Here is a 220,248-nt window from a genome sequence, read left to right on the forward strand (position 1 = left end):
GGTCGCCCGGATGGCTGACCGGCGTCGCCGCCGCCACGCGCACGAAGCCGTGGGTCTTGGGAGAATGGAACAGAGCATCAGCCATCGGATCGTCCGCATCACCCGGCCCGCGCCGGTCGTCGGCCTTCATATAGGCGCGAATGATGAAGGGACGGAATCTCTCCTTCGCGCGCCTATGCGCCCCGCTTCTCGTCCGGTCTCAGGGTCAGGACCCGCACACCGTCCTTCGTCACCGCCACCGTATGTTCGAACTGGGCCGACAGTTTTCCATCGGAGGTGACCACGGTCCAGCCGTCGTCCTCGGTCAGGACCGTGCGCACGCCCTGGTTCAGCATCGGTTCGATGGTGAAGGTCATGCCTTCGCGCAGGGTTACGCCGGTCCCGGCCTTGCCGAAATGCAGCACCTGCGGCTCTTCATGCATCTCGCGCCCGATGCCGTGCCCGCAATAGTCGCGCACCACCGAATAGCCGGCCTTCCTGGCGTATTTTTCGATGGCGAAGCCGATGTCGCCCAGTTTCGCGCCTGGGCGCACCGCCTGAATGCCCTTCCACAGGGCCTCATATGTGGTGCGCACCAGCCGCCGGGCCTGCGGTCCCACCGAGCCGATAAGATAGGTCTTGGAGGAATCGGCGATGAAGCCGTCCTTCTCCAGGGTGATGTCCAGGTTGACAATGTCGCCGCTCTTCAGGATGTCGTCCGCCAAGGGCACGCCGTGGCAGACGACCTGGTTGATCGAGCTGTTGAGCACGAAGCCATAGCCATACTGACCCTTGCTGGCCGGCCGCGCCTTTAGCTCGTCGACGATGAAGCCCTCGACCCGTCGGTCGATTTCCAGCGTGCTCAACCCCTCCAGGGTCATCGCGTCCAAATGGGTGAAGACCGAGGCCAGCCGTCGCCCCGCTTCGGCCATCAGCGCAATCTCGGCCGGCGTCTTGATCATGCGGCGGCGCCCGTCGGGACGGACGCATCGACGCCCGCCGCCCGCAACTCGCGCGCCACCAGTTCCTGGAACGTCACGCCCGGATGCGTCTCGCACAACATGCCGATCCTGATCCAGAACGCCGCCTGGGCGTTGATGGAGCGATAGGACGCCTTCGCGGCTCGACGCAGCTGCTCGTGCAGTTCGTCCTCTATGTTGACGATGCCCATAACGGTCTCGAGATATATGAAACGTATGCGCAATGTATATTTTGCGCAGAGATGGGAGGCAAGAGCCCCTTTCGTCATCCTCCGGCGCGAAGCGACCGGGGGACCCAGCGGCGCGCGTGAGCGCGAACCTGTCGCACACGCCATGCTTCAAGCATTCGCCTAGCCGACGCATCGCCTTCGGCGCCGCTGGGTCCACCGGTCTGCGCCGCAAGCGGCTTGCCGGAGGATGACGAAAAAATGATGATAGCCATCGCAATGACGCTGGTCTGAAATCAATGATTTCAACGGACTACCGATTTCTTGACGCCGTCCACCATCCCCTGTTTCCACCACGCCTATAGTCCTCGCGACCGCACTCACGCTGACGAGGAGCCCCCGATTTCAGACGAATTAGACGAATTAGACGGTGTTTTTCCCGCTCGCCGTCTGAAACCGCCCACGCGCCGTTCGCGAATGCGGATGACGTTCGCCTTCGCCCCCGCTAAAGCCATCCCATGACCGACACGCCGAAAAAGGGCTGGTTCCAGCGCCTGTCCGCTGGGCTCTCGCGCTCCTCCAAACAGATGACCGATCAGGTCGTCGCCACCTTCGTCAAGGAGCCTCTGTCCGAGGCGTCGCTGGAACAGCTGGAGGAGCATCTTCTTGAGAGCGACCTCGGCCCGGCCGCCTCGGCCCGGATCGTCGAACGCTTTCGCGGGCTGAAGTTCGGCAAGGACGCGCCCGAGCGCGAGGTCAAGGAGGCCCTGGCCGAGGCGGTCGCCGCCGAACTGTCGCCGCGCCAGGCGACCTTCGACCCCCTGTCCGGCCCCAAACCCTATGTCGTCCTGTTCGTCGGCGTGAACGGATCGGGCAAGACCACGACCCTGGGCAAGATCGCCGCCGATCTGACGGGCAAGGGCGCCAAGGTGATGATCGTCGCCGGCGACACCTTCCGCGCCGCCGCCCGTGAACAGCTGAAAGTTTGGGCCGAGCGCGCCGGCGCCGACTTCGAAAGCCGTCGCGACGGCGCCGATGCCGCGGGCCTGGCCTTCGACGCCTATACCAAGGCGCGGGCCGAAGGCTACGACGTCGTCCTGATCGACACCGCCGGCCGGCTTCAGAACAAGTCCGCCCTGATGGACGAGCTGCTCAAGATCGTCCGCGTACTGAAGAAGGTCGATCCAGAGGCGCCGCACGACACCCTGCTGGTGCTGGACGCGACGGTGGGCCGCAACGCCTTGGCTCAGGAACAGATCTTCGGCCGCACCGCCTTCGTGACCGGCGTGGTCATGACCAAGCTGGACGGCACGGCGCGCGGCGGCGTGTTGGTGCCGGTGGCCCAGGCGTCCGACGCCCCCCTGATGCTGATCGGCGTCGGCGAAGGGGTCGAGGACCTGCAACCGTTCGACGCCCGCGCCTTCTCCCGCTCGCTGGTGGGACTGGAAGACTGACATGACCGAGACGCCGAAAAAGGCTTCCAACATCCGCCAGGCCGTCGATTTCGGCGCCCTCGTGGCCTTCATGGCCGCCTATGCGATCAACCGGTTCGCGCGCGGTCTGGACGGGCAGGAAGCCCTGGTTCAGGCGACGTGGGTCCTGGTCGGCGCCTCGCTGATCGCCCTGATCGTCGGCTATGTGGTCGAGCGTCGTCTGGCGCCTCTGCCGCTGCTGACCGGCGGCTTCGCCCTGATCTTCGGCGTTCTGACCATCGTCTTCCACGATCCGAACCTGTTGAAGATCAAACTGTCGATCCAGAACGGCCTGCTGGCGGTCGTGCTGTTGGGATCGCTGCCGCTGAACCGCTATCCGTTCAAATATCTGCTGGGCGAGGCGATCCGCATCACCGACGCGGGCTGGCGCGGCCTGACCCTGCGTTACGGCCTGTATTTCGCGGCCGTCTGCATAATCAACGAGATCGTCTGGCGCACCCAGTCGGATGATGCGTGGGTCGCCTTCCGGGGCGGCCTGTGGATCGCCTCGGCCGTGTTCGGCGTCTGGCAGGTCTTCTTCATCATGAAGCACCTGATCAAGGACGACGAGCCGGCCCCCGTCTCGCCCGATACCGGGCTCTAGACGCCAAGCGGAACTGTCACGGAACCGACGCGCTTTCCCCGTCAAATCGTAAAGCAGAGCTGATACGTGTTCGGACGAAACTTCAGGGGAGCGGCGCGATGGTGAAGGCGGGAAAAGCGGCAAGGAAGGTCGGCCCCCTGGCCACCTCGCCCAGCCATCTGATGCACCGCGCCCTGCAACTCGCGCTCGACATCTATGCCGAGGAGACCGGCGCCGACGGCCTGACCCAGCGCCAGTTCGCAGTGCTGGAGGCTGTCTCGCTCAAGGCCGGCCTGACCCAGACCGAACTGGTCCGCATGACCGGCATCGACCGCTCGACCCTGGCGGATCTGGTCACGCGCATGACCAGCAAGGGCCTTCTGGAGCGGGAACGCTCGACCTTGGACGCCCGCGCCAAGGCGGTGCGTTTGTCGGCTGAAGGCGCGGCCCGGTTGGAGGCCGCCCGTCCGCTGGTTGAGGCCGCCGACAAGCGGATCATGGCCCTGCTGCCCAAGGGCCAGCGCGAGACCTTCCTCAATCAACTGGCCGATCTGGCCGCCGCCGCCGACGCCGCTCCCGACGCCGCCAAGGCCGAGGCCAAAGCCGCTAAGAAGGCGTTGAAGGCGGTCGAGAAGGAAGCCCGCAAGGCCGAGAAGGCCGCCAGAAAGGCCGACCGTCCCGCCAAGCCCGCCAAGGTCAAGAAGCCCAAGCTGAAGCTGGTGGAGCCGGCCTAGCGCGTCTTGCGCAGCCGTTTGGCGTTGGCGGTCGCCGTCTTGTGGATCGGGGCCAGCGCCTCGGCCTGGGCCTTCAGCAGTTCGCCGTTCAGGGTCATGGCCTGGGCCGCCGCCCGGCTCCACCAGCCCATGGCATAGCTGAACTGGGCCTCGGCCGCCTTGGCCGGGGTGCGGGCCTGGGCCACAGCCGCCGCCGCCCGCAGGGCATGGGCGCCCTCGTCCATCGCCACACGCCCAAGCCGCTGACCGATGGCCCCGGCGCTGGCGGCCATGGCGTCGGCGGAGGCGGACATCGCCTCGGTCTTCTCGGAGCTCATCAGCGACAGCTCCTTGAAGTCCTGCCCCTTGGCGCTGGTCAGGCCCTGCGCCATCAGCCCGGTGCGGGCCGCGATCACCTCGGCCGAGGCGGCCAGGATCTCGGCGCCGACGACGGCGGCGCTGGCGGCTGTGGGCGTCCTGCGGGTCAGAGCGACGCTCCCGGTTGGGTCTCTGCGGCGAAGGCTGTGATGTCGGCGAGCAGGGCGGGGACCGCCGCGTCGATGATCTGCTGGCCCTTCTCGGGGCTGGCCTGGGCCGGGTCCGAGCCGATCCGGCCGTCGGGGAAGCGGGCGCGATAGTCCAGTGCGTCGCGGATCGGCCCGTTTGGCGCGATCTGCGGGCTGTAGTCGGCGGTCTTGATCCGCTCGGGATAGGCGGCTTGCGTGACCGCGATCTCGGACGGGGTGGCGTGCATGCCGTGACCGGTCGGGAACAGGCGGTTGCACAGGCCATTGACGCCGGGCAGGTCCCACCAGTTCTTCAGCTTCAGGATGAAGGGCGGGCTGTCCTCGACGAAGCTCCACTCGGCGTAGATTTCCGAGATCGTCGTCTCGATGGTCGCGACGTTCCCGCCGTGACCGTTCAGGAAGTAAATCCGCTCGAACCCGTGACAGCTCAGGGACGACACCCAGTCCGTGATCGCGGCCATGAAGGTCGAGGGGCGCAAGCTGATGGTGCCGGCGAAGGCCAGGTGATGCTGGGCCATGCCGATGTTAAAGGTCGGGGCCACCATCAGGTTGGCGTCGGTCTTCTCGGCCGCGTGGGCGATGATCTCCGGGCACAGCCAGTCGGTGCCCAGAAGCCCTGTCGGTCCGTGCTGCTCGTTGGAGCCTATGGGCACGACCACCGTCCTGGACAGCGGACCGCCGTCGTTCAGTCGGGCGTCGATTTCGGGCCAGGAGGACAGGTGGATCAGCATGAAGGCGGTCTCAAGCGACAGGGTGGGACGACTGTAGCGCGCCGGGCTCAGGAAGTCTTGGCGGCCGTAGCGGGCGGATGGGCGGCCATGAAGATGCGGGCGGCCTCTCTGGCGCGGCCTGCGCGCTTGTCAGCCTCCAGCTGCGGCACGTCCAGCATGGCGCGCAGATGGCCGTGGCCCAGCACGAGGCCGGCGAACATCTCGGCCGCCTCTTCCGGATCGGCGACGTTCATCCGGCCCAACCGCGTCTGTTCCGCCAGCCAGGCGCCCAGTTCGCGCAGGCTGCGACGCGGGCCGGCCTCATAGATGGCGTGGGCGATGTCAGGCGCTTCGACCGAGACCAGGGCGACCCCGCGCATCGAGCCGACCTTGTCGCCGCTGCACACCCGGTTCAGCAGCGTCAGGGCCAGGGCCTCCAGCACCGTCTGCGGATCGCCGGCGCCGCGCAGGGGGGCGACGATATCCTCGACGCGCTTTGACGCCAGGGCCTGGGCGATCTCCAGCTTGGAGGCGAAGCGGTTATAGACCGTCTGTTTGGAGACGCCGGCCAGTTTGGCGATCTCGTCCATCTTGGCCTGCAGCCCCTTGTCGGCGAACAGGGTCGCGGCGGCGTCCAGGATCGCCTCGCTCTTTCGTTCGTCGACCTGTCCGCGACGGCGCGCCATCAGTGGACGTCCGAGGGCGGTGCGCCAGCCTGGGCCTTCACCGGCTGGGCGGCCAGCGTGACGAAGGCCGCGCCTGCGCACAGGATGGCCAGCAGGGCGAAGGCGTCGCCGAACGCCATCGTCGTCGCCTGCTTCTGCAACATCCCATAGATGGCCTTCATCGCCGAGGCGGCCGGATCGATGGAGCCGGCGAACCGCTGGGCCATGCCGGCCATCATGTTGCGCATCGCCTGGTCGCCCTGACCGATGGCGCTGGTCAGTTCGCTCATGTGCAGGGCGGTGTTGGACGTCAGGCTGGTGTTCAGGATCGCCAGGCCGAAGGCCCCGCCGACGTTGCGCGACAGGTTCACCAGCCCCGAGGCGTTCTTGACCATGTGCGGCGGCAGGGTCGCCATCGTCACCTGCTGGGACGCGATCATGGCCAGCATAACGCCGACGCCGCGGAAAGCCTGGACCGAGGCGAAGTTCCAGAAGCCCCAGTCATCGGTGACGACGCGCGCCTCCCACATGCCCCAGGCGCACAGCATGAAGCCGCCGAACATCAGCACCCGCGCATCCAGCTTGCGCACCAGTCGTCCAGCAAAGGGGCCGGTGGCGAACATGGCCAGGCCCGACACGACCATGGTGGTGCCGACCTCTGACGACGAATAACCAAGCACGCGGCCCAGGAAGAGCGGCAGCAGGAAGGTGCCGCCGAACAGGGCGAAACCGACGATGAAGGTCATGATGAAACCGACCAGGAAGTTGCGATTGCCAAAGGCGCGCAACTCAACGATCGGCTGGCGATAGGTCAGGGACCGCCAGATGAAGATCGGTCCGGCGACTGCCGCCACGACGGTCAGCAACAGGATGTGGGTGTCGTCGAACCAGTCGTTCTTGGCGCCCTCTTCCAGCACGAACTGCATCGACATCAGAAAGGCGGCCATCAGGCCCAGGCCCCACCAGTCGAAGCCCTTGGCCAGCGATGGGTCGCCCTTGTCGAAGTTGCCGTACCGCCCGACCAGGAACAGCACCAGCAGCCCCGGCCCCACGTTGATGAAGAACAGCCAGCGCCAGCTCAGCCACTCCGTCAGGTGCCCGCCCAGCGTGGGACCGACGGTTGGCGCCAGGGTGACGATCAGGCCCATGACCACGCTGGCGGTGACGCGCTTGTCGGGTGGGAAGGCGGTGAAGGCGACGGCGAAGACGGTCGGGATCATGGCCCCGCCCACGAAGCCTTGGATGGCCCGGAACAGGATCATCATGTCGATCGACGACGACAGACCTGTGGCGATGCTCATCAGCACGAAACCGGCGCAGGAGACCAGAAACAGCCGCTGCGTCCCCCACAGCCGCGACAGGAAGCCCGACAGAGGGATCATCACCACCTCGGGGATCAAATAGGCGGTCTGGATCCAGCTGATCTCGTCAGCCGAGGCGCCGACCCCCGCCTGGATCTGGGGCAGGGAAGCGGCGACGATCTGGATGTCCAGAATGGCCATGAACTGGCCCACCACCATGCCGGCGAAGCCCAGCAACAGCATGGTCCAGTTGATTTCGGGATGGCCGGCGACGGGACCCTTTTGCGCGACAGGGGCCCCGCCATCTGCGGCGGGGTTGGCGGCGGTCACTGGCCTGCGGCTCCGGTCGTCGTGGCGGCTTCGGCAAAGCTCTGGCCGCCCTGGCTCTTCAGGTCGATCTTGACGTCCACCGACAGGCCGGGACGCAGGGCCAGGCTTCGGTCTGCGCCGCTGACGACGATGCGCACGGGCACGCGCTGAGTGATCTTGGTGAAGTTGCCCGTGGCGTTCTCGACCGGGATCAGGGCGAACTCGGACCCGGTGGCGGGGGCGAAGCTGTCCACGCGGCCCTCGATCTTGCGGCCGGGGAAGGCATCGGCGGAAATCTCGACGCTCTGACCCAGGCGCACCTTGTCCAGCTGCGTCTCTTTGAAGTTGGCGACGATGTAGGTGTTGGTCAGGGGCACGACCGACAGCAGTTGCGTGCCGGCGTTGACATACTGGCCGGGCCGCACGCTGCGGGCGCCGACGACGCCGGCGACCGGAGCGCGGATGACGGTGCGCTCCAGCGCGATGCGAGCCTGATCGACGACGGCGCGGGCCTGTTCTACAGCGGCGACGCTCTGCTGGCGGGTCGAGCCCAGCACGCCGGCGGTGCGTTGTTCGGCGACCAGGGCGGCCTGGGCCTGCTGGACGCTGGCGGCGGCGGTGGCGGCCGAGGCGCGCTCGGTCTGGATGCGCTGTTGCGAGACCCAGCCCTGTTCGGCCAGCTTGCCGTAACGATCGACCTCGGCGCGGGCCAGGCCGGCCTGGGCGTTGGCCTGGGCGACGGAGGCGGCTCGGGCGGCGATGGTGGCCTGTTCCTGCTCGGCCTGGGCGTCGACATGGCCGACGGCGGCGATGGCGGCGGCCAGATTGGCCTCGGCCTGTGCCAGTTGGGCCTTCTGGTCGGAATCGTCCAGCTTGACCAGGATCTGGCCTGCCGCGACCCGCTGGTTGTCGCCCACCAAAACCTCGGTGACCCGACCGGACAGTTGCGGGCTGACCAGGGTTGTGTCCGCCTGGACGAAGGCGTTGTCGGTGCTCTCCCAACGCTGGCCGTTCACCCACCAGACGATGCCGCCCACGATCAGGGCCAGGCCGACGAGGGCGGCCGCGAATAGCGGCATGCGTTTCTTGAGTTCAGGCGACATGGAAAATCCGGGGGAGGTGCGGCGTTTTGAAGCGGCGCTAAAATGGACCCCGCCGTCCAAAAATCAATAGGCGATAGGGACGGCGCCGATCACGACCGGTTTTCGTGTATGTCCTGACGCCATGAACGCCCGCGTCTCCGCCTCCCAGCCGCTGCCGTCACAGGTCGATGTCGTGGTGATCGGCGCAGGCGCCGCCGGCATCGCCGCAGCGCGCCGTTTGCTGCGGCCCGGCCTGTCGGTTCTGGTGCTGGAGGCTCGCGACCGGATCGGCGGGCGCGCCTGGACGGTTCGGGCCGAGGGCGAACGGTTGGACATGGGGTGCGGCTGGCTGCATTCCGCCGACGACAATGTGCTGGCCGGACGGGTCGAGGCCGAGGGGCTGACGCTGGACCAGACGCCGCCGCCCTGGCGCACCCAGGCCTTTGATCACGAGATGACCCGCGCGGATCAGGCCGAGTTCGGCGAGGCCTTCGCCGCCTTCGACCAGCGGGTGACCGAGGCGGCGGCCCTCGTCCGGGCGGGTGCGGGTGAGGATCGCCCGGCGTCGGACTTCTTCGATCCCGACTGTCGCTGGAACCCGCGCATGGACGCCATCTCCGGCGCCCTGAACGGCGCACGGTTCGCCGAGGTGTCCAGCCTCGATTACGACGCCTATGGCGACACCGGCGTGAACTGGCGGGTGCGCGAGGGCTATGGCCGCCTGATCGCGCGGTTGGGCGAGGCTGTTTCGTCCATCACGGTCACGGACTGCGCCGTCAGCCGCATCGACCGTTCCGGACCGGTGCTGCGGCTGGAGACCATTCGCGGCGAGTTGACCGCGCGGATCGTCATCCTGACCGTGCCCAACAGCCTGATCGCCGGCGAGGTGATCCGCATCGATCCACCAGTTCCGGTCCTGCTCGAGGCGACGGCGGGCGTGCCGCTGGGCCTGGCGTCCAAGGTGCATATGACCGTGCGCGGCGCCGGCGATTTCCAGCCCGACACCCAGTTGTGGACCCGCACCGATACGGCCGAGACCGGCGGCTATCACCTGCGGCCCTTCGGGCGGCCGATGATCGAGGCCTATTTCGGCGCCGACCTGGCCTGGGGGCTGGAGGCGCAGGGATCGGCCGCCCTGTTCGACTTCGCCGTGTCCGAACTGGTCGCGGCCTTGGGATCGGACATGCGCCGCCGGCTGGAAGCGGTCGCAGTCAGCGGCTGGGGGGTCGATCCCTGGTCGCGCGGCGCCTATTCCCACGCCTTGCCGGGCCATGCGGCGGACCGCGCCAAGCTGCGCACGTCGGTCGAGGACCGCATTTTCCTGGCCGGCGAGGCGACCGCGCCGGTCTATTACGGCACGGCCCACGGCGCCTGGATGGAGGGCGAGCGCGCCGCCGACGCCGCCCTGACGGCCCAAGCGCTCAAGGGCCTGGGTCTTGACCCGCGTCGCCCCCGGGACGACAGCGAGGCATGAAGCCCGCAAAGGCCAGAAAGCCCGCCGCCAAGCCTGCCAAACGCCCGGCCGTGATGACCGGGGCGGCTATCCCCGTGCTGCGTTGGCCGCCCGATGAGGACCGTGTCGAGGCGATCTTCAAACGCCTGTCCGGCGTCATGCCGGAGCCCAAGACCGAGCTGGATTTCTCCAATCCCTTCACCCTGGTCGTCGCCGTCGCCCTGTCGGCCCAGGCGACGGACGTCTCGGTCAACAAGGCGACCGAGCGGCTGTTCAAGGTCGCGGACACGCCGGAGAAGATGCTGGCCCTGGGTGAGGAGGGGCTGATCCCCTACATCGCCTCCATTGGCCTGTATCGCGGCAAGGCAAGGAACGTCATCGCGCTGAGCCGCATCGTGCTGGACCAGCATGGGGGCGAGGTCCCCCTGAACCGCGCCGATCTTCAGGCCCTGCCCGGCGTGGGGCGAAAGACGGCCTCGGTGGTTCTGAACGAACTGGGGATCGAAGCGGCCATCGCCGTGGACACCCACGTCTTTCGCGTCTCGCACCGGCTGGGCTTGGCCAATGCAGGCACGCCGGACAAGGTCGAGGCCCAGTTGTTCAAGGTCGTGCCGGAGGACTGGCTGCCCAAGGCGCACCACTGGCTGATCCTGCATGGCCGCTACACCTGCACGGCGCGCAAGCCGAAATGCCTGTCCTGCATCATCGCCGACCTGTGCCCATCGCGGGCAGGCCTGATGGCGCTGGGTGAGACGGCCTAGGGGCGGGCGGGCGCGTCCGGACCGGCCGCCAGTCTGGCCGCCACGGCGTCCAGCACCCTGAGCGCGGCAGCCAAGTCGTCTTCGGACACGCCCTCGAACACCCGTTGGCGCATGGCGGCGGCGTGAACTTCGAACGCCTCCATCTCCGCGCGACCGGCCGGCTCCATCACGATCAACCAGGAGCGTCCGTCGCCGACCATCCGGCGCCGACTGACCATGCCGTCCTTCTCCAGCCGTTGAACCAGCCGGGTCAGCGACGCGCCGGACAATTCCATCCGGCTGGACAGTTCCGACAGCGTGAGGCCTTTGGGCTGGTCAACGAGATAATAGAGGACGAGCGTGGGCGCGCCGGTGTGGCCGGCGTCACGAAACTTCTCCGCGACCCAGGATTTCCATCGTCGTGCGGTCAGCATGACCTGCATCGCGACTTTGAGCTGCAAAGTCTCGCGCGAGACCTCTGCTGATTTTGATTGGTTCGGAGCCAAGACGATCTCTTCCGCCATTCAAAAAGGCGGTCTGTTCGATGGGGAGGGCGAAAACGCGAACTGATAAACGTCTAGGTTGAGCGTTAGCGTGCTAACCAAGATCGCTAATATTTTAAACGGCTTAGGTGGCATTAAGCTCCCAGATTCACCTGAGAGGTTATCTGCCGGTGCGTATTTTTAGTAAGCCGAGAGACGACAGTAAGCTTATTGAACTGCGCAGCATGTTGGCGGCGGTCGATCGCTCCCAGGCGGTGATCCAGTTCGATCTGGACGGCACGGTTCGCGACGCAAACCAGAACTTCCTGTCCGTCGTCGGCTATGCGCTCAGTGACATCGTAGGGCGGCATCACCGGATGTTCGTCGATCCAGCCGAGGCGCAGACGCCCGCCTATGCCGAGTTCTGGCGACGGCTGAACGCCGGCGAGTTCGTGGCGGACAAGTTTGTGCGCTACGGCCGGGGCGGCAAGCGTGTGGTGATCGAGGCCAGCTACAATCCCATCCTCGACGCCGCAGGCCGTCCCTACAAGGTCGTCAAGTTCGCCATGGACGTCACCGCGGTCGAGGAAGAACGGGAACGACGCGCTGAGGCGGAGCGTCAGGCCGCTCAGGTTCAGGCCGCCGTCGTCGAAGGCACGGCCAAGGGCCTGTCGGCCATGGCGGCGGGCGACCTGTCCTATCGCATCCAGGATGAGTTCCCCGGCGATTACGCCGTCCTGCGCGACAACTTCAACCAGGCCATGGGCGCTCTGGACGAGGCTGTCGGCGTGATCGGCGTCAACGCCGGATCGATGCAGTCGGGCGCGCATGAGATCAGCAGCGCCGCCGAAGACCTGTCGCGCCGCACCGAACAACAGGCCGCCAGCCTGGAGGAAACAGCCGCCGCGCTGGATCAGATCACCGCCACGGTCCGCAAGACCGCCGAGAACGCCCAGGCAGCCGACGGCGTGGTCACCCAGGGGCGCAGCCAGGCCGAGACCGGCGGCGCGGTCGTCCAGAAGGCCGTCGCCGCCATGGGCGAGATCGAACGGTCCTCCAACGAGATCAGCCAGATCATCGGCGTGATCGACGAGATCGCCTTCCAGACCAACCTCCTGGCCCTGAACGCCGGGGTCGAGGCCGCCCGTGCGGGCGAGGCCGGTCGTGGCTTCGCCGTCGTCGCGTCCGAAGTGCGGGCCCTGGCGCAGCGTTCGGCGGAATCGGCCAAGGAGATCAAGACGCTGATCTCGGCCAGTTCCAGCCAGGTCAAGGACGGGGTGGTTCTGGTGCGTCAGTCGGGCGAGGCCCTGACCGGCATTGCGGGGCGGATCGAAGAGATCACGACCCTGATGAGCGAGATCCGCGCCTCGACCCAGGAACAGGCGGTGGGTCTGGCCGAGGTCAACACCGCCGTGAACCAGATGGATCAGGTCACTCAACAGAACGCGGCCATGGTCGAGCAGTCGACCGCCGCCAGCCTGAGCCTGAGCCGCGAAGCCGCCGAACTGGCCGAACTCGTCGGCCGCTTCGAGACCAGCCAGGTCGCGGCGGCCCCGTCGCCGATCCACAAGGCTCCTATCCAGCAGATGAAGGCCCGGGTCGAGAGCTTCGCCCGCGCCCACGCCGCCCCTGCCCGCGCGCGTATGGCGGCCGGCAGCGGTGGGCGGGCGGCTGCGGCCGCTGTTCAGTCGGACTGGGAAGAGTTCTGATGACGAACCGTGCGCCAGGCCAGCGTGAACTGGTCGGCTTCCGAGTCGGGGACCAGGCCTTCTGCATCGACATCACCTCGGTGCTGGAGATCCGGGGCTGGACAGCGACCACGCCGCTCCCCGGCGCGCCGGCCTATATGAAGGGCGTGGTCAATCTGCGCGGGACGGTGCTGCCGATCATCGATTTGGCGGTCAGGCTGGGCCTGCCCACGACCGAGCCGTCCGCGCGCAATGCCATCGTCGTCGTCCGCTCCGGCGAACGCACCGTCGGCCTGCTGGTCGAAGGCGTGTCGGACATCATGCAGTTGGACGATGCGGCGCGGCAGGATCCGCCGAACATGGGCGAAGCTCAGGGCGCTGGCGTCGTCTCCGGCGTCTTCGCCGTCGACAGCGCCTTGATCAGCCTGCTCCACCTGGACAATCTGCTGCCGCCCGTGCGCGAGGCGGCTTAAGGCTCAAGCCGCGCCTTGACGGCCCCGGCGAAGCCGGCGCCGTTCGCGGGGTCGTGGTCCAGATAGAAGTCCGGTTCGATCAGTTCGGCCTCCATCAGCACCCATCGACCGGCGTCGTCGCGGGCCATGTCGATGCGGGCATAGAGCAGCGGTTCGTCGATGGCGGCCAGCACCTGCTCAGCCAAGGCCATCGCGGCCGCGTCCGGCGCCACCGCCCTGTAGAGGCCGCCGAACTGGACCTGGATGCGGAAGTCGCCCGCCACCGGCCGCTTGTTGACCGCATGGCTGAACCGATCGCCGAAAAACAGCAGCGAGGTCTCGCCCTCGGTCTCGATCGACTTCAGATAGGGCTGGATCATCGCCGCGCCCTCGGGCGCATCGCTCAACACCTCGCCCGGCGTCAGGCGCAGGGTGCGAAACGCCCCGGCCGACACCGTGGGTTTGACGATCAGCACCGACGCGCCCGTCTCGGCGAAGGCGGCGTCCACCTGATCCTGGTTCACGCCGTCGGTCCATCGCGTCGGCGGGATCGGCACGCCCCTGTCCGCCAGACGCGCCAGATAGGACTTGTCCGAGTTCCAGCGCAGAACCTGCGCCGGATTGGCGACCGGCAGCCCCTCTTCGGTCCAGGTCGCGCAGGCCTTCAGCCAGCGCCCATGGTCGCGGTGATACCCCCAGGCGATGACCGGCAGGATCAGGTCATAGGCCGCGAGGCCCGACACATCCTCGACATGACCGGTCCAGGGCGTTGCCGTGACCATCGTGCCCGTGCTCTCCAGCGTCGCCTTCAACCGTTCCAGTACCTCGGGCCAGCGGCCGACATAGGTCTTGTCGGCGGGATCGGGGGTCAGGACAGCGATCTGGGTCATGCGGTCCTCATACCGAAGCGACACGGAGGATATAAGGGCTTCCTTATATGATTTCGGGTGACGTGCGGGCGTTGACCGGCTAAGGCGCGACCATGACCCAGAACACCGCCCAATATGACGTCTGCGCCGTCGGCAACGCCATCGTCGATGTCCTCAGCCCCTGCGACGCCGCCTTCCTGACGGCCCAGGACCTGGCGCCCAACTCCATGCAGCTGGTCGACGCCGAACGCAGCGCCGCCCTGTATGACGCCATGGCGCCGGGCGTAGAGGCCTCGGGCGGTTCGGCAGGCAACACCGTGGCGGGCGTCGGCTCGTTCGGCGGCCGCGCGGCCTATATCGGCAAGGTCGCCGACGATACGCTGGGCCAGGTCTTCAGCCACGACATCCGCGCCGCCAGCGTTCACTTCGACACCCCGGTTCTGACGGGCGGGGCGGATCAGGGCTTCGGCACCGGCCGCTGCCTGATCAACGTCCTGTCGGACGGCGCGCGCACCATGGCGACCTTCCTGGGCGCCGCAAACCAGCTGTATGCCGACGACATCGACGAGGCCCTGATCGGCGCCAGTGAGATCGTCTATCTGGAAGGCTATCTGTTCGATCCGGCGCCCGCCCGCGCCGCCTTCGAACGCGCCGCCGCCGCCGCGCACAAGGCCGGCCGCAAGGTGGCCATCACCCTGTCGGACACCTTCGTCGTCGCCCGCTGGCGCGCCGAACTTCTGGACTTCATCACCCAGTCCGCCGACATTGTCCTGGCCAACGAGGCCGAACTGGGCGCCCTGTTCGAGACCGAAGACTTCGACGCCGCCGCCGCGAAACTGGCCGCCATCGTCGAGATCGCCGCCGTCACGCGCGGCGAGCACGGCTCGGTCGTGATCAAGGGCGACGAGCGCGTCGTGGTCGCCGCCTATCCGGTCGCCAAGGTGATCGACACCACCGGCGCCGGCGACCAGTACGCCGCCGGCTTCCTGCTGGGCCTTGCGCGCGGCCTGACGCTGGAAGAGGCCGGCAAGCTGGGCTCGCTGGCGGCGTCCGAAGTCATCGCCCACTGGGGCCCGCGCCCGATGGTGAAGCTGGTCGACCTGGCTAAGGAGAACGGGCTGAAGCTCTAACGATACAGTCTCCTTCCCCGTCTTGATGGGGAGAAGACGTTCGTCTTCAGCTTTTCCACCTCAGCGTCACAGGCTGGATCGGATTGACGAACGGCCTATCCTCCGCCCGGCTCTTCGCCCATTCGCGCTTCAGCTGCTGATACCATTTGGCCTGTTTGTCGGCGTCGTCGATCCAGATCAGGGCGGGGTCGTAGCGCAGGCCTTCGTTCTGCAGGTTCACCATGCCGCCGTCCTGTTTCAGGAAGGCGACGACCCCCATCCGCAAGAAGGGCTTGGCCAGGCCGAATACCCAGTGGTCGGACCAGAAGATCTGGGTGATCCGCGTTTTGGTATCGGTGATCGGCGTCAGGCAGGTCAGGGCCAGGACCTGTTTTTCGCCGACCTGAATGTGCTCCCAGCGGAAGCCCGGCAGGCGGAAGGTGATCTCGGTCGCGGGCGCGCCGCCCAGGATCTTGTAGAGGCGGCTGTTCGACGAGGGGGCGTGGCGCACCATGGCCCAGCCGAACGCGGTCGGGGCGAAGGCCTTGGACTTTTCGTGCATCGAATGTTCGGATCGCCACCACCATTGCTGGTGGACATAGGGGCCGTGGGCGGGGTCCATCAGGCCGACGACGGCGTGGTCGATATGGCTGTCGAAATCCATCGCCTCGACCAGCTTGGCCTCGCCGCCGACCACGCCGGGGAAGAGCGGCGGCTCATGGTCCGGCTCCATCGGATTGCGGGCGTCCGACGCCATCCAGACGAAGACGATCCCTTGGCTCTCGCGCACCGGATAGGACCGCACGCGAATGCGGTTCGCCTCGAACGCCTGATCCTCGACCAGTGAAGGAATGGCGGCGCAGACGCCGTCGGGCCAGAAGCGCCAGCCGTGATAGGGGCATTCGACCGTCTCGCCCTCGCCAGGCTTTTCGACCAATTTCCCCGCCGACAGGGGCGCGGCGCGGTGGGGACAGATGTCGCGCATCGCATAGACCTGGCCCGCGCGGGTGCGGCCGATCAGCACCGGCTCGCCCATAATCTCGTAGCGTTTCAGACTGGCCGGGGCGACGTCGCGGCCCAGGGCGACGAAATACCAGGCGTCGGTGACGAAGCCCTTGCCGAAAGGCTGCGCGCCGGCTTTCGACGGGGCGGGTTCGACATGGGGGGACTGGACGGGAGCGGCGTCGGCGGGCTTCATGCCGACTGTCTAACAGAGCCGCGCGGCGCCTGTCTCATGTCACCTGACAGAGAACTTTACATATCAAAGTTGGTTCGGCATAAGCGGCCGTCAAAGGGGAGTTTGATCATGACCATCGCATCCATTCTGAACCGCACCGTCGGCGCCGCAGCGGCGGCCGCCATGCTGTGTGTCGCCCCGGCCGCCCTGGCGCAGGACGGGCATGGCGCCCATGCCGATGCGGGTCACGCCCACGGACATTCGCACGCCGACTTCCAGTCCGACCGCATCCACGTTCGCGTGGACGGAGACATGGATGGACGCGACATCATCCTGATCCCCGGCCTCAGCTCGTCGCCGGAGGTCTGGCAGGGGACGGTGGATCATCTGACGGCGCAGGACGGCGTGGGCTGGCGTGTACACCGCATCCACGTCCAGGGCTTCGCCGGCGCGCCGGTCGAGGGCAATGCGCAAGGCGCGACGCCGTCGCCGGTCGCCGCGCCGGTGGCGGAAGAGATCGCCCGCTACATCCGTGAAAAGGGCCTGACCAAGCCGGTCGTGGTCGGCCATTCGATGGGCGGCACCATCGGCATGATGCTGGCCGCGCGTCATCCTGATGCGGTCGGCAAGCTGATGGTCGTAGACATGATCCCCTTCATGGGCGCGATGTTCGCCGCGCCCGGCGCCTCGGCCGAAAGCGTGACGCCGGTCGCGGACCAGATCTGGGCCGCCCAGGCCAACAGCCCGCGCGAGGCCTATGTCGCCCAGGCGACCGCCAGCATCAACGGCATGATCAACACCGAAAGCCGCCGCGCCGAGGCGTTGGAAGATATGCGCGAAAGCGACCAGAAGGTCTCGGCCGCCGCCTTCCGCGAGCTGATCACGACGGACCTGCGTCCCGAACTGTCCAAGATCACCGCCCCGACCGAGGTGCTGTACGTCAAGTTCAACGATCCGCGCATGACGCCCCAGATCACCGACAGCATCTATCGGATGTCCTTCGCCAATCTGAAGGACGCCCAGCTGAAGCGGATCGACGACAGCGCCCACTTCATTATGTTCGACCAGCCCCAGGCCTTCTACGCCGACCTGGACGCCTTCCTGGCGAAATAGGTGCCATGACCCACCCGTCCGCGAAACGGATCGTCGGCCTTTATCGAGACAAGGCCGACGACTGGGTCCAAGATCGAGGCGCGACCCTGTATTCAGGCGCGGGCGGGGCGGACGAAGCGATATGGCTGGACCGGTTCGTCGCCGGCCTGCCCGCAGGCGCATCTATTCTGGATGTCGGCTGCGGCTCGGGCTGGCCCATCGGGGCCGCCCTGCTGGAGAAGGGCCATCAGGTGACGGGGGTGGATGCGTCCCCGGGCCTGATCGCCCATGCTCAGGCGACGCTGCCGACAGGAGTGTGGTCGGTGGCGGATATGCGTGATGAGTTTCCGCCGGGTCCGTTCGACGGCGTTCTGGCCTGGCACAGCCTGTTTCATCTCAGTCCCGACGATCAGAAAAAGGTGCTGCCGAAGCTGGCGGCTTGCGTCGCCGAGGGCAGGCGGCTGATGTTCACCTCTGGCCAGGCGCATGGCGAGACCATCGGACAGTGGCGGGGCGAGCCGCTCTATCACGCCAGTCTTGATCCAGAAGCCTATCGCGCTCTGCTGAGCGACTCCGGATTGCGCGTGGAATACGACGGGGTGGAAAGCGGCGTGTGGCTGGCCCGGCGCGCCTTTCTTTCGGCGAAATAGCTGCTCACGATCCCGTGAAGTCGGCGGGACCGTTTCGGCGGGCGTTCATAAGCGATACACAGCCGATGAACGAGAACTCGCCCAAGGCGGCATCTGAAGGACGGACATGGCGGGACCGGTGAATGCGGGCGGACCACAGGCGCAGGGCAAGCCCCGCCGGTCGGCCTTGGGACGGTTGTTCTACTGGAGCGCCGTGCTGGCGGTTTGGGGGCTGATCTTCCTGGTCGTCTTCTTCGCCGTCTTCGCGCGCGGCCTGCCGGACACCTCCAGCCTGTATCAGGTCGATCGTCAGCCCTCGATCACCTATCTGGATCGCAATGGGGCGCTGATCGCGACGCGGGGCACCCAGATGGCGCCGCCCGCCGATCTGGACGCCCTGCCGGACTATGTGCCGGCCGCCTTCATCGCGATCGAGGACCGGCGCTTCTATCACCACCCTGGTTTCGACCCCATCGGCATGATGCGGGCGATGGCGACCAACGTCCGCGCCGGGCGGGTGGTGCAGGGCGGTTCAACCCTGACGCAGCAACTGGCCAAGAACCTGTTCCTGACGCCCGACCAGAACATGCGCCGCAAGGTGCAGGAGCTGATGCTGGCCGTCTGGCTGGAGATGAAATTCTCCAAGAAGGAGATCCTGGCCCTGTATCTGAACCGGGTCTATTTCGGCGCCGGCGCCTATGGGATCGAGGCGGCGTCGCAACGCTATTTCGACAAGTCGGCCAAGAACCTGACGGTCGGAGAGGCCGCGCTGCTGGCCGGCCTGCTGAAGGCGCCCTCGCGCTATTCGCCGGTGTCCGAGAGCGAGCGCGCCGCCGCCCGCGCCACCGTCGTGCTGAACGAGATGGAAGAGGCCGGCGTCATCACCGCCGCCCAGCGCGAACAGGCCGTGACCCAGCCGGTCATCGTCTCGCGCACGCTCGCGACCCAGCACGCCCAGTATTTCATCGACTGGCTGGACAAGTCGATTCGCAGCCTGGTCGGCGAACCGACCGAGGACATGGTGGTCGAGACCACGCTGGACCTGACGCTGCAGACGGCGGCCGAGCGATCGGTGCGCCGCATCCTGGACCGCGACGCCGGCAAGGGCGTGCAGCAGGCGGCTCTGGTCGCGCTGGACGGCGACGGCCGGGTGCGCGCCATGATCGGCGGCTCCTCCTATGCCGACAGTCAGTTCAACCGCGCCGTCGACGCGAAGCGCCAGGCGGGTTCGGCCTTCAAGCCGTTCGTCTATCTGGCGGCGGTCGAGGCCGGCTATACGCCCCAGACCCCGGTGGTCGATCAGCCGATCACCATCGGCAACTGGTCGCCCCGCAACTATTCCGGCACCTTCAGCGGAAACATGACCCTGGCCCAGGCCGTGGCCCAGTCGACCAATACGGTGGCGGCCTATGTCGCCGATCAGGTCGGGCGCGACAGCGTGGCCCGCGCCGCGCGGCGTCTGGGCATCGAAAGCCGCATCGGTCTGGAGCCGGCGATGGCGCTGGGCGCGGTCGAGGTCTCGCCGATCGAGATGGCCACCGCCTATGACGCCTTCGCCAATGGCGGGCGCCGCGTCGACGCCTATGGCATCAGCCGCATCCGCACGCCGCAGGGCCGCGTCATCTATCAGCGCCAGTCGGGCCAGAGCGGTCAGGCGATCAACAATCCGTCGCTGTACTACATGAACCAGATGCTGCGCGGCGTGGTGACCAGCGGCTCGGGGCGGTCTGCGGCGATCTCGGGCCGCGACCTGGCGGGCAAGACCGGCACGACCTCGGACTACAAGGACGCCTGGTTCGTCGGCTACACCGGCGGCTTCGTCACCGCCGTCTGGGTCGGCAAGGACGACAACACCGCCATGCGCGGCGTGACCGGCGGCTCGTCGCCGGCCGCCATCTGGAAGGGCTTCATGGAGGCGGCCTTGCCGCGCCTGGACGCCCCCGCCATCCCCAACGGACCGCCGATGCCCGAGGGCTGGGTCGCGCCCGATCCGGTCGGCGACCTGATGAGCGGCCTGGACCAGAACGGCCTGCCCATCGAACCCGTCGATCCCTTGGCCGGCGAGCCCTATGTCCCGGACGACCAGGCGCCGATGCAGCCGCCGTCGCCGCAGCCGTCCAGCCCGGCGTCCCCCAAGGGCGGCTATCGCGATGCGCCGAACCCGCAGCAGCCCGAAGGCCGCCCGGCGCCGGAGCGAAAGGGCGACGCCCTGTTCTTCTGATCGCGACGCCAGCAGCGCGTAAAAAAAGGGAGGCGACCCGACGGTCGCCTCCCTCTGCATTTCAGGCCTGGGTCAGCGGGGGCAGGACAGGTCGCCTTCCTGACATTGGCTGAGGGTCCGCAACTGGCGTGTCCGCTCCGTCGTCAGACGCGCAAGGCAGGTCGAATGCACCATCGGATAGGCGGAACCGCCCTGAACGCCGGACGCCTCGAACCGGCATTGCTGGTCGCGGAAGCTGATCCAGGTGCGTTGGGCGGTGCGCAGCAGGGTGCGGCTTGCGGGCGACAGCCGTCCCATCGTCGTCGTGTACTGGCTGTTCAGCCCCCGATCGGCACGCTGCAGTTCCTGTGCGGCGTTGGCGTTCATCGTGGCCTGCGACTGGGCGGTGGCGGACGAGGCGGCGGCAGCGGCGAGGCCGAGCGCGATCGACAGGGTGATCATCGTTTTCATGGGGCGTTCCTGAGTGGGCGGGCCATGCTCAAACGCGCGCGGCTGCCGGGGTTTCCGCCTACCGCCCCACGGCGTGCAGCGCGGCGCCGTAATCCTTCAGCCATTTGCGCCAGGGTTTGTGGTCCCCGACCAGCCGTTCGACCACGGACCAATAGGCCGGGCTGTGGTCGGCGTGGACCAGGTGGGCGACCTCGTGGGCGGCGAGGTAGTCGATGACCGGCGGCGGGGCCATGATGACGCGCCAGGAGTAGCGGATGGTGCGGTTGTGCGGGCTGCACGAGCCCCAGCGCGACCGGGTGTCGGCGATGCCCATCTTGACCGGGCCCTGGCCCAGGGCGCGCAAGTGGTGGTCGGTGCGTTCCAGAAGCGTGTCGCGCGCCTCGCGCTTCAGCAGATTCTCGACCCGGCGGGCGTAGGCCTCGCCCTCGCCGCCCGAGCGGATGATCGTCCCGTCCTCGACCAGGCGCGCGGCGCCCGCGCCGGGCACGGCCTCTAGCCGCACAGGCCTGCCGCGCAGGGAGATCACCTGGCCCGGTTCCAGCGGGCGGCTCTTGGGGCGAACGGCCAGGCGTTCGCTGATCCAGACGGCCTTGGATCGGGCGAAGGCGACGGCCTGGCTCAGCCCGCGCTCGGTCGGGGCGATGACCACGGCCTCGCCGGCGCGCGCGTCGATCCGCACCGATAAGCGTCGCGCGCGCGGATTGACCGACAGTCTGAGGACGGGACCAGCGCCGGCCCCGCTTTCGTCAAGCGGCAGCCGCTGACCGTTGCGGTACGCCACCGGCGGCCTCGTTCTGGGCGATGAAATCGCGCACGCGGGGATAGATCTCGTCACGGAAGCGACGGCCGTTGAACACGCCGTAATGGCCCACGCCCGGCTGGACGTAGAGGACGCGGCGATCTTCGGGAATGTTGGGGCACAGGCCGTGCGCGGCCTGGGTCTGGCCGACACCGGAGATGTCGTCCTTCTCGCCCTCGACGGTCATCAGGCCGATGTCGGTGATCCTGGACAGATCGACCTTGCGCCCGCGATGCTCCAACAGGCCCCGCGCCAGCAGATGCTGCTGGAAGACGATGTCGATGGTCTGGAGATAGAACTCTTCGGTCAGGTCCAGCACCGACAGATATTCGTCGTAGAATTCCTCGTGCTTTTCGACCTCGTCGCCGTCGCCGGCGATCAGGCTGGTGAAATAGTTCCAGTGGGCGTCGCGGTGGCGATCCTCGTTCATCGACATGAAGCTGTAGAGCTGGACGAAGCCCGGATAGACGCGCCGCCCGAAGCCCGCATAGGGCAGGGGCACGGTGTGGATCATGTTCGACTTGAACCAGGTGAAGGGCTTTTCCTCGGCCAGCTGGTTCGTCACGGTCGGCGACAGGCGCGCGTCGATGGGCGACCCCATGAAGGTCATCGACAGGGGACGGTTTTCGTCCTCGTCCTCGGCCATCACCGCGCCGGCGGCCAGAACGGGCGGGCCGGGCTGGCACACGCCGACGACGTGGGCGCGGCCGCCGATCTCGGCCAGCATCAGCCGGACGTGGTCGATGTAGTCGAAGAAATCGAACCGGCCTTCCAGCATCGGCACCTGCCGGGCGTTGACCCAGTCGGTGACATAGACGTCGTGGTCCTGAAGGAAGGCCTCGACCGTGCCGCGCAGCAGAGTGGCGTAGTGGCCCGACAGCGGCGCCACGATCAGGACGGCCGGGCCGGAGGCGGGCTTCTTGGCGCGCTTCAGGTCGCCGATGTTGCGGGCGAAGCGGACCAGGCGACACCACGGGCTCTGCCAGATCACCTGTTCGGTGGTGCGCACCGGCTTGCCGCCGATGTCGATGGTTTCCAGCTTCCAGGCCGGCTTGCCGTAACGCCGCGTCACGCTCTCGAACAGTTCGGCCGAGGCGTAGGCCGTGCGGCCGATGGCGGTGTCGGCCGCCGGGTTGAACGGCGAGGTCCAGAAGCTGCGGGCCAGTTGCGCGCCGACCCGGAACGGCAGGGCCGACTGGTAGGCGAGTTCATGAAAGGCGTAGAGCATGACGATCCGATACGGCCGAGCGCCGTTTGTGCAGGGCAACATATAATGCGTCACCCTGCAAAAGGATTATGGGGTCGCTGCTAACCCCGCGCCATCGCCTGTTCGATGATCCTGGTCGTCTTGTCCGGCCCCATTCCATAGGCGACGGCGGTGCGGAACTTGCCGTCCGGGCCCATCAGATAGACGGTCAGGGAGTGGTTCATCGTATAGCCCTCGCCCTCGCCGACCTTCTGATAGAAGGCGCGGTAGGCCTTGGCGGCGGTCGCCACCTGTTCGGGCGTGCCTGTCAGGCCGATGGTCTCCTTGGGAAAGCCGTCGGATGAGAGATAGTCCTTCAGCGCCTGGGGCGTGTCGCGTTCAGGGTCGATGCTGACGAAGACGATCTGCAGATTGTCCGCCTTGTCGCCCAGCCGCTGCTGCACCGCGCCCAGCTCGGCCAGGGTGGTCGGGCAGAACTCGGGGCAATACGTGAAGCCGAAGAAGACCAGGCTCCATTTGCCGTTCAGCATCGTCTGATCGACGGGCCGCCCATCCTGATTGACCAGTTTGAAGTCGCCGCCGACCAGGGGCTGGCCGGTCGACGTCACCTCCGCGCCGTCCGACGTCGGCGCCCTGCCGCTGACCACGACGACCGTGATGATGGCCAGCGCCACGGCGATGGCGATGCAAGCGCCCGCGAACAGCAGGATGGAACGACGCGGCATGACGGCCTCTCACGAAACGGATGTGATCGGTCTATAGAAGGCGTGTGACCTCGACAGAAGCCCGCATGGCGCCGCACGGCGCATCCTCTTCGGAGCCGTTGAACGGCTGGAGCGATGCGCCGCGTCGCGGTCGGGGGTTTTCACTGCGGACCCTGATCGTTCTGCGCTGGCTGACGATCATCGGCCAGAGCGCGGCGATCCTGACGGCGCATCAGGGGCTGCATTTCCCCCTGCCGCTCTGGCCCTGCCTGATCGTGATCGCCATCAGCGCGGCGGTGAATGTGGGGGCCATGGCGCGGGTGCGCCGGCTGGAGGCCAGCCTGCCGGACGGGCGCACGACGGCGATCCACCTGGGCTTCGACATCTTCCAGCTGGGCGTGCTGCTGGGTCTGACCGGCGGGCTGGAGAATCCGTTCTGCCTGCTGCTGGTCGCGCCCGTCACCATCGCGGCGGCGGCCCTGCCGGCGCGTCAGGCTCTAATGCTGGGCGTGCTGGCCCTGATCGCGGTCGGGGTGCTGTTCTTCTGGTCCGAGCCTCTGCCGTGGCGACCGCACGAGAACTTCCATCTGCCGACGCTTTATCGTCTCGGCATGGCCATGGCTTTGGTGACCGGCGTGGTCTTCACCGCCGGCTACGCCTGGCGGGTGGCGGCCGATGCGGAGAAGCTGGAACTGGCCCTAGCGACCACCCAGGACGTGCTGCAACGCGAACAGAGGCTGGCGGCGCTGGGCGGCCTGGCGGCGGCGGCGGCGCACGAACTGGGAACGCCGCTGGCGACCATTCAGGTGGTGGCCAAGGAGCTTCAGCGCGCCTCCGCCCCCGATAGCGACGCGGCCGAGGATGCGGCCCTGATCCTGCAACAAGCCGAACGGTGCCGGGGCATCCTGACCCAGCTGTCGCAACAGCCCGAGGGCGACGACGCCCTCTATGCCGACGTCTCGCTGAAGGCCCTGCTGGAAGAGGTGGTGGAGCCCCACCGGGGCTTCGACCTGGCCTTTGATGTGCTGGTCAAGACGCCGCCGGGTCAGCCCGCGCCGCGCGTGCGCCGGATGCCCGAGGTGATCCACGGCCTGTCCACCCTGGTCGAGAACGCCGCCGATTTCGCCAAGACGACGGTGCGGGTCCAGGCGGTGGTGGACGCCGGCTGGATCGAGATCGAGATTCTGGACGATGGGCCGGGCTTCGCTGGCGACATCCTGCCCCGGCTGGGCGAGCCCTATGTGACCAGTCGGCCGCAGGGCAAGGCGCGCCAGGCCCTGGCCGCCCAGATCGCCGCCGCCGCCAGACCCTCCAAGCCTCGCGCAACTGTCGAGCCGCCCATCGCCCCCAGCCAGGGCGGCATGGGCCTGGGCTTCTTCATCGCCCGCACCCTTTTGGAACGGACCGGCGGGTCGGTCAGCGTGGGCCAGGGCCTGCCGCAATCGGAGGCCAAGGCGGCGCCCCGTGGCGCGCGCGTGGCGGTGCGCTGGGCGCGGCCGGCGCTGGAGGTCGCGGCATGAGGCGATTGGGTCGAAGCGTCGCAGGCGGAACCTTGGCCTTGACCCGCGCGCTACCCGTCCCGACTTGAAGCGGCAGGAGAGAAACGCATGTCAGAACTCGAAGCCCGCATCGCCGCCCTGCCCGACAAGTCCCTGCTGCTGCTGGATGACGACCAGGCCCTGCGCACCCGGATGGGGCGGGCGCTGGAGGCGCGCGGTTTTCAGGTGACGACCGCCGAATCCGTCGCCGAGGCGATGCAGCTGCTGCGTGACAAGGCCCCGGCCTTCGCCGTGCTGGACATGCGGCTTGAGGACGGCAACGGCCTGAAGATCGTCGAAGCGGTGCGTGAGAAGCGTGAGGACGCCCGCATCGTCATGGTGACCGGCTACGGCGCCATCGCCACGGCGGTGGCGGCAGTCAAGGCCGGCGCCGTCGACTATCTGTCCAAGCCCGCTGACGCCGACGACGTGGTCAAGGCCCTGCTCGCCACTGGCGATTCGCCCGAACCGCCGGAAAATCCCATGAGCGCAGACCGCGTCCGCTGGGAACATATCCAGCGCGTCTATGAGCTGTGCGACCACAATGTCTCGGAGACGGCGCGCCGCCTGGGCATGCACCGCCGCACTCTGCAACGCATCCTTGCCAAGCGCGCGCCGCGGTAGGCCGAACCCTCAGTCCTCGTCGTCGTCCTCGACCACGTCGGGGATTTCAGGGGTGACCACGGTCGGGGCGATGGTCTTGATCTCGCCCAGCTTGGCGCCGGGGAAGGCCTGAAGCACCGCCTGGACGAAGGGATTGGCCTCGACCTCGGCGCGTTCGGCGGCGCGGGCCTTTTTCTGGATCTCGATGACCGTCTCGGCCCCGCCCTGGCCGTTGGCGGCGATCAGCCAGGTGCGACCGGTCCATTCGCGCAGGCGGGCCGACAGCTTGCGCGCCAGTTCGATGGGCGCGCCCTGGACGCTTTCATAGACGATGGCGCCGGGCTTGAACGAGACCGGCTTCACATACCGCTCCACATCCATCTGAAGCCCGACCTCGCGCTTCTCGCCGATCAGAGCGACGACCTGTTCGAAGGTTTGTGGATCGGGCAGGGCAGGCGCCATCACCGGTCGCGCGGCCAGCTGCGCCGAAGTTCCGCCGCCGCTTCCACCACCGCCGCCACGCGGGGCCGAGCCGCCGCCCATCGGTTCACCGGACTGCAGCCGCTTCAGCGCCTCCTCCGGTCCCGGCAGATCGGCGGCATAGGCCAGGCGCACGATCGCCATTTCCACCGCATCGGCCGGGTTGGGCGCGCGCCGCACCTCGTCCAGCGCCTTCAGCAGCATCTGCCAGGTGCGCGACAACGTCGCCGCCGGAATGGCCGCGCCCAGCGCCGCCAGCTTCTGCGCCTGATCGTTGGGCAGGCGGGTCGCGTTCGGACCCAGCATCTTGGCGACCGAGGCGGCGTGGCAATGTTCCAGCAGATCGTTGGTCACCTGCACCGGATCGGCGCCGAAACCGTAGAGGGTGCGGAAACTCTCCAGCGCCTCGGGCGTGCGGCCCGCCATGACGCTTTCGAACAGGGCGATGGTCTGGGTCCGATCGGCCAGGCCCAGCATGTCGCGCACCGTCTCGGTCTTGACCGTCTCGCCCCGCTCGGCCTGGACCAGGGCCTGGTCCAGCAGCGACAGACCGTCACGCACCGACCCCTCGGCCGCGCGCGAGATCAGGGCCAGCGCGTCGTTCTCGATCTTCATGCCTTCGCGGTCTGCGATCCGGCCCAGATGCTCGACCAGGATTTCCGGCTCGACACGACGCAGGTCGAAGCGCTGACAGCGGCTCAGGATCGTCACCGGCACCTTGCGGATCTCGGTGGTGGCGAAGATGAATTTGGCGTGGGGCGGCGGCTCTTCCAGCGTCTTGAGCAGAGCGTTGAACGCCTGCGTCGACAGCATGTGGACCTCGTCCAGCACATAGACCTTGTATCGCGCCTCGACCGGCGCGTAGCGGACGCTTTCCAGAATGTCGCGGATGTCGTTGACGCCGGTGTGCGACGCCGCGTCCATCTCCATCACATCCATATGCTGGCCGGCCATGATGGCGGCGTCGTGCCGGCCGTGGGCGGTCAGGGTCAGCGACGGCTTGTCGATGACGTCGGTTTCGTTGTTCAGGGCGCGGGCCAGAAGGCGGGCGGTGGTCGTCTTGCCGACGCCGCGCACGCCCGTCAGCATGAAGGCGTGGGCGATGCGGCCCGTGGCGAAGGCGTTGGTCAGAGTGCGCACCATCGCCTCCTGACCGATCAGGTCCTCGAAGGTGCGCGGCCGGTATTTGCGCGCCAGCACCTGATAGGCGGCGCCGTCATCGACGTGGGCTGCGACTTCGGCGGGGGCGGGCTTGGCGACGGGGGCGGCAGCGGGCGCCACGACAGGCTCGGGCGCCGCAGCAGGCGCGCCGAACATGTCGTCGGTGTTCTCGTCGCGCGGGGCGACGTCGTCCTCTTCCCAGGGCGGGCCGTCGAGATTCGTGTCGCTGTCCGTCATGGGAGGAAGTCTTACAGCGGGTGATGGACGGGAAGAAGCGATTCTCAACGAGTCGCCTCCCTGCTTTGCGGGGAGTGGCGCGGCGCGTCTTCGCGTCGTGACGCAGGGGGTTTTACCGCATTCCGGCTCTGTGGGATTCCAAGAGCCCCTCCACCGCTTCGCGGTCCCCCTCCCCACAGGTGGGGAGGAGACGTGACGCACCAACGCGCTCAAGCAGCGAGCCGCCGCGCGGCGAGCGATAGCGCACTAAAGATGTGAGGAAGTAGAGACCGCGACCCGAAGGGGAATTCGTTGTGGCTGCTGCCTTCCGGCCCTGACCAGATTGGCGAAACCTTCGCCCGCGATCTCCAAGCGGAGATATGACGGGTGCGGCGGTTGGAATCAAGAGCTACAAACCCGCATGGCCCATCACAACACCTTCGCCGGCAATCCGCTCGATCGGGCCGGGGACCTGAGGAATGATCCCGACTGGCTGGCCGAGCAGGCCGCCAAGCCATACGCTCAGGCCTTGGTGCTCTGGGAAGGGCGGCCGCTGATCGAGGAGACGGGCGAGGGGCCGAGGCTGGCGTGGCTGCAGATGCGCCATGCGCGCACCCTGGTGCGGGACCGCGAGGCGTTTCTGGGCCTGTGGAACGACGAACCCGTCTTCGCCATCGAGTTCGAAGGCTCCATCGATCCGACCGACGGGCCGCTGGCCGGGCTGGGCGCCTTTCACGAGTTGCGGGCGGCGGCGGCGATCCTGCCGGCGGCGGATGCGGCGATCGCGGGTGGGGCCAAGAGCCTGTTCGACTGGCGCCGCAAACACGGCTTCTGCGCCAACTGCGGCACGCTGAGCGAGACGGCGTCGGGCGGCTGGAAGCGGATATGCCCGGCCTGCGGGACCGAGCATTTCCCGCGCGTCGATCCGGTCACCATCATGTTGCCGGTCTTTAACGGCGGGGCCGAGCCCATCTGCCTGCTGGGACGCCAAGCGGCCTGGCCTGCCGGGCGGATGTCGGCCCTGGCCGGGTTCCTGGAACCGGGCGAATCCATCGAGGAGGCCTGCGCCCGCGAGGTGAAGGAAGAGGCCGGCCTGACCGTGATCGCCACGGCCTATCACTCCAGCCAACCCTGGCCCTTTCCCTCGCAACTGATGATCGGCCTGATCGCGGAGGTGTCGGACGATCAGGCGCAACCGGACCAGACCGAACTGGAAGCCGTCGCCTGGCTGACGCGGGCCGAGGCGCGCGCCGTGCTGGCGGGCGAGCATCCGAGCATTCAGGCCCCGCCGCCCTTCGCCATCGCCCACAGCCTGATCAAGGCCTGGGTCGACGAGGTCTAGGCCAGCGCCCGCGCCGCCTCCAGGTCGGCGGGATTGTCGACGGACAGGGGGGCTTCGTCGATGACGGCGGCCCAAATCTGCATGCCCATTTCCAAGGCGCGCAGCTGTTCCAGCTTCTCGCGTTTTTCCAGCGGCGACGGCGGCGCGGCGCAGAAGCGGTTCAGCGCCTCACGGCGATAGCCATAGACGCCGATATGACGCCAGACAGGGGCGTCGCCATACAGGGTCGAGCGGGTGAAATAGAGGGCGCGCGCCTGACGTTCGCCTTCGCCCAGGGCCAGCACCGCCTTGACCACGTCGGGATTGGTCCGGTCCGACCCGTCGGCCTCGGCGGCGACCAGGGTGGCGATGTCGCAGGTCGGCTCGCCGTGCAGAATGGCGGCGCAGGCGACGGCCAGACCGGGGCTGGCGAAGGGCATGTCGCCCTGAACGTTGATGACGGCGTCGAAATCGCCCTCGGGGTCGATGGCGTCCACGGCGGCGCGAATGCGGTCCGAGCCCGACGGAAGGGCCGGGTCGGTCAAGACGGCGCGGCCGCCTGCGGCTTCCACCGCCTCGACGATCTCGGGATCGCCAGCGGCGACCACGACCGGCAGGCCCGAGGCCTCGGCTTGACGATAGGCGCGCACGATCATCGGCGTGTCGCCGATCAGGGCCAGCGGCTTGTTCGGCAGGCGGGTGGCGGCCATGCGAGCCGGTATCATTATCAACGGATTCATCGACTTCCCTGACGCCTGTCTGGCCCGTCGCGCGTTGGGCCGGTTGCGAAGGCGGCGCTACCGTGCCAGAGACGCCAAAGCAAGATTATGTCCGGGGCGTGTTTTCGAGGGGCCCGGCCGGCAGAGGGAAACGACCAGGCGTATGAGCGGCGATCTTAAGTGGAACAAGATTTTCGGCGCGGCTCTGGGGACGGCGTTCGTCATCCTGGTCGTCCAGCAGGCCTCGGGCCTTGTCTATCATTCGGAAGCGCCCGAAAAGATGGGCTATTTCGTCGATGCGCCGGAAGAAGCCGCCGGCGGTGAAGCCGCCGAACTGGCGCCCGACTGGGGCACGGTGCTGCCGACCGCCGATCTGGCCGCCGGCGAGGCCGCCTTCGCGCGCTGCCAGGCCTGCCATGACGCGCACCAGGGCGGCGCCGACAAGATCGGTCCGAACCTGTGGGGCGTGGTCGGCGGGCCGGTCATGCACCGTCCGGGCTTCGCCTATTCCGACGCCATGGCCAAGCACAAGGCCGAGGCGCCGACCTGGGGCTATGACCAGATCAACAGCTTCATCACGGCGCCGGCCAAATATGTGCCCGGCACCAAGATGTCCTTCGCCGGCATCCGCGACACCCAGACGCGCATCAATCTGATCGCCTGGCTGCGCACGCAGGGCTCGGGCGGCTTCGCCATTCCGGCGCCGGATCCCACCCGTCAGCCTGGCGCGGCCGCGCCGGCCGCAGGCGCGCCTGCGACGGGCGAGGCTCCGGTGACCGAAGGCGCTGCGGCGACCGAAGCGACCGGGACCACCCCGGCCGCTGGCGCCCCCGCCGCGTCTCAGGCGACCCCGGCGGCCCCGCCCGCCGCGACGGCGTCTGCGCCGCCCAACACCTGATCGCTGCGGCGATGAACGACAAAAGGGCGGCCCGACGGGCCGCCCTTCTTCGTTTCGGGCTGAGCGCTCGGCTCAGAGGATCTGCGCGGCCTCGTCGAACGACAGGCGCGGCGAGCGTGGAAACAGGTTCTCGTCCGAGCCATAGCCGAGGTTGAGGATATAGTTCGGCTCGACATGGCTGTCGGGGAAGAACTCGGCCTTCACGCCGGCGGCGTCGAAGCCGGACATCGGCCCGACATCCAGGCCCAGGGCGCGGGCGGCGATGGTCAGATAGCCGCCTTGCAGCGAGGCGTTGCGGAAGGCGGTCTCGCGCCGGCCGGCCTCGTCTGCGAACCAGGCCTTGGCGCCCGGCGCGTGGGGGAACAGGGCGTCGAGGTGGTCGTGGAAGTCCATGTCCTGACCGACGATCACCGTCACCGGGGCCTGCTGCGTCTTGTCGCGATTGCCTTCGCTCATCAGCGGGATCAGGCGGGCCTTGGCCTCGGGCGAGGTGATGAAGACGAAGCGGGCGGGCGATCCGTTGACCGCCGTGGGTCCGAACTTGGTCAGGTCATACAGCTTGCGCAGCAGTTCCGGCGCGACGGGGCGATCCGTCCAACCGTTGCGCGTGCGCGCCTCGGTGAACAGTTGCGACAGGGCGGCGTCCGACAGCGGGACGTCGCGTTGATGAGTAGCGTCATAGGCCATGGGGTGCGTTCCTGACTTAAATAGCAACGATTACGGGTGCTAATTAGGGTGTTTTGCACCAGCCGCAAGCGCCAATCCCGAAAGGCTGGGTTTCGATATCGCGCACCGAGCACAAGCCCTCTGTCGCCCGGGCTTTGTTCGCCCTATCTAGAGGGCATGAAAGATCTGACCCAACTGATGCAGCAGGCCCAGGCGATGCAGCAAAAGCTGCAGGACGCTCAGGCTAGGATGGCGGAAACGATCGCCGAGGGTTCCTCCGGCGGCGGCCTGGTCTCGGTGTCCCTCAAGGGCCCGGGCGAGATCACGGCCATCAAGATCGACGACAGCCTGCTGAGCCCGGGCGAGGGCGAGATCCTGGCCGATCTGATCGTCGCCGCCCATGCCGACGCCAAGCGCAAGCTGGATGAGCAGAACAACGCCCTGATGCGCGAGGCCGCAGGCCCCATGGCCGGGATGAACATTCCCGGAATGCCGAAACTGTTCTGATGGCCGCCTCCGCCGGGCCGGAGATCGAACGGCTGATCTCCCTTCTCGCCAAACTGCCGGGCCTGGGTCCGCGCTCGGCGCGGCGTGCGGCGCTGGCGCTATTGAAGCGACGCGAGCAGTTGCTGGTCCCGCTGGCGGCGTCGCTGGCCGAGACGGCGGAAAAGGTCGTGTCGTGCTCGGTTTGCGGCGCGCCGGATACGCGCGACCCCTGCGCCATCTGTTCGGACGGATCGCGTGACAATGGCCTGATCTGCGTGGTCGAGGAGGCCGGCGCCCTGTGGGCGATGGAGCGATCCGGCGCCTTTCGCGGCAAATACCATGTGCTGGGCGGACTGCTGTCCGCTCTGGACGGTGTTGGGCCCGAGCATCTGCGGATCACCGAACTGGTCGGGCGCGTCAGGGGCGGGGGCGTACGGGAGGTCGTGCTGGCCCTGCCGGCCACGGTCGATGGCCAAACGACCGCCCACTATGTCGCGGAGCGGATCGCCGGTCCGGATGTGGAGATCACCTCGCTGGCGCGGGGGGTGCCGGTCGGCGGCGAATTGGACTGGCTGGACGACGGCACCATCGTCCAGGCTCTGCGCGCCCGCCGCCCGGCCTGATCGAGTTAGTTCGAAGGCACCGTCGGAGCGTTGACGTTCGGCGCTTCGCCCGTCGGGGTCGGCACGGCGCGCCCCGTTTCATCCGTCGGCGCATCGGCGGCCGGCGGCGTCTGGTTGTCGCCGGCGAAGGCCTGGGTTTCGGCGGCGGCCGCCTCGGGTCCGGTCTCCGCGTTCTTGGAATCGAATGCGCCGTTGGTCACGAACCACAGGCCCAGCAGCAGAATGGCCGCCGCCAGCGTCGAGATCGCCAGGATGACGACGATGCGCGGGTTCTTGCGGCCGCTGCGCACCAGTTCGGCGTCGACCGGCCGGCCGTCGTGCACCGCATCGGCGGCGGTGTCGTGGCGGTGGGGCTTTTCCGGGGTCATGGGCGGGTCCTTCGTGCAAATGGCTGAGACACCAACGTCATCGCAACGGCGACGTTCCGGACAAGCGGCGCCGGAAGGGCCCCGCTTCTCATTGAAAGCGACTCCCGTTAGGAACGGAGCATGAACATGCTTGTGCCGATCCTCGCTGTCCTGGCCGCCGCGTTCGCGGGCGGTTTTTTGTGGGCCTATATGGGCTGGCAGAAGATGAGCGGCGCGCTGGCGGCGGCCGAAGCGCGCATCGATCTGGTCGAGGAAAGCCGTGTGACCATGGGCGAACTGCTCAAGGCCCAGGCGGCGCAGTCGGCCCAGGTCGTGGCGGATCAGATGGTCAGTCGCGCGACCGAGACCTTCCGCGCTCAGGACCAGCTGGCGCGCGAGCGGATGGCCGCCCAGCTGAAACCTGTCGCCGACACCCTGACCAAGTTCCAGGAGCATGTCGCCGCGTTGGAGAAGACGCGGTCCGAAGAGACCGGGGGGCTGCGCGAGCAACTGGCCCAGCTGATGACGGCCTCGTCCGCCACGCGCGACGAGGCGCGCAAGCTGACCGAAGCCCTGCGCGGCAATACGGGCCGTCGCGGCCGTTGGGGCGAGCAGACCTGCCGCAATGTGCTGGAGGCCGCCGGCATGGCGGGGCGGTTCGACTTCACCGAGCAGACGTCCAGCGCCGACGACGAGGGCCGCCAGAACCGGCCCGACTTCATTGTCCGCCTGCCCGGCGGCGGCATGTTCGTGATCGACGCCAAGGTCCCGCTGGCCTTCGACGACGGGGAGGGCGACGAAGAGGCGCGCGCCCGCTCGGTCGGCCTGCGCACCGCCGCCAGCCTGAAGACCCATGTGCGCCAACTGTCGTCCAAGGCCTATCAGGACCAGTTCAAGCCCAGCCCGGATTTCGTCGTCCTGTTCGTGCCCGGCGACGCCTTCCTGGTCACGGCGCTGGACCATGAGCCGGACCTGATGACACAGGCGATGGCCTCGCGCGTCGTCATCGTCACGCCCTCGACCCTGTTCGCCCTGTGCAAGGCCGTCGCCTATGGCTGGCGCGCGGAAGAGCAGGCGGCCAACGCCGACAAGGTCGCCGCCCTGGGCCGCGAACTCTACAAGCGGCTGTCGGTCATGGGCGGTCATGCCTCCGCCGTCGGGCGCGCGCTGGATACAGCCGTCGGCAAATACAATCAGTTCGTCGGTTCGCTCGAAAGCCAGGTCATGGTCTCGGCTCGCCGGTTCGAGGATTTGCAGGTCGATCACGAGGGCAAGGCCTTGCCGGATCTGACGCCGGTCGAAACCGCGCCCCGCGCCATCGCCCGTCCCGAGCTGATCGCCGCCAAGGTCGAGTAGGGTCTCTTTCTGTGGAAAGGGCGCTTGACAGGTCCGGAGACGCGATGTCAATGTAACTTGTCAATAGGACAAGGGGTGTTGACTGATGCGCAAGTGGCGGCCGGTAATCAAGGCGACGGTGATCACGTTCGGCGGCGGCCTGCTGTTCGCCTTCCTCGGCGGCATCGCGGTCGGTTACGCCTCCAGTTCGGGATGGATCGCGCCCGAGATGGGCGAACTGATCGTGACCGCAGTCTTCGCCGCCGCCATCATGGCCGGCGCCCTGTGGATCGGCGCCGAATGGATGCGTGTGATCGACGAGGCTGCGCGGGAGGCGCACAAGGCGGCCTGGTACTGGGGCGGCACGGCCGGCATGTGCGTCAGCGGCGTCGCCCTGATCCTGTCCTCGGCCGGGCCGTGGCGCGAGATCATCGCGCGCGAGATCGGCTCGGGCGGTTCGCCCATCGACTATGTGTCCGCCGGCGCTGCCTTGATGATCGCTCCCATGCTGATCGGCTACACCGTCGTCTGGGTGTGGTGGTGGCTGGCGCGGATGCGGGGCTGAGCCATGAAAAATCGTCTCAAGGTCCTGCGCGCCGAGCGCGACTGGAGCCAGGCGCAGCTGGCTGAACAGCTCGGCGTCTCGCGCCAGACCGTGAACGCCCTGGAGACCGGCCGTTACGACCCCTCCCTGCCGCTGGCCTTCAAGATCGCCCGCGTCTTCGGCCAACCCATCGAATCCATCTTCTCAGACGATCAGGCCTGATCCGTCCTGCATTTCCTTCATTTTCGACAACAACGAGACCTCTCATGACCTTCACCGATCGCCTTCTGTCGTCCGTCTCCAGCCTGGCGCGCGGCGCCGTGGGCGTCGCCGGCGGCCTGGCCCTGTTCGTCGCCATCGCCGGCGTTCCAGCCGACGCCCTGGCCCAGACCGCCGCGCCGGCCGCCCCTGCGCCGATCCAGGGAGAAGGTCCCGCCCTGTGGGTGGTCAAGGATGCGGACTCGACGCTGTATCTGTTCGGCTCGGTCCATGTGCTTCGCCCGACGACCGGCTGGGCCAGCCCCCGCGTCGAGGCCGCCTTCGACAGCGCCTCGGACATCTGGTTCGAGATCAGCAATCCGGATGACCAGGCCGCCATCATGCCGCTGATCCAGCAGCACGGCCTGTCGCCCGAGACGCCCCTGTCCAGCCGTCTGACGCCGCAAGAAAACGCCGAACTGGACGCGGCCGCCCAAGCCATGGGCGCCTCGGCCGCCCAGCTTCAGCCGATGAAGCCCTGGCTGGCGGCGCTCAGCCTGTCGGTCGCGCCGCTGATCAAGGCCGGCTACGATCCCAAGTCCGGCGTCGAACTGGTGCTGAAGGCGCGGGCCGAGGCGGCCGGCAAACCGATCCACGGCTTCGAGACCATCGACAAACAGATCGGCATCCTGGCCGGGCTGCCCGACGACGTGCAACTGGCCTTCCTGCGCGAGACGCTGAAGGACTACGAGAACGCCGCCACCAAGCTGGATGAAATGGTCGAGGCCTGGGCCCGGGGCGACGTCGCCAAGCTGGACCGCGTCACGATCAAGGAAATGAAGGACGCCTCGCCGGCGCTGTATCAAGCCGTTCTGGTCGATCGGAACACCGACTGGGCCAACAAGATCCAGACCCTGCTCGAAGGCTCCGGCACCGCCTTCATCGCCGTCGGCGCCGCCCACCTGACCGGCGACGACAGCGTCCAGGCCATCCTGCAAAAGCGCGGCATGACGGTCGAAGCGGCGCAATAACCTCTGCCTTGAGCGCGGCCGCCGAGGCGGCTAAGACAATCGACGCCGGAGCGCGCACACGCCGCTCCGGCGTTTTTTTCTGTGCGGGTGTAGTTCAGAGGTAGAACGTCAGCTTCCCAAGCTGAATGTCAGGGGTTCGATTCCCCTCACCCGCTCCAGTCCCGATCCTTTACGCGTGTCCACAACGGCCACGAAGCGGCGCCATTGCCTGCGGCCACTCTATTTTGTGTGCCATTGTGAAACAGTGCGCTAGCTGTGGTTGTCCCACGATAGGACGCTAGGGACTCGCGTGATCATCGCCGAAACACCCTGCTTGGCGTCGTCGCCCGAGCCGCGCTGAACACGTTGACGAAGTTCGCCGAACGCCACGCGCTTGCGGCGGCCTGACGCACAACGCCGTTCAGCAAACGCATTGCATACCGCTGCTCTTAGGCGTAAAGCGGCCACCGTTAACTGATTGTTAACCAAAGCCTGCCCGTCGCCGAACGTCTCGATTCGGAGTGGCACGGCTTTTGGAAGGGGTGGGGCGAACCGTCGGGGTGACGGGCCGTCCTGGGGACGGAAACGGGATTGGGGCAATGCAAAATTCGTCAAGGCCGTTGCGTGCGTCGGTCCGTCGCTTAAGCGGCGCCGTTGCGCTGATCGTCACCGCCATTGCGTCGCCTGCGCTGGCGAAGCCTGTCACCGACAACCTCGACGTGGGCAAGACGCTGAACGTCAACGTCGTCGGACAGATCGTCCCGCGCTGCGAGATCCAGGGCGGGGGCGACATCGACTTCGGCGAGCTGACGGGGGGCGAGCGCGCCACCGCGCTCTTCGGTCTGAACTGCAACGTGCCATTCGACCTGGGTGTCGCCTCGGCGCGGGGCGGTCTGGCCCACGTCACCAAGCCGCAGGGCGAAGGACCCTTCGCGGGCGTGCTGCCCTATGATGTCACCTTGACCGTTCCGACGCTTCGGCCCGAACCGCGCACGGTGCAGGCCAACTTCAGCAGCGCCGACCATATGGGAATGCTGAGCAGCGGGGACGGCATCGCCGCCGGCGGCGGCAAGATCGAGTTCCGCACGAGGCAACCGGCCGGAGCAGGTCTTCTGGCAGGTCAGTATACTGAAACCCTGACGGTGACGGTAACGCCTCGCGTCTGAACGATTAAGTTCAAGTTAATAGCGCATGCGGAATAGATTTCGCGCTTGCTTCAAGAAGAAGCAGGCGCATTTGTGCTTTGCTTGAGCAGAACGAAGATTTCGCGCGCCACGCGAATACACCGAAAATCGTAGCTAACGACGTTTTTTATTGTTGACCGTTTGTTAATGTAAGATTAACTGGACGAGATCGGACGGGGAGGGACTGCCGCCTCGATCGACTATTTTTCGCGAAATCATTCGCTTGGAGAGACTGAAATGAAGAAGTTCGCTTCCCTGATGGCCGGCGCCGCCGCGCTCGCCATGATCGCCGCCCCTGCAATGGCCGGCACCGTCTACCAGGGCTCTGCCACTGGTTCGCAAACGTTCTACATCGGCCCGTTCCCGATCGCGACGCTGTCGGGCACCACCAACAACACTACTTTGGTTGGCTTGGTCGATGCCCTGAACCCCGGCGTTAACAGCAATATCTCGCTGATCACCATCTCGGGCAGCTCGGCCAACAACAACGGCACGGCGTCGAACAACGACGGCGCGACCTTCACCCTGAAGGGCGCTGTGTCGACGGACTGCGCCTACTATACCGGCAACGCCTCGACCACGATCGACTTCGGCACCATCGGCATCTACGCCTCGGACGACACCGGCCCGGCCAATGCCTTTGACATGACCGCTCCGGCCAACGTCACCATCGACACCAACCTGGCCGGCTGCAACACCTCGAACACCGTCACCGTGTCCAAGAACGACATCCGTGGCCTGGTGAACAACTCGGGCGCCGGTTACGACTCCAACGTCTTCCAGGCCAACCTGCCTTACTCGGTCACCGGCACCTACACCGCCGGCGCCGTCGGCTCCACGGCCGCCGCGACCAACGGCAACTACATCAACCTGGCCGCCAACGCCAACTCCACCAGCGCCAGCCACGGCGCCTGGAAGTCGGCCATGGCCCTGAACGTGAACATCCCCGTTCCGTCCAAGTCGCTGCTCGCCGGCGCCTATGAAGGCCAACTGACCGTCAACATCCAAGCCTTCTGATCTTCAGAACGACTTGAGATCGAAGGGCGTCGGCCTCGCGTCGGCGCCCGCTTCTCGTTAAAGGGAGAACTACTGTGAAGCTTCAAGCTCTTCTCGCCGGCGTCGCCGCCCTTGCTCTGACCGCCGCTCCGGCTCTGGCCGGCAACCCGATCTATCAGGGCTCGGCCAGCGGCCCGTATGACGCCAACGGCAATGCCCAAAGCGCCATCGGCACCTACACCGGTACGGCCCAGCTGAACCTGGCTCAAAACTACGTCAACGGTCCGAACAACCAGGGCGACGTTTCGCTGCTGCTGATCACGGGCGGCGCCGCCAACAACAATGGCACGGCGTCGAACAACGACGGCGCGACCTTCACCCTGAAGGGCGCTGTGTCGACGGACTGCGCCTACTACACCGGCAACGCCTCGACCACGATCGACTTCGGCACCATCGGCATCTACGCCTCGGACGACACCGGCCCGGCCAATGCCTTTGACATGACCGCTCCGGCCAACGTCACCATCGACACCAACCTGGCCGGCTGCAACACCTCGAACACCGTCACCGTGTCCAAGAACGACATCCGTGGCCTGGTGAACAACTCGGGCGCCGGTTACGACTCCAACGTCTTCCAGGCCAACCTGCCTTACTCGGTCACCGGCACCTACACCGCCGGCGCCGTCGGCTCCACGGCCGCCGCGACCAACGGCAACTACATCAACCTGGCCGCCAACGCCAACTCCACCAGCGCCAGCCACGGAGCCTGGAAGTCGGCCATGGCCCTGAACGTGAACATCCCCGTTCCGTCCAAGTCGCTGCTCGCCGGCGCCTATGAAGGCCAGCTGACCGTCAACATCCAAGCCTTCTGATCTTCAGAACGACTTGAGAAACGGCGACAGGGGGGTCTGCATGTCCCCCCTGTTTGCGTTTCAGTCACCATTGTTACGCCATGCTTAAGTGAAGCTGGCGCGACGCTTGCAGCAGCCTGGGCGCGGCGGCTCGCGACGGGAATCTCAAGCCGGCGTCAGATCGGTCTTCGGGGGAAGTAACACAATGTCTTCATTGTTCGGCGTTCGCAGGGGTCGGTCTGTCGCCTTGGCGATCAGCGTGTTTGCGGTTGCGCTCGTGATCATGGCTGTCGCCGGTGCCGCATGGGCCATGCGCGTGTCGCCGATGGTGTCCGAACTGACCACGACCGGCGCCGGATCGGCCGCCCGGATCGAAGTCGGCAATGTCGGATCCGTCGCCTTGCCGTTCGAGACGCGCATCACGCGCATGGATATCGACGCCAACGGCAATGTGACCGAGACGGACGCCGACGACGACTTCCTGGTCTTCCCGCCCCAAGGGCTGGTGCCGGTCAATGGTCGTCAGGTAGTTCGCGTCCAATGGGTCGGCGATCCCAAGATCGAGACCTCCCACGCCTATTACCTATGGGTCCGCCAGCTGCCGGTCGCCACCGACCCGACCGCCACGCCCGAGAGCGGCGGCGCGGTGTCGGTCCAGGTCCTTTACACAATGAAGGCGTTGATCGTCGTGGCGCCGCCTGGCGCCGAACCGAAGGTCGAGGTCGTCTCGGTGACGCCCGCCCTTGTCAGCCCGCCGGCGCCCGAGATCGATCCCACCCTCACCAACGGTCAGGCCGCGCCTCCGCCGCCCGCCGAACCCGGCATCGAGATCGTCGTGTCCAACACCGGCAAGCGCTATGCCCTGATGAGCGGCGCCACCTGGATCGTGGAAGGCACCGACACCGCTGGCCAACCCTTCCGACGCGAATACGACAGCGGTGAAATCTCCAAGACCGTCGGCGTCGGCTATCTTGCCCCCGGCGGCGGCAAGAGAACCTTCAAACTGCCCACCGGCACGGCGCTGGATCCCGCCAAGCCCGTTACGTTGAAGTTCGGACGATGAGAGCGCTGGGGGGCGCTTCGGTTTTCGCACTGGCCTGGGGGCTGGCGTGCGTTCCGGAATCATCGGCGTTGGCCGCCATCAGGGCGGCTAGCGCGGCCTATGAACAGGCGGCAGAGGATGCCACGGCGGCTCTGAACCGAGCCAGTCTGGCGGCTGGCGAAGCCGCCGCCTCCGGCGTTCAAGCCATGCAGGCGCCCGCCCAGCCCGCGCCCGCCCCAACGGTGGCCGGGCCTACGCCCGAGGCGCCGACTCCGGTCGAGCAAACGCCGCCGACTGCTGCTGCGCCTGCCGCGCCGCGGGAACGTCGCGACATCAACCCCTACGACCGCGACATCCCGATGACGGTGCCGCTGAACTTCAACAGCCGCGTGCTGGGTGAACTTCCGGTCGTGTTGACGCGTGACGATCGTTTCATTGTCGACACGGCGGGCTTCAAGACGCTGATCGATCCCCTGCTGACCCCGGAAGCCCAAACCGAGCTCGCGACGCGGCTGCAAGGCGTCACGTCGTTTGCGCCGGAGGAGATCAACGACACCGGCATTCAACTGGACTACGACCCTGAGCAACTGGCCGTTCTGGTCCTGCGCATCGATCCGACGAAGCGGACGGTCGAGTCGCTGTTTCGCGGCGGCAAGCCGGAAACGCCGGGCCTGCCTCCCGAACCTTTCAGCGCTTATCTGAACAGCAACGTCTCGATCCAGCGTCGAGAATCGACCGGCGATGTCAGCAAGCCCAGCGTCTTCCTGAACGGCGCCATTCGCTACAAGCGCCTGGTCTTCGAAGCCGACGTTCAGGGCCGCGAGGATCTGTTCACCGGCGAGTACAATGTCGAGCGTCGCTACGCCCGGTTCGTCTTCGATCAGCCCGAAGACTATCGCCGCTGGTATCTCGGCGATCTGGAACCGGAAATCCGCGGTCGTCAGGGCTTCTCGCAACTTGGCGGGGTCGGCGTGTCGCGCCAGCGTCAACGCTTTGACTCGTTCCGCAACAATGTCCTGGCCGGCGGCCGTCAGTTAGTGCTGCAGGAAGCCTCTACGATCCGTGTGCTGAGAAACGGCGTCTTCGTGCGCGAGTTTCGCCTTGATCCCGGCCAGTACGACCTGACCAATCTGCCACTGGAAACCGGCTCCAACGACATTCAGCTCGAAATCCAGAACGACTCGGGCCGCGCCGAAACGGTCGCCTACAGCGCCTATCTGGACGCCATCGAGCTTGAACCGGGCGACTACGAATACGGGGCCTATTTCGGCGCCATCAACAACGGCATCTTCGGATCGCCCGATTATTCCGAAGGCGAACTGGCCTTCACCGGCTTCTGGCGCAAGGCGTTCGAGAACCGACCTGCTGTGGGCATCGGCTTCCAGGCGTCGCAGGACGCCCAGACCTTGTCGGGCCAGAGCCAGTTGATCCTTCGCAACGGCGCGCGCGTTCGCCTGGACGCCGCCGCCAGCAATGGCGATCCAGGCGTCGGTTACGCCTTCGCGCTCGGTTACGACCACGTCGTCGATCTGGGCGAGACCTTCGATAGCTGGACCGTCGTCGCCGACTTCACCTCGGAAGACTTCTCCTCCATCGGCAATCCGACCGGTCAGAACCCGACGTCATGGGTCTTTTCTGGCGGCTATTCGCACCAGTTCTCGCAGGACTGGCTGGCGAACGTCAGCGCCTCCTATCGGATGAGCCGCAGCGATCTGATCGACGATTCCTATTCGATCAACGCCACCTCCACCTACCGGTTCGCCCCGGAGTGGAGCGCGCAGGTCGGGCTGGAGTATTCCGACTTCGGCGCCAGCTTCGGCGGCTTCCAATCCGGCGGCTTCGGCGCGACCTTCGCCCTGATCTGGCAGCCGCGTTACGATCGCCGTGTCGAAGGTCGCTATAACTCGGCCCGCAACAGCGGTAGTGTGCGCGCGCAGCAGTCCAGCGAGAACCGCGTCGGATCCTTCGGCTATTCGCTGGCCTCCACCTATGACGATGGTCCGGCGACCGTTTCGGGTCAGCTCGATTATGTCGGCAATCGCTTCGACGCCAGCTTGAGCCATACGGCGTTCGGGCGGGACTTCTCGAATATCACGCAAGAGCAGGTGACGAACCTGCGCTTCGGATCGTCGATCTCCACGACCGGGGGCAAGGTCGCTGTGGGCCGCAACATCTACGACAGCTTCGCCATCGTCTATCCGCACAAGAGCATCGACGATCATCCCGTCATCGTCGGCGACAGCTTCGAAGGCGGTCGCTACACGGGCCGCAGCGGCCTGCTGGGCGGCGCGGTGGCGAACAACCTGACCGCCTATGTGAACCAGTCGGTGCGTTATGACGTGCTCGACGCGCCTTTGGGCTACAACATCGGCGACGGCATCGCGCGCGTCCGTCCGACCTACAAGAGCGGCTACGCTATCCAGGTCGGCAGCGCCAAGTTCGTCAGCGCGCTGGGCCGTCTGGTCGGCAACCAAAACCGTCCTGTGTCTCTGATCTCGGGTCGTGTGACGCCCCTTGATGATGCGAACGCACAGCCCGAACTGTTCTTCACCAACTCGGTTGGACGGTTTGCGGTGCAGAACCTGGAGCCGGGCAAGCGCTATCGCGTCGAACTGTTCTCCACGCCGGCGCTCGGGTTCGAGTTTACGGTTCCCGCGGACAACGAAGGTCTGCTCGATCTCGAGACCATTACCGTTCCGCTCGACGTGCCCGAAGCCTGAGCCCAAGACTTAGCCGAGGAGGCTGAAATGTCCCGTAATCGTACATCCGCCTTGCTCCTGGCCGCCGCTGCTGCGACGGCGACCTTGATGGCGGCCGCGCCCAGCCAGGCCGCGCCGGGCTGCCAACTGGTGATCGAATCCGGCGCCGATCAATGGATGATGCGCTACGAGCCGTTCGATCAGGACGTGGCCGTGCAGGAATTCGATGTCGCCGTAGTGAACCAGGGCGACGGCCCGTGCACCGCCGTCAGCCGCGTCGAACTGCGCGGCGAACAGTTCGGTCTGGTCAACGAAGCCGGCGCCCAGCGTATGGCCTACGCCCTGGTCGACGAGCGTGGCGGCGCGGATGTCACGCCGCGCGCGGGCCAGAGCGCGCGCCGCATCGGCGTGCGGCCCCTGAACCTGGCGGCCGGCGAGCGTGGTTTGATGCGCTTCTCCTTCACCGCTGCCCCGGCTGAGACCCTGTCGGCGGGTCTCTATTCCCAGAACGCCTTCATCAATCTGGAAACACCGGACGGCCGACCGTTGGCGGAAAAACCCGTCACGCTCAGCCTCCAGGTGCCTTCGGCCGCCGTCATGGGTCTAAAGGGCGAGTTTCGTCGCAACGGCGGCACGCCGACGATCGACTTGGGAGAACTGACCCAAGGTGTTCGGCAGCTGCGCACGACCCTCTATGTTCTGAGCACGGCCGGATATAGCGTTTCGGTGGCGTCGCAGAACCAGGGCCGCCTGCGTCAGGGCGCAAGCGAATGGTATGTGCCCTATGGTCTGGTTCTGGGCGATCGCGACATGGACCTGTCGCGCGGCGGTCGGGTCGATGTGGTGTCGCGTCGCGCGCGACTGGACGACTATCCGCTGACGATCAGCGTCGGCAGCACGACCGGCAAGCGCGCCGGCGACTATTCAGACATCCTGACCTTCACGGTCGCCGCACTTTAAGCGCCGGAGCCAAACAAAAAGAGGCGGGGACGTCGCGCGTCCCCGCCTCTCTTCAATTGAGATCGATGTGGTCGTCGATCAGATCGGCTGAATCGTCAGGGCCAGGATCAGCGGTTGTTCCAGTTCGACCTCATCGAAGCGATAGGACACCGAACGGATCGTCGCGATGCTGGAGCGGCGCAGGGTCTGCATGCCGGACTTGTCCAGATCAAACGTCCGGTCACCGTAGAACATCACCGCCTTTTCGGTCAGCGACAACGGGCGATACTGAGCCGAGACGGTGAAGCCGCCGGGGCTGTTGCAGGCCTCGACCACCTCTCCAGAGCGACCGGCGGCCGCCAGGACGGGCGAGGTTGGCTTGACCCAACAGGCGACAGGCACGGTGGCGCGAAGGCGATAGGTGCCGCCTGCGGTCGGCCCGGCGAAGGCGGGAGCGGCGGCGGCGACCAGGCCGAGCCCGAGCGTGGCGGCGGCGAGAGCGCGAAGGATACCTTGGGTCATCTGCGGTTCCGATCTGCACATTGCAGAGGAACACTAGATCGTCGCCCGTTAAGGTCACGCGAGCGAACACGCCTAACGCGGCTTAACCTTGATTGCCGATGTTAATGCGTCAGAAAGCATGATGTTATGCATGGGAATACTAAAACTCGTCAGCCCTGATCTCTCTTTCAGCTCACCGCGCCGGACTTAGGCGGTCTGTTCGATGACTGCGGCCGCTTCATTTTCACGCGCATAGCGCTGGGCGATGATGGTGCAGGCGAACAGCTGGATCTGGTGGAACAGCATGATCGGCAGGACGATCAGCGGCACGGCGTGACCGGCGAACAGGATGCCGGCCATGGGGATGCCGGTGGCCATGCTCTTCTTGGAGCCGCAGAACAGGATGACGATCCGGTCGGGCCGGTCGAACTTCAGCGCGCGGCCGGCGAAAAGGGTCAGGGCCAGGACGATGGCCAGCAGGGCGATGTTCAGGCCGATGACCTTGGCCAGATCCAGCGGCGCGACCTGGGACCAGACGCCGGCGACGACGCCCTCGCTGAAGGCGGCATAGACGATCAGCAGGATGGAGCCGCGGTCGACCAGGCCGGTCAGTTTGGCGTGGCGGGTCAGCCAGTCCTTCAGCAGGGGGCGGCACAGCTGGCCCACGGCGAAGGGAGCCAGGATCTGGAGACCGATGTCGAGAATGGACTGCAGATGGATGCCGCCATTGGCGCCGCCGATCAGCAGGGCGACCAGCAGCGGCGTCACGATCACGCCCAGCAGGTTCGACAGGCTGGCGCTGGTCAGGGCGCCCGCGACATTGCCGCCGGCGATGGAGGTGAAGGCGATGGACGACTGCACCGTGGACGGCAGCAGGCACAGATAAAGCATCCCGGTCAGCAGATCGGGCTGAAGCGACCCCCGCATCAGGAAGACCAGGCCCAGCCCCAACAGCGGAAACAGCAGGAAGGTCGACAGGAAGACCGTGCCCTGAAGCCGCCAGTGCAGCAGGCCCGCGCCGATGGCCGCCGGCGACATCCGTGCGCCGTACAGGAAGAACAGCAGGGCGATGGCGGCCTTGACCACCCCGTCCATGACCACGGCCGCCTGTCCGCTGGCGGGGAACAGCGCCGCCAGGATCACCATGCCGATCAGGGCCAGCAGATAGCCGTCGATCGGCATGCGGGACAGGAAACGAGGCATGGATGGCTCAGGCTGCGGCGGGGTGACGCACAGATAGGCGCATCAGCCCCCGCATTGAACCCGCGTCATCAGGCCCCGGCGCGGTTCTTGACCAGATCGTCCACGACTGACGGGTCGGCCAGGGTCGAGGTGTCGCCCAGCGCGCCGATCTCGTTCTCGGCGATCTTGCGCAGGATGCGGCGCATGATCTTGCCCGACCGGGTCTTGGGCAGGCCCGGCGCCCACTGGATCACGTCGGGGGCGGCGATAGGGCCGATCTCGTGACGGACGTGAGCGACCAGGGCCTTTCTCAGATCCTCGGTCGCCTCGGTCCCGTTGTTCAGGGTGACATAGGCGTAGATGCCCTGGCCCTTGATGTCGTGCGGATAGCCGACCACCGCCGCCTCGGCGACATCGTCGTGCAGGACCAGCGCGCTCTCGACCTCGGCCGTGCCCATCCGGTGGCCGGAGACATTGATGACGTCGTCAACCCGGCCGGTGATCCAGTAATAGCCGTCCTCGTCCCGGCGGCAGCCGTCGCCGGTGAAGTAGCGGCCAGGATAGGTCGAGAAATAGGTGTCGAAGAAGCGCTGGTCGTCGCCATAGACGGTGCGCATCTGGCCCGGCCAGCTGTCGGTGATGCACAGGTTGCCGGAGACGGCGCCCTCCAGCGGCTGGCCCTCGGCGTCCACGATCTCAAGCTCGACGCCCGGCAGGGGCAGGGTCGCCGATCCGGGTTTCAGGTCGGTGGCGCCGGGCAGGGGGGTGATCAGATGGCCGCCCGTCTCGGTCTGCCACCAGGTGTCCACGATGGGGCAACGACCGTCGCCGACCACCTCGTGATACCAGCGCCAGGCCTCCGGGTTGATCGGTTCGCCAACGGTTCCCAGCAGACGCAGCGAGGCGCGCGAAGAGGCCTTCACTGGCGCATCGCCTTCCCGCATCAGGGCGCGCAGGGCCGTGGGGGCGGTGTAGAAAATCTCGACCTTGTGCTTGTCCACCACCTGCCAGAAGCGGCCGGCGTCGGGATAGTTGGGCACGCCCTCGAACATCAGGGTCGTCGCCGCATTCGCGAGCGGCCCATAAACCATATAGGAGTGGCCCGTGACCCAGCCGACGTCGGCGGTGCACCAGAAGACCTCGCCGGGGCGATAGTCGAAGACGATCTCGTGCGTCCAGGCGGCCCAGAACAGATAGCCGCCCGTGGTGTGCAGCACGCCCTTGGGCTTGCCCGTCGAGCCGGAGGTGTAGAGGATAAACAGCGGATCCTCGGCGTTCATCGGCTCGGGCGGGCAGTCAGCGTCGGCCTTGGCGGCCTCCAGCCCATAGTCGAAGTCGCGGCCCTTGATCATCGGCACGTCGGCGCCGGTGCGGCGGATGACCAGGACGGTATCGACCTTCACCTTCGTCAGGGCCTCGTCGACATTGGCCTTTAGCGGAATGTGCTTGCCGCCGCGCAGGCCCTCGTCGGCGGTTATGACCAGGTTGGAGCCGCAGTCCTCGATCCGGCCGCACAGGCTGTCGGGCGAGAAGCCTCCGAAGACGACCGAATGCACCGCGCCGATGCGCGCGCAGGCCAGCATGGCGTAGGCGGCCTCGGGGATCATGGGCAGATACAGGGTGATCCGGTCGCCCTTCTTGGCCCCGTGCGCCTTCAGCACATTGGCCATGCGGCACACCTCGGCGTGCAGTTCGCCGAAGGTGATGTGGCGGCTGTCGGCGGGATCGTCGCCTTCCCAAATGATCGCCGTCTCGTCCTCGCGGTGGGGCAGGTGCCGGTCGATGCAGTTCGCCGAGACGTTCAGGACGCCGTCCTCGAACCAGCGAATACGGAAGTCTTCCTTGTTGAAGGAGACGTCCTTGATCCGGGTCGGCGGCGTGATCCAGTCCAGACGCTTTGCCTGTTCGGCCCAGAAGGCGTCGGGCGTCTCGCGCGCGGCGATCCGCGCCGCCTCATACGTTTCCCGGTCCATGTGGGCCTTGTCGGCCCAGTCGGCAGGGACGGGATAGAGGGCGGGATCAGGCACGCGAGACGTCTCCGGCATCAAATCAGAATCCGTATTTGGCGAACAGGATCAGACGGGTCATGTCGCCGCTGGCGCCGGTTTCGATCTCGCGGTCTGCGAACATCAGCTCGGCCCCGACATCAAACGCCGTAACCGGCGACCAGATCAAGTTGGCGTGGAGACTCTGGGCCGACCGGTTGGCGGCCAGGCCTGTGAAGCCGATGTCGTTGTCCACCTTCTGCGCAGACCAGATCAGGCTGGAACGCCAGCCGGGCGCCCAGACGTGGCGATAGGCGGCGAAGCCGGCGACCACGCCGATCGCATCCAGATCGCCCGAGCCGTTCAGCACCGCGTCGTTGGAGAAGTTGAGACCGACGTAGCGGCCGATGCCCTCGCCGCCCGTCACCATCAGGCGCAGATCGTCCTTGGCGCCGACCTTGATCTTGGTGGAGGCCGACAGCCCCCAGCCCGTCGCAGTGGAATCGATGTTCGTCGCGGGATTCTGGTATTTCAGCTGACGCAGCAGGCCCGCGATCTGGAAGTCGCCCCAGGGCTTGGACACCGCATAGCGGGCGGTGAAGTCCGGGATGCTGTTGTCGTCGGCGATGATGCGCGCGCCGCCCCCGAATGGGGTCACGGTCGTCTCGGGGTTCTCGACCGAGACCGAGAAGGGACCGCGCGTGTAGCGGACCTGGACCTGACGGGCGAAGACCGTGCCCTCGGCCGCGCCGATGAAGTCGGCGGATTCGGGCAGGACGGCGGTGTTCTGGAAGTTGGTCCATTCCTGGCCGATCAGCCAGTTGTCGATGGTGATGAAGGCGCGGCGCAGGGCCGGGTTGGCCGGGCTGGTGGTGCGCTGGTCGCCGGCGCCGGGCAGGGTCTGGAAGTCCATCTCCATCCGGGTGCCGATCTTGTGGCCGCCGACCATGCCGTCGGTGGTCAGCCAGAAGCGGGTCTGGCGGGCGTTGAAGTCGGTCGCCGTATCCTCATCGGTCCCGCCGATGGGGATGGAGCCGGGAATGTGGAATTCACGCAGCGCGTCGCCGTTTGCCGGGTCGCCGCCCGAGTAGCGGCTGGCGTAGGCGTCGACCTTGACGAAGCCGCCGAACTTGACCGTGTGGTCGCCAATGCGGAACCCTTCGCCGGGCGCCGCTGGCGCCGCGGCCTGCTGGACCGGGGCGGGCGCGGCGGGGCGGGTCTCCAGGCGGATGATGTCCTGCTGTTGCGCCGCCTGCTGGGTTCGCGCGGCGACGACCTCGGACTTCAGGGCGTTCAACTGGGCTTCGAGCTGAGCGATGCGCGCCTCGAGCGCGGCCTGGTCCTGGGCCGAGGCCACGTTGGGCGTCGCCATCAGCGCAACGGCGGCGGCTCCTGCCATCAGGCTTTTCGTGATCATGATGAACCTCCCGCGCCCGTCTCGCGCGGGCGTCCCTTTGACGACCTTTCCGCCTCCGGCCTCGGGGAGCCATTGGCCATTGGTCTAATTTCGACCAAAGTCGAACCGCGCCATGATGGCGACGACGCGGCCGGTCAGACGCCGCGCACGGAAGGAAGCCCATGGATCGCATCGTCGTCGCCGACGACCATCCCCTGTTTCGCGCCGCCCTGCGCTCGGCCGTCGACAAGGCGGCGCCGGGCGCGGAGGTGGTGGAATGCGCCAGCCTTGCCGAGGCTCGGGCCGCGATGGTCGCGGGGGCCGTCGATCTGTTGTTGCTGGATCTGAAGCTGTCGGACAGCGAGGGCATGGCGGGCCTCGCCGCCGTGCGGGCCGAACAGCCGACCGTGCCGGTGGTGGTCGTCTCGGCCAGCGAGGACGCGCCCGTTGTGCGACATGCCCTGGGCCTGGGCGCCGCCGGCTTTATTCCCAAGTCTTCGTCCCTGCCGCAGATGGTCGAGGCGATCGCGGCCATTCTCGCCGGCGACAGCTGGGCGCCGGATGTGCCCGAGGCCGACAACGATCTGGCCGGCCGCGTGGCCAGCCTGACGCCGTCGCAACTGCGCATCCTGGAAGGGTTGAAGGCCGGCCGGCTGAACAAGCAGATCGCCTTCGACCTCGGCGTCTCCGAAGCCACCATCAAGGCGCATCTGACCAGCGTGTTTCGAAAGCTGGGTGTTCACAACCGGACCCAGGCGGTGATCCTGGCCAAATCGCTGGACCCAGCTTAACTAGACAGGAAGGCCTTCAGCGCCGCCGGCTTGATCGGCTTGGGCAGAAGGACGGCGCCGGCCGCCATGGCCTGTTCGTTCAGCCCGTCGCGGGTGTCGGCGGTGACCAGGGCGATGCGGCGCACGCCCTGGGGCCTCAGCCAGTCGATGACGGCGAACCCTTCGGGCCCATCGCCCAGATGCAGGTCGACCACGGCGGCGTCGAAGGGGCCGATCGCCGCCTTGGCCGCCTCAACGCTGGCGACCAGCGTCGGCCGCGCGCCCCAGCGGGTGAGCAGGGCGTTCAGCGCGTCCAGGATCACCGGCTCATTGTCCACGCACAGCACGCGCAAGCCCGCCAGCGGCAGGCGCGCCTCGCGCACCGGCGAGGCCTCGGCGGGCAGGTCGGCCGCGCTGCGCGGCACGGTGATGCGGAAGGTCGTGCCGCGTCCCAAATGTGAACTCAGCTCCAGCGGGTGATCGAGCAGGCTGGACAGGCGGCGCACGATGGCCAGACCCAGGCCTGCGCCCGGTTCGTCGACAGCGCCCGGCAGACGCACGAACTCGCCGAAGACGGTTTCGTGTTCGGTGTCGGGGATCCCGCGTCCGGTGTCGCAAACGAACAGTTGCACCGTCTCGCCCCGCAGACGCGCCCCGACCAACACCCGGCCGGCGTCCGTATAGCGGATGGCGTTGGCCACCAGATTTTGCAGCATGGAGCGCAGCAGATCACGGTCGGACGCGACCCACAGGCCGCTGGACATGACGGTCAGATTCAGACCCTTGGCCTCGGCCACGGGCGCGAACTCGCGGCGCAGTTCGTCGAACAGACCGCCCAGCGACAGCCGTGCGACATTGGTCCGCACCCCGCCGGCCTCCAGCTTGGACAGGTTTAACAGGGCGGTCAGCAGACGGTGGGCGCTGTCGATGGCGCGGTCCGCGTTGACGGCCAATGTGCGGCTGGTCGCGTCTTCCAGCGCCGGCTCTTCCTTCAGAGCGGCGATGAACAGGCGGGCGGCGTGCAGCGGTTGCAGCAGGTCGTGGCTGGCGGCGGCCAGGAACCGGGTCTTGGAGGCCGTGGCGTCTTCGGCCATGCGCCGGGCCTCGTCCAGTCGGGCGGTGCGGTCCGCAACGCGCGCCTCCAGCCGTTCGTTGGCCTCTTCCAGCTCACGCGCGGCTTGGCGCAGGGCGGTGATGTCGGTGTAGCTGGTGGCGTAGCCGCCGCCCGGAATCGGCGCGCCGGAGGAGCGCAGCACCCGGCCGTCGGGTTGCTGGCGTTCGTGGTCGTGGGGGATGCGGCGGCTCAGCGCCTCCAGCCGCCGCTCGACCCAGGCCTCGATGTCGTCGGGGCTCTCGCCGCGCTCGGCGTTCAGGCGATAGATGACGGCGATGGGCAGGCCGACGTGGACGAAGCCGGCCGGCAGGTCGAACATGGCGACGTAGCGCCTGTTCCAGGCGGTGACGCGCAGATCCTCGTCCACCACGATCACGCCCTGGTCGATATTGTCGAGCGTGGTCTGCAGCAAGTCGCGGTTGAACTGAACGGCTTGGGACGCCTCGTCCAGCATCCGCACCACATCCTCGGGCGCGCGCCCGACGCCGGCCAACGCCGCCGCGATGACCCGCCGGGCCGAGGCCGCGCCGATGGCGCCGGCCAGCATCCGCTCGGCGGCGCGCGCCAGGGCCGCATCGGCCGGATCGGCGTCGCGCAGCTTGGTGTCGGTCTCATCGCCCCAGGCGGTGAAGGCGCGCTCGGCCCGTTCGTCGCCGATGAAGCGGGCGACCAGGGCGCGCAGATCGCCGACCGAGGCGCCCGACGGCGCGGGCCGGGCCTCCATCCAGTCCGGTCCCAGCCGATCCACGAAGGCGCGGGCCTGAACCCGGTCGATCAGGCGGGGCTGAGCAAAGCGCGACACGCCGACATAGGCCGCCAGGTTCAACGCCAGGCTGACGAAGACGCCGAGCGCCAGCGGGTCGCCTATCCCCAGCATGACGTGCAGGTGCCAAGGCGCGCTGGGCGACAGCTGGGGAAGCGCCAGCATGACGATCCAGACGCCCATGCCGACCGTCATGCCCGCCAGCGCCCCCTGCGCATGGCCGCCGCGCCAAAGGACCGCGCCGAACAGGGCCGGCGCCAGCTGGGCCATCGCCGCGAAGGACACCAGCCCCATGGCCGCCAGGCCGCGCGACTGGTCCGTCGCCTGATAATAGAGCCAAGCCAGCAAGAGGACCGCGACGATGGCGCCGCGCCGCACCTGAAGAATGGTCCCCGCCATGTCCGAGGCGTCGCCGCGCACCCGCCAACGCTCGCGCGCCAAAAACGGCAGGATCAGGCTGTTGGACACCATGGCCGACAGGGCGACGGCCTCGACGATGACCATGGCGGTAGCGGCGGAAAAGCCGCCGACGAAGACCACGGCCGTCAGCAGGGTCTCGCCGCGCTGGAACGGCAGGGCCAGCACTAGCAGGTCCGGATTCACCGAGGGCGCGAACAGGGCGCCCGCCGCCACAAGCGGCAGCACCGCCAGACTGGTCAGCAGCAGATAGAGGGGAAAAATCCACCGCGCCCGCTTTACGTCCGACGGCTGACCGCCTTCGACGAAGGCGACGTGGAACTGGCGCGGCAGGCAGAAGATGGCCAGGGTGGACAGCAGGGTGATGGCGGTGAAGCGCGGCGTGACCTCGGGCGGCGCGGCTAGGGCGCCCAGGCCCTCGATGATGCGCGGCGGCGAGCCTTCGTTCAGCAGCAGGACCAGGGCGAAGATGGCGACGAACAGCAAGGCGCCCAGCTTGACCATCGACTCCAGGCCGATGGCCTGGATCAGGCCGCGATTGTGCTCGGTCAGATCGGGACGGCGCGCCCCGAACAGGATGGCGAAGAAGGCCAGGACGCCAGCCAGCACCAGGACCGTCAGACCCTCAGACCCCGCAACCGGCGTGCCGGCGGTCAGCAGGGCGCCGGCCATCGACAGCGACTTCAGCTGCAGCGCGATATAGGGCAGCGACCCCAAGATGGCGACGACCGTGACGGCCGCGCCCAGAGTCTGGCTCTTGCCGTAACGCGAGGCCACGAAGTCAGCCATGGAGCCCACGTTCTCGCGCCGGGCGGCCGCCGCGATCCGGCGCCACAGCGGAAACAGCAACGTGAGGCCGATCACCGGGCCGATGTAGATGGGCAAATACTCCCACCCGTCGCGCGCCGCCGTGCCGACCGCGCCATAGTAGGTCCATGAGGTGCAGTAGATCGCTAGCGACAGGGCGTAGACCGACGGCCCCAGCCCTTTGCCGCGCGCGCGCGCCGACGGCCGTTCCTGGGACCAGGCGACGGCGAACAGCACCGCCATATAGGCGGCGACCAGGCCGAGGATCGTCAGGCTGAACATCGGGGCATCTGAACCGGGCACGGGGTGTTTCACAAGCGAAAGGCGGGCCGTCTTGCGACGACCCGCCCGTCATTCCGCCTGAAAGCAGGATCAGGCGTTCAGATCGACGTCCTTGCCTTCCTTGACCAGCAGGAAGCCCAGAACGACCGTCCCCAGGGCCACCACGATCGGGTACCAGAGGCCGGAATAGATGTTGCCCGTCGCCGCCACGATGGCGAAGGCGGTGGTGGGCAGGAAGCCGCCGAACCAGCCGTTGCCGATGTGATAGGGCAGGGACATGGAGGTGTAGCGGATGTTGGTCGGGAACATCTCGACCAGGGCCGCCGCGATTGGTCCGTAGACCATGGTCACATAGAAGCCGAGGATGAACAGGATCAGCACCACCATCGGCTTGTTGACCAGGGCGCTGTCGGCCTTGGCCGGATAGCCGGCGGCGGTCAAGGCCTCGCCCAGGCTCTTGTCCCAGGTTTTCTTCTGGGCGGCGAAGTCGGCCGGGGCCATGGCGTCGCCCCGGAAGCCGGGGATGACGGCCTGATCGCCGATACGCACCTCGGCGACGGTGCCGGCCGGGGCCGCGACGTTGGTGTAGGTCACGCCCGCCTTGGCCAGATAGGATTTGGCCACGTCGCAGGAGTGGTTGAACACCGTCTTGCCCACCGGATCGAACTGCAGATTACAGTCGGCCGGATCGGCATAGACCGTGACCGGCGCAGACGCGGCGGCGGCGGCCAGTTTCGGATTGGCGGCCTGGGTCAGGGCGTTGAACAGCGGGAAATAGGTCAGGGCCGCGATCAGGCAGCCGGCCAGGATGATCGGCTTTCTGCCCACCTTGTCCGACAGCCAGCCCCAGAAGATGAAGAAGGGCGAGGCGGCGACAAGCGCGATGGTCAGCAGCACATAGACCAGTGTGGCGTCGACCTTCATGACCCGTTCTAGGAAGAACAGGGCGTAGAACTGACCGGTGTACCAGATGACGGCCTGGCCGGCGGTGAGGCCCAGCAGGGCGATCAGCACGATCTTCAGGTTCGGCCATTTGCCGAAGCTGTCCTTCAGCGGGGTCTTGGAGCCCTTGCCCTCGGCCTTCATCTTCTTGAACGACGGGCTTTCGGCCAGCTTCAGGCGGATCCACAGGGAGACGCCCAACAGCAGGATCGAGACCAGGAACGGAATGCGCCAGCCCCAGGCGGCGAAGGCGTCCTCGCCGACCGCAAGGCGGACGCTCAGGATCACCACAAGGCTCAGCACCAGGCCGGCGGTCGCCGTGATCTGGATGAAGGAGGTGTAGAAGCCGCGCTTGCCCTGCGGGGCATGCTCGGCGACGTAGGTGGCGGCGCCGCCGTATTCGCCGCCCAGGGCCAGGCCCTGGATCAGGCGCATCAGCACCAGGATGATGGGCGCGGCGATGCCGATGACCGCATAAGGCGGCAACAGGCCGACGACGAAGGTCGACAGACCCATCAGCAGCATGGTGACGAGGAAGGTGTTCTTGCGCCCCCAAAGATCGCCCAGCCGCCCGAAGACGATGGCGCCGAAGGGCCGCACCGCAAAGCCGGCGGCGAAGGCCATCAGGGCGAAGATGTAGCCGGTGGTTTCGTTGACGCCTGAGAAGAACTGGACGGTGATGATCGCCGCCAGAGAGCCGTAGAGATAGAAGTCGTACCACTCGATGACGGTGCCGACCGATGAGGCGAGGATGACCAGGCGATCGCTGCGATCGACGGTGTGCTCCTCTCCTCCGGACGCAAGGGGTGCGTCGGTTGCCATGATCCATTTCCTCCCGTGTCGCCGTTATCGGCCGTTCTGCACATCCTTCAGGATGCGTGGACGCCGACATTGACCGAGAGCGGGGCGGGTGGAGAGAGCGACTTTGGTCGAGGATCGTCGGTCGCCAAGGCGACCTTGGGGTCGAGGATCGCCGGTCGCCAAGGCGACCTTGGGGTCGAGGATCGCTGGCGATCAGCCGTCGATGGAGATGACCGGGCCGAGCTTGGGTTGCGCCTTGCCGCGCCGGGCGCTGCGACGCTTCAGCCAGGCGCGGATGCGGGTCTGGATCGGATTATCGATCGCGAAGTGGAAGGCGAAGGCGAAGGCGACCGCCGCCACGACGCCCAGGCCCCACAGGCCCCATTGAACAAAGAGGGGCAAGGCGACGCGCGCCTCGACCGCATTGACCACGCCGAACCAGACGATGCGGACCACCTCGTTGGAGATGAACATGGAGAAGGAGACCATGGCGGCGGTCTCCACCCACTTCGAAGGCTTGGTCACAGGCACGGCGCCGGCGGCCAGGATGATGATCGAGATCAGGGTCAGGGCGACGAGGGCGTGCTTGTCGTGAAGCTGAAGCGCGAAGAAGCCGACGGCGGCCAGCACCCCGGCCCATCCGGCCAGGCGCGGGGCGATCCAGACCTTCTGGGCGAACCAGGCTAGGCACATGCCCAGGAAGAACAGCGGCAGGGCGCGGATGATGCCGTAGCGCATCGGCATCTGATAGACGGGATAGCCGAGGAACGACCAGCACAGCTGGTTGGCGATCAGATAGACGCCGACACCGACGGCCAGGGCCGACCACGGACCCAGACGCATCAGGCCGCGAATGATCCAGGGGAAGGCCAGATAGCAGCCAATCAGGGCCGAGATTGACCAGGTCGGGGCGTTCCAGCCCAGGCCGCCGTGCACGCCATAGGATTGCAGCAGCAGCAGCTGAGCCGGCAACTGATCCCAGGCGAACCATTCGGGATTGCGGGGCGGCGAGCCGGCGGCGGTCGCCAGCAGCACGAAGCCGACTAGCGACAAACCCATGATCAGATGCGCGGGGACGACGCGCAGGAACCGCTTCAGGAAGAAGTCGCCGGGCGACATTCGACCCTTGTCCACCGCCGCGCCATAGACGCGCATCAGCACATAGCCGCTGTCGATCAGGAAGAAGTTGGTCAGCAGGAAGCCGCCGCGTTCGAAGATCGGATTGATCAGATGGGCGAGCGGCTCGGGCCCTGCGGCCTGGAAGTGATGCAGGATGATCAGGAAGGCCACGATGAAACGCAGCGCGTCCAGCCAGCCGCCGCGGGCGATCTGAACTGTCTCATTGCGGGTCGAAATCAGGGACCAGGGCATCGTCAGCGCCTCCTTTGATCCCTCCACCGCAAGCGTCGGGCCAGTTCGCCTGTCAGGCGAACATCACGACAGCACCAGACGCATGAACTCCTCGCGGGTGCGGGGGTCGTCGCGGACGACGCCGATCAGATGGCTGGTCGACAGGCTGGCGCCCGGCGCATTGACGCCGCGTAGGGTCATGCAGCTGTGTTCGGCCTCGATGACCACGCCGACGCCGTGCGGCTTCAGCACGGTCTGGATGGCCTCGGCGATCTCGGAGGTCATCTTCTCTTGGATTTGCAGGCGCCGCGCGAAGCCGCGCACGACGCGAGCCAGTTTGGAGATGCCGACGACGCGGTCCGTCGGCAGATAGGCGACGTGCGCCTTGCCCACGACCGGCAGCATGTGGTGCTCGCAGAAGCTGACGAAGCGGATGTCCTTCAGCACGACCAGCTGGTCGTAGCCGCCGGTCTCCTCGAAGGTCTTCTCCAGATAGGAGAGCGGATCGACCTCATAGCCCTGGAAAAGCTCGCGGTAGCTCTTGGCGACGCGGGCGGGGGTTTCCAGCAGACCTTCGCGGTCCGGGTTGTCGCCGGCCCATTCGATCAGGGTGCGGACGGCGGCTTCGGCGTCGGCCTGGGAGACTTTGGAGGCGGGGGCGTCGGTCATGGCGGCCTAGATAGCGGAGCGCTTGAGGGAAGGGGAGAGGGCGAGCCGTCCCATTACGAGGCGGACGCGCGTTCAGACGGTGGAGTCGGAAAAAGAGAGTCTAATTCGTCTAATTCGTCTGAAATCGAATGGCTGGCGCTCCCCAAGGCGAAGGCGGGGAAGTCGGCATCGAAGCGGCGCCGTTCAAGGCCGCCGACGAGATTTTTCCATGGTCAGGTCTGCGCGAAGACGCGTGTGGTTAGCGGCCTGTTAACCATCCTGTCGGCATTTTCTGCCCAGTAGTTTGCGGGGAGCAGCCGATGAACGGCGCGGAAGTTCTGGACGTCGGGCGCGACGCCATCTGGCTGACGATCCAGCTGTGCCTTCCGGTGCTGCTGGTCGGGCTGGTGGTCGGCGTGGTGATCGGCCTGTTTCAGGCCCTGACGCAGATTCAGGAACAGACCCTGATCTATGCGCCCAAGATCATCGCCATCTTCGTCAGCCTGATTCTGTTCCTGCCGCTGATGGGCGCCCTGTTGGGCGGCTTCATGCGCCAGATCGCGGCCCGCATCGCGGGGATGTAGTGGACGCTTATGCGACCGCTGATCAGGTCTGGGCCGGGGGGCTGATCTTCGCCCGGATCGCGGCGATCCTGATGCTGATCCCCGGCTTTGGCGAGGCCTATGTGCCCCCGCGCGTGCGATTGTCGCTGGCGCTGGTCATCAGTCTGGCGCTGTGGCCGGTGGTGCGCGGTTCGCTGCCGGGCCTGCCGGACAGCATGGGGCTGATGGTCGGGTGGATCATCCGCGAGGTGGTCGTGGGCCTGATGATCGGCCTGCTGCTGCGCATGTTCATGAGCGCCCTGGCGACAGCGGGCGAGATCGTGTCGTTGCAGACGACGCTCAGCTTCGCCCAGACCGCCAATCCGATGCAGGCTCAGCCGGGTTCGACCATCGCCGCCTTTCTGGCCCTGCTGGGGGTGACGCTGCTGTTCGCCACCGACACCCACCACCTGTTCATCGCCGGCATGGTGGGCTCGTATCGGCTGATCTCGCCGGCCCAGCCGCTGATGATGGCCGACTTCACCCAGATGGCCGTGCGGACCCTGGGCGACAGCTTTATGCTGGGGGTGCAGTTGTCGGCGCCGGTGCTGGTCTTTGCTTTGATCTTCAACCTGGCGTCCGGCCTGGTGGCGCGGGTCATGCCGTCGTTCCAGGTCTATTTCGCCGCCGCGCCCTTGAGCGTGATCCTGGGCCTGTCGATCTTCGCGCTGAGTCTGGGTGCGCTGGGCACCCTCTTCATCGACCGCTACCGCCGTCTGGCGGAGTATTTCGTGCTGGGAGGCCCTGGTGGCTGAAGGCGCGGATCCCGAGTCGAAAACCGAAGAGGCGACCCCGCGAAAGCTTGAGGACGCCCGAAAGAAGGGCGATGCGGCCAAGTCGCCCGACGTCGCCCAGGTGCTGTCGCTGGCGGGGGCGGCGGCGGTGATCCTGATGGGGGGAGGCTGGTTCGCCTCGTCCATCGCCGAACAGATGCTGCCCTTCATCGCCGCCCCGCACGAGATGCTGGGGGTGCTGAACTCGGGCGCGGGCAACCAGATCATGGTGCGCGCCGTCTGGGCCGTGGCGCCCTTTTTGGGAGCCGTCATGCTGGCGACCATCCTGGGCGGAGTCGGGGGCAATGTCGCCCAGTCAGGCCTGATCTTCACGGCCGAAAAGCTGAAGCCCAAATGGTCGGCGGTCAGTCCGATGCAGGGGTTCAAACGCATCTTCGGCCCCGACGGCCTGGCGCAGTTCGTCAAGACCTTCCTGAAGCTGATCGCCGTGTGCGCCGTGTGCTGGATGGTGTTGAAGCCGCATCTGCGCGAGTTCGAGAACATGGCCGCGATCAGCCCGCTGGCGATCCTGCCGCTGGCGCGCGACATGGCGATCTCGCTGTTCGTGGCCTCGATCATCCTGCTGGGCGCCACGGCCGGAGCCGACTTCATCTGGCAGAAGATGCGCTTCGCCAAGCGGATGCGCATGACCAAGGAAGAGCTGAAGGAAGACTTCAAACAGTCCGAAGGCGACCCGCACATCAAGGCCAAGCTGAAGCAGATCCGCATGCAGCGCAGCCGCCAGCGGATGATGGCCAATGTGCCCAAGGCCACCGTCATCGTGACCAACCCGACCCACTATTCGGTCGCCCTGCGCTATGAGCCGGATCAGGGCGACGGGGCGCCGATCTGCGTGGCCAAGGGCGTCGACGCCTTGGCCCTGCGCATCCGCGAAGTGGCGACCGAGCACGGCGTGCCGATCGTCGAGAACGTGCCGTTGGCGCGCGCCCTGTACGCCACCGTCGAGGTGGACGAGGTTATTCCGCGCGAACATTTCGACGCCGCCGCCAAGATCATCGGCTTCGTCTTCCAGTCCCGTAAGCGCCGGTAAGGCGGCGTCAGGATTTGGGCGTATGATCGCAACACTGATTCGCGAGGCTGTATGACGTCCACCCGCCGCCCTTCGTTCGACCTGTTGTCCGGCGTGATGGCGTTCGGCGTCGTGGCGGCGATTGCGGCGTTGGCCTATCCGGCGTTTCGCGCCAACCCGACCTCGGCGCCGGGACTGGTGCTGATCCTGACCGTGGGCGCGATCGCCCTGATCGGTCTGTTCGGCTTCCGCCGGGCGGCGGACGCCAAGCCGAGCAGCGATGCGGCCATCGAGGTGCTGGACGCCATGGCCGAACCGGCGGCGCTGGTCTGGGATTCAGGACAGATCCTGGCCTTCAACGCCGCCTGGTCCGAGGCCAATGGCGCGACCGGCGCCCTGCCGCGCGGCAAGTCGGCCCAGGCCCTCTACATGGCCTTCGCCCAGGCGCGCAAAGGCGAGCCGGGCCGCGCCATCGTCATGATTGGACAGCGCGAGGTCGAGGTCGTCATCGGCCAGATCGGCGATGGAAAGACGGGCGAGGGCAGGTTCCTGATGCGCGCGGCGCCGGACGCCGTCCTGCCCATCGCCGCCGCGCCCGTCCACACGCCGGCCGCCGCAGCGACCGGCGAGGCGCGGGCCATGGCCGCCGGGGCGCCGTTCGGCTCGGCCGTGATCGGCGGCGACGACCTGTTTTCCGGCCGCGCGGAAGAGGCCAATCCGGCGCTTGCCGTTCTGACCGGACCGGGGGCGGCGCGCGATGCAGCCTTTGGTCATCTGTTCGATCCGGGCGGAATCGCCGAGGCGCGGCTGAAGCTGGCGGGCGGATCGTCGGGCCCGATCGAACTGGTCGCGCGGGCCTACCCCGACAAGATGCTGCATCTGTATGTGGCGCCCGAGGGCGACAAGCGGCGGATCTGGCTGTTCGACGTCTCGGGTCAGAAGTCGATGGAGCTTCAGCTCAACCAGGCCCAGAAGATGCAGGCGGTGGGCCAGCTGGCCGGGGGCGTGGCGCACGACTTCAACAATCTGCTGACGGCGATCCAGCTTCAGCTGTCGGGTCTGCTGGAACGGCACCCCGTGGGCGATCCTTCGTACGAGGGTCTGAACGAGATCCGTCAGACGGCCATTCGCGCGGCGGATCTGGTGCGCAAGCTGCTGGCCTTCTCGCGCAAGTCGACGGTGCGGCGCGAGCGGCTGGACCTTGGCGAACTGGTCGGCGAGTTCGCCATCCTGCTGCGGCGGCTGCTGCGCGAGGACGTGCGGCTGGAGACCGACTACGGACGCGACCTGCCGATCGTGCTGGCCGACAAGTCGCAGCTGGAGACGGCAGTGATGAACCTGGCCGTCAATGCGCGCGACGCCATGCGCGGCGTGGTCGAACCGGGCGCCGGCGTCGTCACCATCGCCACGCGCCGCCTGACGGGCGACGAGGCGCGAGCCCTGGGCTGGGTCGATGCGCCGACGGACGAGGTGGCCCTGATCGAGGTGTCGGACACCGGACCCGGCGTGCCGCCCGAACTGGCGGACAAGATCTTTGAACCCTTCTTCACCACCAAGGCGGTGAACGAGGGCACCGGCATGGGCCTGGCCACCGTCTATGGCATCGTGCAGCAGGCGGGCGGCCATATCACCGTCAGCAATATCGAGGGGGCTGGAGCCGCCTTCCGCATCTTCCTGCCGGCGGCGGGCGAGGCGGAACTGGCCGAGGTTCAGCCGGTCGAGGTCAAGGCCAAGGCGCCGCGCGACCTGTCGGGCGCCGGCCGCATCCTGTTCGTCGAGGACGAGGACGCCGTGCGCGGCATCGCCGCCCGGCTGCTGCGCCAGCGCGGCTATGAGGTGATCGAGGCCGCCGACGGCGAGGAGGCCCTGCTGCTGGCCGAGGAACACGCCGGCCAGATCGACATGATGATCTCCGACGTCATCATGCCGGGGCTGGACGGGCCGTCCTTGCTGAAGAAGGCGCGCAAATATCTGGGCGACGCGCCGGTCATGTTCATCTCGGGCTATGCCGAGAGCGACTTCTCGGACCTGCTGCAGGACGAGACGGGTGTGTCCTTCCTGCCCAAGCCGCTGGACATCAAGACCCTGGCCGAACGGGTGAAGCAGGAGCTGCACGCGGGCTGATCGCCCGCATGAAGGGCGGGGGTCAGGCCGCGCGGCGAAGCGCGGACGGCGCCTTGACATAAAGGCCCCGGCGGCCGTTCACGGCGCGGAAGGCGACCGTCTCGCCTTCCAGACTTTCGTCCACGCCCAGAAGCAGGCACCCGTCATCGACCAGGCGGCGCTCCAGCCCGTCGAGAAGACGCGCCCGGCGCGACGGCTCCATATCGGCCATGACATTGCGGCAGAAGATGACGTCGAAACGGGCGTCATCGGTCGGTTCGTCCAGCAGGTTGGCGCGACCGAAACGCACGGCGTCGGCCAGTTCGGCCTTGACGATCCACTGGTCTTCCCGCGGTTCGAACCAGCGCAGCATGGTCTTGGCCGTAAGCCCGCGCTGAATCTCGAAGCCGGTATAGAGGCCCGAGCGCGCCTTCTCGATCGCGCGTTGCGACAGGTCGGTGGCGACCAGATCGACATCGACGCCGATCTCCCTGGCCGTCATGGCGATGGACCAGGCCTCCTGGCCGGTCGAGCAGCCGGCCGACCAGATCTTGATCCGTCCGTCGGGCCGCGCCTTGGACAGGGCCGGCAGCAGTTCGGTTTCGAGAATGCGGAAGGGGGTGCGGTCGCGACGGAACCAGGTCTCGGCGTTCAGCAGGGCCTCGATCACCGACCAGGCCAGCGAGGCGACCGGATTGGCCCACAGGTTCGTCAGCAGAGCCTCGACATTGGCGTAGCCCTCACGCCGCGCGATCGGACCCAGCCGGTGTTCAGCCAGGTGGATCCGATCCCGCGACAGCCGATAGCCGGCGCGGGTGGCGAGAAGGGACTGCAGCTTGTCGAAGTCCTCTGGGGTCATGCGGCGATCGCTCCGACCTCCGTCAGCTTGGACTGCAGGATTTCGCCGTCGAACGGCTTCATCACATAGTCGTCGGCGCCGGCGGCCAGGGCTTCGGCGATCCGCTCGGGGCGGGTCTCGATCGTGCAGAACAGCACCTTGGGTTGCCTGCCGCCCGGCATGGCGCGCAGGCGACGCAGGAAGGTGATCCCGTCCATCACGGGCATGTTCCAGTCCACCAGCAGGACGTCGGGCATGGCGCCGGTGCAATAGGCCAGGGCTTCGGAGCCGTCCGCCGCCTCATCGACCTCATAGCCCAGGCCCTCGACGATGCGGCGCGCAACCTTGCGGATGATGCGGCTGTCGTCGACGATCAGGCAGGTTCGGAAGTCCAAGGTCGATCCCTCAATGACACGACGGCTTTCGCCCGTGGCGCATGGACTGTTTTTATCTCAAACGCCAGTTAATGAGTCGTTTGGAAACGCCTCAGGCAGGCATTCGCGCGACCAGTGCGACCTTTCCGTCTTCAACCTTGACGCGTAGAGCGCCGCCGGCCTCGTTCACGGTCAGCCACAGCCAGTAGGGCTGGATCCATTGACCGGCCAGGCCCTCGACCAGGCGTTCGCCGGCCAGACCCGTGACGGCCTCGGGCTTCAGCCGGGCGCGGGCGCCCTCGGCGAAGCCTTCCAGATAGAGCAGGCCGTTTTCCACCCGCGACTGAATGGTGGCGACGCCGCCCATCGGCAGGGCGCCGACGGTCAGATAGGCGAGGTTGGTCAGGGCGCGGGCCTGGGGCTTGGTGAACTCGCCGTCGGCGATGCGCCAGTCGAGCGAGGCGCGGCCCCCCTGGACCATGCCGGACACCAGGCCTTCGATCTCGCGGGCTGTGAACTTCTCGCTGGTGGTGGCGGCGCCGAAGGCGACGCGAGCGAAGTGAACCAGGGCGACCATCTTCCTGGCGCTCTGCTCGATCAGGGCCAGGGCGTCGTCGCGCATGTCCTGAGCTGTCGGGTCCTGCATCAGGTCGAGGCCCGAGACGATGGCGCCCGACGGGCTGATGAAGTCATGGCACAGCTTGGCCGCGATATAGGTCGCCAGCTCCGTCCCATCGACCGGAAGGTCCAGCGGAGCGGCGTCTGTGTCGTGGGGGGAGGTCATGATGTCTGGCGCGCTCAGGTCACAGTTCGTGTCGCGCGCGAAGTTGGAGTGATTTGCCGGTTCATGGAACCGCCCGGATGGTCTATCGACCCGCCAATGACGACCTCTTCCACACCTGCTCTTGAGCGCGATCTGACGTCCGGCGCGCTGTCCCTGGCCATCGCCGAGATCGCAGAGGAGGCCGCGCGGCTGATCCTGCCCTATTGGCGCGCAGGCACGGCGGTCGAGACCAAGTCCGACGACAGCCCGGTGACCCAGGCCGACCGGGCGGCCGAAGCCCTGATCCTGGAACGGTTGGCGGCCCTGTATCCGGGCGTGCAGACGGTGGCGGAGGAAGCCGTGTCGGCCGATGGCGCGCCTGAAACCGCCGAGGACTGGTTCTGGCTGATCGATCCGCTGGACGGCACGCGCGGCTTCGTGCGCGGCGGCGAGGCCTTCACCGTCAATATCGCCCTGATCCATGACGGCTATCCGGTCGCGGGCGTGGTGACGGCGCCGGCGACGGCGACGACCTGGCGCACCGACAAGCCCGAGGGCGGCGCCTTTCGGCGTCAGTTCGGCGCCCTTCAGGCCGGCGAGGCGCATTCGGGCGAGGACTGGCGTCCGATCCGGGTGCGCGACCGGCCGCAGGAAGGCATGGCCCTGCTGAGCCACAGCGTCACCGACGAAGAGGCGACGCGTCTGGCCGCCCGTCACGGCTGCTCGCGCTGGCAGGGGACGGATTCGTCGCTGAAGTTCTGCCTGATCGCCGAGGGGCGGTTCGACGCCTATCCGCGCACCGGTCCGACCTCGGAATGGGACACCGCAGCAGGCCAGGCGGTGTTGGAAGCCGCCGGCGGACGGGTTCTGGCCGATGACGGGCAGCGGATGGCCTATGGCAAGACGCGGTTCCTGAACGGGGCCTTCGTCGCCATGGGCGGCTGAGGTCTAGGACCTCAACAACGCCTCGGCGCGGTCGGCGAGGGCGTCGACGCCCATTTCCCGGGCCGTCATCGCCGCCTCGCCCAGGATCAGCCCCAGATCGGTCGGGACGACGCCGCCAAGCCGATGCCGCGCCAGCATGATCTCGGCCATGCCGATCTGATCGGCGGCCCAGTCGAGCGGCGTCGCCGTCGCCATGCGCGCCCGCAACCGGGTCTCCAGCGTCATCAGGGCGGTCAGGTTCTTGACCGCCTCTGCCAGTGCCACCTCACGCGTGATGCGCCGCTCGCGCGCCAGGGCGCCGATGATCAGTTCGCCGCCCTGCGTCAGGGCCTCCGCCTGGGTCAGCAGCATCAGCGGCTGGGCGTCGTCGCCGACGCGAAGCACCTGGATCGCGGCCCAATCCAGCGGGCTGTGATCCGGCGTGAACTGATCGGCGGCGGCGTCGAACATGATCCGCCCCTGATTGCGGGCCTCGTCATGCCCCGCGATGGCGGCCAAGGCCGACAGGCCAGCGCCGCATAGAGCCAGGGCGCGGGCGCGGGTCAGGGGGCGATGGTCAGGGGATGCGGCCTCGACCAGGGCGCCCAGGTCGCGGCCGGCCTGATCCAGAAGATGCACGTCGCGCTGCACCACGCCCATTTCCAGCGACAGGGCCGCGCGATCCATACGCAGATCCATGTCCTCGGCGTCGTCTCTGCGCACCGCCTCATCCATCAAGACAGCCGCCTGATGAAGGCGGGCGATGTCGCCGCTCAGCCGGGCGGTGCGGACCGTCAGCCGGGCGTGAAGCGCGGCCATGCTGATCGCGATGCGTCGGCTGCGCGGCTGTCCGACCGCCGCAAGGGTCGTCGCCGCGCGATCCAGACGGGCGGGATCGCCGCACAGATCAAAGCGCAGCATCAGCACCGCCGCCTTGGCCATGGCCGCCCGCGCGATCTGATCCTCGCCCACCGCTGAACGCGCCAGGCTGTCTGCGCAGCGTTCGGCCCGGTCCAGACTGTCGGCGGCGCCGGTGCGCCGGGCGTGTTCACGCCACAGGGCGCAGGCGCGGTTCTCGGTCTCGAAGGGACGGGCGCAGGAGACGCGTCCGGCGTCCGTGGCTTCGCGTCTCGCCTCGGCGCGCAGCAAATCCGCGCCGATCAGTTCGACCCAGCCCAAGTCTTCGCTCTCTCGCGCCTGGGCGAAGAGTTTTCGAAGATCACGGCCGAATTCGAACATGCTGGACCTCGGTTATCCCGCTTCGGGACGCAGACTGCGTCACCTGCGGCGTCCAATGCAAACGCAGCGCCGGGAATGCGGTTCGGCTTGGCCTTAAGCCGGCGACCTAGTCGAGTTTCGGCGTCTTCTGCTGGCAGCGTTGCAGGTTGGCGCGCGCCTCGGGCGCATCGGCGTTGAGCTGACGCACTGCGGCGATGCGCGCGCGGGTCTGATCGGCCTCGGCGGCCGGCGCCGCCTTGCCCGCCGCCGTCGCGGCCTGCATGGCCGCAAGGGACCAGTAGAGCGCGGCGTCATACAGCCGCCGCCCCTGGGCGCTCTCGCCGCCTTCAAGCTCCGACGCGGCCTGGGTCAGGCCCGCACAGCGCACCGCCTCCTCATACGAAACCAACCCCACGGAAGGGGCGGCCTGCAGCATAAAGACGGTGCTGGCGAGGGCGAGAAGCGTCGACATGACCTCAGAATGGCTCAGCTGCGTGACCAAAGGAAGTCGTTTGCGGCGCCGGCCTTAGCCGCGCTCCTTCGTCTTGGTGAAGGCGATCTTGGGGAAGCGTTCGCCGACATAGCCGGTTTCCCAGCTCGACTTGGCCAGGAAGACCGGGGCCTGGTCGATGTCGCGCGCCATCTGGGGACGATATTTGCCGCTGAAGTCCTCGACGTCCGCGTCGGAGCCCTCCGCGCCTGGAGCGATCCAGCGCGCCTCGGCGTAGGGGGAGGGTTCGAAGACCACGTCCAGGCCGTACTCCTCGCCCAGACGGTCGGCCATGACCTCGAACTGCAGCTGGCCCACGGCGCCGACGATGAAGTCCGAGCCGATTTCGGGACGGAACAGCTGGGTCACGCCTTCCTCGGCCAGACCTTCCAGCGCCTTCTTCAGGTGTTTGGCCTTCAGGGGATCCTTCACGCGAACCCGTTGCAGGATTTCCGGCGCAAAGTTCGGCAGGCCGGCGAAACGGACCACGCCGCTCTCCGACAGGCTGTCGCCGACGCGCAGCACGCCGTGGTTCGGAATGCCGATCACGTCGCCGGCGAAGGCGTCGTCGGCCAGTTCCCGATCCGAGGCGAAGAACATAATCGGCGCATTGACCGACAGGGACTTGCCGGTGTTCTGCACCTTCAGCTTCATGCCGCGCTTGAAGGCGCCCGACGCCATACGGAACATCGCGATCCGGTCGCGGTGGTTGGGGTCCATGTTCGCCTGAACCTTGAAGACGAAGCCGGTGACCTCGTTGGATCCCGGTTCGACCTCAGTCTCGACAGGGGCGGGGGCGTTGCGGGTCTCGGGTGGGGATTCCTTTTTGGCCTTCATGACCTTGGGCGCCGGGGCCCAGTCGCCGATGGCCTTCAGCAGTTCGTCGATGCCGAAGTGGCGAAGCGCCGATCCCCACAGTACCGGGGTCATGTGACCTTCCAGGAAGGCCTGGCGGTCGAATGCCGGATAGCCGCCCTCGACCAGTTCGACGGCCTCGGCAAGGTTGTCTTGCTCGCCCGCCTCGAAATACCGGGCCGCCTGGTCCAGCGGCAGGGCGGGGGGGTGTTCGGGATCCTCGGCTGAACCGGCGGCCTTGCGGGTATAGGGCTGGAACCGGCCGGTTCCGACCTCGACCATGCCGCGCAGGCGATTGCCGCTCTCGGCCGGCCACCAGATCGGGGCGGGGTCCAGCTGAAGGCGTGACGCGATGTCGTCCAGCAGAGCCATCGGGTCCTGGGCCTCGCGGTCCAGCTTGTTGATGAAGGTGATGATCGGGATGTCGCGCAGGCGGCAGACCTCGAACAGCTTCAGCGTCTGCGGCTCGATCCCCTTGGCGGCGTCCAGCACCATGATGGCGCAGTCGGCGGCGGTCAGGGTGCGATAGGTGTCTTCGGAGAAGTCCTCGTGCCCGGGCGTATCGAGCAGGTTGAACATCTTGCCGTCGTGCTCGAACGTCATGACCGAGGCGCTGACCGAGATGCCGCGCTCCTTCTCGATCTTCATCCAGTCCGAACGGGTGCGGCGGTTCTCGCCGCGCGCCCGCACCGCGCCGGCCGCACGAATGGCGCCGCCGGCCAACAGGATATGCTCGGTCAGGGTCGTCTTGCCCGCATCCGGGTGGGCGATGATGGCGAAGGTCCGGCGGCGCGCCGCTTCTTCAGGCAGGGTCAAGGAAGACATGGCGCGCGACTACCCTGCCGCGCGCCGAAAGTCACTCGTTGGCGGGAGATGGGGCGGATTCAGAGGGTGTTTGCGGAGGGGTTTCCGGCTCCGGCTCGCTGATCTGAGGCGCTTCGGCGTCTTGCGTGATCTCCGGCAAGGCCTGGCCCTTTTCGATGGCGGCGATCATGCCGCTTGCGAAGATGGAAGCGGCGCCGCCGTGCGGATTGTTAGCCACCGGTTTCAGCACCGCGATCGCCTCTTCCGGCTTGCCGGTTTTCACCAGGGCGTCCGCATAGGGGAAGCGCACCGCCGCCAGTTGAGGGGCGCGATCCAGCGCCAGGCCCAGGGTCAGCAAATCGTTTTCGTTAGGATAGCCGGGCTGGGTCCGACGGAGTTCGGACATCAGCATAAGGGTGCGGTAGTCGTTCTGACCGGCTGCATAGGCGCGAGAGAGATAGCCGCGCGCCTGGACGCGCAGCGCCTGAGCCTGGTCGTCGTCTTCGGCCTCGCGCGCTTGTTTGAGCCGCTCCTGCGCCAGGAACTGCAGGGCTTCGACATGGTTCGGATTGATTTCCAGCAGGCGTTGAAGCGCACGTTCGCCAGCGGCGCGATCGCCGAAATGGAGACCGGCATGGCCGGCTGCGAGCAAGGCCAAGGGATCGTCGCCATGCCGGGCCGCCAGCCTGGCGACCTCTTGGCCCAAGGCCTGGCGATCTTCGTCAGGGACGCCGATCTTGAGCCGTTGATTGATGAGCAGGAGATCATCGGCGGCGGGCGACAGTCGCGTGACGACGATGTCGGCCGTTGGGAACTGGCCGCTGAGCGTTCTGCCCATCAGGCGACCACGGGTGTAGCGTCGAAGCGCGACCTGAAGGTCACGAAGCGACATGCCAGTGGAAGCCTCCATCGCAGCTACGGAGTCCTCACCGCCCGAAACGCGCTTCAGATAGTCTTCCAACTGCTCCAGGCGCGCAGGATCGCTGATGAACCAGTGGGTCAGCAGCCAGGCGATCGGATAGTAGGTCGCTTTCTGACTCTCGGATCGAACTTCACCCGGACGCTTGGTCAGCAGGACATCAAGCGGGATCCAGGTTTCCGCCATAATCCAGTAGGCGCGGTTCTGGTTGAACTGGCCCAGCTGAACTTTCCGATCTCGGACGTCGATGTCTGCGGTCATGTAGTATTCGGCAAAGCCTTCGACGAACCACGCCGGGTAGGATCCGGGGAAGTTGCCCAGCATGAAGTGGTGGGCGTATTCGTGCATCAGGATGTCGTCGCCCGACATCCCGCCGTCGCCGTCGCCTCTGATGGCGACCGCAAAGATATCCTCTTCCGTCGGGAAGTAGGTGCCCATCGTGTTTTCACCGCTCTGCGGGTGCACACGCGTCAGGCCTCGGCGACCGCCGACGAGATAGATCGGCATTTTGCGCTGCGGCTCATCCGAGATCGAGCCGCCGTGTCGGACCTGCATGACACGATCGAAAATCTCGAGTTTTTGGACGTAATCGCGCAGGGCGCGCTCGCCGCCGTCGCTATAGACGATGAAGCGTTCGCTTTCGGCCCGCAGCCAGTCCGCCCGTGCTGGCTGAGCCATTGCGGCAAACACAATCGATCCCACCGCCGAAATGGCGCAGGTTACCAGCTTCGAACTCATACAATCAGTCCCGAACATCCCGTGAGGGCGAAGGTGCAACTTCCACGCGCCGACGTCCAGCCGATTGGTCCACGTAAAATAACCCCTCGCCACGAAGGGCTATCGGAGTCATGCTCGGTTCTGGAGGAGACGATCAGGCCGTCAGAGTCCGACGCTCCCCTCCCGGATCGATCCGGGATAATAGGGAAAGGACAAGGACGATGGCTGTCATCCATCCTCAAGACCGTATCGCCCATGCGCCGCGTGAGCGGGCGCCGCTGCATCCGGCGGTGGGGCTGGTCGTCGGCTTCGGCTTTATCGTAGCCGTGGCGACGCTGGTCCATGTGGTGTTCAACGCCGTCTTCTGACGGCGTTTCAGGCCGCGATCAGGCGGCCAGGCGGTTCCAAACGGCGCGGTCGGCAGAGACGGCGTCGAGGCGACGGCCCTTGGACTGAAGCTGGCGCATCACCTGTTCGGGCAGGGTGCAGAAACGCGGCTCGACCAGGTCGGGATTGCAGGCGGGTGCCGGCGCCGCGAACAGGGCGGCGTTCACGTCCGGGCTGCGCTCGGCGATCAGCCAGGCCAGGCGACGGGCGCGTTCGGGATCGTTGCGGTGAAGCAGCGGGTCCTCGGCGAACAGTTCGCAACCCAGTTCCAGCAGATAGTCCAGACCCAGCTTCTCGAACCGGCGCGCGTCGGCGGGCGTGACCGGGCAGGCCTCGTCCAGGTCGAACACGACATCGTTCAGAAGAAACAGCATGGGCGAGACGCTCGACTGGCCGGACGCGAGTTCGTCCGTAAGCTCACAATAGGCGCCGCCGCTTGCAGTCCCGTTCACGGACGCGGTTAAGAGTTTCTGACCAGCCGGCCGTCGCCTTGTAAGAAAAGCGACGGCGATGACGCGACGTTACCCTTGCGCCAATGTGCGGCCTCAGCTTACCTGATCACGCATTGTTACAGGCCGGCGTCGCGCCGGAGAGAGGCCGTCATGACGACCCATGAAGATCGCGCCGGGCTGAAGATCGCCAGCGAACTGATCGCCCTGATCGAGCAGGATGTACTGCCAGGGCTGGGGCTTGATGCGACGGCCTTCTGGAGCGGGGCGGCGGCGATCTTCGAGCGGTTCGCGCCCGAGAACCGGGCGCTGCTGGCGCGACGCGACGCCTTGCAGGCCCAGATTGACGACTGGCATCGGGCGCGGCGGGGCCAGCCGTATGATGTGGCGGCGTCGCAGGCCTTCCTGAAAAAGATCGGCTATCTGGTCGAGGTGCCGGCGCCGTTCACCGTTGGGACCGAAGGCGTGGACGCCGAGATCGCACGCATGGCCGGGCCGCAGTTGGTCGTGCCTGTGCTGAACGCCCGCTTTCTGCTGAACGCCGCCAATGCGCGGTGGGGCAGCCTTTATGATGCGCTTTACGGCACGGATGCGTTGGGCGACCTGCCGGCCGGCGGCGGCTATGACGCGGCGCGCGGCGCGCGGGTCGTCGCGCGGGCCAAGGCCTTTTTGGACGAGGCGGCGCCGTTGGCGGAGGGTTCGCATACGGATGTCGCCGGCTGGTCGGTAGTTGATGGCGCACTGTCGCCCGCGCTGAAGGATGCGGGACAGTTCGTCGGCTTCACGGGCGAGGCCAGCGCACCCGCCTCGATCCTGCTGGTCAACAACGGGCTGCACATCGAACTGGTGATCGACCGCAGCCACCCGGTGGGGCGCAGCGATGCGGCGGGGCTGGCGGACGTGGTGCTGGAATCGGCCCTGTCGACCATCGTCGATCTGGAGGATTCCGTCGCGGCCGTCGATGCGGCGGACAAGGCCGAGGCCTATCGCAACTGGCTGGGTCTGATGCGCGGCGACCTGTCCGCGACGTTCAAGAAGGGCGGCGAGACCCTGACCCGCGCCTTGGAGCCGGATCGCCAGTGGACCGCGCCGGACGGGTCCTCGGTGATCCTGAAGGGGCGCAGCCTGCTGTTCGTGCGCAATGTCGGGCATCTGATGACGACCCCGGCCATTCGTCTGGCGGACGGGTCGGAGGCGCCCGAGGGGATCATGGACGCCATCGTGACCAGCCTGATCGCCCTGTATGATATCAAAGGTCTGGGCGGGTTCGGCAACAGCGCGACGGGCTCTGTCTACATTGTCAAACCCAAGATGCACGGGCCGGAAGAGGCCGCCTTCACGGACAGGCTGTTCGATGCGGTCGAGGATCTGCTGGCCCTGCCGCGTCATGCGATCAAGGTCGGGGTCATGGACGAAGAGCGGCGGACCTCAGCCAATCTGGCGGCCTGCATCCAGGCGGTGAAGGACCGGATCGTCTTCATCAACACCGGCTTTTTGGATCGCACCGGCGACGAGATCCATACGGCCATGCAGTCCGGGCCGGTAGTGCGAAAGGCGGACATCAAGTCCAGCGCCTGGATCGCGGCCTATGAGGAGAGAAACGTCGCCATCGGCCTGAAATGCGGCCTGTCGGGCAAGGCCCAGATCGGCAAGGGAATGTGGGCGGCGCCGGACCGGATGGCGGACATGCTGGAGCACAAGATCGGTCATCCGAAGTCGGGCGCGAACACCGCCTGGACCCCCTCGCCGACGGCGGCGACCCTGCACGCGCTTCACTATCATGCGGTCGATGTGTTCGCGGTTCAGAAGGATGTCGCCGGGCGCGAGACGCCGGGGCTGGAGGCCTTACTGGCCCCGCCGCTGGCGAATGGCGTCAACTGGTCCGAGGACGAGGTGGCGGCCGAGCTGGACAACAACGCCCAGGGCATACTGGGCTATGTCGTGCGCTGGATCGACCAAGGGGTGGGGTGTTCCAAGGTGCCGGACATCCACGACATCGGCCTGATGGAGGACCGGGCGACGCTGCGGATCAGTTCGCAGCATATCGCCAACTGGCTGCTGCACGGGGTCTGTACGGCCGATCAGGTCGAGGCGGCCTTCCAGCGCATGGCGGCCAAGGTCGATGGTCAGAATGCGGGCGATCCGCTGTATCGGCCGATGGCGGCGGACCCGGAGAACAGTCTGGCCTATCAGGCGGCGCGGGCGCTGGTGTTCGAAGGCGTCGATCAGCCGAACGGCTATACCGAGCCGTTGCTGCATGCCTGGCGGTTGAAGGCCAAGGCGGCTCAGTCCGTCTGACGGGCCCTGGGCGGAGCGAGCGGTTCCGGCATCTCCGCTTCATCGTTGGCCATGACATCGTCGGCGGCGTCGTTGGCGGTTCGGGCAGGGCTTTGCGGGCCGGTCGGTCGCGGTGGCGAGCCGACGCCGTAGCCGAGGCGCTTCAAGGCCTCCTCGCCGTCCAGGCCGAAGGCGGTGCGTAGGCGAAGATCGGTCTGGGGCACCGGCACCTCGACGCCCGCCGCATCCAGGGCATCGGCGATCAGCCAGGTGTAGGCCGCGTGCATGGCCGCCGGGCGTTTGACGGCGTCGCGCGTCGGCCAGACCACCAGTTCGAACGATAGGCCCCGATCGCCGAAGGCCACCAGCCAGACCTGGCTCTTGCGGGCCTCCGTCTCCGGCAGGGTGAAGGGGCTGGCGCGGGCGGCGGCCAGAACCGCATCGCGCACCTGTCCCCGGTCCGAGCCATAGGCGACGGTGAACGGCACATGGATGCGGCGGGTGTCGCCCTTCATCGTCCAGTTGGTGACGGGCTGTTCGATGAAGCGCGAGTTGGGCACCAGGACATTGACGTTGTCGTTGGTGCGGACGCGTGTGGCGCGCGGGCCGATCTCCATGATGGCGCCGCGAATGCCGATGTCCTCGATCTCGATATAATCGCCGACCGATACCATCCGGTCGAAAATCAGGAACAGGCCGGAGACAAACTCCTTGACCACGCCCTGCAGACCCAGACCCACGCCGATGCCCAGCGCGCCGGCGAAGACGGTCAGGGACGACAGGTTCAGCCCTGCCGCCGACAGGGCCGACATGACGCCCACCGCGATGATGCCGTAGCCGGCCAGCCGCTCCAGCAGATAGATCGCCTGACGGCTGCGGTCCGAGCGCTCGCGCACCCGGCGCAGCGACCGCGTCACCAGCCAATGGGCGGCGAAGGCGATCAGCAGGATCACGCCCGCGCTGACCAGACCGCCCAGCGTCAGATTGATCCCGGCGATGCGGGCGATCTGCGACTGCTCAATGGTGTCGAGGTCCAGCTTCTGGATCGGATTGGTCATTGCGTCCTAGAGCGTCCGACGAACGGTCAAGGTTCCGGACCTAGATGGCGAAGTCCTCGGTCGAGAAACGCCCATCCAGCCAGGCGACGATGCGCTCGGCGGCGTCCTCGGGCGACATGGTGGTGGTGTCCACGACGATTTCGGGGCTTTCGGGGGCTTCGTAGGGGCTGTCGATGCCGGTGAAGTTCTTGAGCTTTCCCGCGCGGGCCTTCTTGTACAGACCCTTGACGTCGCGGGCCTCGGCCACCGCCAGGGGCGTGTCGACGTGGACCTCGACGAACTCGCCCTCGCCCAGCAGATCACGGGCCAGGCGGCGCTCGGCGCGGAAGGGCGAGATGAAGCTGACCAGGACGATCAGGCCGGCGTCCACCATCAGTTTGGAAACTTCGGCGACGCGGCGGATGTTCTCGACCCGGTCCTCCTCCGTAAAGCCCAGGTCGCGGTTCAGGCCGTGGCGGACATTGTCGCCGTCCAGCAGATAGGTGTGGCGACCGTCGGCGTGGAGCCGCTTTTCCACCAGATCGGCGATGGTCGATTTGCCCGCGCCCGACAGGCCGGTCAGCCAGACGACGCGGCCTGTCTGGTTCTTGATCGTGGCGCGCGCCGCCTTGTCGACCGACAGCGCCTGCCAGTGGATGTTGTGGGCGCGGCGCAGGGCGAAGTGCAGCAAACCCGCCCCGACCGTGCGGTTCGAGATCCGGTCGATCAGGATGAAACCGCCCAGATCCTTGTTCTGAGCGTAGGAGGCGAAGGCGACGGGGGCGTCCAGGGACAGATTGCAGACGCCGATTTCGTTCAGCTCCAGCCGCTTGGCCGGCTGCTGCTCCAGGGTGTTGACGTTCACCTTGTGCTTGGGCTCGGTGATGGTGGCGCCCACCAGTTTGGCGCCGATCTTGAGCAAGTAAGGCCGGCCCGGCAGCAGGGGTTCGTCGTCCATCCAGACCACCGTGGCCTCGAACTGGTCGGCAGCCTCAGGCGGGGCGTCGGCGCTGGCCAGGACGTCGCCGCGCGAGACATCGATCTCGTCGTCCAGGGTCAGGGTGATTGACTGACCGGCGACGGCCTGATCCAGGTCGCCATCGGCGGTGACGATCCGCGCCACGGTCGAGGCCTTGCCCGACGGCAGGACGCGGACGGGATCGCCTGGGCGCACGGTCCCGGCGGCGATCTGGCCGGAGAAGCCGCGGAAGTCGAGATTGGGCCGGTTGACCCACTGCACCGGCAGGCGGAAGGGGTCGGCCTGAAGAGCGTCCCCGACCTCCAGCGTTTCCAGCAGGGTCATCAGCGGCGGCCCGGCGTACCAGGGCGAATGGGCGCTGGGTTCGGCGATGTTGTCGCCGCGCAGGGCTGACATCGGGATGGCGTCGAAGGCCTGAAGCCCGATCTGGGCGGCGAAGGCGCGGAAGTCGGCGACGATGGCGTCGAACACGGACTGGGACCAGCCCATGAGGTCCATCTTGTTGACCGCCAGGATCACATGGCGGATGCCCAGCAGGCTGACCAGATAGGCGTGACGCCGCGTCTGGGTCAGGACGCCCCGACGCGCGTCGATCAGGATGACGGCGGCGTCGGCGGTCGAGGCGCCGGTGACCATGTTGCGCGTGTACTGTTCGTGGCCGGGCGTATCGGCGACGATGAATTTGCGCTTCTCAGTCGAGAAGAAGCGATAGGCCACATCAATGGTGATGCCCTGTTCCCGCTCGGCGGCCAAGCCGTCGACCAGCAGGGCGAAGTCAATGTCGCCGCCCTGGGTGCCGACGCGGCGACTGTCCGCCTCCAGCGCCGCCATCTGATCCTCGAAGATCATCTTGGAGTCGTACAGCAACCGGCCGATCAGGGTGGACTTGCCGTCGTCCACGCTGCCGCAGGTGATGAAGCGAAGCAGGCTCTTGTGCTGGTGGGCGTCCAGATAGGCGTCGATGTCGCGGGCGATTAGGTCCGATTGGTGGGCCATCAGAAATAGCCCTCCTGCTTCTTCTTCTCCATCGAGGCGGACTGGTCGTGGTCGATCATCCGGCCCTGCCGCTCCGAGGTGGTGGTCAGAAGCATTTCCTGAATGACCTCGGGCAGGGTCGCGGCCGTGCTCTCGACCGCCCCGGTCAGGGGGTAGCAGCCCAGGGTGCGGAAACGGACGGACTTCATCTGGGGCGTCTCGCCGGGGCGCAGCCGGAACCGGTCGTCATCGACCATGATCAGGGCGCCGTCCCGCTCAACCACCGGCCGTTCGGCGGCCAGATACAGCGGCACGATGGGGATCCGCTCCAGGTGGATGTATTGCCAGACGTCCAGCTCGGTCCAGTTTGAGATCGGGAAGACGCGGATGCTCTCGCCGGGCTTTTTGCGCGTGTTGTAGAGCCGCCAGAGTTCGGGGCGCTGGTTCTTTGGGTCCCAACGGTGTTCTGCGGTGCGGAAGGAGAAGATCCGCTCCTTGGCGCGCGACTTCTCCTCGTCGCGCCGGGCGCCGCCGAAGGCTGCGTCGAAGCCGTAATGGTTCAGGGCCTGTTTCAGACCTTCGGTCTTCCACAGGTCCGTGTGCAGGGCCGAGCCGTGATCGAAGGGGTTGATGCCGCGTGCGAGGGCGTCGGGGTTCTGGTGGACCAGCAGCTCGACGCCCAGATCGGCCGCCGCCTGTTCGCGCATCGCGTACATGGCGCGAAACTTCCACGTCGTGTCGACGTGCAGAAGCGGGAAGGGCGGCCTGGACGGATAGAAGGCCTTCTTCGCCAGATGCAGCATGACGGCCGAGTCCTTGCCGATCGAATACAGCATGACCGGGCGCTCGGCCTCGGCCGCCACCTCGCGCAGGATGTGGATGCTCTCGGCCTCCAGGCGCTGAAGGTGCGTCAGGCGCGGCGCGGACAGGGTTGGGTTCGCAGTCAGAATGGCAGTATCCACCGAAGGTCTCCGTCGAGCGGAGGTGACAACGCCAATGTGCGACGTAAGACAAGCGATTGATACTGCCACGTCCTGTGAGATTTCCGACCTGACGGGCAAGAGGTCTAAGAACAGCGTTGTGACGTAGAGGAACCAGGGTCGCGGAAAGCGGCTTATGGCATCAAAACGGAAACGCCCATGTCCAGTCTGAAATCCCTCGCCGCATCCGCCGCCGCCGCGATCGCGCTGGCGGGATGCGTGACCGCACCGTCCCCGTCCGAATATCGCGCGCCGCAGCCGGCCAAGCCGGTGGATGTACAGCGTCTGTGGTCCGGGCGCTGGCACGAGATTGCGCGCCTGCCGGATCGGCTGACCGACGGCTGCGTCGCCGGGGCGTCGATCTATACGCCGGTGGAGGGCACGCGCGTCGATGTGCGCGACACCTGTCAGGTCGGCACGCCGGACGGCAAGGAAAAGGCCATCGGCGGGCGAGGCGAGATCCTCGATCCGGGCACAAACGCCAAGCTGAGGGTCAAATATCTGGCCGGGTTCGTGACCTGGGACTATTGGGTGCTGGACCGGGCGGACGACTACAGCTGGTTCATCTCGGCTGATCCGACCTTCAATCGGCTGTTCATCTACACGCGCGACTTGCCAAACGAGCAGCAGGTGCGCGCCCTGACCGAACGGGCGCGGGCCCTTGGTTATGATGTCAGTCGTCTGGAGTTCCCGGCCCAACCGGCGCGGTAAGGATCAAAGACCATGCGCTCGCCACGGACGGTTTTGTTCGCCTCGACACTGCTCGCGACGGTGATCGGTCTAGGAGCCTGCGCGGGTGGGACAGCCTTGCCCGTCGCGGCGGGGTTTGGTCCGGACCCGCAACTGCCGGCGGCGCGTCAGGGCTTTCTGCCCACCGTCAATATCGCCCCGGCGTCGAGCTGGCCCGAAGGCGCGACGCCGGTCGCGGCGGCGGGTTTGCGCGTACAGGCGTTCGCGACACGCCTGAATCACCCGCGCTGGCTCTATCGCCTGCCCAACGGCGATATTCTTGTCGCGGAGTCGAATGCGCCGCCCAAGCCCGAAGACAAGAAAGGCGGTCTGCGTGGCTGGGTGATGGGCAAGGTCATGGCCAAGGCCGGCGCCGGTGTCCCGAGCCCCAACAAGATCGTCCTGCTGCGGGACGCGGACGGCGATGGGGCGGCGGAGATCAAGACCGATTTCCTGACCGGACTGAAGTCGCCGTTCGGCATGGCTCTGGTCGGCGACCGGCTGTATGTCGCCAACGCCGATGCGGTGGTGGCCTTTCCGTATCGGAGCGGCCAGACGCAGATCGACGCTGCGGCGACGAAGATCGCGGACCTGCCCGCCGGCCGCAATCACCACTGGACCAAGAGCCTTGTCACCAGCCCGGACGGCCGGCGGCTTTATGTCGGGGTCGGATCCAACTCCAACGTCGGCGAAAACGGCCTGGACGAGGAAGTCGACCGCGCCGCCATCCTGGAGATCGATCCCGCGACGGGCGCACGGCGGGTCTATGCCTCGGGCCTGCGCAATCCGGTTGGCATGGACTGGAACCCGCAGACCGGCCAGCTGTGGGTAACGGTCAACGAGCGTGATGAAATCGGCGACGATCTGGTGCCCGACTATATGACTTCGGTCACGCCGGGCGCCTTTTACGGCTGGCCGTGGAGCTATTACGGTCAGACGGTCGATACGCGTCCGCCCGCCAATCCTGCGATGGTCGCGCGCGCGATCCGGCCGGATTACGCCCTGGGCGCGCACACGGCGTCGCTGGGGCTGACGTTCGGACAAGGCGCGAGCCTGTTGCCGCCAGCGCTCCGCTCGGGCGTTTTCGTCGGCCAGCATGGATCGTGGAACCGCAGCGTGCGCAGCGGCTACAAGGTGATCTTCGTGCCGTTCGTCGATGGACGTCCCGCCGGGCCGCCGCAGGATGTTCTGACCGGATTTCTGAACGCCCAGGGTCAGGCTCAGGGCCGGCCCGTGGGAGTGCAGATCGATCGGCAAGGCGCGCTGCTGGTTGCCGATGATGTGGGCAATGTCATCTGGCGCGTTAGCGGGGCCTGAACCTCGATCATAAAAAAAGCCCCGGCCGAAACCGGGGCTTTCCATTATTCTGCTGAGATCAGTTCAGCGGCTGGACCGTGATCGCCGGAGCGGCAGGCGTGGTCACGACGGGAGCCGGGGTCGAAGCTGCGGGCGCGGTGTTCAACTGGCGGGTGCTCGACGTCGAGGCGGCCGGCGCGGTGTAGGGTTGCGGACCCGAAGGCGTAGCCGGCGTCTCAACACGGGCGGCGGCGGGCCGTTCAACGGCCGGCGCAGCGCGACGGGCCACGGGTTCGGTGCGGCGAGCGACCGGCGCAGGCGCGGCGGCCGGCGTCGGGGTCGCAGCCGGCGTCGGCGCGACCTCGGCCGGGGCGGGCGTGACCGGCGCCTGGGCGGCCGTCATCGCGGCGGGCGCGGTCTGCATGGCCGGTGCGGCGGTCTCGGCGGGTTGGGCCGGAGCGGCCTGTTCGCCGCCCATCATCATGGCGACGCCGCTGCCAAGCAGCGCCACCGCGCCGATCGGGGCCAGGATCATCCAGGTCTTCACCGACTTCTTGGACTTGGTCGTGCGAGCGTAACGCGGGACGAAGGTCGTGTCGTCAGCGCGGGCTTCGGTATTGGCGTTGGCATAGGTCATAGACATTGTTTCTGTCCTCCATAACGTCGATCAACCAACCCGCCGTTCCGCAACGGCGTTCCGCGTAAAGCGCAAAAGCCCCGAAGAAACACCGTTTCCGCCCGGAATGGGGCGAAGACCGTGCGCGAGGCCGCCGCATTTGCCGTCAATGCGGCAATAAAAAGCAGGACGGTGCTCTGGATTTCCGCCGCGTCAACCGAACAAATGGATCACGGCTGGACGGCAATTCGTCAGGTTCGCGAAGGATTGCGGACCCTACGGTTGACCCGACCGGCCGCCTTCGTCCATCACCGGACCGGGTGGAACACGCATTGACCGGAGTACGGCGCGCATGGGTTTTGTAGCCAATATCCGTAGGGATGTCCGGTTCGCGCGCGGCCTGTTCCGTCTGTTGAAACGCATCAAGCCGATCGAGTTGGACAGCGACGTCCTGCTCTGCGACGACTTCGAAGAAGCCGTCGACAAATTCGCCGACAACATCGCCATCGACGACGGTCAGCGCGCCCTGACGTATCGCGACCTGGACGCCATGGCCAACCGCTTCGCCCACTGGGCCAAGAACCGGGGCCTGCGTCGCAGCGACACCATCGCCCTGATGATGACCAACCGGATCGAGTATCTGGCGGCGTGGATCGGCTTCTCCAAGGTCGGCATCGCGACGGCCCTGATCAACACCAATCTGAACGGGCAGGGGCTGGCCCACTGTCTGGCCATCTCCAAGGCGTTCAACGTCGTCGCGGACGAGGATTGCTGGCGTCAGATCGAGGAGGCGCGGCCTCTGGTCGATCACAACCTGGCGCTCTGGGTTCTGGGCCTGACTGACGATCTGGAGACCAGCGACCGTCGCGGCCTGGACAAGCCCGTGCGCGGCGGGTCTTCGGTGCGACCGTCCAAGTCGGCGCGCGAAGGCCTGACCAACCGCGACACCGCCCTTTATATCTACACCTCCGGCACGACCGGTCTGCCCAAGGCCGCGCGCATCCCGCATTCGCGCGCCCGCACCTATATGCGCGCCTTCGCCGGCGCCACGCGTTCGACGCCCGAGGACCGGATCTTCAACGTCTTGCCGCTGTATCACTCGACCGGCGGCCTGGTCGGCGTGGGCGCGGCGCTGCTGAACGGCGCGCGGCTGGTGATCCGCAAGAAGTTTTCGGCCAGCACCTTCTGGCCCGACGTGCGCTCGTCGGGCGCGACCATGTTCGTCTATATCGGCGAGCTGTGCCGCTATCTGGTCAACTGCCCGCCGCACGAGGACGAGACCAAGCACAAGCTGCGTCTGGCGTTCGGCAACGGCCTGCGCGCCGATGTCTGGCCCGACTTCCAAAGCCGGTTCAAGATTCCTGACATCCTGGAATTCTACGGCTCGACCGAAGGCAATGTCTCGCTGTTCAACTTCGACGGCAAGCAGGGCGCGATCGGTCGGGTGCCGAGCTTCCTGAAGTCGCAGATCAATATTCGCCTGGTCGAGTTCGACGTGGAGACCGAACAGCCGATCCGCGGCTCGGACGGTCTGTGTCGTCTGGCGCGCGTCGGCGAGGTCGGCGAGGCCATCGGCCTGATCGGAAACGACATCCGCCACGACTTCTCGGGCTATGCCGACAAGGCCGCCTCGCAGAAGAAGATCCTGACCGACGTGTTCAAGAAGGGCGACCGCTGGTTCCGCACCGGCGACCTGATGAAGCAGGACAAGGAAGGCTATTTCTACTTCGTCGATCGGATGGGCGACACCTTCCGCTGGAAGGGCGAGAACGTCTCGACCTCCGAGGTCGAACAGGTGCTGATGGACGCGCCGGGCGTGACCGAAGCCATCGTCTATGGCGTGCCTGTGCCGGCCCAGGACGGCAAGGCCGGCATGGCGGCCCTGGTGGTGGAAGGCAAGTTCGACGCCCAGGCCTTCTCCGACCATGTCGAGGCCAAGCTGCCTGCCTATGCTCAGCCGGTCTTCGTGCGGTTGATCAAATCGGCGGAGACGACCGGCACCTTCAAATACCGTAAGGCCGATCTGGTGGTCGACGGTTTCGATCCGTCCAAGACCGGCGCCGCCCTCTATGTGCGGGGCGGGGCTGCGGGCTATCAGAAGCTGACGGCGGCCGGACGCAACGCCATTCTGAAGGGCGAAACCCGGCTATAGCGACTGGGAAGGCGGCGTTCGCGAAACGCCGTCTTAATGATTAATGGCGATAGTCCCGACCTCTCGCGTCAGGATTGTTCGCCTCCATGTTCCAGATCATCGGCATCGTGCTGCTGTTCGGCCTCGTCTTCGGCAGCTACGCCATTTCGGGCGGCAAGTTCGAAGTGATCCTGCACGCCGCGCCGCACGAGCTGATGGCCATCGGCGGGGCGGGCATCGCCGCCTTCCTGATCTCCAACTCCTTGCCGGTGATCAAGGGGTCCATGGCGGGGCTGGGCAAGACCTTCGCTGGGCCGAAGTGGAAGAAGCAGGACTATAAGGACCTGCTGTCGCTGCTGTTCCAGCTGACCAAGACGATGAAGTCCAAGGGCGTGGTGGCGCTGGAAAGCCATATCGAAAAGCCCAAGGAGTCGACCATCTTCCAGAAGTATCCCAAGGTGCTGAAGGACCATTTCGCCGTCGACTTCATCTGCGACACCCTGCGGATGATGACGATGAACCTGGAAGATCCGCACCAGGTCGAGGATGCGATGGAAAAGCAGCTCGAAAAGCACCATCACGAGCATCTGGAAAACGCCCATGCGCTTCAGAACCTGGCCGACGGCCTGCCTGCTCTGGGCATCGTCGCCGCCGTGCTGGGGGTCATCAAGACCATGGGATCGATCACCGAGCCGCCCGAGGTTCTGGGCGGCATGATCGGCGGCGCCCTGGTCGGCACCTTTATGGGCGTGTTCTTGGCCTATGGTCTGGTCGGTCCGTTCGCGGCGCGCCTGACGGCGATCATCAACGAGGAAGCCGCCTACTATAAGATCATTCAGTCGGTGCTGGTCGCCCACCTGCACGGCAACGCCGCCCAGATTTCGGTCGAGATCGGCCGGGGCGACATCCCGTCATCGGCGCAGCCGTCGTTTGGCGAGATGGAAGAGGCGCTGAACAGCATCACTGCCGACTGATCCCGACTTTCCTGATCTTAACTTGCCCTGCCGCGCGCGGCGGCCCTATCGTTTGCGCCAAGAGACGTTCCGGTCTCGCAAGCTTCGGAGACATCTTCATGCGTATCAAAGCCCTCGTCGCCGCATCCGCCGCGCTCCTGGTCCTGGCCGCCTGCAGCAAGGCCCCGGAAGAGAAGGCCGAAGCGCCGTCCACCGATGCGGTCGAGGCCGCCGGCAGCGCAGAAGAAGCCGCGCTGACGGTCGATCAGGCCGCCAAGGACGCCGAAGCGGCGGCCAATCAGGCCATTCAGGAAGACACCGCCGCCCAGGCGGCCACGACGATGCAGGGCGCCGACGCCTCCGCCGCGGCGCCGGTTCCCGTCGCGCCGGCCGAACCTGCGCATGGTCCGGCGGCCGCCCACTAGGCCGCGTCGAAACCAAAGCCCAAAGAGGCCGCTCCGACGGGGGCGGCCTTTTTCATGTCGGCGACGAAGGTGCTAGAGCCGCGCGATGACGCCTGATGATGACGCCTCGCCCCTGCTCACCTGGACCGAAGAGGGCGAGCCGCGCTCCGGCCGGTTCGGCGACGTCTATTTCTCGCGCGATGACGGCCTGGCCGAAACGCGGGCGGTGTTTCTGGAAGGTTGCGGCCTGCCGGACGCCTGGATGGGACGGGATCATTTCACGGTGGCCGAGCTGGGGTTCGGCACGGGGTTGAACATCGCCGCCCTGCTGTATCTGTGGCGACGGACGCGGCCCGAGGGCGGGCGGCTGCACATTTTTTCTATCGAGGGGTTTCCGCTGACGGCGGCGGAAGCGGCGCGGGCGCTGGGCGCCTGGCCGGCACTTGCGGAGGCGACCGAGGCCTTGATCGCAAACTGGCCGGCCGCGACGCCGGGCTTTCACCGGGTGGATCTGCCCGGCTTCGACGCCGTGCTGGACCTGGCGGTGGGCGATGCGGCCTGGGCGCTGGAGCAGTGGTCGGGAGTGGCGGATGCCTGGTTCCTGGACGGTTTCTCGCCTGCGCTGAACCCGGGCATGTGGTCGCCCGAAGTGATGGCCTTGATCGCCGAGCGCTCGGCGCCGGGCGCGCGCCTGGCCACCTTCACCGTCGCCGGAGCCGTGCGGCGGGGCCTGGCTGGGCAGGGCTTCATCGTCGAGAAGCGCCCCGGTCATGGCCGCAAGCGCGAGCGGCTTGAGGCGCGTCTCCCCTCAGTGTTCGAACCGTCACCGCCGCCCCGTGTCGCCGTGATCGGCGCGGGTATCGCCGGCGCATCGGTGGCGCGCGCGCTGAAGGCGCAGGGCCTCCGGGCCGTGGTGTTCGAGGGTGAGCGCCCGGGCGCGGGCGGCTCCGGCTTTCCGGCGGCCCTAGTTACGCCGCGCCTGGATGCCGGCGACCTCGGCATCGCCGCCCTGCACGCCCAGGCGCTGGAGCGGACGGCACATCTGTATGCCTCGATCCCGGATGCCGTAACGGGCCACGGCGTGCTGCAACTCCCCCAGGCGCTGCGGGATGCGGTCCGGTTCGAAAAGATCGCTCGCCAGCCGATCTGGAATGACGTTGACATGGCGGTGCTGGACGAAGGGGCGGCGTCAGCCGTCGCCGGCGAAGCAACGGGGCAAGGCGGTCTGCTGATGAAGGGAGCATTCGCGGTGCGCCCTGCGACGGTGCTCTCGAAATGGTTTTCGGACGCGGAGACGCGCTCTGAGCGCGTGACACGGCTGGAGCGCGCCGACGGCCGCTGGCGCTTGATTGGCGAAGCCGACGTCGTGCTGGGCGAGGTCGATGCGGTGGTTCTCGCCGCCGGTTGGGGATCGGCCGCCCTGTTGGAAGGGTTCGACCAGACGCCGCGCCTGTCGCCCGTGCGGGGGCAGGCGGACTGGATCGACGGCGACGTGACCATCCACCCCATGGCTTGGGGCGGCTATGCGGTTCCAACGGGCCAAGGCGTGCTGTTCGGCGCGACCCATGACCGGGGCGACACCGACACGGCGCCGCGCGAGGACGACGGCGTACGAAATCTGGCGACCTTGGAAGCGCGCTTGCCGGCGTTGGCCAAGCGCATCACGGCGGCCGGGCCGGTGCAGCATCGGGCTGCAGTCCGCGCCACGACGCCGGATCGCCTGCCTGTAGCGGGCGCTCTCGATGACGGTCTCTATGTGCTCGGCGGTCTAGGGTCGCGCGGCTTTTGCGTCGCGCCCTTGCTGGGCGAGCATGTCGCCGCCGTCATCCTTGATCAGCCCTCGCCCCTGCCGCGCGATCTGGCGGCGCGCGTGTCGCCACGGCGGTCTGCGGTTCTGACGGACGGCCTTGCATCGTTCTCGCCGACGCGCGCAGGATGAAGCGGGGGCTTGTTCAGGAGTTGAATATGCATCGTCTCATTCTGTCGTCTGCGGCTCTCCTCGTACTGTCGGCCTGTGCGCCGTCGCCGGGCGTGACGACGGCCAGCCGCGCCGACGCCGGCCAGTGCTTCCGGCCCAATCTGGTGCGCAACTTCACCGCGCCGAACGACCAGACCCTGTATGTTCGCACGACGGACGCCGGGGTGTTTCAGATCGAAACTCCCTTCTGTCGCGACATGACCCGCGCCCTGTCGATCGCGCTGGAACCTGTCGCCGGATCGGGCCGCCTGTGTCCCGGCGATCAGGCCTCACTGCTCAGCCCGGCGACGGGCCCTCATCCGTGCCGCGTGCGCATCGCAAAGAAGCTGACAACCGCAGAGCTCGAGGCCCTGCCGTCTCGCGATCGGCCCTGATCGAAAACGCTTTTGAAGCCTTCGGGAGAGATTGAATTCTCGCGCGGGCGGGTATGAAATGATCGTCTTGCCTGGGGAGGGAAGAGGATGATCAGAATAACTGGCGTGGCGGCGATCCTGGCGACGGCGGCGATCGCATCGCCATCGTCGGCCGAAAGCTGGGCCACGTTTTCACGCAGCGACACCACCGTCTATCTGGTGGATATAGATGCGCTGACGCCGGTGGACGGCGTGGCCACGACGCGGATGGCGCGGGTGCCCGCGCGCGGCGAGGCGACCAATCTCAGCCATGAAACCGAAGAGGTCATGGTGCGGTGTTCGGACGGCCAGTCGCGTTCGGGCGCAACGGTGACCTATGGTGCGGACGGGGGGGAAACCGATCGCTATTCCGAGGACACGCCGTGGGAAGCGACGCCGGCCGGCGGCATCTATGGCGCAATCAAATCCTTCGCCTGTGAGGACATGCGGCCCCAGACGGCGGCCTTCCCGACCATCCAGGCCTTCATCGCGGGCGGACGCGGCCAGTAGGCCGCGCCCCTTTCGCCGTCAGACGTCGACGGCGGCGTCCAGGGCGTTGTCCTGGATGAACTCGCGCCGGGGTTCGACCACGTCGCCCATCAGTTTGGCGAACAGGTCGTTGGCGTCTTCCTCGTGCTCGACCGAGACCTGCAACAGGGTGCGGGCGTTGACGTCCAGCGTCGTCTCCCACAGCTGCTCGGGGTTCATTTCGCCCAGGCCCTTGTAGCGCTGGATCGACAGGCCCTTCTTGCCCGCGTCCAGCACGGCGGTCAGCAGGTCCAGTGGACCGCGAATGGTCGTGGACTTGTCCTTGCGGCGGTAGGTGGCGGGGGCGACGAAGACGCCGTCGAAAGCGCTTGCGCGTTCGGCCAGGCGACGGGCGTCCAGCGAGCGGATCAGGGTTTCTTCCAGCACGATCGTCTCCTGCACCGCGCGACGGGTGCGGGTGAAGACCACGGCGCCCTGTTCGCCCGGCGCGCCGGTCCAGTCGCCGTCGCCCTCTTCGGCATAGAGGTTCAGGCGCACGGCGGCGGCGGCCGAGGCGGTCGCCATGTCCGAATGCTCGGCGAACAGACCGGCGAGCGCCGCCTGTTCGATGGCGAAGGCGGGGGCGCGCTGGCTGAGGCGATCGACGCCCGCGCTGAAGGCCTTGGCCTCGCGCACCAAGGATTGCAGGTCCAGACCCAGGCGACGCTCGCCCGTGGACAGGTCCAACTCCGCCTCTGACGCGCCTTCCTCGATCAGATAGGCGTCCATCTCGGCCTGATCCTTCAGGTAGCGCGACTGCTTGCCCTTAGAGACCTTATAGAGGGGCGGCTGGGCGATGTAGACGTGGCCGCGCGTGATCAGCTCGGGCATCTGGCGATAGAAGAAGGTCAGCAGCAGGGTGCGGATGTGGGCGCCGTCGACGTCGGCGTCCGCCATCAGAATGATCTTGTGATAGCGCAGCTTGTCGGCGTTGAAGTCGTCGCGGCCGATGCCGGTGCCGAGCGCCAGGATCAGCGTGCCGATCAGGTCCGACGACAGCATCCGGTCAAAACGCGCGCGCTCGACGTTCAGGATCTTGCCGCGCAGGGGCAAGACGGCCTGGTTCTCGCGGTTGCGCGCCTGTTTGGCTGAGCCGCCGGCGGAATCGCCCTCGACGATGAACAGTTCGGACTTGGCGGGATCGCGCTCCTGGCAGTCGGCCAGCTTGCCCGGCAGGCTCGAGATTTCCAGCGCGGACTTGCGCCGCGTCAGGTCGCGGGCCTTGCGGGCGGCCTCACGCGCCGACGCCGCCTCGATGATCTTGGCCACGATCTGCTTGGCCTCGACCGGATGTTCCTCGAACCAGGTCGCCAGGCCTTCCGAGCACAGGCTTTCGACGGCCGGACGCACTTCGGAGGAGACCAGCTTGTCCTTGGTCTGGGAGCTGAACTTGGGATCCGGCACCTTGACCGACAGGACGCAGGTCAGGCCCTCGCGCGCATCCTCGCCGGTGACGGAGACCTTCTCCTTCTTGCCGGCGCCCGAGCTCTCGATATAGCCGCCCATGACGCGGGTCAGGCTGGCGCGGAAGGCCGATAGGTGGGTGCCTCCATCCCGCTGGGGGATGTTGTTGGTGAAGCACAGCATGGTCTCGTGGTAGCTGTCGTTCCACCACAGGGCGAGATCCAGTTCGATCCCTTCCTTCTTGCCGCGAATGACGATGACGTCCTTCAGGATCGGCGTTTTGGACTTGTCGAGGTGGCGCACGAAGGCTTCGACACCGCCCTCGTAGTGCAGGATCATCTCGACCGGCTCGGCGTGGCGCTGGTCGGCCAGCTTGATGACCACGCCCGAGTTCAGGAAGGCCAGTTCGCGCAGACGGTGTTCCAGCGTCTTCAGGTCGAAGTCGATGTGGCTGAAGGTCGTGACGGACGGGAAGAAGGTGACCTCGGTGCCGCTCAGCGGCTTGCCGGTGTCCTCGCGAATGGGGGCGTCGCCGGTGACTTCCAGCGACTTGACCGTGTCGCCGCGCTCGAAGCGCATCTGGTGCGCCTTGCCGTCGCGATAGATCTTCAGCTCCAGCCAGTCGGAAAGGGCGTTGACCACGGACACGCCCACGCCGTGCAGACCGCCGGACACCTTGTAGGAGTTCTGGTCGAACTTACCGCCGGCGTGCAACTGGGTCATGATGACCTCGGCCGCCGAGACGCCTTCGCCTTCGTGGATGCCGGTGGGAATGCCGCGGCCGTTGTCGGTCACGGTGACCGAGCCGTCGCTGTTCAGGATGACCTGGACCAGGTCGGCGTGGCCGGCCAGGGCCTCGTCGATGGCGTTATCGACCACCTCATAGACCATGTGGTGCAGGCCCGAGCCGTCGTCGGTGTCGCCGATATACATGCCGGGGCGTTTGCGCACGGCGTCCAGGCCTTTGAGAACCTTGATGGAATCGGCGCCGTATTCAGGCAGGTCGGCAATCGGATCGGTCATGAAGTCATTGGCTCTGAAGTCCCGACCGGGACGGGGATGGAGCGCCGGACCCGGCGCTCGAATCGACGGCGGGATCGCACCGCGCCGAGGCCCGCAACATATAGGAAATTCCGGCGAAAAAGCGAGGAATTCCGCGATTGGAGCCTAGTCGGTTTCTAGCGCGCCGCCGGCTACGCGTACGAACTGGGCGCGGCCTTCCAGACCGGCGAACAGGTCGCGTTCGGTCCCGGTCATGAAGGCCTGCAGATCCAGCGCCGTGATCTCGTCGAACAGGGCCGTGCGGCGCGCCTCGTCGAGGTGGGCGGGGGCTTCGTCCAGCAGCAGGATCGGGCGCGCAGCATGATCTGAAAGCCGCGCGATCTGGGCCAAAATCAGGTTCAGGACCAAGGCCTTCTGCTCGCCCGAAGAGCCCTCGGCCGCAGGGCGCTGTTTCTCGCGGTGAAGCGCGGTCAGGTCGGTGCGGTGCGGCCCGAACAGCGAGCGGCCGGCGGCGCCGTCGCGGGCGCGGGCCTTGGCCAGGCCCTCGCGGATGGCGGCGGCGATCTCGTCCTCCTCGGCGCCCGCTTCGGCCATCTGTTCAGCGGCGCCGTCCAGACCCAGGTCGGCCTGGGGGAAGGGACGATCGCTGCGGGCGTCGATGGCGGCCTGAAGCGCGTGCAGGGCGGCGACGCGGGCGAGGGCGGCGCGGGCTCCGGCCTCACCCAGCCGGGCCTCCAGAGCGTCTAGCCAGACGGGGTCGGCCTCACGCCCGTCCTGGGCGTCGTTCAGCAGACGCAGCCGCTCACGCAAGGCCTTTTCATAGGCGGAGACGCTCGCGGCGTGATCGGGATCGGCGGCGAAGACCAACCGGTCGAAGAACTTCAGCCGCTCGGCGCGCGCGTCCGAAAACAGACGGTCCTGTTCCGGCGTCGCCCAGACGGGACGCAGATAGTCGAGCAGCCGCCCCGGCTGGGCAGTCTCGCCGTCGATCCGCACGATGCGCCGCGCGGCGCCCGCCGCCTGCACGCCGGTGCCCAGCCGCGTCTCATCATCCAGTTCGACCATGACCGCCCAGGCGCGTCCGGTCGCCTGGCCCGGCTCGCGCCGGCCCATCTCGGCGGCAGTCGCGCCGCGCAGCCCCTTGCCGGGGGTCAGCAGGCTGATCGCCTCTAGCAGATTGGTCTTTCCCGCCCCGTTCGGGCCATGAAGCACCACAGGCCCGGAGGTCATCTCCAGCCGCGCCCCTGCATAGGAGCGGAAGTCGGTGAGTGTGAGGGAGGTGATCACGCTCGCTCTCTAACGCGCGTGAGGCAGGATTACACCCGCAGCGGCATCAGCACATATTGAACGCCGGGATCGCCCGGATCGAGCACCAGGGTCGGCGAGGCCGGGTCGGCGAAGCGGAAGGCGGCGTTTTCGCCCGTGATCTGGCCGGCGACGTCCAGCAGATAGCGGGCGTTGAAGCCGATTTCGAACGGTTCGTCGGAATAGCCGATCTCGACCTCTTCCTCGGCCTGGCCGGCTTCCATGTTGCGTACGGTCAGCTTCACCCGGTCGTTGTCGAACGCCAGTTTCACCGAACGGCTCTTCTCGGCCGAGATGGTGGCGACGCGGTCGACGGCCTTGGCGAACAGGGCGTTGTCGATGTCGGCCTGTTTGTCGTTGCCGCGCGGGATGACGCGCAGATAGTCGGGGAAGGCGCCGTCGATGACCTTGGAGGTCAGGGACGCCTCGCCCATCTGGAAGCGGATCTTCTGGGCCGAGACGGTGACCTCCACCGCGCCGCCGGCGTCGTCCAGCAGGCGACGGACCTGATCCACGGTCTTGCGCGGCACGATGACGCCGGGGCCGCCGGCTGCGCCCTCGGGCGCCGGGGTTTCGGCCAGGGCCAGGCGGTGGCCGTCGGTGGCGACGGCGCGCAACAGCGGAATGCCAGCCTCGGCGACCGTGTGCAGATACAAGCCGTTCAGATAGTAGCGCGTTTCCTCGGTCGAGACCGCGAACCGGGTCTTGTCGATCAGGCGGGCCAGATCCTCCTTGGGCAGGACATAGGAGGCGCCGGCGCTGTCAGTGGACATGACGGGGAAGTCGCCCGCCGGCAGGACCGGCAGGTTGAAGCGCGACCGGCCGGCCGAGACGACCAGGCGGGGATCGTCGCCCGAATAGAGCAACGAGACCTCGGCGCCTTCCGGCAGCTTGCGCACGATCTCGTACAGGGTGTGGGCGGGAGCCGTGATCTGACCCTCGACCTGAACCTGGGCCTCGGCCTCGTCCACCATTTCCATGTCCAGATCGGTGGCGGCGAAGGCCAGCCGGTCGCGGCCCGCGCTCAGCAGGACGTTGGACAGGATCGGAATGGTGTTTCGACGTTCGACGACGCTCTGCACGTGGCCCAGGGCCTTCAGGAGCGCGGATCGTTCGATGGTCAGCTGCATGTCGTCTCGCCCGGCGCGGCCGACTCGCAAGGCGGCTGCGGTTAAGTGACCTGGGACACTAGCGGATTGCGCGGCGGGAGCAACGGGTCAGACCCGCTGCTCCACAGCTTCAGCCCCGCAGCTTGCGAGTCAGCGCCTCGACGTCGCGGGCGATCTGATCGTCCTGCGGCATCAGCTCCTCGATCTTGCGCACGCCGTGCAGGACCGTGGTGTGGTCGCGCCCGCCGAAACGGCGACCGATGTCGGGGTAGGAGCGGGTCGTGTGCTGCTTGCACAGATACATGGCGATCTGGCGCGGGCGGGCGACCGAACGGGTGCGGCGCTCGCTGAGCAGGTCGGCCTGTTTCATGTTGAAGTGGTCAGCGACCGTCTTCTGAATCTCGTCCACGGTGATGCGGCGCTCGGGCCCGCCGCGCATGGCCATGCCCAGCAGGGTCGAGGCTTCATCGACCGAGACCGACGACAGGCGCGCGCCGGCAGCGGCGGCCAGGGTATTCACGGCGCCCTCGAGCTCGCGCATCGAGCCGGGGGTGCGGTCCACCAGCTGGGCCAGGACCTCCGGGTTGGCCTCGCCCTGGACGACGCCCAGAGCCGACAGCGCCTTCAGACGGTTCTGGGCCACGGCGATCTTCAGCTCGCGGTCGCCTGCCTCGACCGGGCAGGTCAGGCCGGCGGCGAGGTGACTGCGCAGGCGCGGCTCGACCTCGGTCAGGGCCATGGGCGCACGGTCGGCCGAGAAGACGATGCGTTTGCCGTCCTCGATCAGGGCGGTCAGGGTCGAGAGCAGTTCTTCCTGGGTCGACGTCTTGCCGCCCACGAACTGGACGTCGTCCAGCAGCAGCATGTCGGCCGAGCGCAGGCTTTCCTTGAAGGCGGCGGTCGAGCGGTCTTGCATCGCCTTGACGAAGGTCGACAGGAAACGTTCGGCGGTCAGATAGACGACCTTGGCCTCAGGCCGCAGACGCTGGGCCTCCCAGGCGATGGCGTTCAGCAGGTGGGTCTTGCCGTAGCCATAGGGGCCGCAGAAGAAGACGGGGTTGAAGTGTCCGTCGGCCCAGCTGGCCACCTGTTTGGCGATGGCCAGGGCGAAGGCGTTGCCCTGACCCTCGACGAAGCTGTCGAACGTCAGGCGATCCTGCAGACCGGCGGCGCGCACCGCGCGGGCGCCGTCAGCGCTGATCGGGGCGGCGGGCGCCATCTGCGGCGTGGCGGCGAAGGCGGCCAGGCGCGGGGCGGCGTCCACCACATTGCCCGGCATCACGGCCGAGGCCGGCGGGGCCGAACCCACTTCGGCGCGGCAGCGCACCTCGAGACGGCGCGACAGGCCGTCCAGGCCCAGCCACAGCTCGTTCATGCGACGCAGGGCGTTCTTGCGCACCCAGTCGCGGGCATAGGCGGTCGGGGTGACCAGGATCAGATGGCCGGCGTTGTCCAGGCGGACGGCCGACGGGGCGATGTAGGAGGAGAAGGGACCATCGCCGATTTCAGCGCGCAGGCGCACGGACGCCTCGCTCCAGATACGGTCCGGATCCGTCAGTCCCGACGTCTTCGTTCCGCCTGCCATCGCCGTTGCGCCCCCAACCATCTTTGCCCGCCCACCTTAGAAGAACCATTCCGACCTTCCGCGCTTCAGGGCGATGGCTCAGGGACGACTTCTCCTGCGCCGAAAAGCGAGGCTTTTCGGACGGGGTCTAACCTCTGAACAGACATCTCCCGCCAACGCGAAACCTAAGCTCCGCGCCGTCTTCATCCGTGCTGGGATGGAAGTGCGTTAGAGGCCAAAACTTACGCCGAGAGCCGGGTGGGTCAACGCTGATTCGTTGGTCGATTCGCAGTTAAATTGTTTGACTCCGCCAAACCCTGACACCGCTTGGAATTTCGGAGAGATCGGGGCTCGTCGATCGCAGTTTTGAATTTTGACAGTTAGCGCTGCAACGCAAAACGGCGAAGGAGCTTGCGCGCCTTCGCCGTTGATATTGCTTTATAATCCCACAACGAAACAGCGACAGCTGCTCCGTCCGCTGTTGGATTAATTTTGGCTCAGGCGGCCGACAGCTTCTTCAGCTGGGCGGCAAGGCGCGAGACCTTGCGCGAGCCGGTGTTCTTGTGAACGACGCCCTTGGAGACGGCGCGCATCAGCTCGGACTGAGCCTCGATGAAGGCGGTCTTGGCGACGGCGGCGTCGCCGCCGGCCAGAGCTTCCTGGAACTTGCGCAGATAGGTGCGGACGCGCGAACGGCGCGCCTTGTTCACTTCGGTACGCGCTTCGATCTTGCGGATCGCCTTGCGGGCGCCGGGGTTGTTGGCCATGTCAAACCTTCGAACGGAAAACGCCGCGGAGCACACGTCCACGGCGCGGAAATCTCAAGAGGGCGGGCCTATAGCCGAAAGCCCGGAGGCGGTCAACGCGGAGTCTTCATCGCTGGACTCCGAGGTTGGGCCAAGACTGCTGTTTGAGCACGCCTTGCAGGCCGCCTTCAGAATGCAACCCAACAGTCTTTAACGCGCTGTGACCGGGCTTTCCGTCGCAGGTTTTTGCATTCTGTTGAAAGCGCGCAACGCTTTCACTTTGTTCGTGAATTGTGTCGTTTTACGGCCATGTTTGTCCCGTCCTGACATGGGCTGAAATTATCTCCCGGATCGTCGTTCCATGACCCAGACCGCGCTTCTCCTGCTTGCGCTGGCCCCCGCCGCCGGTGTCGTCCAGCCTGTTCAGGCCCAAACCATCGAGGCCCAGCCGGTAGAAGCCCAGGCGCAGGTCCAGCAGGAAGAGCCGACGGTCGTTCTGCCAGACGTGGAGGTGACGGCGGCGCGGCGCGGAGTGGCCCTGGGCGGGCAGGAACCGATCGTCTCCTACGACGCCGCGCAGATCCAGGCGTTCGGCGCGACCAACATCGGCGAGCTGATCACCCTGCTGGAGGCCCAGACCCGCAGCGCGCGCGGCGGGTCTCCGGTCTTCCTGGTCAACGGACGGCGTATCTCGGGCTTTCGCGAGATCCGCGGCATTCCGCCCGAGGCCATCGAACGGTTCGACGTCCTGCCGGAAGAGACCGCGTTGTCGTATGGCTACAGCGCCAATCAGCGGGTGGTGAACATCGTGCTGAAGGCGGACTTCAAGTCCCTGACCGCCTCGGTCAACGTCAGCCGGCCTGAGCAGGGCGGTCGCACGACCACCGCCAACGAGAACAATGTCCTGCGCATCGCCGGCTCCGATCGCTGGTCGGTCGATATCAATGGCACGACCTCCAACACCCTGTTCGAGACCGAGCGCGACATCGACCGCAGCACGACTGCCGGCGGCGACAGCGAAGTGGCTAGCGCCTATCGCACCCTGCTGCCCAAGACGGACGAGCTTTCGGTGTCGGGGACCTACAAGCACGACCTGAACGACAAGGTCGGCATGACGCTGAGCGGCAGCGTGGAGGACTCAAACAGCTTCAGCTACCACGGGCTGCCCAATGTTCAGCTGACCGTGCCGGGGACCAATCCGTTCTCGCCGACCGGCCAGGACGTCAATCTGTTCAGCTATCTGGATCTGCCCGACGCTCTGACGCGCAAGACCGATACCCGCACGGCCGAACTGGGCACGGTGTTCGACGGCTATGTCGGCGACTGGCGCTGGACGGCGACGGGCGAATACAGCCGCGTCGAGACCGACACCACGACGGGACGCGGCGTCGATGCGGATGCGCTGCAGGATCTCATCGCGGGCGATCTGACCGTCAATCCGTTCGGCGACCTGACCGACCGGGCTGTGGTGAGACCGCGCGACACCGCCAACTCCGTGGCCCAGACGGCGACGGCGGAACTGGTGCTGAACGGGCGTCCCTATGAGCTGCCTGCCGGCGACATCACCTCGACCATCAAGGTCGGGGCCGGCTATCAATCGCTTGACTCCGAGAGCCTGCGTTCGGGCGTGGCCGTGGATCGGTCGCAGTCGCGCAACGCAGGCAGCGTCCAGGCCAACTTCGATCTGCCGATCTCCAACGTCGAGCGCGGCGTCCTGCCCAAGATCGGCGACCTGTCGGCCAATCTGAACCTGGCCTACCAAGAACTGTCCGACTTCGGCGGCGTATCCTCGGTCGGGGCCGGGCTGAACTGGTCGCCGGTCGAGCGGCTGTCCTTCTCGGCCAACTATTCCGACGAGGGCAAGGCGCCGACGGTCCAGCAGCTGAACGACCCGACAGTATCGACTCCGAATACACCGGTCTTCGACTTCCGGACCGGCCAGACCGTCGAGATCAACCGCATCACCGGCGGCGATCCCAATCTGCAGGCCGAGGATCGGCGCATTCTGAAGCTGGGCATGAACTGGCAGCCGGTGTCGGACAAGGATTTCCGCCTGAACCTGGCCTACACTCGCACCGAGGCGGACAATGAAATCTCCAGCTTCCCGGCCATCACGCCCGACCTTGAGGCAGCCCTGCCGGATCGGTTCGTTCGCGATGCGGACGGCAATCTGGTGTCCATCGACGCCCGTCCGCTGAACTTCTTCAAGCGCGAGCAGCAGGACGTACAGTGGGGCTTCAACTTCTCGCGCCCGTTCGGCAAGCCGAACCCGGCGGCTGCGAGCGGCCGTGGTCCGGGCGGACGCGGAGGTCCGGGCGGCGGCGGAATGATGATGATGGGCGGACCGGGCGGCCCCGGCGGCGGACGGATGCGCGGGGGACGTGGATCGGGAATGCAGCCCGGCCAAGGCATCTTCAACCTGTCGCTGACCCACACCTGGCGTGTCCAGGACGAGGTCACCATTCGCGACGGTCTGGCGCCGCTGGATCTGCTGGACGGCGATTCCATCTCCGGCTCGGGCGGTCAGTCGCGCCATGAGGTCCAGCTTCAGACCGGGCTCTCCAGAAACGGCGTGGGCGCGTTCGTCAACGCCAACTGGCGCTCGGGCACGACGGTCAACGGCGATGCGCTGGGTTCGCCCGATCTCGACTTCTCGGGCCGGACCACGGTCAATCTGTTCGCCTTCGCCGACCTGACCCAACGCACGTCATGGGTCGAGCGCTTCCCGTTCCTGAAGGGCACGCGGATCGGCTTCGGCGTTCAGAACATCTTTGACGACCGCGTCTCGGTGACCAGCAGCGACGGTCAGGCACCGGTCAACTATCAGCGCGACTATCTGGACCCGCAGGGGCGCGTCTTCCGCATCAACCTGCGCAAGATCCTTTTCTAGAGGATCAGGGCCAGACGGTCGCCAGCGCGATCACCACGACGGCGGCGGCGAGCGCCAGGGGAAAGAAAAGACGGTCGGACATCGATCCGACCGTTACCCCGACCTGCGCGGTGCGACAAGCGATGGCGCGGCCCGCGAGCCTTGACCGACTTCGGAGGGCGTCCTACCCCGAGAGGCCCTATTTCGAAGGACCGACCGAATGCCGCGCCTGATCCTGCTCCGCCACGGCCAGAGCCAGTGGAACCTCGAGAACCGCTTCACCGGCTGGGTCGACGTCGATCTGACGGCGGAGGGCGAGGCCCAGGCGCGTCGCGGCGGCGAACTGATCGCTGAGGCCGGGTTCAAGCCGACGGTGATGTTCACCTCGGTCCTCACGCGCGCCCAGCGCACCGGCGCCCTGGCGTTGCAGTCGGCGGGCCTGACCGATGTGCCGGTGATCGAGGACTGGCGGCTGAACGAGCGCCATTACGGCGGTCTGACGGGTCTGAACAAGGCCGAGACGGCCCAGAAGCACGGCGAAGACCAGGTCAAGATCTGGCGCCGCAGCTATGATGTGCCGCCGCCCCCGCTGGCCCCCGGCGGCGAGTTCGATTTCAATGCCGATCCCCGCTACGCCGGCAAGGCCATTCCCGACACCGAAAGCCTGAAGACCACGCTGGACCGGGTGAAGCCCTATTGGGACGCCGAGATTGCGCCGCGTCTGAAGGCGGGCGAGGACGTGCTGATCGCCGCCCACGGAAACTCCCTGCGCGCCATCGTCAAACTGCTGTTCGGCGTGCCGGACGATGAGATCGTCGGCGTCGAAATCCCCACGGGCAATCCGCTGGAGATCGATCTCGACGCGAATCTGAAGCCGACCGCAGCCCGCTACCTCGACGCCGCTCGCGCCGAGACGTTGCCGACCTCATCATGAGCTGGAGCAAAGCTGACCAGGCCTTCATGGCCCAGGCGATCGCCCTGGCGACCGGCCGGATGGGCGAGACCTGGCCCAACCCGGCGGTCGGCTGCGTCATCGTCAAGGACGGCCGGGTCATCGCCCAGGCCGCCACCGCGCCGGGCGGTCGTCCCCATGCCGAGGAGCAGGCCGTGCCCGCCGCCGGCGCTGATGTCGCGGGCTCGACCGTCTATGTCACGCTGGAACCCTGCGGCGCGCGGTCGTCGGGCCGCAAGTCCTGCGCCCACTTCCTGACCGAGGCGGGCGTGGCGCGGGTCGTGATCGCCTGTATGGACCCGTCGCCGTTTGCGGCCGGGCGCGGCACCGAGCGCCTGCGCGCGCAAGGGTTGACCGTGGAAACCGGCCTGATGTGCGAAGAGGGCGCGGCCCTGTGCGAAGGCTTCCTGCACCGGCTGGAAACCGGCCGTCCGATGGTGCGCATCAGCGAGGACGGCGCCGGGTTCGACGGCCGCTTCGTCGCCTCGCCCAAGGCCGATCTGATCACCGAGCTGAAGCGGCTCGGCGAAGCGGGCTACACGCGCCTGTGGACGGGTCCAGGCGAGCTGGCCGAGGCCCTTCAGGCCCAGGGGCTGCTGACCGTCTGAGGCGGCTTCGCCGTTCAAAGGTTTCTTAAGTCAGGACGCGTAATGTGCCCTGATGGCCCTCGCCGCTGAACCCCTCGTGAGAAAGCGCCTGACGCAGGCGGAGCTGGACGTCATCTGCGCCCGGCACGATCGGCTGTTCCAGGCCCGACCCGGCGGCGCGCGCGCCGTCTTCGCCTGGATGGACCTGTCGGGCCTCAGCCTGAAGGGCCGCAATCTGGCCGATGCCGATTTCGCCGCCGCCTGTCTGGAAGGCTGCGATCTGACCGGGGCCAAGCTGGACAACGCCAACTTCTTTGGCGCGGACATGCAGGACGCGATCCTGGCCGAGGCCAGCCTGCGCCGCTCCGACCTGCGCGGCGCCTGCCTGCGGGGGGCGGACCTGTCGGGGGCCGATCTGTTCGAGGCGGACCTGCGCGAGGGCACCATCGCGGCCGCCGACGCCAGATTGGGCTTCAAGGTCATCGAACCACGCCACCGCGACGAGACCGAGGCCAGCGGGGCCTGCCTGGCCGGCGCCAATCTTCAACGCTCCAAGATGGCCGGCGTCATCGCCGTGAAGGCCGACTTCTCCGGCGCGGTGATGAAGGACTGCAAGCTTGTGCGGGCCAATCTGAAACAGGCGGATTTTCGCGGCGCCGACCTCGCCGGCGCGGATCTGTCAGGGGCGGACCTGTCGGGCGCGGACCTGCGCGACGCCATCCTTGTGGGCTGCAAGACGACCATGTGGCGCGCCGACGGCGCCGACATGCAGGGCGCCCTGACCGACAACAAGTCGTCCTGCGAGTCCGTGGAAAAGATGCCGGCCGCCGAGATGCTGCGCGAACACGCGCGCTGGTGCGAGACCGGCGGCGCGGAAGGGCAGCCGTCGGTCTTCAACGGCGTCGACCTGCGTCCGCTGAAGTCGATCACGGGCCTGAACCTGACCGCCCTGTCGGCCAAGGGCGCGGTCTTCTACGGCCTGGATATGGAAGGGGTGCAGTTGCAGGGCGCCCAGCTCGACAACGCCGACCTACGCTCGGCCAAGCTGCGGCGCGCCGACCTGCGCGGCGCGCGCCTTCGGGGCGCGCGACTGAACGGAGCGGACATGCGCGAGGCGCAGTTGGGGCCGCTTCTGATCGCCGCCGACCGGTTGATGCCGGCCGACCTCACCGGCGCCATACTGCGTGGTGCGGACCTGTCGGGGGCCGACCTGAGACGCGCGGTGCTGGCCGGCGCCGATCTGGGGCGGGCGACGCTGCACGGCGCCCAGACCCGTCAGACCGACCTGACCGACGCCAATCTGGCGGGCGTGCGCGGCCTGACCATCGATCAGGCCGCTTGAAGTCTTAGGCGAGCGCCTTGAGCTGATCGACCAGATCGGTCTTTTCCCAGCTGAAACCGCCGTCCGCGTCCGGCTCGCGGCCGAAGTGGCCGTAGGCGGCCGAGCGGGCGTAGATCGGCTTGTTCAGTTGCAGATGCTGGCGGATCGCACGCGGCGTAGCGCCGCCGATCAGGTCCAGAATCTTGTCTTCCAGAACGGCTTCGGAAATCTTGCCGGTGCCGTGCAGATCGACGTGGATCGATTGGGGCTTGGCCACGCCGATGGCGTAGGAGATCTGGATCGTGCAGCGGTCGGCCAGACCGGCGGCGACGACGTTCTTTGCCAGGTAGCGGCAGGCATAGGCCGCCGAACGGTCCACCTTTGTCGGATCCTTGCCCGAGAAGGCGCCGCCGCCGTGAGGCGCCGCGCCGCCGTAGGTGTCGACGATGATCTTGCGGCCGGTCAGGCCGGCGTCGCCGTCCGGTCCGCCGATCTCAAAGATGCCGGTCGGGTTGATGTGCCAGACGGTGTTCTCGTCGGTGAAGCCTTCCGGCAGCACTTCGAGAATATAGGGTTTGACGATCTCGGCGACCTGCTCGGAGCTCAGCCCTTTGGCGTGCTGGGTCGACAGAACGATCGAGGTGGCGCGGACCGGCTTGCCGTCCTCGTATTCGATCGTGACCTGGCTCTTGGCGTCGGGCTCCAACTGCGAACCGCCGGCGTGGCGAACCTCGGCCAAACGCTTCAGGATGTTGTGGCTGTACTGCAGGGTCGCCGGCATCAACTCCGGCGTCTCGTTCGACGCATAGCCGAACATGATGCCCTGATCGCCCGCGCCCTCGTCCTTCTCGTTGGTCGAGTCGACGCCGACGGCGATGTCGGCCGATTGGGCGTGCAGGAAGCAGGAGTAGTCCGCCGTCTCCCAGTGGAAACCGTCCTGCTCATAGCCGATGTCCTTGACCGCGGCGCGGACCAGCGGCTCCAGGCTGTCGATGATGCTCTGGGTGAAGGCTTCGTTCTGTTCCTTGGTGTTGCCCGGCTGGGTGGCGCGGACCTCGCCGGCCAGCACGATGCGCTGGGTCGTCACCAAGGTCTCGCACGCCACGCGCGCCTCCGGGTCCTTGGCCAGGAAGGCGTCCACGACCGTGTCGGAGATGCGGTCCGCGACCTTGTCGGGGTGGCCTTCGGAAACGCTTTCCGAGGTGAAGAGGAAGGAAGAACGAGCGGCCAAGAGAGGCTCCTGTCAGTGTCAGACCGACAGACATATAAAGATATGCTTATATGTTCAAGTGATCTGACGTAGCGCCCAGCCGCCAGAAACTGCTTTGCGGCGTAAGCATATCGGCTGACTCCCCCTCATTTTAGGGTAAACAGGCCCAAGGGGGTCCCCATGCCAGAAGGCCTGACGACGAGAGAGAGCGAATGTATCCGCTTGGCCGGCCAGGGTCTTGAGGACAAGGAAATCGCTGCGCGCCTGCGTATCTCGCCGCGCACGGTCGGCAATCACCTGCATCGCGCCTATGCCAAGCTGGGCGTTTCGGACCGCAAACTGGCGGCTAGGCGACTGAGTATTGGCTACTCAGAGGCGTCGATACTCATTCCCGACACCGGCCCCAATACGCTCAATGATCCCACGTCGGCCGAACAGTCTGACGATGCGGTTTCCGACCCAACGACTTCCTGGCTTCTGCCTGCGCCTCCTCGGGGCGCTCTGGCGAGAGTGGGGATCATTGTCGCCGGGGCCGCCATCGCCCTTCTGTTCGCCATCGGGATCGTGACGGCGGGCATGGTGGTTCCATCCCTTTTCGACCGGCTTGCTCCCGCTGAAATGCGCTGACCAAACGGCTTAAAGGAAGGTGAGCCAATGAAGAACATGCACGTCGGCGTCCGCGTGGCGCGACAGGTCAGAACCGCAGAACACGCCGTCGATCAGGCCATGATCGAGGTCAGCCGCTTGGTTCAGACGGCGTTGGAAGGTCGGGTCGAGGCACGTCTGGCGGCCGAGGTTGGACAGGAAGCGCTGGCCAATATGGTGCGCGGCCTAAGCCAACTGGCCGAGGTTCGTAGCGCCGTCATCGCCAGTCACTGCAAACTGGCCCAGGTCGCCGACGACCATCAGGTCGGCTGGCACATGGATGGCGCGCAAGAAGACAAGACGGTCAAACCCACTGGGTTCGCCCCGGTTCTCGCCGTCGCCGCTTGATCGCGGCCGTCGGAATGGGGTCGCCGCTGTCCTTGTTTCTGGTGGGTCTGACCTACGGCGTCATGGCGCTTCTGCTCTGGAAGGGTCGCATGCCTGAGCGGATCGCCTTGGTCGCTCTGGTCGTCCTTAACTGGGGCACGCCGTTGGTCGATCACCTGTTCATCGGGCATTTCCGGTGGGGCGTGGCGATCTTGTCGGTGTCCATGTTCTGTCTGCTGGTCGGTCTGGCGCTCCGTTACGATCGATGGTGGCTGCTTCTTGCCGCTGGCGCCCAGCTTATCGCGGTCTCGACCCATCTGGCCGGCATCGCCGGTTCTGACGCCCTGCTGTGGTCGATCGTATCGACCCGAATGGTCGTCTGGTTCGAACTCCTGCTCCTCGCCCTCTTGGGCGTCTGGGAGGCTCAGTGCGCCCCCTACGCCCGTCCCAAATCAGCGCCCGGATCGATCCGGACGCTTCAGAAAGTCTGAATGTCATGAATACCCAAACCACCCCCGCCTTCATGCCGCTTTTCCGCTCGTGGCTGGAAACGGCCAATCTGGCGAAACAGGTCGTATCGTCATCGCTGTCCGCTAGCGGCGAGAACCTGCTCGTCGAACTGGATCTGGCGCCGATGGAAGCGGCGGAAACCACGCTTCTCGATCACGCTCCGACCTCGGCGGTCGAAGCCGTCTGCATGATCGAGATCATCCGCCAGAGTCTGTCCGACGCCGGCCGCTCGGACGGACGCGATGCTCGCGCCTTGGATGCCATCCAGTCGTGGCTGGCAGGCGCGGCTCTCGACGGCGCCGACCATCGCGATGAGGTTGAGCAGTTGCTGAAAAGCGCCAGCAACCGGGCCTGATCAGCCGCGCAGGCCCTTGGCCACGGTCAGAAGGGCGTCGCGTTGAGCGGCGTCCTTGATGCCGCGGAAAGCCGCCAGCAGTTCGGCGACCCCGGGGGCGGCCAGGGCCAGCTCGTCGCCCTCGGCCGTTTCCAGTTCGCCCAGCAGGGCCGCGCCGGTCGATTTCAGCACCGAAGCGATCTGCAGCAGGCGGGCGGCCGAGACGCGGTTCACGCCCCGCTCGTACTTCTGGATCTGCTGGAAGGTCACGCCTGCGCCGGCGGCCAACTGCGCCTGGGTGATGCGCAGTTCCTCACGACGGGTGCGAATGCGTCCGCCGATGGCGATGTCTACGGGATCAACTGCGTCGTTCATGTCGGCCTGCGGGCATAGATAATGCGGCGCCATGGCCCCAAAACACCGATCCCGTCAAGCCAAAGCTGCTTAGCTAGGGATTGCTACGTGCGCTGCAGGTGACAATTCAACCTTGAGGATATATTTCGGCGCTCTAGACGCCGCCTCCCGCGCGAACCGCGCTCGGAGAAGTGGTGCCGCTTAGGTGACTCGAACACCTGACCCCATCATTACGAATGATGTGCTCTACCGGCTGAGCTAAAGCGGCCCGGTTGCAACGGACGAAGCTGTCCGCGCGAGACGGGGTCTTTATACGGCCGGATCGCGCTTGCCAAGCGCCGCGTTCAAGATCGTGATCAATGAGGTCTCGTCGGGCGATTTTGCCACAACGGGCGTCAGGCCCAGCGCGGCGAGCGGGGCCGCGGCGGCGGGAGAGATGCAGGCGAGGACCGCGTGCGCCAAGGGGGCGTGATGAAGCTTGGTGAGGGCTTTTCCGGCGCGGGGGGAGTGGATCAGAACGGCGTCGAACAGTGCGGGCGCTGCGACTGACGTTTCGATGGCGCGATAGACTGTCAGCGAATGGATCGACACGTTACGGGCGCCGGCGGCGGTGAGGGCGGCGGTGAAATCGCCGGCGGGCATTTCGGCCTGAGGGACCAAGACGGCGGCGTTAGCGATGGCCCTGGCGATCAGGCGGGCGAGGTCGCGCAGGTCGCCGGATGCGGAGAGGACATCGGCGAAGCCCGCAGCATGGGCAGCCTGAGCGGTCGCATCGCCGACGGCGAAGACCGGACGGTCGCGGCGGGGCGTCAGGGCGGCGAAGGCGGCCACGCCGTTGATGCTGGTGAAGGCCAAGGCGGCGAACGGCGCCAGATCGGGGACGGGCGGCGTCAAGTTCTCAATGGTCAGAAGGGGCGCGACGATCGGCTCGAACCCCATGTCGCGCAGGCGGGCGGCGGTGCGTGCGGCGCCCGGTTCGGCGCGGGTGATCCAGACTCGTGTCGGCGGAACGTTCATCCGTCCAGGGTCGCGGGATCGACTTCCTGATCGCCGGCCGAGGCGTGGACCTCGCCGCCCAGGCGTTGGCCCAGTGTGCGCGCGTCGGCTTCGGTCGGTTGGAAAAGATCGCCGACGCGCCGCCAGCGGGCGGACCCGTCCGGGCTGAGCATTTCGGTGGTCAGATGTAGCGTGTCGTTGTCGATGCGGGCATAGGCGCCGACGGCGGTGCGGCACGACCCCTCCAGCGCCGTCATGGCGCCGCGCTCGGCGGCGATGCACAGGGCGGTCTCGGGGTGGTTCAGGGCGGCGACCCATTGGGCGTTTAGGGGCGCGTCGATGTCGGCGGCGCGGGTCTGGATGGCCAGGGCGCCTTGGCCCGGCGCCGGCAGGAAGGCGTCCAGCGACAGTTTCTCGCGGATATGGTCGGTGACGCCCAGGCGCGTCATGCCCGAGACGGCCAGAAGTATGGCGTCGAAATCGCCCTCGGCCGCGCGGCGCAGGCGGGTGTCGATGTTTCCGCGCAGCATCTCGACCTTCAGGTCCGGCCGCAGGGCAAGCGCCTGGGCCTGGCGACGCAGGCTGGCGGTGCCCAGGCGCGCGCCGAAGGGCAGGGTGTCGAAACTGTCGAAGTCGCGGCTGACAAAGGCGTCGCGGGCGTCCTCGCGTTCGGGGATGGCGGCGATGCATAGGCCTTCGGGTTGTTCGGCGGGGACGTCCTTCATCGAATGGATGGCGATGTCGATCCGGCCGGCCAGCAGGGCCTCCTCGATCTCCTTGGTGAACAGAGCCTTGCCGCCGACTTCCAGCAGGCGGCGATCCTGGATGCGGTCGCCGGTGGTGACGATCTCGACCAGAGGAACGGCCGTCTCGATCTCTCCCTCGGGCACGTTCAGGGCGCGGCCGATGGCGCGCTGCATCATGCCGGATTGGGCGAGCGCCAGCTTGGAGCGTCGGGTGCCGATGCGGAGAGGAAAGGTCATGAGCGTTGCGCACCGGTCGCCGGGTCGCTACCTCGACCCGATGGAGATGTCCGCCGACTATAGCAGCGGCGCCGATGCGGCAACTGGACGGGATGTCCCCCCTCGTCCCGGTCCGCTGACGGTGCTGGGCCTGGAGACCAGTTGCGACGAGACCGCCGCCTCGGTCGTGCGCCTGACGGGCGGTCGGGCGGAGGTGTTGTCCTCGGTCGTTCACAGCCAGATCGACGACCATGCGGCCTATGGCGGCGTGGTGCCCGAGATCGCAGCGCGCAGCCATGTCGAAATGATCGCCGAGGTCACGCGACGCGCGATGGCCGAGGCCGATATGGGCTATGACGGGCTGGACGGGATCGCGGCGACGGCCGGGCCGGGCCTGGTCGGCGGGGTCATGGTGGGCCTCAGCTTCGGCAAGGCGGCGGCGCTGGCGCGCGGCCTGCCGCTGGTGGCGGTCAACCATCTTGAGGGGCATGCGGTGTCGGCCCGGCTGGGGGCGGAGGTGGCCTATCCCTTCCTGCTGCTGCTGGTGTCGGGCGGCCACTGCCAGCTTCTGGAGGTGCGCGGCGTCGGCGACATGAGCCGGATCGGGGCCACCATCGACGACGCGGCCGGCGAGGCCTTCGACAAGATCGCCAAGGCCTTGGGCCTGGGTTATCCGGGCGGGCCGGCGCTGGAGCGGCTGGCCGTTCAGGGCGACGGGTCGAAGATCGATCTGCCGCGCGCCCTCTTGGGCCGCAAGGATTGCAACTTTTCCTTCTCGGGCCTGAAGACGGCGGCCTTCCGTATCGCTCAGACCTGCCAGACGGAGCAGGACAAGGCGGATCTGGCCGACGCGGTGCAAAACGCCATCGCGCGCCAACTTTCGGATCGGTCGGAGCGGGCCTTGGCGGCCTATGCGGAGACGCATGACCACAAACTCTTCGTCGTCGCGGGGGGCGTTGCGGCCAACAAGACCATCCGCGCGACCTTGCAGGCGACGGCGGCGAAATACGGCTTCGACTTCCTGGCGCCGCCCATGGCTTATTGCACCGACAATGCGGCGATGATCGCCCTGGCCGGTGCGGAACGGCTGGCGCTGGGCCTGACCAGCGACATCGACGTGGTCGCCCGGCCGCGATGGCCGCTGGACGAAGCGCGCGCCCTGTCCGATCCTTCGCACAAGCCGGGCCGCAAGGGCGCCAAGGCGTAAACGATAAGCAAGCCTCGGGAGGGCGTATGGAATTCCGCACGGCAGGGGTCATCGGCGCGGGCGCCTGGGGCACGGCTCTGGCGCAGGTGTGCGTTCGGGCCGGTCTGGACACGACCTTGCAGGCGCGCGAACAGCAGTTGGTCGAGACGCTGCGGGCGACGCGGGCCAACGACCTGTATCTGCCTGGTGTGCCTCTGGCCGACGACCTGAAATTCACCGCCGATCTGGCCGATCTGGCCGACTGCGACGTGATCCTGGCCGTGCCGCCGGCCCAGCACATGCGCGCGACGCTGACGGCCTTTGCGCCCCACTATCGCGCCGGCGTGCCGGTGGTGCTGTGCTCCAAGGGCGTCGAGCGCGGCACGATGAAGCTGATGACCGAGGTGCTGGCCGAGACCCTGCCGGACGCCCCCGCCGCCGTCCTGTCCGGTCCCAGTTTCGCGGGCGAGGTGTCGCGCGGCCTGCCGACCGCCGTGACCCTGGCCTGCGCCGATCAGGGGCTGGGCGAGGCCTTGCTGAACACCCTGTCGGCGCCGGGCTTCCGACCTTATCTGGCGACCGATCTGGTGGGCGCCGAGGCGGGTGGCGCGCTGAAGAACGTCCTGGCCATCGCCTGCGGCATCTCCGAGGGGCGCCAGTTGGGCCGCAGCGCCCACGCCGCCCTGATCACGCGCGGCTTTGCGGAAATGACCCGTCTTGCTGTCGCGATGGGCGGGCAGGCGGAGACGGTGGCGGGCCTGTGCGGCTTGGGCGACCTGGTTCTGACCTGTTCCAGCCCCCAGTCGCGCAACATGAGCCTGGGTCTGGCCCTGGGTCAGGGCCAGACGGTCGAACAGGCCCTGGCCGGCAAACGATCGGTGGCCGAAGGCTATGAGAGCGCGCCGGCGGTTCGCGAACTGGCCGCGCGTCTGGGCGTGGAAGTCCCGATCTCGGAAGGCGTCGCGGCCCTGCTGGCTGGCGAGATCGATGTCGATGGTCTGATCGACGGCCTGCTGTCGCGCCCGCTGAAGGCCGAACGTGTCTGAAGCGGCCGAGGCGCCGGCCGAGCGCAAAAGGGTCTGGAAGACGCCGCCCGGCGTGGCGCTGTGCGCCGAGAGCGACATCGCCGATCCCGGCTCGCGCGGCTTCGTGCTGCAGATCGGCGAGGCCTTCTTCCACGGCTTCGTGGTCAGGAAGGACGGTCAGGTCGCGGGCTGGGTCGATCGCTGCCCGCACGCCGGCTTTCCGATCGCGATGGAGATCGACCGCTATCTGACGCCGGACGGCGCGCTGATCCTGTGCGGCTGGCACGGGGCGGTGTTCGAGCCGCTGACCGGGGAATGCAAGGGCGGTCCCTGCGCGGGCGGGCGGCTGACGCCCTGGCCGGTGGCGGCCTCTGGCGGGATCGTCAGAACGGCCTGACGCGCTTCAGCGCGCCAGTTTGCCCTTCGCTTTTCCGGCGCTGAACACAACGTCGGGATCCGGCTTCCTGATGTCGATGCTGGTGTGGCTCAGCACCGACAGGATGTAGCGGCCGATGTTCAGGCGCGCCGTTTTCTTGTCGTCGGTGGCGACGACGGTCCAGGGCGCATAATCGCGGTCGGTCTCGCCCAGCATCCGGTCGCGAGCATCGGAATAGGCGTCGAACCGCGCCTCGGCCTCGGCGTCCAGCGACGACAGTTTGAACTTCTTCAAGGGATCCTCGCGGCGTTCCTTCAGCCGCTTGGCCTGCTCCTTGCGCGAGATGTCCAGCCAGATCTTGATCAGGATGATCCCGTCGTCGGTGAGCATCCGTTCGAAGCGCGGGGCGTCGGTCATGAACTGGGCGTACTGCTCGGGCGTGCAATAACCCATGACCGGCTCGACCCCGGCGCGATTGTACCAGGACCGGTTGAAGATCACAGTCTCACCCGCCGCCGGAAGGTGCGGGACATAGCGCTGGAAATACCACTGGCTGGTCTCGCGGTCGCTGGGTTTGGGCAGGGCGATGACGCGGGTCTGGCGCGGCGACATATGTTCGGTCAGGCGCTTGATCGCGCCGTCCTTGCCGGCGGTGTCGCGCCCCTCCAGCACGATGACCACGCGCGAGCCATGCTCGATGCTCCAGGCCTGGGTCTGGACGATGGCCAGCTGGATCTGCTCCAGCTCGGCGTCATAGGCGTCGGATTTCTTTCCCATGGCGAGAGAGTGGGCCGAGGGCTGGCAGAGAGCAAGGGCAAGGGAGCCGACTGCGAAGCTGGGCGTTAAGGCGCCGGGCCCGTCCGGCCTGCGAGGGGCCGAATGAAGCGCGATCTGGCGGACATGTGGAATCTGGTGTGGGAGCTGGCGCTGCTGGTCTGCGCCGGCTTTGCCTTGCTGAACGTTTTCGCCCCGCCCCAGGACCTGCCGTGGAAGCCGCTGGATCTGGATCGTCCGCTCGGGCGCGCGACCACCGCAAAGGTCGCCGCCTTCGATGTGCCGACCGCCGCCACCCCCGAGGCTGTCGAGGGCGCGACCGAGGCCTGTATGCAGGCGCTGCGCAATGCGGGCGTTCAGGTCGAACGCGCGCCGGACCGCGACGATGGCGGCTTCTGCGTGGTGCGCGGGGCGGTGCGGATCACGGGCGGCGAGGTGACGCCGCTGGCGCCGGCCGATGTCGTCATGCAGTGCCCGCTGGCGGTCCGCTACGTCATCTGGGATCGACAGGTGCTGCGCCCGGCCTCGCGTGACATTCTGGGCTCGGCGCCCGCGCGGGTGGAGAACTACGGCACCTATTCATGCCGCCGCATCTACGGCTCGCAGGACGAGGCCGAGCGGCCCAGCGAACATGCCAAGGCCAATGCGCTGGATGTCGCAGCGGTGACCTTGAAGGACGGTCGGACCGTCAGCGTTCTGAACGATTGGCGCGGCGATGGGCCCGCAGGCGAGCCGGGCGGCCGCTTCCTGCACGCCTTGCGCGACGGGGCCTGCCAGCTGTTCTCGACGGTGTTGACCCCCGACTACAACGCCGCCCACGCCAACCATCTCCACATCGACGGGGCTGCGCGGGGCCTCTGTCGTTAAGCCTGAATGCGTCCGGTGCGAATCGCTTTGCTGTTGACCGTCTGGAAAAGCCGGGTGACAACATCGCTGCAGTCCGGATTTCGCGTGGGGTCCAAACCCGCGTTTCGCTCCTTCGCCTGAACGAGCTGTCCAGATGGATTGTCGGGTCACCTCGAGGGGGATCCGCCTGGAAAAGCGCGTTTACGGAGACGCAGACATGGCGACCGGCACGGTCAAGTGGTTCAACCCCACCAAGGGCTACGGCTTCATCCAGCCCGATAGCGGCGGCTCCGACGTGTTCGTTCACGTCACCGCCGTTCAAAAGGCCGGACTTCAGGGCCTCGATGAGAACGCCAAGGTCGAATACGAGCTGGAAAACCAGCGCGGCAAGACTTCGGCGATCGACCTCAAGGTCCTTTAAGTCGATCCAGCCTTCAAGGCTTAGAGGCGGGCGCGGGAGTTTCTCCCGCGCCCGTTTTGTTTTTTCGGGCTACCGCGCCTCGCGCTACTTGAGCCCGTTTGATGCGTCCTGCGGCTTGGTCTCGGCGGCTTGGACGGTCTTGGTGCGTTGGGACCGCTGCGCTAGGACGATTGCGCCTAGCACCAGGGCGCCGCCCAGGGCCTGAACCGGCGTCAGGGTTTCTCCGAAGATCCACCAGCCCAGCAGGCCCGCGACGACCGGCTGGATCAGGATGGTCACGGCGGTGACCGAGGCCGGCAGCTTGCCCAGCGCCCAGGCCACGCCGCCTTGTCCGAAGACGTGCATCACGCCCATGCCCACGCAGGCGGCCCAGCCCGCCGGTCCGGCGGGGATGACGTCCTCGCCCAGCGCCAGGGCGACGATCAAAAGCAGGGGCGCGCCCAGCAGGGTCGCCCAGAAGGTCACCCGCATCGCCCCGGCCGTGCGCCGCGCCGCCTGTACCGCCAGAAAATAGCCCGAGTACCAGACCGCCACCGACAGGGAGAACAGGTCGCCCAGCATCGGATTGGTCCCTTGTCCGCCGTCTGAGCCCGCCGCCATGGCGAAGGCGCCGCCCATGGCCAAGGCCAGGGCCAGGATGAACAGCCGGTGCGGCCGCTCCTTCAGCACAAACCAGCCGAACAGGGTCACGACAACCGGCGTCAGGTTGCACAGCACCGTCGCGTTCGCGACCGAGGTCATGACGATGCCGTAGTGCCAGAAGCTGAGGTCCAGGGCGAAGAACAGGCCCGCCAGCAGCGCCCATTTCGATGGCACGCCGACGCCGCCCGGTTCGCGCGACGCCAGGATCGTCAGCAGGGGCAGGGCGAACAGGAACCGCCAGAACCCCGCGGCCGCCGGCCCCGTCTCGGTCAATCGCACCAGAATGGGCGCCAGGCCCAGCACGCTGGCCGCGATCAGCAGAACGATCAGCGCAAAGGCGCGCGAGGAAGGACGAAAGGCCAGGGCGGACATGGGCCGGCTCTTACGGCGCCCTGCGACCTGACGCCACAGGCGCCGTCAGGCCGCCCCTTAAACGAGCGGGTCGATCCGCGACCGCAACGCGACGCTGAGGCCCGGCGCGCGGTCGCGATAGTCGATCGTCCCGTCCAGCTGACCGACCAGGCTCTTGATCATCATCGAGCCGAACCCCTTACCGGCCAGATGCCCGCCGGCGCCCTCGTCCTCCACCGTCATGCGGAAGAAGGCGCCGTCTTCCTGGAAGGCGATCCGCAGCGGACCCGGCTTGCCGCCATAGGCGTATTTCTGGGCGTTGATGATCAGTTCCGTCAGGATCAGGCCGATGGTGATGGCGCGCCCTGGCTCGATGCAGACCGGGTCCAGATCGGTTTCGATGGCGGCGGCCCAATCGGGCCCCATGCTGGAGCCCAGATCGCCGATCAGCTCGCCGATATAGCGGCTCATGTCGATGGTCGTGACCTGATCGCTCAGATACAGCCGACTGTGGACCGCAGAGACGGCGCGCACGCGACGTCGCGCCTCGTTCAGCGCGGTCGCGGCCGAGCCGCCCGCCTGTTCTCGCGCCTGAAGGCCCAGGAAGCTGGACACCAGCGTCAGGCTGTTCTGAACCCGGTGGTTCACCTCGCGGATCAGATACTGCTGCTGCTCCAGCCGCAAGTCGCGCTCGGAAAGGCGGTCCTGCAGCGATCGGTTCAGCCGTCGGATCTGATGGACTGCGGCGTAGTCGGCCAGAGCGTCCCTCAGCCGAGCGGCGGACTCGACGGCGGCGGGGCCCCAGCGGTGCGCGCGGCCCGAGACGGTGTCCGACCAGCTTTCGAACGAGGCGCGGGGCGTCAGAATGGCGTTGGGGCCAGTCTTCTCCGCTGTTGAGGGATTGCCGGCCCAACGCACCGTTTCCAGCACCTCCGAGCGGAACCACAGCAGCGAGACCGGCTGATCCAGAGGCAGGGTCACCGCCAGCAGGCCGCTGGCGTGCGTCTTCCAGGCCTCGGCGGCCGGCAGAACCGAGGCCAGGTTGTGCGACGAGACGGGGCGCAGGCCCGGCCGTCCAGCAGCCCAGGCGGCGATGGCGCGTACGCCGTCTTCGGGCGGTGTATGTCCAAAGGTCTCGATATCGCCGTCTCTGACGATGGCCAGACCGTCCGCGCTGGTCAGCTGCATCAGGGCGTCGGCCTTTTCGGCCAGCGCCTCTCGCATCGGCCGGTCTGGCGACAGCCGCGAAAGCAGTTCGTCCTCCATCCGACGCAGGCGCGTGCGCTCGCGGTACAGGTCGGCGTCGGTCTTGGACTTCAGCTGTCGCGCCAGATTACGCGCCAGGGCCGTGCAGCCCACGCGCAGCTCATAGGGCAGCAGTTTAGGCGAGGCGTTGTGGCAGGCCACCAGCCCCCACAGGGCGTCATCGACGATGATCGACACGGACGCGGAGGCCCGAACGTCCATGTTGCGCAGATATTGCAGATGGATCGGTGAGACAGAGCGCAGGCCGCTGTCGCTCATGTCCAGCGGCGCCTCGCCGGGCGCGATGGGGCGAAGAGGCTGGGGCGTATAGCGGCTGTCGGGAATGACACGCACGGGGTTGCGCAGATAAAGGGCGCGGGCCTGTTGCGGGATGTCGGTGGCGGGGAAATGGTGATTCAGGAAGGAGCCGGATCCATCGGCGCGACTTTCGGCCACGACCTGACCCGCCTCGTCGTCCTGGAAGCGATAGATCATCACCCGGTCGAAACCGGTCAGGCGTCGGAAGGCGTCCGCCGCCCGCTCGCACACCGTCTGGATCGTCACCGCCCGTTCCAGCGCGGCGCCGGCGGCATCCAGGTTGGCGATCAGATCGACGCCGAGGCGGGCCTGCTGCGAGCTCTGCTCGACCTCGATGATCATCAGATCGTTGATCGTGCCGGAAGTCGTTCCCGGCGCACGATGCGCCACAACGTCGTATTCCAGACGATTGGTCGCGCGCCAGCGACAGGCGAAGCCGGCCTCCTGATGTGCGGCCATGGCGCGCACGGCCCGGTCGGCGACATCGCCCAACACGTCGGCGACTGTGCGATCGATCCAGACCTTGCGGCCCGTCAACTCCTCGATCGCGCCCGCCCCCTGGCGGATGGTCAGGGATTGCAGATCCAGCACCAGCATGAAGCCGTGCGGTTGGATCGATTGAGGAATGTGGATCGGCTCGCGATCGCACTCGTTCAGCGCGGCGTCGGCCAGGTCGAGCGTCTCGGTCATGCCGCGGCCTCCTGCGGCTGGGGTTGCAAGGTGCGGTGGGCGAAGGCGAAACCGTCGATGCCGCCCTTCACCACCTGATCGATCGTGACGTGGCCGCTAACGCAGGCCCGGTCCAGCAAATCCATGAAGGCTCGCCAGCGTGCGCCGGTCTCTTCGCCATAAGGATCCAGAAAGCCGAGGCCGTCCAGATCGCGACCCTCGGCGGCCAGCCGGCGTCGAATGATCCGACCGCCCAGCATCGACCCTTCGGCCACATAGACCCAGCCCAGGGCTTCGCCGGCCGAGGCGGGCGCAGCCGGACGCGCGGGGGGAGGAACGCGCTGGCCCAGTATCGTCAGGTCCTGGGCGATCCCGTTCGCGCGTGATCGCGGTTCAAAGCTGGCGTCCAGTTCGGCGTTCAACGCCGCCGCCAGCGGATGACTGAGCGGCTCCAGTCCGGCATGGAAGCGGTAAAACGCCGCCACGGTCGCCGCCCGCGTGGCGTGGTCCGACAGACGCGGCTCGATCCGGGCCTGGACTTCCAGGGTTTCGTGGGCTGAGGCGGTGGCTTCCCGAAGAGCGAGAAGGGCAGGGGAAGCGATCATGGGGCTCAGATTAACACACTGTCTTGTCTTGTCGATTTGCACAGGCCAGAAGGCGCGGACCACCACGGAACGGCCCAGACCGCGTGGCGTTCACCAGCAACCTTCTCATCTCCCTTTGATCGGCAGATTTTCATGAAACTGCGCGTCCGCGCCGAACTCGTCTATCGTTTCGATCCGCCGACGGACGCCATCTACAAGATCCAGGTCGCGCACTGGCCGGGCCAGGACATTCTGGAAGAGACCCTGACCTTCGACCCGCCGGTCGATTTCCATGAGGACGAGGACGTCGACTTCGGCGCCCGCACCCTGCGTTGCCATGTCGAGGGCGAGGTCAAGCTGACCTATGAGGCGGTGGTCGAAAACGGCGTGCTGAAGGGCCTGCCGCCCAGCGTGTCCCAACATGACTGGGGCGAACTGCCTGCCGAGGTCCTGCCCTATCTCCAGCCCAGCCGCTATTGCCCGTCGGATCAGTTCGGCCGCTTCGTGACGCGCGAGTTCGGCGACACGGCGGGCGGGGCGCGTGTGCTGGCGATCCTGAACTGGATCACCGAGAACGTCGATTATGAGCACGGCGTGTCGGACACCGAAACCACAGCGGCGCGCACCTTCATCGACCGGGCCGGCGTGTGCCGCGACTTCACCCACCTGGGCATGACCCTGTGTCGGGCCTCGGGCATTCCCGCGCGGGCAGTCAGCGCGTTTGCGTTCGACCTCAGCCCGCCCGACTTCCACGCCATCTTCGAGGTCTGGTTGGACAACGGCTGGTGGCTGGTCGACGCCACGGGCCTGGCGCCGGTCGAAGGTCTGGTGCGGATCGCCTGCGGGCGGGACGCGGCGGACATCGCCTTCCTGACGACCCAGGAACGCTGCCAGATGGTGCGTCAGTCGGTGACGGTGGCGGGGGCCTGACCCGCCGCTACTTCGCCTTCTGCGCCGCCTTGTAGGCCTGAAGTTCGTCGATCACGTCCATCTGGCGCAGCACCTTGTTCTGCGGGTCGATCAGCACATGGGTCCCCACAGGAACCGCGATCTGCCCCCGTCCGCCCGTCATCGCCACGACCTGGACCGCGCCGTCGATCTCGACCTCCAGCGGCATGGGGAACGCCCCGCCGTCGCCGGTGGTCCATTCCAGCCGCAGCACCCCGCCCTCGCGCGTTTCCTTCAGCACCGGCAGGGCGGCGTTGTAGAGATAACTGCGGAAGAACCAGCCATAGTCCTGGCCTGTGACGTCGTTGACGATCGTCAGGAAGTCGCCGGTGGATCGATACAGCGGCGCGAAATTGCCCGGTCGGGGATCGGGTCGACCATAGACCAGCCGGGTGATCGACTCGTGAAAGGCGGCGTCGCCGATCAGCATCCGCAGCGAATGGCTGATCAGAGAACCCTTGTTGTAGATGTCGAGACCCGGCCCGACATCGCCCTTGTAGACCTCGTCTTCGGTCTTGGGCGTGCCTGAAACGACGGGATATTTGTTAACCAGACCCTCGCGCTGATTGGCCAGTTCGCGCTGCATATAGCGGTCGCCCAGCAGCCAGCGTGCGTAGAGCGGCTGCATGTAGCTGCCCAACCCCTCGTGCAGCCACATGTCGTCGGCGTTCTGATTGGTCAGCTGGTTGCCGAACCATTCGTGGGCGAATTCGTGCTGCAACAGCCAGTCATAGCCCCGCCCGTCGATCTTGTAGCCATTGCCATAGGCGTTGATCGTCTGGTGCTCCATGCCCAGGTGCGGGGTCTCGACCACCCCCATCTTCTCGTCGCCGAAGGGGAAGGGGCCGACGGTGGCTTCGAAGAAGTCCAGCATCCTGGGGAACTGGGCGAACAGGCCCTGGACCTGTTCAGGCGTATCGGACTTCAGATGCCAGTAGGCCATCGGGATCGTGTTGCCGAAACGGCTGCGGTACTCGCCCGCGACCTCCTCATAGGGGCCGACGTTCAGGGCGATGGCATAGGTGTTGGGCGACTTGGCGGTCCAGTTCCAGGTGGTCCAGCCGTCGCCGTGATCGACCTTGCCCAGGAAGCGGCCATTGGACGGCGCCGACAGGGCGGAGGGCACGGTGATGTGCAGATCGACCCGGCCCGGCTCGCCGTGCGGGCTGTCGATGCAAGGCCAGAAGATGTCGCAGCCCTCGCCCTGAACCGCCGTGGCGATCCACGGTTCGCCCGACGGCGCGGTGGACCAGACGAAGCCGCCGTCCCAGGGCGCGCGCGGCGCGACGCGCGGCTGACTGGCGTAGGCGACACGCAGGGCCACGGATTGTCCGGCCGCCAGGGTCTGGGGCAACTGCACCGTCAGCCGGCCTTCGGGGTTGGACCAGCGATCGACGGCGACCTCGACCCCGTCGATCTGGACCGACGAAATCCTCAGCAGCGTATCCAGATCGACGACCAGGGCCTCCAGCGGCGCCTTGGCGGTGAAATCCAGCACGGCGACGGCCTCGATGGTCTTGTCGGCGGGAATGACCTTGATCGTCAGATCGGCCTTGTCGAACCGCATCGCCTGCTGCTCGGCCGTCAGAGGCTGATCGGTGGCCAGGGTGTAGGGGGTCGATTCGCGCGTCGTCGCGGCGGTCGAGGCCGGGGCGGTGGCGCAGGCGGTCAGGGCCAGAAGGCTCGCAGTGGCGAGCAGAACCGTGATGCGCATCGAACGTCCCTTTCGACTGATGCAAAAGGCTTAGCGCGGCCCGGATGACGCGCAAAGAAAAAGGCCGGCGTTTCCACCGGCCTCTTCCAGAACTCTATATCGCGAACGCCGATCAGGCGGCGGCGGCGGCTTGCTCGGCCAGCTTGGCGCGAACCTGGCGCTTGATGCGCTGGGCGGCGACCGACAGCTGCTCGTCGCGGGCCTTGACGATGAAGACGTCCAGGCCGCCCTTGTAGTCCAGGGTGCGCAGCGCGGCGTTCGAGATGCGCAGGCTGAACGTCTGGCCCAGGGCTTCCGACGTGACCTTGACCGTCTTCAGCGACGGCAGGAAGCGGCGCTTGGTCTTGATGTTCGAGTGGCTCACGTTGTGGCCGACCATGGGGCCGATACCGGTGAGTTCGCAACGACGCGACATCGTCAGATCCTTAAGGTGCGGCGTCCAGCCCGAGCGTGGGAGAGGACGCATGAAACAGTTGCGCGCGGGAACCAGCCCGCGCGAGAGGGGGCCGTATAAGGGAAGAGGCGGTTCGGCGTCAAGCCGAGTCTGGACGCATCGTCCCCACGCCTCGTTCAGCCGTCATTCAAATGCCGCCCTGTATGGCCCATATGATGACGACCTCAAAAGAGACCCAAGCAGAACAGAAGGCTTCCATGTCCCGTCCGTCCTTGATCGATCGCCTGCCCAAGCGCGCGCTCGCCGTCCTGGCCCCGGTGATGGCCGGCGGCTTCATGCTGGCCTCGCCCGCCATCGCCCCGGCCCAGACTGCGGCTCAGTCCGAAGTCCTGCCCGGCTATTGGGAATACACTACCAGCGCGGTGGGCCAGCGCGACACCGAGCAGAAGTGCGTGCGGCCCAGCGAGATCAACCGATTCTTCGGCGGCCTGTCGACCAACAAGTGGCGCTGCACCTATCCGACCCGCGTGGTCGGCAACGGCAATGCCCGCTTCGAGGGAACCTGCCAGGACCGCAAGGGCCGTCGCATCGCTGTTCGCCTGAATGGGACCTACACGGAAACCAGCTTCAGCTTCCGCGGCGGTGCCCAGATCGTGCGCGGCACCCCCTATATCCCCGCCAGCATCACGGCGCGCCGCATCAGCGCCCAATGCCCGGCCAACGCCGAATATTTCTGATCCCGGCTCGGCGATTCATCAAAAAAGGCCCCGGATTGCTCCGGGGCCTTTTCTTTTGTCCGAAACTCGAAGCTTAGGCGGCTTCGGCGGTTGGGATCGGCTTTTTGGCGCTGAGCGACTTGGCGAGCAGCTCGACGGCGGCGTCCTTGTCGATCTTGTTGGCGGCGGCGACTTCGCGCGCCATGCGGTCCAGGGCCGATTCATAGAGCTGGCGCTCCGAATAGGACTGTTCCGGCTGGGTGTCGGCGCGGTGCAGATCGCGAACCACTTCGGCGATGGAGATCAGGTCGCCCGAGTTGATCTTGGCTTCGTATTCCTGGGCGCGACGCGACCACATGGTGCGCTTGATGCGCGCGCGGCCCTTCAGGGTGGTCAGGGCCTTCGTCACGACGTCGTCGGCGGCCAGCGAACGCAGGCCGGCCGTGACGGCCTTCTTGGTCGGGACGCGCAGGGTCATCTTCTCGTGGTCGAAGGTCACGACATAGACCTCCAGCGACATGCCCGCGACTTCCTGGGTCTCGATCGCCGCCACTTTGCCGACGCCGTGCGCCGGATAGACGACCGCGTCGCCAACCTTGAACTCCAGACCAGTCTTGCTCGTCATAATCGTCCTTTCCCGGTCAGGGCCGGGCGAAACGAAGGCGCAGGAAACGCAAACAGGATCTCATCCGCCGGAACGCTCCGTCGGAGGGGATGATGTTGGGCGTCAAAAGCGGAAACGGATCACCAAACCTCTGGCCGATCCCGTCTAGGGCGGGATTCTGTCGCAAACACGGGCGGCGCGAAGATTTAGCGGACCGCCCGATCCAATGAAACAGAACCTATCACAAATCTGCGGAATTTCAAAACGTCCACAGGGCGGACGTGCAAATACGGCAAGGCTTGAGCGCCGCCAGTCCTTGAATCAGGAACCCTTGCCCGGCTTGGGGCTGAAGTATTTCTCGTATTTGCCGGTTTCGCGCTCGTACTGCTCGCGGTCGGCGGGGGGCGTGCCCTTGACGGTGATGTTGGGCCAGACCTTGGCGTATTCGGCATTGACCTGAAGCCATTTGCCGTCCGGCTCGTCCTCGGTGTCCGGCACGATGGCGTCGACTGGGCATTCCGGTTCGCACACGCCGCAGTCGATGCATTCGTCAGGCGCGATCACCAGAAAGTTCTCGCCCTCGTAGAAGCAGTCCACCGGACACACCTCGACGCAGTCCATGAACTTACATTTCACGCAGGCGTCGGTGACGATGTAGGTCATTGGGCGAAAAACGGGTGTCGGTCTGTGGGCGGGAGGCCTGCGACATGGCGGCCACGCAACCAACTGTCAACAGCGCGGCTTAAGGCGAGAGCCATTCGCAGCGCCTTGACAGAACGGCGCCTAATCGCAACTGTATTGATTGCATATCCGCCCCGTCGACAGGAAATCCCCATGCGCACCCCCTTTACGAAATACGCCGTCGCCGGCGCGGCCGCCGTCAGCCTGGTCGCAGGCGGCGCGGTCGTGGCTCAGGCCGCCCTGACCAAGAACCCTGCCGAAGTCACCGCCGGGACCTACGATCTGGAATCCAGCCACGGCAAGATCACCTGGTCGGTCAATCACTTCGGCCTGTCGACCTATACGGGCCAGTTCGTGAACGTGAAGGCGGTGCTGAAGCTGGACCCGGCCAACCCCTCGGCCTCGACCCTGACCGCGACCATCCCGCTGACCGACGTGGCGCCCAACGACGACCGTCTGAAGGCCCACCTGCAGACCGCCGACTTCTTCGACACCGCCCAATATCCGACTGCGACCTTCGTCTCGCGCTCGGTCACGGTCGACGCCGATGACACCAACGAGGCGACCGTGGTCGGCGATCTGACCCTGAAGGGCGTGACCAAGCCCGTCACCATCGAGGTCGAGTTCAACGGCGCCGGAACCGTCATGGGCGCATACAAGGCCGGCTTCGACGGCGAAGCGACCATCAAACGCTCGGACTTCGGCATCAACTACGCCCTGCCGGCCGTCTCCGACGAGGTGAAGCTGCACATCGAAGGCGAGTTCGTCATTCAGAAGTAGGGCCTGCCGCGCTGCGCGCGACTTGAGGCCGTTTAGACCGTAAGCGAGTACAGGGCGCGGGCCTCTTCGACAGGCCCGCGCCTTTCGCCCAGCCGTTCGACCTTCAGGCTGGTGACGCGTCCGTTCTGGGCGAAGGTCAACAGGTCGCCGACGTGAACGCACCGGCTGGGCTTGTCGAGCCGCGTCTCGCGCCCCTGATGCGTCAGCCGCACCGCCCCCCGCTCCACCAGACCGGCCGCCAGGCTACGCGTCTTCACGAACCGCGCGCGCCACAGCCAGATGTCGATGCGACAGGCGTTCTCGTTCAAGCCTTCGCCTTTCGACGCGGCCGACGACGCTTGGGTCGCGCAGGCGGCGCTTCGGTCAGCACGGCCAGCGCCGCGAAGGGCGAGTCCTTGACGATCATCGGCGCTGCGCCCGGCTTGTCGGGCAGGCGGGCGCGTTCCACCTTCAGGGCGGCGATGATCTGTTTCGCCTGATCGGCGCGCCAGCCCAGATCGGTCAGGGCCTCGTCGGACAGCCGACCGTGATTGGCGGCCCGCAACTCGGCCATCTTCTCCAGCGTCTCGACCGGCGCCAGCCAGCGTCCTGCCAATCGTAATCCGTGTGCGGACAACAGACGCGCCGAGGGCGGCTCCACCGGCGCGGGGATCAGATCGGGCGTCGCCGGGATCAGCGGCGCGGAGACGAAGGCCTGGGCGAAATGGCGGGCGCGCGGCTTTTGAAGGCCGGGCAGCCACACCGAATGCGCCCCGATGCGGATGGCGAAACTGCGCAGCGTGCGGCGCTCGACCTGACTGAGCGCGGCTAAATCGCGCTCGACCTCGCGCCGGTCGATCACGCCGCCGGCCTCGATCAGGCGAAAGGCGATGCCGCGCGGAAGGCCCTTCAATGTCCCCGACTCCACCGCCTGACGCAGCCGTCGCAGATCGCGCAGCGCACGTCCCGCTTCCGCCGCCAGCCACGCCTCGATCCGGCGCTGGGCGCGCTCGCGGGCGGGCGTCGGCCCCAGATCGCCAAGCAGACGCACGGAGGGGGTAAAGGGATCGACCCCCTGCGGCGTCGCATTGATCTGCGCCGTCAGCACGCCGCGCCACAGCACCGCCCCGTCCGGCGTGATCGAGAAACCGTCGTCGGTCTCGGCGGCCAGACGTCCCAGCCGTCGATTGATCTCGGGCGTCACCGCCCTCACGGCGGCCTGGCGCAGGGTGCGGTCTTCCAGGGCCGACGAGCCCTTCTCCATCTGGAACCGCACGCCCTCCAGCTGGCCGACGACCTGTCCCTCGACCGTGACCTCGCCGTCATCGGCGACGCCTGCAAACGTGTCTTCGCGCACGTTCAGCGCCCGCATCAGGGCGGTGGTGCGGCGATCCACGAACCGGGCGGTCAGCCGTTCGTGCAGTACGTCGGACAGCCGATCTTCCAGCGCGCGGGTCTTGTCGCGCCAGCCTTGCGCGTTGTGAACCCAGTCCGGCCGGTTGGCGATGTAGGACAGGGTGCGCACCGCCGACAGCCGCGCCGACAGCTGGTCGATCTGACCGTCGTCACGATCCACGGAGGCGAAGCGCGGCGCCATCCAGTCGTCGGTCAGCCGGCCGCGCTTGCCGGTCAGGGCGTGGAAGACGTCCTTGGCCAGCCGGGCGTGTTCATCCAGCGTCGTCTTCTGGAAGTCCGGCAACTGGCACGCCTCCCACAGACGCATGACCGCCCCGCGCGAGCGCCCCACGCGCGCGATTTCCTCGTCTTTGATCAGGCGACGCAGCAGGGTCTCGTCCAGCGCCTCCGCCGTCAGGCTCAGCCCCGAACGCTGGGGCGTCACCGTCAGCGAGCGCAGCAGATCGGGCAGGGTGTCGAAATCCAGCCGGGCGTTTCTCCATTCCGCCGCCTCGATCGGATCGAACCGATGCTCGACCACCTGTTCGACCAGATCGGGGTCCAGATCCTCGGCCTCGGCCGTGACGCCGAAGGTGCCGTCGCGCAGATGCCGGCCCGCCCGCCCGGCGATCTGGCCGATCTCATGGGCGTAAAGCCAACGGGTGCGCCGCCCGTCGAACTTTCTCAGCCCAGCGAAGGCGACATGGTCCACATCCATGTTCAGCCCCATGCCGATGGCGTCGGTGGCGACCAGGAAATCGACCTCGCCCGACTGATACAGGGCCACCTGCGCATTGCGGGTGCGGGGGGACAGACTGCCCATCACCACGGCCGCGCCTCCGCGCTGACGCCGGATCAGTTCGGCGATGGCGTAGACCCGATCGGTCGAGAAGGCGACGATGGCGCTACGGCGGGGCAGGCGGGTCAGCTTCTTGGAGCCCGCATAGGACAGGGTGGACAACCGGTCGCGCGTCACGATCTCAGCGTCCGGGACCAGGCGGCGGATCAGCGGCTCCATGGTTCCGGCGCCCAGGAACATCGTCTCGAACCGGCCGCGCGCATGCAGCAGCCGCTGCGTGAAGACGTGGCCGCGTTCGGGATCGGCGACCAGCTGGATTTCGTCGATGGCCAGGAACTCGACCGATCGCTCCAGCGGCATGGCCTCGACGGTGCAGACGAAATAGTGCGGGCGCGGCGGGACGATCTTTTCCTCGCCGGTGATCAGGGCCACAGCCGCCGCGCCGCGCTGTTTGACGATCCGCTCATAGATCTCGCGCGCCAGCAGGCGCAGCGGCAGCCCGATCATGCCCGAGGCGTGACCCAGCATCCGCTCGACCGCCAGATGGGTCTTGCCTGTGTTGGTGGGCCCCAGGACCGCAGTCACGCGGGACGGGGCGAGGCCTGCGGACCGGTCGCTCATATCGCGACTAAGGTGGCGACGAATCTCGTCCGGCTCAAGCGTCGCCGGCGCGCATTCCGATCCGAACCAGGGTGGACAGGTTCGCGGCCTGCATTTTCGTCATCACCTTGGCGCGAAAGATTTCCACCGTGCGCGGGCTGATCTCCAGCCTTTGCGCGATCTCCTTGTTGGAGCAGCCGTCGATCAGGGCGTCGAACACCTGACGCTCGCGCGGGGTCAGGGTGTCCAGTCGGGCCTTGGCGTCCTCTCGCGCGATCCGCTCGGCCTCAAGACTGGTCAGGGAGGCCAGACAGCTGGAAACCGCGTCCAGCATTCGCTGCGGATCGAACGGCTTTTCGACGAAATCCACGACGCCCGCCTTCATCAACTGAACCGCCAGCGTCACCTCCCCATGACCCGTGATGACGATCACCGGCCAAGTGTCGCCGCGCAGGCTCTTGAGACGCCCAACGAGTTCAGAACCCTGAAGCCCCGGCATCCTCACATCGGTGATGACGCAGGCGCTCTTGTCTGCAGGCAGATTGACCAGGAAGTCGTCGGCGCTGACGAAACTGCGCGCCCGGAAACCCGCTCCTCGCAGCATCAGCACCAAGGCGTCACGCATGGCGGGGTCGTCGTCGATGATGAAAACGGAGTGCGGGCTCATCAGATTTCGGACTCCGTGGGACGCGGCAAACGAAACGAAAAGGTCGCTCCACCCTGAGAATTCCGGCTGACGACCAGGGTCGCGCCGTGGCTTTCGACGATTGAACGCGTGACCGACAGCCCCAGACCCATGCCGCCGGCCTTAGTCGTCGCCATCGGATGAAAGATGCTGTCGATTCTGTCTTCGGGGATGCCGTCGCCATTGTCGCACACCGCGATCTCATAGCCGTCCGCGCCCAGCGTCCGGCCGGTCACCGTCACGCGCGCGCCCTCGCGTCCGATGACGGCGTCCACGGCGTTGCGCACCAGATTGGCCAGCGCCTGCTGAATTTGAATGCGGTCGGCCAGAACCTGATCGTCGTCTTCTTCCACATCCAGAGCGATCGTCGTGTCGGTGTCCTGTCCCGTCAGGGCGAAGACCGGCGCCAGGTCCAGGACGATCAGCGAGGCGCGCTCTTCGGTGAAGGACCGCGAACCTGTGGCGACCTGTTCGCGCATGCGCCGAATGATGTCGCCGGCGCGCAGCAACTGGGTCTTGGCCAAGTCGATGGTCCTGGCCGGCCCTTCCGCGACCGTCCCCAGCCGTGTCAGTTCGGCTTGGCCGGCATGTAGATAAACGGTGGCGGCGGTCAGCGGCTGGTTCAGTTCGTGGGCCAGGGTCGCGGCCATTTCGCCCATCGAGTTCAAACGCCAGACGCTGCTGAGCTTGTCGTTCAGGTCGCGCTCGCCCTTGCGGATTGTCTCGGCCTGGCTTTGATCGCCCAGCGTCAGGACGATGTGTTCGGGGGCGATGTCGTCCGGGAGCACGTTGGCGTGAAGCGTCAGCGGCGACCCCGGCGTGTCTATATTCCCGCTCGTCCAGGGGCCGGAGGACGGGCTCAGCACCTCGCCGCCTCGGCGAGCCTTCGCCAGGGCCGCGTCGTCGAAGCCGGGCAGCAGCGATCCGAAAGGCTGCGCCATCGCCGCCTCTCGATCCACACGCAGAAGATCGGCGGCGGCTGGGGTCACGCGGCGCGTGCGTCCTTCACGGTCCAGGGTCACGATCGGCGTCGTGGCCACGATGGTGTCGAGCAGCATCTCGCGCAGCGCCAGATCGCGCGTCAGGGCGCGGGCCTGTTCCAACGAGTCGATCAGCCGACGACAGACCTCGGCGATGACCCAGGCGATGACCGCGAAAAGCGCGGCGTTGGTCGCCGCATCCAGCACGCTTTCGCGATGCACCAGCCACAGGTTGGCCCCGATGGCCAACAGGATCGCCAGCACGACCGCGCCCCTTTGCGCCAGCAGAGCCGTAACAATCACCGCCGGGACCAGCGGCAGATAATAGAAGTTTCCAAACGGTTCGAGCGCGCTGCGAACCAGCGTCGCCACAAGAACAGCCAGACACGCGATCAAGACCCCGCTCCACCATGTCCTGGACCTGAAAATCATGTCCTCGTGCTGTTCCTAGGCTGCTGGATATATTTCACCGGAGTATGAGTTGGGATGCGAAAACTCGACAGAACTTGGGCTGCCGGGCCTCGCCGCTTTTCTGACAACTTTCGTATAGGCTCATTTCGACTACGTGAACATACGTAGTCGCTCAAATTCGGTTTGGAGTGACCCGCACCCCCTACGATGCCGCGGCTTGGACGCTGGTCGACACATCTTATGGGTTACGCAATCCTACATACGGTCCGGTTCAGATTTAATATTAATCATCGCCTCATCCTTGGGCTTCAGAATGCAGAAGCTTCAGGGATCATCATGTTTCGTTCGTCAGCCTTCTTTGTTGTCGCGGCAGTAGGCCTCGCAGCGCCGATCACCTCCCAGGCCCAATCGTTCGGCCTCGATGTCGGTGTCGCCAGCCAGTATGTCGGCAAAGGGCTGGGCAAGAGCAATCAGGACGTTGCGCCTTTCGCCAAGGCGGAAGCCGGCTTCGGCGAAGGCTACGCCAGCGTCTTCGTCTCTGACGCCGCCGGATCTCAAGGCTACGACATGGAGATCGTCAGCATGGTCGGTTGGCGACCCAAGGCGGGCGGTTTCACCTTGGATCTGGGGGTCATGAATCGCGACCTGCCAGGGTCGCGCGCCGGCGTAGACAAAAACTACTGGGAATATCAGGCGGACGCTTCACGCAAGCTGGGCCCCGTGGCGACGCGCCTGCGCGTCAACTATTCGCCCGACGGCTTCGCGGCGACGAAAGAGGCCTGGTGGCTGGAGCTTCAAGGCACGGTCTCCGTCGCCGCCAAGACAAAGATTTCGGCCGCCGTCGCCAACCGCATGGCGGACGGCGGCGTCGACTACAACGCCTGGAACGTCGGCGCCAAACAGAAGCTGACCGACGCCTTTGCCGTCGATCTGCGCTGGTACGACACCGACCGCCACAGCGCAGGCGAGCCCTATGAAGGCCGCCTCGTCGCCGCCGCCACCTATTCGTTCTGAGTTACTTATCCACCGGGGGATGCTGAGTTGAAGTTGATTGAGAATATGTCTGTCGGCCGCAAGCTGTTCGCGGCCTTTGGTCTCGTTCTGGCGGCGATCGCCGTCATGGGCGTCGTCGTCGTCACCAGCCTGCTTCAGTTAGAGAAGGCCGGCGAGGTTCGCACGGTGGAGAACCAGGCCAACCGCACCACGGCGACGGCCGAGTTCTACATGACGCGCCAGGAGAACGCCTTCCGCGGCTACCTCCTGTCTCAGGATCCCTACTATATCGAGCGCGTCGATGCGCACCGCGCCAAGTTTCGGGCGGCCATGGACGAGTTGCGCGGCGAACTGCCGGCCGATCGCGCCGCCCTGATCGACAAGGCGGTCGAGGCCAATGCGACCTGGTACAAGAACGTCGTCGAAGCCGGTTCCGCGATGGTGCGCGACGGTCGCGCGTCCCAGGCCGTGCAAATGGTCGGGCGCAACGGAACGGCCGACAACTACGTCGCACCGGTCGAAGACACGATCGACCAGATCAAGAGCGCCAACGAATTGGCGCGCAAGGCCTCGACCGAAGCTCAGGCCGCCGCCAGCCGCACCGCGCTGATCGCCACGATCGTGGGACTGATCTCGGCCTTGGTGATCGCCGTCATCGCCGGCTTCGTCGCGACGCGCTCCATCGTGCGCCCGATCTTCACGATGATCGGCTATATGCAAAAACTGATGGCCGGCGATACCGACATCAAGGTCGCCAGCGCCGAGCGCAAGGATGAGTTCGGCAAGATGGGTCAGGCCATCGTGGCCTTCCGCGACGCCGCGATCGAAAAGGTCCGCGTCGAACAGGAGGCGATCGCCAACCGGTCCATGAGCGAGCAGGAACGCGCTGAACGCGAGGCCGAGAAGGCGCGTGAGGCCGCCGAGGACGCCCAGGCCATCGGCGCCTTGGGCCAGGGTCTTTCCGCCATGTCGAACGGCGACCTGACCTACCGGATCGAGATCGACTTCAACCCCAAGACCGCGCAGCTGAAGGCCGACTTCAACGCCGCCATCTCCCAGCTGCAGCAGGCCGTCTCGGTCGTAGTCAACAATGTCTCGGGCATCCGCTCGGGCGCCGGCGAGATTTCGCAGGCGGCCGACGACCTGTCGCGCCGCACCGAACAGCAGGCCGCCTCGCTGGAGGAAACGGCTGCGGCCCTGGATGAAATCACCGCCACGGTGAACAAGACCGCCTCGGGCGCCCGTCAAGCCTCCGACGTGGTTCAGGCCGCGCGCGGCGACGCCGAGAAGAGCGGCATCATCGTCCGCGACGCCGTCCAGGCCATGACCGCCATCGAAGGCTCGTCCACCCAGATCAATCAGATCATCGGCGTCATCGACGAGATCGCCTTCCAGACCAACCTTCTGGCCCTGAACGCCGGCGTCGAGGCCGCGCGTGCCGGCGAGGCCGGTCGCGGCTTCGCGGTGGTCGCCTCCGAAGTGCGCGCCCTGGCCCAGCGTTCGGCCGAGGCCGCCAAGGAGATCAAGACCCTGATCTCGGCCTCGACGGGGCAGGTCGGCTCGGGCGTCAAACTGGTCGGCGAGACCGGCGAGGCCCTGCAACGGATCGTGGACCGGGTCGCCGAGATCGACAGCCTAGTCACAGAAATCGCGGCCTCGGCCCAGGAACAGGCCGTCGGTCTGGCCCAGGTCAACACCGCCGTGAACCAGATGGACCAGGTCACCCAGCAGAACGCGGCCATGGTCGAGCAATCGACCGCCGCCAGCCATTCGCTGGCCCAGGAGGCGGAAAGCCTGCAAGCCTCGGTCGCCCAGTTCCGCGTCGGGGCCTCGTCGCCGCGCGCCGCTGCGCCCACGCCGGTTCGCACGCCTGTGCCCGTCGCCAAGCCCGCTCCTCGCTCCAGTCACATGGTCGCTGCGCTGAAAACCATCGGCCGGGGCGGCGCTGCGCCCAGGCCTCAAGTCACCGCCGCCGAAGACGGTTGGGAGGAATTCTGATGACCGAAACCGTGATCCTGTCCGACGTGCTGGACCTGAATGCGGCCGAGCCTCTGAAGGCTGAACTGCTGGCCCTGCGCAGTCATCCGGTGGTCCTGGACGCCTCTGCAGTTCAGCGTCTGGGCGGCCTGTGCCTGCAAATCCTGCTGTCGGCGCGAAAGACGTGGGCGGCAGACGGCGTCAACCTAAGTTTAGGGTCTGTGTCCCAATATTGGACGGAACAATGGGCGGCCTACGGCGCGCCGGACTTCAACACCGAGGGGGCGTTGGCATGACCAAGACCGTTCTGACGATCGACGATTCACGCACCATGCGCGACATGCTGCTGATGGCGCTGGAAGACGCGGGCTACACCGTGATCCAGGCAGTGGACGGCGTGGACGGTCTGGAGACCTTGGCGTCCAAGGGCGCCGACGTCATCATCACCGACATCAACATGCCGCGCATGGACGGCTTCGGCGTCATCGAGGGCGTCCGCGCCGATCCGAACCACCGCACGACCCCTGTGCTGGTGCTGACGACCGAGAGCGACGTCGAGAAGAAGGCCCGCGCCCGCGCCGCCGGCGCCACCGGCTGGATCGTCAAGCCGTTCGACCCCGCAAAGCTGGTGGACGCCGTCCGCCGCGTCGCCGCCTGATCGCCTGAAGCCCGCCGGACCCCGACCTAATGGACGCCTTCGAAGCCATCAAAGCCACCTTCTTCCAGGAATGCGACGAACTGCTCGCGGACCTGGAAGCCAAGCTGATGCTGCTTGAACAGGGTCAGACCGACCTGGAGACGATCAACGCCGTCTTCCGCGCCGTCCATTCGGTCAAGGGCGGGGCAGGGGCCTTTGGCCTGGAGGCCCTGGTTCGGTTCGCCCACGTCTTCGAGACCCTGATGGACGAACTGCGCGCGGGCCGTAAGCCGTGCGACGCCATCACCATCAAGACCCTGCTGCGCGCCTCCGACGTGCTGGCCGATCATATCCAGGCCGCCCAGGGTCTGATCCCGCCGGTGGACGAGGCGCGGTCCGCCGCCCTGGTCGCCGAAATGCAGGTCCTGACCCACGGCGGCGAGGCGCCGGTCGAGGTCGAGGAAGACGAAGATGACTTCGGCTTCACCCCCATGGCCTTCGACATGGCGCTGGACGAGCCTGCGCCCCTGCCCATCGCCGACCTGGGCGCCGACGCCCCGTCGGTCGGCTGGCGCATCGTGTTCAAGCCGATGGGCCGGATGTACGTCAACGCCAACGAGACCAGCCTGCTGCTGCGCGAACTGGGCCGCCTCGGCCCGGTCACGGTCGTCGTGGACGACAGCGAGACGCCGACGCTGGACGCGCTGTCGATCGAGGACGGCTGCCTGACCTGGACGGTCGATCTGGCCGCCGCCGTCGACGAGGCGGCCGTGCGCGAGGTCTTCGACTTTGTCGAAAGCGACTGCGATCTGACCATCACGCCCCTGGGCGCCGGCGGCGCAACCGACATCGTCGCGTTCGACGACGAACCGGCCGCCGTCCTGCCCGCCAGCGACGATCTGGACATCGCCGCCCTGCTGGCCAAGGCCGCTGGCGCCGCCGCCGAGCCGGCGGCCGAGGTCGTGCCCTTCGCTCCCCTGGAGTTGGAGCCCGCGCCGGCCCCGATCGCGGCTGCACCTGCCGTAGAGCCGGCGGCTGCCCCTGTCGCCGCACCCGTGGCGGCGACGCCCGCGCCGGCTTCCGCCCCTGTCGCGCCCGCGCCGGTGACGATCCGTGTCGATCTGGACCGCGTGGATCGCCTGATCAACGTCGTCGGCGAACTCGTCATCCAGCAGGCCATGCTGTCGCAGCGCGTCCTGGAAAGCGGCCTTGCCCGGTCGTCCGGCATCGCGCTGGGCCTCGAAGATCTGGAGCTGCTGACCCGCGAGATCCAGGACAGCGTCATGGCCATCCGCGCCCAGCCGGTGAAGTCGGTGTTCCAGCGTATGCCGCGCCTGGTCCGCGAAGTCGCCGACATGGTCTCCAAACAGGTTCGCCTGGTCACGGCCGGCGAGGATACCGAGGTCGACAAGACCGTGGTCGAACGCCTGGCCGAGCCGATCACCCACATGCTGCGCAACGCCATCGACCATGGACTGGAAACGCCCGAGGAGCGTGTCGCCGCCGGCAAGCCGGCCGAGGGCGCGGTGCGTCTCGCGGCCCTGCACCGCTCGGGTCGGATCGTCATCGAAATCTCCGACGACGGCCGCGGCATCAACCGCGAACGGGTCAAGAAGATCGCCGTCGACAAGGGTCTGATCGCCGCCGACGCGCCGCTGACCGACGAGCAGATCGACAATCTGATCTTCGCGCCGGGCTTCTCCACCGCCGCCGTCGTGTCCGACATTTCGGGCCGGGGCGTGGGCATGGACGTGGTCAAACGCTCGATCCAGGCCTTGGGCGGACGCATCTCCATCAGCTCGGTTCCGGGCAAGGGCTCGACCTTCACCCTCAGCCTGCCGCTGACGCTGGCGGTGCTGGACGGCATGGTCGTCGCCGCCGCCGAACAGACGCTGATCGCGCCGCTGCCGGCCATCGTCGAGAGCCTGACTCCGCAAGCCATCGACCTGCATTTCGTCGGCGGCGTGGATCCCGTCATCCGCTTCCGCGATCGCTTCCTGCCGCTGATCGACGTGGCCCTGATCATGGGCTTCCGCGAACAGCCGATGAACCCGACCGAAGGCGTCGCCGTGGTCGTCGAAACCGAAGGCGGTCAGCAGGCGGCCCTGCTGTTCGACGCCATCCAGGGCCAGCGCCAAGTGGTCATCAAGAGCCTGGAAACCAACTACCAGCAGGTCGAGGGCGTCGCCGCCGCCACCATCCTGGGCGACGGGCGCGTGGCCCTGATCCTGGATGTCGACGTGCTGGTCACCGACATGCGCCGCAAATCCGTCCGTCCCGACTTCAAGCTCGCGAGCTGAACCATGACCGAAGCCAAAGATCTCCAGCGTGAACTGATCGCCTTCCGCATCGGCAGTCAGGAATTCTGCGTCGACATCATGTCGGTGCGCGAAATCCGCGGCTGGACGCCGGCGACGCCTCTGCCCCGTTCGCCGGGATACATGAAGGGCGTCATCAACCTGCGCGGCACGGTCCTGCCGATCATCGATCTAGGCGCGCGCTTCGGCCTGACGACCTCGGAACCGACGGCGCGCCACGTCATCATGGTGGCCCACATTGGCGGCCGCATGGTCGGCCTGCTGGTCGACGCCGTGTCCGACATCCTGCAGATGAGCGAGGCCTCGGTCCAGCCGACGCCCGACGTCGCCAGCGATCAGGTCAAGACCTTCGTCAAGGGCATCTTCTCGATCGACGGCCGCATGATCAGCCTGATCGAACTGGATTACATCCTGCCGCAAGTCGAGGCCGAAGCCGCATGACCGCCGCCGCCGGCCGGGGATCCATCGTCGAGGGCGAGTTCGTCTTCACCGCCGAGGATTTCCGCCACATCGCCCAGATGCTGCACGCCCACGCGGGCATCGCCCTGAACGAGGGCAAGGCCGCGCTCGTGTATTCGCGCCTGGCCAAGCGCCTGCGCACCTTGGGTCTGACCAGCTTCCGCGACTACTGCGCCCTCGTCGAGGGCGTGGACGGCGTGGACGAGCGTCAGAAGATGACGGCGGCCCTGACCACCAACGTCACCCGCTTCTATCGCGAGCCGCACCATTTCGACGACCTGCGCGACCGGGTCATGCCTGAACTTGCGGCGCGCGCCCGCGCCGGCGGCCGGGTCCGTCTGTGGTCGGCGGCCTGCTCGAATGGGCAGGAGCCCTATTCGATGGCCCTGACCGTGCTTCAGGCCCTGCCCGAAGCGGCCGAGCTGGATGTGCGTATCCTGGCCACCGACATCGATCCCAACATGGTCGCCCAGGGCCATGACGGCGTCTATTCCGAAGAGGCGCTGGAGCCCGCGCCCGTCACCCTGTGGCGCAAATATTTCGACCGTGCCGATCGCGGCCAGTGGGTCGCAGGCGCGCAGCTGAAGCGCCTGGTCAGCTTCAAGGAACTGAACCTGATCGGCGACTGGCCGATGAAGGGCAAGTTCGACGTCATCTTCTGCCGCAACGTCGTCATCTACTTCGACGACGCCACCCAGGAGCGGGTGTGGAAGCGCTTCACCCCGCTGATGAACCCCGGCGCGACCCTCTACATCGGCCACTCCGAACGCGTCTCCGGCCCGGCGACCAGCCAGCTTCAGACCGCCGGCCTGACCACCTATCGTCTGGGTGGCGCATGAGCCCCGTCCGCGTCCTCGTCGTCGATGACAGCCTGACCATGCGCGGGCTGATCTCGGCCGCCCTGAAGTCAGATCCTGAGATCGAGGTCGTCGGCACCGCCGCCGATCCCATCGAGGCCCGCGCCGCGATCAAGGCCCTGAACCCCGACGTCATTACGCTCGACGTCGAAATGCCCAACATGAACGGCTTGGAGTTTCTGGAAAAGATCATGCGGCTGCGGCCCATGCCGGTGGTCATGGTCTCGACCCTGACGGCGGCGGGCACGGACGTGACCCTGGCCGCGCTGGAAATCGGCGCGGTGGACGCGGTGGCCAAACCGGCGATCGCCAGCGTCGACGCCTTCCACGACCTGATCGGCAAGGTGAAGACCGCCGCCCGTTCGCGCGTGCGCGCCCGCGGCGACACGCCCGCCGCCGCCGAGGCGCCGCGCGCCTATCACGCCGATCCCAATCAGATTCTCGCCATCGGTTCGTCCACCGGCGGGGTCGAGGCCCTGCTGACGGTGCTCAGCGGCTTCCCGCTGGATTGCCCGGCGACCGTCATCACCCAGCATATGCCGGCGACCTTCACCGCCAGCTTCGCCGCCCGCCTGGACCGTGTCTGCGCCCCGACCGTGACTGAGGCGGTGGACGGCGCCCCGCTGAAGCCGGGCCACATCTATCTGGCCCCCGGCGGCGCAACCCATCTTGAGGTGTCCGGCGGCCTGACACCCCGGTGCCGCCTGATCGCCAGTGATCCCGTCAACGGCCACCGTCCGTCGGTCGATGTGATGTTCGAATCCGTCGCCCGGCTGAAGCGTCCGATGACCGGCGTCATCCTGACCGGCATGGGCCGTGACGGCGCCAAGGGCCTGCTGACCATGCGCCAGGCCGGCGGCCGCACCCTGGGCCAGGACGAGGCGACCTGCGTCGTCTACGGCATGCCCAAGGCCGCCTATGAAATCGGCGCCGTGGAGCGGCAGTTGCCGTTGCACCGCCTGTCCCCCGCCATTCTCGAACTGTGCGCCGATCCGGCCGCGCGGTCTGTCGCCTAATCGGGAGCGTAACCTATGCCCGCCGCCGCCTCACTTCACTGCCTGGTCGTCGACGATCAGATGACGATGCGTTCGCTGGTCCGCACCAGCCTGCAACAGCTCGGCGTGCGCGAGATCCGCGAGGCCGCCGACGGCGAGATCGCCCTGCGCGAGATCGTGTCCAAGCCCGCGCACCTGATCATCTCCGACTACAATATGCCGAACCTGGACGGCCTGGGCCTGCTGCGCGCCGTGCGCGCCCATCCCCCCACCTCCAAGACCGCCTTCATCATGCTGACGGGCCGCGCCGACCGCGAGCTGGTCCAGCGCGCGGTGCAGTTCGGGGTCAACAACTATCTGGTCAAGCCTTTCACCGTCGCCCAGCTGAAGGGCAAGCTGGAAGCCGTTTTCGGTCCTCTGACATGAGTTTCGCCGCCCTGAAGGACACGGTCGAAAAGCGCGTTCACGTCGGTCAGGGCGAGCACTTCATCACGTCCGATCCCAATGTCGTGCTCAGCACCATCCTGGGGTCCTGCGTCGCCATGTGCGTGCGTGATCCGTTGGCGGGCGTCGGCGGCATGAATCACTTCCTGCTGCCCGAAGGCTCGGGCGCGGGCACCGACGCGGGACGTCGCTACGGCGCCTATGCGATGGAGCTGCTGATCAACGACATGCTCAAGGCCGGCGCCCGTCGCGACCGGCTGGAGGCCAAGTTGTTCGGCGGCGGCCGTATGTTCGACAGCCTGCGCGACGTGGGACGCAGCAACGCCGACTTCGCCGAGAAATTCCTGCGCGACGAAGGCATTCCCGTCGTGGGCGGCAGCCTGCGCGGCGACGGCGGACGGCGCCTGCACTACTGGCCCGTCACCGGCCGCGCCCTGCAACGCGCCGTCACCGACGTCGTCGCGCCCAAGCCCGTGCCCGTCATGGCCCCGGTCGATACCGGCGCCCTGGAACTGTTCTAAGCATGAGCGCCCCTCCCGAACACGCCGATCTGCTGGCCGCCGTCGCCGACGAGCTGATGCTGGTGCGCGAAGGCATCGACGGGATCGAGGCCCTGGTCAGCGATCTGGTCCGCCGCGCTCCGCCTGAGGAACGTCCCAACGCCCTGACCCAGGCCCAGGCCCTGGACGCCCTGACTCAACGTCTCGAGGCTCTGTCCGGCGTCCTGCGTATGCTGGGCGGCGGCGCCAGCCCGTCCGAGGCCGTCAGCCGACTGTCGCTGGCCGACATGGCCGGCCGCCTTCGCCCCGCCGCCGGCGAGCATCGCCCGCAATCAACCGCCGACGCCGGCGACCTGATGCTGTTCTGACGCCATGGCCAAGAGCGATCGGGTCAATCTGGCGCACACCACGGTCCTTCTGATCGACGACCAGCCCACGTCGCTGGATATGCTGGGGTCCATCGTCCAGGGCTTCGGCTGCAAGGAGCAGGTCAAATGCGCCTCGGCCCAGGCGGCCGTCGAACTGCTGGCGCGCCGCTCGGTCGATCTGATCCTGATCGACTGCATCATGCCGGACATGGACGGGTATGACTTCGTGCGCTGGCTGCGGCGCGACGCCCCCACGCCGACCCGCTATGTGCCCGTCATCATGATCCTGGGCCACGCCTCCCAGGCCAAGGTCCAGCAGGGCCGCGACTGCGGGGCCAGCTTCATCGTCGCCAAGCCCTTGTCGCCGTCCCTGCTGCTGAAGCGCATCATCTGGCTGGGCGGCGAGGACCGGGATTTCGTCGAGGCTGAACACTACATCGGGCCCGACCGCAGGGTGCGCAACTATGGGCCGCCCCCCGGCACCGACGGCCGCCGCTCAAGCGACCTGTCCGGCGATCTGGGCGAGGCGGTCGAGGAAAACATGGATCAGGACGACATCGACATGCTGATGAAGCCGATGAAGGTCAGCCTGTGACCGAGCCAGCCGCCGCGCCCAAGACGCCCACCGTCCGCCGCGTCCACACCTCGCTCCAGCGTCAGATGGCGCGGCCTGGCGGTCGTCTGATCGTCGAGGCCGAGTCGCGCGCCAACCAGGCGCTGGATGAACAGCGCGACCACGTCTTCACCCTGTTGACGGCCAATGTCGACGCCATCGAGGCCCTGTGCGCGACCCGCCCGCAGGATGCTCCGGCCCAAATCTACGCCTTCGCCTCCGCCATGGTCGACATGGCCGGCTATCTGGACGTCCCGACCTTCTTCGAGGCCGCCTTCAGCCTGTGCGAGATCGCCGACCGGATGAAGAGCGCCGGCAGCTGGTCTTGGCCCTCGGTCGAGGTTCACGTCCGCGCGCTCCGCCTGACCCTGGCCGCCCAGGGCCAGACCAGCGCCGATTCCGACCGCCTCCTGGAGGGCCTGCGCGCCCTGACCGCTCACGTTCCGCCCGTCGGTTAACGGCCGTTCCGTTCTCGCGGAACAAGGGCGAAACGAATCAGGACCGAATCGCTGACATCGCCCGTTTCGTCCTTTGTTCACCGCGATATCTGGTAGGTTAAGCAGCCTTAACCACAAACGCCCGACGCCGGAGTCGAACGACCGCCGCCCGACTTTTTCGCCGCCCCGACTTCCCCCCGCCGCCCCGACCCGCTACGGCGTCCTGCGTGGCCCCGTAGCTCAGCGGCATAGAGCAAGGCTTTCCTAAAGCCGAGGTCGCAGGTTGGAGTCCTGCCGGGGTCGCCATCGCGCTGTCGGGTGCATTCTAATCGTCGAGGGGCAGCTCGCTATCGAATGGGATCCGATCAATCGCCTCCCACGGGCCGTCCAGATAGCGCCAGACGAGCAGGCCTTCAGCGAGAATGTCGAACGGCTCGAACTCCAATTTAAGGTACTCAAGCAACTGTTTGGCGTCTGCGGGCTCAACCTTGTTCTGGATCGTGATGTGCGGCCGGAACAGGGCCTGATCCTGGCGGGTCAGCCAGGGCGAAAAGGCCTCCGCGAGTTGTCCACGCAGTCGGTCCAGATCGGCGGACGCCAGGCGGTAGGCCACGCCACGCCCCAAGGACCACGGGCCGCGTACATCGAGGCGGATGGGCGTCTGCCGCCGGCACGCCGACTTCAGCGTCTCCAACACGAAGTCTTCCTGCGCCCCAGGGAGCGCGTGGAACAGGGTTAGATGAGCTGGGATGAAGTTGCGGTGGCGGGGAAAGTGCGCCTGGCGCAAGCCGTCGAACCAGTCGAAGGCGCCGTCGTCCAGGGCTGCGGTGATGATGAGCGGCGGCTGATCTGCCACGATCAAGCCTCCCGCCGGGCCAAGCCGCGCCGCCAGGCGTGGGCGGCCGCGCGATGGAGCGTCGCATGGCGGCGCGCCAGACGATCAATGTCGTGGTCATATCCACCGCCGATGACTCCGACGAGCGGCGCGACCGCCAGACAGGTTTCCAGCACATAGGCGTCGCGCTCAGCCAATCCCTCGTCGCTCAGCGACAGTCGCCCCAGCCGGTCGCTTTCGTGCGGATCGACGCCGGCGATGTAGAAGACGAGATCCGGTGCAACGCGTTGAAGCAGGTCGGGCAGAACGTCTTTGAGCCGGGCGACATAGGCCTCGTCGCCTGTTCCGTCGAGCAGGTCGATATCTAGATCGCTGGGCCCCCTACGCACCGGAAAATTCTTCTCGCCATGCATGGAGAAGGTGAAGACGCGAGGTTCGTGTTCGAAGATGAAGGCGGTTCCATCGCCCTGATGGACGTCCAGATCGACCACCAGGACCTGGCCGACTTCGCCATTATCGAGCAAGGCTCTCGCGGCCACGCCGATGTCGTTGAAGACGCAGAAGCCGGCGCCGCCCATCGGGCCGGCATGATGGCTCCCGCCGGCCGTGTTGCAGGCGAGGCCGTGGCGAAGGGCGAGACGGGCGGCTGTCAGCGTGCCGCCGACGGCGGCCTGCGTGCGTTCGACGACGCTTTGGGTGATCGGCAAGCCGATGTCCCGTTCGACCTTCGGCGGAACGCGGGTGTCCAGCACCTGGCGCACATAATCGGGATCATGTACGGCGGCGAGCAGGGAGTAATCCGCAGGTTCGGGCTCCCACAGGCCCTCCGGTCCGATCAGCCCTTCCTCTCTCAGCACCTCCACCAAGCGCGCATACTTCTGCATCGGAAAGCGATGACCCGATGGCAGTTCGGCGCTGTAGGCCGGGTGATAGACGATCGGGGGGAGGGGGCCTGGTTCAGACATGGGTTCCGCAGACAACGCGCCGGCCTTTATGAGGCTGCATCTGAAGAGCCAGCCGAACCCTCTCGCCGGAAGGCTCAGTCCGCCAGTCGGTATCCGACGCCCGGTTCGGTCACGAGAAGGACGGGCTGGGCCGGATCGGCCTCGAGCTTGTGCCGAAGCTGGCCGACAACGACGCGCAAATATTGAACGTCATCGGCGTGGCCGGCGCCCCAGATGGTCTTGAGCAGGTCGGCGTGGCCGAGGACCTTGCCGGCGTTGCGGGCGAGGTGGGCCAGGACGTCGTATTCCTTGGGGCGAAGCTTCACCCGCTCGCCAGCGCGGGTGACGACGCGGCGGTCCAGATCGATGACGACATCGCTGGCCGTGACCACCCCTCCCGCGACCGGCGTCAGCGCGCCCTGACGCAGGCCGGCGCGGATGCGGGCCAGCAGTTCGCCGACACCGAACGGCTTTTCGACGTAGTCGTTGGCGCCCAGGTCCAGGGCGACGATCTTCTCGGCCTCGCGGTCGCGGGCGGACAGGACGATGATCGGCCCCTGATAGAAGTCGCGCGCCCGCGTCAGAACGTCCTTGCCGTCCATGTCGGGCAATCCGAGGTCCAGCACCACGGCGTCGGGGCTCCACAGGGCGATGGCGCGCAGGCCCTCCTGACCGCTGTCGGCGCGGCGGGGTTCATAGCCGGCGGCGTCCAGGGCGGGCGCCAGGAAGCGGTGGATCTGCGGCTCGTCGTCGATGACGAGAACCTGGGGGCGAATGGCGGACATCACAGCAGATCCGGGTGGGTGGCGATGGACTTAGGCAGGCTGATCAGGATGCGGGTGCCGCGCTTGCCGTCGGCGTCGTCCTGGATCGGGCTGGCGGCGGCGATACGGCCGCGCATCGCCTCGACGAAACCCTTGGCGATGGCGAGACCCAGGCCTGCCCCCTTGGCCCGATCGGTAGATTCTTCCATGCGGCGGAACTTGTCGAACACCCGTTCCAGCTCGGCGGTCGGGATGCCGCGTCCCTCGTCCTCGATGGAGATGACGACGGCGCCGCGATCCTCATAAGCCGCCAGTTCGATGGTCGTGCCGTCGGGACTGTAGGCGATGGCGTTTTCCAGGATGTTGACCACGGCCTGTTCCAGCAGGCCCGGATCGGCCTCGACCATGCTGAGTTGGGCCGGAAAATCGCGCGTGACCTTGCGCCGGCCCAGGCGTCGCGACACCCGGTCGGCGGCGGTGTTCAGGATGTCGCGCACATCGGTCCAGTCGGTGCGCACGTTCAGGCCGCCGCCCTCCAGCCGGGTCATGTCCAACAGGTCGCCGACATAGCGCGACAGGCGTTCGGCCTCTTCGCGGATGCTGAGCAGCAGGTCGTCGCGGACCTCGGGCTTCAGGGTTGCGCCATAGTCGATCAGGGTCGTCGCCGAGCCCAGGACGGTGGACAGGGGCGTGCGCAGGTCGTGGCTGACCGAGTTCATCAAGGCGGCACGGAAACGGTCGGCGCGGCGCAGGGTCTCGGTCTCCAGCGCCTGACCGGCCAGATCGGCGCGCTCCAGCGCCACGGCGCCTTGGTCCAACAGGGCCATCGCCAGGCGTTCCTCGTCCGAGCCCGCCGCCACGGCCGAGGCGTCGACGCCCGCCACGCCGGCCCGGCCGCGCACGCCCTGTAAGGGCTGAAACCGCCAGTGGGTTTGCGGCAGGGTGCCGGTGCCGTGGCCCGTCACCTCGCCGTGGGTCCAGGCCCAGCGGGCGGCGGCCATGGCGTCGGGGGTCAGGGTCACGCCGTCGGGGCTGGCCGCCGTTAGCACAATGTCCTCGCCGTCGGGCAGAAGGACGACGGCGCCCGCGCCGGCGGCGGCCGAGGCCTGTTCGGCCAGGCTGCGGGCCGTGGTCGCGCGATCCTGGCCCGCCGACAGGGTCTGGCTGGCGGCCAGCAGGGCCGAGACGGCGGCGGCGCGCCGCTGGGCGGCTCTGGCCTGTTCGCGCACCCGCCCCGCCAGGGCGCCCGTGCCCAGGGCCACGCCCCAGAAGAGCAGCAGCGTCAGGAAGTCGGTCGGCGAACCGATCAGGAAGCTGTAGCGGGGCTGAAGGAACAGGAAGTTGTAGGTCAGAAAGGCTAGGGTCGCCGCCGCCAGCGCAGGCCGCAGCCCGTTCAGCACACCGGCCGCCACCACCGCCGCCAGATAGATGACGCCCAGATCGACCCGCTCGAACCGGGTATCGAGCAAAAGAGCCGCCCCCGTCGCCGCCAGGACGAACCCTGCCCCGGCCGGATAGCCGCGCCAGTCCAAGGCCGCCCTGACGCCCGACTTGGCCGCCGGTTCGGGCGCGACCAGATCGCCCTCGGTCACGACGTGGACGGCGACGCCCTGCGCCTTGCGCAGCAGTTCGGTCGCCAGGGCCCGGCCGGTCCATTCGGCGAACCGCCCGCCGCGCGTCTTGCCGATGACGATCTGGGTGACGTTGTTGCGGTGGGCGTGATCCAGCACGGCGCGCACCACGTCGTCGCCGCTGATGGTCACGGGCCGCCCGCCCAGTTGTTCGGCCAGTTTGAAGGCCTCGGACAATCGTCCCGCCGAGCGGGCGTCGGCCCGCGATCCGCTGGGTCTTTCGACGTGAGCGACCGACCAGGGGGCGTCCATCATCATGTCGGACATTCGCCGCCCGGTGCGAACCAGCGAGGCGGTCATGGCGTCGCCGCCGACCAAGACCAGGATCCGCTCGTTCGCCGCCCACGGCCCTGATACGCCCCGTTCGCGCAGGTGGGTCAGCAGCTGGTCGTCCACCGTCTGGGCCGCGCGGCGCAGGGCCAGTTCGCGCAGCGCCGTCAGGTTCTCGATCTTGAAGAAGTTCTCGGACGCCACCCGCGCCGTCTCGGGCACATAGACCTTGCCCTCGGCCAGACGCGCCCGCAGATCCTCGGGCGTGATGTCGATGACCTCGATATCGTCGGCGCCGGTCAGGGCGCTGTCGGGCACGGCCTCGCGCTGGCGCACGCCGGTGATGCGCAGAATGACGTCGGACAGGCTTTCCAGATGCTGGATGTTCAGCGTGGTCCAGACGTCGATGCCGGCGTCGCGTAGTTCCTCCACATCCTGCCAGCGCTTGGGATGGCGCGAACCGGGCGCATTGGAATGGGCGTATTCATCGACCAGCAGCAGTTCAGGCCGTCGCGCCAGGGCGCCGTCCAGGTCGAACTCCATCAGGGCGCGGTCGCGGTGTTCGATCGGCGCGCGCGGCATGACGTCCAGCCCGCGCAGCAGGCTCATCGTCTCCTTGCGGCCGTGGGTCTCGACCACGCCGACGACGACGTCCAGCCCCTCGGCCTTTCGACGGCGTGCGGCGCGCAGCATCTCATAGGTCTTGCCCACGCCGGGCGACATGCCCAGAAACACCTTCAGCCGCCCGCGCTTACGGCGCGGAGCGGCTGAAGTCGCGGGCGTTGCGGGCGCCGTTTCGGGCAATCAGCCCTCCGCCCCGAAGCGGGCGTCCAGCGCGCGGTTGGTCAGCAGGACATTGACGTGCGGCTGGCCGATGAAGCCCAGGAAGGCCCCCTCGATATGCGCCTCGATGATGCTCTGGACCTGTTGCACGGGAACGCCTCTGGCGCGGGCGATCCGCGCGGCCTGAAGCCGAGCGTAGGCCGGGGACACGTCCGGGTCGAGGCCCGAACCCGAGGTCGTCACCGCATCGGCGGGGATGACGCCGGGGCCGTCCTCGGCGCGGATCGCCTGGGCGCTTTCGGCGACGCGGGCGATCAGGTCCGGGTTCAGCGGCCCCATGTTGGAGCCGGACGAGGCGGCGGCGTCATAGCCGTCGCCTGCCGCCGACGGGCGCGGATGCAGATAGGTCGCGCCGACGAAAGGCTGGCCGATCAGGGACGAACCGACGACCTTGCCGCCGGCGTCGCGCACCAGGCTGCCGTTAGCCTGATCCGGGAAGGCGACCTGGGCGATGCCGGTGACGGCCAGCGGATAGGCCAGGCCCAGCAGCAGGGTGAACAGGGCCGTCATGACGAGGGCCGGGCGAAGTTGGTTGACCATGGCCGTCGCCTCAGAAGGTCGCCTTCAGCGTGGCTACGGCGCGTGCGCCGTAGATGTCGCCGAAGTCGTGTTGATCGGTGTCGTGATAACGCAGGTCCACCGCCAGCTTGTCAGTCAGCTGATAGGCCGCGCCCAGGTTCCAGGTGGTGTAGTCCAGGTCCGACGACACCCACTGACGGCCGACGGCGCCCGAGACGGTCCATTTGTCGGCAGGGCTGACCGCGCCGTTGACCTCGGCATAGGTCGCCTCGTCCTCGGCCGCGCCGAAGAAGTCGGGCGAATAATAGACGGCGGCGCCCAGGGTGGCCGGGCCAAAGGCGCGCGAAGCGGCGGCTTTGAACTCGACATAGTCATAGTCGGCGCCGTCGGGCTGACCGGCGTAGAGATAGCCGATCACCCCGAAGTCCAGCGCATAGCCGGCGACCTCGGGCCGATAGCCGGCATACAGATCGACCTCGGCGTCCGTGTCGTCGCCGAAATCGACGTTGGAGGCCCAGGCGCCGGCGTAGAAGCCGCTCTTGGTCAGATCGACGCCGGCCGAAAGGGCGGGGTTTTCCTGGGTCTGGCTGACGCCGCGGAAGACGTAGTCCGAGGTGACGGCGACGTTAGCCGACACGTCCTGGGCCTTGGCTTCGCTGCATAGGCCCAGACCGGCGAGGCCGACGATGCAGGCGGCGGCGAACCAGGCGTCGTTGCGGCCCGAGGCCTTGGAGAAGGATTTACGCATTGGATTTCTCTATTCGAACAGGATGAATGGCCATGGGGTTGGAGCGCGTGCGCGGATCGGTCTGCTGCAGCGTCGCCACACCCCACATCACGGCGATGACCAGCACCGCCACGACGAGTTGCAGGATGCGAGAGACCTCCCGACGCATCACGCCAGACCCAGGCCGGAGATGAGCAGGTCGATCAGCTTGATGCCGACGAACGGGGCGATCAGGCCGCCCAGGCCGTAGATCAGCAGGTTGCGACCCAGAAGCGCGCCGGCGCCGATGGCCCGGTATTTGACGCCCTTCAGCGCCAGCGGGATCAGGGCCACGATGACCAGGGCGTTGAAGATCACCGCCGACAGGATGGCGCTCTCAGGGCTGTGCAGACGCATGACGTTCAGCGCGCCGAGCGATGGCAGGGCCACCACGAACATCGCCGGGATGATGGCGAAATATTTGGCCACGTCGTTGGCGACCGAGAAGGTCGTCAGGGCGCCGCGCGTGATCAGCAGTTGCTTGCCGACCTCGACGATCTCGATGACCTTGGTCGGGTCGCTGTCCAGATCGACCATGTTGCCGGCCTCGCGCGCGGCCTGGGCGCCGGTCTGCATGGCCACGCCGACATCGGCCTGGGCCAGGGCCGGGGCGTCGTTGGCTCCGTCGCCGCACATGGCGACCAGACGGCCCTTGGCCTGTTCGGCCTTGATCAGGCGCATCTTGTCCTCGGGCGTGGCCTCGGCGAGGTAGTCGTCCACCCCGGCTTCCGAAGCGATGGCTGCGGCCGTCACCGGATTGTCGCCGGTGATCATCACGGTGCGCAGGCCCATGCGGCGCAGGTCGGCGAAGCGCGCCTTCACGCCCGGCTTGACCACGTCCTTCAGGTGGATGACGCCGACCAGGACGCCGTTCTGGGTGACGGCCAGGGGCGTGCCGCCCGAACGGGCGATCCGGTCCACAGCCTGGCGGAACTCGGCCGGGGCCGAACCGTCCGTCAGGTTCAGATCCTTCAGCACCGCATCGACCGCGCCCTTCCTCCAGCTGTCCTTGCCGACGTCCAAGCCCGACTGGCGGGTGACGGCGGTGAAGGGAATGGCGACGGCGCCGGCCGGTTGATCGACCGAGACCCCGGCGTTGCGGCCCAGCTCGACGATGGAGCGGCCCTCGGGCGTCTCGTCGGCGAGCGACGCCATAACGGCGGCGGCCAAGGCGGCCTCGGGGCGCACGCCCGGGACCGGAATGACCTCGGTCGCCATGCGGTTGCCGAAGGTGATGGTGCCGGTCTTGTCGAGCAGCAGGGTGTCGACGTCGCCTGCCGCCTCCACCGCACGGCCCGAGGTGGCCAGCACGTTAACCTTCAGCAACCGGTCCATGCCGGCGATGCCGACGGCGGACAGCAGACCCCCGATCGTGGTCGGGATCAGGGTGATGAACAGGGCGCCCAGCACCATCGGATCAAGATCGACGCCGGAATAGGCGCCCAGACCCACCAGGGTCACGACCGCGATCAGGAAGATCAGGGTCAGGCCGGCCAGCAGCACGGCCAGAGCCAGCTCGTTGGGCGTCTTCCGGCGGTCCGCGCCCTCGACCATGGCGATCATGCGATCAAGGAAGGTCGAGCCGGGCTTGGCGGTGATGCGCACCTTGATCCAGTCCGAGACGACGGTGGTGCCGCCGGTCACGGCCGAACGGTCGCCGCCGCTTTCGCGGATCACCGGGGCGCTCTCGCCGGTAATGGCGGCCTCGTTGACCGAGGCGACGCCCTCGACGATCTCGCCGTCCGAGGCGATCACGTCGCCGGCCTCGACCAGGATGATCGACCCGACTTCAAGCTCTGAAGCATTGGTGGGGACCACGCTGCCGGTCTTCGGATCGACAATCAGCTTGGCCTTGGTCGTGACGCGGGTGGCGCGCAGCGAATCGGCCGCCGCCTTGCCCCGCCCTTCGGCGATGCTTTCTGCGACATTGGCGAACAGAACCGTGGCCCAGAGCCACAGCGCCAGCTGCACCGCAAAGCCCGCTGACTGACCGCTCGCGATGGCCGCAGCGGCCGAGAGCGTGGACAGAAGCGCCACGATCCAGGTGGTGAAGATGACCGGATTGTTGATCAGCTTGACCGGGTTCAACTTGACGAAGGCGTCGCCAACCGCGCGTCCGATCATCTGTCCCGAGAGGCCGCCCGCAAGAGGCGACGCACGGCCGCCCTCGCGGGGATCCAGAGTTACTTGTGTCATGTCAGGATGTCCGAAGGATCAGGCGCCGGCGACCGCCGCGAGCACCTGGAAGTGCTCGACGATCGGTCCCAGGGCGAGGGCGGGCAGGAACTGCAGGCCGCCGAGGATGAGAACCACGCCGATCAGCAGGCCGATGAACAGGCCATTGTCGGTCGGCAGCGTGCCGGGGCTGGGCGCCAGCTTGGGCTTGACCACCAGACTGCCGGCGATGGCCAGAACGGCGACGGCTGGAATGAACCGCCCGAACAGCATGCCCAGACCCAGGGTCGTGTTCCACCAGGGGGCGTTGGCGGTCAGACCCGCAAAGGCCGAGCCGTTGTTCGCCGCCGCCGAGGTGTAGGCGTAGAGGATCTCCGACAGGCCGTGCGGCCCCTTGTTCAGCAGGCCCGCCAGCGCCGTCGGGAAGACGGCCGACACGGCGGTGAAGCCCAGGATCGCCAGCGGCAGGATCAGCACCGCGATCATGGCGAACTGGATCTCGCGCGCCTCGATCTTCTTGCCCAGATATTCCGGAGTGCGCCCGACCATCAGGCCGGCGACGAAGACCGACAGCAGGGCCATGACGACCATGATGGCGATGCCCGAACCGACGCCGCCGGGCAGGATCTCGCCCAACTGCATCAGGAACATCTGCAACCCGCCGCCCAGGGGCATGAAGCTGGCGTGCATGGAGTTGACCGAGCCGTTCGAGGCGCCGGTCGTGACCACGGACCAGACGGTCGAGGCGGGCGCGCCGAAGCGGACCTCCTTGCCCTCCATATTGACCGAGGCGTCCACCTGGGCCGCGACCAGGGCCGGGGCCGGCTGGGTCTCGATCAAATACATGGCCGCGCTGGCGGCGCTCAGCAGGATCAGGGCGGCCGCCGCCAGGGCGCGGATGTCGCGTCCCGCCATGGCCGTGCGGCCGAAGGCGAAGAAGGCCGCCCAGCCCATGACGTTGATCGCCACGGCGGTCAGCAGATTGGTGATGGCGTTCGGGTTCTCGAACGGATGGGCGCCGTTGACGTTGAAGACGCCGCCGCCGTTGATGCCCAGCTGTTTGATCGCCACCTGGCTGGCCGCCGGGAACAGCGGCAAGGTCTGGGATCCGCCCTCGATGCCGGTCGCCGTCACATGGGCCGCCAGGCTCTGAACGATGCCGAGACCGGCCAGGGCCACCGCCAGGATCAAGGCGGCGGGCAGCAGGACATACAGCGTCGTGCGCGTCAGATCGGCCCAGAAGTTGCCGACCCCCTCGCCGCGATTGGCGACGAAGGCCCGCGCCAGGGCCGCCGCGATCGTCGCGCCCGTCGCCGCCGAGACGAAGTTCTGCACCGTCAGGCCGACCATCTGGGTGAAGGTCGACAGGGTCGCCTCCCCGCCATAGCTCTGCCAGTTGGTGTTGGTCACGAAGCTGACGGCGGTGTTGAAGGCCAGATGCGGCGACACGCCTGCAAACCCTTGCGGGTTCAGCGGCAGCACGCCCTGCAGACGCAGGATCGCATACAGCAGGACAAAGCCCGCCAGGTTGAAGGCCAAAAGGGCGCCGGCGTATCCCAGCCAGCCCTGGCTGCGTTTCGGATCGACGCCGGCGGCGCCGTAGAAGACGGCCTCGACCGGCTTCAGCACCGGGTCCAGCCAGGTCCGCTCGCCGTTCCAAACGCGCGACATATAAACGCCGATGGGCCAGCCGAGCATTACGGCCAGCCCAAGGGTCAGGGCGATCTCGCCCCATCCTTGAATGTTCATGAAATCCGTCCCGGTTCCTCAGAACCGCTCGGGCCGCAGCAGGGCCGCGACCATGTAAACGGCGACGACCAGCGCCCCCGCCCCCCAGAGCATGGCGATCATCGTCATACCCGTTTCAACGCTGTGGCCAGCAAGGCGCAGACGGCGAACGCCCCCGCACCCACCGCCAGAAAAATCACATCGGCCAATCCGGCCTCCTCGCTCAAGTTCGAGCGGGAACAGACCACCGGGCGGCATAATGGCGCGATGCGAGTCCGCGCCGCCGACCTAAAGGATTCATAAAACTAAGGAAGCTGGGTCGGTCGCAGCGCGGGCGACATTTGAAGCGCCCGCAACCCGACCCTCTGAAGCAAAGGTGTGCTTGAGGATGCGCCGCGCAGCGCCCGGCCGTGCGGCTTCCGATCAAATAAGAAAAGCGCGGCCTTGCGGCCGCGCTTCCAAGGTGTCTTTGTCGAGATGATCAGCCCCGACGGTTGTCGTAATCGCGGCGTTCGTAGCGGATCTGGGCCGACAGGCGGTCGAAGCGACGGTCCAGGTCCTGGCGTTCCCAGGCGGTCAGGCCGCCGCGGCGGTAGTTGGCCTCCAGACGCAGCAGGCCGTTGAATTCTCCGCGCAAACGGGTGGCTTCGCGGCGGCTCAGTTGGCCGTTGCGGACGCCCTGATCGATGCGGCGATCCAGGTTGGCCTGGCGGGCGTTGATCGACTGCCACGAGCCATAGCTGGCGTGATGGGGCGGGGCCGGGCGGTGGTAGGATTGGGCGAAGGACGGCGCGGCGACCGAGGCGGCGGCCAGGGCGATGGCGGGGACGATGAGCTTGCGCATGGCGATCTCCTCAAATGTTCTGCCGGTCGGGGTGACCAGCGATGAGGCGATTTGAGCACCCGGCGACTGAGCCGGTTCTGAACAGGATCGATCAGGTTCGGTTCATCTGGATGAAAAAGACGTCACACCGCCGTCTTCTGATTTGGTCTACGGTTTGGAGCAGCGTTCGCTTTAAACTATACGACGTATTCAGCGCCCGTTCAGATGATCGGGACTAGATCGGTCGCCATGTTTCGTAAACCCGCCCCCCTCCTGATCGCCCCTCCGGCCCTGGCCCTGGCTCTCGGTCTGGCCTTCGCGCCCGTCGTGACGACGTCGGCGCAGGCCCAGTCGCGCGATCAGGACCAGCGCTCGCAGGACCGTGGTCCGCGCGTCAGTCCCGACGAGGCCCGTCGTCGTGGCGGCGAGGCCGGCGGCGGTCGCCCCATCGACACTCAACCGCGCCGCGACGGCAACTATTCCGTCCTGGTCGAACGCGACGGACGCGTGCGTGAGGTCGTGGTCGATGGCCAGACCGGACAGGCGCGTCCCGACAACAACAATCAACGTCGCAGGCCGAACTGATGCGCGTACTTCTGGTCGAGGACGACGCAGATCTGTCGCGTCAGCTTAAGGCGGCGCTGGGCGACGCGGGCTATGCCGTGGACCATGCGCCGGACGGCGAGGAAGCCCACTATCTGGGCGAGAACGAGCCTTATGACGTCATCGTCCTGGACCTGGGCCTGCCCAAGATCGATGGCGTGTCGGTGCTGGAGCGTTGGCGGCGAGAGGGCAAGACGATGCCGGTTTTGATCCTGACGGCGCGCGGCGCCTGGTCGGACAAGGTGGCGGGCTTCGACGCCGGCGCCGACGACTATCTGACCAAACCCTTCCATACCGAAGAACTGCTGGCGCGTCTGCGGGCGCTGCTGCGCCGCTCGGCGGGCATCGCCTCGGCGACCCTGTCGTGCGGTGGCTTGCGGCTGGATCCCCGCGCAGCGCGGGCCAGCGTCAATGGCGAGCCCCTGCGCCTGACCTCGCTGGAATACCGGCTGTTGCACTACATGATGATGCATCAGGGGCGCGTCATCAGCCGCACCGAACTGGTCGAACACCTCTACGATCAGGACTTCGACCGTGATTCAAACACCATCGAGGTATTCATCGGCCGGGTGCGCAAGAAGGTCGGATCGGACCGGATCGAGACCGTGCGCGGCCTCGGCTATCGGCTGACGCCGCTGGCGGGCGAATCCGACCCGGCGTGACCGAGGCGACGGCTTCGAAACCCAACGCTGGTGGGCTCCACGATTGGGGCCGCTGGTTCGGTCGCCCAGGTCGCTCCCTGACGCGCCGGCTGATCTGGCTGGCCTCGGCCTGGATCGTGGTCGCTCTGGTCATTTCAGCGCTGGTGCTGACCCAGGCCTTTCAGGAATCCGCCCTGCGGCGTCTGGGCGCGATGCTCAACGAAACGATCGACGAGATCGTGGTCGGCGCCAGCCGCACGCCGCAGGGCGAAGCCATTCCGCAAATCCAGGACGCCAGAACTCTGCGGCTGCTGTCGGGCAAATACTGGCAGATCATGGAGGTTCGCCCCGACGGACGGCTGGTCAGCCTGGCGCGTTCGACCTCGCTGTGGCGCTATGACCTGGCCCTGCCCGCCGACCTGCCCGCGCGCCTGGATGCGGCTTTCGGCGACGTCATCACCTTCAACACCACCGGGCCCAAGGACGACGCCGAGACGCGCGAGCCGCTGCGCGTCGCCGCCAGCATGAAGTCGATCCCACGGCACGAACATCCGGTCATCTTCATCGCCGCGCTGGATCGCTCCGACGTCGACGCGGACACGCGCCAGTTCGCGCGCGTAACCTGGATCGCTTTCCTGATCTTGGGGCTCGGCCTCGTATCGGCGGTCTTCATCCAGGTGCGGATCGGCCTGCGCCCCCTGTTCGACCTGCGCGATGAGATCGCGGATGTGCGCAAGGGCAGGTCGGCGCGGATCGGCCGCTCGTACCCTCAGGAAATCCAGCCGCTGGCCGAGCAGGTGAACCGCCTGCTGGATCACAATCAGGAGGTCGTGGATCGCCAGCGCACCCACGTCGGCAATTTGGCCCATGCGCTGAAGACGCCGATCTCCGTCATGCTGGCCGAGGCGGGGACGAGCGAGGGCGATCTGCCCGAACTGGTGCGGCGCCAGACCAAGATCATGCAGGGCCAGGTCGATCACCACCTGCGTCGCGCCCGCGCCGCCGCCCGCGCCGCCCACGGTCTGGGCGAGACGACGCCCGTCGCCGAGGTGCTGGACGAGCTGGCGGTGATGATCGAACAGGTGTTCCGAGACAAGAACGTCGAGATCGACTGGCGCGCGCCCGACAGCCTGTCCTTCCTGGGCGAGCGTCAGGATTTGCAGGAAATCCTGGGCAATCTGATCGAAAACGCCGCCAAGTTCTCCAGGCGTCGGGTGCGCGTCTCCGCGGGCGGCAGCGGCTTGGGCCAGATGATCCTGGTGGTCGAGGACGATGGGGCGGGCCTGCCGGCCGATCAGCGCGACACGGTCATGCAGCGCGGCGCGCGGCTGGACGAAAGCGCGCCGGGGTCGGGCCTGGGCCTGTCGATCGTGGACGACCTGACGCGCGCCTACGGCGGGCGGCTGATGCTGGCGGACAGCGACATGGGCGGGCTGAAGGCGGTCCTCGAACTGCCGGCCGCCCAGGTCGACTAGGGCTGCCGGTCTCCGCCCCGGCGGTAGCATTCGCAGGCCGCCCGCTCCAAGGCGGCGCGATCCAGCACCGTGATCCGGCCGCGCGAATAGGCGATGGCCCCCGCCTTCTGAAGCCCCTGCGCCGCCTCGTTCACCGTGGTCCGCTGCGAGCCCAGCATGGAGGCCAGATACTCCTGCGTCAGGTTCAGGGTGTCGCCCTCGACCCGGTCGTGGCAGCGCAGCAGCCATTTAGCGAACCGCTGCCCGGCGTGGTGCAGGGCGTTGCAAGCGGCTGATTGCTCCAACTCGCCCTGAAGCCGCGCCATGTATTCGGCGACCGCGTCGCGAACGCCCGGCCGTTGCGCCGACAGGGCGCGGAACTTGGCGGCGTCCACCCGGCGCGCCGTCCCGGCGACCTGGGCCACGCTGCGGGTGTGGGCGTGGTGCGGCACGACCGAAGCGACGACGCCGAGCACGCCCTCGCGCCCGATCATCACGGTCTCCACGGTCCGGCCGTCTTCCAGCACCGCGACCGAGGAGCAGAAGCCGCTGTCGATGAAATGCAGGTGCTCGATGGCGTCGTCAGGCTCGCTGAACACATGGCCGGGCGCGAATTCCACCGGAGTGGCGATGGAGAGGAGAGCGTCGCGATCGTCGGGGTTCAGCCCTTGGATCAATCGGTTGCCAGGCGAAAGGCGGTTCATGAGTTCGCGCATAAGGCGATCTGAGCGCGGCGTCTGTCGAAACTCGACACAGCGTTGCTATATGTCACGCGGCTTTCTGGGGAAAAGTCGTGTCTTTACCGCGTTGTGTACGCGATCGGGCAGAGCGCAGTCGAGGCTCAGCGGGTGACGCGGCCGACCAGACGCCCGGCTTCCAGCACTTCGACACCTGCGCAGGAGGCATGGCGCGCCAGCTGCGACCGCGCGGCTTCCAGCGCTGCGGCGTCGTCGGCGCCGTCGAAGAAGTCGAGCAGCGGACGGCGATCCGCCTCGTCGAAGAAGTGAAACTCGTAGATGTTCAAGCGAACGGCTCCCAAGGAGGCGAACCCTAGCGGCACACGCCCGCCGGCGTCTGTCGGATATCGACACAGCGACAAGCGGAGCCTTTGCCTTAGCCGGCGCGTTGAGGGCGTCCTGACGTGGGAGACATCATGAACGCCGCCAAGACCTTTCGCCTGCCGCCGCTGGCGACCCTGATCGAATGGGCGGCGCGGGTCGGCTATGGGGCGCGAGGCTTCGTTTACCTGTCGGCGGGGGCGCTGACGCTGCTGGCGGCGACGGACCGGATCGGCGATGCGGTGGGGACCAGCGGGGCGGCGGGCTGGCTGGCCGAGCAGCCGTTCGGCAAGGTCTGGCTGGTGCTGCTGGGGCTGGGTCTGTGGGCCTTCGTCGGCTGGCGGGTGTTGCAGGCGGTGTTCGACGCGGACCATGAAGGGACGGACCTGAAGGGCTGGACGACCCGGGCGGGTCAGGCGGTCAGCGGCCTGTTCTACGGCGTGCTGGCGTCGGGGGTGTTCGAATATCTGGACGAGTTCGGCGAGGCGACGAACGCCTCGGCGGCCCAGGCCGAGAGCGTGGCCGAGAACCAGGAGAAGGCGGCGATGCTGCTGGGGATGCCGTTCGGCGAGGTGCTGCTGATCGGGGCGGGGCTGGTGGTGCTGGGCGTCGGCGTGGGCAACATCGTCAGGGCCATCCGCGACGACTTCGACGACGCCCTGGCCTGTCCCAAGGCCTTCTGCGGCACGGCGACGGCGCTGGCGCGGGCGGGCTATGCGGCGCGAGGATTCGCCTATCTGCCGCTGGGGGTGTTCGTGGTTCTGGCGGGGCTGCATGCGCGCTCGGGCGAGGTGACGACGACGGCGGCGGCGCTGGATGCGCTGGAGGCCCAGCCGGGCGGATCGTGGATCCTGGGGCTGACGGCGGCGGGGCTGATGGCCTTCGGCGCCTTCGCCTTTGTGGAGGCGCGCTGGCGCCGGATACGTCCGCCCCGGGATTTGAGCCTAGGCTAGACCTTGCCGGTCGGCGCGGCGTCGCCATATCCGGAAAGCAACACACGCTGTTTCAGAAGGCCGCGCCATGAACGCTCCGCTCAAGACCCTGAAGATCGACTTCGTGTCCGACGTCGTCTGCCCCTGGTGCGTGGTGGGGCTGGGCGGGTTGGAGACGGCGCTGGACGCGCTGAAGGGCGAGGGGATCGCCGCCGACATCGCCTTCCAGCCGTTCGAGCTGAACCCCCAGATCGCGCCCGAGGGCGAGAACATCGTCGAACACATCGGCCGCAAATACGGCGCGAGCCCTGAGCAGTCCGCCGCCAACCGCGCCATGATCCGCGAACGGGCGGGCGAGGTGGGCTTCGACATGCGCATGACCGACGGCAGCCGCATCTGGAACACCTTCGACGCCCACCGGCTGCTGCACTGGGCGCATGAGACGGCGCCGGAGAAGCAGAAGGCCCTCAAACAGGCGCTGTTCACCGCCCACTTCACCGAGAACAAGAACCTGACCGACGCCGGCGTCCTGACCACCGCCGCCGAAAAGGCCGGGCTGGACCGGGCCGAGGCGGGCGAGGTGCTGGCCTCGGGCCGCTACGCCCAGGCCGTGCGCCAGGCCGAAGACCTGTGGCGCGCGCGCGGCATCACCTCGGTCCCGGCCGTGGTGGTCGAGGGCAAATATCTGATCTCGGGCGGCCAGCCGGCCCAAGTGTTCGAAGAGGCCCTGCGCAAGATCGCATCGGAGGTCTAGGCCGTCTCCTACCTGCGCAGCGGGGAGGCGGCGCGGCGCCGCTCGGCGCCGTGACGGAGGGGTTCCTTCTGTAAAATCGACGTCTGTTGGGCCTCAAGAGCCCCTCCACCCCGCCCAGAGGGCGCGGTCCTCCTCCCCATCGCAGGCGATGGGGAGGAGACGGTCAGTCCGGCGGTCGGGGGACAAAAACACCGTCTATTTCGTCTAATTCGTCTGATCTCGGGGCCGGTTTCAGGTCGTCGAGCGCCTGGAGGCGGGCCATCAGGGCGTCGCGGCCGGCGTAATCGCCGCGTTTGAGGGCGCAGGCTTCGCGGGCGATCAGTCCGACCTGTTCGGCGACGGCGGCGGCGCGCTCGCCCAGGTCGGGTTCCTTGGGCGGCGTTGGGGGCGGCGCAAGCGGCTTCGGCGGGGGCGGAGACGAAGGTGTGGGCGGGGCGGCCGCCATGCGGGTCAGGTCGGCGTGCAGCCGCACCCAGCGCGCGGCCTCCAGCGCGCGCCCGGCCTGAAGCGCCCGGTTCAGCCGCACCAGGGCGTGGGCCGCCATGGCGCCATAGTCGGGCAGGCCGTCGGCCGTCTCGGCCTCCAGGTCGATGGGCTCGCAAAGCGGATCGGGCTGATCCTCGCGCCGCCAGCCTTCGTCCCTGGCGCGGGCGCGAAAGGTGCTGACCGCCATGCCATAGACGGCGCTGACCTCCTCGGCCGTGGACCCGGCCAGATAGGCCGTGCCCGCCGCCTCCCACGCCTCTTTCGACAGGCGGCGATAGGCCCGGTTCCGCACCCGGTCGGCCGCGCGCGCGGCGGGGTCCGAGGTGACCAGGTCCGGCAGCCGCAACAGATGCATCGGCAGGCCGTGCGCGCGCCAGAAGGCCGCCTCGGCCTCGGGCGAGGAATCCTGATGCAGGGCGTCACGATACGTCTGCTCCAGACCCGCCTCGCGCAGAATGCGGATCTGATCCAGCGCCTGCTGGGTCATCGCATCGTAAAACGGATCGCGCGGCCCCTCGAACCCGCCGTCGTCATAGCTGTGGTCGTCGTCCATCCCATCCCCGGCCTGTCGCCCGCGCCCGACACAGGACGCCCCGCCAGTCTAAGGCCGCCCCGGAGCGTGATCGGGTAGAGGGCGTCGATTTCGCGAAAGGCGAGGGATTTCAACGGCCGGGGCAGGGACGTCGTGCATAGGTAGCGGGGCTAGCTGTGCATTCCCTCTCCCGTTCGGAGAGGGCTTGAAGCCCGCAGAGCGTCAGCGATGCGCCTTGGCTGAAAGGGTGAGGGTCGTGCGTCTGAGGCGAGGGCCGACCCTCACCCTTTCGCGTTTCCAATCGCTTCGCTCTCGGACGCTCAAGCCCTCTCCCAACGGGAGAGGGAAGGCTTAAGCCCGCTTTTTCGGCGCAGGCGCGGCGTCGGCGGCGGTGACCAGATGCCCCTTCCAGCCGGGCGGCGGCAGGAACTTGCCGGACTGCTCCTCGCGCGTGCCGTGCTTCGCCATCTCGGCGGCGCGGCGCGCGGCCTTCAGCGCGGTTTCGTGGTCGAGCAGCATCTTGTTCATCGCGGTCCCCAATCTAGCAGATCGAGACCATCATCGCCATTGGCGTAGATTTTCCAGGCATCGACGGCGGGCTTGTAGGTCGTTTCAAGATATTCGGCGCTGAGCAGGAAGCGGCGGCGCAGGGTATCCTCGGGAATGCCGTGTCCCCCGCGCGCGACCCGGCGCGCGACGCGCGCAACCGAATAGTCGGCGTCGGGCAGGCGCAGATAGACCAGTTCCACCCGATAACCGAGCGCCCGCCAATGGCGAATGCGCACGGCGTGGGATCGTGTCGCCAGAGTGGTTTCAAGGATCACGTCCGACCCGGCGCGCGTCAGCGCGTCCAGCCGCTCCAGCACAAGCCGCCCGGCCGCCAGATCGCGCGCTGGGCCGTCGCCGGTCAGACCCCGCGCGACTTCATCCGGGTTGACGAACTGAAACGTCTCCGTCCGCTCGCGCAGGAAGCCGTTGATGAAGGTGGTCTTGCCGGCGCCGTTCGGACCGGCGAGGAGGACGAGGGTGGGCATGGGCTACGAACGTCGAAGCGCCACGGGCAACAGCTGATCGATTTCGCCGGGACCGAAGGTCAGGTCTTCATTGATCTGGAGAGCCTTCTGAGCGGCGCGATAGGCTTTCGCATCTGTCTGTGGCGCAGAAGCGTGCGCAGCGTTTAGACGCTCTTGGAGATCATCGCGCCGCTGTCGGATATCGCTAAGGGATAAATCTCCGACTTTCATGTCGGTAAGCAAACTTAGATAGCTCTCCCGGATATCCCAGGCCTGATTAGCAGCGGCCTTCATCTTCTGCGCTGAGCCGCCTGGGTCTATGTCTTTCGCGTAGGTGGCAAGTCCAAGAGTGGCCAGCGAAAGAATGGTGGTGCCGAACAAGTAGGCGTTCGAGTTTTTGGTGAAAACCAACCCTACCACTCCGACCGTGGTGACAGCGCTGAAGATCAGTTGCGCCAGCTTTATGTGGGTCAAACGGTCATTACATCGCTCGCCCATCTTCTCGTAGGTTTTGTGGCTGTAGACTACCCGCCCATAGCACTCTCGGATTTGGTCCTCGAGGGCGAATAATCCCTCCCCATGTTTATCGACCGATGTCATCCCAATGCCCTTGCTTACCCGCCACGCGTGTGGAACGTTAATAGAACATAGGCCGACGTGGTGCGCGATAGAAAATGGCTATTACTTCACAGGCAGAGGCCTTGCTCGAGGCACTGAGCAAGAGCCTAGAAGTGCCAGAGTCTCGATACGAGGCCGCCGACAGAAGCTACCAAGCAATTGCCGAATGGATGCGGCGGCCAAATTCCGAATTTTTCGACTTTGACGTCTCTGTCTATACGCAGGGGTCATTTCGCTTGGGTACGGCCATTCGGCCAGCTTCAGATGCCGAAGACTACGATTTAGACATCGTCTGCGAAGTCAGCGAACGCAAAGGGCAAACGACCCAGAAGGCTCTTCATGATGCTATGGGCCGTGAGACTCGTTCCTACGCCCGCTCCAAGGGCATGGAACCGCCAGAAGAGTGGGACCGTGTTTGGACTTTGAACTACGCGGACGGTGCCCAATTTCACATAGACCTCTTGCCGTCACTACCAGATGGGGCCCAGCAGCGGATATTGCTTGAGAGTGGAGGATTTCAGTATGATCGCGCGCTTACTGCGATTGCGATCACAGACAGGACGCATCCATTCTACACGCTGACTACAGAGAGTTGGCCAACCAGCAATCCGAATGGCTACGCTAGCTGGTTTTATGAAAGGATGGCTCCGGTCTTTCGGGCACGTCGGGAAGCCATCAGGGTTGCAGAGGCGAAAGTAGACGTCGCCGATATCCCGACCTACCGCGTAAAGACGCCGCTGCAGGTCGCCGTTCAAATCTTGAAAAGACATCGCGACCTCCGCTTCAGAGACGAACCTGAAAACAGACCGTCGTCGATCATTCTCACCACGTTAGCGGCGCACGCCTACAATCAGGAAACGACGATCTCGGGCGCGTTATTTTCCATCCTCGAGAGGATGGACAACCACATTGAAAAGCGAGGCGAAGTTCACTGGATTGCGAATCCAAGTGACCCACGAGAGAACTTCGCCGACTCTTGGAACGGAGAACCTCACAAGTCGCGAGCCTTTTTCGATTGGCTGGAAACCGCCCGCTCCGATTTCACCGCAGCAGCACGGTCATCAGATTACTGGGAAATCGTCGAAGCGCTTGCCCCTCGTATGGGCAGGCGTCTCGTCGAGGACGCTCTTGATCAGGTGTCGCCACGAACAGGGATAACGGCATCAGCCGCATCGATATTCCGACGCTTCCTCGACGCACCACATCGCAAAAATCCCAGTTGGCCAACGCTGCAGCTAGGCAATGTCCGCATTGCCTCGGTTACTGCTGATCCGAAGGGCTTCCGCGCTCAAGAGTATCCTAGTGACGGACCAGCGCTCCCAAAGGAAACGACGCTCCGCTTCCACGCGCAGACCGACTTAGCGAAGCCATATAGGGTCTACTGGCAGATTGTGAACACAGGACGTCAGGCTGCTGAAGCACGACAACTTCGAGGTGGGTTCGATGAGGACTCCGTCGAGCGCGGAAAACTTACCCGTGAGGAAACTACCCGGTACAACGGGAGCCACAGCGTTGAGGCCTTCATCGTCAAGGACGGCTACCTCGTCGCGCGGTCAGGCCTCTTCATTGTGAATGTGATGTGAGACTCACACCTTCACCTCCACTACCCCGCCGCCAGCCCGGAACTTCGCGCTCATCTCCGCCATGCCAGCTTCGGCTTCCGACAGGGAGGCGCCGGCGTCGTTCTGGGCCGCGGCGGCGTCGCGGATGTCCTGGCTGATCTTCATCGAGCAGAACTTGGGGCCGCACATGGAGCAGAAGTGGGCGGTCTTGTGGGCCTCCTTGGGCAGGGTGGCGTCGTGGTATTTGCGGGCGGTTTCGGGGTCCAGACCCAGGTTGAACTGATCCTCCCAGCGGAATTCGAACCGGGCGCGTGACAGGGCGTCGTCGTGCAGGCGGGCGGCGGGGTGGCCCTTGGCCAGGTCGGCGGCGTGGGCGGCGATCTTGTAGGTGATGACGCCGTCCTTGACGTCCTGACGATCCGGCAGGCCCAGGTGCTCTTTCGGCGTGACGTAGCAGAGCATGGCCGTGCCGAACCAGCCGATCATGGCCGCGCCAATGGCCGAGGTGATGTGGTCATAGCCCGGGGCGATGTCGGTGGTCAGGGGGCCAAGCGTATAGAAGGGCGCCTCGTGGCAGTGCTTCAGCTGCTCGTCCATATTCTGCTTGATCTTGTGCATCGGCACGTGGCCAGGGCCCTCGATCATGACCTGGCAGCCCTTGGCCCAGGCGATCTTGGTCAGTTCGCCCAGGGTGCGCAGCTCGGCGAACTGGGCCTCGTCATTGGCGTCGGCGATGGAGCCGGGGCGCAGACCGTCGCCCAGGCTGAAGCTGACATCATAGGCGCGCATGATGTCGCAGATGTCCTCGAAATGCTCGTAGAGGAAGCTCTCCTTGTGGTGGGCCAAGCACCATTTGGCCATGATGGAGCCGCCTCTGCTGACGATGCCCGTCACCCGCTTGGCCGTCATCGGCACGAAGGGCAGGCGCACGCCCGCGTGGATGGTGAAATAGTCCACGCCCTGTTCGGCCTGTTCGATCAGGGTGTCGCGGAACACCTCCCACGTCAGGTCCTCGGCGACGCCGTTCACCTTCTCCAGCGCCTGATAGATGGGCACGGTGCCGATGGGGACGGAACTGTTGCGGATGATCCAGTCGCGGATGTTGTGGATGTTGCGGCCCGTCGACAGGTCCATGACGTTGTCGGCGCCCCAGCGGGTGGCCCAGACCAGCTTGTCGACCTCGTCGTCCACGGAGGACAGGACCGCCGAGTTGCCGATGTTGGCATTGATCTTCACCAGGAAGTTGCGGCCGATGATCATCGGCTCGACCTCGGGGTGGTTGATGTTCTGCGGGATAATGGCGCGGCCGCGCGCGATCTCCTGCCGGACGAACTCGGGCGTCACGAAGTCGGGGATGGCGGCGCCGAAGTCCTCGCCGTCGCGGATGCAGGGGCTGTTCTGCTCGCGGCGCAGGTTCTCGCGGATGGCGACATATTCCATCTCGGGCGTGATGATCCCGGCTTGGGCGTATTCGTACTGGGTGACCGGGCGGCCCTCGACGCCCTTGAAGACGCGGTGGTTGGAGGTGTCGAAGCGCGGGGCCAGGTGGCGGCCCGACGCATGGCCGTTGTCCTCAGGCTTGACCTCGCGCGGATTGGCGACGGGGGCGATGTCGCCGCGATCCAACTGCCAGCTGGATTTGACGCGGGGCAGGCCGCGCTTGATGTCGATGGTCACGGTCGGGTCGGTGTAGGGGCCCGATGAATCATAGATGGTCACCGGCGGCTCGTTGGCGGATGCGTGGACGGCGACCTCGCGGAAGGGGACGCGGATGTCGGGATAGAGTTCGCCCGCGACATAGACCTTCCTCGATCCGGCACGCTCGCCGGTCGGGATGGTCCCGGTCTCCTTCAACACCTGTTCGCGCGCGTCTTTCAGCGCCAGATCCACATTGGGTTCCTCGGGCAGGGCGGGCGGAGTGACTTGGATGTTCATGGCGGCCTCAAACGGTTTGAGGTCCGCCGACGTCGGGCGCGAGGGTCCTGTAGCGTGAGGACCGATAGCGTTACTCATCCCTTCGCCGGCATGACCCGGATCAGGTTCGACGGGTCAGAGGAGAAACCTCTATCTCAGCCGCTCGATTGCGACCCCCCGGAGAACGCCTGCAGGCTAACCCGCGTCGCGGCGGATGTCGAGTTGTCCGAAACCGCACATAAGTCGTTGTAGGCGCGGCGGATTTATTGGGCTATGCGCAAAGCTTGGGCCGGATGCCGGCGTCGGCGGAGTGAAACGAGGATATGAGCCTGAACCTGGAACGCGTCCTCTACACCAGCCGCGCGCGCGGCAACGCCGACAGCCTGATGATGCAGGTGGACATTCTGGCCACGTCGCAGCGGAACAATGCGCGCGACGACCTGACCGGGGCGCTGCTGATCCACGACGGACGGTTCCTGCAGGTGCTGGAGGGGGCGGCGCAGGATCTGGACCGGCTGATGACGCGGCTGGCGGGCGATCCGCGTCATGACGAGGTGGTGGTGATCGAGCGCAAGCCGATCCCGGCGCGCGGCTTTTCCGGCTGGGCCATGGCCAGCGTGCGCGTGACCCCGGCGCTGGAAGAGACGCTGCGGGCCACGGTGGACGGCGCCGGCGCGCCCCAGCAGACGGTCGAGCGGATGCAGGACGCGGTGCTGGCCCAGGCGGCCTGAACGCCCTCTAGGGCGCCGACCAGCCCTTGACCGAGACGGCCGCCGCGCGCGGATCGGCGTCGAAGCGGAGGTAGGCCTTGGCGTGGCCGTGGCCGGGGACGTAGTCCAGGCTGGCGGTCGCGGTCTGGTCGCCCAGAACCCCTTCGATATCCACTGCGGCGGCGGTGTCGTCGCCGTCGTTCTGGACACGGACGGTCGCGACCTGGCCTGCGGTCGTGACGTCCACGGCGACGATGCGGGCGCTGAGCGCGGGCGGGGCTGTGGGCTGGAGCGCCTCCCACACCACGATGCCGATGGCGGTCAGGGTGATGACGGCGCCGAGCAAGGCCATGCCCCATTGCAACAGAGGGCGGGTCGACGCGGCGGGCTTCTTCTTCGTGGGCATGGGGTCAGACCAACAGACGGGCGGCGGCGGCGCCGATGGCGGCGGGGAAGCCCAGGACGACCATGGTCTGGACCACGCCGGCGACGGCATGGCCGTCGGTGCGCCCGAACAGGAACAGGGTGAACAGGCTGACGGCCAGGGCGATGGCATAGCCGGGCAAGGTGAAATGCAGGAAGGCCTTGAGCGGATGATCGGCCTCTTCCTGACCGGCGAAGCCCGCCTTGAAGACGATCAGGTGGAGCAGAAGGATGGAGACGGCGATCAGGGCCAAGATGTGGGCGGGCGTCGCCTTGTAGGCGATCAGGATCATCTCTTCGGTCGGGGCCACGTTCAGAGCGAAGAAAAGGGCGCCGGCCGCCATCAGGAACAGTTCGCCGAAATAGGAGGCCTGATCCTCGTCGGTGTCGCCTCCGCCGTCGCCGCTGAGCTGACGCCGGGCCAAAAGCGCGCCCATGGCGCCGGGAATGGCCTGAAGCGCGACCATGCCCAGGCCCTCGCGCGGCGGCGCGTCCCATTCGACGACGCCGAACAGGATCAGCAGCACCGAGGCGGTGATGAAGCCGACCGCCAGGGCCACGGCGGTGTCCAGCGCATCGTTGACCGGCCCGCGCCGCTTGGAGAAGCCGGCGTAATAGGCCAGGCCGTAAAGCAGCGGCAGGCCGGCGACGATGAAGGTCAGCAACCGCCAGCGGTCCATGATCACGCCCTGCGCCCACATCTCCATCGTCATCAACAGCGGAATGTTGAACACCAGGGCGCCGGCGAAGGCGCGCCCAAGATCGCGGACATAGGCGCGCTCGCGTTGCAGATCCAAAGGGGGCGCGGCGGCGGTCATGCGGCGGCAACGCTTGGACGCCGGCTTAGCTCCGGACCACTTGTCGAACGACGTTCAGGCGGCGTTCATTCGCAGCCAAGCTTGGTGTTAAGCTCTAGGGAGAGGGAATGATGAAACAGATCAAGACGACCGCCGTGATCGCGGTTCTGGCGTGCGCGGGCTTGACGGCCTGCGCCTCGGTGGACGTCGGCGGGGCGCCGATGGCCCTGTCGCCCGCCATGGCCGAGCAGGCGCGGATCGGCAGCGTCACGACGACGACCGGCTGGCTGGACGCCGAGGACGACTTCGCCGACACCTTCAACGACGAGGTGCTGAACGAAATGGGGCTGTGCGCCGGCGGCCGGCATCGGCTGAACCTGAGCATCCATGTCGAGGCGCTGAGCCGGGCGCCGCGCCTGGCCATTCTGGCCGGCGATCGCGCCGAACACCGAATGCGGGCGACGGCGGAACTGCGCGATCCGGCGCAGGGCGGTCAGGTGGTCGGGCGTTATCCGCTGGTCGTGACGGTGGATGCGGGCGCCGGGGTGCTGGATGCCTTGATGGATCGCCAGGCGGTCACGTCCCACGCCTTCGCCCAGGCCCTGTGCGACGCCGCCTTCGTCGCGCCGACGCGTGTGGCCGAGGCCGGCGCGCCGGGCTGAGGTCGAGGGCGGAGCGTAGGGGCCGCCAGCTTGGGTCCGGCGCTTTTGAATGTCACGGGCGCGGGCTATCAAGACGGCGAACAGGAAACCGTCCCATGCATCTCGCCCGTTTCGCCCGCATCCGCCTGGCCCATCTGCCGACGCCGCTGGAACCGTTGCCCCGCCTGTCGGAGGAGTTGGGTCTGGATCTGTGGATCAAGCGCGACGACTGCACCGGCCTGGCCGGCGGCGGCAACAAGACACGCAAGCTGGAGTTCCTGCTGGGCGCGGCGTTCGAAGAGGACGCCGACACGCTGGTGACGCAAGGGGCGGTGCAGTCCAACCATGTGCGCCAGACGGCGGCGGCGGCGGCGGCCCACGGTCTGGCGTGCGAGATCATTCTGGAAGAGCGGACGGGGTCCAAGGCGACGGACTATGTCGGCAACGGAAACGTGCTGCTGGATCGGCTGTTTGGGGCCAACCTGCGCACCGTGCCGGGCGGGACGGACATGGTCGCCGAGCTGGAGAAGACGGCGGCCGAGGTGCGGGCGCGGGGCGGCAAGCCCTATGTCATTCCCGGCGGCGGATCGAACCCTACGGGTGCTTTGGGCTATGTCGATTGCGCGCGCGAGATCGTGGTCCAGGCCGATGAGATGGATCTGGAGGTTCACCGGATCGTGACGGCGACGGGCAGCGCGGGCACCCACGCGGGCCTGGTCGCCGGACTGGCGGTCATGGGGGCGGACATTCCCGTGCTGGGCATCGGTGTGCGGGCGCCCAAGGACAAGCAGGAGGCGAACGTCTTCAAACTGGCCGAGGAAACGGCCGCCCTGCTGGGCCAGCCGGGCCGGGTGACGCGCGAGCAGGTGGTCGCCGACTGCGACTATGTGGGCGAGGGCTATGGCCTGATCGACCAGGGGGTGATCGACGCCCTGACCCTGGCCGCGCGTCTGGACGGGATCGTGCTGGACCCGGTCTATTCCGGCAAGGCGATGAAGGGGCTGATCGCCCTGGCGCGCGCCGGACAATTCAAGGGCGAGACGGTGGTCTTCCTGCACACCGGCGGGGCGCAGGGGCTGTTCGGCTATCAGACCGAGATCGAAGGGGCGCTGTAGAGGCGGCGCGCGTCATGGACCCGCGCGAGGCGACGTTGGCGCTTCTGGCCGCGCGGGCCGAGGACGCCACCGTCTGCCCCAGCGAGGTCGCGCGGGTGGTCGCGGGCGAGGGCGGCGCGTGGCGCGAGGCGATGCCACAGGTTCACGCCGCGGTGGACGCCCTGGTGGACGAGGGCGCGGTGCGACTGAGCTGGAAGGGGCGGCCGCTGGCGCTGCGCGCGGGGCCCTATCGGATCGCGCGGGCTCGAAGCGGTGAAGACGGGGGCGGCGGGTGACGGTGCGCGAGATCGAACCTGTTCCGCCGGCGCTGTCTTTGACGGCGGTGTTTCTGCGGTTCCTGCGGTTCGGGCTGCTGGCTTTCGGCGGGCCGGTGGCGCAGATCGCGATGATCCGGCGCGAGCTGGTCGATCAGGGCCGGTGGATGTCCAGCGCTCGGTTCAACCGGCTGCTGGCGGTGTTGCAGATCCTGCCGGGGCCGGAGGCGCACGAGCTGTGCGTGCATATGGGCATGCGGGCGCGGGGGCGGATGGGCGGTCTGCTGGCGGGCCTGGGGTTCATGCTGCCGGGGCTGATCCTGATGCTGGGGATCGGCTGGGCCTATGTGGCGCTGTCGCCGGTCGTGGGCCTGCTGGCCGGGGCGTTCCTGGGGGTTCAGGCGGCTGTGGTCGCGGTGATTGTGCGCGCCGTCTGCAAGATTGGATCGCATATTCTGGAGGATCGCTGGCTATGGGCCGTCGCCGTCGTCGGCTTTGCGGCGACCATGGCGGGAGCGGCCTTCTGGATCGTACTGGCGGCGGGCGGGGCGGCCTATCTGCTGGTCCGGGTCGGGCGGGTCGGCCTGGCCGTCGGGGTCGTGGCGCTGGCGGTTCTCGCAGCCCTGGCGATGCACGGGCTGGGGAACGGCGGGCCGGTGTTTGGACAGACGGCGGGGCCGGCGGGCGATGGCGGCTGGGTCGCGATGTTCTGGACGGGGCTGAAGGCGGGGCTGCTGACGTTCGGCGGCGCCTATACCGCCATTCCCTATGTGCGCGCCGATACGGTGGGGCGCGGGCTGATCGACGATGCGGCGTTTCTGGACGGGATCGCCTTTGCGGGGGTGATCCCGGCGCCGCTGGTGATCTTTTGCACCTTCGTCGGCTTTGTGGTCGCGGGCTGGGGCGGGGCGCTGGCGATGACGGCCGGGGTGTTCGCGCCCGCCTTCGCCTTTTCGATGATCTTCTATGAGCGGCTGGAGGCGGTGGTCGAGGACCGGCGGCTGCACGATGTTCTGGGCGGGGTCGCCGCCGCTGTCGTGGGGATCATCGCCGCGACCAGCGTGGAGCTTGGTTGGGCGACCTTGCAGCGGGCGCCGTCGATGGCGGCGGCCGTGGCGATCTTTGCGGTCGCCCTGGCGGTGGCGTGGGCCTGGAAGAGCCGCTACGCCGTGCCGGCAGTTCTGGCCGCCGCGGCGGTCGTGGGATGGGGCGTGATGCGATGAGCAAGATCCTGGGCGTGATCGGCGGCATGGGACCGGCGGCGACGGTGGCGTTTCTGGCGCGGGTGCAGGCGCTGACGCCGGCGGAAGGAGACGCCGATCACATCCGGGTGGTGATGGACCTGAACCCCCAAATTCCCGATCGCAACACGCGGCCGGGCGAGGCCGAGTTGGTGCTGGGACAGATGGCCGAGGGGCTGGCGGCGGCGGGAGCCGAAGTGATCGCCATGCCGTGCAACACCGCCCACGCCCAGGCGGACGGCATCCGCGCGGCGTGCGAGGCGAAGGGTCTGCGCTTCATCGACATGATCGCGGCGACGGCGGATGCGGCGGCGGCCTCTGGAGTTGAGCGGATCGGGGTGCTGGCGACGCCGGGGGGCGAGAGGCTTTACACGCAGGCGCTGGCGGCGCGCGGCGTCGACACCGTGCTGCTGGAGGGGGCGGACCGCGAGGCCTTCATGGGCCTGGTCTATGGGGTCAAGCGCGGCGATGTCGGCGAGACGGCGCGGGCAGGGATGTTGCGGCTGGCTCAGACCCTGGCGGATGCGGGCGCGCATGGGCTGATCGCCGGCTGCACCGAGGTGCCGCTGCTGCTGAAGGCCGAGGATGCGCCGATCCCGCTGACGGATTCGGCCGAGGTGTTGGCCCAGGCCTGCGTGCAGGCATGTCGGGTCTGAGGCGCGGTTGCGGCTTGCTCCGCGCGGCCGGCCTGCCTAGTCATGGGCTGTGTCTATTCAGTCCCTGATCATCGATTGCGACCCCGGCGTGGACGACGCCGTGGCGCTGTTTCTGGCCTTCGCCGCGCCCGAGCTGGAGCTGCTGGCCGTCACCACGGTCGGGGGCAATGTTCCCGGCGCCAAGACCCAGCGCAATGCGCGCATCATCCGCCAGATCGCCGGGCGCGAGGACGTGCCGGTTTTCGGCGGGGCGGAGCGGCCGCTGAAACGTCCGCCGGCGGGCGCGGGCGAGTTTCACGGCGTCGAGGGTCTGGGCGATCTGGAGCCGTTCGAACCGACGGGGATCGTCGGCGACGGGCCGGCCGCCAACGCCATCGTCGATCTGGTGATGAGCCGGCCCGAAGGCTCGGTCGCCATCGCCGTCCTGGGGCCGATGACCAATCTGGCGCTGGCGATGCGGCGTGAGCGGCGGCTGGCCGAACGGCTGGGGCCGGTGGTCGTCATGGGCGGGGCGCGGTCGGAAGGCGGCAATGTCACCGCATCCGCTGAGTTCAACATCTGGGCCGATCCGGATGCGGCGGCGGTGGTGTTCGGATCGGGCTGTCGGGTCGTCGCCTTCGGCCTGGACGCGACCCATCAGGTGCGCGCGACCGAGGACCGGATCTTGGCGATAGAGGCCATCGACAGCGAGGCCGCGCGGGCGGCGGCGTCAACGCTGCGGTTCTCGCAGCGGGTCGAGCGCGAGATCGTGGGGTGGGATGCGGCCCCGTTGCATGACCCGTGTCCCATCGCCTGGCTGATCAAGCCCGACCTGTTCGAGACGAAGCCCTGCCGGATCGAGGTGGAGACGGGTTCGGACCTGACGCGAGGCCATACGGCGGTGGAGTTCCGGATCGATCCGGCGACGGCGCGGCATCGCTGGGCGGTCGCGGCGGACGCGCAAGGGGTGTTCGATCTGATCGTCGCCAAGCTGAAGGCTCAGGCCCTGGAGGCCGCCGAATGAGGATCACCGTCGTCGGCTCGATCAATCTGGATCTGGTCGCCACCGCGCCCCAACTGCCGGCGCCGGGCGAGACGGTGACCGGGGCGATCCTGGCGCGGCATCCCGGCGGCAAGGGCGCCAATCAGGCGTTGGCGGCCGAGAAACTGGGGGCCGAGGTCTGTCTGATCGGCCGGGTGGGCGACGACGCCATGGCCGGCGAGGCCCTGGCCCTGATGGAGGATCTGGGCGTCGATCTGGCGGGGGTGGAGGTGGATGTGGCGGCCCCGACGGGCGTCGCCCTGATCGCCGTCGATCCGACCGGCGAGAACCAGATCGTGGTCGCGGCCGGCGCCAACCACATGGTCACCCCTGAACAGCTGCCGCAGCGGATCGAGGGCGCGCTGATCGTACAGCTGGAGCTGCCGATCGAGACGGTGGAGGCGGCGGTGGGCCGGGCGACGGGCTTCGTCTGCGCCAATCTGGCGCCCGCCGCGCCGGTTTCGGAACTGTTGCTGCGCCGCGCCGACCTGATCGTCGTCAACGAGACCGAGGCGGCCTTCTATGGCGACGGCCTGCACCGAGGCGGGGGACGGGTCGTCGTCACCAAGGGCGCCCGAGGCGCGGCCATGTATCAGCGCGGCGTCGAAATGGCCTGGGCGACCCCGCCGGCCGTCGAGGCGGTCGATGCGACGGGCGCGGGCGACGCCTTCGTCGCCGCCATCACGGTGGCTTTGCTGGAAGGCATGGACCCGGCCGAGGCGCTGCGCTTCGCCTGCGCCGCCGGAGCCTTCGCCGCGACCCGCCCGGGCGCGCAGCCCTCGGCGCCGGAGCGCGATCAGGTCGAGGCGCTGCTCAATGCTCAATAGACGCGGGCGCTGACGGCGCTGCGTCGGCGCATGCCGGGATGCACCAGATCACCGCACGCCTTCACGAAACGGCTGCGCCAGGGTTCGGAAATTGTCGGCGCTGAAATGGTCTGGCCATCAAAGGTGAAGGCGATGGGTGCGCCCTGTGCCAAAGGCTCCAAAATCTCGTCTGCGATCGAAAATGCGTATTCAAGGGCGGGATCGTCAGCCTCGCCTTTCACCCGAGGCGAGCCTGTTCTGACGACGTCGCCGACCCGCAGGTCCATCTCAGGTTGGGGCCATGCATCGCGGGGTGAAAATCCCCGCACGATGGCGGTCATGGATGGGCCTTCGCAGAATAGCATGACCTGCGGGGTCGCACTGTACGGTTTGGACGCATTGGGAACCAGGAAGGCCACGGCCGGAACGTTGGGCCTAAAGAATCCTCTCCATTCCTCCCCTCCAGAGCTATGCGCGGCCGACCCTAGCGGTGATGTGGCTCCAGAGGATGAGACAGCCGGATATTGAAACCTGCTGGTGACGAGGCCCGCCAATGCGGCCGCAAAGATTACCCCAACCGCCATCGCTGTTTTCCACAAACTGACCTTGCCGGTCGCTGCTCGATCCGAGCCCGACGAGTGCCGCCCGGGCGTCTGGCGGCCAACACCGAATAGTTTGGGCCGACTTTCTTGTGGCGGCTGTGGAGCTTGATCGGCGAGACGGCGCGCCAACTCGCGGCTGCTGACTGCGCCGGTTTTGCGCCGTGCCGATCGGAGCCTTTCGTTGATGCTATTGACCGACAGCCCCGTCAGATTGGCGATGGTCTTGGCGGTGTGACCCTGAGCCAGAAGGCGAAGCAGGTCCTGTTCCTGAGCGGTGAGACGATCGAGATTTAGAGACATGGAATAGCGCCGAACGGACATGCCTGTCGTTCCTAAGCAAAGGCGCCGATAGCGGAAACTCCGAAGGCGCCGCAGACCGCTACGATTTTCTTGTGGCCGTCGAAATCGGGTCGATGCGCGACAAGGCCAAAAGAGGCGCCGTTCACACGCAAACATTCGACGCAGGGAAGGCTCGCCATACTTCCGTCAATCACAACCTGCGGTTTAGGGTGAGGTGGAGGGACGAATGCTGACACGACGAGGATTAGGGCTGGCGGCCGTTGCGACGGGGGCGCTGGGTGTGCGACCTGCTTGGTCGCAGACGCCATTGAGCGCCGAGCAGCAGTTCATGGTCGAAGGGCGGTATTTGCCGCAGTATCTCGAGCTGAAGGCGCAGGCGGCTGCAGGCCGTCCGGCGGCGGGAGGCTTTCTGGCGCAGTTTGCTGCCTTCCTTGGCGACGAGGCGACGGCGATCGGCGGCGATGAAAGGGATCGGCCGGCCGACGCCGAGTTGCCAGACATGTCGGACGCCGAGAGCCGCGATGCCCTGTCCGCCATCGTTGAAGCCGCGACAGATAGGCAGATCGTCATACTCAACGAGGCCCACAACATATCTGGCCATCGCGGTTTCGCAACGCGCGTCATGCGGGCTTTGAGGCCGCTGGGTTTCGACACCTTCGCCACCGAAACCTTCCTCCAGCCACAGCAGGAGGCGGCGCCCAGCATACGCAGATACAGGCTGGGAGATCCGTTGCATTCCGGTTTCGGCTACTACATCGCCGATCCGGTCTATGCGGAGGCCGTAAGGGAGGCGGCGGCGCTCGGTTACACGTTCGCGGACTACGAATGGCGGTGGGACCAAAGGCCGCCGGCGACGGCGTCAGGTGATGAGCAGATAGCAGCGCGAGAAGCGGCGCAGGTCGACAATCTCGTCGAGGCGGTGCTGAAGGGCCGACCGGATGCGCGGATCTTCGTCTTATGCGGCTACAGTCATGCCATGGAGCTTGAAGGGCGCGGCGGCCTGTGGTTCGCCGCCCGGCTGAAGGCGCTGACCGGCATCGATCCCCTGACCATCGAGCAGTCGTGGAACTGGCCTGCAACGCGGCCGCAAGCGGACGCGCCGCATGTCGCCGCTGTCTTGAAGCGCTTCCAGCCAACCGCGCCTATCGTTGTGTCGCGCAACGGGATCGCCTTCGCCAACAGCGATTTCGAAGGTCGAGTGGACCTGAGCGTCTTTCATCCGAGACTGGATCGCGTGGCTGGACGGCCGGGCTGGCTGGCGGCTGACCCCCTGCGGAAGGCGGTCGAAGTCTCGATCCCGGCTTTTGAAGGTCCGGCCTTATTGCAAGCGCTGCATATGCAGGAAGGCATGGTTATCCCGGCAGATCACTTTCTGCTGGAGGCGGGCCAGGCGCGGGGGGCCATGATGCTCAGGCCCGGCGCCTATGTTCTGCGGTTGGAAACGAAGCGAGGCATCGAACCGGCGTTCGGGGAAATCGTCGTTTGATCCCGCCAGCGACCTAATGACTGCCTGACCCAAAACGGGTTGGCGCCGATGTGCGGGCGGGGTTAGGTCTCGAGTTCGGGATTTGTGGGGACTTCAGACGATGATGATGCGTGGACGTGGGGTTGGGCTGGTTCTGGCGGCGGTGCTGCTGAGCGGCGTGGCGGGTGGGGCGTTAGCCCAGAACGCGGGGGCCCAGAACGCGGCGCCGGCTGCGGGGCCGATGGTCTATCAGCAGCCGCCGGCGCCGATCGCGGACATCCTGGACGCCAAGCCGACGCCGTCGTCGATGCTGAGCCCGGATCGGCGGACGCTGGTGCTGATGGATCGGTCCAACCTGCCCAGCATCAAGGCCCTTGCCGAGCCGATGCTGCGGCTGGCGGGGACGCGGATCAATCCGAGGAATAATGGCGCGGCCGAAAGCCGGGTGGCGTGGCTGACGGGTCTGAGCCTGCAGGCGGTGGATGGCGGGCAACCTCGCGTCGTGGCCCTGCCCGACGGCGCGCGGTTCACGGCGCCGCGGTTCTCGCCGGACGCCAAGTCGTTGGCCTTCGTGCTGGACCGGCCGACGGGGCTGGAGCTGTGGGTGGTGGACGTGGCCTCGGCGCGGGCGCGCAAGCTGATCGATCCGGTGGTCAATATGACGGGCGGAACGGGCTATGAATGGCTGCCCGACAGTTCGGGTCTGCTGGTCGAGGCGGTCCCGGCGGGACGCGGTCCGGCGCCGGACGTGACGGCGGCGCCCACGGGGCCCAATATCGAGGAGACGGCCGGGCGGGTCGCGCCGGTGCGGACCTATCAGGACCTGTTGTCGAACCCCGGCGACGAGGCCCTGTTCGACCATTATTTCACCAGCCAGCTGACGCTGGTTCCGCTGAACGGCCGTGCACGGACGATCGGGGCGCCGGCGGTCTATCTGGATGCGTCGGTGTCTCCGGACGGCAAATACATCCTGCATGAGATCGCCAAGCGGCCCTATTCCTATGCGGTGCCGGACGACCTGTTCCCAACCGAGATTGTGGTGACGGATCTGAACGGTCGCGTGGTGCGCACGGTCGCCGACCTGCCGCTGAGGGACGATGTGCCGACCGCCTTCGACGCCGTGGCGCCGGGGCCGCGCGCGGTCGGCTGGCGGGCCGATGCGCCGGCGACCCTGACCTGGGTCGAGGCGCTGGACGGCGGCGACATCCGCAAGCAAGCCGAGTTCCGGGACCGGGTCTTCATGCAGGCCGCGCCGTTCACGAGCGAGCCCGTCAAACTGATCGACCTGAAGGAACGGTATGGCGGCGTCGTCTGGGGCCGGGACGACCTGGCCATCGTCAACAGCCGCTGGTTCAACACCCGGCATGAGACGCGCTTCGTGGTGGATCCGTCCAACCCCGGCGAGGGCCGGGTGTTGCTGGAGCGGAACTATCAGGCGCGCTACGACAATCCGGGCCAGCCGGTGACCCAGCCGAATGCGCAGGGCCGTTCGGTGATCCGCTTCGATCCGCAGGGGCGCATCCTGATGTCAGGCGCCGGGGCGACGCCGCAGGGCGAGTTCCCGTTCCTGGCCGCCATGGACCCGGCGACGGGACGCAGCGAACGGCTGTGGACCTCGGCCAATACGGATTACGAGGCGGTGGTCGGCTTCCTGGATGCGGACGGCAAGCGGGTGGTGACGCAGCGCGAGACGCGGCTTGATCCGCCCAATCTGCAGATCCGAGACCTGACGACGGGACAGACGACGCGGCTGACCAACTTCCCCGATCCGGCGCCGCAGTTGGCCGAGGCCACGCGGCAACTGGTGACCTATGAGCGGGCCGACGAGGTCAAGCTGTCGGGGACGCTGTATCTGCCGGCCGGTTACGACAAGGACCGCGACGGGCCGCTGCCGATGCTGATGTGGGCCTATCCGGCCGAGTTCACCGATGCGGCGGTGGCGGGCCAAACGGTGGACGTGCAGAACCGGTTCGTACGGCCCGGCGGGTCCAGCCATCTGTTCCTGCTGACCCAGGGCTATGCGATCTTCGACAACCCCTCCATGCCCATCATCGGCAAGGACGGGGCCGAGCCGAACGACACCTATGTCGAGCAGCTGGTCGCCGATGCGAAGGCCGCGGTCGACGCCGTTGTCGGCATGGGCGTGGCGGACCGCGACCGGATCGCGGTCGGGGGGCACAGCTACGGCGCCTTCATGACGGCGAACCTGCTGGCGCACAGCGATCTGTTCCGCACCGGGATCGCGCGGTCGGGCGCCTATAACCGCACCCTGACGCCGTTCGGCTTCCAGTCCGAGCAGCGCAACTATTGGGAGGCGACCGAGGTCTATACTGAGATGTCGCCTTTCACCTATGCGAACAAGCTGAACGAGCCGATCCTGCTGATCCACGGCGAGGCGGACGACAACTCGGGCACCTTCCCGGTGCAGTCCGAGCGCTTCTATGCGGCGCTGAAGGGGCTGGGGGCGACGGCGCGCTACGTCACCCTGCCGCTGGAGGCGCATGGATACCGCGCGCGGGAATCGGTGGGCCACACCCTGTGGGAGATGACCCGCTGGCTGGACCAGTATGTGAAGAACGCCCCGCCGAAGCCGGCGGCGAACTGAGCAATCAGGGCTTGGACGCCGCGGCCTCCGCCGCGGCGTTGACGGCCGCCAGACGGGCGTCCTGCTCCGACTGGGTCGGGACGCCGAAGACGGTGCGCAGGCTGTCGGGGATCAGGGCGCGGTCGTAGGGTTCGAGGGTGGCGGGGGCGTCGCGGGTCTTGCGGGTCTGGGTGCCGTAGATCTGCGGCTTTTCGGTCATCTGCAGATAGCGATCCAGCGTCGCGGCGGCGATCCAGGCGCCTTCGGGCGAGCCCTTGGCGACGGCGGCGACGGCCAGGCTATGGGCCAGCAGATAATCCTCGGGCGTGGAGCCGTGCTGGAAGACGAAGGCGGCGGCGCGGTAGTCCTCGCCGGTGCTAAGCGCGCCGGCGTCCAGCAGGGCGCGGGTCTGGACCCGGCGCGCGGCGTCTTCGGCGAGCATTGCTGTCACGCGGGCACGGTCCTTGAAGAAGTCCGGCGTCAGGTTCTGCCGTACGGCCTGGTCGGCGGCGAAGATGGCCGCCATTTCCGCGTTGTTTTGAGGCGAGGTCTCCTGCGCCAGCGCCGGAACGGCGAAGGCGAGGACGACGGCCGACATCGCGGCGGCGCAGGACAGGCGAGACGGGCGCATGGGAGATCTCCGCTGAAGCTTGAGCGGACATTGGTCTGCGGATTTGCGGCCGAAACCGGGCGGCGGGATTACAGTGTCGTCAGGGTCTGACGATCAGTCGCACGACCTCGCCGGCGTGGAGGCGGTCGAAGCCGGTGTTGATGTCATCCAGGGGAATGACGCCGCTCATCAGGCGATCCACCGGCAGGCGGCCCTGGCGATACAGGGCGACGTAGCGGGGGATGTCGCGGCTGGGGACGCAGGTTCCGATGTAGGAGCCCTTCAGCGTGCGCTCTTCGCCGACCAGGGAGACGACATTGACGGCAAGGGCCGCATCGGGCGGCGGCAGGCCGGCGGTGACGGTGGTTCCGCCACGTTTGGTCATCTTCCACGCCGCCTCCAGCGCCCGGACCGAACCGGCCATTTCGAAGGCGAAATCGGCGCCGCCGTTCGTCAGGGCGCGGACCTGATCGACCGCATCGGGGTCAGCGGCGTTGACGGTTTCGACCGCGCCGAGGGTTCGGGCCAGGGCGAGCTTGTCCTCGGACAGGTCGACGGCGACGACGGGGCTGGCGCCCGAGGCCAGGGCGCCGAGCACGCTGGCCAGGCCCACGCCGCCCAGGCCGATGACGACGACGCTCTGGCCCACCTTGACGCCGGCGGTGTTCACAACGGCGCCGACGCCGGTCAGGACGGCGCAGCCGAACAGGGCCGCCTCCTCGAACGACAGGTCGGGATCGATCTTGACCAGGGAGCGGCGCGAGACGACGGCCCGCTCGGCGAAGGCGGAGCAGCCGAGGTGGTGGTTGACCGGCTCGCCCTCGCGGAAGATGCGGCGGGCGCCGGACAGAAGCTCGCCCCGGCCGTTGGCGGCGGCGCCAGGCTCGCACAGGGCGGGACGGCCGCCGGCGCACGGGTTGCAGTGGCCGCACGACGGCATGAAGACCATGACGACGTGATCGCCGACGACGAGATCGGTGACGCCGTCCCCCAGCGCCTCGACCACGCCCGCCGCCTCGTGGCCCAGGGCCATGGGCAGGGGGCGAGGGCGGTCGCCGTTGATGACCGACAGGTCCGAGTGGCACAGGCCCGCCGCCTTGATCGCGACCAGCACCTCGCCGGGGCCGGGCGGGTCCAGCGTGACGGCCTGGACCGACAGAGGGCGGCTGTCGGCGTAGGGGCGGGCGGCGCCCCTGTCGGACAGGACGGCGGCGCGCGTCGTGAGGATCATGTGGTCAAGCCTTCGTCATCAACAACCTACCGATAGGCGCTTGACCTAACGTCGTCCAAGCTAGAGCGTCGGGATCGAGAGCGACGGTTCGCGTCGCCGAGGGAGACGACGATGCCGAAACGAGACGAGGGCGCGCTGGCGCAACGGGCGACCTACAAGGCCTTTCACATGGTCTCCACCCGCTGGGCCGACAACGACCAGTACGGCCATATCAACAACGCCAAATTCTACGAGTTCGTCGACTCGGCGGTGAACGCCCACCTGCTGATCGCCAATGCGCTGGACGAGTCCATCGGCCTGGTGGTGGATTCGGGCTGTCGCTACACCTCGTCTCTGAAGTTCCCGGACGTGATCGAGGTCGGGATCAAGGTCGATGCGATCGGCACCTCCAGCGTCACCTACGGTTTTGCGGTGTTCAAGCGCAGCGTCGACGTTCCCGCCGCCATCGGCCATTTCGTCCACGTCTACGTCGACGCCGAAACCCGCCGGCCCAAGCCGTTGCCGGCGCGGCTGAGGAGCGTGGTGGAGAACCTACGCGCGGGGTAGGGGCTGTCGCCGTTTTCCGCCGTTCCACGTCCAAATCCTAGATTCCGATGTCTTACGACCCCGCTGATCTTGATGACGCCTTCTATCTGAACGTCTCGGAGACGGATGTGGCGACGACCGGGGACGATCCCCGCGCCAGCCTGGAGCTGGTCGTGTCCATGCGCATCGCCTTCGTGGCCCGGGCGTGGATCACGCGCGCCAATGCGCTGTTTCGCGGTCGAGGCTATACGGCGGCCCAGCGTGCGCACCTGTATGTTCTGGCGTCCAAGCCCAAGGGGCTGACGCAGGCGGAGTTGGCGGCGATCCTGCGGATATCGGAGGCGTCGCTGTCACGCCGTATCAAGCTGTCGATCGAAGAAGGTCTGGTGTCGCGTCATCCGTTTTGCGGCGATGGACGGGCAAACCTGATCCGGCTGGAGCCCAAGGGGCTGGAGGCGCTGAACGCCTCCGATCGCGTCGCACGCGAGGATCGCACCCGACTGCTGGCGGGCGTGACGGACGAGGAACTGGCCATCACCGCCAAGGTCCTGAAGCTGTTGACGGATCGCGTCCCGCAGACGCCCGAACGGTCCGACGCCTGACGACATCGGACCGCCCTGAACGTCAGTCGCCCGCCAGGACCCAGGTGCGTTCGTTGGTGGGGTCGAAGACGAACCTGAACTTGCGCATCATGGGCAGGCCGACATTGGGGGTTCCGCCCTCGATGAAGCGCAGCTTGGGGCTGTCGACCTCGACGCCGCCGACCTTGACCGGGCCGTCGGCCTGGGCCTCGTACACCGGCTGGGTTCCGGCGGCCGAGGTCGCGATGCCGATCTTGCGCGGCTCGCCCTTCAGCTTGATCTGGCTGACCAGAGACAGCGGCAGGAGGAAGGCGCTGTCGTTGCCGGTGTCAAGGGTGGCCTCGACCGAGGCGCCCGGCAGATCGAGGGCGACGACCGGCAGTCGTTCGTCGTCGGAATAGGCGTGTCCGGGGCCCTCGGGACGCTGGGGCGCATCGGGCGCCATGATGCGCAGCTCGCCTTTCGCCAGGTTCATCTCGACCAGTTTCCCGGGGAAGCTGTTGGGACCGAAGATGCCGACTTCGTCCTCGTCCCTGAACTCGAAGACGGTGGCGGGGCCCTCGGTGATCGCATAGCCGCCCAGGGTCACGCCCTTCAGACTGGTCGTATAGCCGGGCACCATCAGACCCGTGCTGCCGTCCCTGGACTGGGACGGTCCCACATTCGGCATGCCGATGTCGTCGGCGTAGGACTTGTAGATCAGATTGCCGTTGGTGCCGGTGTCGAAGACGACGGGCGCAGGATGGCCGCCGTTGATCCGCATCATCAGAAGCGCCCGGCCGTCCGAGACATAGAGCGGAATGCGGGCCACAGCGGCCGCCGGCGCCGGGGCGGTCGACTGAGGGGTCGCTTGAGAGACGGGTTCGGCTTGCGCCGCAGCGAGGCCAGCCGATAGGCTGACCCCGGCTAGACAGGACGCCGCCATGGCGCGTTTGAACAGGGACCGGATCATGTATTCCTCCATGGACGTCGATAGTCCGATTAGGACTATCGAGTTGGATCGGGTCAAATGAACAATCGGCAAGGAAGCCTGACGGAGCTGGAAGGCGCCATCCTGTCGGAAATCCATCATCGCGGAGCCTCGACCGCCTTCAAGGTGCGCAAGGCGTTCCAGGAGTCGATGTCTCTGGAATGGCGGGGCAGCGCGGGCGCTGTCTATCCGGCCATTCGACGATTGACGGATCGTGGCGTGATCGACGCGGCCGAGACGGGCTCGGGCCGGGGCACGGTTCTTCTGTCCCTGACGCCGCAGGGAGTCGCGGTGATGGAAGACTGGATCTGTGACGCCGAGCGCGCCGCCAGTGTCGGTCTGGATCCCTTCCGCTTGCGCTCAGGCATGTGGGACCGCCTGCCGCCTGTCCGAAAGGCTGAGGCCATGGCGGTCCTGAGGCGCACGGTGGAGGCGGAAATCGCCGCCTTGCGTCAGTATGTGGTGTCGCTGGACCCGATCGAGCGTCCCCGCATCGAACTGGCGATCAACCTGCAGCTCAGCCGTCTGGACTGGCTGGACGGGCAACGCGCGTCATAGACCTCGCGCCCGCACCTAGGCGTCGAGAATGACCTGGCCGTCTTCCTTGACGAAGGGCTTGGCGAGATGGTCGGGCAGCAGGTCCAGCACCGTCTCGGACGGGCGGCACAGTTTGACGCCCAGGGGTGAGACGACGATGGGGCGGTTCATCAGGATCGGGTGCGCCGCGATGGCGTCCAGCAGCTGGTCGTCCGACAGGGCGGCGTCGTCCAGACCGAGGTCGGCGTAGGGCGTGCCCTTTTCGCGCAGGATATCGCGCACCGATCCGCCCATCCGTGCGACCAGTTGGGCCACCAGCGCGCGGCTGGGCGGGGTCTTCAGATACTCGATCACATGCGGCTCGATCCCGACGTGGCGGATCAGGGCCAGGGTGTTGCGCGACGTGCCGCAGGCGGGGTTGTGATAGATGACGACGTCCATTGGCCTCAGTCGCAGCAGGGGGCCAGTTCGGCCAGCAAAGGTTGGCAAAGCTCGGCGCGGCCCTGGCAGCAGTCCTTGAGCAGGAACAGCACGACCTCGCCCAGTCGATCCAGATCGGCCCGGTAGATGATCGACCGGCTGCGCCTCTGGGACGCGATCAGTCCGGCGCGCGACAGCACGCCCAGATGCGCCGACATCGTATTGGTCGGGACGGCGAGCCGGTCGGCGATCTCTCCGGCCGGCAGGCCGTCCGGCGCATGGCGGACCAGCAGCCGGAAGGCGTCCAGTCGCGTGGATTGCGCCAGGGCGGCGAGCGCGAGAATGGCGGGTTCGGATTCCATTATTCCAAGATACTGGAAATACGGCGTCATGCAAGCTAGAGGGGGCTCTGCGGTCGTCGGTTGGCCGAGATGGAGCCGCCCATGATCGTCGCCTTTCTGATCTTCGTGGTCACCATCACCCTGGTGATCTGGCAGCCGAAGGGGCTGCAGATCGGCTGGAGCGCGATGGGCGGTGCGGCGGCGGCGCTGTTGCTGGGCGTCGTCACCCTGGCCGACATTCCCGTGGTCTGGGACATCGTCTGGAACGCTACGGCGACCTTCGTCGCGATCATCATCATCAGCCTGTTGCTGGACGAGGCGGGCTTCTTCGAATGGGCGGCGCTGCATGTCGGGCGATGGGGCGGCGGCCAAGGGCGCCGGCTGTTCGTCCTGTTCGTCCTGCTGGGCGCGGCGGTGTCGGCGGTCTTCGCCAACGACGGGGCGGCGCTGATCCTGACGCCCATCGTCATCGCCATGCTGCTGGCGCTCGGCTATGGCCCCAAGGCGACGCTGGCCTTCGTGATGGCGGCGGGCTTCATCGCCGACGCGGCCAGCCTGCCTCTGGTAGTGTCTAACCTGGTCAATATCGTCTCGGCCGACTTCTTCGACATCGGCTTCGACCGCTATACGGCGGTCATGGCGCCGGTGAACCTGGCGAGCATCGCGGCGACGCTGATGGTGCTGTTTGTGGTGTTCGGGCGCGATATTCCCAAGGCCTATGACGTGGAGCGGTTAGCCGCACCGTCCAGCGCGATCAAGGACCGGGCGACCTTCCTGTGGGGCTGGATCATCCTGGCGCTTCTGCTGATCGGCTTCTTCGTTCTTGAGCCGCGAGGGGTCCCGGTGTCCGCCGTCGCCGCGACGGGGGCGGTCGTCCTGTTAGTCATGGCGGGCCGCGGCGCGGTCATCAGCACGACGAAGGTGCTGCGCGAGGCGCCGTGGCAGGTCGTGATCTTCTCTCTGGGGATGTATCTGGTCGTCTATGGGCTGGGCAACGCCGGTCTGACGCGCCAGATCGCGGGCCTGCTGGACGGATTCTCGCAAGGCGGGGTCTGGGGCACGGCCTTCGGAACCGGGTTCCTGACGGCCTTCCTGTCGGCCATCGCCAACAATATGCCCACGGTCCTGATCGGCGCCCTGTCGATCGACGCCTCGGGCGCGACCGGCGCGGCGAGGGAGGCGATGATCTACGCCAATGTCATCGGCAGCGACCTGGGGCCGAAGATGACGCCGATCGGTTCGCTGGCCACATTGCTGTGGCTGCACGTCCTGGCGCGAAAGGGCGTGAAGATCGGGTGGGGCTATTATTTCAAGGTGGGCGTGGTGCTCACCCTGCCGGTCCTGGGCGTCGCCTTGGCGGCCTTGGCCTTACGCCTGAGCGTCTAGCGCCTTAATCGTCCAGACGGCCGATCAGGAACAGGGCGCCGACGGCGGTCAGGGCGCCCAGGGTGAAGGCGGTGACGATGGCGCCGGTGGCGACGGCGGTGGAGACGGTGACCGGGCGGGCTTCGTACCACTCGACAATGTCGGCCTCGTGCAGGTCCTCGTCCATATAGCCTTCGGCTTCATAGATGGTGTCGTCTGCGGTCATGGCTTTACGCTCCGTCTGTCTTGCCCGGATCAATACGCCCAAACGGTACAGGTTCCACCCCTGTCGCCCCCGATCGGCGTATCGTGACAGGATGCCGCTCTTCGTTTAGGAGGCGCGGCTCAGGTTCAGAACGCTCAAAGACGATCCCATGGCCGGCCACTCGAAATTCAAGAACATCATGCACCGCAAGGGGCGCGCCGATGCGCAGCGCTCCAAGCTGTTCTCCAAACTGTCGCGCGACATCACCGTGGCGGCCAAGTCGGGCCTGCCGGATCCGGCGGCGAACCCGCGCCTCCGTCTGGCGGTCAACAACGCCAAGGCCGAAAGCCTGCCCAAGGACGTGATCCAGCGCGCGATCAACAAGGCCGCCGGCGGCGACGTCGATACGATGGAGGAGGTCCGCTACGAGGGCCGGGGTCCGGGCGGCGTGGGCATTATCGTCGAGGCCCTGACCGACAACCGCAATCGGGCGGCGTCCAACATCGGCGCGGCCTTCAAGAAGAACGGCGGCGCCCTGAGCGAGATGAACTCGGTCGCCTTCATGTGGGACAAGGTGGGCAAGATCACCTACGCCGCCGAGGCCGGTTCGGAAGACGCCGTCATGGAGGCCGCCATCGAGGCCGGCGCCCAAGACGTCGAGAGCGACCTGGTCAAGCCCGACATCTATGAGGACGCCCCGGGCCACACGATCTGGACCGCCTTCGAGGACCTGAACGACGTCGCCGAGGCCATGTCCAAGGTGCTGGGCGATCCCAAGTCCACCGCCATCGTCTGGAAGCCGCAATCCGAAGTGCCGGTGACCGGCGAGGCCGTCGGCACCCTGTTCAAGCTGCTGGACGCGCTGGACGCCGAGGACGACGTGTCGGCGGTCTATTCCAACGAGGACATCTCCGACGAGGACGCGGCCAAGTACGCGGGTTGATCCCGAACGACCGCGAGTCGTTCGCACGGAACCGGGTCGTGCGCCGGGCGTAACGAGGCTTCACCGTTACGCCTGGAGCCCCCTATGGACATCACCCAGCTGATCCTCGACGACCATGCCGAACAGCGTCGGCTGTTTGCGATCATCGAACAGATCGACCCCAAAGACACCGATGCGCTGAGCGCCGTCTGGTCGCGGTTGTCGGCGTTCCTGGATGTGCACGCCGAGGCCGAGGAGCGGTTCTTCTATCCCGAGCTGCTGAAGCAGGGCGAGGGCGCCAATGACGCCGAGGACGGCACGGTCGAGGGCGAGACCGAGGACGCCATCGAGGACCACAACAAGCTGCGCGATGCGGTCAAGGCGGTCGAAAAGCACAAGGTCGGCACCAAGGCCTGGTTCGACGCGGTGGGCGAGGCGAACGTCGTCAACTCCAAACACATGGGCGAGGAAGAGCGGCAGGGGCTGACCGACTTCCGCATGAACGCCGACGTCGAGACGCGCCATGAGCTGGCGGTGAAGTTCGCCGCCTTCGAGGCCGAGTACATCACCGGCGTCAAGCCGGTGAACAAGGACCCCGAGACCTATATCGAAAAGCACGGCTGAGGCGGGCGCTGCGACCACGATGTCGCAGCATCGTCCGTCCAAGGAACATCCGCGCTCGGCCCGTCGTTGAGCGCGGATGAATCTGGGTAGTCTGGAAGGCGCCGTCCTGCCGATCCTCGGCGCGGTGATCGCGGGCGGGGTCATCGGCTTCGAGCGCGAATGGCGGGGCCGGGCGGCGGGCCTGAGAACGCACATCCTGGTCAGCCTGGCGTCAGCCCTGCTGATGCTGGCGGCCATGTCGCAGGCCGATTGGGCGTTCCGCGCCCTGCCCGACGAGAACATCGTCACAGACCCGACGCGGATGGCGCACGGCGTGCTGACGGGGATCGGGTTCCTGTGCGCAGGCGTGATCTTCCGCACCGGATTTTCGATCCACGGACTGACCACGGCGGCGTCGCTGTGGATCACTTCGGCGATCGGCATTCTGTTCGGGGCAGGCCTCTATGCGCTGGGGACGGCGGCGACGGTGGTCACGGCCCTGATCCTGATCGGCTTGAGGCTGATCAACGGGCGTTTGCCCGCGCGCACGGTGGTGGACGCCGAAGTGTGCTGGGAACGGCGCGAGGCGTCGCCGGAGCCGGCGATCGAGGCGGCGCTGAAAGCCATCGATGCGGACGCGCGACACGACCGGTTCGAGCTGATCGATGGACAGACCATTCGACGGACCTGGCGATTGAAGGCCGCCGAGGAAAGCCAGCTAAAGCGGCTGGCGGAACAGCTGTGCGCCATACCGGGCGTGGTCGCTTACAGCCTGGACCCGCGCGACGACTGAAACCGTTCATTGCCCGATAACCCTCTTTGCGGCATGAGGGGAACGGATGGCGAACGAACCTGTCAGAATCATCGGCCTGGACCCCGGTCTGCGACGCACCGGCTGGGGCGTTGTGGTGTCGGATGGCGCGCGCCTGAGGTGGGTGGCGCACGGGGTGGTGGCCCCGCCCGAGACCGCGCCGTTCAGCGAGCGGCTGCTGCATCTGTTCGAGGCGCTAGGAACGATCTGCGCCGACCACGGCTGCGAGGAGGCGGCGGTGGAAGAGGTGTTCGTCAATGTGAACCCGTCCTCCACGCTGAAGCTGGGCCATGCGCGGGCGGCGGTGATGCTGGCGCCGGCCAAGGCGGGCCTGACGGTGGCGGAATATTCGCCGAACCTGATCAAGAAGGCGGTGGTGGGCGCGGGCCATGCGGACAAGAGCCAGATCGCCTTCATGGTCAAACGGCTGCTGCCGACCGCAGGCGACGTGAAGGCGGATGCGGCCGACGCCCTGGCCGTCGCGATCACCCATGCGCAACTCAGGAAGCGGTCCTTGCTGGAAGCGATGCACCGGGGGGCGGCGTGATCGGGCGGTTGAGAGGCGTGCTGGCCGAGGTCGGCGAGGCGGAATGCCTGATCGACTGCGCCGGCGTGGGCTATGTCGTGTCGTGCGGGGCGCGGACGCTGGGGCGGCTGCCGGCGCCGGGCGACGAGGCGACGGTGCATGTCCATTCGCAGTGGAGCGAGGATGCGGGGCCGCGCCTGTATGGATTTTTGACGCGCGACGAGCGGCGGGCCTTCACGACCCTGCTGGCCATTCAGGGCGTGGGGCCCAAGGCGGCGCTGGCGGTGCTGGACGTCCTGCCGCCCGGCGAACTGGCGTCGGCGGTGGCGCGCGAGGACAAGGCGGCGGTGGCGCGGGCCAACGGCGTGGGGCCGAAGCTGGCGCTGCGGATCGTGACCGAGCTGAAGGGCAAGCCCTTGGGCGACGTCAGTTTTGCGCCTGTCGCACCCGGCATGCACATCGAGATCGCACCGCCCGTTCCGTCCATCACCGGCGAGGCCGTGTCGGCCCTGCTTGGACTGGGCGTCGCCGAGGTCAATGCGCGCCGGGCCGTGGATCAGGCGTTGATCCGTTTGGGCGAAGAGGCGGAGCTGTCGGCGGTGATCCGCGCGGCGCTGCAGGAGTTGGGCCGATGAGAGCCGCATCGACATGACCCGCGTCATCTCCCCCGAGGCCGAGACCGGCGAATCCTTTGACCGCGCGCTGCGGCCGCAGACGTTGTCGGAGTTCGTCGGCCAGTCGCAGGCCAAGGGCAATCTGAAGGTCTTCATCGATGCGGCGCGCGGGCGGGCCGAGGCGCTGGACCATGTGCTGCTGTTCGGACCGCCGGGACTGGGCAAGACGACGCTGGCGCAGATCGTGTCGCGCGAACTGGGCGTGGGGTTCCGGGCGACCTCCGGGCCGATCCTGGCCAAGGCGGGCGATCTGGCGGCGATCCTGACCAACCTCGAGCCGCGCGACGTCCTGTTCATCGACGAGATTCACCGCTTAAGCCCCCAGGTCGAGGAGATCCTGTATCCGGCCATGGAGGATCATGTGCTGGATCTGATCATCGGCGAGGGGCCGTCGGCGCGTTCGGTGCGGATCGACCTGGCGCCGTTCACGCTGGTGGGGGCGACGACGCGGGCGGGCCTGTTAGCTACGCCGCTCAGGGACCGGTTCGGCATTCCGCTGCGACTGGAGTTCTACACCCCCGACGAACTGACTGCGGTGGTGCGCGGCACGGCGCGCAAAATGGGCGCGGCCATAGACGAGGCCGGCGCGCGAGAGATCGCGTCGCGGGCGCGCGGCACGCCGCGCATCGCCGGGCGTCTGCTGCGCCGGGTGCGGGATTTCGCCTCGGCCGAAGGGGCCGAGACGATCTCGAAACTGGTGGCGGCGCGGGCGCTGGCGCGGCTGGAGGTGGACGAGGCCGGGCTGGACAGCCTGGACCGGCGCTTCCTGAAGGCGTTGATCGAGAACTATGGCGGCGGGCCGGTCGGGATGGACACCTTGGCGGCCGCCATCGCCGAGGCGCGCGACGCGGTCGAGGACGTGATCGAACCCTATCTGCTGCAACAGGGCTTCATCATGCGCACCCCGCGCGGCCGCATGGCCTGCGCCAAGGCCTATGCGCATCTCGGCCTCAGCGCGCCGGCGCAACCGGCCGCCGGACCCGTGCCGGGCGACCTGTTCGAATAGGCGTTGCCAAGCGGGGCGGGCGGGGGTTTGCTGGGGGCGAACCGGAGCCGTCGTCCCATGATCCTGCGCACCCTGGCCGTGATGGCGTTTGCGGCCGGCCTGACCGGTCTGGCGCCGCCCGCGAGAGCAGAGGCCCCCGTCTTCACCGACAAGGCCTGTCCCAGTGATTGGCCGACGGGCCTGCGCGAGGTGCGGTGCGGGACCCTGAGGGTGGACGAGGCGCGCGACGGCTCGGTCAGCGACCGGCGCATCGATATCGCGGTGGTTATCTTCAAGGCCAGCGCGCCCTACAAGGACGCCGCAAGCCAGGCGCTGCCGCCGATGGTGATGTTCCACGGCGGGCCGGGCGGGGCCCTGACGCCGGGGGCGGGGCGGATGCTGGCGGCGCTGCGCCGCAACCCGGAAGCCTTTGCGGTGGATCAGGACGTGATCCTGTTCGACCAACGGGGCGGCGGCGCGAGCAACCCGTCGATGGACTGTCCGGGCGTCGAACTGACCGATGCGGGGCCGCCGTCCGACAAGGACCGCGACGGGCTGATCGCCTGTCTGAAGGGGTATCAGGCGCAAGGGATCGACCTGAACCAGTACAACGCCGCCGCCATCGCCGACGATGTGAAGGACATGGCCCAGGCCCTGGGTCTGGCCAAGATCGACCTGTGGGGCGGATCGTACGGGCCGCGCATCCAGGCGGCGGTGATCACCCACCAGCCCCAGATCGTGCGCGCCGCCGTGATGGACAGTCCCTGGCCGCCCGAGGGCAACTGGGCCGTCGGCACGCCCGAACAGGTCTCGGCGGCGGTGAAAATCATCCTGGCCAAATGCGCGGCCCAGACGGCCTGCGCGGCGCAGCATCCGGACCTTCAAGCGCGGTTCGAGGCCGAGGCGCGCAAATGGCTGGCCGGTCCGGTGACAGGCAGGGACGGGCGCACCCTCACCGTCGACGACCTGTCGGCCTTCTTGATGGACACGACCTATAGCGCGGCGGGCGTGCGCAGCCTGCCGGTCGATCTGGACAAGATCATCGCCGGCGACCTGGCGCCGGTCGCGGAGATCGCCGAGGACCGCACCTATTATTTCGAGGGCCAGCACATGGCCCACCTGTGCAAGGAAGAACTGCCGTTCGAGTCCAAGGCGCGGCTGGCCGCCGGCGCGGCCGGTGATCCGGTCGCCGAGGTGCTGGTCCCGTCGCTGTCGCGGCTGTTCGACGTCTGCGCGGCGGTGGGTGAACGGCCCGCGCTGCCGATCGAGAACCTGCCGGTCCAGACCGACATCCCGACCCTGTTCGTCGCCGCCGAGATCGATCCGGGCTGCCCGCCGCCGCTGACCGAGGCCGCCGCCAAGGGCTATTCGAACAGCCAGGTGGTAATCGTGACCAATGCGACCCACGGCGTCATCAACGCCAGCCCCTGCACGCGCAAGATGGCGCGCGACTTCCTGCGTGATCCGTCCAAGCCGGTGGATCGGACCTGCCTGCCCGCCGCCGACACGCCGCTGGACTTCACCCTGGATGCGCCCGCCGCATGAGGGTGATGCGCCATCGCAGCCCGCTTCAGCAGCGCCTGATAATCGCGGCGGCGCTGGTTCTGGCCCTGTGCGCGGTCGGCGTCTGGGTGCTGATGCAGCCGGCGAACACCCCGTCGCCCGAGCCGGCCGATGCGCGGGTGATGCGCCAGATCCGCACCCAGGCGGGGCGCGGCGCCGAGCTGCGCTACGCCGAGAATGGCGAAAGGCGATCGGTGTGCGGCTATGTCGGGCGCGTCGCCGGCGGTCCGGCGGTGGGCTTCGTCTCCATTCCCAACCGCATCCTGTTCAGCGACGACCCCCTGCCGACCGAGTTCCGCGAAATGCGCCAAAGCTACTGCCCCGGCTTCATGGCCGCGCCGAACCGCCAGCCGTGATCCGTCGTCGGTTGAAGGGGCCAGCCCTAGCACTGATCGCACAGATCACGGCGACGGCGGCGATCAGCCTGCTGGCGATCCGGGCGGCCGGGGCGGGGACGGCGTCGGTTGCGGTCCAGGCCGCGGCGTTTCTGATCGGGGCCGTGGCGCTGTGGGCGGCGTCGCGGACGGCGCGGCCGGGCCGGGGTTCGAGGCTGATCTCGGCGGCCGCGATCCTGGTCGTCGCCGTCCTGATGCTGACGACGGGCGTGGAGATGCAGGGCGCGCATCGCTGGCTGTCGCTGGGGCCGGTGCTTATTCACCCCGCCTCGCTGCTGGGCGCGCCGCTGCTCTGGCTGGTGGCGCAGGATGCAGACGATGTGTGGACGGCGGGCGTCGCGGCCCTGACGATCCTGACGTTCGGTCTCAGCTTCGACGGGGCCGCAAGCCTGGCCTTCGCGGTGGGAACGACCGGGCTGCTAACGGCGGCGAGAGGGTCGTGGAAGACGCTGGCGCCGCTGGCGGCCCTGTCCTGGATTTTGGCGCTCTGGAGCCTGACGCGTTCGGAGGCGCTGCCGCGCGTTCCCTATGTCGAGGATGTCGTGCCGACGGTCTGGGCGGTGGCGCCGGTCCTCGGTGTGGCGGCGGTGATGGCTCTGATCCTGCTGTCAGCCCCGTTGCTTTGGATGGCATGGCGCGCGCGCGGCTCCCGAGCCTTCGTCGGACTGGCCATGGCCGGGTTCTGGATCGGTCTGTCGGCGGCCAATCTGCTGGGCGCCTATCCGGCGCCGGTGGTGGGCTATGGCGCTTCGCCCGTGATCGGATGGCTTGTCGCGATCGGACTGGCTATGGCGTCTGCACGACGCACGAGGTTTCAGTGACCGCAATCTCCGACCAACCCACCGCCGGCCGTTTCGAGGGGCGCGATCACCTGTTGCCGGTGCGCGTCTATTATGAGGACACCGATTTCACCGGCCTGGTCTATCACGCCAACTATGTGCGCTATTTCGAGCGGGGGCGGTCCGATTTCCTGCGCGCCATCGGGGTGGGGCACGCCGATCTGCTGGAGGAGGCCGAGCCGCTGGCCTTCGTGGTGTCGGAACTGAACATAAATTATCTGAAGCCCGCGCGGATCGACGACGCCCTAGTGGTGCGCACCGTCTACGAGCAGGTGAAGGGCGTGCGGCTGATCATCCGCCAGAGCGTGGAGCGGGCCGGCGAGGTGCTGTGCCGGGCGGAAGTGACGGCGGTGTGCATCCATCTGGATGGGCGGCCGCGACGGCCGTCGAAGGGACTGGTCGAGAAGGTCACGCCGTGGCTGGCGGCCGGCGGGACCGCCGACTAGGATCGCGCCAACGAGGGGAAACGTCATGGCCGCAGAAACCTACAAGATGTCCGCCAGCGCGGTGATCGTCATGATCCTGCTGTTCGTGCTGCTGATCGGCGGCGGGCTGGTGGGCTGTCCCTATTACAAGGTCTGGGAGCGCAAGATGGCGGGTCAGGCCGAGCTGCAATACCAGCAGGGCGCGCGCCAGGCCCTGATCGCGCAAGCCGCCGCAGAAGACGAGGCGGCGATCAAGCGCGCCGAGGCGGCGACGCGCCGGGTCCTGGGCTGGACCGACGCGGCCAAGCGCGGCTGCGCCGAACTGGGCCGGGCGGGCGATCGCCAGTGCGAGGAGCAACTGCTGAAGGACGCCGCCACCTATTCCATCGCCAAGGAAGGCCACGAGGGCGTCATCATCAGCGTCGGCGCCCCGGTCTCTGTCGCGGTCGATCCGAACGCGCGACGGACGGCGTCCGAGTAACCCGCTGTTAACCCTTATGACGCGCCTGTCAGATGACGGGCGGACGGGTCGGGGCTAAACGGGCCGGACGCCACACAATGGTCACGTCCGCTCGGTCGAAGAGGGAACGTGACGATCTCGATTCCGCCCGGAGCGCCTGAATGACCACGCCTGTCGACGCCGCGATGATGAACCCGGTCGAGCTGTTCATGACCGCCGATTGGGTGGTCAAGAGCGTGATGATCGGGCTGGCGGCGGCCTCGATCTGGTCGTGGACGATCATCATCGACAAGGCGGTACGGTTCACGGCGCTGAACAAGCGCGCCGACGAGTTCGAAAAGTCGGTTCAGTCGGGCCGATCGCTGGAAGAGGTAGCGTCCCAGGCGGGGCCGGATCCGGACCACGCCCTGCCGCGCATGCTGGTGATCGCCCTGTCGGACTGGCGCGAGGCGCGTCAGCGCGGGGCGTTGAACGAGCACCAGGGCGAGCTGCTGCTGGTGCGGATCGACAAGGCGATGAACAGCCTGATCTCGCGCGAGGGCCAGCGGATCGAGAACGGCCTGGGCGTGCTGTCGGTGGTGGCCACCGCCTCGCCCTTTATCGGCCTGTTCGGCACGGTGTGGGGCATCATGAACGCGTTCGGGCGGATCGCGGCGGCGGGCAACACCAATCTGACGACGGTGGCGCCGGCCATTGCGGAGGCCCTGTTCGCCACGGCCATCGGTCTGGCGGCGGCCATCCCGGCCTATATCGCCTACAACAAGTTCTCGATCGACGCGGGCAAGTTCACGGGGCGCCTGGAGGCGTTCGCCGACGATCTTCAGGCCGCGGTCGCGCGCCGCCTGGGCAGCCCGTCGGCCCCGCCGCCTCCGCCCCCGCCGCCCAGCGACCTCAGCCTGAAGCGGGGCGTCTGAGCCATGGCCCTGGGCGGTGGTGCGAGCGGCGGCGGGCGCCGGGGGCGCAGGGGGCGTAAAGGGCCTCTGACCGAGATCAACGTCACGCCCCTGGTGGACGTGATGCTGGTGCTGCTGATCATCTTCATGATCTCGGCGCCCCTGCTGACGGTCGGCGTGCCGGTCGAACTGCCCAAGACCGAAGCCAGCGCGGTTGAGATCAAGTCCGAACCCCTGTCGGTCAGCATCGACCAGCAGGGCGCGATCTTCGTCGGCGACAGCGAGACGGCGTTCGACGCCCTGTCCACGCGTCTGCTGACCGAGGCCGGCGGCGCCGACAAGGCGGCCGAGCGGCCGGTGTTCGTGCGGGCGGACGGGCGCGCGCCCTATCAGGCGGTGGCGCGGGTGATGGCGCGGTTGAGCGCCTCGGGCTTCACCAAGCTGAACCTGATCACCGACACGGCGCCGGAGGCCTGAATCCTTTGCGTCGGCCGAGCCCCGCCATCCTCGGATCGCTCGCCCTGCACGCCGGGGTGGTCGCGCTCGCCTTCGTGATGGTGTCGCACAACACGGACGAGGACGAGACGCCGCTGGTCGCCTCGGTCCCGGTGACCATCGTCTCGGAGGAGGTGGTCCAGGCGGCGCCGGCGGACAATCCGCAGCCCGAACCTTCGCCCGACGACGCGGCGACCGCCCCGGTGCAGCAGCCCGATCCCGTGCCGCCGACGCCCGAGCCGACGCCACCGCAACCCGAGCCGCGCCCGACCCCGACGCCGCCTCGGCCCACGCCGCCGCGCCCGGCCCCGACGCCCACGCCGACGCCGAAACCCACGCCGACCCCGACGCCGCCGCGTCCGACGCCTCGACCCCAGCCGCCGACGCCGGCGCCGCCGACCAAGGCCCAGCCGACCCCGCGCCCGGCGACGCCCGCGCCGGCCCGCCCTGCGCCCCAGCGCACCGAGCCGAGCCTGGACCTGGACGCCCTGGCGGGACCGACGCGCCCGACCAACAATCGCGGCCGACCGGCGACGGGGCAGCAGGGGGCGGGCGCGGCGTCCCAGGCCACGGGCCCGCAGATCACGGCCATCTTCAATCAGGTCTATCCGAACTGGATCCTGCCCTGCGACATCCCTGGCGCGGACCAGCTGCGCATCCAGGTCGAGCTGACCCTGTCGGCCGATGGGCGGATCACGCGCGGGCCCAGCCTGATCAACGCCCAGTCGTCGAACGTCTATCGCGCCGCCGCCGACGGTGCCCTGCGCGCCCTGCGCCAGACCGCGCCCTTCGACGTGCCGCAGGGCTTCCCCGGCGGGGTCTACCGTCCGACCTTCAACACCGAACGGGCGTGCCGCAATCGGTGAGCGTCAGGCTGTTATAAGATGCAAGGCGCTCTTGCCGCCCTTAACCGCGTCGGGCGCCAGGCGTCGGTCGAACGTTGCCAGCCGGCCGCCGTTCGAGACGGCCAAGGCCAGCAGATAGGTATCCGTCAGCTGGCCCGAGGTAAGCAGGCGATCCTGTGCGATCAAACGGTCGCCCAGCAACTGATGCCGTCGGGCCAGAACGCATGGCCGGGTTGGCTCAGCAAGGAATGAAGCGCCGGCAACACCTGCGCCGGCGCACCCGGCGAGTTCGGATATTTGGGATTGCTGAGGATTCGAAGCGCGCCGTTCTCGGTCAGCGGGCAGGTCGCCCAACCGGCTTGATGCTCACGTGCGAACCAGGCGTGGGCGGTGAGATGCTCGGTATGGGCTGGATCGATCAATGCGATCAGGACGCTGACGTCCAAAAGCGCGATCAAGGCAGTTCATCGCGCAGAGCGTTGATCTGTTCGGTCGTCACCACAGCGCCCTTGCGGTGCGGCAGGAGACGAATGCCGTTGCGGAATTCGGGCGACGTGTCCGGCTTGGCCTGTGTGATCGAGCGGCGCGCGAGATCGGAAATGACTTCGCCCACAGAGGTTCGGGTCTGAACCGCGATGGCCCGTGCGGCGTTCAACACGTCGTCGTCGATGGCGAGTGTAGTGCGCATGGCTGTAAGATAGTGCATCACGCATCACGCATCAATGATCGCTCCCGTCCCGAATGTCGCCCCATTCCCCGTGAAGCTGGCGAAAGTCGAACGGCCCGGCGATAAGGGGCGGCGATCCTTCGAGACTTATGGGAGCATCTGATGCGTCTGAACCTTCTTCTGGCCTCCGTGGCGGCTGTCGCGATGGCGGCTCCTCTGACGACGGCGGCGCAGACGCCTCAGCAGAACCAGCCGGTCGAGGTTGAGATCGATCAGGGCGTGCTGCGCCCGCTTCAGATCGCGGTCGTGCCATTCGCCGGGACGCATGGGTCGGACATCTCCAATGTCGTCAGCGCCAATCTGAAGCGGTCGGGCTTCTTCGAGCCGCTGAACCCGTCCAGCTTCATCGAGACCGGGCTGACGCTGGCCAATGCGCCGAACTTCCCGCAGTGGACCCAGATCGGGGCGCAGGCGGTGCTGTACGGCGGGGTGACGACGCGCGGCGACGGGCGGCTGGACGTCGGCTTCCGCCTGTATGATCCCTACCGCCAGTGCCAGCTGGTCAGCTATCAGTTCACCGCGACCCAGGAACAGTGGCGCCGGATCGCGCACAAGATTTCCGACGTCATCTATCAGCGCATGACGGGCGAGGCCGGCTTCTTCGATAGCCGCGTGATCTTCGTGTCCGAGGAGGGCACGCCGCTGAACCGGATCAACCGCCTGACCATCGCCGACCAGGACGGGTTCAATCCGACCTATCTGACGCAGGGCGACGAGGTGATCATGTCGCCGCGCTTCTCGCTGTCGCAGCCGGACGAGATCACCTATGTGGCGCTGGGCAAGGATTACAGCCGCATCTACCTGTATAATCTGACGACGGGCCGGCGCGAGAGCCTGGGCGAGTTCGACGGTCAGGTGCTGGCGCCGCGTTTCTCCAACGACGGCAACAAGATCGCGTTTTCGATCATCCGGGGCGGCAATACCGACGTCTATGTGATGGATCTGCGCAGCCGCCAGATCACGCGCCTGACCAGCGACCCGGGCATCGACACCTCGCCGTCGTTCAGCCCGGACGGCAGCCAGATCGTCTTCACCTCGGACCGTTCGGGTTCGGCGCGCCTGTATGTCATGCGGTCGGACGGATCGGGCCAGCGGCCGATCTCGCGCGGCGGCGGCATCTATACGGCCCCGTCCTGGAGCCCGACCGGCAATCTGATCGCCTTCACCAAACAGGGTGGCGGCCGGTTCTCGACCGGGGTGATGAACGCCGATGGCTCGGGCGAGCGCATCCTGTCCTCCAGCTATTTCGAGGAAGGCCCAAACTGGGCGCCGAATGGCCGTTACGTGATGTTTGCGCGCCAGACGCCGGGCGGCGACACGCGTCTGTGGACCGTGGACCTGTCGGGGCGCGTGGTGTCGCAGGCGGGCTATAATGGGCGCGGGACCGACCCGGCGTGGTCGCCGCTGCTGGACCGCGGCCCGAGCAATCTGGGCGTGAACCAGGGCGCCGACAGCTGCCCCGCCTAAACGCCGCACCGACACCGTCGGAGCCTTAAAGCTCAACTGTGCGTTATCGCCTCTAGCGTCGAAAAATCGGCCGAGGCAGACAGTAAAGCCAAGCTTGAGGCCCGCCCCTTGCCAGAAACGATACGTCAGGAGACGACCCCATGAAGACTTCCCGCATTCTCAAACTGGCGATGGTCGGCTGCGCCGTCGCCGCCATGGCCGCCTGCACCCGAAAGCCCCCGGTCGAGACCGGCGTGCCCGGTCCGAACGACGGCACCACCCAGCCGACGGGCCCGGCCTATCCGACCGCGCCCACCGGGCCGGTGACCGGCGGAAACATGGGTTCGGCCGCGCCGGGCACTGAACAGGACTTCGTCGTCAATGTTGGCGACCGCATCTATTTCGACCTGGATTCCTATGAGGTTCGTCCCGAGGCCATGCCGCGCCTGGACGCCCAGGCTCAGTGGCTGCAACGCTATCCGTCCGTGACGATCCGCATCGAAGGCAACGCCGACGAACGCGGCACGCGCGAATACAATCTGGCGCTGGGCGCCCGCCGTGCGGAATCGGTGCGCACCTATCTGATCAACCGGGGCATTCCGGCCGGCCGGATCGACACCATCAGCTTCGGCAAGGAGCGGCCGATCGCGGAAGGCTCGAACGAGGACGCCTTCGCCCGCAACCGCAACGCCCACACCGCCATCGTCTCGGGCGCGCCGCGCTGACGACCGGCTGATCGGCTGATCTGAAGGAGGCGCCGGCCGCAGGGTCGGCGCCTCTTTTCGTTTCCGCGCTTGTCCTGACGCCGGGCCGGCGGCAAGAACGTCGTCACAGGGATCGGGGGATCAGCGAATGGATATCGAAGGGGCGGGCGCGGTCGTCACGAGCGGCCTGGTGGCGGGCGCGATCGAAAAGCCGACGGGCAAGGCGGGCGAGGATCACGCCCACGGCGTCTGTTCCGATTGCGGAGCCGAAACGAGCGGCAACTTCTGCGCAAACTGCGGCCAGCCGACCCATGTCCATCGCAGCCTGCTGCACCTGGGCGAAGAGCTGCTGCACGGGGTCATGCATTTCGACGCCCGGATCTGGCGCACCCTGCCGCTGCTGTGGCTGAACCCCGGCCGGCTGACGCGCGAGTGGGTCGAGGGCAAGCGCACGCGCTTCGTCTCGCCGCTGGCGATCTTCCTGTTCACCCTGTTCGTGATGTTCTTCGCGCTCAGCTTCATGCCGCATCCGGAATCCAAGTCCGGCGAGGCGGCGGAGATGAGCGAACGGATCGCGTCTCAGCGCGTCGGCCTGGCCGAGGCCGAAAAGGCCCTGGTCCAGATGCGGGCGGAAAGCGGCGCCCAGCCGGACCCGACAATGCAGATGGCGATCAACGCCGGACAAAAGCTGGTCGACGACCGCCGCGCGGCCCTGGCCCGGCTGGAGATCGAGCAGCGCGACGGCCGCGCCGACGGTCTGAAGCCCGGCAGCTGGCAAGCCGGGATCAAGGACATGGCGACCGGCGAGAGCGGCGAGACCAAGCTGAAGGTCATGGGCAAGGATGCCAAGAAGGAAGGCCACGGCATCGGCGCCACGGTGTTGAAGAAGCTGCAGAACCCGGACCTGGCGGTTTATAAGTTTCAGCAGACGGTGTACAAGTTCGCCTTCCTGCTGGTGCCCTTGTCGATCCCGTTCGTGGCCCTGCTGTTTCTGTGGAAGCGCGGCTTCACCCTGTACGACCACGGGGTGTTCGTTCTGTACTCGCTGACCTTCATGGCCATGCTGCTGATGCTGATGGTGCTGTCGGCGACGATCGCCGGGTGGCTGGGCGCCATCGTCATTCCGCTGGGGCTGCTGGCCGTGCCCGTGCATGTGTTCGCCCAGATGAAGGGCGCCTATTCGCTGTCGTGGTTCTCGGCCCTGTGGCGGACGATCGCTCTGTTGGTGTTTTGCAACATCGTCGTCGGCCTGTTCTTCGCGGCCATCGTCTATCTGGGTCTCGGCCACTAGCTCGGCCTTGCGGCGGCCCCAAATCGGTGAAAGCTAGACGCATGACCAAGCTCTCGATTTCTCGCGTTCATCTGCTCGCCGCCGCCGCCCTCGGCGTCCTACTGATCGGGGGCGGCGCGGTCGCCCAGCAGGCGCAGCCCAACATCATGGAGCGGACCGAGTGGGACAATCGCCGCCTGGACCAGCTGGACCGCAATGTGCGACGGCTCGAGCGCGCCCTGACCCAGAGAAACGCCGCCGGCCAACCCGTGCTGGTCGAGCCGGACCCCGAGGTGGTGACGCTGCAGGGGCAGTTCGCCCTGATGGACCGACGCCTGGGCGACCTGGAGGCCACGGTGCGCCGGATCAACGGCGACAACGAGCGTCTGACCTTCCAGCTGGACGAGGCCACCCGCGAGAACGAGACGCTGAAGACGCGTCTGGCGGACGCCGAGGGCCGATTGCAGAAGCTGGAGACCCAGGCTGAATTGAATGCGCCGATCGAGGCGACCTCGCCGACCGGCGATGCGACGCGGGATCTGGCGGCGGCGGTGGCCCTGTTGGCGACCGACAAGCCGCGCGGCGAGCGGGCGCTGGAAACGGTGATCGCGGCCTGGCCAGATACGCCGCAATCGCGTGAGGCCAACTCGCGCCTGGGCGACCTGCGGGTGGCGGCGAACGACAAGGCGGGGGCGGTGCCCTATTACGCCGCCGCGCTGAAGGACTGGCCGCGCATCGGCTGGGCGGCGGATACGACGCTGAAACTGGCCGACGCCCTGTTCGCGACGCAGCGGAAGCCGCAAGGGTGCGCGGCCCTGGCTGAGTTCACGCGCCGTTATGCGCCCGCCGCCTCCGACCCGCAAAAGGCGCGGGCGGCGCAGTTGAAGACCACGGGTTCCTGCGCCTGACGCCCAGCCCAGCGATTGGGGACGATCTGACGGCGCGGGTCTTCGCGCGGCTGGATGCGCGACTGACGCGGGACACGGGCCGGCCGCTGGCGCTGGCCCTGTCGGGGGGCGGAGACTCCATCGCCCTGTTGCGGCTGACGACAGATTGGGCGCGGACGCGCGGGCGCTTGGTGCTGGCCCTGACCGTCGATCATCGGCTGAATGCGGACAGCGGCCGCTGGACCGACTTTGCGGCCGGGGCGGCGCGGGACGCCGGAGCCGACTGGCGCGGGTTGAGTTGGGGCGGAGACAAGCCCGCGACCGGTCTGACGGCGGCGGCGCGGGCGGCTCGGCATGGTTTGATTGCGGATGCGGCGCGCGAGGCGGGTGCCTCGGTCGTCCTGTTCGCCCATACCGCCGACGATATCGCCGAGGCCGATCTGATGCGGAGCGAAGGCTCGACGCTGGGACGGGTGCGCGAATGGTCGCCGTCGCCGGCCTGGCCCGAGGGTCGAGGCCTAATGCTTTTGCGGCCGCTGCTGGGCGAGCGGCGGGCGGGGTTGCGGGATTGGCTGGCCGGGCAGGGGGCGGACTGGATCGAGGATCCGGCCAACGCCGATCCGAGGTTCGGGCGCAGCCGGGCGCGGCAGGCTTTGGCGGGCGCAACGCCGCAATCGGTCGATCAGGCGCCGGCGAAAACCGGCGCGCGACCGATCATCGACGGCGAGGCCATGGTGCGTGTGGACCACGACGTGGGCGCGCGGGCGCTGGCGGCGGCCCTGGTCTGCGTCGGCGGCGGATCGACGCCGCCTCGCGGCGCGCGGTTGGAAGCCCTGATGGCGCGGCTGAAGGCGGGTGAGGATTTCGCGGCGACCCTGTGCGGGGCGCGGAGCGAGGCCGTCGGCGCGACGGCGCGGCTGATGCGCGAGGCCGGCGAGCTGTGCAGGCGGGACATTTCGCCGCTGGCGCTGACGCCCGGCGTCGAGACGGTTTGGGACGGGCGGTTCGTCTTCTGCGCCGATCGTCCCGGCTGGTCTGTGGTTCCGGCGAGGGGGCGGTTGGCCAGCCTGCCGGACGCCGACAGGGCCGAGATCAATCGGCTGCCGGCGGCGACGCGCGGGGCCTGGCCTGTGTTGATCAGGGACGACGCGGTGGCCCCGGTTCTTGCAGGCGAAGGGGTTGAACGGCGTGGCCTTGTCGCGGAACGGCTCAGGCTGGCGCTGGACGAAACGACGCACGAAGACGACCTGATTTCCGCCACCCGATAGCGTAACGCTGATTAAGCCCCTATTTTCCCAGACAGACACATCCAGACCGTCGATCCCACCGGGGTCGCGGACGACCGAGGACCTCAATGAACCTGCGTAATCTGGCGATCACCGGCGTGATCATTCTGGCGTTGCTGGCGGGCTATGCGGCGCTGTCGCAGGGCGGCGCCATGAACGGCGTGACGGGCCAGCCGGCCGGCAAGCCCGAGGCCATAAGCTATTCCCAGCTGGTGCAGCGCGTGAACGCGGGCGAGGTCAAACAGGTGACCATTCGCCTGGACAAGGTGAACGGCGAGCTGAAGAACGGCGAACGCTTCACCTCCACCACCGTCTATCCGAACGAACAGCTGGTGGCCCAGATGCTGGCCGCCAACGTCGAGATCGACGCCAAGTCGGGCGGCCAGTCGATCTGGATGAGCCTGCTGCTGGGCATCCTGCCGATCGCGCTGCTGATCGGGGTGTGGATCTTCTTCATGCGCCAGATGCAGGGCGGGGCGAAGGGCGCCATGGGCTTCGGCAAGTCCAAGGCCAAGCTGCTGACCGAGCACAAGGGACGCAAGACCTTCGACGACGTCGCCGGCGTGGACGAGGCCAAGGACGAGCTGCAGGAGGTCGTCGACTTCCTGAAGGATCCGGGCAAGTTCCAGCGTCTGGGCGGCAAGATCCCCAAGGGCGCCCTGCTGGTCGGCCCTCCCGGCACCGGCAAGACGCTGCTGGCGCGCGCGGTCGCGGGCGAGGCGGGGGTGCCCTTCTTCTCGATCTCGGGTTCGGACTTCGTCGAAATGTTCGTCGGCGTCGGCGCGTCGCGGGTTCGCGACATGTTCGAACAGGCCAAGAAGAATGCGCCCTGCATCATCTTCATCGACGAGATCGACGCCGTAGGCCGCCATCGCGGCGCGGGTCTCGGCGGCGGCAACGACGAGCGCGAACAGACGCTGAACCAGCTGCTTGTCGAGATGGACGGCTTCGAGGCGTCCGAGAACATCATTCTGATCGCCGCGACCAACCGTCCCGACGTGCTGGACCCGGCGCTGCTGCGTCCCGGCCGTTTCGACCGCCAGGTGGTGGTGCCCAACCCCGACGTCTCGGGCCGCGAACGCATCCTGCGCGTCCACATGAAGGATGTGCCTCTGGCCGCCGACGTCAACGTCAAGACGATCGCGCGCGGCACGCCCGGCTTCTCGGGCGCCGACCTGGCCAATCTGGTCAACGAGGCGGCCCTGACGGCGGCGCGCAAGGACCGTCGCATGGTCACCCACCGCGACTTCGAAGACGCCAAGGACAAGGTGCTGATGGGCTCCGAACGTCGCTCCATGGCGATGAACGAGGAAGAAAAGCGCCTGACCGCCTATCACGAGGCCGGTCACGCCATCGTCGCCATGAACGTCAAGATGGCCGACCCGGTGCACAAGGCGACCATCGTCCCGCGCGGCCGGGCGCTGGGCATGGTGATGCAGTTGCCGGAAGGCGACCGCTATTCGATGAAATATCAGCAGATGATCGACCGGATCGCCATCATGGCGGGCGGCCGCGTCGCCGAGGAGCTGATCTTCGGGCCGGAGAACATCACCTCGGGCGCCAGCTCGGACATCGAACAGGCGACCAAACTGGCCCGCGCCATGGTCACCCGCTGGGGCTTCTCGGATAAGCTGGGCACGGTGGCCTACGGCGAGAACCAGGAAGAGGTCTTCCTTGGCCACTCGGTCGCCCGCAGCCAGAACATCTCCGAAGAGACGGCGCGCACCATCGATGAGGAAGTCCGTCGCCTGGTGACCTCGGGCTGGGACGAGGCGCGCACCATCCTGACGACCAAGGCCGAGGATCACGAAAAGCTGTCTCAAGCCCTGCTGGAATACGAGACCCTGTCGGGCGAGGAGATCAAGGATCTGCTGGAGAAGGGCGTCGCGCCGAACCGCGACGAGAACAACTTCCCCAACGCCGGGCCTTCGGTCTCGGTGCCGGTGACGCCGGTGTCGGACGGCACGGACATCGAGGTTCCGGTCGCCGCGCCGGCCGCGACCAGCGTGCCGACGGTTCACTGAACCAAGGCCTGATATGAAGATGGACCCGCCGGGAGAGCGATCTCCCGGCGGGTTTTTTCTTTGGGCGTCTGGCTGACCCACTGGCCCACCCAAAGCATCATGACGAACAGGTTTGCATTGCAAACATGTCTGTGAGATACGGCGGTCTCGATCTTGGGAGGGACGTCATGGTGATATCGCAAGCAGAGCAGGTGGAGCGGCTGCACGGACTGGACGCGTTGCGCGCCGGGGCGCTGCTGCTGGGGGTGGTGCTTCACGCCAGTCTGTCCTTCTTTCCGCAGCAGATCTGGATCGTGGCGGACGACAGCCGGTCGATCGGCGCCGCCTGGCTATTCTTCGCCATCCATCTGTTTCGCCTGACGGCCTTCTTCCTCATCGCGGGCTTGTTCGCCCATAGGATGCTGGCGCGGCGGGGCTGGATCGCCTTCGCCAAGGATCGGGTGGTGCGGATCGCCGGGCCGCTGGCGGTCTTCTGGCTTCCGGTGATGGCTGGGATCGTCACGGCCCTGATCTGGAACGCTCATGCCAATGGTCTGGTGACGCCCGGCGCGCCGCCGCCGCCTCCGCCGACCTATGACTGGACCAACTTTCCGCTGACCCACCTGTGGTTTCTGTGGGTGCTGACGCTGTTCTACGCCGTCGTCCTGATCGTGCGGGCCGTGCTCGGCATGCTGGATCGCGCGGGGCGAGCGGGTCCGGTCGTGGACAGGATTACCGGCGGGCTAATCGGCCCGTGGACGCCTGCGGTGCTGGCCGCCCCGCTGGCTGTGGCCTTGTGGCTGGATCCGAAGTGGATCGCCTTCTTCGCCGTGCCGACGCCGGACGCGGGCGTGATCCCGAACACCTCCGCCCTGGTCGGGTTCGGCCTCGCCTTCGGCCTGGGCTTTGCGCTGGATCGGCGGCGTGATCTGCTGGGCCGCATCGCAAAGGGGGCGCCGCTGTTCCTGAGCATGGCGCTGGCTTCGGGCGTCGCGGCCTATGTGCTGGCGGGCGGACCGAGCATCGCGCCGATGGGCGAGCCGACGGCCGGCAAGGCCGTGGCCGCCGCCGTCACGGCGGTCGCCGTCTATGCCTCGGCCTTGGCGGCCACGGGGCTATGCCTGCGGTTCGCCTCGGGCCACAGCGCGGTTCGGCGCTACCTCTCCGACGCCTCCTACTGGATCTATATCGTGCATCTGCCGCTGGTCATGCTGGCCCAGGTCTGGGTGCAGGACTGGGCCGGGCCGTGGTGGGTAAAGCTGATCGGCGTGTCGGCGGGCGTCTTCGCCGTGTGCCTAGCGTCCTACGAACTGCTGATCCGTCACAGTTTCATAGGGCGGTGGCTGAATGGCCGGCGCGTGCCGTGGCGCAAGCGACCTGCGCCTGCCCTGGTCCCCGCCGAATAATTTGCAAACCCTTCCAGCGGCGTCCATCCGAGGGACGCGCCCGTCGCACAGGAATCACACAGCGATGTCCGACAAGTCCCGCACCGGCCCCGAGGCCGACCTGGCCTTCATGAAGGCCATTGTTCAGGGCGGCAATAATCCCAAGGCGACCCTGACGCTGGGTGTCGCCTATCTGGCGGGCGGTCTGCTCTACGGTCTGCAATGCCTGTTCCATATCGGTCAGGTGTGGGGCGTCGTGCGCTGGCCGCCGCTGGGAAATCTCAGCTTCGTGGTCGCCATCACGGTGGCCTTCCTTATCGTCCTGACATGGGCCGTGCGAGAGGACCGCAAGACGGGCACGGCCGGCCCCATCGTCACGCGCACCCTGAATGCGGCCTTCAGCGGCGCGGGCATGGCCAATCTGGCGATCATCATCGTGTTCGGCGTGGGGGCCCGCCGCGATCAGGACTTCGCGGTCTGGCTCTACTATCCGGCGATGATCTTCGCGCTTCAGTCGGCGGCCTGGTTCGTGGCCTACAGTCTGAAGAAGAAGCCATGGATGCTGGCGACATCGTTGGGCGGCTGGATCACGGCGGTCGCGCTGGGGGTGCTGGTTCGCGACGCGGTGGTCTATCTCTACGTCTGCACCCTCGCCCTGTTCGTGCTCTTCGCGGGGCCGGGCTGGACCATGACCCGTGCGGCGCTGAAGGCCCGCGCCAATGATGCGGACGTCGGCTGATCCATGGGGCTGGACGCGCTCGGCAAGATCGACGAGGTCATCCACGGCCGGATGCGGCTGGGGATCATGGTCTATCTGGCCGACGCCGAGGCCGCCGACTTCACCGAGCTGAAGACGGTGCTGGAGGCGACGCAGGGCAATCTGTCGGTCCATATCAAGAAGCTGGAGGAGGCGGGATACGTCGCCGTGGCCAAGAGCTTCGTGAACAACAAGCCTTTGACCCGCGTGTCCATCACTCCGTCAGGACGCAAGGCCTTCGCCGCCTATCTGGAGGCGCTGGGCGGCCTGATCGGGCGGTCGGCCTGATGGCGCCGATGGTGGTCGATCCGGGCAAGCTGCGAGCATTCGAGACGTCCGAGGCGTTCGAGGCCTGGCTGGCTGCGAACCACGACCGCGAGACCGAGCTCTGGATCCGCATATTCAAGGTCAAGTCGGGCGTCGCCTCGATCACCTGGGTCGAGGCGGTGGATGTGCTCCTGTGCTGGGGCTGGATCGACGGGATCAAGAAAAGCCTGGATGCTGACAGCTTCCTGCAACGCGTCTCGCCACGCGGCAAGAAGAGCGTCTGGAGCCAGGTCAACGTCGCCAATGTCGCGCGCCTGATCGAGGAAGGGCGGATGACGCCGCACGGGCTGAAACACGTCGAGGCGGCCAAGGCGGACGGGCGCTGGGACGCGGCCTACCGCGTCAAGGGCTCGACCGCGCCCGACGACCTGATGGCCGCCATCGACGCCGAGCCGCAGGCTCGGGCGACGTTCGACACCCTGACGGCGCAGAACCGGTTCGCCCTGACCTATCGCACCGAGGCGCCGAAGACCCCGGCGGGCCGCGTCAAGGCCATCGCCCGCCTGGTGGAGATGCTGAAACGGGGCGAGACGCCCCACCCGCAGAAGAGGGCGTGACCGTGTCGATTCCGCAGGTGATGGGCATCGTCAATGTGACGCCCGACAGCTTCTCGGACGGGGGGCGGTGGGCCTCGACCGAAGGCGCGATCGATCAGGCCATGCGTCTGGTCGCGGACGGGGCCGATGTGCTCGATATCGGCGGCGAGAGCACCCGGCCGGGCGCCGAGCCGGTGGGCGAGGCCGAGGAGATCGCGCGGGTCGCCCCGGTCATCGCCGGCGTCCGCGCGCGCTGGGGCGGGGCGATCAGCATCGATACGATGAAGCCCGCCGTCGCCCGCGCCGCCGTCGCGGCCGGGGCGACGATGTGGAACGACGTGACCGCGCTGAGCCACGCGCCCGACAGTGCGGCGGTCGCGGCCGAACTGGGTTGCGACGTCGTGCTGATGCACATGCAGGGCGAGCCTCGCACCATGCAGGCGGACCCGCGCTATGGCGACGTGGTCGTCGAGGTGGGGGACTATCTGCGCGGACGGGCCGAGGCGGCGATGGCGGCAGGCGTGGCGCGCGAACGGATCTGGCTGGATCCCGGCATCGGCTTCGGCAAGACCCTGGCGCACAATCTGGCGCTGACGGCGCGGCTCGGCGCGCTGGTCGATCTGGGCTTTCCGGTGCTGTACGCCGCCAGCCGCAAGCGCACGATCCAGGCCATCGATCCGACGGCGACCTTGGCGACTGACCGGCTGGGCGGATCGCTGGCCTTGGCGTTGGAAGGCGCGCGGCGCGGGGCGCGGATGGTGCGGGTCCACGATGTGCGCGAAACGGTGCAGGCGCTGAAGGTTCGGGCTACACTTATGGCGGCGGTGACGGCGGCGGTTTGAAGCCCCGCGACGGACGGTCGCAGCCGGTGTAGAGGGCAGGTCTGCAACAGACCTGATGCGCCCCATGCCCCTGACCGCCTACATCGCCCCGATCGTCATGCTGTGCCTGTCGAACGTCTTCATGACCTTCGCCTGGTACGGTCATCTGAAGTTCGACCACAAGCCGCTGTGGATCCTGGTCATCGCCAGCTGGGGCATCGCCTTCTTCGAATACTGGCTGGCCGTGCCGGCCAACCGGATCGGCATTCAGGTCTATTCGCCGGCCGAACTGAAGACGATGCAGGAGGTGATCACCCTGTTGGTCTTCGCCGGGTTTTCGGTCCTGTATCTGGGCGAGAAGCTGACGGTGAACCACCTGGTCGGCTTCGCCTTCATCGCGCTTGGGGCCTTCTTCATCTTCAAGGGGCCGCTGGGCGGCTGATCGCGGCTTGCTCCGGACCGCGGCCTGTTCCATCTGGTCGCCATGTCCTGGGTGATGTCGATCAATCCGTGGGCGACGCTGGTCGTCGCCGGTCTGCTGGAGGTCCTGTGGGCCTCGGGCCTCAAGAACGTCGGCGTCAGCCGGCCGTGGACCTCGCTGGGGGTTGTGATCGCGCTGGCGGGCAGCATGGTGCTGTTGTGGGTCGCCACGCAAAAGCTGCCGATCGGCACGGCCTATGCGGTGTGGACCGGCATCGGGGCCGTGGGCGCGGCGGTGGTCGGCATCCTCGTTTATGGCGAGCCGGCGACGGCGGTCAGGGCCGTGTGCATCCTGCTGATCGTGGCGGGCATCGTCGGGCTGAAACTGTTTTCGGGAGCGGCGGCATGAGCGCGCTTCATCACGGTCGGGTGCTCATTCTGGCCGGGTCGGACTCGGGCGGCGGCGCGGGCATCCAGGCCGACATCAAGGCCGTGACGATGATGGGCGGGTTCGCCGCCACCGCCATCACGGCCATCACGGTGCAGAACACCCTGGGGGTCCACGGCGTCCATCCGCTGCCGCTGGATCTGATCACCGCCCAGGCGCGGGCCGTGCTGGAGGACATTGGGACCGACGCGGTCAAGACCGGCATGCTGGGCTCGGTCGAGGTGGTCGAGACGGTCGCGGCCCTGCTGGACGAAGCGGACGCCCCGGCGGTGGTCGACCCGGTCATGGTGGCCAAGGGCGGGCACCCGCTGTTGCCGGATGCGGCGGTCGAGGCGGTGAAGCGCCTGATGATCCCGCGCGCGGCCCTGCTGACGCCCAATGCGCCCGAGGCCGAGGCCCTGACGGGGTTCGCGGTCCACGACCTGGACGGCCAGAGGCGGGCGGGCGAGGCGCTGCTGGCCCTGGGGGCGCGGGCGGTGCTGATGAAGGGCGGGCATGTGTCGGGGCCGACGGTGATCGACCTGCTGATGACCGCAGACGGCGAGACGGTGCTGGAGGCCGAGCGGGTCGACACCCGCCACACCCACGGCACCGGCTGCACCCTGGCCAGCGCCTGTGCAGCCGGTCTGGCGATGGGCCGACCGCTGGAGGTCGCGGTGGCCGAAGCCTGGGCCTATGTCGGCGAGGCGATCCGCCGGGCGCCGGGCCTGGGCGGCGGACACGGGCCGCTGGACCACGGCTGGCCGGTGCGAGGATGAGCGCGCTGGAGGCGGAACTGGCCGCCATCGTGCGCGCCGACGCTGGTTTGATGCATGTGCTGACGACCGTCCGGGCGCTGGACCTGCCTGATTGGCGGCTGGTGTCCGGAGCGGTCTATCAGGCCGTGTGGAACGCGAGGACAGGGCGGCCGGCGGGCTATGGGGTCAAGGACTACGACTTGGCCTATTTCGACGCGTCGGACCTGTCCTACGAGGCCGAAGACGCGGTCATCAAACGCGTCGCCGCCGCCTTCGACGAACCGGTCTGCAGCCAGGTCGAGGTCCGCAACCAGGCGCGGGTGCATCTGTGGTTCCAGAACCGGTTCGGCGAACCCTATGCGCCGTTGTCTTCGACGGACGAGGCGCTGGGGCGGTTCGTGGCGCCGACCTTTGCGGTCGGGGTGCGGCTGGAGGCCGACGACCGCCTCAGCATCGCCGCGCCGTTCGGGCTGGATGACGTGTTCGCCCTGACGATCCGACCCAACCCGAACCGGCCGGTGGCGAAGGGCTGGGCCAAGGCCGTCGACAGCGCGCGGGCGCGCTGGCCCGAACTGACGGTGATCGAACCCTAGAAGGGCCCGTGTTTGCCGTTCGAGGAGAACTCGGGCGGGGCGGCCTTGTGGACATATTGTTCGGCGACCAGCCAGGCCTTGAAGGGGCGCAGGCAGCCCAGGCACAGGGCGACCAGGATCGGCAGGGTCACGACCAGATGCACCCAGATCGGCGGGTGGACGGTGAAGTCGAACACCATCAGCAGGATCATCCCCACCACCCCGACGGCCGTCATGACGAAGAAGGCCGGGCCGTCCGCCGGATCGGCGAAGGCGTAGCTGAGCCCGCACGTCGGACATTCGCTCTGCAGCGTCAGATAGCCCTTGAACAGCGGACCCTTGCCGCAGCGGGGGCAGCGACAGGCCAGGCCGGTCTTCAGGGTGCTGAGGCGCGGATAATCGGTCATCTGGCGACTATGGGCGTTTAAAACGGCGCTGTCGCGTGGACCGGTTGTCCTAAGGCCATCCCTCATCACGGTGAACGGCGGTTAACCGCGATTAAAGGCCTTGTGCGGCATGGGTCGGGAGATATGTCCGGGGCCTCGCCGACAAAGCGCATCCTGAAGACGACCGTGGCCGCCGCCACGGCCGGCGCCGTCGTGTTCGCGCCGATGGCGCCGCTGGCCCAGGAAGTCGGCCGGTCGCGCGATCCGCTGTCCATCAATATCGGCGCCAACGCCGAGTTCACGCGGGTCGAGTTCGGCGGCGTCATCGGGGTGCGCTCGCGCATCAGCCGCGAGGGCGACAAGGTTGTCGTTCGGCTGGGGACCACCGCCGCGCCCGACGTCTCGCGATTGAAGGTCGATCCGCCGGCGGGGGTGAAGTCGGTCGAGACGCGGCCGAGCCGGGGCGCGGGCGGCACGGACCTGATCCTGACGCTGGAACAGGGCGCAGATGCGCGCTCGGGCGTGGCGGACGGGGCGGTTTGGCTGAACCTCTATGCGCCCGGCAAGGCGCCGGAGGGCGGGGACGCCGCCGCGCCGCAGACGACCAAGGCCGTGGTGCCGGTGCGGGCCGAGACGGCCGGCGGCAAGACGGTCCTGACCTTCGACTGGGGCGCGCCGGTGGGGGCGGCCGTCTTCCGCCGGGGGGATGCGGTATGGGTCGTGTTCGACACCGCCGCCCGCATGGATATGAGCGGCGCCAAGGCGCTGGGGTCGGCCAAGAACGCGCAGTGGGCGGCCGGGCCGGCCTATACGGCCTTGAGGATCGCCGAACCCGAGGGGCTGGGCATCTCGGCGCAGGGGCAGGGCGGGACCTGGACCGTGACCCTGGGCGGCCCAGACGGTGCGGCGGGCGGGGTCGAGGTCGGCCGGTCCGACGACGGCGCGCCGGTGCTGGTGGCGCAGATGGCCGGGGCGACCAAGGCGGTCTGGCTGACCGATCCGCTGGTTGGGGACCGGTTCGCGGCGGTGACGGCCCTGGCGCCCGGCAAAGGTTACGCCGGCGGACGGCGCACGGTCGATCTGAGCCTGATCCCGACGGCGCAGGGTCTGGCTGTCGAGACGGGGGCTGACGACCTGAAGATCGAGGCGGCGGGCGATCTGGTGACGCTGAGCCGGCCCAAGGGGTTGGCCTTGTCGTCGCCGGCGGCCGGGCTGGAGGCGGGCGACCGCAATGCGGATGCGCCCAAGCGGGCGGCCTATCCGGCGCTGATCGACGAGGCCTGGGCCGCGACCGGCGAGGCAGGCTTCTCGGACCGGTATCGCCGGCTGCAGGATGCGGCCGGGCTGGAGACGATCGCGGCGGCGGACAATCCGCGCGCGCCGATCGAGGCGCGGATGGCGCTCGCCCGGTTCCTGGTCGGGTCGGGCCTGAACTATGAGGCCATCGGGGTGCTGAACGCCCTGATCGCCAAGGCGCCGAACCTGCAAGGCGAGCCCGAGGTACGCGGCCTGCGCGGCGTGGCGCGCGTCGGCGTCGGGCGTCTGGAGGAGGCCCAGGTCGATTTCGCGGGCGCGGCCCTGGCCAACGATCCAGCGACCAAGGTCTGGCTAGGCTATATCGCCTCGGAGATGGGCGACTGGGAGGGGGCGCGTCGCAACTTCGCCGCCGGCGCCCCGGCCATCGACAGCTTCCCCAAGGAATGGCGCGCGCGGTTCGGCGCGGCCCACGCCATGGCCGCGATCCAGTTGAACGATCTCGCCGCCGCCCAGCAGCTGTTGGCCTATGTGTTCAGCCAGGATGCGCCGGCGGTCGATCAACTGACCGCACGTCTGGTGCAGGCGCGGATGTTCGAGCTGAACGGCGACAAGAACCGGGCGCTGGCGGTCTACAAGGCCGTGGCGCGCGCGCCGCTGGACGGGATCGCCACGCCGGCGAAACTGGGCGCCATCAGCCTGGAGCTGGACAAGGGTGCGATCACCCCGGATCAGGCGACGGCCCAGTTGGAACAGCTGAAATGGCGCTGGCGCGGGGACGCGACCGAGATGGCGGTCGTGCGCAAACTGTCGGGCATCTATCTGCAACAGGGGCGATATCGCGAGGCGCTGGACGCCCTGCGCGGCGCGGGCAAGCGGATGGCGGGCGTGCCGGGCGCAGCCGAGGTGCAGGCGGATCAGGCGAACGCCTTCCGCGCCCTTTTCCTGGACGGGGCGGCGGACGGTTTGCAGCCGGTGCAGGCGCTGGCGCTGTTCTATGACTTCCGCGAACTGACCCCGATCGGGGCGGACGGCGACGAGATGGTGCGGCGTCTGTCGCGCCGGCTGATCGACGTTGACCTGTTGGATCAGGCCGCCGAACTGCTGAAGCACCAAGTGGACGAGCGTCTGGACGGGGTGGCCAAGGCTCAGGTCGCGACCAATCTGGCCACCGTCTATCTGATGGACCGCCAGCCGGAGAAGGCGTTGCAGGCCATCTGGGGCTCGCGCACCACCCTGTTGCCCAATGCGATGAACAGCGAGCGCCGCGCGCTGGAGGCGCGCGCCCTGATGGATCTGGGCCGGTTCGACCATGCGCTGGAGGTGCTGGACCGGGATCAGTCGAACCCGGCGCGCGAGGTGCGGGCCGACATCCTCTGGAAGCAGCAGAAGTGGGGCGAGGCGGCGCCGATCTATGAGGCGCGGCTGGGCGATCGTTACAAGACCGCGACCACGCCGCTGACGCCGGCCGAGGAAAGCTGGCTGATCCGGGCGGGCGTCGGCTATTCGCTGGCCGGCGATCGGGCCGCGTTGCAGCGGCTGAGCGGGCGCTTTGGGCCGATGGTTCCCGGCGCGCGGTCGGCGGCGGCGCTGCGGGTCGCGCTGGACGACAATCTGTCGGGCGTGGCGGGGACGGGCGACTTCGCCAATCTGTCCAGCCAGGCCGACACCTTCGTCGGCTGGGTCAACAGCGCCAAACAGGCGTTCAGAAAAGAAGCTGACGCCAAGAGCGCCGCCTGAAATTGAAGCGGGCGGAGATCGCATCGCGCCCCCCGCCCGTCGAGCATTGCCGGTCCTGCATCTCAGGACCGAAAAGGCTTAGCCGTTGACGGCGTCCTTCAGCGGCTTGGAGACGCGGAAGCGCACGGCCTTGGAGGCGGCGATCTTGATGGTCGCGCCGGTAGCCGGGTTGCGGCCTTCGCGCTCAGCGCGGTCGGCGGTGTCGAAGACGCCCAGGTTCGAGATGCGGATGTCGCCGCCCGACTTCAGGGTCGAGTGGATGTTTTCGACGATCGCGGTCAGCACCTTGCCGGCGTCGGCCTGCGAAACACCAGCGTCTTTGGCGACGGCGGCGATCAGTTCGGCTTGAGTGGTCATAAGAAGCGTTTCCAGTGTTAGTCGCCCGATTCCGAGCGAGGACCGGGGGATCAACACGGATTTCCATACGCTTTGCAAGCGCCGATGACGCTTAAAGCCATATGGGGCGGGGGATTATCCGGTGCCTGACGCCCGCTGGAAGCTCTCGACCAGGCTTCCGGCGACCAGTCGCCAGCCGTCCACCAGCACGAAGAAGATCAACTTGAAGGGGAGGGAAACCACCACCGGAGGGAGCATCATCATGCCCATGGACATCAGCACGCTGGCCACCACCAGATCGATCACAAGGAACGGAACGAAAAGGAGAAATCCGATTTCGAACGCCTTCTTCAGCTCGCTGATCATGAAGGCCGGGGTGACCACACGCAGGGGCAGGTCCTGGACGTTCTGGGGCGGGTCGATCTTGCTGAGACGGGTGAACAGGGCGAGGTCCCCGCGGTCCACCTGGGCCAGCATGAAGGTTTTTACGGGTTCGGACGCCTGATCGAAGGCCTGGGGCAGTTCGATCTGCTGATCCATCAGCGGACGGATGCCCGAATCATAGGCGTCCTGCCAGGTCGGGGCCATGACGATGGCGCTCAGGAACAGCGACAGAGACACCAAGACGGCGTTCGGCGGCGACTGTTGCAGGCCCAGCGCCGTTCGCAGCAGCGACAGGACCACGATGATCCGCACGAAGCTGGTGGTCATGATGACAATGGACGGCGCCAAGGACAGGACGGTCATCAGACCGACCAGCTGGACCACGCGCTGGGTCAGGCCGGCGCCGGTGCCCAGATCAATGTTCAGGGCCGAGCCGCTTTGCGCCGCCTGCTGAGCCAGGGCCGCGACGGGCCAGGCCAGACAGACCAGGGTGGTGAACAGCGACAGCAGGGCCGCGCGTTTCAGCTCGGCGCCGGTCGGCTTGACGAAGACGGCGGGCTTCACTGGCCGCCTCCCACTTTGCCGACAGGGGGCTGACGCGGTTCGATCAGTTCACGGCCTTCGCCCAGCAGGATCAGCCGCTCCTCGTCGTCGACGCGGACCAGAACGAGGCGACGGGCGGGGTCCAGCACCAGGGTCTCGACGACCTGAAGCCGGCGCTCGCCGCGCTCAGCGTTCAGCCGGGCCAGGATTTGCGGGGCATAGCGGCGCGCAGCCCAGGCCGCGATCCCGATCAGGCCGAGGGTGAAGGCCAGGCCGAAGACCGCCCGGGCGAGATCGAGGAAATTCATGACGCTGCAAAGGCCCCGCGCAGTCCGCGCTCAGGCCGCGAATGTTAACCACCACGGTTAACGACCCGTTGAGATAACCCCCTATTAACCATCCAGGCGGCATTTTCTGCCCATCGCGCGCATTCGCGTCGCACGGGAGACCGCCATGGGCGTCGCCGACATACCGCTGCTGGGGCAGATCAAGGGCCGGCTGGGCTGGCTGGACGCCCGCCAGCGGGTCATCGCCGAGAACGTCGCCAACGCCGATACGCCGGGCTTCGTCGGGCGCGACCTCAAACAGCCGACCGACTTCGCCGCCGCCATGCGGTCGGGCGGGGGTCTGCAGATGGTGCGCACCAATGCGGCTCATATCGCGCCTGCGGGATCGCCGGTCCGGTTCGATCCGACCAAGGCGCCCGATTCGGAGACCACGCTGGACGGCAACTCGGTCGTGGTCGAGGAGCAGATGCTGAAGATGGCCGAGAGCCGCATGGCCTATGACGCCGCCATCGGCTTCTACCAGAAATCCATGTCCATGATCCGCATGGCCGCCAAGCGGCCCGGCGGCTGAGGAGGACTGATAAATGCCTGATCCCATCGCGCCCTCCAACAGCACCATGGCCGTGGCGGCCTCGGCCCTGAAGGCCCAGCAGTCGCGCATGCGCGTCATCGCCGAGAACATCGCCAACGCCCAGTCGACGGCGCGCACACCGGGCGGCGAGCCCTATCGCCGCCAGATCCCCGTCTTCCAGGCGCGCGAGGTCGATGGGGCGACAGGCGTCACCCTGGCCGAGGTCCGGCCCGACCAGGGCGACTTCAAGATGGACTATGACCCGTCGCACCCGGCCGCGAACGCCCAGGGCTATGTGATGCGGCCCAATGTGGACACCCTGGTCGAGGCCATGGACATGCGCGAGGCGCAGCGCGCCTATGAGGCCAATCTGAACGTCATCGAGACGGCGCGGTCGATGGACAGCCGCACCCTCGACATCATCAAACGCTGAGGGCTAGGCCATGAATCCGATGATGGCCGCCAAGGCCTATGCCGCAGTTCAGGGCGGCGCCATGCCGACCGCAGCCCAGGCGCCCGGCGTCGGGGACGGCGGCTTCGCCGACCTGGTCAAGAACGCCATGACCGACATGACCCAGCAGTCGCGCGCGGCCGAAACCCAGATGACCCGCTCGGTCCAGGGCCAGGGCAATCTGATCGACGTGGTCACGGCGCTGAGCTCGGCCGAGGCGTCTCTGGAAACGGTGATCTCGGTCCGCGATCAGGTGATTTCCGCCTATAAGGAAATCATGGCGATGCCGATCTGACAGCGGGTCAGAAGTAGCGTTCGCCGATCCGCAGGGTGTCGCCGGGCGAAACACGCGCATCGGCGGTCAGCGGCTGGGCTTCTTCGACCTGTGATCCGGCGCGACGCACGAAGACACGGCGCGTATTGGCGCGATAGGTGAAGCCTTGCGCCGTCGCCACGGCGTTCAGCACCGTCAGGTCCGGCAGATAGGGGTATTCTCCCGGCCGATTGACCTCGCCCAGGATGTAGATCGGCCGATAGGTCAGGACCTGGGCGGTGACGCGCGGCTGGTTCAGATAGCCCTGGCTCAAGGCTTGAGCGACGGCGTCCTGAAGCTGGGCGCTCGTCAGACCCGCAACCTGGACCTCGCCGATCAGGGGCAGGGCGATACGTCCGTTGGCGTCGATCACGAACTCGCCGCCCAGCGCTGCCTCGCCGAAGACGTCGATGCGCACCTTGTCGGCGGAGGCGAGCCGATAGTCCGACACGCTCTGAGGCGCAAAGGCCGTCAGGCCCAGCGACAGGACCGCGATCAGCAGGCCGATGCCTCTTCTTGCCCCCACTGTCATCGCCCCCGATGGTTCCGAGTGTGAAGGCTAAACGCGTCGGTTGTTCCGGTCTAGGGGCGGTTCGACAGGATACGGGCGGCGAGATCGCGCGCCTGGCCGCGCAGGTCGGGCACGGCCGTCATCTCCCAGAAGGCGCCGCGCGTCAGGGGGCCGATGGCGTGAAGGCCGAGCGCTGGGGCGCCCGCCCCGTCCAGCAGACCGCCCTCGTCATCGACCTGCAGGCCCAGGCCCAAGGGGTCCGGGCGTCCGTAACCCTTGTCGAGGATGTCGCGGATCATCGGCTCGGTGCTCTTGGAGATCACGCCCAGCGGCCCGGTGCAGTTCACGACCAGATCGAACCGCTCCTTGATGGCGCGCTTCTTTCCGCGCGGACGCCACGAGACCTCGATGACGTCGGTCGCCTTCAGCTCGGTCAGCTTGCCGGCCAGGATCGTCAGTTCGCCGGCAGCCAGCATGGAATGGATGTCGCGGGCCGGGCCGGGCGACAGGCGGTGGCGATGCACGTCCCACAGGGGACGCAGATGGCGCAGGAAGCGGCTGCGCTCGACCCGCGACCAGCCGCGCCAGATGTCGCGCGCGGAATGGCGCAGGCGGTCGAACACGGCGCGCCAATCCGCCTCGGCCGTCGCGTTGCGGATCTGACGCAGGATTTCGGCCGGGCTGCCCGAAAAGGCGCCGACATAGGGCGTGGGCGGCACGGTCGCGTGGGCGCGGGGCAAAAGCCCGTGACGCGACAGGGCGGTCAGGCGGCGTCCGGGTCGGCGCAGGGTGATGGCTGCATCCACCATCGTCAGGCCCGAACCGATCAGCAGGACATTGCGGGCGTCGCGCGCCGTCTGGGGATCGAACCGCCAGGGGTTTTCGACATAGGCGGGGGAGGCGCGCACCGCGTCCTCGACGCCGGGGGGCGAGGCGGGCTCCAGATTGCCCAGCGCCAGCACGACCTGATCGGCCGCGACTGCTCCGTCGCTGGTCAGGATACGCCAGCCGTCGTCCTGACGATCGATGGACTGAGCCTCGGCGCCGATCAGGTTCAGTCGGTCGGGGGCGTCGTCCAGCGCCTCATCCAGCAGGGCTTGAAGATAGTCGCCATAGACGCCGCGGGTGATGAAGCCGTCCTGGGCGCGCCACGACGGCTGTTCGGCCAGCCAGTCGGCGAGGTGGCTGGGCTGGTCGGGAAAGGCGCTCATATTGTCCAGGCGGACGTTCAGCAGATGGCCGGGATTGCCGGTGTCATAGGCGGTGCCGGGACCGAAAACGCCGCGCCGTTCGATCAGGGTGACGCGCACATCGCGCGAGGCCTTCAGCAGATTGACGGCAGTCAGCAGGCCGCTGAAACCCGCGCCGACGATGGCGACATGCGGTCCATTCTGCTGCGGCACGCGCACCCCCGTTTCCCGTTTCCGTCGCTGTCGATAACACGCGGCGGGCCAGAGGGATCATGGCGATAAATATCTATCTGGCCAGTAGGAATAACGTGATCAGGGGCTGCGACCTCTGGTCTTGCGGATGTCGCGCAGGGCCAGAGGGAGCAGCGTCCAGGGCTCGACGCAGTAGCGGACGAACAGCCGTTTGGGATCGTGCAGCAGGCGATAGGCCCATTCGACGCCCGCGCGTCCCATCCAGCGCGGGGCCGGGCTTTGAGCCCCCGCCTCATAGTCGAAGGCGGCGCCGACCGACAGGATGACGCAATCGGGCAGGCGCTCGAAGTTTTCGGCGATCCATAGCTCCTGGCGCGGCATCCCCATGCCGACGAACAGGATATGGGGCTGGAAGGCCGTGATCCGATCCAGGACGGCGGCGTTCTCGGACGAACCGGGCCGAGCGTCGAAGAAGCCGTGGTGGATGGCGATGTCGGCTTCGGGATAGCGGAGCTTCAGCCGGCGGGCCGCCTCGTCGCCGACGCCGGGCGCGCCGCCGACGGACAGGACGCGCCAGCCCTGACGGTTAGCCACGCTCCAGAAATGGTCGCGCCAGTCCAGATAGGTGCAGCGGTGAAAGCCCCGGCTGTGCAGGCCCAGGGCGCGCGAGAAGGCCAGCAGCGGCGTCGAATCGACCTCGATCAGATCGGCCTTGTCGTAGAAGGCGCCGAGTTCAGGTCGCTTCTGCATCAGATACAGGCTGTGCAGATTGTGATTGGCGATCAGGCTTTTTTCGCCCTGTCGCACCGCCTGCTGAATGTGGTGCAGCACCTCTTCCGGCTTCACCAGATCCATCGATTGACCCAGGATCGTCACTCGCTCGTGGGCGCGGCGGTTCTGGCGAAACGGCGCGCGCGGCCGGGCGCGGCGCTCCGGGACGAAGCGCTCTGGCGCAGAGGGGCTGAGAGACGGGTCCGCCATCAGGCGCTTCTAGGCGACCTGGACTCAAGACGGGGTTAGAAAACAGGCTTAGCGCCCATTAAGTCACCGCCGAACGCGGATCGAAAATGATGCGCGGCCAGGCTTGCCGCGCCGCGTGCGCAAGAAATCTCGCAAAGGCGAAAAATCCTTGTTGACCCCGCCCGGAGCCTCCCTTAGAGGTCCGCGCCTTCCCGATGGAAACGCCGCAAGGCGCTGCCGACGGGGCCCAGATGGCGGAATTGGTAGACGCGCTGGCTTCAGGTGCCAGTGGCTTAACGGCCGTGGAGGTTCGAGTCCTCTTCTGGGCACCATTTTTCAGAAAGCGTCGCACCGAACGGTGCGGCGCTTTCTTTGTTTTGGCCTATCGCCTTCGCGCGCGCCGCTCCGCTGCTTGAGGCCCGTTCGTGGTTGAGCTTGCCCGTTTCGCGCGCCGCGTTCGCCGTGTAAGAGCCTGAGCATGACCGTTTACCTGCATGAGGGCGACCTGCCCGACGATCTGGACCTGGGGTCCGAGGTCGCCATCGATTCCGAGACCATGGGCCTGCGTTTTCGCCGCGATCCGCTGTGCGTGGTGCAGCTGTCGTCGGGCGACAGAAACGCCCATGTCGTGCGGCTGAACCGGCCCGCCTATGACTGTCCGAACCTGAAGCGGGTGCTGACCGATCCGGCGGTGACCAAGATCTTCCACTTCGGCCGGTTCGACATCGGCATGTTCCTGCTGCACCTCGGCGTCGAGACGCGGCCGGTCTACTGCACCAAGATCGCCTCCAAGCTGGCGCGCACCTATACCGACCGGCATGGGCTGAAGGACGTAGTGCGCGAGACGGTGGGCGTGGACCTGTCCAAGGCGCAGCAGTCGTCGGACTGGGGCGCCGAGACGCTGAGCCAGGCGCAGCTGGACTATGCGGCGTCGGACGTCCTGTATCTGCATGCGGCCAAGGCCAAGCTGGATATGATGCTGGCGCGCGAAGGGCGAACCGATTTGGCCGCTGACTGTTTCGACTTCCTGCCGACGCGGTCGGCGCTCGACCTGGCCGGCTGGGACGAGACCGACATCTTCGCCCACAGCTGAGGCGCGCTTGACCGAACACGGCGAACAGTCCCGCATCGAGGCCGACGAGGCCAGGGTCGCCCTGGCCGGCGCCCGCTGGCGCGCGCGCTCGCGGCGGGTGAAGCTTTATCGCCGCGTCCTGCCGATCGTCATCCTGGTGCTGGCGGGCGGCGCCCTGACCTGGACTGTGTTCCGCACCGTCATGTCGGGGGTGGAGCGCAAGGCCAGCCAGAGCCAGGAAGTTCGCCTGGACGCCCCCCTGTTCCACGGTCAGGACGCGCAAGGCCGCGCTTTCACCGTCGGCGCCCAGGGCGCCGTGCGCGACCCCAATACCGGCAAGTTCAAACTGATCGGCCCGGCGCTGAAGTTGAACCTGGGCGGGCGCAAGGTCACCGAACTGACCGCCGACGGCGGCATCTATGACGAGCAGGCCAAGACGGTGACGATCGGCCCGAACGTGCGCATTTCGGACGGCGGCACGGGCTTCGTCCTGACCACGCCCGAGGCGGTGGTCGACACCTCGACCGGAAACGTCACCGGTTCAAAGGGCGTTCAGGGTTCCGGCCCTATTGGAACCATCAACGCATCGTCCTATGCGATCTACGATCAGGGACAGCGCGTCGTGTTCGACGGCGCAGGCGACAACAAGGTGAAGGGCGTTCTGACGCCCAAGGGGTCAGGCGGATGATCGTGACGAAGATTTCGAAGGCGCTGGCTGTCGTCGCGGCGGCCGCCGTCGTGGGCATGCCGGCCTTGGTTGACGCGCAGGCCCAGGCGACCAATCAGCCCGTCGCCTATGGCGCAGACTCGGTCGAATACGCCCCCAATCGCATCATCCTGCGCGGCCGGGCCGAGGCGACGCAGGGCGGCAACCGTTTCCGCGCCGACACCCTGACCCTGGTCAGCGGAGAGGGCGGCGATCTGCAACGCGCCGAGGCCAGCGGCACCGTCTATTTCGTGACGCCCGACCAGTCGATGCGCGGCGACCGCGCCGTCTATAATCTCGGCAACGGCGAGATCGAGGTGACGGGCAACGTCATCCTGACCCAGGGCAAGAACGTCCTGACCGGCTCGCGCCTGGTCTACAACATCAACACCGAAACTGCCCGCATGGACGGCGCGCCGCGCGGCGCCGCCGGAAGCCGCGTGCAGGGCGTCTTCTATCCCAACTCGAACTGAGGCCGTCTGGCCCGTCACGGACCTGAGCATTTGGCGCGCAAGGAACTGTCAGCCCTGAACCTGGACGAGCGGCCCCAACCGGCCGCCGTGGCGCCCGCGCCTGCGGAAAAGGGCCTGCGGGTGATGAACCTGGCCCGGTCGTTCGGCCAGCGTCAGGTCGTGCGCGACGTGTCCCTGACGGTGCAGCGCGGTGAGGTCGCCGGCCTGTTGGGCCCCAACGGCGCCGGCAAGACGACCTGTTTCTACATGATCACGGGCTTGATCCCGCCGGACGCCGGCGCGATCTGGCTGGACGGCGAGGACATCACCGGCCAGCCGATGTACCAGCGCAGCCGCATGGGCCTGGGCTATCTGGCGCAGGAGGCCTCGATCTTTCGCGGCATGACGGTCGAGCAGAACGTCAAGGCGGTGGTCGAGCTGAACTATCCGCGCGACCAGATCCGCGCCGAGACCGACCGGCTGCTGAACGAACTGCACATCGACCATCTGCGGCACGCCCCGGCCACCGGCCTGTCGGGCGGGGAACGGCGTCGCGTCGAGATCGCGCGCGCTCTGGCGGGGCGCCCGTCCTTCATGCTGCTGGACGAACCCTTCGCCGGCATCGATCCCCTGGCCATCGCCGACATCCGCACCGTGATCCGCTATCTGGCCAGCCAGGGCATCGGCGTGCTGATCACCGACCACAATGTGCGAGAGACCCTGGACATCACCGACCGGGTCTCGATCATCTCGAACGGCGCCGTGCTGTTCGAGGGCACCTCGGACGAGGCGATCCACGACGCCGAAGTGCGCCGGGTGTACCTGGGCGAAAACTACATCTGATCTGACGGTGTAGTCATCCTCCGGCGACCCCCGCGAAAGCGGGGGGAGACCAAGGGACCCAGCGGCGCGCGAGAGCGCGAAACTCTCGCGGATGCAGGCTCTTCAATATCGTGCGGGGGTGAGATCGCCTTCGGCGCCGCTGGGTCCACCGGTCTGCGCCGCGAAGCCGCGGCTTGCCGGAGGATGACGAAGGGGTTCGAGGCCGCGTTCGTCTCGCGTTAACCGGTTAGGCGACATTCTGCCCCAGCAAGTTCCGGGCCACTCGGCGGCCGGGCGGGAAGATTTCGAACGTGATCGGGCAACGATTAGAGGTCAGGCAGGGGCAGGGGCTGGTCATCACGCCCCAGCTGCAGCAGGCGATCAAGCTGCTGCAACTGTCGAACCTCGAGCTGGAAGACTTCGTCGAGGCCGAGCTGGAACGCAATCCGCTGCTGCAACGTGAGGAGCCGGAGGGCGAGACGCCCGAGCCGGTCGAGCGCGTCGAGACGACGGCGGACGGTGAAATGTCGTTCGGCGACGGGGTCGGACATGAGGCCGTGTCCGGCATGGATGCGGGTTCGGACGATGTCTATGGCGACGCCGCCCCCGGTGAGCGCACCAGCGACCGGATGACTGACGAAGCCCAGCCGGGGCTGTCGGACTGGTCCAGCGCCGGCAAGGGCGGCCAGATGTTCGAAGGCGAGGGCGAGCGGCCCGACGCGCACGAGCTGACACTGTGGGAACATCTTCAGGCCCAGGCGTCGAGCGCGGGCCTGTCGCCGGCCGACCACGGCATCGCCCTGACCCTGATCGATGCGACCGACGAGGGCGGCTATCTGCGGGGGGAATTGACCGAGTTCGCCGACCGGCTGGGCGTGCCGCTGGAGCGGATCGAGGCGGTGCTGAGCGTTTGTCACGGCTTCGAGCCGACCGGAATCATGGCGCGGTCGGTGCCGGAATGCCTGAAGCTGCAACTGATCGAGCGCAACCGGTTCGATCCGGCGATGGCGGCGCTGCTGGACAATCTGGACCTGCTGGCCAAGCGCGATCTGGCGGGCCTGCGCCGTGTCTGCGAGGTCGATGGCGAGGACCTGACCGACATGATCGCCGAACTGCGGGCGCTGACGCCGCGTCCGGGCGCAGGCTTCGGCGGCGAGCCGGCGCAGACGGTCGTGCCCGACGTGCACGTGCGGCCCGATCCCGCCGGCGGCTGGCGGGTCGAGCTGAACGCCGACACCTTGCCGCGCCTGTTGGTCGACAAGCGCTATCACGGCCTGGTTCAGGCCGGCGCGCGATCGGACACCGAAAAGACCTTCGTCGCCGACTGCGCCGCCCAGGCCAACTGGCTGGTCAAGTCGCTGGATCAGCGGGCCAAGACTATTCTGAAGGTCTCATCCGAGATCGTGCGCCAGCAGGACGCCTTCCTGGCCTTCGGGGTCGAGTTCCTGAGGCCGCTCAATCTGAAGACCGTCGCCGACGCCATCGGCATGCACGAATCCACGGTCAGCCGCGTCACGTCGAACAAATATATCGCCACGCCGCGGGGCGTGTTCGAGCTGAAATTCTTCTTCACCGCCGCCATCCAGTCGGTGGATGGCGCATCGACCCATTCGGCCGAAGCTGTCCGTCACAAGATCAAATCCATGATCGACAGCGAGGGGGTCGAGGGTGACGTTTTGTCCGACGACCGGATCGTGGAAATCCTGAAGGAAACGGGCATCGACATCGCCCGCCGCACTGTGGCCAAATATCGGGAAGCCTTGAGGATTCCGTCCTCGGTCGAGCGCCGCCGGATGATGAAGACCGGCTGACATCCACAGCCAAGCGTGACCACAAATCGGTGATCTGGATTGACACCAAATCGGGTCGGGCGCGTTCTATCGGCATGCAAGTCCAAGTCAGCGGCAAGCAAGTGGATGTCGGCGAAGCGTTAGGCTCGCGCATCTCCCAGGAACTCGAAGACGGGGTCGGAAAATACTTCGCCCGAGGCGGTGAAGACGCCGAGGTCGTGGTGTCCAAGGACGGCCACAACTTCAAGGTGGACTGTTGGGTCCGCCTCGCGTCGGGCCAGACCCTGGTGACGACCGGAATGGGCGGCGACGCCCACTCGGCCTTCACCGAGGCGCTGGATCGGCTCGAAAAGCGGGTTCGCCGCTACAAGCGCCGGCTCAAGGATCACCACATCGGACCCAAGGGTCTGTCGCCCGAGAAGACCGAAAACGCCGCCCGCGAAGTCGCACGCAGCATCGTGCTGCGTGATCCCGACAGCGTGGAGGACGATGTCTTCGGCGACACCGGCGAGAACGACGGCCCGCCGCCGGTGGGGATGGTCATCGCCGAGACCGAGCACGAAATCCGCACCATTACGGTCGGACGGGCTGTGCTGGAGCTGGACATGACGGGCTATCCGGTCGTGCTGTTCCGCAACGCGGCTCACGGCGGTCTGGCGGTCGTCTATCGTCGTCCGGACGGCAATGTGGGATGGATCGATCCCGAACGGACGGCCAAGTCCAACGGTTCGGTGAACTAAGCCTCAGTTTGACTTCGGCGCGGTTGTCTCTAAACGGGCGGCCGCGCCGTTGTCTGCTGCGTGTATCGAGGTTGTGTAATGGACATCGGTGATCTGCTCGCGCCCAAGGGCGTGGTGCTGCGCAGCGGCGCGTCATCCAAGCGACAGGCGCTTCATGCCCTGGCCGAGGCGGCGTCGCATGCGCTGGGCATCGACGAAGCCCGCATCTTCGACGCCTTGATGGAACGCGAGACGCTGGGATCGACCGGGCTGGGATCCGGGGTCGCGGTGCCGCACGCGCGCCTCACCGAGGTCGAGAAGGTGACGGCGGTGTTCGTGCGGCTGGATACGCCTGTGGCCTATGATGCGGTGGACGACCGGCCGGTCGATCTGATCGTCGGCCTGTTCGCACCGCCCAAGGCGGGGGCCGAGCATCTCAGGGCTTTGGCGGCGGTGTCGCGCGCGCTGCGGTCGCCCGAGCTGCGGGAGCAACTGAGACAGGCGCGCACGACCGATGCGATCCGCGCCCTGTTCGTCAAGGACGCCACGGCCGCGACGGCGGCCTGAACGGCGGCGCCTGCGCGCCGCCATCCATGAGATCAATGAACGGAAACCGGCTCCAGCTGTGCGCCACGGCGGCGGCGAAGGCGGTATCGCGGTCGATCATGACCGCCAGACGCTCGCCGTCGGCGCTGTGGACGGCATAGAGCATCTGGCCGGGGTTCAGATCCACGTCCTTGATCTCGACCGCTTCTTCAAGCAGGTCCGAAGCCTTGATCTCGCGCACATACACGAGGTCGGGGGCGCCCAATCCGGCAAAGTCTTCCTTGGTCATCGTCATCGGCGTCATTAGGACCGCCTCCTTCATATTTGACAACGCCCGGATCGCCGGGCGGTTCGAATGGCTGTGGTTTTCAGCCGGCCGCGATGGGCCCGGACGTAATTGGAATCCGCCGAACCTGGCGCTCGGCCTTGGGCCGGATCAGGTCGACGTGGAGCAGGCCGTGCTCCAGTCGGGCGCCCTCGACTTCCAGCCCGTCGGCCAGGACAAAGTTGCGAACGAAGCCACGCGCCGCGATGCCGCGATGCAGAAAGGCCTGTTCACCCCTGCCGGCGTCGTCGCGCTTGCCGGCGATGGTCAGCTGCCGGCCGTCCAGGGTGATGGCCAGTTCGTCCGGCGCGAACCCGGCGACGGCCAGGCTGATGCGGACGCCCGCATCGCCGATCTGTTCGACATTGTAGGGCGGATAGCTCTCGGCCGCGGCCTTGGCGGCGCGGTCGATCAGGGCGCGGGTGTGGTCGAAGCCCAGCAGAAAGGGGCTGTCGAACAGGAGGGTGCGCGTCGTCGTCATCTGGGGTCCTTGCGTCAGCGACCGAGCGGTCGGTCTCCCGCAATCGGCAAGACCGTCCGTCACAGATGAAGATGGGGGCTGGCGAAGGCGGGATCAACCGTTTGGGGCCGGCGGTCCCCAATCTCGTCATCCTCGGGCTCGACCCGAGGATCAGGCGTTGCGCCGCTCATACAGAAGAACGTCGCGCGGCCGGGGCCGACTTCTAACGCGAAGCGGCGGATGATCCGGTCCTCGGGTCGAGCCCGAGGATGACGGACGGGGCGAAGGCGCCCCTAGTGGATGGCCTCGCCGTGCTGGGTATAGTCCAGCCCCTCGACCTCTTCGTCCTTGGTGACGCGCAGGCCCGTGGTGAACTTGCAGATCATCAGGACGACGAAGGTGCCGACGGCGCTCCAGGCGATGACGCCGACCAAGCCGACGGCCTGTTTCCACACGGTCGCGCCGTCCGACAGGGCGTTGACGGTCGTGGTGGCGAAGACGCCGGTCAGCAGGGCGCCGACGATGCCGCCGACGCCGTGAACTCCGAAGGCGTCCAGGCTGTCGTCGTATTTCAGCGCGTGCTTCAGCCAGACCGCGCCCGCATAGCAGGCCGGGCCGCCGATCAGGCCGATGAAGAAGGCGCCCTTGGGATCGACGAAACCGGCGGCGGGGGTGATGGCGACCAGACCGCCGACGACGCCCGACAACAGGCCCAGCAAGGTCGGACGTTTGCGATCGAACCGTTCGATGGTCATCCAGCCCAGGGCGGCGGCTCCGGCGGCCAGGATGGTGTTGAGCGCGGCCGTGGCGGCCAGCGCATCCGCCGCGCCCGCCGACCCTGCGTTGAAGCCCAGCCAGCCGACCAGCAGCAGGCCTGTGCCGATGGCGCTATAGACCAGGTTGGCGGGGGCCATGTTGTCGCGGCCGAAGCCGTGACGCGGCCCCAGCACCAGGGCGCAGACCAGGCCGGCGATACCGGCGTTGACGTGGACGACCGCGCCGCCCGCGAAGTCGAGCACGCCCAGCCCGCCCAGATAGCCGCCGCCCCAGACCTGGTGACAGATCGGCGCATAGACGATCAGATGCCAAAGGCCAAAGAACAGCAGGCTGGCCGAGAACTTCATCCGCTCGGCGAAGGCGCCGGCGATGAGGGCCGGGGTGATGATGGCGAAGGTCATCTGGAAGCTGACGAACAGCAGTTCGGGCAGGCCGGGCAGCAGGCTGTGGGCCGTCTGGGCCGTCACGCCGTTCAGGAAGGCCGCCTGCACGCCGCCGATGACGCCGTTGGTCGCCTCCGGTCCCTTGCCGAACGACAGGCTGTAGCCGACCAGGAACCACAGGACCGAGACGATGGCGAAGGCGGCCGCCGACTGGGCGACGACGCTGATGATGTTCTTCTTCCTGACCATGCCGCCGTAGAACAGCGCCAGACCGGGGAGGGTCATCAGCAGCACCAGGGCGGTCGAGGTCAGGATCCAGGCCGTCGCCGCATTATCGATGACCAACGGCGCCTGGTGCGTCAGCAGGGCCGGTGCGGCGAGAACGGGAGACGCGAAGGCCGCCGCCCCGGCGACGAGTGTGACGGCGAGGGCGGCGGATCGGGTCATGGCGGCTTTCTAAGGCAGGCGGTTCGGTGTCAGGCGGAGGTCTTCAGGCGTTCCGTGCGGGCGACGATGTCGGTCAGGGGCACGATGCGGACGAAGCGGTTCAGGCCGTTGTCCCAATCCGCCAGCAGACGTCGCGCCAAGGGCGAGGCCGTCGCGGCCAGATGGGCCTCGATCAGGCCCTTCAGTCGATCAGCCGCCTCTTCGTCCATGTCGGTCACGCCCGCCAGATCGCCATTCAGGGCGCGCTCGGCATGGCCAGGCTGGTCCAGCACGAACAGCTCGCCGCCGCTCATGCCCGCCGCCAGGTTCCAGCCGACCGAACCCAGGACGACCACGCGCCCGCCTGTCATATATTCGCAGCCGTGCGCGCCCAGCCCCTCGACCACGGCCTCGGCGCCCGAGTTTCTGACCGCAAACCGCTCGCCCGCCGCGCCGGCGACGAACAGCCGGCCGGAGGTCGCCCCATACAGGGTGGTGTTGCCGCAGATCAGCTGATCCTCGCGCCATTCGGGCGTGCGGATCGAGATTTCGGCGCCCGACAGCCCCTTGCCGACATAGTCGTTGGCCTCGCCCGTCAGATGCAGTTCCAGACCCTTGGCCGCAAAGGCGCCGAAGCTTTGGCCCGCGATGCCTTCCAGCCGGAGCTTCAGACGGCCCGCCGGGCCTTGCGCGCCGAAGCGCCGCACGATGGCCGAGGACAGGGCCGCGCCGACCGTGCGCTGGGTGTTGTTCAGCGGATAGGACAACTCCAGCGTCTGGCCGCGATCCAGGAAGCGCACGGCGTCCTTCAGCACGGCGGCGTCCAGGCTGTCGGCGATGGGCTTGCGGGTCGTCTTGTCGGCCCATTTGCCAGCCGCGCCCTCGTCCACCTGAACCAGCAGGGGGTTCAGGTCCAGGTCGTCCAGGTGCGAGCCGCCGCGCCGGACCTGACGCAGCAGGTCGGTGCGGCCGATGATCTCGTCCATCGTGCGCGCGCCGATCGACGCCAGGATCTCGCGCGTCTCCTCGGCGATGAAGGTGAACAGGTTCACCACCTTGTCGGGCGTGCCGGTGAACTTCTCGCGCAGCCGCTCGTCCTGGGAGCAGACGCCGACGGGGCAGGTGTTCGAATGGCACTGACGCACCATCAGACAGCCCATGGCGATCAGGGCAGCGGTGCCAACGCCGTATTCCTCAGCCCCCAGCATGGCGGCGATGACCACGTCGCGACCGGTGCGGACGCCCCCGTCTGTCCTCAGCGTGACCGAGCCGCGCAGATTGTTCAGCGTCAGCACCTGATGGGCCTCGGCCAGGCCGATCTCCCACGGCAGGCCGGCGTGTTTGATCGAGGTCTGGGGCGAGGCGCCGGTGCCGCCGTTGTGGCCGGCGATCAGGATGGCGTCCGCATTGGCCTTGGCCACGCCCGAGGCGATGGCGCCGATGCCCGAGGCGGACACCAGTTTCACCGTCACCCGCGCATCGGGGTTGATGGCCTTCAGGTCATAGATGAGCTGGGCCAGGTCCTCGATCGAATAGATGTCGTGGTGCGGGGGCGGACTGATCAGGGTCGTTCCGGGCACGGCGTGGCGCATCCGGGCGATGAACTCGGTGACCTTGAAGCCGGGCAGTTGCCCGCCCTCGCCGGGCTTGGCGCCCTGGGCGACCTTGATCTCGATCTCGCGGCACTGGTTCAGATATTCGGCCGTGACGCCGAACCGGCCAGAGGCCACCTGTTTCACCGCCGAGTTGGCGTCGTCGCCATTAGGACGCGGGTGATAGCGTTCGGGATCCTCACCGCCCTCGCCCGAGACCGAGCGGGCGCCGATGCGGTTCATGGCGATGTTCAGCGTCTCATGCGCCTCGGGGCCAAGTGCGCCCAGCGACATGGCCTGGGTCAGGAAGCGCCGGCGGATGTCCGACACGCTTTCGACCTCGTCCAGCGGAATGGGCGTGCCTTCGCGGAAGTCCAATAGGTCACGCAGGGACAGGTCGGCCTGAGCGCGGACGACCTCGGAGAACTGCTTGAAACGGCGGTAGTCGCCGCGGTTGCAGGCGTCCTGCAGCAGGTGGATGGTCTTGGCCTCGTGGGCGTGGGCCTCGCCGCCCGACCGGATCTTGAAGAAGCCGCCGATGGCGGGCGAGGGCACGGCCTCGCCCCAGGCGATGCGGTGCCGCTTCATCGCCGCCTGCTCCAGACCGGCCAGGCCGATGCCGGAGATGCGCGACGGGGCACCGGGGAAGAACTCGGCGGTCAGGGCGCGCGACAGGCCCAACACCTCGAACTCGCAGCCGCCGCGATAGGCGGAGACGACGCTGATCCCCTTGCGGGCCAGGGTCTTCAGCAGGCCCGCCTCGATGCCGGCCTTGTAGTTCAGGCAGGCGTCGCGCAGCGTCAGGCCGGGATACAGGCCCCGGTCCAGACGCTCCTGAAACAGATCCTGGGCCAGCCAGGCGTTGACGGTGGTGGCGCCGACCCCGACCAGGACCGCGAACCCGTGCGGGTCCAGCGTTTCGGCGGTGCGGACCACGATCGAGCAGTAGGAGCGCAGGCCCGCCTTGGTCAGGCGGCCGTGGACCCCGGCGGTGGCGAGGATCATCGGTGCGGCCAGCCGATCCGCCGACCCGGCCTGGTCGGTCAGCACAATCAGGGCCGCGCCGTCGCGGGCGGCGGCCTCGGCCTCGTTCATGATCCGGTCCAGCGCGGCGCGCAGGCCGGCGCCCGGACGGGCGTCGTTGGACGGCAGGGCGTAGCTGCAGTCGATGACCACAGTGGAGCCGGCGCCGACCGTCTCGATCATCCGCTCGTACATGC

232 protein-coding genes, 4 tRNA genes, 1 other RNA gene, 1 pseudogene and 1 riboswitch (2 of these 239 cut by a window edge) are annotated in these 220,248 nt (G+C 67.3%); of the genes and pseudogenes, 135 read left to right on the forward strand and 103 right to left on the reverse strand.

Annotated features, from left to right (window positions below; genetic code table 11):
- From A4249_RS14940 to A4249_RS14950, 3 genes are all read right to left on the reverse strand, one after another.
- Positions 1-85, reverse strand: partial view of an NAD(+) synthase gene (locus A4249_RS14940; RefSeq protein WP_066555312.1) — the start only. Its footprint begins 1,955 nt before the window's first position; only the first 85 of its 2,040 coding nucleotides appear in the window; its start codon is at positions 83-85; its stop codon lies beyond the left edge, outside the window.
- Positions 86-173: 88 nt separating this feature from the next.
- Positions 174-941 (reverse strand): type I methionyl aminopeptidase, encoded by a 768-nt coding sequence (gene map / locus A4249_RS14945; protein ID WP_066554082.1) that lies wholly within the window; start codon positions 939-941, stop codon positions 174-176.
- Positions 938-1,150, reverse strand: a complete 213-nt coding sequence (locus A4249_RS14950; protein ID WP_055754535.1) for a ParD-like family protein — start codon at positions 1,148-1,150, stop codon at positions 938-940. Before A4249_RS14950 ends, map begins: the two co-directional genes overlap by 4 nt.
- 494 nt (positions 1,151-1,644) lie before the next feature.
- On the opposite strand from A4249_RS14950, the gene ftsY reads away from it, so the two are divergent.
- The 3 genes from ftsY to A4249_RS14965 all read left to right on the forward strand — a co-directional run bounded on the left by ftsY (position 1,645) and on the right by A4249_RS14965 (position 3,915).
- Positions 1,645-2,580 (forward strand): signal recognition particle-docking protein FtsY, encoded by a 936-nt coding sequence (gene ftsY, locus A4249_RS14955; RefSeq protein ID WP_066554085.1) that lies wholly within the window; start codon positions 1,645-1,647, stop codon positions 2,578-2,580.
- A 1-nt stretch (position 2,581) separates the two neighbouring features.
- On the forward strand, positions 2,582-3,202 hold the full coding sequence (locus A4249_RS14960) for an inner membrane-spanning protein YciB (RefSeq protein WP_066554088.1): 621 nt from the start codon (positions 2,582-2,584) through the stop codon (positions 3,200-3,202).
- Between the two features lie 98 nt (positions 3,203-3,300).
- The gene (locus A4249_RS14965) at positions 3,301-3,915 is read left to right on the forward strand and encodes a MarR family winged helix-turn-helix transcriptional regulator (protein WP_066554090.1); all 615 of its coding nucleotides are present in this window, start codon (positions 3,301-3,303) and stop codon (positions 3,913-3,915) included.
- Here the strand turns inward: A4249_RS14965 and A4249_RS14970 are convergent.
- From A4249_RS14970 to A4249_RS14990, 5 genes are all read right to left on the reverse strand, one after another.
- Positions 3,912-4,310: a phasin family protein gene (locus tag A4249_RS14970; protein ID WP_082854193.1), complete on the reverse strand. Its 399-nt coding sequence runs from the start codon at positions 4,308-4,310 to the stop codon at positions 3,912-3,914. The genes A4249_RS14965 and A4249_RS14970 overlap by 4 nt on opposite strands.
- Before the next feature lie 68 nt (positions 4,311-4,378).
- Positions 4,379-5,152: a creatininase family protein gene (locus A4249_RS14975; protein ID WP_066554091.1), complete on the reverse strand. Its 774-nt coding sequence runs from the start codon at positions 5,150-5,152 to the stop codon at positions 4,379-4,381.
- 47 nt (positions 5,153-5,199) lie between these two features.
- Positions 5,200-5,817, reverse strand: a complete 618-nt coding sequence (locus A4249_RS14980; protein ID WP_066554093.1) for a TetR/AcrR family transcriptional regulator — start codon at positions 5,815-5,817, stop codon at positions 5,200-5,202.
- Positions 5,817-7,427, reverse strand: a complete 1,611-nt coding sequence (locus tag A4249_RS14985) for a DHA2 family efflux MFS transporter permease subunit (protein WP_055754527.1) — start codon at positions 7,425-7,427, stop codon at positions 5,817-5,819. Before A4249_RS14985 ends, A4249_RS14980 begins: the two co-directional genes overlap by 1 nt.
- Positions 7,424-8,509, reverse strand: coding sequence for an HlyD family secretion protein (locus tag A4249_RS14990; protein ID WP_066554095.1), 1,086 nt, complete (start codon positions 8,507-8,509; stop codon positions 7,424-7,426). Before A4249_RS14990 ends, A4249_RS14985 begins: the two co-directional genes overlap by 4 nt.
- A gap of 121 nt (positions 8,510-8,630) precedes the next feature.
- Here A4249_RS14990 and A4249_RS14995 point away from each other — a divergent pair, with 121 nt between their 5' ends.
- Both A4249_RS14995 and nth read left to right on the forward strand, forming a co-directional pair.
- On the forward strand, positions 8,631-9,962 hold the full coding sequence (locus tag A4249_RS14995; protein WP_066554097.1) for a flavin monoamine oxidase family protein: 1,332 nt from the start codon (positions 8,631-8,633) through the stop codon (positions 9,960-9,962).
- The gene (gene nth, locus A4249_RS15000; RefSeq protein WP_066554098.1) at positions 9,959-10,702 is read left to right on the forward strand and encodes an endonuclease III; all 744 of its coding nucleotides are present in this window, start codon (positions 9,959-9,961) and stop codon (positions 10,700-10,702) included. The genes A4249_RS14995 and nth overlap by 4 nt, the downstream gene beginning before the upstream one ends.
- On the opposite strand, the gene A4249_RS15005 is transcribed toward nth, so the two are convergent.
- Positions 10,699-11,205 (reverse strand): MarR family winged helix-turn-helix transcriptional regulator, encoded by a 507-nt coding sequence (locus tag A4249_RS15005; protein ID WP_066554100.1) that lies wholly within the window; start codon positions 11,203-11,205, stop codon positions 10,699-10,701. The two genes, nth and A4249_RS15005, sit on opposite strands and share 4 nt — an antisense overlap.
- A 203-nt stretch (positions 11,206-11,408) precedes the next feature.
- Here A4249_RS15005 and A4249_RS15010 point away from each other — a divergent pair, with 203 nt between their 5' ends.
- Together A4249_RS15010 and A4249_RS15015 are read left to right on the forward strand one after the other, a co-directional pair.
- Positions 11,409-12,872, forward strand: a complete 1,464-nt coding sequence (locus A4249_RS15010) for a methyl-accepting chemotaxis protein (RefSeq protein ID WP_197458405.1) — start codon at positions 11,409-11,411, stop codon at positions 12,870-12,872.
- A complete protein-coding gene (locus tag A4249_RS15015; protein ID WP_066554104.1) occupies positions 12,872-13,324 on the forward strand; it encodes a chemotaxis protein CheW in 453 nt (150 codons plus the stop codon). The genes A4249_RS15010 and A4249_RS15015 overlap by 1 nt, the downstream gene beginning before the upstream one ends.
- Here A4249_RS15015 and A4249_RS15020 read toward each other — a convergent pair.
- Positions 13,321-14,193, reverse strand: coding sequence for an ATP-grasp domain-containing protein (locus tag A4249_RS15020; RefSeq protein ID WP_066554106.1), 873 nt, complete (start codon positions 14,191-14,193; stop codon positions 13,321-13,323). The two genes, A4249_RS15015 and A4249_RS15020, sit on opposite strands and share 4 nt — an antisense overlap.
- Before the next feature lie 92 nt (positions 14,194-14,285).
- Between A4249_RS15020 and A4249_RS15025 the strand changes: the two genes are divergently transcribed.
- A complete protein-coding gene (locus tag A4249_RS15025) occupies positions 14,286-15,302 on the forward strand; it encodes an adenosine kinase (RefSeq protein ID WP_066554118.1) in 1,017 nt (338 codons plus the stop codon).
- Between the two features lie 46 nt (positions 15,303-15,348).
- Here A4249_RS15025 and A4249_RS15030 read toward each other — a convergent pair whose 3' ends face one another.
- Complete coding sequence (locus A4249_RS15030) at positions 15,349-16,479, reverse strand: aromatic ring-hydroxylating oxygenase subunit alpha (RefSeq protein WP_066554120.1); 1,131 nt, start codon at positions 16,477-16,479, stop codon at positions 15,349-15,351.
- A gap of 108 nt (positions 16,480-16,587) precedes the next feature.
- On the opposite strand from A4249_RS15030, the gene A4249_RS15035 reads away from it, so the two are divergent.
- The 3 genes from A4249_RS15035 (at position 16,588) to A4249_RS15045 (ending at position 20,400) form a co-directional block, all read left to right on the forward strand.
- The gene (locus A4249_RS15035) at positions 16,588-17,571 is read left to right on the forward strand and encodes an alpha/beta fold hydrolase (protein ID WP_066554122.1); all 984 of its coding nucleotides are present in this window, start codon (positions 16,588-16,590) and stop codon (positions 17,569-17,571) included.
- Between the two features lie 5 nt (positions 17,572-17,576).
- The gene (locus tag A4249_RS15040) at positions 17,577-18,200 is read left to right on the forward strand and encodes a class I SAM-dependent methyltransferase (RefSeq protein ID WP_066554125.1); all 624 of its coding nucleotides are present in this window, start codon (positions 17,577-17,579) and stop codon (positions 18,198-18,200) included.
- A gap of 106 nt (positions 18,201-18,306) precedes the next feature.
- Positions 18,307-20,400, forward strand: coding sequence for a transglycosylase domain-containing protein (locus A4249_RS15045; RefSeq protein WP_066554127.1), 2,094 nt, complete (start codon positions 18,307-18,309; stop codon positions 20,398-20,400).
- A 72-nt stretch (positions 20,401-20,472) separates the two neighbouring features.
- On the opposite strand, the gene A4249_RS15050 is transcribed toward A4249_RS15045, so the two are convergent.
- The 4 genes from A4249_RS15050 to A4249_RS15065 form a co-directional block, all read right to left on the reverse strand.
- The gene (locus A4249_RS15050) at positions 20,473-20,850 is read right to left on the reverse strand and encodes a lysozyme inhibitor LprI family protein (RefSeq protein WP_066554129.1); all 378 of its coding nucleotides are present in this window, start codon (positions 20,848-20,850) and stop codon (positions 20,473-20,475) included.
- A 58-nt stretch (positions 20,851-20,908) separates the two neighbouring features.
- Positions 20,909-21,631 (reverse strand): M48 family metallopeptidase, encoded by a 723-nt coding sequence (locus A4249_RS15055; RefSeq protein WP_055754441.1) that lies wholly within the window; start codon positions 21,629-21,631, stop codon positions 20,909-20,911.
- A complete protein-coding gene (locus tag A4249_RS15060; RefSeq protein ID WP_039244043.1) occupies positions 21,597-22,877 on the reverse strand; it encodes a polyhydroxyalkanoate depolymerase in 1,281 nt (426 codons plus the stop codon). Before A4249_RS15060 ends, A4249_RS15055 begins: the two co-directional genes overlap by 35 nt.
- Positions 22,878-22,957: 80 nt before the next feature.
- On the reverse strand, positions 22,958-23,581 hold the full coding sequence (locus A4249_RS15065) for an SCO family protein (protein ID WP_066554130.1): 624 nt from the start codon (positions 23,579-23,581) through the stop codon (positions 22,958-22,960).
- A 44-nt stretch (positions 23,582-23,625) separates the two neighbouring features.
- On the opposite strand from A4249_RS15065, the gene A4249_RS15070 reads away from it, so the two are divergent.
- Together A4249_RS15070 and A4249_RS15075 are read left to right on the forward strand one after the other, a co-directional pair.
- Positions 23,626-25,080, forward strand: coding sequence for an ActS/PrrB/RegB family redox-sensitive histidine kinase (locus A4249_RS15070; protein WP_231868723.1), 1,455 nt, complete (start codon positions 23,626-23,628; stop codon positions 25,078-25,080).
- A gap of 87 nt (positions 25,081-25,167) precedes the next feature.
- Positions 25,168-25,722 carry an ActR/PrrA/RegA family redox response regulator transcription factor gene (locus A4249_RS15075; RefSeq protein WP_055754444.1) on the forward strand — a complete coding sequence of 185 codons (555 nt, stop codon included), beginning with the start codon at positions 25,168-25,170 and terminating at the stop codon, positions 25,720-25,722.
- 9 nt (positions 25,723-25,731) lie between these two features.
- Here the strand turns inward: A4249_RS15075 and A4249_RS15080 are convergent, their stop codons facing one another.
- Positions 25,732-27,579 (reverse strand): DNA polymerase III subunit gamma/tau, encoded by a 1,848-nt coding sequence (locus A4249_RS15080; protein ID WP_066554139.1) that lies wholly within the window; start codon positions 27,577-27,579, stop codon positions 25,732-25,734.
- A gap of 257 nt (positions 27,580-27,836) precedes the next feature.
- An RNA gene (ffs, locus tag A4249_RS15085) (signal recognition particle sRNA small type) lies at positions 27,837-27,932 on the reverse strand.
- Positions 27,933-27,979: 47 nt separating this feature from the next.
- Here ffs and nudC point away from each other — a divergent pair.
- Positions 27,980-28,900, forward strand: a complete 921-nt coding sequence (gene nudC, locus A4249_RS15090; RefSeq protein ID WP_066554141.1) for an NAD(+) diphosphatase — start codon at positions 27,980-27,982, stop codon at positions 28,898-28,900.
- On the opposite strand, the gene A4249_RS15095 is transcribed toward nudC, so the two are convergent.
- Positions 28,897-29,619: a 3-deoxy-manno-octulosonate cytidylyltransferase gene (locus A4249_RS15095; protein WP_082854194.1), complete on the reverse strand. Its 723-nt coding sequence runs from the start codon at positions 29,617-29,619 to the stop codon at positions 28,897-28,899. The genes nudC and A4249_RS15095 overlap by 4 nt on opposite strands.
- 142 nt (positions 29,620-29,761) lie before the next feature.
- On the opposite strand from A4249_RS15095, the gene A4249_RS15100 reads away from it, so the two are divergent.
- Positions 29,762-30,496: a c-type cytochrome gene (locus A4249_RS15100; protein ID WP_039244051.1), complete on the forward strand. Its 735-nt coding sequence runs from the start codon at positions 29,762-29,764 to the stop codon at positions 30,494-30,496.
- A gap of 72 nt (positions 30,497-30,568) precedes the next feature.
- Here A4249_RS15100 and A4249_RS15105 read toward each other — a convergent pair whose 3' ends face one another.
- Complete coding sequence (locus A4249_RS15105) at positions 30,569-31,183, reverse strand: malonic semialdehyde reductase (RefSeq protein ID WP_066554147.1); 615 nt, start codon at positions 31,181-31,183, stop codon at positions 30,569-30,571.
- A 156-nt stretch (positions 31,184-31,339) separates the two neighbouring features.
- Here A4249_RS15105 and A4249_RS15110 point away from each other — a divergent pair, with 156 nt between their 5' ends.
- Complete coding sequence (locus A4249_RS15110; RefSeq protein ID WP_045809572.1) at positions 31,340-31,669, forward strand: YbaB/EbfC family nucleoid-associated protein; 330 nt, start codon at positions 31,340-31,342, stop codon at positions 31,667-31,669.
- Positions 31,669-32,271: a recombination mediator RecR gene (gene recR / locus A4249_RS15115; RefSeq protein WP_039244053.1), complete on the forward strand. Its 603-nt coding sequence runs from the start codon at positions 31,669-31,671 to the stop codon at positions 32,269-32,271. The genes A4249_RS15110 and recR overlap by 1 nt, the downstream gene beginning before the upstream one ends.
- 5 nt (positions 32,272-32,276) lie before the next feature.
- Here recR and A4249_RS15120 read toward each other — a convergent pair whose 3' ends face one another.
- Positions 32,277-32,639 (reverse strand): hypothetical protein, encoded by a 363-nt coding sequence (locus A4249_RS15120; RefSeq protein WP_066554150.1) that lies wholly within the window; start codon positions 32,637-32,639, stop codon positions 32,277-32,279.
- A 120-nt stretch (positions 32,640-32,759) separates the two neighbouring features.
- On the opposite strand from A4249_RS15120, the gene A4249_RS15125 reads away from it, so the two are divergent.
- The 11 genes from A4249_RS15125 to A4249_RS15175 all read left to right on the forward strand — a co-directional run bounded on the left by A4249_RS15125 (position 32,760) and on the right by A4249_RS15175 (position 43,437).
- The gene (locus tag A4249_RS15125; RefSeq protein WP_066554153.1) at positions 32,760-33,974 is read left to right on the forward strand and encodes a DNA recombination protein RmuC; all 1,215 of its coding nucleotides are present in this window, start codon (positions 32,760-32,762) and stop codon (positions 33,972-33,974) included.
- Positions 33,975-34,059: 85 nt separating this feature from the next.
- Positions 34,060-34,518 carry a hypothetical protein gene (locus tag A4249_RS15130; RefSeq protein WP_066554156.1) on the forward strand — a complete coding sequence of 153 codons (459 nt, stop codon included), beginning with the start codon at positions 34,060-34,062 and terminating at the stop codon, positions 34,516-34,518.
- A 3-nt stretch (positions 34,519-34,521) separates the two neighbouring features.
- Positions 34,522-34,719, forward strand: coding sequence for a helix-turn-helix transcriptional regulator (locus A4249_RS15135; protein ID WP_066554158.1), 198 nt, complete (start codon positions 34,522-34,524; stop codon positions 34,717-34,719).
- Positions 34,720-34,763: 44 nt separating this feature from the next.
- Positions 34,764-35,726: a TraB/GumN family protein gene (locus tag A4249_RS15140; RefSeq protein ID WP_082854195.1), complete on the forward strand. Its 963-nt coding sequence runs from the start codon at positions 34,764-34,766 to the stop codon at positions 35,724-35,726.
- 83 nt (positions 35,727-35,809) lie between these two features.
- Positions 35,810-35,884: transfer RNA gene (locus A4249_RS15145), tRNA-Gly, on the forward strand.
- 420 nt (positions 35,885-36,304) lie between these two features.
- Positions 36,305-36,871 carry a hypothetical protein gene (locus A4249_RS15150; RefSeq protein ID WP_156494728.1) on the forward strand — a complete coding sequence of 189 codons (567 nt, stop codon included), beginning with the start codon at positions 36,305-36,307 and terminating at the stop codon, positions 36,869-36,871.
- A 255-nt stretch (positions 36,872-37,126) separates the two neighbouring features.
- Complete coding sequence (locus A4249_RS15155) at positions 37,127-37,906, forward strand: hypothetical protein (RefSeq protein WP_066554162.1); 780 nt, start codon at positions 37,127-37,129, stop codon at positions 37,904-37,906.
- 74 nt (positions 37,907-37,980) lie between these two features.
- On the forward strand, positions 37,981-38,757 hold the full coding sequence (locus A4249_RS15160; protein ID WP_066554165.1) for a hypothetical protein: 777 nt from the start codon (positions 37,981-37,983) through the stop codon (positions 38,755-38,757).
- 262 nt (positions 38,758-39,019) lie between these two features.
- Positions 39,020-39,799, forward strand: a complete 780-nt coding sequence (locus tag A4249_RS15165; RefSeq protein WP_143007364.1) for a molecular chaperone — start codon at positions 39,020-39,022, stop codon at positions 39,797-39,799.
- 68 nt (positions 39,800-39,867) lie between these two features.
- The gene (locus tag A4249_RS15170) at positions 39,868-42,498 is read left to right on the forward strand and encodes a hypothetical protein (RefSeq protein ID WP_197458406.1); all 2,631 of its coding nucleotides are present in this window, start codon (positions 39,868-39,870) and stop codon (positions 42,496-42,498) included.
- A 27-nt stretch (positions 42,499-42,525) separates the two neighbouring features.
- Complete coding sequence (locus tag A4249_RS15175; protein ID WP_066629532.1) at positions 42,526-43,437, forward strand: hypothetical protein; 912 nt, start codon at positions 42,526-42,528, stop codon at positions 43,435-43,437.
- A gap of 78 nt (positions 43,438-43,515) precedes the next feature.
- Here A4249_RS15175 and A4249_RS15180 read toward each other — a convergent pair whose 3' ends face one another.
- From A4249_RS15180 to A4249_RS15195, 4 genes are all read right to left on the reverse strand, one after another.
- Complete coding sequence (locus A4249_RS15180; RefSeq protein WP_055753852.1) at positions 43,516-43,938, reverse strand: hypothetical protein; 423 nt, start codon at positions 43,936-43,938, stop codon at positions 43,516-43,518.
- A 186-nt stretch (positions 43,939-44,124) separates the two neighbouring features.
- Positions 44,125-45,120: a bile acid:sodium symporter family protein gene (locus A4249_RS15185; RefSeq protein WP_066554171.1), complete on the reverse strand. Its 996-nt coding sequence runs from the start codon at positions 45,118-45,120 to the stop codon at positions 44,125-44,127.
- 68 nt (positions 45,121-45,188) lie between these two features.
- Positions 45,189-47,144, reverse strand: coding sequence for an acetate--CoA ligase (gene acs, locus A4249_RS15190; RefSeq protein ID WP_066555327.1), 1,956 nt, complete (start codon positions 47,142-47,144; stop codon positions 45,189-45,191).
- A gap of 4 nt (positions 47,145-47,148) precedes the next feature.
- A complete protein-coding gene (locus A4249_RS15195; RefSeq protein ID WP_066554173.1) occupies positions 47,149-48,501 on the reverse strand; it encodes a DcaP family trimeric outer membrane transporter in 1,353 nt (450 codons plus the stop codon).
- 161 nt (positions 48,502-48,662) lie between these two features.
- Here A4249_RS15195 and A4249_RS15200 point away from each other — a divergent pair, with 161 nt between their 5' ends.
- On the forward strand, positions 48,663-49,271 hold the full coding sequence (locus tag A4249_RS15200) for a response regulator transcription factor (RefSeq protein ID WP_066554175.1): 609 nt from the start codon (positions 48,663-48,665) through the stop codon (positions 49,269-49,271).
- Here the strand turns inward: A4249_RS15200 and A4249_RS15205 are convergent.
- From A4249_RS15205 to folE, 4 genes are all read right to left on the reverse strand, one after another.
- Positions 49,268-52,654: a hybrid sensor histidine kinase/response regulator gene (locus tag A4249_RS15205; RefSeq protein WP_231868724.1), complete on the reverse strand. Its 3,387-nt coding sequence runs from the start codon at positions 52,652-52,654 to the stop codon at positions 49,268-49,270. The genes A4249_RS15200 and A4249_RS15205 overlap by 4 nt on opposite strands.
- Positions 52,655-52,723: 69 nt before the next feature.
- Entirely contained in the window at positions 52,724-54,397 is a 1,674-nt protein-coding gene (locus A4249_RS15210; protein ID WP_066554179.1) for an MFS transporter, read from the reverse strand.
- 192 nt (positions 54,398-54,589) lie between these two features.
- On the reverse strand, positions 54,590-55,747 hold the full coding sequence (locus A4249_RS15215; RefSeq protein WP_066554182.1) for an acyltransferase family protein: 1,158 nt from the start codon (positions 55,745-55,747) through the stop codon (positions 54,590-54,592).
- A 63-nt stretch (positions 55,748-55,810) separates the two neighbouring features.
- The gene (gene folE, locus A4249_RS15220) at positions 55,811-56,395 is read right to left on the reverse strand and encodes a GTP cyclohydrolase I FolE (RefSeq protein ID WP_055753859.1); all 585 of its coding nucleotides are present in this window, start codon (positions 56,393-56,395) and stop codon (positions 55,811-55,813) included.
- A gap of 299 nt (positions 56,396-56,694) precedes the next feature.
- Here folE and fliQ point away from each other — a divergent pair, with 299 nt between their 5' ends.
- From fliQ to cckA, 4 genes are read left to right on the forward strand one after another with little or no spacing between them, the layout of a single operon-like run.
- Complete coding sequence (gene fliQ / locus A4249_RS15225; RefSeq protein ID WP_017505641.1) at positions 56,695-56,958, forward strand: flagellar biosynthesis protein FliQ; 264 nt, start codon at positions 56,695-56,697, stop codon at positions 56,956-56,958.
- Positions 56,958-57,731: a flagellar biosynthetic protein FliR gene (gene fliR / locus A4249_RS15230; RefSeq protein ID WP_066554187.1), complete on the forward strand. Its 774-nt coding sequence runs from the start codon at positions 56,958-56,960 to the stop codon at positions 57,729-57,731. The genes fliQ and fliR overlap by 1 nt, the downstream gene beginning before the upstream one ends.
- On the forward strand, positions 57,724-58,800 hold the full coding sequence (flhB, locus tag A4249_RS15235; RefSeq protein ID WP_066554189.1) for a flagellar biosynthesis protein FlhB: 1,077 nt from the start codon (positions 57,724-57,726) through the stop codon (positions 58,798-58,800). Before fliR ends, flhB begins: the two co-directional genes overlap by 8 nt.
- A 51-nt stretch (positions 58,801-58,851) precedes the next feature.
- Positions 58,852-60,903, forward strand: coding sequence for a cell cycle histidine kinase CckA (gene cckA / locus A4249_RS15240; protein ID WP_066554191.1), 2,052 nt, complete (start codon positions 58,852-58,854; stop codon positions 60,901-60,903).
- A gap of 22 nt (positions 60,904-60,925) precedes the next feature.
- Here cckA and A4249_RS15245 read toward each other — a convergent pair whose 3' ends face one another.
- The 3 genes from A4249_RS15245 to chpT form a co-directional block, all read right to left on the reverse strand.
- Entirely contained in the window at positions 60,926-61,741 is an 816-nt protein-coding gene (locus A4249_RS15245) for a CheR family methyltransferase (RefSeq protein ID WP_066554194.1), read from the reverse strand.
- Complete coding sequence (locus tag A4249_RS15250; protein WP_066554196.1) at positions 61,738-62,115, reverse strand: response regulator; 378 nt, start codon at positions 62,113-62,115, stop codon at positions 61,738-61,740. The genes A4249_RS15245 and A4249_RS15250 overlap by 4 nt, the downstream gene beginning before the upstream one ends.
- A 91-nt stretch (positions 62,116-62,206) precedes the next feature.
- Complete coding sequence (gene chpT, locus A4249_RS15255) at positions 62,207-62,878, reverse strand: histidine phosphotransferase ChpT (RefSeq protein WP_055806821.1); 672 nt, start codon at positions 62,876-62,878, stop codon at positions 62,207-62,209.
- A gap of 96 nt (positions 62,879-62,974) precedes the next feature.
- Between chpT and cysQ the strand changes: the two genes are divergently transcribed.
- The gene (gene cysQ / locus A4249_RS15260) at positions 62,975-63,802 is read left to right on the forward strand and encodes a 3'(2'),5'-bisphosphate nucleotidase CysQ (RefSeq protein ID WP_017505648.1); all 828 of its coding nucleotides are present in this window, start codon (positions 62,975-62,977) and stop codon (positions 63,800-63,802) included.
- Between the two features lie 3 nt (positions 63,803-63,805).
- On the opposite strand, the gene A4249_RS15265 is transcribed toward cysQ, so the two are convergent.
- The 4 genes from A4249_RS15265 to A4249_RS15280 all read right to left on the reverse strand — a co-directional run bounded on the left by A4249_RS15265 (position 63,806) and on the right by A4249_RS15280 (position 68,805).
- Positions 63,806-65,020 (reverse strand): hypothetical protein, encoded by a 1,215-nt coding sequence (locus tag A4249_RS15265; RefSeq protein ID WP_055806818.1) that lies wholly within the window; start codon positions 65,018-65,020, stop codon positions 63,806-63,808.
- Positions 65,021-65,126: 106 nt separating this feature from the next.
- Positions 65,127-65,471, reverse strand: coding sequence for a hypothetical protein (locus tag A4249_RS15270; protein ID WP_055806815.1), 345 nt, complete (start codon positions 65,469-65,471; stop codon positions 65,127-65,129).
- Between the two features lie 54 nt (positions 65,472-65,525).
- A complete protein-coding gene (locus A4249_RS15275) occupies positions 65,526-67,169 on the reverse strand; it encodes a peptide chain release factor 3 (RefSeq protein ID WP_055806812.1) in 1,644 nt (547 codons plus the stop codon).
- Between the two features lie 31 nt (positions 67,170-67,200).
- Positions 67,201-68,805: a hypothetical protein gene (locus A4249_RS15280; RefSeq protein WP_197458407.1), complete on the reverse strand. Its 1,605-nt coding sequence runs from the start codon at positions 68,803-68,805 to the stop codon at positions 67,201-67,203.
- Positions 68,806-69,005: 200 nt separating this feature from the next.
- On the opposite strand from A4249_RS15280, the gene A4249_RS16830 reads away from it, so the two are divergent.
- Positions 69,006-69,152: a hypothetical protein gene (locus tag A4249_RS16830; RefSeq protein WP_165113816.1), complete on the forward strand. Its 147-nt coding sequence runs from the start codon at positions 69,006-69,008 to the stop codon at positions 69,150-69,152.
- Positions 69,153-69,170: 18 nt separating this feature from the next.
- Here A4249_RS16830 and A4249_RS15285 read toward each other — a convergent pair whose 3' ends face one another.
- Complete coding sequence (locus A4249_RS15285; protein ID WP_066554197.1) at positions 69,171-69,545, reverse strand: hypothetical protein; 375 nt, start codon at positions 69,543-69,545, stop codon at positions 69,171-69,173.
- 228 nt (positions 69,546-69,773) lie between these two features.
- Between A4249_RS15285 and A4249_RS15290 the strand changes: the two genes are divergently transcribed.
- Positions 69,774-71,918: a malate synthase G gene (locus A4249_RS15290; RefSeq protein ID WP_066554200.1), complete on the forward strand. Its 2,145-nt coding sequence runs from the start codon at positions 69,774-69,776 to the stop codon at positions 71,916-71,918.
- Here A4249_RS15290 and A4249_RS15295 read toward each other — a convergent pair.
- The 3 genes from A4249_RS15295 to cysD are packed head-to-tail and all read right to left on the reverse strand — an operon-like array spanning position 71,906 to position 75,850.
- Positions 71,906-72,955: a mechanosensitive ion channel family protein gene (locus A4249_RS15295; protein ID WP_082854197.1), complete on the reverse strand. Its 1,050-nt coding sequence runs from the start codon at positions 72,953-72,955 to the stop codon at positions 71,906-71,908. The genes A4249_RS15290 and A4249_RS15295 overlap by 13 nt on opposite strands.
- 40 nt (positions 72,956-72,995) lie before the next feature.
- Positions 72,996-74,909, reverse strand: coding sequence for a sulfate adenylyltransferase subunit CysN (cysN, locus tag A4249_RS15300; RefSeq protein WP_066554201.1), 1,914 nt, complete (start codon positions 74,907-74,909; stop codon positions 72,996-72,998).
- Positions 74,909-75,850: a sulfate adenylyltransferase subunit CysD gene (gene cysD, locus A4249_RS15305; protein WP_066554203.1), complete on the reverse strand. Its 942-nt coding sequence runs from the start codon at positions 75,848-75,850 to the stop codon at positions 74,909-74,911. The genes cysN and cysD overlap by 1 nt, the downstream gene beginning before the upstream one ends.
- A 177-nt stretch (positions 75,851-76,027) precedes the next feature.
- On the opposite strand from cysD, the gene A4249_RS15310 reads away from it, so the two are divergent.
- On the forward strand, positions 76,028-76,579 hold the full coding sequence (locus A4249_RS15310; RefSeq protein WP_082854198.1) for a lipocalin family protein: 552 nt from the start codon (positions 76,028-76,030) through the stop codon (positions 76,577-76,579).
- Positions 76,580-76,591: 12 nt separating this feature from the next.
- Entirely contained in the window at positions 76,592-77,914 is a 1,323-nt protein-coding gene (locus tag A4249_RS15315) for a PQQ-dependent sugar dehydrogenase (protein WP_066554206.1), read from the forward strand.
- Between the two features lie 58 nt (positions 77,915-77,972).
- On the opposite strand, the gene A4249_RS15320 is transcribed toward A4249_RS15315, so the two are convergent.
- The gene (locus A4249_RS15320) at positions 77,973-78,536 is read right to left on the reverse strand and encodes a hypothetical protein (RefSeq protein ID WP_156494729.1); all 564 of its coding nucleotides are present in this window, start codon (positions 78,534-78,536) and stop codon (positions 77,973-77,975) included.
- 325 nt (positions 78,537-78,861) lie between these two features.
- On the opposite strand from A4249_RS15320, the gene A4249_RS15325 reads away from it, so the two are divergent.
- From A4249_RS15325 to A4249_RS15350, 6 genes are all read left to right on the forward strand, one after another.
- The gene (locus A4249_RS15325; protein ID WP_066554210.1) at positions 78,862-80,661 is read left to right on the forward strand and encodes a long-chain-acyl-CoA synthetase; all 1,800 of its coding nucleotides are present in this window, start codon (positions 78,862-78,864) and stop codon (positions 80,659-80,661) included.
- 86 nt (positions 80,662-80,747) lie between these two features.
- The gene (motA, locus tag A4249_RS15330; protein ID WP_055754172.1) at positions 80,748-81,614 is read left to right on the forward strand and encodes a flagellar motor stator protein MotA; all 867 of its coding nucleotides are present in this window, start codon (positions 80,748-80,750) and stop codon (positions 81,612-81,614) included.
- Between the two features lie 98 nt (positions 81,615-81,712).
- The gene (locus A4249_RS15335; RefSeq protein WP_066554212.1) at positions 81,713-82,018 is read left to right on the forward strand and encodes a hypothetical protein; all 306 of its coding nucleotides are present in this window, start codon (positions 81,713-81,715) and stop codon (positions 82,016-82,018) included.
- A gap of 85 nt (positions 82,019-82,103) precedes the next feature.
- A complete protein-coding gene (mnmD, locus tag A4249_RS15340) occupies positions 82,104-83,936 on the forward strand; it encodes a tRNA (5-methylaminomethyl-2-thiouridine)(34)-methyltransferase MnmD (protein WP_066554219.1) in 1,833 nt (610 codons plus the stop codon).
- Positions 83,937-83,962: 26 nt separating this feature from the next.
- On the forward strand, positions 83,963-84,349 hold the full coding sequence (locus A4249_RS15345; protein WP_066554222.1) for a DUF6491 family protein: 387 nt from the start codon (positions 83,963-83,965) through the stop codon (positions 84,347-84,349).
- A gap of 87 nt (positions 84,350-84,436) precedes the next feature.
- A complete protein-coding gene (locus A4249_RS15350) occupies positions 84,437-84,877 on the forward strand; it encodes a hypothetical protein (protein WP_066554223.1) in 441 nt (146 codons plus the stop codon).
- Between the two features lie 18 nt (positions 84,878-84,895).
- Here A4249_RS15350 and gyrB read toward each other — a convergent pair whose 3' ends face one another.
- The 5 genes from gyrB to rpsT all read right to left on the reverse strand — a co-directional run bounded on the left by gyrB (position 84,896) and on the right by rpsT (position 92,046).
- Positions 84,896-87,322: a DNA topoisomerase (ATP-hydrolyzing) subunit B gene (gyrB, locus tag A4249_RS15355; protein WP_066554229.1), complete on the reverse strand. Its 2,427-nt coding sequence runs from the start codon at positions 87,320-87,322 to the stop codon at positions 84,896-84,898.
- A 144-nt stretch (positions 87,323-87,466) separates the two neighbouring features.
- A complete protein-coding gene (gene recF, locus A4249_RS15360; protein ID WP_066554230.1) occupies positions 87,467-88,588 on the reverse strand; it encodes a DNA replication/repair protein RecF in 1,122 nt (373 codons plus the stop codon).
- A gap of 29 nt (positions 88,589-88,617) precedes the next feature.
- A complete protein-coding gene (gene dnaN / locus A4249_RS15365) occupies positions 88,618-89,736 on the reverse strand; it encodes a DNA polymerase III subunit beta (protein ID WP_055806769.1) in 1,119 nt (372 codons plus the stop codon).
- Between the two features lie 109 nt (positions 89,737-89,845).
- Positions 89,846-91,321 carry a chromosomal replication initiator protein DnaA gene (gene dnaA / locus A4249_RS15370; RefSeq protein WP_370458459.1) on the reverse strand — a complete coding sequence of 492 codons (1,476 nt, stop codon included), beginning with the start codon at positions 91,319-91,321 and terminating at the stop codon, positions 89,846-89,848.
- A gap of 455 nt (positions 91,322-91,776) precedes the next feature.
- Positions 91,777-92,046, reverse strand: a complete 270-nt coding sequence (gene rpsT, locus A4249_RS15375; RefSeq protein WP_017505938.1) for a 30S ribosomal protein S20 — start codon at positions 92,044-92,046, stop codon at positions 91,777-91,779.
- 340 nt (positions 92,047-92,386) lie between these two features.
- Here rpsT and A4249_RS15380 point away from each other — a divergent pair, with 340 nt between their 5' ends.
- The 4 genes from A4249_RS15380 to A4249_RS15395 all read left to right on the forward strand — a co-directional run bounded on the left by A4249_RS15380 (position 92,387) and on the right by A4249_RS15395 (position 97,775).
- Positions 92,387-94,915 (forward strand): TonB-dependent receptor plug domain-containing protein, encoded by a 2,529-nt coding sequence (locus tag A4249_RS15380; protein WP_066554238.1) that lies wholly within the window; start codon positions 92,387-92,389, stop codon positions 94,913-94,915.
- 199 nt (positions 94,916-95,114) lie between these two features.
- Positions 95,115-95,828 (forward strand): 2,3-diphosphoglycerate-dependent phosphoglycerate mutase, encoded by a 714-nt coding sequence (gene gpmA / locus A4249_RS15385; RefSeq protein WP_066554240.1) that lies wholly within the window; start codon positions 95,115-95,117, stop codon positions 95,826-95,828.
- Positions 95,825-96,454 carry a bifunctional diaminohydroxyphosphoribosylaminopyrimidine deaminase/5-amino-6-(5-phosphoribosylamino)uracil reductase RibD gene (locus A4249_RS15390; protein WP_066554243.1) on the forward strand — a complete coding sequence of 210 codons (630 nt, stop codon included), beginning with the start codon at positions 95,825-95,827 and terminating at the stop codon, positions 96,452-96,454. Before gpmA ends, A4249_RS15390 begins: the two co-directional genes overlap by 4 nt.
- A 52-nt stretch (positions 96,455-96,506) precedes the next feature.
- Positions 96,507-97,775 carry a pentapeptide repeat-containing protein gene (locus tag A4249_RS15395; RefSeq protein WP_156494730.1) on the forward strand — a complete coding sequence of 423 codons (1,269 nt, stop codon included), beginning with the start codon at positions 96,507-96,509 and terminating at the stop codon, positions 97,773-97,775.
- Between the two features lie 4 nt (positions 97,776-97,779).
- On the opposite strand, the gene metK is transcribed toward A4249_RS15395, so the two are convergent.
- Positions 97,780-98,985 carry a methionine adenosyltransferase gene (gene metK / locus A4249_RS15400; protein ID WP_066554246.1) on the reverse strand — a complete coding sequence of 402 codons (1,206 nt, stop codon included), beginning with the start codon at positions 98,983-98,985 and terminating at the stop codon, positions 97,780-97,782.
- 159 nt (positions 98,986-99,144) lie between these two features.
- On the opposite strand from metK, the gene A4249_RS15405 reads away from it, so the two are divergent.
- From A4249_RS15405 to A4249_RS15420, 4 genes are read left to right on the forward strand one after another with little or no spacing between them, the layout of a single operon-like run.
- The gene (locus A4249_RS15405; RefSeq protein ID WP_066554248.1) at positions 99,145-99,591 is read left to right on the forward strand and encodes a helix-turn-helix domain-containing protein; all 447 of its coding nucleotides are present in this window, start codon (positions 99,145-99,147) and stop codon (positions 99,589-99,591) included.
- A gap of 27 nt (positions 99,592-99,618) precedes the next feature.
- Positions 99,619-99,957 (forward strand): hypothetical protein, encoded by a 339-nt coding sequence (locus tag A4249_RS15410; protein ID WP_165118437.1) that lies wholly within the window; start codon positions 99,619-99,621, stop codon positions 99,955-99,957.
- A gap of 14 nt (positions 99,958-99,971) precedes the next feature.
- Positions 99,972-100,427 (forward strand): hypothetical protein, encoded by a 456-nt coding sequence (locus A4249_RS15415; protein ID WP_066554250.1) that lies wholly within the window; start codon positions 99,972-99,974, stop codon positions 100,425-100,427.
- 5 nt (positions 100,428-100,432) lie between these two features.
- Positions 100,433-100,801, forward strand: coding sequence for a hypothetical protein (locus A4249_RS15420; protein WP_066554252.1), 369 nt, complete (start codon positions 100,433-100,435; stop codon positions 100,799-100,801).
- On the opposite strand, the gene A4249_RS15425 is transcribed toward A4249_RS15420, so the two are convergent.
- The 4 genes from A4249_RS15425 to hemC form a co-directional block, all read right to left on the reverse strand.
- Positions 100,802-101,155: a helix-turn-helix domain-containing protein gene (locus A4249_RS15425; protein WP_039246365.1), complete on the reverse strand. Its 354-nt coding sequence runs from the start codon at positions 101,153-101,155 to the stop codon at positions 100,802-100,804.
- A gap of 171 nt (positions 101,156-101,326) precedes the next feature.
- Positions 101,327-101,402 (reverse strand) — tRNA-Thr (locus A4249_RS15430).
- A 41-nt stretch (positions 101,403-101,443) separates the two neighbouring features.
- Positions 101,444-102,151 carry a uroporphyrinogen-III synthase gene (locus A4249_RS15435; RefSeq protein WP_066554255.1) on the reverse strand — a complete coding sequence of 236 codons (708 nt, stop codon included), beginning with the start codon at positions 102,149-102,151 and terminating at the stop codon, positions 101,444-101,446.
- Positions 102,148-103,113, reverse strand: coding sequence for a hydroxymethylbilane synthase (gene hemC / locus A4249_RS15440; protein ID WP_066554257.1), 966 nt, complete (start codon positions 103,111-103,113; stop codon positions 102,148-102,150). Before hemC ends, A4249_RS15435 begins: the two co-directional genes overlap by 4 nt.
- 46 nt (positions 103,114-103,159) lie before the next feature.
- Here hemC and tsaD point away from each other — a divergent pair, with 46 nt between their 5' ends.
- The 3 genes from tsaD to A4249_RS15455 are packed head-to-tail and all read left to right on the forward strand — an operon-like array spanning position 103,160 to position 105,700.
- Positions 103,160-104,299 carry a tRNA (adenosine(37)-N6)-threonylcarbamoyltransferase complex transferase subunit TsaD gene (gene tsaD, locus A4249_RS15445; protein WP_066555345.1) on the forward strand — a complete coding sequence of 380 codons (1,140 nt, stop codon included), beginning with the start codon at positions 103,160-103,162 and terminating at the stop codon, positions 104,297-104,299.
- Between the two features lie 26 nt (positions 104,300-104,325).
- On the forward strand, positions 104,326-105,324 hold the full coding sequence (locus A4249_RS15450) for an NAD(P)H-dependent glycerol-3-phosphate dehydrogenase (protein WP_066554259.1): 999 nt from the start codon (positions 104,326-104,328) through the stop codon (positions 105,322-105,324).
- On the forward strand, positions 105,317-105,700 hold the full coding sequence (locus A4249_RS15455) for a Rieske (2Fe-2S) protein (RefSeq protein ID WP_066554261.1): 384 nt from the start codon (positions 105,317-105,319) through the stop codon (positions 105,698-105,700). The genes A4249_RS15450 and A4249_RS15455 overlap by 8 nt, the downstream gene beginning before the upstream one ends.
- Positions 105,701-105,706: 6 nt before the next feature.
- Here the strand turns inward: A4249_RS15455 and ppk2 are convergent, their stop codons facing one another.
- Positions 105,707-106,456 carry a polyphosphate kinase 2 gene (gene ppk2, locus A4249_RS15460; protein WP_066554264.1) on the reverse strand — a complete coding sequence of 250 codons (750 nt, stop codon included), beginning with the start codon at positions 106,454-106,456 and terminating at the stop codon, positions 105,707-105,709.
- Positions 106,457-106,558: 102 nt separating this feature from the next.
- Here ppk2 and A4249_RS15465 point away from each other — a divergent pair, with 102 nt between their 5' ends.
- Together A4249_RS15465 and A4249_RS15470 are read left to right on the forward strand one after the other, a co-directional pair.
- Positions 106,559-107,320 carry an extensin-like domain-containing protein gene (locus A4249_RS15465; protein WP_066554267.1) on the forward strand — a complete coding sequence of 254 codons (762 nt, stop codon included), beginning with the start codon at positions 106,559-106,561 and terminating at the stop codon, positions 107,318-107,320.
- A gap of 196 nt (positions 107,321-107,516) precedes the next feature.
- Complete coding sequence (locus A4249_RS15470; RefSeq protein WP_017505920.1) at positions 107,517-107,720, forward strand: cold-shock protein; 204 nt, start codon at positions 107,517-107,519, stop codon at positions 107,718-107,720.
- Positions 107,721-107,804: 84 nt separating this feature from the next.
- On the opposite strand, the gene A4249_RS15475 is transcribed toward A4249_RS15470, so the two are convergent.
- From A4249_RS15475 to A4249_RS15485, 3 genes are read right to left on the reverse strand one after another with little or no spacing between them, the layout of a single operon-like run.
- Positions 107,805-108,734, reverse strand: a complete 930-nt coding sequence (locus tag A4249_RS15475; protein ID WP_066554270.1) for a DMT family transporter — start codon at positions 108,732-108,734, stop codon at positions 107,805-107,807.
- Positions 108,735-108,791: 57 nt separating this feature from the next.
- Positions 108,792-110,966 (reverse strand): histidine kinase dimerization/phosphoacceptor domain -containing protein, encoded by a 2,175-nt coding sequence (locus A4249_RS15480; protein WP_066554272.1) that lies wholly within the window; start codon positions 110,964-110,966, stop codon positions 108,792-108,794.
- Positions 110,963-111,550 (reverse strand): biliverdin-producing heme oxygenase, encoded by a 588-nt coding sequence (locus A4249_RS15485; RefSeq protein WP_066554274.1) that lies wholly within the window; start codon positions 111,548-111,550, stop codon positions 110,963-110,965. The genes A4249_RS15480 and A4249_RS15485 overlap by 4 nt, the downstream gene beginning before the upstream one ends.
- 132 nt (positions 111,551-111,682) lie before the next feature.
- On the opposite strand from A4249_RS15485, the gene A4249_RS15490 reads away from it, so the two are divergent.
- A complete protein-coding gene (locus A4249_RS15490; RefSeq protein WP_066554277.1) occupies positions 111,683-112,459 on the forward strand; it encodes a transglutaminase-like domain-containing protein in 777 nt (258 codons plus the stop codon).
- A 7-nt stretch (positions 112,460-112,466) separates the two neighbouring features.
- Here A4249_RS15490 and A4249_RS15495 read toward each other — a convergent pair whose 3' ends face one another.
- Entirely contained in the window at positions 112,467-114,191 is a 1,725-nt protein-coding gene (locus A4249_RS15495) for a M1 family metallopeptidase (RefSeq protein ID WP_066554278.1), read from the reverse strand.
- A gap of 112 nt (positions 114,192-114,303) precedes the next feature.
- Positions 114,304-114,606, reverse strand: coding sequence for a 50S ribosomal protein L28 (gene rpmB / locus A4249_RS15500; protein ID WP_066554280.1), 303 nt, complete (start codon positions 114,604-114,606; stop codon positions 114,304-114,306).
- 236 nt (positions 114,607-114,842) lie between these two features.
- Here rpmB and A4249_RS15505 point away from each other — a divergent pair, with 236 nt between their 5' ends.
- The gene (locus A4249_RS15505) at positions 114,843-115,322 is read left to right on the forward strand and encodes a DUF3617 domain-containing protein (RefSeq protein WP_038294089.1); all 480 of its coding nucleotides are present in this window, start codon (positions 114,843-114,845) and stop codon (positions 115,320-115,322) included.
- A 73-nt stretch (positions 115,323-115,395) separates the two neighbouring features.
- On the opposite strand, the gene A4249_RS15510 is transcribed toward A4249_RS15505, so the two are convergent.
- Complete coding sequence (locus tag A4249_RS15510) at positions 115,396-115,926, reverse strand: CarD family transcriptional regulator (RefSeq protein ID WP_055753908.1); 531 nt, start codon at positions 115,924-115,926, stop codon at positions 115,396-115,398.
- A 300-nt stretch (positions 115,927-116,226) separates the two neighbouring features.
- Positions 116,227-116,568 carry a ferredoxin FdxA gene (fdxA, locus tag A4249_RS15515; RefSeq protein ID WP_017505910.1) on the reverse strand — a complete coding sequence of 114 codons (342 nt, stop codon included), beginning with the start codon at positions 116,566-116,568 and terminating at the stop codon, positions 116,227-116,229.
- 171 nt (positions 116,569-116,739) lie between these two features.
- Between fdxA and A4249_RS15520 the strand changes: the two genes are divergently transcribed.
- On the forward strand, positions 116,740-117,366 hold the full coding sequence (locus A4249_RS15520; protein ID WP_066554282.1) for a YceI family protein: 627 nt from the start codon (positions 116,740-116,742) through the stop codon (positions 117,364-117,366).
- 32 nt (positions 117,367-117,398) lie between these two features.
- Here A4249_RS15520 and A4249_RS15525 read toward each other — a convergent pair whose 3' ends face one another.
- Genes A4249_RS15525 through A4249_RS15540 form a run of 4 tightly spaced genes read right to left on the reverse strand, consistent with a single transcriptional unit; the run spans position 117,399 to position 122,200 of the window.
- Entirely contained in the window at positions 117,399-117,674 is a 276-nt protein-coding gene (locus A4249_RS15525; RefSeq protein ID WP_066554288.1) for an RNA-binding S4 domain-containing protein, read from the reverse strand.
- Positions 117,671-120,160: a helicase-related protein gene (locus A4249_RS15530; RefSeq protein ID WP_066554296.1), complete on the reverse strand. Its 2,490-nt coding sequence runs from the start codon at positions 120,158-120,160 to the stop codon at positions 117,671-117,673. Before A4249_RS15530 ends, A4249_RS15525 begins: the two co-directional genes overlap by 4 nt.
- Before the next feature lie 34 nt (positions 120,161-120,194).
- Positions 120,195-120,806 (reverse strand): response regulator transcription factor, encoded by a 612-nt coding sequence (locus A4249_RS15535; RefSeq protein ID WP_066554302.1) that lies wholly within the window; start codon positions 120,804-120,806, stop codon positions 120,195-120,197.
- Positions 120,806-122,200, reverse strand: coding sequence for a two-component system sensor histidine kinase NtrB (locus A4249_RS15540; RefSeq protein WP_231868726.1), 1,395 nt, complete (start codon positions 122,198-122,200; stop codon positions 120,806-120,808). Before A4249_RS15540 ends, A4249_RS15535 begins: the two co-directional genes overlap by 1 nt.
- Positions 122,201-122,551: 351 nt before the next feature.
- Here A4249_RS15540 and A4249_RS15545 point away from each other — a divergent pair, with 351 nt between their 5' ends.
- The 14 genes from A4249_RS15545 (at position 122,552) to A4249_RS15610 (ending at position 133,119) form a co-directional block, all read left to right on the forward strand.
- On the forward strand, positions 122,552-123,229 hold the full coding sequence (locus A4249_RS15545) for a TorF family putative porin (protein WP_066554305.1): 678 nt from the start codon (positions 122,552-122,554) through the stop codon (positions 123,227-123,229).
- A gap of 45 nt (positions 123,230-123,274) precedes the next feature.
- Complete coding sequence (locus tag A4249_RS15550) at positions 123,275-125,206, forward strand: methyl-accepting chemotaxis protein (protein WP_066555352.1); 1,932 nt, start codon at positions 123,275-123,277, stop codon at positions 125,204-125,206.
- Positions 125,206-125,481, forward strand: coding sequence for an STAS domain-containing protein (locus A4249_RS15555; RefSeq protein ID WP_066554308.1), 276 nt, complete (start codon positions 125,206-125,208; stop codon positions 125,479-125,481). The genes A4249_RS15550 and A4249_RS15555 overlap by 1 nt, the downstream gene beginning before the upstream one ends.
- On the forward strand, positions 125,478-125,843 hold the full coding sequence (locus tag A4249_RS15560; RefSeq protein WP_039246220.1) for a response regulator: 366 nt from the start codon (positions 125,478-125,480) through the stop codon (positions 125,841-125,843). Before A4249_RS15555 ends, A4249_RS15560 begins: the two co-directional genes overlap by 4 nt.
- Positions 125,844-125,872: 29 nt before the next feature.
- Positions 125,873-128,122: a chemotaxis protein CheA gene (locus tag A4249_RS15565; protein WP_066554311.1), complete on the forward strand. Its 2,250-nt coding sequence runs from the start codon at positions 125,873-125,875 to the stop codon at positions 128,120-128,122.
- Between the two features lie 3 nt (positions 128,123-128,125).
- Positions 128,126-128,581 carry a chemotaxis protein CheW gene (locus A4249_RS15570; protein WP_039246217.1) on the forward strand — a complete coding sequence of 152 codons (456 nt, stop codon included), beginning with the start codon at positions 128,126-128,128 and terminating at the stop codon, positions 128,579-128,581.
- Complete coding sequence (locus tag A4249_RS15575) at positions 128,578-129,438, forward strand: CheR family methyltransferase (RefSeq protein WP_045811562.1); 861 nt, start codon at positions 128,578-128,580, stop codon at positions 129,436-129,438. Before A4249_RS15570 ends, A4249_RS15575 begins: the two co-directional genes overlap by 4 nt.
- Positions 129,435-130,472 (forward strand): protein-glutamate methylesterase/protein-glutamine glutaminase, encoded by a 1,038-nt coding sequence (locus A4249_RS15580; protein ID WP_066554313.1) that lies wholly within the window; start codon positions 129,435-129,437, stop codon positions 130,470-130,472. The genes A4249_RS15575 and A4249_RS15580 overlap by 4 nt, the downstream gene beginning before the upstream one ends.
- 15 nt (positions 130,473-130,487) lie before the next feature.
- Positions 130,488-130,877, forward strand: a complete 390-nt coding sequence (locus A4249_RS15585; RefSeq protein ID WP_039246211.1) for a response regulator — start codon at positions 130,488-130,490, stop codon at positions 130,875-130,877.
- Positions 130,874-131,416, forward strand: coding sequence for a chemotaxis protein CheD (locus tag A4249_RS15590; RefSeq protein ID WP_055753918.1), 543 nt, complete (start codon positions 130,874-130,876; stop codon positions 131,414-131,416). The genes A4249_RS15585 and A4249_RS15590 overlap by 4 nt, the downstream gene beginning before the upstream one ends.
- Positions 131,417-131,418: 2 nt before the next feature.
- The gene (locus A4249_RS15595) at positions 131,419-131,763 is read left to right on the forward strand and encodes a hypothetical protein (protein ID WP_039246206.1); all 345 of its coding nucleotides are present in this window, start codon (positions 131,419-131,421) and stop codon (positions 131,761-131,763) included.
- Between the two features lie 4 nt (positions 131,764-131,767).
- Positions 131,768-132,358, forward strand: coding sequence for a response regulator (locus A4249_RS15600; protein WP_066554318.1), 591 nt, complete (start codon positions 131,768-131,770; stop codon positions 132,356-132,358).
- The gene (locus tag A4249_RS15605) at positions 132,355-132,834 is read left to right on the forward strand and encodes a hypothetical protein (protein ID WP_066554321.1); all 480 of its coding nucleotides are present in this window, start codon (positions 132,355-132,357) and stop codon (positions 132,832-132,834) included. Before A4249_RS15600 ends, A4249_RS15605 begins: the two co-directional genes overlap by 4 nt.
- Before the next feature lie 208 nt (positions 132,835-133,042).
- Positions 133,043-133,119 (forward strand) — tRNA-Arg (locus tag A4249_RS15610).
- A gap of 19 nt (positions 133,120-133,138) precedes the next feature.
- On the opposite strand, the gene A4249_RS15615 is transcribed toward A4249_RS15610, so the two are convergent.
- The 11 genes from A4249_RS15615 to A4249_RS15655 all read right to left on the reverse strand — a co-directional run bounded on the left by A4249_RS15615 (position 133,139) and on the right by A4249_RS15655 (position 144,132).
- Positions 133,139-133,669 carry a 2'-5' RNA ligase family protein gene (locus tag A4249_RS15615; RefSeq protein WP_082854199.1) on the reverse strand — a complete coding sequence of 177 codons (531 nt, stop codon included), beginning with the start codon at positions 133,667-133,669 and terminating at the stop codon, positions 133,139-133,141.
- Between the two features lie 2 nt (positions 133,670-133,671).
- The gene (locus tag A4249_RS15620; RefSeq protein WP_066554330.1) at positions 133,672-134,613 is read right to left on the reverse strand and encodes a histone deacetylase family protein; all 942 of its coding nucleotides are present in this window, start codon (positions 134,611-134,613) and stop codon (positions 133,672-133,674) included.
- A 74-nt stretch (positions 134,614-134,687) separates the two neighbouring features.
- Positions 134,688-135,377: a response regulator gene (locus tag A4249_RS15625; RefSeq protein WP_066554332.1), complete on the reverse strand. Its 690-nt coding sequence runs from the start codon at positions 135,375-135,377 to the stop codon at positions 134,688-134,690.
- The gene (locus A4249_RS15630) at positions 135,377-138,061 is read right to left on the reverse strand and encodes a sensor histidine kinase (protein WP_066554334.1); all 2,685 of its coding nucleotides are present in this window, start codon (positions 138,059-138,061) and stop codon (positions 135,377-135,379) included. Before A4249_RS15630 ends, A4249_RS15625 begins: the two co-directional genes overlap by 1 nt.
- Positions 138,062-138,640: a K(+)-transporting ATPase subunit C gene (gene kdpC, locus A4249_RS15635; protein ID WP_066554335.1), complete on the reverse strand. Its 579-nt coding sequence runs from the start codon at positions 138,638-138,640 to the stop codon at positions 138,062-138,064.
- 10 nt (positions 138,641-138,650) lie between these two features.
- Entirely contained in the window at positions 138,651-139,367 is a 717-nt protein-coding gene (locus A4249_RS15640; RefSeq protein ID WP_066554338.1) for a TorF family putative porin, read from the reverse strand.
- Positions 139,360-139,515, reverse strand: a complete 156-nt coding sequence (locus A4249_RS16690; RefSeq protein ID WP_153923133.1) for a hypothetical protein — start codon at positions 139,513-139,515, stop codon at positions 139,360-139,362. The genes A4249_RS15640 and A4249_RS16690 overlap by 8 nt, the downstream gene beginning before the upstream one ends.
- The gene (gene kdpB, locus A4249_RS15645) at positions 139,515-141,581 is read right to left on the reverse strand and encodes a potassium-transporting ATPase subunit KdpB (protein ID WP_066554339.1); all 2,067 of its coding nucleotides are present in this window, start codon (positions 141,579-141,581) and stop codon (positions 139,515-139,517) included. The genes A4249_RS16690 and kdpB overlap by 1 nt, the downstream gene beginning before the upstream one ends.
- A gap of 18 nt (positions 141,582-141,599) precedes the next feature.
- Positions 141,600-143,309: a potassium-transporting ATPase subunit KdpA gene (kdpA, locus tag A4249_RS15650; RefSeq protein ID WP_066554340.1), complete on the reverse strand. Its 1,710-nt coding sequence runs from the start codon at positions 143,307-143,309 to the stop codon at positions 141,600-141,602.
- Between the two features lie 18 nt (positions 143,310-143,327).
- Positions 143,328-143,417 carry a potassium-transporting ATPase subunit F gene (locus tag A4249_RS16695; RefSeq protein ID WP_105625212.1) on the reverse strand — a complete coding sequence of 30 codons (90 nt, stop codon included), beginning with the start codon at positions 143,415-143,417 and terminating at the stop codon, positions 143,328-143,330.
- A 352-nt stretch (positions 143,418-143,769) separates the two neighbouring features.
- The gene (locus tag A4249_RS15655; RefSeq protein WP_055752768.1) at positions 143,770-144,132 is read right to left on the reverse strand and encodes a hypothetical protein; all 363 of its coding nucleotides are present in this window, start codon (positions 144,130-144,132) and stop codon (positions 143,770-143,772) included.
- Positions 144,133-144,360: 228 nt separating this feature from the next.
- On the opposite strand from A4249_RS15655, the gene A4249_RS15660 reads away from it, so the two are divergent.
- Genes A4249_RS15660 through A4249_RS15670 form a run of 3 tightly spaced genes read left to right on the forward strand, consistent with a single transcriptional unit; the run spans position 144,361 to position 146,830 of the window.
- Complete coding sequence (locus A4249_RS15660; protein ID WP_066554343.1) at positions 144,361-144,696, forward strand: hypothetical protein; 336 nt, start codon at positions 144,361-144,363, stop codon at positions 144,694-144,696.
- The gene (locus tag A4249_RS15665; protein ID WP_066554345.1) at positions 144,696-145,376 is read left to right on the forward strand and encodes a response regulator transcription factor; all 681 of its coding nucleotides are present in this window, start codon (positions 144,696-144,698) and stop codon (positions 145,374-145,376) included. The genes A4249_RS15660 and A4249_RS15665 overlap by 1 nt, the downstream gene beginning before the upstream one ends.
- Positions 145,373-146,830 carry a sensor histidine kinase gene (locus tag A4249_RS15670; protein ID WP_082854200.1) on the forward strand — a complete coding sequence of 486 codons (1,458 nt, stop codon included), beginning with the start codon at positions 145,373-145,375 and terminating at the stop codon, positions 146,828-146,830. The genes A4249_RS15665 and A4249_RS15670 overlap by 4 nt, the downstream gene beginning before the upstream one ends.
- Here A4249_RS15670 and A4249_RS15675 read toward each other — a convergent pair.
- Entirely contained in the window at positions 146,827-147,513 is a 687-nt protein-coding gene (locus tag A4249_RS15675) for a Crp/Fnr family transcriptional regulator (protein WP_066555358.1), read from the reverse strand. The two genes, A4249_RS15670 and A4249_RS15675, sit on opposite strands and share 4 nt — an antisense overlap.
- A gap of 137 nt (positions 147,514-147,650) precedes the next feature.
- On the reverse strand, positions 147,651-147,833 hold the full coding sequence (locus A4249_RS15680) for a hypothetical protein (RefSeq protein ID WP_066554350.1): 183 nt from the start codon (positions 147,831-147,833) through the stop codon (positions 147,651-147,653).
- Positions 147,834-147,962: 129 nt separating this feature from the next.
- On the opposite strand from A4249_RS15680, the gene A4249_RS15685 reads away from it, so the two are divergent.
- Positions 147,963-148,820, forward strand: a complete 858-nt coding sequence (locus A4249_RS15685) for a DUF1206 domain-containing protein (protein ID WP_066554353.1) — start codon at positions 147,963-147,965, stop codon at positions 148,818-148,820.
- A 67-nt stretch (positions 148,821-148,887) separates the two neighbouring features.
- On the forward strand, positions 148,888-149,553 hold the full coding sequence (locus A4249_RS15690) for a DsbA family oxidoreductase (protein WP_066554356.1): 666 nt from the start codon (positions 148,888-148,890) through the stop codon (positions 149,551-149,553).
- A gap of 163 nt (positions 149,554-149,716) precedes the next feature.
- Here the strand turns inward: A4249_RS15690 and A4249_RS15695 are convergent, their stop codons facing one another.
- The 4 genes from A4249_RS15695 to A4249_RS15705 all read right to left on the reverse strand — a co-directional run bounded on the left by A4249_RS15695 (position 149,717) and on the right by A4249_RS15705 (position 152,184).
- Entirely contained in the window at positions 149,717-150,592 is an 876-nt protein-coding gene (locus A4249_RS15695) for a hypothetical protein (protein WP_066554358.1), read from the reverse strand.
- A gap of 330 nt (positions 150,593-150,922) precedes the next feature.
- Positions 150,923-151,099 (reverse strand): hypothetical protein, encoded by a 177-nt coding sequence (locus tag A4249_RS16700; RefSeq protein ID WP_156494731.1) that lies wholly within the window; start codon positions 151,097-151,099, stop codon positions 150,923-150,925.
- The gene (locus tag A4249_RS15700) at positions 151,096-151,605 is read right to left on the reverse strand and encodes an AAA family ATPase (RefSeq protein WP_066554361.1); all 510 of its coding nucleotides are present in this window, start codon (positions 151,603-151,605) and stop codon (positions 151,096-151,098) included. Before A4249_RS15700 ends, A4249_RS16700 begins: the two co-directional genes overlap by 4 nt.
- Before the next feature lie 3 nt (positions 151,606-151,608).
- Positions 151,609-152,184 carry an SLATT domain-containing protein gene (locus tag A4249_RS15705; protein WP_066554364.1) on the reverse strand — a complete coding sequence of 192 codons (576 nt, stop codon included), beginning with the start codon at positions 152,182-152,184 and terminating at the stop codon, positions 151,609-151,611.
- Positions 152,185-152,285: 101 nt separating this feature from the next.
- On the opposite strand from A4249_RS15705, the gene A4249_RS15710 reads away from it, so the two are divergent.
- Positions 152,286-153,785, forward strand: coding sequence for a nucleotidyltransferase (locus tag A4249_RS15710; protein ID WP_197458409.1), 1,500 nt, complete (start codon positions 152,286-152,288; stop codon positions 153,783-153,785).
- Between the two features lie 3 nt (positions 153,786-153,788).
- Here A4249_RS15710 and thiC read toward each other — a convergent pair whose 3' ends face one another.
- On the reverse strand, positions 153,789-155,699 hold the full coding sequence (gene thiC / locus A4249_RS15715) for a phosphomethylpyrimidine synthase ThiC (RefSeq protein WP_066554368.1): 1,911 nt from the start codon (positions 155,697-155,699) through the stop codon (positions 153,789-153,791).
- A gap of 59 nt (positions 155,700-155,758) precedes the next feature.
- A riboswitch (TPP riboswitch) is annotated at positions 155,759-155,868 on the reverse strand.
- Positions 155,869-156,001: 133 nt separating this feature from the next.
- Between thiC and A4249_RS15720 the strand changes: the two genes are divergently transcribed.
- Positions 156,002-156,409 carry a BLUF domain-containing protein gene (locus A4249_RS15720; protein WP_066554378.1) on the forward strand — a complete coding sequence of 136 codons (408 nt, stop codon included), beginning with the start codon at positions 156,002-156,004 and terminating at the stop codon, positions 156,407-156,409.
- 7 nt (positions 156,410-156,416) lie between these two features.
- Here A4249_RS15720 and A4249_RS15725 read toward each other — a convergent pair whose 3' ends face one another.
- A complete protein-coding gene (locus A4249_RS15725) occupies positions 156,417-156,794 on the reverse strand; it encodes a hypothetical protein (RefSeq protein ID WP_055806553.1) in 378 nt (125 codons plus the stop codon).
- A 4-nt stretch (positions 156,795-156,798) separates the two neighbouring features.
- The gene (locus A4249_RS15730; RefSeq protein WP_055806551.1) at positions 156,799-157,629 is read right to left on the reverse strand and encodes a TIGR02587 family membrane protein; all 831 of its coding nucleotides are present in this window, start codon (positions 157,627-157,629) and stop codon (positions 156,799-156,801) included.
- A 107-nt stretch (positions 157,630-157,736) separates the two neighbouring features.
- Between A4249_RS15730 and A4249_RS15735 the strand changes: the two genes are divergently transcribed.
- The 7 genes from A4249_RS15735 to A4249_RS15765 all read left to right on the forward strand — a co-directional run bounded on the left by A4249_RS15735 (position 157,737) and on the right by A4249_RS15765 (position 163,363).
- Positions 157,737-158,270 (forward strand): hypothetical protein, encoded by a 534-nt coding sequence (locus tag A4249_RS15735; RefSeq protein WP_231868727.1) that lies wholly within the window; start codon positions 157,737-157,739, stop codon positions 158,268-158,270.
- A gap of 95 nt (positions 158,271-158,365) precedes the next feature.
- A complete protein-coding gene (locus A4249_RS15740; protein WP_066554381.1) occupies positions 158,366-159,364 on the forward strand; it encodes a D-cysteine desulfhydrase in 999 nt (332 codons plus the stop codon).
- A gap of 14 nt (positions 159,365-159,378) precedes the next feature.
- Positions 159,379-159,639, forward strand: a complete 261-nt coding sequence (locus A4249_RS15745) for a DUF3253 domain-containing protein (RefSeq protein WP_066554383.1) — start codon at positions 159,379-159,381, stop codon at positions 159,637-159,639.
- Positions 159,640-159,641: 2 nt separating this feature from the next.
- Positions 159,642-160,841, forward strand: a complete 1,200-nt coding sequence (gene chrA / locus A4249_RS15750; RefSeq protein ID WP_156494732.1) for a chromate efflux transporter — start codon at positions 159,642-159,644, stop codon at positions 160,839-160,841.
- Positions 160,838-161,515, forward strand: coding sequence for an aspartate/glutamate racemase family protein (locus tag A4249_RS15755; protein WP_066554388.1), 678 nt, complete (start codon positions 160,838-160,840; stop codon positions 161,513-161,515). The genes chrA and A4249_RS15755 overlap by 4 nt, the downstream gene beginning before the upstream one ends.
- A gap of 49 nt (positions 161,516-161,564) precedes the next feature.
- Complete coding sequence (locus tag A4249_RS15760; RefSeq protein ID WP_066554394.1) at positions 161,565-162,518, forward strand: nucleoside hydrolase; 954 nt, start codon at positions 161,565-161,567, stop codon at positions 162,516-162,518.
- Positions 162,515-163,363, forward strand: coding sequence for a ribokinase (locus A4249_RS15765; protein ID WP_066554395.1), 849 nt, complete (start codon positions 162,515-162,517; stop codon positions 163,361-163,363). Before A4249_RS15760 ends, A4249_RS15765 begins: the two co-directional genes overlap by 4 nt.
- Here A4249_RS15765 and A4249_RS16410 read toward each other — a convergent pair.
- Complete coding sequence (locus A4249_RS16410) at positions 163,357-164,265, reverse strand: helix-turn-helix transcriptional regulator (protein WP_231868728.1); 909 nt, start codon at positions 164,263-164,265, stop codon at positions 163,357-163,359. The two genes, A4249_RS15765 and A4249_RS16410, sit on opposite strands and share 7 nt — an antisense overlap.
- A 286-nt stretch (positions 164,266-164,551) precedes the next feature.
- Here A4249_RS16410 and A4249_RS15780 point away from each other — a divergent pair, with 286 nt between their 5' ends.
- Both A4249_RS15780 and A4249_RS15785 read left to right on the forward strand, forming a co-directional pair.
- Positions 164,552-165,730: a hypothetical protein gene (locus A4249_RS15780; protein WP_231868729.1), complete on the forward strand. Its 1,179-nt coding sequence runs from the start codon at positions 164,552-164,554 to the stop codon at positions 165,728-165,730.
- A gap of 100 nt (positions 165,731-165,830) precedes the next feature.
- Positions 165,831-168,314: a S9 family peptidase gene (locus tag A4249_RS15785; RefSeq protein WP_066554403.1), complete on the forward strand. Its 2,484-nt coding sequence runs from the start codon at positions 165,831-165,833 to the stop codon at positions 168,312-168,314.
- Between the two features lie 4 nt (positions 168,315-168,318).
- Here A4249_RS15785 and A4249_RS15790 read toward each other — a convergent pair whose 3' ends face one another.
- Together A4249_RS15790 and A4249_RS15795 are read right to left on the reverse strand one after the other, a co-directional pair.
- Positions 168,319-168,924 (reverse strand): hypothetical protein, encoded by a 606-nt coding sequence (locus tag A4249_RS15790; protein WP_066554405.1) that lies wholly within the window; start codon positions 168,922-168,924, stop codon positions 168,319-168,321.
- 79 nt (positions 168,925-169,003) lie between these two features.
- On the reverse strand, positions 169,004-170,134 hold the full coding sequence (locus A4249_RS15795) for a zinc-dependent alcohol dehydrogenase family protein (RefSeq protein WP_066554407.1): 1,131 nt from the start codon (positions 170,132-170,134) through the stop codon (positions 169,004-169,006).
- Positions 170,135-170,245: 111 nt separating this feature from the next.
- On the opposite strand from A4249_RS15795, the gene A4249_RS15800 reads away from it, so the two are divergent.
- Together A4249_RS15800 and A4249_RS15805 are read left to right on the forward strand one after the other, a co-directional pair.
- Positions 170,246-170,680 (forward strand): acyl-CoA thioesterase, encoded by a 435-nt coding sequence (locus A4249_RS15800; RefSeq protein WP_055806518.1) that lies wholly within the window; start codon positions 170,246-170,248, stop codon positions 170,678-170,680.
- Between the two features lie 47 nt (positions 170,681-170,727).
- Positions 170,728-171,261: a MarR family winged helix-turn-helix transcriptional regulator gene (locus A4249_RS15805; protein WP_066554408.1), complete on the forward strand. Its 534-nt coding sequence runs from the start codon at positions 170,728-170,730 to the stop codon at positions 171,259-171,261.
- Between the two features lie 22 nt (positions 171,262-171,283).
- Here A4249_RS15805 and A4249_RS15810 read toward each other — a convergent pair whose 3' ends face one another.
- A complete protein-coding gene (locus tag A4249_RS15810) occupies positions 171,284-172,192 on the reverse strand; it encodes a retropepsin-like aspartic protease (protein ID WP_197458410.1) in 909 nt (302 codons plus the stop codon).
- Between the two features lie 57 nt (positions 172,193-172,249).
- Here A4249_RS15810 and A4249_RS15815 point away from each other — a divergent pair, with 57 nt between their 5' ends.
- Positions 172,250-172,768 carry a PadR family transcriptional regulator gene (locus tag A4249_RS15815; protein WP_066554412.1) on the forward strand — a complete coding sequence of 173 codons (519 nt, stop codon included), beginning with the start codon at positions 172,250-172,252 and terminating at the stop codon, positions 172,766-172,768.
- Between the two features lie 15 nt (positions 172,769-172,783).
- Here A4249_RS15815 and arsC read toward each other — a convergent pair whose 3' ends face one another.
- Positions 172,784-173,188, reverse strand: a complete 405-nt coding sequence (gene arsC / locus A4249_RS15820; protein ID WP_066554415.1) for an arsenate reductase (glutaredoxin) — start codon at positions 173,186-173,188, stop codon at positions 172,784-172,786.
- A 5-nt stretch (positions 173,189-173,193) separates the two neighbouring features.
- The gene (locus A4249_RS15825) at positions 173,194-173,529 is read right to left on the reverse strand and encodes an ArsR/SmtB family transcription factor (RefSeq protein WP_017506449.1); all 336 of its coding nucleotides are present in this window, start codon (positions 173,527-173,529) and stop codon (positions 173,194-173,196) included.
- An 81-nt stretch (positions 173,530-173,610) separates the two neighbouring features.
- Here A4249_RS15825 and A4249_RS15830 point away from each other — a divergent pair, with 81 nt between their 5' ends.
- The gene (locus tag A4249_RS15830; protein ID WP_066555370.1) at positions 173,611-174,894 is read left to right on the forward strand and encodes an arsenic transporter; all 1,284 of its coding nucleotides are present in this window, start codon (positions 173,611-173,613) and stop codon (positions 174,892-174,894) included.
- A 4-nt stretch (positions 174,895-174,898) separates the two neighbouring features.
- On the opposite strand, the gene A4249_RS15835 is transcribed toward A4249_RS15830, so the two are convergent.
- Entirely contained in the window at positions 174,899-175,099 is a 201-nt protein-coding gene (locus tag A4249_RS15835; RefSeq protein ID WP_055753936.1) for a hypothetical protein, read from the reverse strand.
- A 148-nt stretch (positions 175,100-175,247) separates the two neighbouring features.
- Between A4249_RS15835 and A4249_RS15840 the strand changes: the two genes are divergently transcribed.
- The 14 genes from A4249_RS15840 (at position 175,248) to A4249_RS16835 (ending at position 185,535) form a co-directional block, all read left to right on the forward strand.
- Complete coding sequence (locus A4249_RS15840) at positions 175,248-176,021, forward strand: YebC/PmpR family DNA-binding transcriptional regulator (RefSeq protein WP_055753937.1); 774 nt, start codon at positions 175,248-175,250, stop codon at positions 176,019-176,021.
- Positions 176,022-176,105: 84 nt separating this feature from the next.
- Positions 176,106-176,624 (forward strand): hemerythrin domain-containing protein, encoded by a 519-nt coding sequence (locus tag A4249_RS15845; protein WP_055753938.1) that lies wholly within the window; start codon positions 176,106-176,108, stop codon positions 176,622-176,624.
- Positions 176,625-176,700: 76 nt separating this feature from the next.
- Positions 176,701-177,396 carry an MgtC/SapB family protein gene (locus A4249_RS15850; RefSeq protein ID WP_066554417.1) on the forward strand — a complete coding sequence of 232 codons (696 nt, stop codon included), beginning with the start codon at positions 176,701-176,703 and terminating at the stop codon, positions 177,394-177,396.
- Between the two features lie 46 nt (positions 177,397-177,442).
- Positions 177,443-177,961: a crossover junction endodeoxyribonuclease RuvC gene (gene ruvC, locus A4249_RS15855; RefSeq protein ID WP_055753940.1), complete on the forward strand. Its 519-nt coding sequence runs from the start codon at positions 177,443-177,445 to the stop codon at positions 177,959-177,961.
- The gene (gene ruvA, locus A4249_RS15860; RefSeq protein ID WP_066554420.1) at positions 177,958-178,575 is read left to right on the forward strand and encodes a Holliday junction branch migration protein RuvA; all 618 of its coding nucleotides are present in this window, start codon (positions 177,958-177,960) and stop codon (positions 178,573-178,575) included. Before ruvC ends, ruvA begins: the two co-directional genes overlap by 4 nt.
- Positions 178,576-178,588: 13 nt before the next feature.
- Positions 178,589-179,620: a Holliday junction branch migration DNA helicase RuvB gene (gene ruvB, locus A4249_RS15865; protein WP_017506438.1), complete on the forward strand. Its 1,032-nt coding sequence runs from the start codon at positions 178,589-178,591 to the stop codon at positions 179,618-179,620.
- Positions 179,621-179,677: 57 nt separating this feature from the next.
- Entirely contained in the window at positions 179,678-181,144 is a 1,467-nt protein-coding gene (locus tag A4249_RS15870) for an alpha/beta hydrolase (protein WP_066554422.1), read from the forward strand.
- Between the two features lie 5 nt (positions 181,145-181,149).
- Positions 181,150-181,518, forward strand: coding sequence for a hypothetical protein (locus A4249_RS15875; protein ID WP_066555371.1), 369 nt, complete (start codon positions 181,150-181,152; stop codon positions 181,516-181,518).
- On the forward strand, positions 181,515-182,378 hold the full coding sequence (locus tag A4249_RS15880) for a hypothetical protein (RefSeq protein ID WP_066554424.1): 864 nt from the start codon (positions 181,515-181,517) through the stop codon (positions 182,376-182,378). The genes A4249_RS15875 and A4249_RS15880 overlap by 4 nt, the downstream gene beginning before the upstream one ends.
- A gap of 5 nt (positions 182,379-182,383) precedes the next feature.
- Positions 182,384-182,842, forward strand: coding sequence for a tol-pal system-associated acyl-CoA thioesterase (ybgC, locus tag A4249_RS15885; protein ID WP_066555372.1), 459 nt, complete (start codon positions 182,384-182,386; stop codon positions 182,840-182,842).
- A gap of 25 nt (positions 182,843-182,867) precedes the next feature.
- Positions 182,868-183,302, forward strand: a complete 435-nt coding sequence (locus A4249_RS15890; protein ID WP_066554425.1) for a hypothetical protein — start codon at positions 182,868-182,870, stop codon at positions 183,300-183,302.
- A gap of 140 nt (positions 183,303-183,442) precedes the next feature.
- A complete protein-coding gene (gene tolQ, locus A4249_RS15895; RefSeq protein WP_066554426.1) occupies positions 183,443-184,195 on the forward strand; it encodes a protein TolQ in 753 nt (250 codons plus the stop codon).
- Between the two features lie 3 nt (positions 184,196-184,198).
- Positions 184,199-184,651: an ExbD/TolR family protein gene (locus A4249_RS15900; RefSeq protein WP_066554427.1), complete on the forward strand. Its 453-nt coding sequence runs from the start codon at positions 184,199-184,201 to the stop codon at positions 184,649-184,651.
- Positions 184,652-184,656: 5 nt separating this feature from the next.
- Positions 184,657-185,535, forward strand: coding sequence for a cell envelope integrity protein TolA (locus tag A4249_RS16835; protein ID WP_066554430.1), 879 nt, complete (start codon positions 184,657-184,659; stop codon positions 185,533-185,535).
- A gap of 3 nt (positions 185,536-185,538) precedes the next feature.
- Here the strand turns inward: A4249_RS16835 and A4249_RS16840 are convergent, their stop codons facing one another.
- Genes A4249_RS16840 through A4249_RS15915 form a run of 3 tightly spaced genes read right to left on the reverse strand, consistent with a single transcriptional unit; the run spans position 185,539 to position 186,202 of the window.
- Complete coding sequence (locus A4249_RS16840) at positions 185,539-185,700, reverse strand: hypothetical protein (protein ID WP_197458412.1); 162 nt, start codon at positions 185,698-185,700, stop codon at positions 185,539-185,541.
- Positions 185,697-185,972: a hypothetical protein gene (locus A4249_RS16845; protein ID WP_197458413.1), complete on the reverse strand. Its 276-nt coding sequence runs from the start codon at positions 185,970-185,972 to the stop codon at positions 185,697-185,699. The genes A4249_RS16840 and A4249_RS16845 overlap by 4 nt, the downstream gene beginning before the upstream one ends.
- Positions 185,969-186,202 carry a hypothetical protein gene (locus A4249_RS15915; protein WP_017506756.1) on the reverse strand — a complete coding sequence of 78 codons (234 nt, stop codon included), beginning with the start codon at positions 186,200-186,202 and terminating at the stop codon, positions 185,969-185,971. The genes A4249_RS16845 and A4249_RS15915 overlap by 4 nt, the downstream gene beginning before the upstream one ends.
- 141 nt (positions 186,203-186,343) lie before the next feature.
- Here A4249_RS15915 and tolB point away from each other — a divergent pair, with 141 nt between their 5' ends.
- The 15 genes from tolB to A4249_RS15990 all read left to right on the forward strand — a co-directional run bounded on the left by tolB (position 186,344) and on the right by A4249_RS15990 (position 199,861).
- Entirely contained in the window at positions 186,344-187,708 is a 1,365-nt protein-coding gene (gene tolB / locus A4249_RS15920) for a Tol-Pal system beta propeller repeat protein TolB (RefSeq protein WP_066554431.1), read from the forward strand.
- 140 nt (positions 187,709-187,848) lie between these two features.
- Positions 187,849-188,412 carry a peptidoglycan-associated lipoprotein Pal gene (gene pal, locus A4249_RS15925; protein WP_055753951.1) on the forward strand — a complete coding sequence of 188 codons (564 nt, stop codon included), beginning with the start codon at positions 187,849-187,851 and terminating at the stop codon, positions 188,410-188,412.
- Positions 188,413-188,539: 127 nt separating this feature from the next.
- Positions 188,540-189,682, forward strand: coding sequence for a DUF3667 domain-containing protein (locus A4249_RS15930; protein WP_066554433.1), 1,143 nt, complete (start codon positions 188,540-188,542; stop codon positions 189,680-189,682).
- A 41-nt stretch (positions 189,683-189,723) separates the two neighbouring features.
- Positions 189,724-190,569, forward strand: coding sequence for a tol-pal system protein (locus A4249_RS15935; RefSeq protein WP_066554439.1), 846 nt, complete (start codon positions 189,724-189,726; stop codon positions 190,567-190,569).
- Positions 190,570-190,697: 128 nt separating this feature from the next.
- Positions 190,698-191,816, forward strand: a complete 1,119-nt coding sequence (locus A4249_RS15940; RefSeq protein WP_231868730.1) for a tRNA lysidine(34) synthetase — start codon at positions 190,698-190,700, stop codon at positions 191,814-191,816.
- An 86-nt stretch (positions 191,817-191,902) separates the two neighbouring features.
- On the forward strand, positions 191,903-193,858 hold the full coding sequence (gene ftsH / locus A4249_RS15945) for an ATP-dependent zinc metalloprotease FtsH (protein WP_055753954.1): 1,956 nt from the start codon (positions 191,903-191,905) through the stop codon (positions 193,856-193,858).
- A 167-nt stretch (positions 193,859-194,025) separates the two neighbouring features.
- The gene (locus A4249_RS15950; protein WP_066554445.1) at positions 194,026-195,243 is read left to right on the forward strand and encodes an acyltransferase family protein; all 1,218 of its coding nucleotides are present in this window, start codon (positions 194,026-194,028) and stop codon (positions 195,241-195,243) included.
- A 64-nt stretch (positions 195,244-195,307) separates the two neighbouring features.
- Positions 195,308-195,961, forward strand: a complete 654-nt coding sequence (locus A4249_RS15955; RefSeq protein ID WP_066554447.1) for a hypothetical protein — start codon at positions 195,308-195,310, stop codon at positions 195,959-195,961.
- Positions 195,962-195,964: 3 nt separating this feature from the next.
- A complete protein-coding gene (locus A4249_RS15960; RefSeq protein ID WP_066554448.1) occupies positions 195,965-196,267 on the forward strand; it encodes a winged helix-turn-helix domain-containing protein in 303 nt (100 codons plus the stop codon).
- Positions 196,267-196,863, forward strand: a complete 597-nt coding sequence (locus A4249_RS15965) for a YdeI/OmpD-associated family protein (protein ID WP_066554457.1) — start codon at positions 196,267-196,269, stop codon at positions 196,861-196,863. The genes A4249_RS15960 and A4249_RS15965 overlap by 1 nt, the downstream gene beginning before the upstream one ends.
- 20 nt (positions 196,864-196,883) lie before the next feature.
- Positions 196,884-197,684 (forward strand): dihydropteroate synthase, encoded by an 801-nt coding sequence (gene folP, locus A4249_RS15970; protein ID WP_066555375.1) that lies wholly within the window; start codon positions 196,884-196,886, stop codon positions 197,682-197,684.
- 64 nt (positions 197,685-197,748) lie between these two features.
- Positions 197,749-198,105 carry a DMT family protein gene (locus A4249_RS15975; RefSeq protein ID WP_017506765.1) on the forward strand — a complete coding sequence of 119 codons (357 nt, stop codon included), beginning with the start codon at positions 197,749-197,751 and terminating at the stop codon, positions 198,103-198,105.
- 42 nt (positions 198,106-198,147) lie between these two features.
- Positions 198,148-198,492, forward strand: coding sequence for a DMT family transporter (locus tag A4249_RS15980; protein WP_066554459.1), 345 nt, complete (start codon positions 198,148-198,150; stop codon positions 198,490-198,492).
- The gene (gene thiD, locus A4249_RS15985; RefSeq protein ID WP_066554460.1) at positions 198,489-199,289 is read left to right on the forward strand and encodes a bifunctional hydroxymethylpyrimidine kinase/phosphomethylpyrimidine kinase; all 801 of its coding nucleotides are present in this window, start codon (positions 198,489-198,491) and stop codon (positions 199,287-199,289) included. The genes A4249_RS15980 and thiD overlap by 4 nt, the downstream gene beginning before the upstream one ends.
- On the forward strand, positions 199,286-199,861 hold the full coding sequence (locus tag A4249_RS15990; protein WP_066554461.1) for a nucleotidyltransferase family protein: 576 nt from the start codon (positions 199,286-199,288) through the stop codon (positions 199,859-199,861). The genes thiD and A4249_RS15990 overlap by 4 nt, the downstream gene beginning before the upstream one ends.
- Here A4249_RS15990 and A4249_RS15995 read toward each other — a convergent pair.
- Positions 199,858-200,247, reverse strand: coding sequence for a DUF983 domain-containing protein (locus A4249_RS15995; RefSeq protein ID WP_066554463.1), 390 nt, complete (start codon positions 200,245-200,247; stop codon positions 199,858-199,860). The two genes, A4249_RS15990 and A4249_RS15995, sit on opposite strands and share 4 nt — an antisense overlap.
- A gap of 123 nt (positions 200,248-200,370) precedes the next feature.
- Here A4249_RS15995 and A4249_RS16000 point away from each other — a divergent pair, with 123 nt between their 5' ends.
- Positions 200,371-203,220: a tetratricopeptide repeat protein gene (locus tag A4249_RS16000; protein ID WP_066554466.1), complete on the forward strand. Its 2,850-nt coding sequence runs from the start codon at positions 200,371-200,373 to the stop codon at positions 203,218-203,220.
- Between the two features lie 78 nt (positions 203,221-203,298).
- Here the strand turns inward: A4249_RS16000 and A4249_RS16005 are convergent, their stop codons facing one another.
- The 3 genes from A4249_RS16005 to A4249_RS16015 form a co-directional block, all read right to left on the reverse strand.
- On the reverse strand, positions 203,299-203,577 hold the full coding sequence (locus A4249_RS16005) for an HU family DNA-binding protein (protein ID WP_017506838.1): 279 nt from the start codon (positions 203,575-203,577) through the stop codon (positions 203,299-203,301).
- 114 nt (positions 203,578-203,691) lie between these two features.
- Positions 203,692-204,504 carry a flagellar type III secretion system pore protein FliP gene (fliP, locus tag A4249_RS16010; RefSeq protein ID WP_039244769.1) on the reverse strand — a complete coding sequence of 271 codons (813 nt, stop codon included), beginning with the start codon at positions 204,502-204,504 and terminating at the stop codon, positions 203,692-203,694.
- On the reverse strand, positions 204,501-204,791 hold the full coding sequence (locus tag A4249_RS16015; protein ID WP_055754025.1) for a FliO/MopB family protein: 291 nt from the start codon (positions 204,789-204,791) through the stop codon (positions 204,501-204,503). Before A4249_RS16015 ends, fliP begins: the two co-directional genes overlap by 4 nt.
- A 145-nt stretch (positions 204,792-204,936) precedes the next feature.
- Here A4249_RS16015 and flgB point away from each other — a divergent pair, with 145 nt between their 5' ends.
- From flgB to A4249_RS16030, 3 genes are read left to right on the forward strand one after another with little or no spacing between them, the layout of a single operon-like run.
- Complete coding sequence (gene flgB, locus A4249_RS16020; protein ID WP_066554467.1) at positions 204,937-205,341, forward strand: flagellar basal body rod protein FlgB; 405 nt, start codon at positions 204,937-204,939, stop codon at positions 205,339-205,341.
- Positions 205,342-205,354: 13 nt separating this feature from the next.
- Positions 205,355-205,774, forward strand: a complete 420-nt coding sequence (flgC, locus tag A4249_RS16025; protein ID WP_197458415.1) for a flagellar basal body rod protein FlgC — start codon at positions 205,355-205,357, stop codon at positions 205,772-205,774.
- A gap of 10 nt (positions 205,775-205,784) precedes the next feature.
- On the forward strand, positions 205,785-206,087 hold the full coding sequence (locus A4249_RS16030; RefSeq protein WP_045809720.1) for a flagellar hook-basal body complex protein FliE: 303 nt from the start codon (positions 205,785-205,787) through the stop codon (positions 206,085-206,087).
- A 7-nt stretch (positions 206,088-206,094) separates the two neighbouring features.
- On the opposite strand, the gene A4249_RS16035 is transcribed toward A4249_RS16030, so the two are convergent.
- The 3 genes from A4249_RS16035 to A4249_RS16045 form a co-directional block, all read right to left on the reverse strand.
- On the reverse strand, positions 206,095-206,637 hold the full coding sequence (locus tag A4249_RS16035; RefSeq protein WP_066554469.1) for a polysaccharide biosynthesis/export family protein: 543 nt from the start codon (positions 206,635-206,637) through the stop codon (positions 206,095-206,097).
- A 50-nt stretch (positions 206,638-206,687) separates the two neighbouring features.
- Positions 206,688-208,025, reverse strand: a complete 1,338-nt coding sequence (locus tag A4249_RS16040) for an FAD/NAD(P)-binding protein (protein WP_082854206.1) — start codon at positions 208,023-208,025, stop codon at positions 206,688-206,690.
- A 93-nt stretch (positions 208,026-208,118) separates the two neighbouring features.
- A complete protein-coding gene (locus A4249_RS16045) occupies positions 208,119-208,979 on the reverse strand; it encodes a WecB/TagA/CpsF family glycosyltransferase (RefSeq protein ID WP_066554470.1) in 861 nt (286 codons plus the stop codon).
- A gap of 224 nt (positions 208,980-209,203) precedes the next feature.
- On the opposite strand from A4249_RS16045, the gene A4249_RS16050 reads away from it, so the two are divergent.
- From A4249_RS16050 to ptsN, 8 genes are all read left to right on the forward strand, one after another.
- Positions 209,204-209,290 (forward strand) — tRNA-Leu (locus tag A4249_RS16050).
- A gap of 146 nt (positions 209,291-209,436) precedes the next feature.
- Positions 209,437-210,051 carry a ribonuclease D gene (locus tag A4249_RS16055; protein WP_066554475.1) on the forward strand — a complete coding sequence of 205 codons (615 nt, stop codon included), beginning with the start codon at positions 209,437-209,439 and terminating at the stop codon, positions 210,049-210,051.
- 7 nt (positions 210,052-210,058) lie between these two features.
- The gene (lptC, locus tag A4249_RS16060; protein ID WP_045809723.1) at positions 210,059-210,718 is read left to right on the forward strand and encodes an LPS export ABC transporter periplasmic protein LptC; all 660 of its coding nucleotides are present in this window, start codon (positions 210,059-210,061) and stop codon (positions 210,716-210,718) included.
- Positions 210,715-211,209, forward strand: a complete 495-nt coding sequence (locus A4249_RS16065) for an LptA/OstA family protein (protein WP_066554482.1) — start codon at positions 210,715-210,717, stop codon at positions 211,207-211,209. Before lptC ends, A4249_RS16065 begins: the two co-directional genes overlap by 4 nt.
- Before the next feature lie 30 nt (positions 211,210-211,239).
- Positions 211,240-212,031 (forward strand): LPS export ABC transporter ATP-binding protein, encoded by a 792-nt coding sequence (gene lptB / locus A4249_RS16070; RefSeq protein ID WP_066554484.1) that lies wholly within the window; start codon positions 211,240-211,242, stop codon positions 212,029-212,031.
- A gap of 290 nt (positions 212,032-212,321) precedes the next feature.
- Positions 212,322-213,821, forward strand: a complete 1,500-nt coding sequence (rpoN, locus tag A4249_RS16075) for an RNA polymerase factor sigma-54 (protein WP_066554485.1) — start codon at positions 212,322-212,324, stop codon at positions 213,819-213,821.
- 74 nt (positions 213,822-213,895) lie between these two features.
- Positions 213,896-214,540, forward strand: a complete 645-nt coding sequence (gene hpf, locus A4249_RS16080; protein ID WP_055754032.1) for a ribosome hibernation-promoting factor, HPF/YfiA family — start codon at positions 213,896-213,898, stop codon at positions 214,538-214,540.
- A 78-nt stretch (positions 214,541-214,618) separates the two neighbouring features.
- Complete coding sequence (ptsN, locus tag A4249_RS16085) at positions 214,619-215,086, forward strand: PTS IIA-like nitrogen regulatory protein PtsN (protein ID WP_066554489.1); 468 nt, start codon at positions 214,619-214,621, stop codon at positions 215,084-215,086.
- A 32-nt stretch (positions 215,087-215,118) separates the two neighbouring features.
- Here the strand turns inward: ptsN and A4249_RS16090 are convergent.
- The 4 genes and pseudogenes from A4249_RS16090 to gltB all read right to left on the reverse strand — a co-directional run.
- Positions 215,119-215,369: pseudogene (locus A4249_RS16090) on the reverse strand (DUF1150 family protein).
- 64 nt (positions 215,370-215,433) lie between these two features.
- A complete protein-coding gene (locus tag A4249_RS16095) occupies positions 215,434-215,871 on the reverse strand; it encodes an Hsp20 family protein (protein ID WP_066554491.1) in 438 nt (145 codons plus the stop codon).
- Positions 215,872-216,143: 272 nt separating this feature from the next.
- Complete coding sequence (locus A4249_RS16100) at positions 216,144-217,457, reverse strand: ammonium transporter (RefSeq protein WP_066554493.1); 1,314 nt, start codon at positions 217,455-217,457, stop codon at positions 216,144-216,146.
- A gap of 29 nt (positions 217,458-217,486) precedes the next feature.
- Positions 217,487-220,248: the 3' portion of a glutamate synthase large subunit gene (gene gltB / locus A4249_RS16105; protein WP_066554495.1), read on the reverse strand. It continues 1,750 nt past the right edge of the window; only the last 2,762 of its 4,512 coding nucleotides appear in the window; its start codon lies off the right edge, out of view; its stop codon occupies positions 217,487-217,489.

This window comes from Brevundimonas sp. GW460-12-10-14-LB2 (assembly GCF_001636925.1).
GTDB lineage: Bacteria > Pseudomonadota > Alphaproteobacteria > Caulobacterales > Caulobacteraceae > Brevundimonas > Brevundimonas vesicularis.

Excerpts from the sequence above, each read along its gene's own strand:
- map (WP_066554082.1), bottom strand. The coding sequence starts at position 941 with ATGATCAAGACGCCGGCCGAGATTGCGCTGATGGCCGAAGCGGGGCGA.
- A4249_RS14950 (WP_055754535.1), bottom strand. The coding sequence starts at position 1,150 with ATGGGCATCGTCAACATAGAGGACGAACTGCACGAGCAGCTGCGTCGA.
- ftsY (WP_066554085.1), top strand. The coding sequence starts at position 1,645 with ATGACCGACACGCCGAAAAAGGGCTGGTTCCAGCGCCTGTCCGCTGGG.
- A4249_RS14960 (WP_066554088.1), top strand. The coding sequence starts at position 2,582 with ATGACCGAGACGCCGAAAAAGGCTTCCAACATCCGCCAGGCCGTCGAT.
- A4249_RS14965 (WP_066554090.1), top strand. The coding sequence starts at position 3,301 with ATGGTGAAGGCGGGAAAAGCGGCAAGGAAGGTCGGCCCCCTGGCCACC.
- A4249_RS14975 (WP_066554091.1), bottom strand. The coding sequence starts at position 5,152 with ATGCTGATCCACCTGTCCTCCTGGCCCGAAATCGACGCCCGACTGAAC.
- A4249_RS14980 (WP_066554093.1), bottom strand. The coding sequence starts at position 5,817 with ATGGCGCGCCGTCGCGGACAGGTCGACGAACGAAAGAGCGAGGCGATC.
- A4249_RS14990 (WP_066554095.1), bottom strand. The coding sequence starts at position 8,509 with ATGTCGCCTGAACTCAAGAAACGCATGCCGCTATTCGCGGCCGCCCTC.
- A4249_RS14995 (WP_066554097.1), top strand. The coding sequence starts at position 8,631 with ATGAACGCCCGCGTCTCCGCCTCCCAGCCGCTGCCGTCACAGGTCGAT.
- nth (WP_066554098.1), top strand. The coding sequence starts at position 9,959 with ATGAAGCCCGCAAAGGCCAGAAAGCCCGCCGCCAAGCCTGCCAAACGC.
- A4249_RS15005 (WP_066554100.1), bottom strand. The coding sequence starts at position 11,205 with ATGGCGGAAGAGATCGTCTTGGCTCCGAACCAATCAAAATCAGCAGAG.
- A4249_RS15010 (WP_197458405.1), top strand. The coding sequence starts at position 11,409 with ATGTTGGCGGCGGTCGATCGCTCCCAGGCGGTGATCCAGTTCGATCTG.
- A4249_RS15015 (WP_066554104.1), top strand. The coding sequence starts at position 12,872 with ATGACGAACCGTGCGCCAGGCCAGCGTGAACTGGTCGGCTTCCGAGTC.
- A4249_RS15020 (WP_066554106.1), bottom strand. The coding sequence starts at position 14,193 with ATGACCCAGATCGCTGTCCTGACCCCCGATCCCGCCGACAAGACCTAT.
- A4249_RS15025 (WP_066554118.1), top strand. The coding sequence starts at position 14,286 with ATGACCCAGAACACCGCCCAATATGACGTCTGCGCCGTCGGCAACGCC.
- A4249_RS15030 (WP_066554120.1), bottom strand. The coding sequence starts at position 16,479 with ATGAAGCCCGCCGACGCCGCTCCCGTCCAGTCCCCCCATGTCGAACCC.
- A4249_RS15035 (WP_066554122.1), top strand. The coding sequence starts at position 16,588 with ATGACCATCGCATCCATTCTGAACCGCACCGTCGGCGCCGCAGCGGCG.
- A4249_RS15040 (WP_066554125.1), top strand. The coding sequence starts at position 17,577 with ATGACCCACCCGTCCGCGAAACGGATCGTCGGCCTTTATCGAGACAAG.
- A4249_RS15045 (WP_066554127.1), top strand. The coding sequence starts at position 18,307 with ATGGCGGGACCGGTGAATGCGGGCGGACCACAGGCGCAGGGCAAGCCC.
- A4249_RS15050 (WP_066554129.1), bottom strand. The coding sequence starts at position 20,850 with ATGAAAACGATGATCACCCTGTCGATCGCGCTCGGCCTCGCCGCTGCC.
- A4249_RS15060 (WP_039244043.1), bottom strand. The coding sequence starts at position 22,877 with ATGCTCTACGCCTTTCATGAACTCGCCTACCAGTCGGCCCTGCCGTTC.
- A4249_RS15065 (WP_066554130.1), bottom strand. The coding sequence starts at position 23,581 with ATGCCGCGTCGTTCCATCCTGCTGTTCGCGGGCGCTTGCATCGCCATC.
- A4249_RS15075 (WP_055754444.1), top strand. The coding sequence starts at position 25,168 with ATGTCAGAACTCGAAGCCCGCATCGCCGCCCTGCCCGACAAGTCCCTG.
- A4249_RS15080 (WP_066554139.1), bottom strand. The coding sequence starts at position 27,579 with ATGACGGACAGCGACACGAATCTCGACGGCCCGCCCTGGGAAGAGGAC.
- nudC (WP_066554141.1), top strand. The coding sequence starts at position 27,980 with ATGGCCCATCACAACACCTTCGCCGGCAATCCGCTCGATCGGGCCGGG.
- A4249_RS15095 (WP_082854194.1), bottom strand. The coding sequence starts at position 29,619 with ATGAATCCGTTGATAATGATACCGGCTCGCATGGCCGCCACCCGCCTG.
- A4249_RS15100 (WP_039244051.1), top strand. The coding sequence starts at position 29,762 with ATGAGCGGCGATCTTAAGTGGAACAAGATTTTCGGCGCGGCTCTGGGG.
- A4249_RS15105 (WP_066554147.1), bottom strand. The coding sequence starts at position 31,183 with ATGGCCTATGACGCTACTCATCAACGCGACGTCCCGCTGTCGGACGCC.
- A4249_RS15110 (WP_045809572.1), top strand. The coding sequence starts at position 31,340 with ATGAAAGATCTGACCCAACTGATGCAGCAGGCCCAGGCGATGCAGCAA.
- recR (WP_039244053.1), top strand. The coding sequence starts at position 31,669 with ATGGCCGCCTCCGCCGGGCCGGAGATCGAACGGCTGATCTCCCTTCTC.
- A4249_RS15120 (WP_066554150.1), bottom strand. The coding sequence starts at position 32,639 with ATGACCCCGGAAAAGCCCCACCGCCACGACACCGCCGCCGATGCGGTG.
- A4249_RS15125 (WP_066554153.1), top strand. The coding sequence starts at position 32,760 with ATGAACATGCTTGTGCCGATCCTCGCTGTCCTGGCCGCCGCGTTCGCG.
- A4249_RS15130 (WP_066554156.1), top strand. The coding sequence starts at position 34,060 with ATGCGCAAGTGGCGGCCGGTAATCAAGGCGACGGTGATCACGTTCGGC.
- A4249_RS15135 (WP_066554158.1), top strand. The coding sequence starts at position 34,522 with ATGAAAAATCGTCTCAAGGTCCTGCGCGCCGAGCGCGACTGGAGCCAG.
- A4249_RS15140 (WP_082854195.1), top strand. The coding sequence starts at position 34,764 with ATGACCTTCACCGATCGCCTTCTGTCGTCCGTCTCCAGCCTGGCGCGC.
- A4249_RS15150 (WP_156494728.1), top strand. The coding sequence starts at position 36,305 with ATGCAAAATTCGTCAAGGCCGTTGCGTGCGTCGGTCCGTCGCTTAAGC.
- A4249_RS15155 (WP_066554162.1), top strand. The coding sequence starts at position 37,127 with ATGAAGAAGTTCGCTTCCCTGATGGCCGGCGCCGCCGCGCTCGCCATG.
- A4249_RS15165 (WP_143007364.1), top strand. The coding sequence starts at position 39,020 with ATGGCTGTCGCCGGTGCCGCATGGGCCATGCGCGTGTCGCCGATGGTG.
- A4249_RS15175 (WP_066629532.1), top strand. The coding sequence starts at position 42,526 with ATGTCCCGTAATCGTACATCCGCCTTGCTCCTGGCCGCCGCTGCTGCG.
- A4249_RS15180 (WP_055753852.1), bottom strand. The coding sequence starts at position 43,938 with ATGACCCAAGGTATCCTTCGCGCTCTCGCCGCCGCCACGCTCGGGCTC.
- A4249_RS15185 (WP_066554171.1), bottom strand. The coding sequence starts at position 45,120 with ATGCCTCGTTTCCTGTCCCGCATGCCGATCGACGGCTATCTGCTGGCC.
- acs (WP_066555327.1), bottom strand. The coding sequence starts at position 47,144 with ATGCCGGAGACGTCTCGCGTGCCTGATCCCGCCCTCTATCCCGTCCCT.
- A4249_RS15195 (WP_066554173.1), bottom strand. The coding sequence starts at position 48,501 with ATGATCACGAAAAGCCTGATGGCAGGAGCCGCCGCCGTTGCGCTGATG.
- A4249_RS15200 (WP_066554175.1), top strand. The coding sequence starts at position 48,663 with ATGGATCGCATCGTCGTCGCCGACGACCATCCCCTGTTTCGCGCCGCC.
- A4249_RS15210 (WP_066554179.1), bottom strand. The coding sequence starts at position 54,397 with ATGGCAACCGACGCACCCCTTGCGTCCGGAGGAGAGGAGCACACCGTC.
- A4249_RS15215 (WP_066554182.1), bottom strand. The coding sequence starts at position 55,747 with ATGCCCTGGTCCCTGATTTCGACCCGCAATGAGACAGTTCAGATCGCC.
- folE (WP_055753859.1), bottom strand. The coding sequence starts at position 56,395 with ATGACCGACGCCCCCGCCTCCAAAGTCTCCCAGGCCGACGCCGAAGCC.
- fliQ (WP_017505641.1), top strand. The coding sequence starts at position 56,695 with ATGAACGGCGCGGAAGTTCTGGACGTCGGGCGCGACGCCATCTGGCTG.
- cckA (WP_066554191.1), top strand. The coding sequence starts at position 58,852 with ATGACGTCCACCCGCCGCCCTTCGTTCGACCTGTTGTCCGGCGTGATG.
- A4249_RS15245 (WP_066554194.1), bottom strand. The coding sequence starts at position 61,741 with ATGACCCCAGAGGACTTCGACAAGCTGCAGTCCCTTCTCGCCACCCGC.
- chpT (WP_055806821.1), bottom strand. The coding sequence starts at position 62,878 with ATGACCTCCCCCCACGACACAGACGCCGCTCCGCTGGACCTTCCGGTC.
- cysQ (WP_017505648.1), top strand. The coding sequence starts at position 62,975 with ATGACGACCTCTTCCACACCTGCTCTTGAGCGCGATCTGACGTCCGGC.
- A4249_RS15265 (WP_055806818.1), bottom strand. The coding sequence starts at position 65,020 with ATGTTCGAATTCGGCCGTGATCTTCGAAAACTCTTCGCCCAGGCGCGA.
- A4249_RS15270 (WP_055806815.1), bottom strand. The coding sequence starts at position 65,471 with ATGTCGACGCTTCTCGCCCTCGCCAGCACCGTCTTTATGCTGCAGGCC.
- A4249_RS15275 (WP_055806812.1), bottom strand. The coding sequence starts at position 67,169 with ATGTCTTCCTTGACCCTGCCTGAAGAAGCGGCGCGCCGCCGGACCTTC.
- A4249_RS15280 (WP_197458407.1), bottom strand. The coding sequence starts at position 68,805 with ATGAGTTCGAAGCTGGTAACCTGCGCCATTTCGGCGGTGGGATCGATT.
- A4249_RS16830 (WP_165113816.1), top strand. The coding sequence starts at position 69,006 with ATGGCTGTCATCCATCCTCAAGACCGTATCGCCCATGCGCCGCGTGAG.
- A4249_RS15285 (WP_066554197.1), bottom strand. The coding sequence starts at position 69,545 with ATGCTGTTTCTTCTGAACGATGTCGTGTTCGACCTGGACGAGGCCTGC.
- A4249_RS15290 (WP_066554200.1), top strand. The coding sequence starts at position 69,774 with ATGACGACCCATGAAGATCGCGCCGGGCTGAAGATCGCCAGCGAACTG.
- A4249_RS15295 (WP_082854197.1), bottom strand. The coding sequence starts at position 72,955 with ATGACCAATCCGATCCAGAAGCTGGACCTCGACACCATTGAGCAGTCG.
- cysN (WP_066554201.1), bottom strand. The coding sequence starts at position 74,909 with ATGGCCCACCAATCGGACCTAATCGCCCGCGACATCGACGCCTATCTG.
- A4249_RS15310 (WP_082854198.1), top strand. The coding sequence starts at position 76,028 with ATGTCCAGTCTGAAATCCCTCGCCGCATCCGCCGCCGCCGCGATCGCG.
- A4249_RS15315 (WP_066554206.1), top strand. The coding sequence starts at position 76,592 with ATGCGCTCGCCACGGACGGTTTTGTTCGCCTCGACACTGCTCGCGACG.
- A4249_RS15320 (WP_156494729.1), bottom strand. The coding sequence starts at position 78,536 with ATGTCTATGACCTATGCCAACGCCAATACCGAAGCCCGCGCTGACGAC.
- A4249_RS15325 (WP_066554210.1), top strand. The coding sequence starts at position 78,862 with ATGGGTTTTGTAGCCAATATCCGTAGGGATGTCCGGTTCGCGCGCGGC.
- motA (WP_055754172.1), top strand. The coding sequence starts at position 80,748 with ATGTTCCAGATCATCGGCATCGTGCTGCTGTTCGGCCTCGTCTTCGGC.
- A4249_RS15335 (WP_066554212.1), top strand. The coding sequence starts at position 81,713 with ATGCGTATCAAAGCCCTCGTCGCCGCATCCGCCGCGCTCCTGGTCCTG.
- mnmD (WP_066554219.1), top strand. The coding sequence starts at position 82,104 with ATGACGCCTGATGATGACGCCTCGCCCCTGCTCACCTGGACCGAAGAG.
- A4249_RS15345 (WP_066554222.1), top strand. The coding sequence starts at position 83,963 with ATGCATCGTCTCATTCTGTCGTCTGCGGCTCTCCTCGTACTGTCGGCC.
- A4249_RS15350 (WP_066554223.1), top strand. The coding sequence starts at position 84,437 with ATGATCAGAATAACTGGCGTGGCGGCGATCCTGGCGACGGCGGCGATC.
- gyrB (WP_066554229.1), bottom strand. The coding sequence starts at position 87,322 with ATGACCGATCCGATTGCCGACCTGCCTGAATACGGCGCCGATTCCATC.
- dnaN (WP_055806769.1), bottom strand. The coding sequence starts at position 89,736 with ATGCAGCTGACCATCGAACGATCCGCGCTCCTGAAGGCCCTGGGCCAC.
- dnaA (WP_370458459.1), bottom strand. The coding sequence starts at position 91,321 with ATGGTTGGGGGCGCAACGGCGATGGCAGGCGGAACGAAGACGTCGGGA.
- rpsT (WP_017505938.1), bottom strand. The coding sequence starts at position 92,046 with ATGGCCAACAACCCCGGCGCCCGCAAGGCGATCCGCAAGATCGAAGCG.
- A4249_RS15380 (WP_066554238.1), top strand. The coding sequence starts at position 92,387 with ATGACCCAGACCGCGCTTCTCCTGCTTGCGCTGGCCCCCGCCGCCGGT.
- gpmA (WP_066554240.1), top strand. The coding sequence starts at position 95,115 with ATGCCGCGCCTGATCCTGCTCCGCCACGGCCAGAGCCAGTGGAACCTC.
- A4249_RS15390 (WP_066554243.1), top strand. The coding sequence starts at position 95,825 with ATGAGCTGGAGCAAAGCTGACCAGGCCTTCATGGCCCAGGCGATCGCC.
- A4249_RS15395 (WP_156494730.1), top strand. The coding sequence starts at position 96,507 with ATGGCCCTCGCCGCTGAACCCCTCGTGAGAAAGCGCCTGACGCAGGCG.
- A4249_RS15405 (WP_066554248.1), top strand. The coding sequence starts at position 99,145 with ATGCCAGAAGGCCTGACGACGAGAGAGAGCGAATGTATCCGCTTGGCC.
- A4249_RS15410 (WP_165118437.1), top strand. The coding sequence starts at position 99,619 with ATGAAGAACATGCACGTCGGCGTCCGCGTGGCGCGACAGGTCAGAACC.
- A4249_RS15415 (WP_066554250.1), top strand. The coding sequence starts at position 99,972 with ATGGGGTCGCCGCTGTCCTTGTTTCTGGTGGGTCTGACCTACGGCGTC.
- A4249_RS15420 (WP_066554252.1), top strand. The coding sequence starts at position 100,433 with ATGAATACCCAAACCACCCCCGCCTTCATGCCGCTTTTCCGCTCGTGG.
- A4249_RS15425 (WP_039246365.1), bottom strand. The coding sequence starts at position 101,155 with ATGAACGACGCAGTTGATCCCGTAGACATCGCCATCGGCGGACGCATT.
- A4249_RS15435 (WP_066554255.1), bottom strand. The coding sequence starts at position 102,151 with ATGAACGTTCCGCCGACACGAGTCTGGATCACCCGCGCCGAACCGGGC.
- hemC (WP_066554257.1), bottom strand. The coding sequence starts at position 103,113 with ATGACCTTTCCTCTCCGCATCGGCACCCGACGCTCCAAGCTGGCGCTC.
- tsaD (WP_066555345.1), top strand. The coding sequence starts at position 103,160 with ATGTCCGCCGACTATAGCAGCGGCGCCGATGCGGCAACTGGACGGGAT.
- A4249_RS15450 (WP_066554259.1), top strand. The coding sequence starts at position 104,326 with ATGGAATTCCGCACGGCAGGGGTCATCGGCGCGGGCGCCTGGGGCACG.
- ppk2 (WP_066554264.1), bottom strand. The coding sequence starts at position 106,456 with ATGGGAAAGAAATCCGACGCCTATGACGCCGAGCTGGAGCAGATCCAG.
- A4249_RS15465 (WP_066554267.1), top strand. The coding sequence starts at position 106,559 with ATGAAGCGCGATCTGGCGGACATGTGGAATCTGGTGTGGGAGCTGGCG.
- A4249_RS15470 (WP_017505920.1), top strand. The coding sequence starts at position 107,517 with ATGGCGACCGGCACGGTCAAGTGGTTCAACCCCACCAAGGGCTACGGC.
- A4249_RS15475 (WP_066554270.1), bottom strand. The coding sequence starts at position 108,734 with ATGTCCGCCCTGGCCTTTCGTCCTTCCTCGCGCGCCTTTGCGCTGATC.
- A4249_RS15480 (WP_066554272.1), bottom strand. The coding sequence starts at position 110,966 with ATGACCGAGACGCTCGACCTGGCCGACGCCGCGCTGAACGAGTGCGAT.
- A4249_RS15485 (WP_066554274.1), bottom strand. The coding sequence starts at position 111,550 with ATGATCGCTTCCCCTGCCCTTCTCGCTCTTCGGGAAGCCACCGCCTCA.
- A4249_RS15490 (WP_066554277.1), top strand. The coding sequence starts at position 111,683 with ATGAAACTGCGCGTCCGCGCCGAACTCGTCTATCGTTTCGATCCGCCG.
- A4249_RS15495 (WP_066554278.1), bottom strand. The coding sequence starts at position 114,191 with ATGCGCATCACGGTTCTGCTCGCCACTGCGAGCCTTCTGGCCCTGACC.
- rpmB (WP_066554280.1), bottom strand. The coding sequence starts at position 114,606 with ATGTCGCGTCGTTGCGAACTCACCGGTATCGGCCCCATGGTCGGCCAC.
- A4249_RS15505 (WP_038294089.1), top strand. The coding sequence starts at position 114,843 with ATGTCCCGTCCGTCCTTGATCGATCGCCTGCCCAAGCGCGCGCTCGCC.
- A4249_RS15510 (WP_055753908.1), bottom strand. The coding sequence starts at position 115,926 with ATGACGAGCAAGACTGGTCTGGAGTTCAAGGTTGGCGACGCGGTCGTC.
- fdxA (WP_017505910.1), bottom strand. The coding sequence starts at position 116,568 with ATGACCTACATCGTCACCGACGCCTGCGTGAAATGTAAGTTCATGGAC.
- A4249_RS15520 (WP_066554282.1), top strand. The coding sequence starts at position 116,740 with ATGCGCACCCCCTTTACGAAATACGCCGTCGCCGGCGCGGCCGCCGTC.
- A4249_RS15530 (WP_066554296.1), bottom strand. The coding sequence starts at position 120,160 with ATGAGCGACCGGTCCGCAGGCCTCGCCCCGTCCCGCGTGACTGCGGTC.
- A4249_RS15535 (WP_066554302.1), bottom strand. The coding sequence starts at position 120,806 with ATGAGCCCGCACTCCGTTTTCATCATCGACGACGACCCCGCCATGCGT.
- A4249_RS15545 (WP_066554305.1), top strand. The coding sequence starts at position 122,552 with ATGTTTCGTTCGTCAGCCTTCTTTGTTGTCGCGGCAGTAGGCCTCGCA.
- A4249_RS15550 (WP_066555352.1), top strand. The coding sequence starts at position 123,275 with ATGTCTGTCGGCCGCAAGCTGTTCGCGGCCTTTGGTCTCGTTCTGGCG.
- A4249_RS15555 (WP_066554308.1), top strand. The coding sequence starts at position 125,206 with ATGACCGAAACCGTGATCCTGTCCGACGTGCTGGACCTGAATGCGGCC.
- A4249_RS15560 (WP_039246220.1), top strand. The coding sequence starts at position 125,478 with ATGACCAAGACCGTTCTGACGATCGACGATTCACGCACCATGCGCGAC.
- A4249_RS15565 (WP_066554311.1), top strand. The coding sequence starts at position 125,873 with ATGGACGCCTTCGAAGCCATCAAAGCCACCTTCTTCCAGGAATGCGAC.
- A4249_RS15570 (WP_039246217.1), top strand. The coding sequence starts at position 128,126 with ATGACCGAAGCCAAAGATCTCCAGCGTGAACTGATCGCCTTCCGCATC.
- A4249_RS15575 (WP_045811562.1), top strand. The coding sequence starts at position 128,578 with ATGACCGCCGCCGCCGGCCGGGGATCCATCGTCGAGGGCGAGTTCGTC.
- A4249_RS15580 (WP_066554313.1), top strand. The coding sequence starts at position 129,435 with ATGAGCCCCGTCCGCGTCCTCGTCGTCGATGACAGCCTGACCATGCGC.
- A4249_RS15585 (WP_039246211.1), top strand. The coding sequence starts at position 130,488 with ATGCCCGCCGCCGCCTCACTTCACTGCCTGGTCGTCGACGATCAGATG.
- A4249_RS15590 (WP_055753918.1), top strand. The coding sequence starts at position 130,874 with ATGAGTTTCGCCGCCCTGAAGGACACGGTCGAAAAGCGCGTTCACGTC.
- A4249_RS15595 (WP_039246206.1), top strand. The coding sequence starts at position 131,419 with ATGAGCGCCCCTCCCGAACACGCCGATCTGCTGGCCGCCGTCGCCGAC.
- A4249_RS15600 (WP_066554318.1), top strand. The coding sequence starts at position 131,768 with ATGGCCAAGAGCGATCGGGTCAATCTGGCGCACACCACGGTCCTTCTG.
- A4249_RS15620 (WP_066554330.1), bottom strand. The coding sequence starts at position 134,613 with ATGTCTGAACCAGGCCCCCTCCCCCCGATCGTCTATCACCCGGCCTAC.
- A4249_RS15625 (WP_066554332.1), bottom strand. The coding sequence starts at position 135,377 with ATGTCCGCCATTCGCCCCCAGGTTCTCGTCATCGACGACGAGCCGCAG.
- kdpC (WP_066554335.1), bottom strand. The coding sequence starts at position 138,640 with ATGGTCAACCAACTTCGCCCGGCCCTCGTCATGACGGCCCTGTTCACC.
- A4249_RS15640 (WP_066554338.1), bottom strand. The coding sequence starts at position 139,367 with ATGCGTAAATCCTTCTCCAAGGCCTCGGGCCGCAACGACGCCTGGTTC.
- A4249_RS16690 (WP_153923133.1), bottom strand. The coding sequence starts at position 139,515 with ATGCGTCGGGAGGTCTCTCGCATCCTGCAACTCGTCGTGGCGGTGCTG.
- kdpB (WP_066554339.1), bottom strand. The coding sequence starts at position 141,581 with ATGACACAAGTAACTCTGGATCCCCGCGAGGGCGGCCGTGCGTCGCCT.
- kdpA (WP_066554340.1), bottom strand. The coding sequence starts at position 143,309 with ATGAACATTCAAGGATGGGGCGAGATCGCCCTGACCCTTGGGCTGGCC.
- A4249_RS16695 (WP_105625212.1), bottom strand. The coding sequence starts at position 143,417 with ATGACGATGATCGCCATGCTCTGGGGGGCGGGGGCGCTGGTCGTCGCC.
- A4249_RS15655 (WP_055752768.1), bottom strand. The coding sequence starts at position 144,132 with ATGCGCAAGCTCATCGTCCCCGCCATCGCCCTGGCCGCCGCCTCGGTC.
- A4249_RS15660 (WP_066554343.1), top strand. The coding sequence starts at position 144,361 with ATGTTTCGTAAACCCGCCCCCCTCCTGATCGCCCCTCCGGCCCTGGCC.
- A4249_RS15665 (WP_066554345.1), top strand. The coding sequence starts at position 144,696 with ATGCGCGTACTTCTGGTCGAGGACGACGCAGATCTGTCGCGTCAGCTT.
- A4249_RS15675 (WP_066555358.1), bottom strand. The coding sequence starts at position 147,513 with ATGAACCGCCTTTCGCCTGGCAACCGATTGATCCAAGGGCTGAACCCC.
- A4249_RS15685 (WP_066554353.1), top strand. The coding sequence starts at position 147,963 with ATGAACGCCGCCAAGACCTTTCGCCTGCCGCCGCTGGCGACCCTGATC.
- A4249_RS15690 (WP_066554356.1), top strand. The coding sequence starts at position 148,888 with ATGAACGCTCCGCTCAAGACCCTGAAGATCGACTTCGTGTCCGACGTC.
- A4249_RS15695 (WP_066554358.1), bottom strand. The coding sequence starts at position 150,592 with ATGGACGACGACCACAGCTATGACGACGGCGGGTTCGAGGGGCCGCGC.
- A4249_RS16700 (WP_156494731.1), bottom strand. The coding sequence starts at position 151,099 with ATGAACAAGATGCTGCTCGACCACGAAACCGCGCTGAAGGCCGCGCGC.
- A4249_RS15700 (WP_066554361.1), bottom strand. The coding sequence starts at position 151,605 with ATGCCCACCCTCGTCCTCCTCGCCGGTCCGAACGGCGCCGGCAAGACC.
- A4249_RS15705 (WP_066554364.1), bottom strand. The coding sequence starts at position 152,184 with ATGACATCGGTCGATAAACATGGGGAGGGATTATTCGCCCTCGAGGAC.
- thiC (WP_066554368.1), bottom strand. The coding sequence starts at position 155,699 with ATGAACATCCAAGTCACTCCGCCCGCCCTGCCCGAGGAACCCAATGTG.
- A4249_RS15720 (WP_066554378.1), top strand. The coding sequence starts at position 156,002 with ATGAGCCTGAACCTGGAACGCGTCCTCTACACCAGCCGCGCGCGCGGC.
- A4249_RS15725 (WP_055806553.1), bottom strand. The coding sequence starts at position 156,794 with ATGCCCACGAAGAAGAAGCCCGCCGCGTCGACCCGCCCTCTGTTGCAA.
- A4249_RS15730 (WP_055806551.1), bottom strand. The coding sequence starts at position 157,629 with ATGACCGCCGCCGCGCCCCCTTTGGATCTGCAACGCGAGCGCGCCTAT.
- A4249_RS15735 (WP_231868727.1), top strand. The coding sequence starts at position 157,737 with ATGATGAAACAGATCAAGACGACCGCCGTGATCGCGGTTCTGGCGTGC.
- A4249_RS15740 (WP_066554381.1), top strand. The coding sequence starts at position 158,366 with ATGCATCTCGCCCGTTTCGCCCGCATCCGCCTGGCCCATCTGCCGACG.
- A4249_RS15745 (WP_066554383.1), top strand. The coding sequence starts at position 159,379 with ATGGACCCGCGCGAGGCGACGTTGGCGCTTCTGGCCGCGCGGGCCGAG.
- A4249_RS15755 (WP_066554388.1), top strand. The coding sequence starts at position 160,838 with ATGAGCAAGATCCTGGGCGTGATCGGCGGCATGGGACCGGCGGCGACG.
- A4249_RS15765 (WP_066554395.1), top strand. The coding sequence starts at position 162,515 with ATGAGGATCACCGTCGTCGGCTCGATCAATCTGGATCTGGTCGCCACC.
- A4249_RS16410 (WP_231868728.1), bottom strand. The coding sequence starts at position 164,265 with ATGTCCGTTCGGCGCTATTCCATGTCTCTAAATCTCGATCGTCTCACC.
- A4249_RS15785 (WP_066554403.1), top strand. The coding sequence starts at position 165,831 with ATGATGATGCGTGGACGTGGGGTTGGGCTGGTTCTGGCGGCGGTGCTG.
- A4249_RS15790 (WP_066554405.1), bottom strand. The coding sequence starts at position 168,924 with ATGCGCCCGTCTCGCCTGTCCTGCGCCGCCGCGATGTCGGCCGTCGTC.
- A4249_RS15795 (WP_066554407.1), bottom strand. The coding sequence starts at position 170,134 with ATGATCCTCACGACGCGCGCCGCCGTCCTGTCCGACAGGGGCGCCGCC.
- A4249_RS15800 (WP_055806518.1), top strand. The coding sequence starts at position 170,246 with ATGCCGAAACGAGACGAGGGCGCGCTGGCGCAACGGGCGACCTACAAG.
- A4249_RS15805 (WP_066554408.1), top strand. The coding sequence starts at position 170,728 with ATGTCTTACGACCCCGCTGATCTTGATGACGCCTTCTATCTGAACGTC.
- A4249_RS15810 (WP_197458410.1), bottom strand. The coding sequence starts at position 172,192 with ATGATCCGGTCCCTGTTCAAACGCGCCATGGCGGCGTCCTGTCTAGCC.
- A4249_RS15815 (WP_066554412.1), top strand. The coding sequence starts at position 172,250 with ATGAACAATCGGCAAGGAAGCCTGACGGAGCTGGAAGGCGCCATCCTG.
- arsC (WP_066554415.1), bottom strand. The coding sequence starts at position 173,188 with ATGGACGTCGTCATCTATCACAACCCCGCCTGCGGCACGTCGCGCAAC.
- A4249_RS15825 (WP_017506449.1), bottom strand. The coding sequence starts at position 173,529 with ATGGAATCCGAACCCGCCATTCTCGCGCTCGCCGCCCTGGCGCAATCC.
- A4249_RS15830 (WP_066555370.1), top strand. The coding sequence starts at position 173,611 with ATGATCGTCGCCTTTCTGATCTTCGTGGTCACCATCACCCTGGTGATC.
- A4249_RS15835 (WP_055753936.1), bottom strand. The coding sequence starts at position 175,099 with ATGACCGCAGACGACACCATCTATGAAGCCGAAGGCTATATGGACGAG.
- A4249_RS15840 (WP_055753937.1), top strand. The coding sequence starts at position 175,248 with ATGGCCGGCCACTCGAAATTCAAGAACATCATGCACCGCAAGGGGCGC.
- A4249_RS15845 (WP_055753938.1), top strand. The coding sequence starts at position 176,106 with ATGGACATCACCCAGCTGATCCTCGACGACCATGCCGAACAGCGTCGG.
- A4249_RS15850 (WP_066554417.1), top strand. The coding sequence starts at position 176,701 with ATGAATCTGGGTAGTCTGGAAGGCGCCGTCCTGCCGATCCTCGGCGCG.
- ruvC (WP_055753940.1), top strand. The coding sequence starts at position 177,443 with ATGGCGAACGAACCTGTCAGAATCATCGGCCTGGACCCCGGTCTGCGA.
- ruvB (WP_017506438.1), top strand. The coding sequence starts at position 178,589 with ATGACCCGCGTCATCTCCCCCGAGGCCGAGACCGGCGAATCCTTTGAC.
- A4249_RS15870 (WP_066554422.1), top strand. The coding sequence starts at position 179,678 with ATGATCCTGCGCACCCTGGCCGTGATGGCGTTTGCGGCCGGCCTGACC.
- A4249_RS15875 (WP_066555371.1), top strand. The coding sequence starts at position 181,150 with ATGCGCCATCGCAGCCCGCTTCAGCAGCGCCTGATAATCGCGGCGGCG.
- A4249_RS15890 (WP_066554425.1), top strand. The coding sequence starts at position 182,868 with ATGGCCGCAGAAACCTACAAGATGTCCGCCAGCGCGGTGATCGTCATG.
- tolQ (WP_066554426.1), top strand. The coding sequence starts at position 183,443 with ATGACCACGCCTGTCGACGCCGCGATGATGAACCCGGTCGAGCTGTTC.
- A4249_RS15900 (WP_066554427.1), top strand. The coding sequence starts at position 184,199 with ATGGCCCTGGGCGGTGGTGCGAGCGGCGGCGGGCGCCGGGGGCGCAGG.
- A4249_RS15915 (WP_017506756.1), bottom strand. The coding sequence starts at position 186,202 with ATGCGCACTACACTCGCCATCGACGACGACGTGTTGAACGCCGCACGG.
- tolB (WP_066554431.1), top strand. The coding sequence starts at position 186,344 with ATGCGTCTGAACCTTCTTCTGGCCTCCGTGGCGGCTGTCGCGATGGCG.
- pal (WP_055753951.1), top strand. The coding sequence starts at position 187,849 with ATGAAGACTTCCCGCATTCTCAAACTGGCGATGGTCGGCTGCGCCGTC.
- A4249_RS15930 (WP_066554433.1), top strand. The coding sequence starts at position 188,540 with ATGGATATCGAAGGGGCGGGCGCGGTCGTCACGAGCGGCCTGGTGGCG.
- A4249_RS15935 (WP_066554439.1), top strand. The coding sequence starts at position 189,724 with ATGACCAAGCTCTCGATTTCTCGCGTTCATCTGCTCGCCGCCGCCGCC.
- ftsH (WP_055753954.1), top strand. The coding sequence starts at position 191,903 with ATGAACCTGCGTAATCTGGCGATCACCGGCGTGATCATTCTGGCGTTG.
- A4249_RS15950 (WP_066554445.1), top strand. The coding sequence starts at position 194,026 with ATGGTGATATCGCAAGCAGAGCAGGTGGAGCGGCTGCACGGACTGGAC.
- A4249_RS15955 (WP_066554447.1), top strand. The coding sequence starts at position 195,308 with ATGTCCGACAAGTCCCGCACCGGCCCCGAGGCCGACCTGGCCTTCATG.
- A4249_RS15960 (WP_066554448.1), top strand. The coding sequence starts at position 195,965 with ATGGGGCTGGACGCGCTCGGCAAGATCGACGAGGTCATCCACGGCCGG.
- A4249_RS15965 (WP_066554457.1), top strand. The coding sequence starts at position 196,267 with ATGGCGCCGATGGTGGTCGATCCGGGCAAGCTGCGAGCATTCGAGACG.
- folP (WP_066555375.1), top strand. The coding sequence starts at position 196,884 with ATGGGCATCGTCAATGTGACGCCCGACAGCTTCTCGGACGGGGGGCGG.
- A4249_RS15975 (WP_017506765.1), top strand. The coding sequence starts at position 197,749 with ATGCCCCTGACCGCCTACATCGCCCCGATCGTCATGCTGTGCCTGTCG.
- A4249_RS15980 (WP_066554459.1), top strand. The coding sequence starts at position 198,148 with ATGTCCTGGGTGATGTCGATCAATCCGTGGGCGACGCTGGTCGTCGCC.
- thiD (WP_066554460.1), top strand. The coding sequence starts at position 198,489 with ATGAGCGCGCTTCATCACGGTCGGGTGCTCATTCTGGCCGGGTCGGAC.
- A4249_RS15990 (WP_066554461.1), top strand. The coding sequence starts at position 199,286 with ATGAGCGCGCTGGAGGCGGAACTGGCCGCCATCGTGCGCGCCGACGCT.
- A4249_RS15995 (WP_066554463.1), bottom strand. The coding sequence starts at position 200,247 with ATGACCGATTATCCGCGCCTCAGCACCCTGAAGACCGGCCTGGCCTGT.
- A4249_RS16000 (WP_066554466.1), top strand. The coding sequence starts at position 200,371 with ATGTCCGGGGCCTCGCCGACAAAGCGCATCCTGAAGACGACCGTGGCC.
- A4249_RS16005 (WP_017506838.1), bottom strand. The coding sequence starts at position 203,577 with ATGACCACTCAAGCCGAACTGATCGCCGCCGTCGCCAAAGACGCTGGT.
- A4249_RS16015 (WP_055754025.1), bottom strand. The coding sequence starts at position 204,791 with ATGAATTTCCTCGATCTCGCCCGGGCGGTCTTCGGCCTGGCCTTCACC.
- flgB (WP_066554467.1), top strand. The coding sequence starts at position 204,937 with ATGGGCGTCGCCGACATACCGCTGCTGGGGCAGATCAAGGGCCGGCTG.
- flgC (WP_197458415.1), top strand. The coding sequence starts at position 205,355 with ATGCCTGATCCCATCGCGCCCTCCAACAGCACCATGGCCGTGGCGGCC.
- A4249_RS16030 (WP_045809720.1), top strand. The coding sequence starts at position 205,785 with ATGAATCCGATGATGGCCGCCAAGGCCTATGCCGCAGTTCAGGGCGGC.
- A4249_RS16035 (WP_066554469.1), bottom strand. The coding sequence starts at position 206,637 with ATGACAGTGGGGGCAAGAAGAGGCATCGGCCTGCTGATCGCGGTCCTG.
- A4249_RS16045 (WP_066554470.1), bottom strand. The coding sequence starts at position 208,979 with ATGGCGGACCCGTCTCTCAGCCCCTCTGCGCCAGAGCGCTTCGTCCCG.
- A4249_RS16055 (WP_066554475.1), top strand. The coding sequence starts at position 209,437 with ATGACCGTTTACCTGCATGAGGGCGACCTGCCCGACGATCTGGACCTG.
- A4249_RS16065 (WP_066554482.1), top strand. The coding sequence starts at position 210,715 with ATGATCGTGACGAAGATTTCGAAGGCGCTGGCTGTCGTCGCGGCGGCC.
- hpf (WP_055754032.1), top strand. The coding sequence starts at position 213,896 with ATGCAAGTCCAAGTCAGCGGCAAGCAAGTGGATGTCGGCGAAGCGTTA.
- ptsN (WP_066554489.1), top strand. The coding sequence starts at position 214,619 with ATGGACATCGGTGATCTGCTCGCGCCCAAGGGCGTGGTGCTGCGCAGC.
- A4249_RS16095 (WP_066554491.1), bottom strand. The coding sequence starts at position 215,871 with ATGACGACGACGCGCACCCTCCTGTTCGACAGCCCCTTTCTGCTGGGC.
- A4249_RS16100 (WP_066554493.1), bottom strand. The coding sequence starts at position 217,457 with ATGACCCGATCCGCCGCCCTCGCCGTCACACTCGTCGCCGGGGCGGCG.